The 230,686-nt window shown below is 52.6% G+C and carries 200 protein-coding genes, 2 tRNA genes and 1 pseudogene (1 of these 203 running past the window's edge); 102 read left to right on the forward strand and 101 right to left on the reverse strand.

Annotation, left to right across the window (positions count from 1 at the left end; all coding sequences use genetic code 11):
- The first annotated feature begins 24 nt into the window (after positions 1–24).
- Positions 25–1,428, forward strand: coding sequence for a CoA transferase (locus AB8881_09290; GenBank protein ID XDZ62733.1), 1,404 nt, complete (start codon positions 25–27; stop codon positions 1,426–1,428).
- A 50-nt stretch (positions 1,429–1,478) separates the two neighbouring features.
- Here AB8881_09290 and AB8881_09295 read toward each other — a convergent pair whose 3' ends face one another.
- The 4 genes from AB8881_09295 to AB8881_09310 all read right to left on the reverse strand — a co-directional run bounded on the left by AB8881_09295 (position 1,479) and on the right by AB8881_09310 (position 6,469).
- Positions 1,479–3,092, reverse strand: coding sequence for a thiamine pyrophosphate-binding protein (locus AB8881_09295; protein XDZ62734.1), 1,614 nt, complete (start codon positions 3,090–3,092; stop codon positions 1,479–1,481).
- A gap of 209 nt (positions 3,093–3,301) precedes the next feature.
- On the reverse strand, positions 3,302–4,882 hold the full coding sequence (locus AB8881_09300; GenBank protein ID XDZ62735.1) for a tripartite tricarboxylate transporter permease: 1,581 nt from the start codon (positions 4,880–4,882) through the stop codon (positions 3,302–3,304).
- Between the two features lie 7 nt (positions 4,883–4,889).
- Complete coding sequence (locus tag AB8881_09305; protein XDZ62736.1) at positions 4,890–5,396, reverse strand: tripartite tricarboxylate transporter TctB family protein; 507 nt, start codon at positions 5,394–5,396, stop codon at positions 4,890–4,892.
- A 92-nt stretch (positions 5,397–5,488) separates the two neighbouring features.
- Positions 5,489–6,469 carry a Bug family tripartite tricarboxylate transporter substrate binding protein gene (locus AB8881_09310; GenBank protein ID XDZ62737.1) on the reverse strand — a complete coding sequence of 327 codons (981 nt, stop codon included), beginning with the start codon at positions 6,467–6,469 and terminating at the stop codon, positions 5,489–5,491.
- A 319-nt stretch (positions 6,470–6,788) separates the two neighbouring features.
- Between AB8881_09310 and AB8881_09315 the strand changes: the two genes are divergently transcribed.
- On the forward strand, positions 6,789–7,787 hold the full coding sequence (locus AB8881_09315; GenBank protein XDZ62738.1) for an NAD(P)H-quinone oxidoreductase: 999 nt from the start codon (positions 6,789–6,791) through the stop codon (positions 7,785–7,787).
- A gap of 14 nt (positions 7,788–7,801) precedes the next feature.
- Here AB8881_09315 and AB8881_09320 read toward each other — a convergent pair whose 3' ends face one another.
- From AB8881_09320 to AB8881_09335, 4 genes are all read right to left on the reverse strand, one after another.
- Positions 7,802–8,626: a substrate-binding domain-containing protein gene (locus AB8881_09320; protein XDZ62739.1), complete on the reverse strand. Its 825-nt coding sequence runs from the start codon at positions 8,624–8,626 to the stop codon at positions 7,802–7,804.
- A 34-nt stretch (positions 8,627–8,660) separates the two neighbouring features.
- Complete coding sequence (locus AB8881_09325) at positions 8,661–9,395, reverse strand: ATP-binding cassette domain-containing protein (protein XDZ62740.1); 735 nt, start codon at positions 9,393–9,395, stop codon at positions 8,661–8,663.
- Positions 9,388–10,095, reverse strand: coding sequence for an ABC transporter permease (locus AB8881_09330; GenBank protein ID XDZ62741.1), 708 nt, complete (start codon positions 10,093–10,095; stop codon positions 9,388–9,390). Before AB8881_09330 ends, AB8881_09325 begins: the two co-directional genes overlap by 8 nt.
- A 95-nt stretch (positions 10,096–10,190) precedes the next feature.
- Positions 10,191–11,087 (reverse strand): NAD(P)-dependent oxidoreductase, encoded by an 897-nt coding sequence (locus tag AB8881_09335; protein XDZ62742.1) that lies wholly within the window; start codon positions 11,085–11,087, stop codon positions 10,191–10,193.
- A 150-nt stretch (positions 11,088–11,237) separates the two neighbouring features.
- Between AB8881_09335 and AB8881_09340 the strand changes: the two genes are divergently transcribed.
- Complete coding sequence (locus AB8881_09340; GenBank protein ID XDZ62743.1) at positions 11,238–12,311, forward strand: 4-oxalomesaconate tautomerase; 1,074 nt, start codon at positions 11,238–11,240, stop codon at positions 12,309–12,311.
- Between the two features lie 112 nt (positions 12,312–12,423).
- Here AB8881_09340 and AB8881_09345 read toward each other — a convergent pair whose 3' ends face one another.
- From AB8881_09345 to AB8881_09355, 3 genes are read right to left on the reverse strand one after another with little or no spacing between them, the layout of a single operon-like run.
- Positions 12,424–14,067 (reverse strand): tripartite tricarboxylate transporter permease, encoded by a 1,644-nt coding sequence (locus AB8881_09345; GenBank protein ID XDZ62744.1) that lies wholly within the window; start codon positions 14,065–14,067, stop codon positions 12,424–12,426.
- A 7-nt stretch (positions 14,068–14,074) separates the two neighbouring features.
- On the reverse strand, positions 14,075–14,635 hold the full coding sequence (locus tag AB8881_09350; protein XDZ62745.1) for a tripartite tricarboxylate transporter TctB family protein: 561 nt from the start codon (positions 14,633–14,635) through the stop codon (positions 14,075–14,077).
- 26 nt (positions 14,636–14,661) lie between these two features.
- Entirely contained in the window at positions 14,662–15,642 is a 981-nt protein-coding gene (locus tag AB8881_09355) for a Bug family tripartite tricarboxylate transporter substrate binding protein (GenBank protein ID XDZ62746.1), read from the reverse strand.
- 188 nt (positions 15,643–15,830) lie between these two features.
- Here AB8881_09355 and AB8881_09360 point away from each other — a divergent pair, with 188 nt between their 5' ends.
- The 3 genes from AB8881_09360 (at position 15,831) to AB8881_09370 (ending at position 18,931) form a co-directional block, all read left to right on the forward strand.
- Positions 15,831–16,634, forward strand: a complete 804-nt coding sequence (locus tag AB8881_09360; protein ID XDZ62747.1) for an aspartate dehydrogenase — start codon at positions 15,831–15,833, stop codon at positions 16,632–16,634.
- An 88-nt stretch (positions 16,635–16,722) separates the two neighbouring features.
- Positions 16,723–17,580, forward strand: a complete 858-nt coding sequence (locus AB8881_09365; GenBank protein XDZ62748.1) for a fumarylacetoacetate hydrolase family protein — start codon at positions 16,723–16,725, stop codon at positions 17,578–17,580.
- A gap of 283 nt (positions 17,581–17,863) precedes the next feature.
- Positions 17,864–18,931, forward strand: a complete 1,068-nt coding sequence (locus AB8881_09370; protein XDZ62749.1) for a hypothetical protein — start codon at positions 17,864–17,866, stop codon at positions 18,929–18,931.
- 564 nt (positions 18,932–19,495) lie between these two features.
- Here AB8881_09370 and AB8881_09375 read toward each other — a convergent pair.
- The 6 genes from AB8881_09375 to AB8881_09400 form a co-directional block, all read right to left on the reverse strand.
- A complete protein-coding gene (locus tag AB8881_09375; protein XDZ62750.1) occupies positions 19,496–20,317 on the reverse strand; it encodes a bifunctional allantoicase/(S)-ureidoglycine aminohydrolase in 822 nt (273 codons plus the stop codon).
- 158 nt (positions 20,318–20,475) lie between these two features.
- The gene (locus AB8881_09380) at positions 20,476–21,348 is read right to left on the reverse strand and encodes an oxaloacetate decarboxylase (GenBank protein ID XDZ62751.1); all 873 of its coding nucleotides are present in this window, start codon (positions 21,346–21,348) and stop codon (positions 20,476–20,478) included.
- Positions 21,349–21,409: 61 nt separating this feature from the next.
- Positions 21,410–22,276 (reverse strand): glutathione-dependent disulfide-bond oxidoreductase, encoded by an 867-nt coding sequence (yghU, locus tag AB8881_09385; protein ID XDZ62752.1) that lies wholly within the window; start codon positions 22,274–22,276, stop codon positions 21,410–21,412.
- A 34-nt stretch (positions 22,277–22,310) separates the two neighbouring features.
- Complete coding sequence (locus AB8881_09390; protein ID XDZ62753.1) at positions 22,311–23,534, reverse strand: MFS transporter; 1,224 nt, start codon at positions 23,532–23,534, stop codon at positions 22,311–22,313.
- 160 nt (positions 23,535–23,694) lie between these two features.
- On the reverse strand, positions 23,695–24,951 hold the full coding sequence (locus AB8881_09395) for a CaiB/BaiF CoA transferase family protein (GenBank protein XDZ62754.1): 1,257 nt from the start codon (positions 24,949–24,951) through the stop codon (positions 23,695–23,697).
- Between the two features lie 49 nt (positions 24,952–25,000).
- Positions 25,001–26,845 (reverse strand): SLC13 family permease, encoded by a 1,845-nt coding sequence (locus AB8881_09400; GenBank protein XDZ62755.1) that lies wholly within the window; start codon positions 26,843–26,845, stop codon positions 25,001–25,003.
- Positions 26,846–27,215: 370 nt separating this feature from the next.
- On the opposite strand from AB8881_09400, the gene AB8881_09405 reads away from it, so the two are divergent.
- Together AB8881_09405 and AB8881_09410 are read left to right on the forward strand one after the other, a co-directional pair.
- Positions 27,216–29,411 carry a DUF3604 domain-containing protein gene (locus AB8881_09405; protein XDZ62756.1) on the forward strand — a complete coding sequence of 732 codons (2,196 nt, stop codon included), beginning with the start codon at positions 27,216–27,218 and terminating at the stop codon, positions 29,409–29,411.
- 78 nt (positions 29,412–29,489) lie between these two features.
- Positions 29,490–30,602, forward strand: a complete 1,113-nt coding sequence (locus AB8881_09410) for a mandelate racemase/muconate lactonizing enzyme family protein (protein XDZ62757.1) — start codon at positions 29,490–29,492, stop codon at positions 30,600–30,602.
- A 114-nt stretch (positions 30,603–30,716) separates the two neighbouring features.
- Here the strand turns inward: AB8881_09410 and AB8881_09415 are convergent, their stop codons facing one another.
- From AB8881_09415 to AB8881_09425, 3 genes are all read right to left on the reverse strand, one after another.
- The gene (locus tag AB8881_09415) at positions 30,717–31,448 is read right to left on the reverse strand and encodes a sulfite exporter TauE/SafE family protein (GenBank protein ID XDZ62758.1); all 732 of its coding nucleotides are present in this window, start codon (positions 31,446–31,448) and stop codon (positions 30,717–30,719) included.
- 89 nt (positions 31,449–31,537) lie between these two features.
- Positions 31,538–33,181 carry a UbiD family decarboxylase gene (locus tag AB8881_09420; GenBank protein XDZ62759.1) on the reverse strand — a complete coding sequence of 548 codons (1,644 nt, stop codon included), beginning with the start codon at positions 33,179–33,181 and terminating at the stop codon, positions 31,538–31,540.
- A 19-nt stretch (positions 33,182–33,200) separates the two neighbouring features.
- Positions 33,201–34,586 carry an MmgE/PrpD family protein gene (locus tag AB8881_09425; protein ID XDZ62760.1) on the reverse strand — a complete coding sequence of 462 codons (1,386 nt, stop codon included), beginning with the start codon at positions 34,584–34,586 and terminating at the stop codon, positions 33,201–33,203.
- A 253-nt stretch (positions 34,587–34,839) separates the two neighbouring features.
- On the opposite strand from AB8881_09425, the gene AB8881_09430 reads away from it, so the two are divergent.
- From AB8881_09430 to AB8881_09455, 6 genes are read left to right on the forward strand one after another with little or no spacing between them, the layout of a single operon-like run.
- Positions 34,840–35,631: an enoyl-CoA hydratase/isomerase family protein gene (locus tag AB8881_09430; protein ID XDZ62761.1), complete on the forward strand. Its 792-nt coding sequence runs from the start codon at positions 34,840–34,842 to the stop codon at positions 35,629–35,631.
- A 1-nt stretch (position 35,632) separates the two neighbouring features.
- Positions 35,633–36,838, forward strand: a complete 1,206-nt coding sequence (locus AB8881_09435; protein ID XDZ62762.1) for a CaiB/BaiF CoA transferase family protein — start codon at positions 35,633–35,635, stop codon at positions 36,836–36,838.
- Positions 36,839–38,008 (forward strand): acyl-CoA dehydrogenase family protein, encoded by a 1,170-nt coding sequence (locus AB8881_09440; protein XDZ62763.1) that lies wholly within the window; start codon positions 36,839–36,841, stop codon positions 38,006–38,008.
- Between the two features lie 2 nt (positions 38,009–38,010).
- A complete protein-coding gene (locus tag AB8881_09445) occupies positions 38,011–40,245 on the forward strand; it encodes an acetate--CoA ligase family protein (protein XDZ62764.1) in 2,235 nt (744 codons plus the stop codon).
- Positions 40,242–41,459, forward strand: a complete 1,218-nt coding sequence (locus AB8881_09450; protein XDZ62765.1) for a CaiB/BaiF CoA transferase family protein — start codon at positions 40,242–40,244, stop codon at positions 41,457–41,459. Before AB8881_09445 ends, AB8881_09450 begins: the two co-directional genes overlap by 4 nt.
- A gap of 19 nt (positions 41,460–41,478) precedes the next feature.
- Positions 41,479–42,264, forward strand: coding sequence for a citryl-CoA lyase (locus tag AB8881_09455; GenBank protein ID XDZ62766.1), 786 nt, complete (start codon positions 41,479–41,481; stop codon positions 42,262–42,264).
- A gap of 33 nt (positions 42,265–42,297) precedes the next feature.
- On the opposite strand, the gene AB8881_09460 is transcribed toward AB8881_09455, so the two are convergent.
- Positions 42,298–43,518 (reverse strand): NADH:flavin oxidoreductase/NADH oxidase, encoded by a 1,221-nt coding sequence (locus tag AB8881_09460; protein ID XDZ62767.1) that lies wholly within the window; start codon positions 43,516–43,518, stop codon positions 42,298–42,300.
- A gap of 211 nt (positions 43,519–43,729) precedes the next feature.
- Between AB8881_09460 and AB8881_09465 the strand changes: the two genes are divergently transcribed.
- Entirely contained in the window at positions 43,730–44,119 is a 390-nt protein-coding gene (locus AB8881_09465; GenBank protein XDZ62768.1) for an SET domain-containing protein, read from the forward strand.
- Positions 44,120–44,125: 6 nt separating this feature from the next.
- Here AB8881_09465 and AB8881_09470 read toward each other — a convergent pair whose 3' ends face one another.
- Complete coding sequence (locus tag AB8881_09470) at positions 44,126–44,935, reverse strand: N-acyl homoserine lactonase family protein (protein XDZ62769.1); 810 nt, start codon at positions 44,933–44,935, stop codon at positions 44,126–44,128.
- Between the two features lie 279 nt (positions 44,936–45,214).
- Between AB8881_09470 and AB8881_09475 the strand changes: the two genes are divergently transcribed.
- Both AB8881_09475 and AB8881_09480 read left to right on the forward strand, forming a co-directional pair.
- Complete coding sequence (locus tag AB8881_09475) at positions 45,215–47,539, forward strand: molybdopterin guanine dinucleotide-containing S/N-oxide reductase (GenBank protein ID XDZ62770.1); 2,325 nt, start codon at positions 45,215–45,217, stop codon at positions 47,537–47,539.
- Positions 47,536–48,375 (forward strand): alpha/beta hydrolase, encoded by an 840-nt coding sequence (locus tag AB8881_09480; GenBank protein ID XDZ62771.1) that lies wholly within the window; start codon positions 47,536–47,538, stop codon positions 48,373–48,375. Before AB8881_09475 ends, AB8881_09480 begins: the two co-directional genes overlap by 4 nt.
- A 29-nt stretch (positions 48,376–48,404) precedes the next feature.
- On the opposite strand, the gene AB8881_09485 is transcribed toward AB8881_09480, so the two are convergent.
- Positions 48,405–49,478 (reverse strand): phosphotransferase family protein, encoded by a 1,074-nt coding sequence (locus AB8881_09485; GenBank protein ID XDZ62772.1) that lies wholly within the window; start codon positions 49,476–49,478, stop codon positions 48,405–48,407.
- 216 nt (positions 49,479–49,694) lie between these two features.
- Between AB8881_09485 and AB8881_09490 the strand changes: the two genes are divergently transcribed.
- The 3 genes from AB8881_09490 to AB8881_09500 are packed head-to-tail and all read left to right on the forward strand — an operon-like array spanning position 49,695 to position 53,338.
- Positions 49,695–50,429, forward strand: a complete 735-nt coding sequence (locus AB8881_09490) for an SDR family NAD(P)-dependent oxidoreductase (protein XDZ62773.1) — start codon at positions 49,695–49,697, stop codon at positions 50,427–50,429.
- Between the two features lie 36 nt (positions 50,430–50,465).
- A complete protein-coding gene (locus AB8881_09495; protein ID XDZ62774.1) occupies positions 50,466–51,674 on the forward strand; it encodes an acyl-CoA dehydrogenase family protein in 1,209 nt (402 codons plus the stop codon).
- A gap of 26 nt (positions 51,675–51,700) precedes the next feature.
- Positions 51,701–53,338: an AMP-binding protein gene (locus tag AB8881_09500; GenBank protein XDZ62775.1), complete on the forward strand. Its 1,638-nt coding sequence runs from the start codon at positions 51,701–51,703 to the stop codon at positions 53,336–53,338.
- 75 nt (positions 53,339–53,413) lie between these two features.
- Here the strand turns inward: AB8881_09500 and AB8881_09505 are convergent, their stop codons facing one another.
- The 3 genes from AB8881_09505 to AB8881_09515 form a co-directional block, all read right to left on the reverse strand.
- Complete coding sequence (locus AB8881_09505; GenBank protein ID XDZ62776.1) at positions 53,414–55,216, reverse strand: thiamine pyrophosphate-binding protein; 1,803 nt, start codon at positions 55,214–55,216, stop codon at positions 53,414–53,416.
- 229 nt (positions 55,217–55,445) lie between these two features.
- A complete protein-coding gene (locus AB8881_09510; GenBank protein XDZ62777.1) occupies positions 55,446–56,108 on the reverse strand; it encodes a GntR family transcriptional regulator in 663 nt (220 codons plus the stop codon).
- Between the two features lie 29 nt (positions 56,109–56,137).
- The gene (locus AB8881_09515; GenBank protein ID XDZ62778.1) at positions 56,138–59,101 is read right to left on the reverse strand and encodes an FAD-binding and (Fe-S)-binding domain-containing protein; all 2,964 of its coding nucleotides are present in this window, start codon (positions 59,099–59,101) and stop codon (positions 56,138–56,140) included.
- Positions 59,102–59,232: 131 nt separating this feature from the next.
- Between AB8881_09515 and AB8881_09520 the strand changes: the two genes are divergently transcribed.
- From AB8881_09520 to AB8881_09530, 3 genes and pseudogenes are all read left to right on the forward strand, one after another.
- On the forward strand, positions 59,233–60,405 hold the full coding sequence (locus tag AB8881_09520) for an alanine--glyoxylate aminotransferase family protein (protein XDZ62779.1): 1,173 nt from the start codon (positions 59,233–59,235) through the stop codon (positions 60,403–60,405).
- A gap of 40 nt (positions 60,406–60,445) precedes the next feature.
- Positions 60,446–60,619 (forward strand): annotated as a pseudogene (locus AB8881_09525) (TRAP transporter large permease).
- A gap of 11 nt (positions 60,620–60,630) precedes the next feature.
- Entirely contained in the window at positions 60,631–61,428 is a 798-nt protein-coding gene (locus AB8881_09530; GenBank protein XDZ62780.1) for an enoyl-CoA hydratase, read from the forward strand.
- Between the two features lie 52 nt (positions 61,429–61,480).
- Here AB8881_09530 and leuA read toward each other — a convergent pair whose 3' ends face one another.
- Complete coding sequence (gene leuA / locus AB8881_09535; protein ID XDZ62781.1) at positions 61,481–63,154, reverse strand: 2-isopropylmalate synthase; 1,674 nt, start codon at positions 63,152–63,154, stop codon at positions 61,481–61,483.
- Positions 63,155–63,387: 233 nt separating this feature from the next.
- On the opposite strand from leuA, the gene lepA reads away from it, so the two are divergent.
- Entirely contained in the window at positions 63,388–65,190 is a 1,803-nt protein-coding gene (lepA, locus tag AB8881_09540) for a translation elongation factor 4 (protein ID XDZ62782.1), read from the forward strand.
- Positions 65,191–65,270: 80 nt separating this feature from the next.
- Here lepA and AB8881_09545 read toward each other — a convergent pair whose 3' ends face one another.
- A complete protein-coding gene (locus AB8881_09545) occupies positions 65,271–65,642 on the reverse strand; it encodes a hypothetical protein (GenBank protein XDZ62783.1) in 372 nt (123 codons plus the stop codon).
- 352 nt (positions 65,643–65,994) lie between these two features.
- Here AB8881_09545 and AB8881_09550 point away from each other — a divergent pair.
- A tRNA-Ser gene (locus AB8881_09550) sits at positions 65,995–66,084 on the forward strand.
- A gap of 27 nt (positions 66,085–66,111) precedes the next feature.
- Here AB8881_09550 and AB8881_09555 read toward each other — a convergent pair.
- Positions 66,112–67,551: a sulfatase-like hydrolase/transferase gene (locus tag AB8881_09555; protein ID XDZ62784.1), complete on the reverse strand. Its 1,440-nt coding sequence runs from the start codon at positions 67,549–67,551 to the stop codon at positions 66,112–66,114.
- Positions 67,552–67,785: 234 nt separating this feature from the next.
- A complete protein-coding gene (locus AB8881_09560) occupies positions 67,786–68,817 on the reverse strand; it encodes a S1C family serine protease (protein ID XDZ62785.1) in 1,032 nt (343 codons plus the stop codon).
- Positions 68,818–68,914: 97 nt separating this feature from the next.
- On the opposite strand from AB8881_09560, the gene AB8881_09565 reads away from it, so the two are divergent.
- Complete coding sequence (locus AB8881_09565; protein XDZ62786.1) at positions 68,915–69,766, forward strand: sulfite exporter TauE/SafE family protein; 852 nt, start codon at positions 68,915–68,917, stop codon at positions 69,764–69,766.
- Between the two features lie 120 nt (positions 69,767–69,886).
- Here the strand turns inward: AB8881_09565 and AB8881_09570 are convergent, their stop codons facing one another.
- The 10 genes from AB8881_09570 to AB8881_09615 form a co-directional block, all read right to left on the reverse strand.
- Positions 69,887–70,591, reverse strand: coding sequence for a hypothetical protein (locus AB8881_09570; protein ID XDZ62787.1), 705 nt, complete (start codon positions 70,589–70,591; stop codon positions 69,887–69,889).
- A gap of 116 nt (positions 70,592–70,707) precedes the next feature.
- Positions 70,708–71,610, reverse strand: coding sequence for a DUF1932 domain-containing protein (locus AB8881_09575; GenBank protein ID XDZ62788.1), 903 nt, complete (start codon positions 71,608–71,610; stop codon positions 70,708–70,710).
- A 44-nt stretch (positions 71,611–71,654) separates the two neighbouring features.
- Positions 71,655–72,725, reverse strand: coding sequence for a type 2 isopentenyl-diphosphate Delta-isomerase (fni, locus tag AB8881_09580; GenBank protein XDZ62789.1), 1,071 nt, complete (start codon positions 72,723–72,725; stop codon positions 71,655–71,657).
- The gene (locus AB8881_09585) at positions 72,722–73,570 is read right to left on the reverse strand and encodes a Brp/Blh family beta-carotene 15,15'-dioxygenase (protein XDZ62790.1); all 849 of its coding nucleotides are present in this window, start codon (positions 73,568–73,570) and stop codon (positions 72,722–72,724) included. Before AB8881_09585 ends, fni begins: the two co-directional genes overlap by 4 nt.
- On the reverse strand, positions 73,567–74,652 hold the full coding sequence (locus tag AB8881_09590) for a lycopene cyclase family protein (GenBank protein XDZ62791.1): 1,086 nt from the start codon (positions 74,650–74,652) through the stop codon (positions 73,567–73,569). Before AB8881_09590 ends, AB8881_09585 begins: the two co-directional genes overlap by 4 nt.
- Positions 74,642–75,574 (reverse strand): phytoene/squalene synthase family protein, encoded by a 933-nt coding sequence (locus tag AB8881_09595; protein ID XDZ62792.1) that lies wholly within the window; start codon positions 75,572–75,574, stop codon positions 74,642–74,644. Before AB8881_09595 ends, AB8881_09590 begins: the two co-directional genes overlap by 11 nt.
- A 33-nt stretch (positions 75,575–75,607) precedes the next feature.
- Positions 75,608–77,134: a phytoene desaturase family protein gene (gene crtI, locus AB8881_09600; protein ID XDZ62793.1), complete on the reverse strand. Its 1,527-nt coding sequence runs from the start codon at positions 77,132–77,134 to the stop codon at positions 75,608–75,610.
- A gap of 51 nt (positions 77,135–77,185) precedes the next feature.
- Positions 77,186–78,208 (reverse strand): polyprenyl synthetase family protein, encoded by a 1,023-nt coding sequence (locus tag AB8881_09605; GenBank protein XDZ62794.1) that lies wholly within the window; start codon positions 78,206–78,208, stop codon positions 77,186–77,188.
- 76 nt (positions 78,209–78,284) lie between these two features.
- Positions 78,285–79,061, reverse strand: a complete 777-nt coding sequence (locus tag AB8881_09610; protein ID XDZ62795.1) for a bacteriorhodopsin-like — start codon at positions 79,059–79,061, stop codon at positions 78,285–78,287.
- 301 nt (positions 79,062–79,362) lie between these two features.
- Positions 79,363–80,223 carry an urea carboxylase-associated family protein gene (locus AB8881_09615; GenBank protein XDZ62796.1) on the reverse strand — a complete coding sequence of 287 codons (861 nt, stop codon included), beginning with the start codon at positions 80,221–80,223 and terminating at the stop codon, positions 79,363–79,365.
- 252 nt (positions 80,224–80,475) lie between these two features.
- Between AB8881_09615 and AB8881_09620 the strand changes: the two genes are divergently transcribed.
- Positions 80,476–81,252 carry a sulfite exporter TauE/SafE family protein gene (locus AB8881_09620; protein XDZ62797.1) on the forward strand — a complete coding sequence of 259 codons (777 nt, stop codon included), beginning with the start codon at positions 80,476–80,478 and terminating at the stop codon, positions 81,250–81,252.
- Positions 81,253–81,275: 23 nt separating this feature from the next.
- Here AB8881_09620 and AB8881_09625 read toward each other — a convergent pair whose 3' ends face one another.
- From AB8881_09625 to AB8881_09640, 4 genes are all read right to left on the reverse strand, one after another.
- Positions 81,276–82,436, reverse strand: a complete 1,161-nt coding sequence (locus AB8881_09625; protein ID XDZ62798.1) for an acyl-CoA dehydrogenase family protein — start codon at positions 82,434–82,436, stop codon at positions 81,276–81,278.
- A gap of 257 nt (positions 82,437–82,693) precedes the next feature.
- On the reverse strand, positions 82,694–83,488 hold the full coding sequence (locus AB8881_09630) for a xanthine dehydrogenase family protein subunit M (GenBank protein ID XDZ62799.1): 795 nt from the start codon (positions 83,486–83,488) through the stop codon (positions 82,694–82,696).
- 10 nt (positions 83,489–83,498) lie between these two features.
- Positions 83,499–85,883, reverse strand: a complete 2,385-nt coding sequence (locus tag AB8881_09635) for a xanthine dehydrogenase family protein molybdopterin-binding subunit (protein ID XDZ62800.1) — start codon at positions 85,881–85,883, stop codon at positions 83,499–83,501.
- 1 nt (position 85,884) lies between these two features.
- Positions 85,885–86,352, reverse strand: a complete 468-nt coding sequence (locus AB8881_09640; GenBank protein XDZ62801.1) for a (2Fe-2S)-binding protein — start codon at positions 86,350–86,352, stop codon at positions 85,885–85,887.
- 163 nt (positions 86,353–86,515) lie between these two features.
- Between AB8881_09640 and AB8881_09645 the strand changes: the two genes are divergently transcribed.
- Genes AB8881_09645 through AB8881_09660 form a run of 4 tightly spaced genes read left to right on the forward strand, consistent with a single transcriptional unit; the run spans position 86,516 to position 91,420 of the window.
- Positions 86,516–87,463, forward strand: a complete 948-nt coding sequence (locus AB8881_09645) for an AAA family ATPase (protein ID XDZ62802.1) — start codon at positions 86,516–86,518, stop codon at positions 87,461–87,463.
- Positions 87,460–88,758, forward strand: a complete 1,299-nt coding sequence (locus tag AB8881_09650; GenBank protein ID XDZ62803.1) for a VWA domain-containing protein — start codon at positions 87,460–87,462, stop codon at positions 88,756–88,758. The genes AB8881_09645 and AB8881_09650 overlap by 4 nt, the downstream gene beginning before the upstream one ends.
- The gene (locus AB8881_09655) at positions 88,758–89,750 is read left to right on the forward strand and encodes an XdhC family protein (GenBank protein XDZ62804.1); all 993 of its coding nucleotides are present in this window, start codon (positions 88,758–88,760) and stop codon (positions 89,748–89,750) included. The genes AB8881_09650 and AB8881_09655 overlap by 1 nt, the downstream gene beginning before the upstream one ends.
- Positions 89,747–91,420: an NTP transferase domain-containing protein gene (locus AB8881_09660; protein XDZ62805.1), complete on the forward strand. Its 1,674-nt coding sequence runs from the start codon at positions 89,747–89,749 to the stop codon at positions 91,418–91,420. Before AB8881_09655 ends, AB8881_09660 begins: the two co-directional genes overlap by 4 nt.
- A 17-nt stretch (positions 91,421–91,437) precedes the next feature.
- Here the strand turns inward: AB8881_09660 and AB8881_09665 are convergent, their stop codons facing one another.
- Positions 91,438–92,835, reverse strand: a complete 1,398-nt coding sequence (locus AB8881_09665; protein XDZ62806.1) for an MATE family efflux transporter — start codon at positions 92,833–92,835, stop codon at positions 91,438–91,440.
- 120 nt (positions 92,836–92,955) lie between these two features.
- On the opposite strand from AB8881_09665, the gene AB8881_09670 reads away from it, so the two are divergent.
- Positions 92,956–93,183, forward strand: a complete 228-nt coding sequence (locus AB8881_09670) for a hypothetical protein (protein XDZ62807.1) — start codon at positions 92,956–92,958, stop codon at positions 93,181–93,183.
- A gap of 107 nt (positions 93,184–93,290) precedes the next feature.
- On the opposite strand, the gene AB8881_09675 is transcribed toward AB8881_09670, so the two are convergent.
- On the reverse strand, positions 93,291–94,508 hold the full coding sequence (locus AB8881_09675) for a PQQ-dependent sugar dehydrogenase (GenBank protein XDZ62808.1): 1,218 nt from the start codon (positions 94,506–94,508) through the stop codon (positions 93,291–93,293).
- Between the two features lie 109 nt (positions 94,509–94,617).
- Between AB8881_09675 and AB8881_09680 the strand changes: the two genes are divergently transcribed.
- Positions 94,618–95,004 carry a TraR/DksA family transcriptional regulator gene (locus AB8881_09680; protein XDZ62809.1) on the forward strand — a complete coding sequence of 129 codons (387 nt, stop codon included), beginning with the start codon at positions 94,618–94,620 and terminating at the stop codon, positions 95,002–95,004.
- A gap of 42 nt (positions 95,005–95,046) precedes the next feature.
- Here AB8881_09680 and AB8881_09685 read toward each other — a convergent pair whose 3' ends face one another.
- Positions 95,047–95,808: a spermidine synthase gene (locus AB8881_09685; protein XDZ62810.1), complete on the reverse strand. Its 762-nt coding sequence runs from the start codon at positions 95,806–95,808 to the stop codon at positions 95,047–95,049.
- A gap of 70 nt (positions 95,809–95,878) precedes the next feature.
- Here AB8881_09685 and AB8881_09690 point away from each other — a divergent pair, with 70 nt between their 5' ends.
- The 5 genes from AB8881_09690 to AB8881_09710 all read left to right on the forward strand — a co-directional run bounded on the left by AB8881_09690 (position 95,879) and on the right by AB8881_09710 (position 103,895).
- Entirely contained in the window at positions 95,879–96,364 is a 486-nt protein-coding gene (locus tag AB8881_09690) for a DUF983 domain-containing protein (GenBank protein ID XDZ62811.1), read from the forward strand.
- 206 nt (positions 96,365–96,570) lie between these two features.
- Positions 96,571–97,179 (forward strand): helix-turn-helix domain-containing protein, encoded by a 609-nt coding sequence (locus tag AB8881_09695; GenBank protein ID XDZ62812.1) that lies wholly within the window; start codon positions 96,571–96,573, stop codon positions 97,177–97,179.
- A gap of 168 nt (positions 97,180–97,347) precedes the next feature.
- Positions 97,348–99,843 (forward strand): FAD-dependent oxidoreductase, encoded by a 2,496-nt coding sequence (locus AB8881_09700; GenBank protein XDZ62813.1) that lies wholly within the window; start codon positions 97,348–97,350, stop codon positions 99,841–99,843.
- A 3-nt stretch (positions 99,844–99,846) separates the two neighbouring features.
- Positions 99,847–102,318 (forward strand): FAD-dependent oxidoreductase, encoded by a 2,472-nt coding sequence (locus AB8881_09705; GenBank protein XDZ62814.1) that lies wholly within the window; start codon positions 99,847–99,849, stop codon positions 102,316–102,318.
- A 29-nt stretch (positions 102,319–102,347) separates the two neighbouring features.
- Positions 102,348–103,895 (forward strand): trimethylamine methyltransferase family protein, encoded by a 1,548-nt coding sequence (locus AB8881_09710; protein ID XDZ62815.1) that lies wholly within the window; start codon positions 102,348–102,350, stop codon positions 103,893–103,895.
- Positions 103,896–103,953: 58 nt separating this feature from the next.
- Here the strand turns inward: AB8881_09710 and AB8881_09715 are convergent, their stop codons facing one another.
- The 6 genes from AB8881_09715 to AB8881_09740 form a co-directional block, all read right to left on the reverse strand.
- Positions 103,954–106,281, reverse strand: a complete 2,328-nt coding sequence (locus AB8881_09715; GenBank protein XDZ62816.1) for a 3-hydroxyacyl-CoA dehydrogenase NAD-binding domain-containing protein — start codon at positions 106,279–106,281, stop codon at positions 103,954–103,956.
- A gap of 68 nt (positions 106,282–106,349) precedes the next feature.
- Positions 106,350–107,144 carry an alpha/beta fold hydrolase gene (locus AB8881_09720; GenBank protein XDZ62817.1) on the reverse strand — a complete coding sequence of 265 codons (795 nt, stop codon included), beginning with the start codon at positions 107,142–107,144 and terminating at the stop codon, positions 106,350–106,352.
- A gap of 60 nt (positions 107,145–107,204) precedes the next feature.
- On the reverse strand, positions 107,205–108,509 hold the full coding sequence (locus AB8881_09725) for an O-acetylhomoserine aminocarboxypropyltransferase (GenBank protein ID XDZ62818.1): 1,305 nt from the start codon (positions 108,507–108,509) through the stop codon (positions 107,205–107,207).
- A 139-nt stretch (positions 108,510–108,648) separates the two neighbouring features.
- The gene (locus AB8881_09730; GenBank protein ID XDZ62819.1) at positions 108,649–109,659 is read right to left on the reverse strand and encodes an MBL fold metallo-hydrolase; all 1,011 of its coding nucleotides are present in this window, start codon (positions 109,657–109,659) and stop codon (positions 108,649–108,651) included.
- 127 nt (positions 109,660–109,786) lie between these two features.
- On the reverse strand, positions 109,787–110,254 hold the full coding sequence (locus tag AB8881_09735; GenBank protein XDZ62820.1) for a tRNA (cytidine(34)-2'-O)-methyltransferase: 468 nt from the start codon (positions 110,252–110,254) through the stop codon (positions 109,787–109,789).
- A gap of 322 nt (positions 110,255–110,576) precedes the next feature.
- Complete coding sequence (locus AB8881_09740; GenBank protein XDZ62821.1) at positions 110,577–111,764, reverse strand: putative manganese transporter; 1,188 nt, start codon at positions 111,762–111,764, stop codon at positions 110,577–110,579.
- 254 nt (positions 111,765–112,018) lie between these two features.
- On the opposite strand from AB8881_09740, the gene AB8881_09745 reads away from it, so the two are divergent.
- Together AB8881_09745 and AB8881_09750 are read left to right on the forward strand one after the other, a co-directional pair.
- Positions 112,019–112,705, forward strand: coding sequence for a thiamine diphosphokinase (locus tag AB8881_09745; protein XDZ62822.1), 687 nt, complete (start codon positions 112,019–112,021; stop codon positions 112,703–112,705).
- A gap of 80 nt (positions 112,706–112,785) precedes the next feature.
- Positions 112,786–113,406 (forward strand): biotin transporter BioY, encoded by a 621-nt coding sequence (locus AB8881_09750; GenBank protein ID XDZ62823.1) that lies wholly within the window; start codon positions 112,786–112,788, stop codon positions 113,404–113,406.
- A 107-nt stretch (positions 113,407–113,513) separates the two neighbouring features.
- On the opposite strand, the gene AB8881_09755 is transcribed toward AB8881_09750, so the two are convergent.
- Together AB8881_09755 and AB8881_09760 are read right to left on the reverse strand one after the other, a co-directional pair.
- Entirely contained in the window at positions 113,514–113,804 is a 291-nt protein-coding gene (locus tag AB8881_09755; protein XDZ62824.1) for a hypothetical protein, read from the reverse strand.
- A gap of 368 nt (positions 113,805–114,172) precedes the next feature.
- Entirely contained in the window at positions 114,173–114,547 is a 375-nt protein-coding gene (locus AB8881_09760; protein XDZ62825.1) for a carboxymuconolactone decarboxylase family protein, read from the reverse strand.
- 367 nt (positions 114,548–114,914) lie between these two features.
- Here AB8881_09760 and AB8881_09765 point away from each other — a divergent pair, with 367 nt between their 5' ends.
- The 3 genes from AB8881_09765 to AB8881_09775 all read left to right on the forward strand — a co-directional run bounded on the left by AB8881_09765 (position 114,915) and on the right by AB8881_09775 (position 117,711).
- Positions 114,915–115,985 (forward strand): hypothetical protein, encoded by a 1,071-nt coding sequence (locus AB8881_09765; protein XDZ62826.1) that lies wholly within the window; start codon positions 114,915–114,917, stop codon positions 115,983–115,985.
- Positions 115,986–116,236: 251 nt separating this feature from the next.
- On the forward strand, positions 116,237–116,944 hold the full coding sequence (locus AB8881_09770; GenBank protein ID XDZ62827.1) for a phosphatidylserine decarboxylase: 708 nt from the start codon (positions 116,237–116,239) through the stop codon (positions 116,942–116,944).
- A complete protein-coding gene (locus tag AB8881_09775; GenBank protein XDZ62828.1) occupies positions 116,944–117,711 on the forward strand; it encodes a phosphatidylcholine/phosphatidylserine synthase in 768 nt (255 codons plus the stop codon). Before AB8881_09770 ends, AB8881_09775 begins: the two co-directional genes overlap by 1 nt.
- Here AB8881_09775 and AB8881_09780 read toward each other — a convergent pair.
- The gene (locus AB8881_09780; protein ID XDZ62829.1) at positions 117,708–118,646 is read right to left on the reverse strand and encodes a DMT family transporter; all 939 of its coding nucleotides are present in this window, start codon (positions 118,644–118,646) and stop codon (positions 117,708–117,710) included. The genes AB8881_09775 and AB8881_09780 overlap by 4 nt on opposite strands.
- 166 nt (positions 118,647–118,812) lie before the next feature.
- Between AB8881_09780 and AB8881_09785 the strand changes: the two genes are divergently transcribed.
- Both AB8881_09785 and AB8881_09790 read left to right on the forward strand, forming a co-directional pair.
- Positions 118,813–119,220, forward strand: a complete 408-nt coding sequence (locus tag AB8881_09785; GenBank protein ID XDZ62830.1) for a Fur family transcriptional regulator — start codon at positions 118,813–118,815, stop codon at positions 119,218–119,220.
- Between the two features lie 161 nt (positions 119,221–119,381).
- The gene (locus AB8881_09790; GenBank protein ID XDZ62831.1) at positions 119,382–120,617 is read left to right on the forward strand and encodes an MFS transporter; all 1,236 of its coding nucleotides are present in this window, start codon (positions 119,382–119,384) and stop codon (positions 120,615–120,617) included.
- Between the two features lie 297 nt (positions 120,618–120,914).
- Here AB8881_09790 and gluQRS read toward each other — a convergent pair whose 3' ends face one another.
- Entirely contained in the window at positions 120,915–121,883 is a 969-nt protein-coding gene (gene gluQRS / locus AB8881_09795; protein ID XDZ62832.1) for a tRNA glutamyl-Q(34) synthetase GluQRS, read from the reverse strand.
- Positions 121,884–122,005: 122 nt separating this feature from the next.
- Between gluQRS and AB8881_09800 the strand changes: the two genes are divergently transcribed.
- Together AB8881_09800 and AB8881_09805 are read left to right on the forward strand one after the other, a co-directional pair.
- Positions 122,006–122,656, forward strand: a complete 651-nt coding sequence (locus AB8881_09800) for an alpha/beta hydrolase (GenBank protein XDZ62833.1) — start codon at positions 122,006–122,008, stop codon at positions 122,654–122,656.
- Positions 122,657–122,852: 196 nt separating this feature from the next.
- Positions 122,853–123,416, forward strand: a complete 564-nt coding sequence (locus tag AB8881_09805; protein ID XDZ64547.1) for an HNH endonuclease — start codon at positions 122,853–122,855, stop codon at positions 123,414–123,416.
- An 81-nt stretch (positions 123,417–123,497) separates the two neighbouring features.
- Here AB8881_09805 and AB8881_09810 read toward each other — a convergent pair whose 3' ends face one another.
- The 6 genes from AB8881_09810 to AB8881_09835 all read right to left on the reverse strand — a co-directional run bounded on the left by AB8881_09810 (position 123,498) and on the right by AB8881_09835 (position 126,859).
- Positions 123,498–124,031, reverse strand: a complete 534-nt coding sequence (locus AB8881_09810; GenBank protein ID XDZ62834.1) for a demethoxyubiquinone hydroxylase family protein — start codon at positions 124,029–124,031, stop codon at positions 123,498–123,500.
- Positions 124,032–124,066: 35 nt separating this feature from the next.
- Complete coding sequence (locus AB8881_09815; GenBank protein XDZ62835.1) at positions 124,067–124,552, reverse strand: disulfide bond formation protein B; 486 nt, start codon at positions 124,550–124,552, stop codon at positions 124,067–124,069.
- Positions 124,549–125,127 carry a YqaA family protein gene (locus AB8881_09820; protein XDZ62836.1) on the reverse strand — a complete coding sequence of 193 codons (579 nt, stop codon included), beginning with the start codon at positions 125,125–125,127 and terminating at the stop codon, positions 124,549–124,551. The genes AB8881_09815 and AB8881_09820 overlap by 4 nt, the downstream gene beginning before the upstream one ends.
- Before the next feature lie 58 nt (positions 125,128–125,185).
- Positions 125,186–125,271, reverse strand: a tRNA-Leu gene (locus AB8881_09825).
- A gap of 32 nt (positions 125,272–125,303) precedes the next feature.
- Positions 125,304–125,996: a gamma-glutamylcyclotransferase gene (locus tag AB8881_09830; GenBank protein ID XDZ62837.1), complete on the reverse strand. Its 693-nt coding sequence runs from the start codon at positions 125,994–125,996 to the stop codon at positions 125,304–125,306.
- Positions 125,993–126,859, reverse strand: coding sequence for a mechanosensitive ion channel family protein (locus AB8881_09835; protein XDZ62838.1), 867 nt, complete (start codon positions 126,857–126,859; stop codon positions 125,993–125,995). Before AB8881_09835 ends, AB8881_09830 begins: the two co-directional genes overlap by 4 nt.
- Before the next feature lie 298 nt (positions 126,860–127,157).
- Here AB8881_09835 and AB8881_09840 point away from each other — a divergent pair, with 298 nt between their 5' ends.
- Genes AB8881_09840 through mutL form a run of 5 tightly spaced genes read left to right on the forward strand, consistent with a single transcriptional unit; the run spans position 127,158 to position 133,944 of the window.
- Positions 127,158–128,171, forward strand: coding sequence for a bifunctional riboflavin kinase/FAD synthetase (locus tag AB8881_09840; GenBank protein ID XDZ62839.1), 1,014 nt, complete (start codon positions 127,158–127,160; stop codon positions 128,169–128,171).
- Between the two features lie 54 nt (positions 128,172–128,225).
- Entirely contained in the window at positions 128,226–131,021 is a 2,796-nt protein-coding gene (gene ileS, locus AB8881_09845; protein XDZ62840.1) for an isoleucine--tRNA ligase, read from the forward strand.
- Positions 131,018–131,518 carry a signal peptidase II gene (gene lspA, locus AB8881_09850; GenBank protein XDZ62841.1) on the forward strand — a complete coding sequence of 167 codons (501 nt, stop codon included), beginning with the start codon at positions 131,018–131,020 and terminating at the stop codon, positions 131,516–131,518. The genes ileS and lspA overlap by 4 nt, the downstream gene beginning before the upstream one ends.
- Entirely contained in the window at positions 131,515–132,045 is a 531-nt protein-coding gene (locus AB8881_09855; protein ID XDZ62842.1) for a DUF3035 domain-containing protein, read from the forward strand. The genes lspA and AB8881_09855 overlap by 4 nt, the downstream gene beginning before the upstream one ends.
- Before the next feature lie 9 nt (positions 132,046–132,054).
- Positions 132,055–133,944, forward strand: coding sequence for a DNA mismatch repair endonuclease MutL (mutL, locus tag AB8881_09860; protein ID XDZ62843.1), 1,890 nt, complete (start codon positions 132,055–132,057; stop codon positions 133,942–133,944).
- Positions 133,945–133,953: 9 nt separating this feature from the next.
- Here the strand turns inward: mutL and rsmD are convergent, their stop codons facing one another.
- Both rsmD and AB8881_09870 read right to left on the reverse strand, forming a co-directional pair.
- Entirely contained in the window at positions 133,954–134,520 is a 567-nt protein-coding gene (rsmD, locus tag AB8881_09865) for a 16S rRNA (guanine(966)-N(2))-methyltransferase RsmD (GenBank protein XDZ62844.1), read from the reverse strand.
- The gene (locus tag AB8881_09870; protein XDZ62845.1) at positions 134,462–135,433 is read right to left on the reverse strand and encodes a pseudouridine synthase; all 972 of its coding nucleotides are present in this window, start codon (positions 135,431–135,433) and stop codon (positions 134,462–134,464) included. Before AB8881_09870 ends, rsmD begins: the two co-directional genes overlap by 59 nt.
- 63 nt (positions 135,434–135,496) lie before the next feature.
- Between AB8881_09870 and AB8881_09875 the strand changes: the two genes are divergently transcribed.
- On the forward strand, positions 135,497–135,946 hold the full coding sequence (locus AB8881_09875) for a nucleoside deaminase (GenBank protein ID XDZ62846.1): 450 nt from the start codon (positions 135,497–135,499) through the stop codon (positions 135,944–135,946).
- Here AB8881_09875 and purD read toward each other — a convergent pair.
- On the reverse strand, positions 135,943–137,202 hold the full coding sequence (gene purD, locus AB8881_09880) for a phosphoribosylamine--glycine ligase (GenBank protein XDZ62847.1): 1,260 nt from the start codon (positions 137,200–137,202) through the stop codon (positions 135,943–135,945). The genes AB8881_09875 and purD overlap by 4 nt on opposite strands.
- Positions 137,203–137,256: 54 nt before the next feature.
- On the opposite strand from purD, the gene xseA reads away from it, so the two are divergent.
- Positions 137,257–138,810: an exodeoxyribonuclease VII large subunit gene (gene xseA, locus AB8881_09885; protein XDZ62848.1), complete on the forward strand. Its 1,554-nt coding sequence runs from the start codon at positions 137,257–137,259 to the stop codon at positions 138,808–138,810.
- A 46-nt stretch (positions 138,811–138,856) separates the two neighbouring features.
- Here the strand turns inward: xseA and AB8881_09890 are convergent, their stop codons facing one another.
- The 4 genes from AB8881_09890 to AB8881_09905 are packed head-to-tail and all read right to left on the reverse strand — an operon-like array spanning position 138,857 to position 142,808.
- On the reverse strand, positions 138,857–139,750 hold the full coding sequence (locus AB8881_09890; protein ID XDZ62849.1) for a lysophospholipid acyltransferase family protein: 894 nt from the start codon (positions 139,748–139,750) through the stop codon (positions 138,857–138,859).
- A 5-nt stretch (positions 139,751–139,755) separates the two neighbouring features.
- Complete coding sequence (gene lpxK, locus AB8881_09895) at positions 139,756–140,745, reverse strand: tetraacyldisaccharide 4'-kinase (GenBank protein XDZ62850.1); 990 nt, start codon at positions 140,743–140,745, stop codon at positions 139,756–139,758.
- Between the two features lie 55 nt (positions 140,746–140,800).
- Positions 140,801–142,123 (reverse strand): 3-deoxy-D-manno-octulosonic acid transferase, encoded by a 1,323-nt coding sequence (locus AB8881_09900; GenBank protein ID XDZ62851.1) that lies wholly within the window; start codon positions 142,121–142,123, stop codon positions 140,801–140,803.
- Between the two features lie 13 nt (positions 142,124–142,136).
- Positions 142,137–142,808, reverse strand: a complete 672-nt coding sequence (locus tag AB8881_09905; protein ID XDZ62852.1) for a lysophospholipid acyltransferase family protein — start codon at positions 142,806–142,808, stop codon at positions 142,137–142,139.
- A gap of 268 nt (positions 142,809–143,076) precedes the next feature.
- Here AB8881_09905 and AB8881_09910 point away from each other — a divergent pair, with 268 nt between their 5' ends.
- Positions 143,077–144,843, forward strand: coding sequence for an ABC transporter ATP-binding protein (locus AB8881_09910; protein ID XDZ64548.1), 1,767 nt, complete (start codon positions 143,077–143,079; stop codon positions 144,841–144,843).
- A gap of 75 nt (positions 144,844–144,918) precedes the next feature.
- On the opposite strand, the gene AB8881_09915 is transcribed toward AB8881_09910, so the two are convergent.
- Entirely contained in the window at positions 144,919–145,578 is a 660-nt protein-coding gene (locus AB8881_09915; GenBank protein XDZ62853.1) for a tyrosine-protein phosphatase, read from the reverse strand.
- Entirely contained in the window at positions 145,575–146,912 is a 1,338-nt protein-coding gene (locus AB8881_09920) for a TldD/PmbA family protein (GenBank protein ID XDZ62854.1), read from the reverse strand. The genes AB8881_09915 and AB8881_09920 overlap by 4 nt, the downstream gene beginning before the upstream one ends.
- A gap of 75 nt (positions 146,913–146,987) precedes the next feature.
- Between AB8881_09920 and argC the strand changes: the two genes are divergently transcribed.
- Together argC and AB8881_09930 are read left to right on the forward strand one after the other, a co-directional pair.
- Positions 146,988–147,929, forward strand: a complete 942-nt coding sequence (argC, locus tag AB8881_09925) for an N-acetyl-gamma-glutamyl-phosphate reductase (protein XDZ62855.1) — start codon at positions 146,988–146,990, stop codon at positions 147,927–147,929.
- A gap of 59 nt (positions 147,930–147,988) precedes the next feature.
- Entirely contained in the window at positions 147,989–148,810 is an 822-nt protein-coding gene (locus AB8881_09930; protein XDZ62856.1) for a hypothetical protein, read from the forward strand.
- Positions 148,811–148,872: 62 nt separating this feature from the next.
- Here the strand turns inward: AB8881_09930 and ubiA are convergent, their stop codons facing one another.
- Positions 148,873–149,805 carry a 4-hydroxybenzoate octaprenyltransferase gene (gene ubiA, locus AB8881_09935; protein XDZ62857.1) on the reverse strand — a complete coding sequence of 311 codons (933 nt, stop codon included), beginning with the start codon at positions 149,803–149,805 and terminating at the stop codon, positions 148,873–148,875.
- An 89-nt stretch (positions 149,806–149,894) separates the two neighbouring features.
- Between ubiA and AB8881_09940 the strand changes: the two genes are divergently transcribed.
- The 3 genes from AB8881_09940 to AB8881_09950 all read left to right on the forward strand — a co-directional run bounded on the left by AB8881_09940 (position 149,895) and on the right by AB8881_09950 (position 153,369).
- A complete protein-coding gene (locus AB8881_09940) occupies positions 149,895–150,668 on the forward strand; it encodes a 16S rRNA (uracil(1498)-N(3))-methyltransferase (protein ID XDZ62858.1) in 774 nt (257 codons plus the stop codon).
- A 70-nt stretch (positions 150,669–150,738) separates the two neighbouring features.
- Positions 150,739–152,103, forward strand: coding sequence for a glutamate--cysteine ligase (locus AB8881_09945; protein XDZ62859.1), 1,365 nt, complete (start codon positions 150,739–150,741; stop codon positions 152,101–152,103).
- Between the two features lie 72 nt (positions 152,104–152,175).
- The gene (locus AB8881_09950) at positions 152,176–153,369 is read left to right on the forward strand and encodes an MFS transporter (protein XDZ62860.1); all 1,194 of its coding nucleotides are present in this window, start codon (positions 152,176–152,178) and stop codon (positions 153,367–153,369) included.
- 31 nt (positions 153,370–153,400) lie between these two features.
- Here AB8881_09950 and tldD read toward each other — a convergent pair whose 3' ends face one another.
- A complete protein-coding gene (gene tldD / locus AB8881_09955; GenBank protein ID XDZ62861.1) occupies positions 153,401–154,840 on the reverse strand; it encodes a metalloprotease TldD in 1,440 nt (479 codons plus the stop codon).
- Positions 154,841–155,168: 328 nt separating this feature from the next.
- Here tldD and coxB point away from each other — a divergent pair, with 328 nt between their 5' ends.
- The 9 genes from coxB to AB8881_10000 all read left to right on the forward strand — a co-directional run bounded on the left by coxB (position 155,169) and on the right by AB8881_10000 (position 163,711).
- Positions 155,169–156,062 (forward strand): cytochrome c oxidase subunit II, encoded by an 894-nt coding sequence (gene coxB, locus AB8881_09960; GenBank protein ID XDZ62862.1) that lies wholly within the window; start codon positions 155,169–155,171, stop codon positions 156,060–156,062.
- Positions 156,063–156,083: 21 nt separating this feature from the next.
- A complete protein-coding gene (ctaD, locus tag AB8881_09965) occupies positions 156,084–157,667 on the forward strand; it encodes a cytochrome c oxidase subunit I (protein ID XDZ62863.1) in 1,584 nt (527 codons plus the stop codon).
- A 34-nt stretch (positions 157,668–157,701) separates the two neighbouring features.
- Positions 157,702–158,631: a heme o synthase gene (locus AB8881_09970; protein XDZ62864.1), complete on the forward strand. Its 930-nt coding sequence runs from the start codon at positions 157,702–157,704 to the stop codon at positions 158,629–158,631.
- Positions 158,631–158,774 (forward strand): hypothetical protein, encoded by a 144-nt coding sequence (locus AB8881_09975; protein ID XDZ62865.1) that lies wholly within the window; start codon positions 158,631–158,633, stop codon positions 158,772–158,774. Before AB8881_09970 ends, AB8881_09975 begins: the two co-directional genes overlap by 1 nt.
- On the forward strand, positions 158,771–159,349 hold the full coding sequence (locus AB8881_09980) for a cytochrome c oxidase assembly protein (GenBank protein ID XDZ62866.1): 579 nt from the start codon (positions 158,771–158,773) through the stop codon (positions 159,347–159,349). The genes AB8881_09975 and AB8881_09980 overlap by 4 nt, the downstream gene beginning before the upstream one ends.
- Positions 159,350–159,403: 54 nt before the next feature.
- Complete coding sequence (locus AB8881_09985; GenBank protein XDZ62867.1) at positions 159,404–160,189, forward strand: cytochrome c oxidase subunit 3; 786 nt, start codon at positions 159,404–159,406, stop codon at positions 160,187–160,189.
- 113 nt (positions 160,190–160,302) lie between these two features.
- On the forward strand, positions 160,303–161,040 hold the full coding sequence (locus tag AB8881_09990; GenBank protein ID XDZ62868.1) for an SURF1 family protein: 738 nt from the start codon (positions 160,303–160,305) through the stop codon (positions 161,038–161,040).
- A gap of 2 nt (positions 161,041–161,042) precedes the next feature.
- On the forward strand, positions 161,043–162,452 hold the full coding sequence (gene thrC, locus AB8881_09995) for a threonine synthase (GenBank protein XDZ62869.1): 1,410 nt from the start codon (positions 161,043–161,045) through the stop codon (positions 162,450–162,452).
- A complete protein-coding gene (locus AB8881_10000) occupies positions 162,449–163,711 on the forward strand; it encodes a M16 family metallopeptidase (protein ID XDZ62870.1) in 1,263 nt (420 codons plus the stop codon). The genes thrC and AB8881_10000 overlap by 4 nt, the downstream gene beginning before the upstream one ends.
- Here AB8881_10000 and AB8881_10005 read toward each other — a convergent pair.
- Positions 163,708–164,328 (reverse strand): YqgE/AlgH family protein, encoded by a 621-nt coding sequence (locus AB8881_10005; protein ID XDZ62871.1) that lies wholly within the window; start codon positions 164,326–164,328, stop codon positions 163,708–163,710. The genes AB8881_10000 and AB8881_10005 overlap by 4 nt on opposite strands.
- Positions 164,329–164,424: 96 nt before the next feature.
- Here AB8881_10005 and AB8881_10010 point away from each other — a divergent pair, with 96 nt between their 5' ends.
- A complete protein-coding gene (locus AB8881_10010) occupies positions 164,425–166,593 on the forward strand; it encodes a protein-disulfide reductase DsbD family protein (protein ID XDZ62872.1) in 2,169 nt (722 codons plus the stop codon).
- A gap of 91 nt (positions 166,594–166,684) precedes the next feature.
- Positions 166,685–167,179, forward strand: coding sequence for a peroxiredoxin (locus AB8881_10015; protein XDZ62873.1), 495 nt, complete (start codon positions 166,685–166,687; stop codon positions 167,177–167,179).
- A 68-nt stretch (positions 167,180–167,247) separates the two neighbouring features.
- Here the strand turns inward: AB8881_10015 and rnhA are convergent, their stop codons facing one another.
- The 3 genes from rnhA to ispH form a co-directional block, all read right to left on the reverse strand.
- Positions 167,248–167,697: a ribonuclease HI gene (gene rnhA, locus AB8881_10020; protein XDZ62874.1), complete on the reverse strand. Its 450-nt coding sequence runs from the start codon at positions 167,695–167,697 to the stop codon at positions 167,248–167,250.
- Positions 167,698–167,758: 61 nt separating this feature from the next.
- Positions 167,759–168,721 (reverse strand): homoserine kinase, encoded by a 963-nt coding sequence (locus AB8881_10025; GenBank protein XDZ62875.1) that lies wholly within the window; start codon positions 168,719–168,721, stop codon positions 167,759–167,761.
- A 7-nt stretch (positions 168,722–168,728) separates the two neighbouring features.
- Entirely contained in the window at positions 168,729–169,673 is a 945-nt protein-coding gene (gene ispH, locus AB8881_10030; GenBank protein XDZ62876.1) for a 4-hydroxy-3-methylbut-2-enyl diphosphate reductase, read from the reverse strand.
- Positions 169,674–169,745: 72 nt separating this feature from the next.
- On the opposite strand from ispH, the gene AB8881_10035 reads away from it, so the two are divergent.
- Positions 169,746–170,201 carry a hypothetical protein gene (locus AB8881_10035; protein XDZ62877.1) on the forward strand — a complete coding sequence of 152 codons (456 nt, stop codon included), beginning with the start codon at positions 169,746–169,748 and terminating at the stop codon, positions 170,199–170,201.
- 105 nt (positions 170,202–170,306) lie between these two features.
- On the opposite strand, the gene AB8881_10040 is transcribed toward AB8881_10035, so the two are convergent.
- The 8 genes from AB8881_10040 to AB8881_10075 form a co-directional block, all read right to left on the reverse strand.
- Complete coding sequence (locus tag AB8881_10040; protein ID XDZ62878.1) at positions 170,307–170,795, reverse strand: ATP synthase F0 subunit B; 489 nt, start codon at positions 170,793–170,795, stop codon at positions 170,307–170,309.
- Positions 170,795–171,400 (reverse strand): ATP F0F1 synthase subunit B, encoded by a 606-nt coding sequence (locus tag AB8881_10045; GenBank protein XDZ62879.1) that lies wholly within the window; start codon positions 171,398–171,400, stop codon positions 170,795–170,797. The genes AB8881_10040 and AB8881_10045 overlap by 1 nt, the downstream gene beginning before the upstream one ends.
- Positions 171,401–171,496: 96 nt before the next feature.
- Positions 171,497–171,724, reverse strand: coding sequence for an ATP synthase subunit C family protein (locus AB8881_10050; protein XDZ62880.1), 228 nt, complete (start codon positions 171,722–171,724; stop codon positions 171,497–171,499).
- Positions 171,725–171,811: 87 nt separating this feature from the next.
- On the reverse strand, positions 171,812–172,555 hold the full coding sequence (locus AB8881_10055; protein ID XDZ64549.1) for a F0F1 ATP synthase subunit A: 744 nt from the start codon (positions 172,553–172,555) through the stop codon (positions 171,812–171,814).
- Positions 172,556–172,588: 33 nt separating this feature from the next.
- Entirely contained in the window at positions 172,589–172,945 is a 357-nt protein-coding gene (locus AB8881_10060) for an AtpZ/AtpI family protein (protein XDZ62881.1), read from the reverse strand.
- Between the two features lie 263 nt (positions 172,946–173,208).
- Positions 173,209–176,625 (reverse strand): AAA family ATPase, encoded by a 3,417-nt coding sequence (locus tag AB8881_10065; protein ID XDZ62882.1) that lies wholly within the window; start codon positions 176,623–176,625, stop codon positions 173,209–173,211.
- Positions 176,626–176,656: 31 nt separating this feature from the next.
- Positions 176,657–177,292: a thioredoxin domain-containing protein gene (locus AB8881_10070; GenBank protein XDZ62883.1), complete on the reverse strand. Its 636-nt coding sequence runs from the start codon at positions 177,290–177,292 to the stop codon at positions 176,657–176,659.
- Between the two features lie 197 nt (positions 177,293–177,489).
- Complete coding sequence (locus AB8881_10075) at positions 177,490–177,948, reverse strand: DUF721 domain-containing protein (protein XDZ62884.1); 459 nt, start codon at positions 177,946–177,948, stop codon at positions 177,490–177,492.
- A gap of 252 nt (positions 177,949–178,200) precedes the next feature.
- Here AB8881_10075 and AB8881_10080 point away from each other — a divergent pair, with 252 nt between their 5' ends.
- The gene (locus AB8881_10080) at positions 178,201–179,373 is read left to right on the forward strand and encodes an A/G-specific adenine glycosylase (GenBank protein ID XDZ62885.1); all 1,173 of its coding nucleotides are present in this window, start codon (positions 178,201–178,203) and stop codon (positions 179,371–179,373) included.
- Between the two features lie 31 nt (positions 179,374–179,404).
- Here AB8881_10080 and purH read toward each other — a convergent pair whose 3' ends face one another.
- The 4 genes from purH to AB8881_10100 all read right to left on the reverse strand — a co-directional run bounded on the left by purH (position 179,405) and on the right by AB8881_10100 (position 185,818).
- On the reverse strand, positions 179,405–180,988 hold the full coding sequence (gene purH, locus AB8881_10085; protein XDZ62886.1) for a bifunctional phosphoribosylaminoimidazolecarboxamide formyltransferase/IMP cyclohydrolase: 1,584 nt from the start codon (positions 180,986–180,988) through the stop codon (positions 179,405–179,407).
- Positions 180,989–181,113: 125 nt separating this feature from the next.
- The gene (gene chrA, locus AB8881_10090) at positions 181,114–182,424 is read right to left on the reverse strand and encodes a chromate efflux transporter (GenBank protein ID XDZ62887.1); all 1,311 of its coding nucleotides are present in this window, start codon (positions 182,422–182,424) and stop codon (positions 181,114–181,116) included.
- A 119-nt stretch (positions 182,425–182,543) separates the two neighbouring features.
- The gene (locus tag AB8881_10095; GenBank protein ID XDZ62888.1) at positions 182,544–184,127 is read right to left on the reverse strand and encodes a heparinase II/III family protein; all 1,584 of its coding nucleotides are present in this window, start codon (positions 184,125–184,127) and stop codon (positions 182,544–182,546) included.
- Positions 184,128–184,228: 101 nt separating this feature from the next.
- Positions 184,229–185,818 (reverse strand): RsmB/NOP family class I SAM-dependent RNA methyltransferase, encoded by a 1,590-nt coding sequence (locus tag AB8881_10100; GenBank protein XDZ62889.1) that lies wholly within the window; start codon positions 185,816–185,818, stop codon positions 184,229–184,231.
- A gap of 77 nt (positions 185,819–185,895) precedes the next feature.
- On the opposite strand from AB8881_10100, the gene AB8881_10105 reads away from it, so the two are divergent.
- The 10 genes from AB8881_10105 (at position 185,896) to AB8881_10150 (ending at position 194,399) form a co-directional block, all read left to right on the forward strand.
- Positions 185,896–186,084: a DUF1674 domain-containing protein gene (locus tag AB8881_10105; GenBank protein ID XDZ62890.1), complete on the forward strand. Its 189-nt coding sequence runs from the start codon at positions 185,896–185,898 to the stop codon at positions 186,082–186,084.
- Positions 186,085–186,124: 40 nt separating this feature from the next.
- Positions 186,125–186,451 carry a DUF1491 family protein gene (locus AB8881_10110; GenBank protein ID XDZ62891.1) on the forward strand — a complete coding sequence of 109 codons (327 nt, stop codon included), beginning with the start codon at positions 186,125–186,127 and terminating at the stop codon, positions 186,449–186,451.
- 36 nt (positions 186,452–186,487) lie between these two features.
- Positions 186,488–187,492 (forward strand): tRNA dihydrouridine(20/20a) synthase DusA, encoded by a 1,005-nt coding sequence (gene dusA, locus AB8881_10115; GenBank protein XDZ62892.1) that lies wholly within the window; start codon positions 186,488–186,490, stop codon positions 187,490–187,492.
- Between the two features lie 109 nt (positions 187,493–187,601).
- Positions 187,602–188,192 carry an inner membrane-spanning protein YciB gene (locus AB8881_10120; GenBank protein ID XDZ62893.1) on the forward strand — a complete coding sequence of 197 codons (591 nt, stop codon included), beginning with the start codon at positions 187,602–187,604 and terminating at the stop codon, positions 188,190–188,192.
- A 315-nt stretch (positions 188,193–188,507) separates the two neighbouring features.
- Positions 188,508–189,212, forward strand: coding sequence for a corrinoid protein (locus AB8881_10125; GenBank protein ID XDZ62894.1), 705 nt, complete (start codon positions 188,508–188,510; stop codon positions 189,210–189,212).
- The gene (locus AB8881_10130; GenBank protein XDZ62895.1) at positions 189,193–189,807 is read left to right on the forward strand and encodes a DUF1638 domain-containing protein; all 615 of its coding nucleotides are present in this window, start codon (positions 189,193–189,195) and stop codon (positions 189,805–189,807) included. The genes AB8881_10125 and AB8881_10130 overlap by 20 nt, the downstream gene beginning before the upstream one ends.
- Before the next feature lie 100 nt (positions 189,808–189,907).
- Positions 189,908–190,222: a virulence factor gene (locus AB8881_10135; GenBank protein ID XDZ62896.1), complete on the forward strand. Its 315-nt coding sequence runs from the start codon at positions 189,908–189,910 to the stop codon at positions 190,220–190,222.
- Positions 190,223–190,432: 210 nt separating this feature from the next.
- The gene (locus AB8881_10140) at positions 190,433–191,365 is read left to right on the forward strand and encodes a methylenetetrahydrofolate reductase (GenBank protein XDZ62897.1); all 933 of its coding nucleotides are present in this window, start codon (positions 190,433–190,435) and stop codon (positions 191,363–191,365) included.
- 26 nt (positions 191,366–191,391) lie between these two features.
- Positions 191,392–192,294, forward strand: a complete 903-nt coding sequence (locus tag AB8881_10145; protein XDZ62898.1) for a methyltetrahydrofolate cobalamin methyltransferase — start codon at positions 191,392–191,394, stop codon at positions 192,292–192,294.
- A 56-nt stretch (positions 192,295–192,350) separates the two neighbouring features.
- On the forward strand, positions 192,351–194,399 hold the full coding sequence (locus AB8881_10150) for an ASKHA domain-containing protein (GenBank protein ID XDZ64550.1): 2,049 nt from the start codon (positions 192,351–192,353) through the stop codon (positions 194,397–194,399).
- A gap of 72 nt (positions 194,400–194,471) precedes the next feature.
- Here the strand turns inward: AB8881_10150 and ccmD are convergent, their stop codons facing one another.
- From ccmD to ccmA, 4 genes are all read right to left on the reverse strand, one after another.
- Positions 194,472–194,639, reverse strand: a complete 168-nt coding sequence (gene ccmD / locus AB8881_10155) for a heme exporter protein CcmD (protein ID XDZ62899.1) — start codon at positions 194,637–194,639, stop codon at positions 194,472–194,474.
- Entirely contained in the window at positions 194,639–195,364 is a 726-nt protein-coding gene (locus tag AB8881_10160) for a heme ABC transporter permease (GenBank protein ID XDZ62900.1), read from the reverse strand. The genes ccmD and AB8881_10160 overlap by 1 nt, the downstream gene beginning before the upstream one ends.
- A gap of 71 nt (positions 195,365–195,435) precedes the next feature.
- A complete protein-coding gene (gene ccmB / locus AB8881_10165; protein ID XDZ62901.1) occupies positions 195,436–196,107 on the reverse strand; it encodes a heme exporter protein CcmB in 672 nt (223 codons plus the stop codon).
- Positions 196,104–196,790 carry a heme ABC exporter ATP-binding protein CcmA gene (gene ccmA, locus AB8881_10170; protein ID XDZ62902.1) on the reverse strand — a complete coding sequence of 229 codons (687 nt, stop codon included), beginning with the start codon at positions 196,788–196,790 and terminating at the stop codon, positions 196,104–196,106. Before ccmA ends, ccmB begins: the two co-directional genes overlap by 4 nt.
- A gap of 200 nt (positions 196,791–196,990) precedes the next feature.
- Between ccmA and acnA the strand changes: the two genes are divergently transcribed.
- From acnA to AB8881_10230, 12 genes are all read left to right on the forward strand, one after another.
- Entirely contained in the window at positions 196,991–199,663 is a 2,673-nt protein-coding gene (gene acnA / locus AB8881_10175) for an aconitate hydratase AcnA (GenBank protein XDZ62903.1), read from the forward strand.
- A 222-nt stretch (positions 199,664–199,885) separates the two neighbouring features.
- Positions 199,886–202,759, forward strand: coding sequence for a helicase-related protein (locus tag AB8881_10180; GenBank protein ID XDZ62904.1), 2,874 nt, complete (start codon positions 199,886–199,888; stop codon positions 202,757–202,759).
- Positions 202,760–202,763: 4 nt separating this feature from the next.
- The gene (locus AB8881_10185; GenBank protein ID XDZ62905.1) at positions 202,764–203,177 is read left to right on the forward strand and encodes an RNA-binding S4 domain-containing protein; all 414 of its coding nucleotides are present in this window, start codon (positions 202,764–202,766) and stop codon (positions 203,175–203,177) included.
- Positions 203,178–203,642: a TerB family tellurite resistance protein gene (locus tag AB8881_10190; protein XDZ62906.1), complete on the forward strand. Its 465-nt coding sequence runs from the start codon at positions 203,178–203,180 to the stop codon at positions 203,640–203,642. It abuts the gene before it with no gap.
- A gap of 91 nt (positions 203,643–203,733) precedes the next feature.
- The gene (gene fdxA / locus AB8881_10195; GenBank protein ID XDZ62907.1) at positions 203,734–204,072 is read left to right on the forward strand and encodes a ferredoxin FdxA; all 339 of its coding nucleotides are present in this window, start codon (positions 203,734–203,736) and stop codon (positions 204,070–204,072) included.
- A 268-nt stretch (positions 204,073–204,340) separates the two neighbouring features.
- On the forward strand, positions 204,341–204,844 hold the full coding sequence (locus AB8881_10200; GenBank protein ID XDZ62908.1) for a CarD family transcriptional regulator: 504 nt from the start codon (positions 204,341–204,343) through the stop codon (positions 204,842–204,844).
- Positions 204,845–205,066: 222 nt separating this feature from the next.
- The gene (gene pip, locus AB8881_10205; protein XDZ62909.1) at positions 205,067–206,008 is read left to right on the forward strand and encodes a prolyl aminopeptidase; all 942 of its coding nucleotides are present in this window, start codon (positions 205,067–205,069) and stop codon (positions 206,006–206,008) included.
- Positions 206,009–206,143: 135 nt separating this feature from the next.
- A complete protein-coding gene (locus AB8881_10210; protein XDZ62910.1) occupies positions 206,144–206,611 on the forward strand; it encodes a helix-turn-helix domain-containing protein in 468 nt (155 codons plus the stop codon).
- Between the two features lie 32 nt (positions 206,612–206,643).
- The gene (locus tag AB8881_10215; protein ID XDZ62911.1) at positions 206,644–206,910 is read left to right on the forward strand and encodes an exodeoxyribonuclease VII small subunit; all 267 of its coding nucleotides are present in this window, start codon (positions 206,644–206,646) and stop codon (positions 206,908–206,910) included.
- A gap of 9 nt (positions 206,911–206,919) precedes the next feature.
- A complete protein-coding gene (locus tag AB8881_10220; GenBank protein ID XDZ62912.1) occupies positions 206,920–207,867 on the forward strand; it encodes a polyprenyl synthetase family protein in 948 nt (315 codons plus the stop codon).
- A 216-nt stretch (positions 207,868–208,083) separates the two neighbouring features.
- Entirely contained in the window at positions 208,084–210,012 is a 1,929-nt protein-coding gene (dxs, locus tag AB8881_10225; GenBank protein XDZ62913.1) for a 1-deoxy-D-xylulose-5-phosphate synthase, read from the forward strand.
- 62 nt (positions 210,013–210,074) lie between these two features.
- Positions 210,075–210,872 carry a TlyA family RNA methyltransferase gene (locus AB8881_10230; protein XDZ62914.1) on the forward strand — a complete coding sequence of 266 codons (798 nt, stop codon included), beginning with the start codon at positions 210,075–210,077 and terminating at the stop codon, positions 210,870–210,872.
- A gap of 63 nt (positions 210,873–210,935) precedes the next feature.
- On the opposite strand, the gene aroC is transcribed toward AB8881_10230, so the two are convergent.
- The 3 genes from aroC to AB8881_10245 form a co-directional block, all read right to left on the reverse strand.
- A complete protein-coding gene (gene aroC, locus AB8881_10235; protein ID XDZ62915.1) occupies positions 210,936–212,033 on the reverse strand; it encodes a chorismate synthase in 1,098 nt (365 codons plus the stop codon).
- Position 212,034: 1 nt separating this feature from the next.
- The gene (gene fabI / locus AB8881_10240; protein XDZ62916.1) at positions 212,035–212,856 is read right to left on the reverse strand and encodes an enoyl-ACP reductase FabI; all 822 of its coding nucleotides are present in this window, start codon (positions 212,854–212,856) and stop codon (positions 212,035–212,037) included.
- A 157-nt stretch (positions 212,857–213,013) separates the two neighbouring features.
- Positions 213,014–213,586, reverse strand: a complete 573-nt coding sequence (locus AB8881_10245; GenBank protein ID XDZ62917.1) for a hypothetical protein — start codon at positions 213,584–213,586, stop codon at positions 213,014–213,016.
- A 448-nt stretch (positions 213,587–214,034) separates the two neighbouring features.
- Between AB8881_10245 and pdxH the strand changes: the two genes are divergently transcribed.
- From pdxH to AB8881_10260, 3 genes are all read left to right on the forward strand, one after another.
- Entirely contained in the window at positions 214,035–214,625 is a 591-nt protein-coding gene (pdxH, locus tag AB8881_10250; protein ID XDZ62918.1) for a pyridoxamine 5'-phosphate oxidase, read from the forward strand.
- A gap of 210 nt (positions 214,626–214,835) precedes the next feature.
- Entirely contained in the window at positions 214,836–217,274 is a 2,439-nt protein-coding gene (locus tag AB8881_10255; protein XDZ62919.1) for an FAD-dependent oxidoreductase, read from the forward strand.
- Positions 217,275–217,308: 34 nt separating this feature from the next.
- Positions 217,309–218,862, forward strand: a complete 1,554-nt coding sequence (locus AB8881_10260; protein ID XDZ62920.1) for a trimethylamine methyltransferase family protein — start codon at positions 217,309–217,311, stop codon at positions 218,860–218,862.
- 100 nt (positions 218,863–218,962) lie between these two features.
- On the opposite strand, the gene AB8881_10265 is transcribed toward AB8881_10260, so the two are convergent.
- Genes AB8881_10265 through AB8881_10280 form a run of 4 tightly spaced genes read right to left on the reverse strand, consistent with a single transcriptional unit; the run spans position 218,963 to position 224,302 of the window.
- On the reverse strand, positions 218,963–219,580 hold the full coding sequence (locus AB8881_10265; GenBank protein XDZ62921.1) for a sarcosine oxidase subunit gamma: 618 nt from the start codon (positions 219,578–219,580) through the stop codon (positions 218,963–218,965).
- Positions 219,573–222,614, reverse strand: a complete 3,042-nt coding sequence (locus AB8881_10270) for a sarcosine oxidase subunit alpha family protein (GenBank protein ID XDZ62922.1) — start codon at positions 222,612–222,614, stop codon at positions 219,573–219,575. The genes AB8881_10265 and AB8881_10270 overlap by 8 nt, the downstream gene beginning before the upstream one ends.
- Positions 222,614–222,982 (reverse strand): sarcosine oxidase subunit delta, encoded by a 369-nt coding sequence (locus tag AB8881_10275; protein ID XDZ62923.1) that lies wholly within the window; start codon positions 222,980–222,982, stop codon positions 222,614–222,616. Before AB8881_10275 ends, AB8881_10270 begins: the two co-directional genes overlap by 1 nt.
- A gap of 21 nt (positions 222,983–223,003) precedes the next feature.
- Positions 223,004–224,302 carry a sarcosine oxidase subunit beta family protein gene (locus AB8881_10280; GenBank protein ID XDZ62924.1) on the reverse strand — a complete coding sequence of 433 codons (1,299 nt, stop codon included), beginning with the start codon at positions 224,300–224,302 and terminating at the stop codon, positions 223,004–223,006.
- A gap of 351 nt (positions 224,303–224,653) precedes the next feature.
- On the opposite strand from AB8881_10280, the gene AB8881_10285 reads away from it, so the two are divergent.
- The 4 genes from AB8881_10285 to AB8881_10300 all read left to right on the forward strand — a co-directional run.
- Positions 224,654–225,823, forward strand: a complete 1,170-nt coding sequence (locus tag AB8881_10285; GenBank protein XDZ62925.1) for a M20 aminoacylase family protein — start codon at positions 224,654–224,656, stop codon at positions 225,821–225,823.
- Between the two features lie 197 nt (positions 225,824–226,020).
- Positions 226,021–227,019: an ImuA family protein gene (locus AB8881_10290; protein ID XDZ62926.1), complete on the forward strand. Its 999-nt coding sequence runs from the start codon at positions 226,021–226,023 to the stop codon at positions 227,017–227,019.
- 10 nt (positions 227,020–227,029) lie between these two features.
- Positions 227,030–228,649, forward strand: a complete 1,620-nt coding sequence (locus AB8881_10295) for a DNA polymerase Y family protein (protein XDZ62927.1) — start codon at positions 227,030–227,032, stop codon at positions 228,647–228,649.
- A protein-coding gene (locus AB8881_10300) for an error-prone DNA polymerase (protein XDZ62928.1) crosses the window boundary here: on the forward strand, positions 228,649–230,686 show its 5' portion. 1,190 nt of this gene lie beyond the right edge of the window; only the first 2,038 of its 3,228 coding nucleotides appear in the window; it begins with the start codon at positions 228,649–228,651; its stop codon lies beyond the right edge, outside the window. Before AB8881_10295 ends, AB8881_10300 begins: the two co-directional genes overlap by 1 nt.

Below are 230,686 nucleotides of genomic sequence, written 5' to 3' on the forward strand. Positions count from 1 at the left end.
TTTTGATCAAGATAGGAAAAACTGATGTCTGCTTTGGACAATTTAATGGCTATTCGCGGCTTACCAAAACCGCATCAGGACGAAGTGAAAATCACCGGATCTGACCCGATTTTGAAAACCAATTTCCGCCTTGGAGAGAGCGCCGCTGCCGCGCTTGCGAGTGTTGGTGTTGCAGTTAATGATCTGTGGGAAATGAAAACTGGGCGACGCCAATCCGTGGCGATTGATGCAAGAGCCGCTGCCGCCGCACTAAAGAGCAAGGATTTTTACAAAGCAAAAACGGCAAATGGCATTTTTGAGAACATAACCGACGCGGGCCATGAGGCGAACCGGGGTTTGACAGGCATTTATCAAACCAAGGATGGACGCTGGGCATTACCGCATTTTGGCCTTGATCATCTGCGCCGCCGGATGCTTGATTTATTGCAGGCTGACGCAGATAAAAACTCGATCGCAAAGGCTGTGGCCAAATGGGACGCGCGTGAGCTTGAGGCGGCCATTGATGAAAACCGTGTTTGCGGAGGAATGATCCGTACGCATGATGAATGGCTGAATGAGCCGCATGGCAAAATCATCGCCGCAAAGCCAACCGTTGAAATTATCAAGATCGGTGACAGTGAGCCAGAGCCAATGCCAGCGGGCGAACGTCCTTTGTCGGGAATTAAGGCGCTGGATCTGACACGGATTCTGGCGGGGCCAATTACTGGCCGTACGCTGGCTGAACATGGGGCTGATGTATTGATGGTTTCGGCACCGCATCTGCCACAGGTATGGTCATATGTTGGCGACACAAGTCACGGCAAGCGCAGCTGTTTTCTGGATCTGCGTAATGATGGCGACAAGGACACGCTGCTCGATCTGGTGAAAGGCGCTGATGTGTTCTCGCAAGGCTATCGTCCCGATACGATCGGGCAATTGGGGTTTGGCCCTGAACAGCTTGCCGAAGCTCGGCCCGGGCTGATCTATGTGTCAATCAGCTGCTATGGGGCGGATGGGCCTTTTAGCCACCGCGCTGGGTGGGAACAGATCGCGCAGATTATGACAGGCATTGCGGCCGAAGAGATGCAGGCCTCATCAAACGGCAAGCCCAACATATTACCGGTGGCGGCGAATGATTATATCACCGGTTATCTTGGTGCTTATGGCGCGTTATTGGCGCTTGGACGGCGTGCGCGTGAAGGTGGCAGCTATCATGTGCGGGTGTCATTATGCCAAACGGCAATGATGATTTATGCACAAGGCAAACTGGATAATTTGCCGGATGAGCTGGGCCTTAATCCGGCCGAGATTGATGCGCTCTCTATCGAAACAGATTGCCATATAGGCCGGATAAAACATCTAGGGCCATTGCTAAGCTTGTCAGAGACAGCCCCGCGATGGGCGTTGCCAACGCCAAAGCTGGGGGCTGGCAAGCCGATCTGGCAATGATGCCAGTGACCATGGGGCGCTAAAAGCGGTGAGCGAAAAGGGTTTGAGTCTCAGAGCTCACGAAGCGCGTTGAACTGATCGACATAGCCGCTGGCGTCAATCTTGACCCCGATTACGGTTGTCTCATTGCTTTTTAAAGCATGGTCAAGGGCGCTGATAAGACCGGCCTCAGTGTCAACATTCGTGCCGTTTGCGCCAAAACCGCGGGCAAGATGCTCCCAATCAATGCCGCCAATATGAACGCCGTAAGGATCAATGCCTTTGATGCTTTGTTTGGTGCGGATCAGGCCAACCTCGCCATCGTCAAACACCAGAATGATGATCGGCAATTTTTCGCGGACAGATGTCTGGATATCGGCAACAGCCATCAGCATGCCGCCATCACCGGTAAAAGCAACCACAGGCCGGTCGGGGTGGGCCAAACGGGCGGCCAATGCACCGGGGATCGCAAATCCCATTGAGCCAAGGCCGTTTGATGTCAGAAATTCACGCGCCCCATAGCTTTGCCATTTCTGCACAACCAGCAACCGGCTTGCACCCGCGTCACAGGTGGCAACCGTATCCCGCGGCATGATCTCACGAACGCGCTCGACCGCCCATTGCGGTGATAGGCCGGTGGCGGGCGTGTCCAATGCCTTATGGACACGTTCACGAAATTCCTTGGCAGCGTCAAATCCCCAGCCTGATCCTTGTGGAACCGCCGTGCGGACTTCGGTCATTAAAGCGTGCAGGTTGCCGATCACTTCTTCGTTGCAGGCAACCAGCCCGTCTAATGACGGGTGATTAGCAAATGAGAGAACTTTTGTTTCATAGGGCCAGCCCTTCGGCTGTAACTCAACCGCGTCAAGACCAATGGTGATGATTAAGTCTGCTTTGGAAACCAAATCACGTTCGATCAAGCCGCCGATGATGCAACCCGCCCGCAGCGGGTGATCTTCGGGAATTGCGCCTTTGCATTTTGACGTGGTCAGAACCGGCGCACCAAGATGTTCCGCCAGCGCCACCATCGCCGGACAAGCGCCATCCCATAAAGCGCCCAGCCCAACTAACAGCACCGGCCGGTCGGCGGCCTTGATCATGGCAACCGCATCATCCAATCCGCGCGGATCAGGCTTTGGGTGATAATAATTTGGCATGAGGTTTGGCAGGTTTGGCGCCGATCCAGCAGCTTTTTTTGTTTCGCTCTGCGGCAGGTCAAAATGAACCGGACCTGGTGCATAACCGGTGGCAATTCTTACAGCACGCCGCAATTGCTGTTTAATCACCGACGCGTCAATGGCGGTTGACCATTTAACAATTGGCTGCAGCACGGCCTGATGGTCGAGACGTTGGCGAATACCAATTGCCTGTTCGGGTGCGGAATAACGATCGGTAATCGCAATAAGTGGCGCGCGATCTAAAAAGGCGTGAGCAATGCCATTTACCATGTTTGTTGCGCCCGGCCCACGCGTAGACAGGCACACGCCCGGGCTGCCAGTAATTTCGCCCCATGTTGCCGCCAGCATCGCACCAGCGACTTCCTGTTTCATCAGAATAAAACGCATTCCCTCAGCTTTGGCAGCCTCCATCAGCTCGACTGACTCTCCGCCCGGATGCCCCACAATGAATGGCGTCCCCATCTCTTTAAAAGCGGCGGCCATTTCTTCAACTGTTGTCGTTGTCATGCTGAATATCTATCCTTGTGAAACCGTCTTGAACCTTGCGTTTAGTGAACCAAAAATTGGCTATCCTGTCACTTGGTGATTGCGGGTTAGCGGCTAATTCTTAGCCTTAGATTTAACCTCATATCTCAAAAAAAAGAGCCATGGTCGCTTGTGGCAACCATGGCTCTTTTTGTTGTTTAGCGGTAATCGTCGGGCGATTAGCGTTTCGATTAAACCGCTGTTTTCTTTTTCTTCGAGATCGTTGAGTATGCGCGGAACCCAACAACCAAAGCTCCAATAATCAGGAATATTGGAGCATAAGAAAACTTATTCATGTACTCAAACTTGAAAAAGATAAGCAAACCACTGTCTGAAATAATCATAGATTGGCGGAAAGCAGTTTCCATCGAGGTTGTTAATACAAAAGCGATTATGAACGCCGCAGCGGAGAAGTTGGTGCGACGCATACCATAGCCAATAACGCCAAAAAGGATTGCAAACCCAACGTCGGATATTGAAGAGCGTGAAGAGTAACTGGCTGCCAAAGAGATCATAAAAATGAATGGGTACAAATACTCAGTCGGAAGAACCGCAATAGCTTTGCCAACTAATGGTGCAAAAAAGTATCCAATAAGCCCATAGGCTCCGATCCCAATTAGTCCACCTGCAAATATGGCAAAAATGAATTCCCGTGGGCTCATCATGTTACCACCGATGAACAGAGGAGGCTCGGTGGCAAAGATTTGTGGGCCAACCTGCAAACCGTTCACCAGGAACATGCCGATCAAAACCGCGGCGATGGTTGAGCCAGGGATGCCCAAAGTCAGCAGTGGAATCATTGATGGGCCAGAAACCGCGTTATTGGCTGATTCCGGCGCTGCAATGCCTTCAACGACACCTGTTCCCCATTCGGCCTTGTTTTTTGCCCGACGCTTTTCTTCACCGTATGCAACAAAACAAGCAACAGATGAACCAAGTCCGGGCATCATACCAATCAGTGACCCATAAATTGAAGATCTGAACATTAATGGAAAACATCTTTTGAATTCCGTCCAGGTAAAATAGTGGGCTGTTGGATCATCTATTTTACCAGATCCAATATCCACCATCTTCAATTTAACAGCTTTTTCAGCCTGAATAATTACCTCAGAGATCACAAAAACACCGATCAACAATGGCACCAATGCCATCCCTGACTCGAGTTCATCGATACCCATCGTCATCTTAAATTGACCAGTAATTGTGTCCTCCCCAATGAGAGCAATGACTGCGCCAAACAGGGTGGATATTATCCCCTTGATTATACTATCACTGACAACAGAGCCAATCACGATGAATGCCATGAGGTAAATAGCGAAATTTTCTGGAGGGCCAAACTGTCTCGTGAAAGCTGCAATTGATACTGCGCCAAATATAAGAATTATTTCCCCAAAATAGTCGCCAAATACAGAGGCTACAGTGGCAGTCTTTAGAGCTTTCCCTGCTCGTCCAGATTGGGTCATAGGGTAGCCATCTTGCATGGTGGCGGCGGATGCAGCAGTTCCGGGCGTATTAAACAGAATTGCTGCAATTGAGCCGCCATATCGACCAGATTTCCCGACGACGTAAAGAAATGCCAACCCAGATAAACCGCCAATTATGTCGTTATACACAATTAGTATTGGGAGCATCATTGCGATTGCAGCAGCCGCTGTTAAGCCTGGCAGAGCCCCAAAAACCATTCCAATAAATGCCGCCAGGAAAACAAACCAAATAGCAAATGGATCAGCGAAGAAGGTCTGAAAACCACCAATAATATCTGCAAAGATCATATCTAAATTAATTCCCACTAATGAGGTCAGTAAGGGGTCTCATGTCAATTAGCTCACCTTTGGGGTCGTTTAGTCTCATGACACCCATAAAAAGCCATTGAAGCACCAGGGCCATCACTATCGTAGACGCAGCGATCTTGAATTTGCTTTTAACGCCAAAGGCGTAAAGTGCCGCAACGTACCCAGCAATAACAGACATAAAAAATCCAAAGAGCCAGAATGTAATTACAAATAACACCCCACACCCAATGACAAGCGCAATCCTTTTAATGTCACTGTCCAAAAAGCCATATTCACTTTTCACAGCTCCAACTTTTCCGCGGTATGCCCGAAGCCATAACCAACATGCACCTAAAACCAAGCTCACAGCTAGAGCCATGGGCATTGTGCGTGGGCCAACGGCCTCACTTGATACCTTGATTGTGAACGCCTGATAGATAAAAAATATCCCAATAAGCGCGACTATAGTTGCCACGCCATATTCAATTTTTACTTTGTATGTTTGATCTTGCATTACAAACTCGGATCTCAATGCTGATGTTTTTAATTAAATGAGGGGCAGGCTATTATCTAACCTGCCCCTCCAGGACTGACACTTCAGTCATCTTATTTCGCGGTTAATTTTTCCATCACCGGGATCATAGCTTCATACATGGCATTTTGAGCTTTGATCGCATCCGCTGGACTGGTGTAGAAAGCTCCAAGGTTATTCTTCTTCATGAAGCCTTTGAAACCCTTCAGCTTGACTACATCTTGGATAGCTGTGTCGATTTTGGTCTTGACCTCGTCCGATACGCCTTTTGGCGAAAACAGACAGAACAACCCGGTGAAGTCAGCGCCTTTCATGCCTTCTTCAGCAAAAGTTGGGAGATCTGGCATCGTCGAGTCGCGAGTGGCGCCCGCGGTTGCGAGTGGACGCATGATGTCTTCAAAGCCAGCGATTGTGTTGTTGCCCCCAAAAACAGCCTGTACAGATTGGGAGACAAGAGCAGCTCTGGCAGGAGCACCACCTTTAAAGGGCACCATCTTGTGAGGGATGCCATGCTTTTCAAAGAAAGTCACACCAATGCCAGAATGCATTGTTGTCGCGCCTGAAGTTCCCCAGGTAACAGTTTTGCCGTCAGACTTCGCCCAGTCAATGAACTCCTTCATAGATTTTGCAGGATGTGATTGGTGAACTTGCATAGAAGTAACGAGTTGGGACATACACCCAAGGTTTTCCCAATCGTTTTTCACACTGTAAGGGGCATCTTTACCCTTTGCGAGCTCACCAACAATAAAGGTTCCGATATTAATCATGTAAAGAGTATGACCGTCAGGTTTTTCGCCCAAAACTTGCTTAGCACCTTTTTGTCCAGACGCGCCAGGAACGTTTACGATATAGGCAGGCTGGCCACCCATAGCTTCTGATTCGTGAAGAAATGATGCAAAGCCTCGGGAAGTGATGTCCGTTCCGCCACCCGCAGAGAAACCAACAACGATTTTTACCGGCTTTGATGGGTAAGAACCGTGCCCTCCTGCAATTGCCGAACCAGAGGCTAGCGTCAACGCTGCTGCGCTAAGGGCGACTGTTTTCAAAATTCTCATTTATTCCTCCGAAAGTTTACTTGAGTTTTTTTTTACCGATAATTAGCACATCAATTTGTGTCTCTTTGGGCCCTTCATGTCAATCCATTTCTATGAAATCAGCCAGATTTTTCAAAATTATCAATATTTAAAATTATGCGGCTTACGAGTTCCAAGCTAATGCATTAAGGGTTTTTAAATCTCCCAATATAGGCATAATCCATCTGACGAATGTGAGTGGGCAGCAGTTTGTTCACGCGTTTTCATCAGGCACCATCGGCAGGCTTTGCTTGTTGGCGGTGCCAAGATTTATGCGCATGCAACCTGAAGGAATTCTTTTATGGCGAAACGTCCTGAGGAAATGGTTTTTGTTGGCGTGAATGCGCCGGGTGGGCCGGACGCCCTGATCTTGCGAAAGGCGCCGGTTCCAACCCCGGCCGCAGGCGAGGTGCTGATCAAGGTTCATGCGGCTGGTGTGAACGGGGCTGATCTGCGGGAACGAGAGGGAAAATATCCGGTGCCTGCTGGTGCGCCAAATATCATGGGTTTGGAGGTATCGGGCGAGATCGTCGCAGTTGGAAACTCGTGCCAACGTTTGAAACCGGGGGATAATGTCTGCGCGCTGTTAATCGGTGGGGGCTATGCTGAATATGCGGTTGCGCCCGAGGGGCAATGTATGCGTGTTCCGGCCGGTGTGTCGGTGGTTGATGCGGCTGGCTTGCCCGAGGTGTTCTGCACAATATGGACAAATATGATGGATCGCTGCCAGTTGCAGGCGGGTGAAACTGTTCTTGTTCAAGGTGGCACCAGCGGTATTGGCTTTGCCGCGATCAAGATTGCCAAGGCATTTGGTGCGTCTGTTTTTGCCACGGCGCGCACTGCTGCAAAATGTGACGCGATCCGTCGCTTTGGTGCAGATGCTGCGATTAATTATACAGTTGATGATTTTCACGATGTCGCGCTTGAATTGACGAATGGCCGCGGTGTCGATGTGATTATCGATATTATCGGCGGTGATTATCTGGCACGAGAGGTTGCGCTGCTTGCCCATGGCGGACGGTTGATGATCATCAATTTGCGCGGGGGAAAAATTGCAGAAGTTGATTTTGGCCATGTCCATAGCAAGCATCTTACCATTACCGGCGCACGATTAAGGCCACGGTCAATTGCCGAGAAATCTGCTATTTGCCGATCACTGGAGGCGAATGTCTGGCCGTTGTTTGAGGATCGCACCATTATGCCTGAAACTTATGCGGTATTTCCCTTTAGTGAGGCAGCAGCAGCACATCGCCTTATGGAGTCAAGTGAACATATTGGCAAGGTTTTGCTGGTGCCGTAACCGGCTGAAAAGCTCTAGTCAGCGTTTGGAAAGAATAACTGTTTACCATTCACACGGAACGCCGCAATCGCACTCTGTCCTTTTTTGGAAATCAGCCAATCAATAAATGCCTGACCCTCTTTAGATTTGACGGTTGGGCATTTCTCCGCACTAACCAGCATCGCCCCATAGGGGTTAAATAATTGGGCGGCGCCTTCGACCATGATTTTAAAATCGCCCTTGTTGCCATATGCGCCCCATGATGCGCGGTCACTTAACGAATAGGCGCCCATTCCAACTGCGGCATTCAACGTTGCTCCCATACCCGAGCCCGTTTCACGATACCAGTCGCCCGATCCGGCGGTTTGATCGATATTGGCCATTTTCCACAAGGATTTTTCCTTGCTATGAGTGCCCGAATCATCGCCCCGTGACGCAAATATTGACTTGGAAGTGGCAATTTTTGCCATCGCGCTGGCGATATTCTTGCTGCCGGCAATGCCAGCCGGATCAGCTGCGGGGCCAATAATCACAAAATCATTATACATAATGTCATGACGCTGCCGCGCATAACCATCGGCAACAAACTTGTCCTCACGCTGGCGGCTATGAACAAGCAAGACATCACCATCGCAATTCATCGCATTTTTTATTGCCGCACCGGTGCCAACCGCAACAACATTAACGGTAATACCGGTATCAGACTTGATCATCGGTAGGAGATAATCATAAAGGCCTGAATTTTTTGTCGATGTGGTGGACTGCACAAGGATTGACATATCTGCCATTGCCGAACTGGCTGCAAAGAGTGCGCTAATTGCCAGTGAACTTCGAATTGCCAGTAAACTTAAAGTCTTCATTTGATGTCCTTAGCCTTTGCTGACGGGTTGATAATCACAGAACTAGTTTGCCGGCCAGATAGGCCTTGGCGGCAGATGATTTCGGATTTTCAAAGAATGATCCTGCCGCGCTATGTTCAGCCAATTTTCCGTGATGCAGGAATAACACATCATCGGCAAGTCGTTTGGCCTGCCCAATATCATGCGTTACCAGAATGATTTTTGTGCCTTGCTTGCTGACCTTTTGTAAATTGGTCTCGATGGTTTCGATCGAGGCGGGATCAAGGTTTGATGTTGCCTCATCCAGAAATAATATAGCGGGCTTGGTGATCAACGCCCGGGCCAGTGCAAGACGCTGTTTTTCGCCGCCAGATAACAATCGCGCCGGATGGTGCAAAAGATGCTCAAGCCTAAGTTGGCGCAGATATTCACGTGATATCTCGGGGTCATCAATGCCGCGTTGGCGCGCGACAAACAGCAGATTTGCCAAAACTGTCCGTCGCAGGATGGTTGGTGTTTGAAAAACAAGCGACTGCAGCTTTCTGATCGCCGGGCTAAGCGGCTCATCAGCATATAGGATTGCGCCGTTATCAGGGATTGCAAGGCCATGTAGACAGCGCATGAAAAGACTTTTTCCCGCGCCATTTGGCCCCATGATAATACTGATCCCGCCAGATGTGATTGTGCAGGACAGATCATCAATCAGCGTGCGATCATTGAGCGTCAGGGTGATGTTCTGAACCTTGATCGGCATGACGCGTGAATGTTTTGCCACGGTTTGCTTAAACATAGGCGCGCCGCTTTGCCGAGGCCTTTAACCACTGCACCAGAAAATTCACTGCAAGTGATATCGCCAGCAAAATAAACCCAAGTGCCAACGCCAGCGCGAGCTCGCCTTTTGAGGTCTCCAGCGCAATCGCCGTTGTCATGACCCGCGTCAGGTGATCAATATTACCACCGACAATAATCACCGCGCCCACTTCTGAAACAGCCCGGCCAAAACCGGCAAGAATGACCGTCAAAAGCGAATAGCGCGCGTCGATAATATAGGCCAGAAGGGCGGTTCGCCTTGGCACCACAAGACTGTCAAAAAAATCCTTATAATCTTCGTGCAGATCCTCAAGAACCTGACAGGATAGCGCGACAATGATCGGTGTGATCAATATCATCTGGGCGATCACCATCGCCTCTGGCGTATAAAGTAGCCCCAGCCAGCCAAATGGCCCAGACCTTGATAAGTGCAAATAAACCAACAGGCCAACAACAACTGGCGGCAGCCCCATCATTGCATTGAAAACCCCCACAAGAAAATCGCGCATGGGAAATTGGCGAATGGCCAGAATGGCCCCAAGTGGCAGGCCGATCAAACAGGATAGCGCCAGAGATGCAAGGCTGACATTAATTGAGAGCGCCAGAATCTCCATCAGATCATTGTCTGAACTGGCCAATAAATGAAAGGCAGCTGTGAAAGATTCTGAATAGATTGGCATGATTATCCCTAGCGGTGAATGCCTACATCTACTATGAAAAAATCACATGAGCAACCGTTATGCTTAAAAGATCACAACGAATAGGTTTTGCCAGCTTATTTGTCGCTAAATTCGATGCCAAGTGCCTTTTCATAAACCTTGATGATTGCGCTTTTGGGCTCGCGGCCAAAACCGGCGGCAATGGCATTTTGATAGCTGCTTGTCATGGCGTTGACCAACGGTGTCATGGCGCGTTTTTCAATCGCAATTCGCTGGACGTTCAAAATATCCTTATAGGCGTCTTCCATCGGGAAATCATTGTCGAACTGGCGCGCAAGCATTCGCGGCACAAAGTGATCGCCGGCAAAGCTGCGGGCGCTGGCTGTGGTCACAACCTTGGTTAATGCCTCGGTCGACAGGCCGCCAGCAACCGCGAGTGGCAACACCTCGCACAGCGCGACAATATTAATGTCATAGATTATGTTATTGACCGCTTTCATCATTTGGCCGGCGCCACTATCGCCGCAATAGACGATAAACTCGCCCATCGCATCAAGCTGTGGTTTAACCTGATCAAATAGGGATTTGCTGCCGCCAAACATCAGCGTCAATGTGCCATCAGTGGCGCGAAAGGGCAGGCCAGAAATCGGACAGTCAGCATAGGCAATGCCGCGACTTGCCAGCTTGTCATGGATGGCGATTGCCTCGATCCGGTCAATGGTCGAAGTGTCAATGATGGCAAGACCGTCAAGCGCAGTTTCGGCAATGCCGCCAGCGCCAAAAATGACCTCATTCACATCTTTGGCGGACGGCAGGCATAAAAATATCAGATGACAATTTTCTGCCAAAGACGTGATCGAATCGGCGATGATCATATTGTCGCCATCCAGCCGTTCGGTGGCAGTGTCTAAGGCGTCATAAGCATAAAACGGGCTGCTGATCCGGCCAAGATTATTTGCCATGCCAAGGCCCATTTGGCCGAGGCCGATAAACCCAATCCCTCGATTGCTCATATTCGTCCACCCTTTTGATTTATCAATGATGCTGCAACGGCTTGTGCTAGCCTTATTCAGTCTATACAGAAATTTTGTCCTGTATATATTATGGCGTATACACCAACGGTGAAATTAGATTTTTGTCGGATAAGATCGAGGAACCCTTATATGTCTCAGCGTGAAATTCCGTTTTTATTTATGCGTGGTGGCACCTCGCGTGGTCCTTATTTTAACGCTGCTGATTTGCCGTCAGATCGTGATGCGATTGCCGCAATCCTGTTAAAGGCGGTTGGTGCAGGCCACCCTTTGAACATTGATGGTATTGGTGGCGGTAACGCGGTAACGAACAAGGTTGCGATGCTGTCGCAATCTACTGATGACGCCGCCGATATTGACTATTTCTTTGCGCAGGTTTCGGTAACGGATCAATTGGTTGATTTTAAGCCAACCTGCGGCAATATCCTATCTGGTGTTGGGCCGGCGGCAATTGAAATGGGATTGATGCCGGCGGTTGATCCGGTAACAGAGGTGCGGATCAGGCTGGTGAATACGGGCGCGCTGGTGGTGGCAAAGGTGCAAACACCCGGCGGTATTGTGCGCTATGACGGCGATACCGCGATTGATGGTGTGCCCGGGACGGCGGCAAGGATTGATCTGCAATTTATGGGCGTTGTTGGCGCGGTCACAGGAAAACTGTTACCCACCGGAAATCTGCGTGATCAGTTTGAGGGGATTGAGGTCACTTGTATGGATGTGGCGATGCCAACCGTTTGCGCCCGCGCCGATGCGTTTGGGCTTTCCGGGTATGAGACTGTTCAGGAACTCGAAGCCAATAAAGACTTCATGGCAAAAATGGAAACTGTCCGGCTTGTTGCCGGTACGGCAATGGGCATGGGGGATGTGGGTAAATCGGTCACGCCTAAATTTGCGGTTTTCGCGCCGGCAAAGGCTGGTGGCACGATTGCCGCACGTTATTTCATGCCGTGGCAAGCGCATCCGACAATGGCGGTAACCGGCGCGCAATGTCTGGCATCTTGTGCCATCACTCCTGGTAGTATTGCCGATGGGTTGTTGACGCGGCCAAGCGCTAGCCCTGCAACCGTTACCATCGAGCATCCGTCGGGAACGATTGATGTGGTTGTCGATTATGGCATTGCTGACAGCGGGCTTGAATTGAAATCGGCCGGGCTGGTGCGGACCGCACGCAAATTAGCGGCGGGCCAGCTATTTGTCCCCAACTAACTGCCCGTAAAAACCTTTAATACCGCGCTTTTGGTTGATGGAGTTTTGGCGGCGGGCTTTCCGGCTGGCATGATCGCTCACACCAGCCTTGACTTCCTGTGAGGCCTGGCGTCTAGGCTTTTGGTTTATTGCTAAACCGGCGCCAGAGGACAACGCTGCTAACCGCGATTGCTGCCACTGCCAGCGAGCTGCGCAAAAGACCGCCCATCATGAATAGGGGCAGTGATAGGCTGAGCAGCACCATCGGCGAAAAGAGACGCTCAAGCAGTGAGCCGGTATCGCGGTGTTTTTGATAGATCGGGAAAATCATCGAAAATACGGCAACAATGGCAAAGAATAATGACCAAGGCCGAACAAAGAACAGCATCGGGTCGGCATCAATTGCCAAGGCCCGGGCCAGATTAAGTTCGGCGATATTGCCAAGAACAACCCCGAGGATCATCGGTGCCAATGGGAACCCGAACTGGCGCATAACGAAACCCAGAATACCAAAGAAGAATAATGTCCAGATATCTTCTATTGAATTATGCAGGGCAAAGACACCAATCGTTGCAAAAGTCAGAATAACAGTTGCCAGCACATAGGTTTTAATCCGGGTAACCAGAACAAAAACCCGAAGAACCCCCGACTGCATTCCAATCATGATGAAGCTTGCCAGGAAAAACGCGATGTAAATTGAATAGGCGAGTGCCGGCTCATCTTTAATAAAGGTCGGGCCCGGCACGATATCATGCATGAGCAATGCCCCAAGCATAATCGCGGCAGTGATATCACCGGGGATACCAAGCGCCATAAGAGGGGTCAGGGCACCGCCCTCGACAGCATTATTTGATGTTTCTGGTGCAATGATACCGCGAGGATCACCCTTGCCGAAATTGGCGTCATCCTTGGCAGCTTTTTTGGCCTGATCATAGGCCAGGATATTTGCGATAGACCCGCCGGCACCGGGCAGAATTCCGGTAAACATTCCGATCAGTGCAGAGCGAATTACGACTACCCAGTTTTTTAGCAAAATACCGATTGCGCGGCGATGTTCGATTTTCACCTTCACCTGTTTGCGGTCACTAAGGGCATTGCGTGCCGTCACTGGATTACGCAAATCAGATAGCAGTTGGGAAAAGGCAAACAAGCCAATAAGCACTGCAATAAAGTTAAAACCGCTCAAAAGATAGTCAGAGCCAAAATCAAAACGACCAACACCAACCGCGTCATCCTCGCCTACGGTGCGGATAAATAAACCCGCCGCACCGGCAATCAAACCCTTAACCAAATGCTCGCCAGCAAGTGACGCTGTCACAGTCAAGGCAAACATAACCAGCATGAAAAAATCCCAAGGCTGAAATTCTAAGCCGACCATCGCAAGTTGAGGGGCAAACAGCACTAATAGGACGGCGGAGATAATACCACCGCAAAATGACGACCAAACGCCAATTCCAAGGGCAAGCCCGGGCTCACCATTGCGCGCCATTGGAAACCCGTCAAAGGTTGTAGCAACTGACGATGGCGTTCCTGGAATACCTGTTAGAATGCCCGACATAAGTCCGCCGGAAAGACCACCAACCAATACCGAAATCATTGTTGCAAGCCCTTGTGCGGGCGGCATTGAAAAAGTGAAGGGCAGCGTCAGGACAATAGCCATTGCGATGGTAAAGCCCGGAATTGAGCCGGCCATCAACCCCGCGCCAACACCGATCACCATATAAGTCAGCGTTACGGGATCAATGATGTTCAGAAGTGCTTCAAGAAAAATGTCCATCTGACGCTTACAACCCTGTCAAAGATCCGCGTGGCAGAAAAACTTCCAACGCATAGGTAAACAAAAGCCACATGCCGCCAGAAGCCCCAAACGCCAACATTAAGTGAATTAAAATCGAATTCCAGCCACCCAGCACGGTCAGGAGAATAAAGCTAAATAGAATATTGCCGACCAGCATACCCAGGTAAGGCAGGACAAGTAGGTAAAGTCCAAAAATTGTGAAAACAGCGATGACATTTCGCCAATATAAAATAAATTCGCCAATGGTCTTTCTCGGCGCCGCCTCTTTGTCTTCCTTTGGCATTCCAATCGACTGCAACAGATAGATCACACTCAATACACCAATAATAATTATTATCAGCCGCGGCCACGCTGCAGGTGACAAAACACCATAGTCTGGTTCGCGAATTTCAAAGCTGGCAAGCATGAGCCCACCGCTCATCAATATGAGGCATAATGCAACCAATCCATCTCGATTTAGTGACATATTACGACCGTGCTGTTGAATAACGTTAAGATGGTGGGAGGCTGGCAGCACTTGGCCGCCAGCCAAAATTTGTTTAGTCAAGCCGCTGGCCGTAGCAGGCGACCAGTTTATTTTTTATACATACCAATCTCGATGGCAACGGCTTCGTAATCTTTGTAGATCTTATCAGCATAAGCACGGAACTCATCGGGTCCTTGGAAGCGAAGGCCAGTGCCTTTTGCATCCATTGCGGCTTGCAGTGATGGGTTATCAACCGCCTGCTTAATGATTCCTGCCCACATGTCGATTACTTCGCGTGGGGTTCCCTTTGGGGCTACGATTCCACGCTCCAGGGCGAATGTCATATCATAACCTAGTTCTTTAAGCGTCGGAACATCTGGGATTGCTTTATCACGGTCATCAGCCGCGATCGCGAGCGGCTTGATCGTGCCTGCTTCAAGGTGCTTCTTACCTGATGCCACGTTGACTGCACCAAGGGTGATGGCGCCTGAAAGCAGCGCATTCATTCTCTCAGCGGTGCCATCATAAGGTACCAGATTCAGCTTGATGCCCAAGGTCTTCTCCAGTAACAGCCAGATAAAGTGCGACGTCGAGCCAAAGGTTGCGCCAGCAGTTACCTTTCCCGGATTAGCTTTGGCATAGGCGGCCATTTCCTGAATGGTATTAAAAGGTGCATCGGCGGAGGCGCCAATGATGTCAGGTGTCACCGTAACATTGGCAATAGTATCAAAGCCGTTGTAGTGGAAATCAATTCTGCCGTTCAAAAAGCTGGTGATTGCAGACTGGTGGATCGCAAATAAGGTGCAGCCATCAGGTTTAGCTTTGGCTGCCTGCTTGGCGCCTTTGTTGCCACCCTGACCTGGTACGGTAACGACCTTCATGTTGTAGGGTGTGTCCATTTCGTTAACAGTTTTTTCAACCAACGCATAAAGTACCTGTGTTCCGCCACCTGGCGCCCATGGAACAATCAATTGGGCAGTATCACATGGCAGTTTTGGAACCGAATGGGATCCAGCCTGCGCAACCGATGTTGCTAACATCAGGCTCGCAGCTGCGGCTCCGAGAATTGAAAGTCTTGAGTTTAGCATTTGAAAAATACTCCCTGTGATTTGTTACATGATAATTTGTCACGTGTGGCGGCAAAAAAAGAGGCACCACAATCGATCATCTTTTCGTGAATTAGGTTGCAAAGGTTCGCTATGCCGAGTCAATATATTTATTAATTCATGGAGTAAACTTTAGGTAAAAAATTTGCCCAGAATGGGCCGGAGAAAATATGCTATCGGTGGGAATTATTGGGCTTGGAACCATTGGCAATGTGGTTGCAAAAGCGCTTGATGATGGGATCGGCGGCATGAGGTTGGCGGCGATCGCTTCGGGGCGTCGAGACAAGGCAATTGCCAGCATTGCAAAGCTATCAGAACAGGTTGATTTTTTGACAATCGACGAGGTGGCCGAGTGCTGTGACATAATTGTTGATTGTGCGCCAAAGGCGGTGTTTCGCGACATTGCTATGGCAGCATTGTCGCGTGGCCGAACACTTGTAACAGTCAGTGGCGCCGGCATTCTTGCCAATGAGGATATCGAAGAGGTCGCACGCCAGAATGGTGGGCAGCTGGTTCTGGCGACCGGTGCGCTGCTTGGCCTCGACGCAGTGCGCGCCGCCGCCGAGGGTACAATTCACTCGGTTCGGATGATCACCCGCAAACCACCCAATGCCTTGAGGGATGCGCCTCACATCATCGATAATAATATCAGCCTTGATCGTTTAAATGGCGCTATTCAGGTATTTGAAGGCAGTGCCCGCGAAGGCGCTAAGGCCTTTCCTGCCAATGTAAATGTGGCGGCGGCTTTGGGATTGGCCGGTATTGGCGCCGATGCAACCCAGCTTGAAGTTTGGGCTGATCCGCATCTTGACCGTAACACCCATTCGATTGAGGTTGATGCCGATAGCGCAAAATTCACCCTGCAGATCGAGAATGTGCAGTCCGAGAGTAATCCGGGCACTGGCAAGATTACCGCGTTGAGCGTGATTGCCTGTTTGCGTGGCATGACAGCACCAATGAAAGTTGGCAGTTAGGATCAGGCGTTTCCGAGGCATAGGGTTCCGGTTTTTGGCGGCGTTAAATAACAATCATCAAAAATTTGATAGATAGGGGAGAGTCGTTATGCGGTTAGTAGCATTTGAAAAGGCGGGTGGACCGCATATTGGTGTTATCACTGATCGGGGCGTTGTCGATCTGTCGCTCGTTGACCCGTTGGCACCGCGTGATCTTGGCGCGGTTATCAAGGCAGGTCAGCTCGATGAGATTGCGGCAATTATGGCCGGCGCCGGTGACGCAGTGCATCATCAAATGGCCGATTTGAAATTTGCCCTGCCAGTTGCAAATCCGGGCAAAATTCTGTGTCTTGGTCTCAATTACATGGATCATGTTGCCGAGGGGCCATTTGATAAACAGCCGTTCCCAGCTATTTTCATGCGTAGCGCAACATCGCTGGTCGCTGCCAATCAGCCGATCATTGCTCCAAAAGTTTCTGAAACGCTGGATTATGAGGCTGAATTGGCGGTGATCATCGGCAAGGAATGTAAAAACCTTACCAAGGCGAACGCGCTAGAGTCTATTGCGGGCTACAGCTGTTTTAACGATGGATCGGTGCGTGAATTTCAGCGTCATACCATCCAATGGACGATGGGAAAAAACTTTGACAAGACGGGCCCTTTTGGCCCGATCCTCGTAACGCCAGATGAATTGCCAGAGGCAGCAACTGGGTTGAAAATTGAATGTCGGCTGAACGGCCAAACTGTGCAGTCAAGCACAACTGATATGATGATTTTCCCAGTTATCGAAACGCTGGTATATATCACAAAGGCCTTCACTCTCGAGCCAGGCGATCTGGTTATTATGGGCACGCCATCTGGCGTTGGTCACGCCCGAAAGCCGCCTTTGTGGATGAAGCATGGTGATCTGGTTGAGGTGGAAATTGAGGGTATTGGGATTCTTGCTAACCCCATTGAAGCCGAGTAATTGCTATATTTTTGGTGGTTTTTTGAAAAAAAGCTCAAGATTTTTTGACGGGCAAGACCTGCTGTAAAATCGAAAAAAATTGCGTCAAAGCTACCCTACAAAGAATTTAAATTCATTGATTGGGAATTTTCGTCAAATTCTCGTTGCATTGGCGTGCAGGCTCTAAAAAAGGGGCTTTATATCATTGACTTTTGAGGTGCCGCCGCATCGCTGCGGCGTTGAAGTTTTGTCTTTTACCGGCTAAGAAAGCATATTATTTTTCCTAAACCGGAGACTCCCCCAAATGACCCCCCTTAATATCCTAATCCTCGGTGCATCATATGGCTCGCTTTTGGCAACCAAAATTGTCTTGGCTGGTCATAATGCCAAAATGATCTGCCTCCCGGCCGAGGCCGATTTGTTTAATGCCGAAGGTGCGATTATCCGCACACCGGTAAAAGGGCGCGATGGCCTTGTTGAAATTCGTACCAGCGGACTGGCGGGCCAGCTGTCTGCAGGTGGGCCTGCTGATGCCAATCCGGCAGAATTTGACCTGATCGTGCTTGCTATGCAGGAACCACAATATTCATCACCCGGCGTCCGTGATTTGCTGCATTCTGTGGCTGAATCTGGTGTACCATGTATGTCGATTATGAATATGCCACCACTAAGCTTTATGAAGCGGTTGCCGAATATGAATATTGATGCGCTGCGTCCATGCTATGCTGAATCAAATCTATGGGATGCATTTAATCCAGAAAAATTTACCCTTTGCAGCCCCGACCCACAGGCATTCCGTCCCCCTGAAGAAAATCTGAATGTCTTGCAGGTTCGCTTGCCAACTAATTTCAAGGCAGCTGGGTTTCATCATGCAGAAGATAACGCAATGCTGCGCCGCCTTCAGGCCGATATTGAGGCTGTTCGCTTTACCACTGACGATGGTGATACAATCGAGTTACCGGTCAAGCTGAAGGTGCATGACTCAGTTTTTGTGCCATTGGCCAAATGGGCAATGCTGGTTGCTGGCAATTATCGCTGTGTTCAGAGTGCTGAAATGCGGCCGATCCAAGCGGCCGTTCATACCGACATTGATCAGTCACGCGAAATCTATAACTGGGTTGTTGACCTTTGCGTCAGCCTTGGCGGCGCGCCAGCAGATTTTGTTCCGTTTGAAAAATATGCCAATGCAGCACAGTCGCTTGGTAGCCCATCATCGGCTGCACGTGCGCTTGCTGCTGGTGCAAAAAATATCGAACGTGTTGACAAGCTGGTGCAAACCGTTGCCGCGCAAAAGGGCCTTCAATTGGCAAGCCTCGATGAAACCGTTGCACTGGTTGATGGCTGGCTAGATAAGAACCGCGCCGCCGGTTAAGGCGAATGCCATATAGCGGTTGCCGGCCTTTCATAAAATTGGGGCCATAAAATTGGGGCCATGGATGAATGCAATAACGGGCATTGATCCATGGCTTTTTTTTGCGGGTTGATATCAGGCAGGTGGGTCATGCCATCTAAGTCATGCCGGCTAAGTCATGTCAATTCACTCGAGATGCCCGCGATAAAGGCCAAACAAAACCCGCAGACAGCGGCGTTGTCGCAAATCCTTAATGACATTAGCGTCATCTAATGTTTCTCAAAAGGCTGCAGCAATTTGATCATCGAGCGCGACATTGTCTAACTATTGCTCGATCATGCCGCATTAGGCGTCCGGATTTGGAGAGATATGGCCTTTATTTCGCTGCTACCATCGCTGGTTTTGCCACGGTCATTTCATATTTCGCCGCGCCTTAACGCGTGCCAATATTTGATCTTGCCGTCTGGGTGATTGCGCTGGGATACGCATTTGGTGTTTGGGGTGTTGGCATTGCGCTTAGGCTGGTGGCCGAAAAAGCTGAATAGCCTCAGCCGCCGCTATTTATCTGATCATTGTTTGATACGACTATAGATCAAGCGGCATATGCCGGTTCACATCTTTATATAGTAAATAGCGGAACGGATCTGCCCCTCCGGCATAGCAGGCTTGCGGGCAGAAGGCGCGAAGCCACATATAATCGCCAGCCTCAACCTCGACCCAGTCCTGATTCAAATGATAAACAGCCTTGCCGCTAAGGACGAACAGCCCATGTTCCATCACATGGGTTTCGGCAAAGGGGATTGTGCCGCCCGGCTGGAAGGTGACAATATTGACATGCATATCATGGCGTAAATCGGCCGGATCGACAAAGCGGGTGGTGGCCCAGCGACCATCGGTATCCGGCATGGCAATCGGCTCGATTGCGGCATCACTGGTCACAAAGGCGTCGGGACGATCGATGCCCTCAACAGCAATGTAACGTTTCCGAATCCAGTGGAACGTTGCGGTTTCATCACCATGATTATGAAGGCGCCAGTTTGCTGCTGCTGGCAGATAGGCATAGCTGCCGGTGGCCAATGCATGGCTGGTACCATCAATATCAAGGCTGAGGGCACCACTTGTAACAAACAGAACGGATTGCGCCGCAGAATTATCATCTGGCCGGTCACTACCGCCACCAGCTTCGACTTCCATCAGATAATGTGAAAAACTCTCGGAAAAGCCAGTCATTGGCCGTGCTAGAACCCATAATCTGGTTTTGCTCCAGAAGGGCAGATAGCTTGTTACAATATCGGATAAAACGCCTTTTGGAATTACTGCGTAGCCATTCGTGAAAACGGCACGGTCTGATAGCAATTGTGTCTGCGGCGGCAGGCCGCCTGACGGTGTCCAATATTGTGAACTCATATTATCATTCCTCTTACAACGCCAATTTGTCACAAAGCCAGTAAATTTGCCCAGCTATTTGTCAATTAGGGCGAATTTCTGAAAATTGTCAAATCCACAGGGCATATCTTGGAACAGATAGCGTGGCTTGTGGCCAGTTGCCTGTATTATTTTTGAGCTTACTTCAAAAACTGTTCGGAATCGCTATCATAGGCGTCTTCACGGGTTAAGCCTCGCAGAATTTTAGCATCGATAACGGGCGGTGCTGCCTCTTGCGACTTTTGAATGCTAGCATTTTCGCCAAGAACCTGCTGAATGGCGCTATAGGTTGCGGCAAGAGATGCCAGATAGGGCTGATGCCCGCGAAGGCAAATACGCGCGCCCATTTTGGCCGCCTCGTCTGGCGTTGGTGCTATTGACCCAAGGCCGCCAAGCATGATGGGAAGATCGGTCGCAGCGCATAAAGCATCGAGATCGTCGCGGGATCGGGCACCGATTAGGGTGATGCCATCAACGCCGGTTTTTGCATAGGCCTTGATCCGCGCGATACAGTCATCGCGGCCAGTGATGGCGGCGGCGCTGGTCCGCGCTAGAATAACCAGATCAGGATCAACACGTCCGGCAACCGCCGCCCGCATCTTGCCAGTGCCCTCTTCAATACTTAAAAGCTGGGCATTGACCGAGCCAAATGGTTGCGGCAAATCTGTATCTTCAATAGTGATTGCGGCAAGACCAGCATGATCAAGCTCGCGAATTGTACGCTGGACATTCATCGCATTGCCATAGCCATGATCGGCATCAGCAATCACTGCCAAATCACCAGCCCGGCAAATTCGCAATGCCATATCGGCAAATTCACTTGCAGTTATCAGCATTTTATCCGGCGCACCAAGAATTGCCATTGCGGCGACCGATCCGGCAAGCATACCAACCTGCCCACCAAGATCTTCGACCATACGCGCTGATAGCGGGTCAAACACGGTAACAGGGGTAATACAGTCAGTGCCTTGCAGAATCTGGCGAAATCGTTGGCGGCGTGGTGTCCAGTTCATGCTAGCTTGTCCTCATTACTGAAATTCAGGTCGGGAATATTGAGATATAGATTGGGATAGCTTAACCGATCTTATCTTGGGTTTTGGTGTCAAAATCGCTGGCATCATGGCGTTCATGGAGCTGATATTGCGGCGCACCAGACATACGGTTGACCATGCGGCCCCGTTTCACCGCTGGTCGATCATCAATCGCCTTGGCCCACCGCATCACATGGGTATAGCTGGTAACATCAAGAAATTCAGCGGCATCATAAAGGCGGCCAAGCACCAGCTGCCCATACCATGCCCAAATCGCAATATCGGCAATGCTGTATTCGTCAGCGGCAATATAGCTGTGGTCGGCAAGCTGGCGGTCGAGGACATCCAACTGGCGTTTGGTTTCCATGGTAAAGCGATCAATCGGATAGGCCATTTTTGTTGGTGCATAGGCATAGAAATGACCAAAGCCACCACCAAGGTAGGGCGCGCTTCCCATCTGCCAGAAAAGCCATGACAGGCATTCAGTTCGTTTCGCCGGTTCATTTGGCAATAGCTGGCCAAATTTTTCAGCCAGATAGAGCAGGATATTGCCGGACTCAAATACCCGGATTGCTGGTGATACAGAATGATCCATCAGCGCCGGAATTTTTGAATTTGGATTCACCTCGACAAAGCCGCTGCCAAATTGATCACCATCGCGGATCTTGATCAGCCATGCGTCATATTCCGCGCCGGTAACTTCGGCTGCCAATAATTCCTCCAGCATCACGGTCACTTTGACCCCGTTGGGTGTGGCCAGCGAATAAAGCTGTAGCGGATGTTTGCCGACCAGTAATGGCTTGTCATGGGTCGCACCGGCAATCGGCCGGTTGATATTGGCAAAAGTACCGCCATTCTCGGCTTCCCATTTCCAGACAGATGGCGGGTTGTAAGGGGTGTTATCTGTCATTTTTCATCTCCATGATGTTTAGATCTTTTGACCGTTATCTTGTCCAAGACGGTTTGGTGTCTTCGGGCGGGCATAGATCAGCAAGCCTGTCCAGATGGCGCAGCTTTGGAAATAAATACCAGCCGCCAACCGCAACGCCCAATGCTGCCAGCCCGCCAATAAAGACAGTTGTCACAGGGCCAAGAATTGCCGCGGCACTGCCAGCTCGTACATCCCCCATTTCATTCGATGATGAAATGAAAATCGCATTCACCGCGCTTACTCTGCCGCGAAGATGATCGGGCGTGGCAAGCTGGATCAAGGTCATGCGAATATTGACGCTAACCATATCGGCTGCACCATAGACAAACAATGCCATAAGGCTAAGCCAGTAAACAGTCGATAGTGAAAAGACCAGAATTGAGCCGGCAAAAACGACCAGCGCCGTGAACAGGCAAAGTCCGGAGCGCCGCATCGGTGGTAGGGCTGCAAGGCCAAGGCCAACAACAACGCCGCCAAGCGCAGGCATTCCGCGCAACACACCAAGTGATTCCGGCCCAACATTCAAAATATCAGCTGCATATACCGGCAATAATGCAACAACCGAACCCATGAGAACGATAAAGAGATCAAGCGCAATGGCGCCCAGAACAATCGAATTTGACCGGACATATGCAACCCCACCAAGCACCATCTCAAGGCTTCTGCCAGCCGGTTTCAGGCGGGTTAATTTCGGCAGGAATAAATAGGCAATCGTACCAATGCCCATCAGACCAGCTGCAACAAGATATGTATAGTCATCAATTAAGGTGATTAAGATACCCGCCAGCAGCGGCCCTGCTGTTCCAAAAACCTTGCCAATGGTTGAATTTAGCGCAATCGCCCGCGACAGCATATCTGCCGGCACGATATTGGGGATGATCGCTTGTTGTGCCGGGGTATAGAATGCCTTGACGCCGCCATGCGCGAATAACAACGAAAAGATGATCGTTAGATTCAGCTCATCAGCCAGCATAACAAGCGTTATGCCGCCTAAAATCACCATTTCACTGATCGTGCAGATGATCAGCAGTGCTTTGCGCGGCAGGCTGTCGGTGGCCCAGCCGGTCACAAAGAAGAACAGAAAAATCGGCAGGATCTGCATAAGCCCGACGAGCGCCAGATCAAAGGGGTCACCACTATTTTGATAAAGATGCCATCCAATCGCAATTGACAGCATTGCGGTAACAAGACTGACGGCAGCGCGGGCGGTTAGAAAGGCGTAAAAGGTGGCTGGCATGGCTATTGGTGATTTCTTTGGGCAGGGCCTCAAACCGGCAGGCTTAACGACGCCTTAGCCAGATATCGGCATAGTTGATTTGGTTAAGTTACGCCACCTTCGATCGGTTGTCGCCCAAAATATCATGTCAAAATATTGGGGCCTTGGCAGATGATGATGGCTAGTCTGGCTGGTGGGCAATGGCGTGATCGGCAATCAATTGGTCAATCTCATCATCGTGAAATCCGGCCTCGGCTAGCAGGCTGCGACTATGCTGGCCAAGCGTGGGCGCCGGAAACCGGAGGCGGCCAAGGTTATTCTGCATGATCGGCAAGGGCTGGTGCATCGCTACCTCGCTGCCCGAAATATCCTCGGCCGCGACATAAATGCCGCGTTCGATAAAATGCGGGTCTGCCGCATTGTCGGCAATGTCATTCACCGGTGCTGCGGTAATACCCTCGGACTCAAAAATTGTCATAACCTCTTGCCGGTTGCGTTTTGCAATCCAGCCACCAATGATTTTGTCAATTTCGGCCTGATGCTCGACCCGCGCCGCATTGCTGGAAAAGCGCGGATCTTCAATCATCTCGCCAGCGCCAACTGCCGTAAATAGCCGTTTGGCGGTCGATTGAATGGATGCTGAAATGGCAATGTAATGATGATCCGATGTTTGATAGATGTTCCGCGGGCTTGCCGTGTTTGAGCCATTGCCAACGCGTTGTTTCACTGCCCCAGTAACGGCATAATCAAACGCATCGGGCCCTAAAACCGACACCATCGAGTCTAGTAATGCAAGATCAATAACCTGTCCAAGGCCGGTTTTCTGGCGGCTTTGCAAGGCCATCATAATGCCGTTTGACCCATAAAGGCCGGACACCATATCCGCCAGTGCCACCGGCGGTAGTAGCGGTCCGCCACCAACCTCGCCAGTACGGCTGGCAAATCCTGACATAGCCTCGACCATCGTGCCAAAGCCGGGGCGGTGGCTGTAGGGGCCGGTCTGGCCAAATCCCGATACACGTAAAATGATCAAACCCGGATTGCGTTGATGCAGCTGTGCCGGTGCCAACCCCATCGATTCCAACGTTCCCGTTCGAAAGCTTTCGATCAGGACATCAGCCCGGTCAATCAGCCGCGTTAAAATGCCGATTGATTGATCATGCCGGAAATCCAGCGCGAGGCTTTTCTTGTTGCGGCAATAGACCGACCAGAATGTCTGGATCCCATCCTGCTGCCAAGCGCGAAGCGGATCTCCTGCGGGTAATGGCTCAATTTTCGTGACATCGGCGCCCGCATCGGCAAGTTGAAGCGATGCCATATTGCCAGCAACAAGGCGCGATAGATCAACCACGCGCAACCCATTAAGGGGGCCCGTGCTTGCTGGAGAGAATTGCACTTTTTTCCAGGGCTGCCGACCGGCAGCTTTGGCTTTTTCCATGCTGTCTAAACCTTCCTGTGCGGCGCGGTGCGATGGCTAGCGTTTATAACTACAACCCGTAATACCAAGGCACAAAGGCCGAATAAACCAGCCAGATCAGGATCACCAGCGGAAACCCGACTTTGAAAAAGTCTTTGAAATGGTAACTCCCCGGCCCCATCACCAACAAGCTGGTCTGATAGGCAAACGGGGTGGCAAAGGCGCAATTGGCTGCAAAGACGATGGTGATTGCAAAAATGCGGGGATCAACCCCGATCTCGGCACCGATATGAAGACCAATAGGCGCAAATAAAACGGCGCAGGTTTTGGTGCTAATAATGTTCGACATCAGCGCGACCAGCAGGAAAAATGAGCTAAGCACAATGGTTGGGCTTGCGGTTCCGGTAATCGACAAGATCAGGTTGGCAAGATAGGTCGCGGCGCCAGTCGCCTCCATCGCAACACCAAGCGCAAGCGCTGCTGCGATGGTCGTTATGACTTTATGATCGAGCGCACGAGCGGCCTGAGGCAGGGTGATGACGTTCGTCACCACCATCGCCAACGCGCCAAAGAACGATGATATGACAATCGGCACAAGGCCAAATGCTGCCGACAGAACAACCGCCATAAAAATGCAAATTGATAGATTTGCTGCCTTCAGGTTAGGTAATTCTTCAACTGAGAATTCGACCAGAACAACATCAAGATCCTCGCGCAACCCGCGCAGCGTTTCGGCGTCGCATTTGACCAGCAACAGATCACCAGCGGATAATTTTGCCTGTCCCATGCGGCTGCGGATCATATGGGCGTGATGCTGTATGCCGAGAACCTGACAATTATGCCGATATTCAAAACCAGTGCGGCCAATCGTGGAATCCACCAGCGATGATGACGGCGTGACCATCATCTCAACAATGATCTGTTCAGACTTTTGGTGGCTGGTCGGGTTGCGCCGATAACCCTCGGCAGGTGTCAGGCCATAGCCGGACTCCATCAGTTTTGTCAGGTCTTCGCGCGTTGCCGACAGTGCGATGGTGTCGCCATGCCGCAATTTAAGTCCTGTAAAAGGTGGTAAAATGGTTTTGCCAAGACGGTTGATCATGCGGATATTTATTTCAGGTAATTCCTGAAACATCCGAACCCCAAGTGACTGGCCAATCAGTTTCGAGTCGTTGTCGATCGAGATTTCCGCCATGAAATGCTGATCAAGACGTTCCCGCATCCGGTGACTAAGGCTGGTACGGTGCGGCAGGAATTTTGGCGCAATTAGCATCATATAGGCAAGGCCGGTACCGGCAAGAAGTAATCCGGGAAGGGTGAACTCAAAAAAGCTAAACCCCGGTAATCCAGCCTCGATCAGCGCGTTTGATACCAGCAAATTCGTACCGGATCCGACCAGTGTTGTCATGCCGCCCACCACCGCAACAAAACTCAGCGGCATCAATAATTTTGATGCTGGCACATGAAATCTTTGGGCAATACCTTGCATGATCGGGATGAAGATAATGACCACAGGAATATTGTTCAAAAAGGCACTGATAAAAAGCACCGTGATCAATGAAATTAAAGTGGCTATCCATAATCTACCCATGCTGAGGCTCAGCACATGGCGCGAGAAAATCTCGAGAATACCGGTTTTGACGACGCCTTGCCCCACAACGAGCAAGGCCAGAACGGTCAGCATCGCCGGATTGGCAAAGCCTGATAATATCTTGCTCGTGGGGAGTTGATTAACGCCATTTGCATCAATGATTGGCGCAAAGTGAAAGAACACCAATAGGATAAGTATTACCCCAAGGGCGGTAACTTCCATTGGTATGGTTTCACTTGCATAACAAAATAACGCACCAACGATCAGCCCGAACAGGAACAGCATTTCGAGGGACATGCCAGCATTTTCGATCAAGGTATTCATCTAATATATGCCTTTTCCTCGCGCAAAATTTTGCATGTCAGGGCTGAATGTGAGGTTGATGTTAAGGTGTTTCAGAAGGTAAATTAAACTTGAGTGAACTTTAGCCTAGCAAGTCTCAAAATCTAGTATTTTTTGACATAATGCATAAGAAATAGGCATCTGCATTTTTCTGCGACGCAAATTTGCCGCATGCAATGAAGAATGCCGCTGATTTTGGGCTGGTTACGTATGGGCATTATCTATTTTGCATCATAACTGCACAAGTTTTCCTTTTCATTCTGCCCATTTTACCTTTTCATATTAGATAGCGGTTATGATCCGGCCGCCGCCATAATCTCGTATCCCTCATCAAATCAAGGTAGACCCAGCCATGCCCTATAATGACTATCGCCAAGACCTGATGGGTGAAGCCACGCTATCGCCATTGGGCAGCTTTGAAGTTGGTACCTATCAGACCTTTAAACTGGTTTATACTGCAGGCAAATTCGGCCTTGACGATCAGGGCGGGTTGCGTATCGGGTTTCGGGGCCATTTTGATGGATCAACAATCCAATTCGATGATCCGGCAGCGCCCGGATATACCACGGTTGAGGCATCGAATGGTGCCGTCCTAGATGTGTCGTGGGAGGCGCGGCGTAATATTCGCCCGTGGAACAAAAGCCTTTATATCCGCTGCCTGCGCTTTTTGCGCGAGGGCGACAGGATTGAGATTATCTTTGGCAATCAAACAAAGGGATCGCCCGGCTGGTTGATGCAGACTTTTTGCGAGTCTGCTTTTACCTTTCAGATCACCGTCGACCCGTTTGCCACACAAGATTTCATCGCCCTGCCAAGTGCGGCAAATCCGACGATTTCAATGGTGCCCGGTGATCCGGTCAATTGGAAGGCTGTTTTGCCAACATTGCGCCGCCCCGCCGAGGCGTTTCGGCTGTCGATAAAGGGTGATGATTGCTGGGGCAATCCGTCCAACCGGCTTGGTGGCCAGATCAGGCTGAAAAGCAATATGCCTGTAAACGGTTTGCCTGTTGTGGTTGATCTCAAGGCGGGCGATTTTGCGGCAGTTATTGAAGACCTGTCAGTCGATGCTGAGGGGGTTTTGCATATCAGCGTGCTCAATGAACAGGATGCGGTGATTGCGACGACAAACCCGCTTGTAATCCGCAAGGCTGAATGGGCGCATTTCTGGAGTGACATGCACGCCCAAAGCGGCGAGACAATTGGGGTTGGCACTGCGCGTGAGTATTTTGACTTTGCCCGCAATAAGGCGTTTCTTGATATCGCAGGCCATCAGGGAAATGATTTTCAGATAACCGATGCGTTCTGGCAGCATCTAAATGAATTGACCGCCGAATATAATGAAGATGGCCGCTTTATGACCTTGCCCGGTTATGAATGGTCGGGCAATACCGGCCTTGGCGGTGATCACAATGTCTGGTTTCGCAGCGAAGGTCGGCCAATTTACCGGTCTAGCCGTGCGCTGATAAGTGATCGCACCCATCCTGAAAATGACGTGTTATCAACGCCTGATCTGATCGAAAAGCTGCAGGGTGAAGACGCCATTGTTGTTGCTCATGTCGGTGGACGCTATGCCGATATCAAATATGCGCATGATGCGAAACTAGAGCCATCAGTCGAGGTGCATTCGTCTTGGGGAACCTTTGAATGGATTCTTCGTGATGCGTTCGAGTCCGGCTATCGGGTTGGCATCGTCGGATCAAGTGATGGCCATAAGGGCCGGCCGGGTGCCGAATATCCGGGCGATAGCCAATTTGGCTCATATGGCGGGCTGACCTGTCATCTGTTGCCTAAACTGGATCGTGATACCTTCTTTGGCGCTTTTCGCAATCGCCGTCATTACGCAACAACCGGTGCGCGGATCTATATGAATGTGACAGCACGCGCCGGCGATCAGCATTTGCAAATTGGCGATATCGCCACCAGTGATGCGGATAAGCTTAACCTTGAATTTGAGATTATCGGGACAGCGCCACTCGAGCGTGTAGATATATTCAATGGTCTGGATCTGGTGCGCACAATCCGTCCATGGAACGATCAAAGTCCGCTTAGCCGGTTGCGTGTTACCTGCGCCGGACAGCATTATCGTGGCCGTGGCCGGCTGGTCAAATGGGACGCCTCGACGGCGTTCAGCGCCGGAACGGTTAAGCGCATAAATGCGGTGAATTTCTGGAATCCGAACCGGCAGCCGCAGCAGGTTTCTGCCACAAGGGTTGAGTGGAAAACCGTCACCACAGGCGGCGCATCATCGGTGGATTTCTGGCTTGATGATGCGGCGCTGGCAGGCATGGTCAAGGTGCAAACCAATTTCGAATCCCTCGAGGCATCGGTGGCTGACATTGACCAGAACGGTATTTCCGTCGATTGCGGCGGTATGGATATCCGCCTGCATATTGAGCGGTTGCCTGATGTGCTGGACAGCTACACGCTATCTGGTGAGCAGTCGTTCAGCCTTGAAAGCGGCACTGAACAGCGGCTTTATCTGCGTGTTACCCAAGAAGATGGTCATCAGGCATGGAGTAGCCCGATTTATGTTCAAAAGGCCAAATAATGTCTCAGCCCAGAATAATGCCGTAAAGGCCCGCTTCATAAGTCAAAAGAGCGTCATAGTTTAAAAGAGGAACAGTTAATGAAACCGGTTAGCATTCAGGCGCTTGAGGTCTTTGTTGTTGCAATGCCATTGGTTGGGGTTTTTTCCAGTGGTGGAAAATCCAAAAATGTCACCAAAGGCGTGGTGGTCAGAATGACTGCATCTGACGGGTCGTATGGGATTAGCAGTGTTGATCCGTCAACGCGGGCGGTATTTCCTGACCGCGCCGAGGATATTGCGGCAACGATTACGCAGAAAATCAAACCGCTTGTGCTGGGGCAGTCAGCCACAAATATAAATCGGCTGTCGGATATGATCGGCGCGGTGGCGGATGTGCAAATTGGTGCTAGAGCCGCAGTTGAAATGGCTGCGGTTGAACTGGCCTGTCGGCGCTTGGGCATTTCTTTATGTGACTATCTTGGCGGAGCGGTGGCGGGTGAGGTTGTGTTTAATGGATGGGTCGGTGAATTACCAGCTGATGAAGCGGCGTTGGATGCAGCGCGCTGGGCAAAAGCGGGTTTCAAATCGCTGAAAATTAAAATTGGCGGCGATGTTGATGCCGATATCCAGCGGGTCGAGGCGGTACGCGCTGCGGTTGGCGCGGATATGCAGTTGCGCATGGATGCGAATGAGCAATATAGCGTGAAGGATGCGATCAAATTATGCGCCGCGGTTCGTCAATGTGATCTGCAGCTGTTTGAGCAGCCGGTTCCGCGCGACGATCTGGCTGGATTGGCTGAAGTTAGGCGCGTTGGCGGGATCAGCATCATGGCGGATGAAGCGATTAGTGATCATGCCAGCCTGTTAAAAGTGATCGAGGCTGACTGCGCCGATTTGGTGAAATTTGGCATTGCACAGGCTGGCGGCATCATGCCGGCAGTGCAGATGATGGCAACGGCCGAGGCGGCTGGCCTAAAGGTCGTTATGGGGCATGGATTTGGTCTCGATATGAGCACGATGGCCGAAATTATGGTTGGCGCATCATCCAGCAATATTCTGCCTGGTCTTGAGTGTGTTGGGCCGCTAAAGGTCAAGGATACTGTTGCTAAAACCCGGCTTGATATCAGTGCAGGCAGCTTTCAAGTGCCGGACGGGGCAGGCCTGACGATTGATCTGGATGAGGAGAAGCTGGCGCTCTATACGGTAGGGTGATTTGCCCTCCCCCCCCGTAATTTCATCGCGCCCAGCTTGTGACCCGAAATCATATGGCCCGAAATCGTATTACCAGTTACCGGGATGATGCTGATAAGATTGGCGGCGGTAGGTCTATTTAAGGGCTATCCAAATAAAGTTCAGGCCGCCACCCAAGGTCACGATATCGACCAGAAGAGTATGCGCGTTTACTTTCAGCTTTTTCAGGATTTTCCGGCCGAGGATATTGCCTGGTATTGTTGCAAGGCCCCCTAACAATCCGATCATCAGCAAATCCATGTCAATCAGCCCAAGGCTGCTGAAGCTGGCAACCCGCGCTACATTGGTAAAGGAGGCAATCACCGCCAAAGTGGCCACAAAATTAACCGGTGTCAGGCCAAAGCCAAGCATAAAGGGTATCAACAGCATGCCGGGGCCAACCGCCGACCCGCACAGAAAACCAAAGAGCCCGCCGACACTGCTTAGCACCAGCGGTGAGGTTTTGATTTCGCGTGATTTAGCCCAGCGCCGGATCGGGATCGAAGATAAAATCACCACCCCCAAAAACAGCGAAATCATTCTTGGTTCAAGCACCGAATAGAAGTAGCTACCCAGAAACACCATCGGGGTTGCCGGAATGGCAATATGCAAAAATGCGCGTTTGTGAAAATCGGCCCGGTTAATCCATGAGCGTGAAAAATTGCTGATCAGCAGCATTACGCTCAGCATCGGCAAAAGCGACTTCATGCCGATTACCGGCGCCAGAAATACGGCTGGCAAAAACCCGCCACCAACGCCAATAAAGCTATTGATTGCGGCCGTCACAAAGGCGACGCACATCACATATGCGAGTTCAAAACTGTCCAAATTTAGGGCTGGCCTTTCACGGCGAAAAACGGCGATAAAAGAGTATAATTATGCGGGGATAAGCAGGAATTAAGCAGGATTATAGGCTCTTATTTTTTTGCAGGAAGGCCAGTATCAGGATCCAGCTTTGACTCAGGCTTGAGGTTTTCTTGGGTTTGACCAGCTGAAATGCGGCCGTTTTCCAGATAGTCACCGGTGGCGGCGCGCCTGCCAGCATCGTCCCATATCTGGTGCCATGCGCCAAGTGAATAGCCATGCCATGGCATTTTCACATTTACCGGCGGCAAGCCCAATTCGTCCCAGATGTCTTTCGCGCGTTCCATATATTCCTTGCTTGGTAGTGCCAGTGGCGGCATTGGCGATTTCATTGTCGCATCAATCAGCACGCTGGAATCTTCCTCGCCATCATGCTCGCGCTTGGGCCCATGACCTTGGCCGCGATGCAGCAAGGTTTGCATATCTTCGGACGGGTTGGTGCGATATGACATCGCCCAGAAAAGGGCGTCGGCATTATCAACATCAATATCTTCATTCACGGCAATACAGATTTTGCTGCAATCCCCTTTGAAAAACGCTGCGCTATAAAGGGCGCGCCATATTTCGGTGCGGGGCATCTTGGCGTCACAGGTGATAACAGTCACACGAAGCAGGCCGGTCAATGGTTCGTGAAGCGATACTTTCTTCACGCCCTTAATGTTGTTTTCGTCACGTAGATGACGCAGGAACAATGGTTCATAGGCCACCCGTTTGATCACGCTGGACTCGCTTGGTGCGACTTGCGAGATATAGGAGGGCACGACCGCCTTTTTGCGGCGGGTAATCGTGGTAATGCGCATTGGCATATTATATTCTTCCAGCGCGATGTGCCCATGTGACTCGCCGAACGGGCCTTCAGGTTCGACTTTGGTTGTGTCGATAAAGCCCTCGATCACAATCTCGGCTTCGGCGGGGACGACCAGATCGACGCTTTTTGCTGTGGTCACATTGATCGGCGCACCGGCAAGCCCGCCAGCAACGGTAAATTCATCAACCCCAAGCGGCAGTTTCTGCGGCCCCATAAAAGCCACATAAGGCGGGCAGCCAAGTACAATTGCCACAGGCATTTCGGTAATGCCCATCTGCTGGCATTTCTGATAATGCTGGTAACCGCCGGCCCCACCAACCCTTGTTGCCATTCTGACAACTAACCGGTCAGGCGCCTTTAAGGCACAGCGATAGGTGCCCATATTTTGCACACCAGTTTCCGGATCTTTGGTAATGACATTGCCAGCGCTTAACGTCGGGGCGCTGTCGAAACCAGGCGTTGAAACCGGAATCGGCAGCGCATCAAGACCGTGCCCCGGCTGGCTTAGGCTATCACCATCTTCGATGATTTCATGGCACGGCGCATCATCAATGAATTGCGGGTCAATCGGGTTTGAAATGGCATTGTCCCATTTCGCCTGAATCTCGTCTACCGAGCTGCCCATGCCAACGCTATAGATGCTGCGATTGGCGGCCAGACCGCCAACCAAAACCGGTATGTCGAACTTGCGCCCCTTGCCATCAACAACATTGGTAAACAAGAACGCCTTGCGATCTTCTTCCTTCATGCCGCCAATAAATTGCCACCTTACCAATGCGTGCATTTCACTGTCTTTGTCGATTTGACGATCAACCTCGATGAGGAGGTTACGCTCTTTCAACGCGGCAATATGCTGCTGAAGATCATTATAGGCTGGTGTCGTGGTCATTTTGTGCTCCAAAGCATGGTCAGTTTGGCAAGTTATTACCGGTTTCGTCATCACGGCGGATCACGGCAGATGTAGCTATGCTGGCGACGTCGATGGTTTCAAGTTTCCATAATTTTTTCAAAAGCGCGTTGGTCGAAATGCTGCCAAGAATTGGCGAGGTTAGTTCGATGAATTTTGCGTTCAATTCATCATCTGATAGCGGCAGATCGGGATCGCCTTTTCGGGTGGGTTGATAATGAGAAACTGTCCTGCCATCACGCGTCATGATGGAGATACGCGCCGCCCGACGCGATGGAAATTCGGCGTCAATTTCCGGATCAAGGCTGACCTGAATATGGGGCAGCATCGCCCGAATAGCCGGATCACGCATCCGGTCTGGAGCAAAAGCCTCGATGCGGACACTGCCATAATGCGCGGCGTGCGCCACCACATATTGCATTGAAAATTTGCCCTCTTGTGGGGTTTGCGGATCAACTCTATCGGTAATCGAAACCGCCGGACCATAGGTTGCGATGGCGATATCCGCAATATCACCGGCGCTGATCTGCTCGGCTTTCATCACCGCCAATAACCCGTCAATGGCGGCAAAGGTGTGACCGCAACAACCATGGTTTTTAAAAGTAATCATTTCTATATTATAGGTATCGCCAAGGCCTGATGTGGCTTTATCCCAATCGGCAGTGCCGCTCATCGCGGCGCCCATTCCAGCTGGCCCCTCAAGCACATCAAGCGCCCCCGTCACCCCTTTGCTGGCAGCAATCGCAGCCATTACCCCGGTTTCGGCGGCATGGCCGGCGTGAAGCGGTTTGCTCATCCCGTCAGAACGAAACGCCTGCTGCAATCCGGCGGCAAGCGTTGCCGAAGTTGCCAAAGCATGGGCTGTCTGATCTCGGTTCAGGCGCAACAGCACCGCCGCCGCAGCGGCAGCACCAAAGGTGGCAATCGTCGCCGTTGTGTGCCAATAACGATAATGGTCACGGCCCATCGCAGCACTGATCCGGCTGCTAACTTCATAACCGGCGATAACGCTACGCAGCAAGGCATCGCCGGATAAGGTATGTTTTTGCGCCACGGCAAGCGCAGCTGCAATTGTCGCACAGCCCGGATGCAGTCCGCCATCGCGGAAAATATCGTCAAATTCTGAGGTATGAGCGCTAGCCCCATTCAAAAAGGCCGCAACTTTGACTGTCGAATGATCACTAGTCGGAAAGATGATTGCGTGCTGCGGATCACCACTGTCAAGGAAGGCGGCACGCAGCATCGGATTAGGGGCCTGAACAGCACCTGGATACATTGCGGCAAACCAGTCGATCACAGCGCGTTTGGCGTGATGGATCGTGCGCGGTGGAAGGGTACGGGTTTGTTCCTGCACAATATAATCGGCGATTTTTTTTATAAGAACCATGTTGGCACCAAGGGGGAATATGCTCGCGAAGTGACTAGCATTGTTTCAACAGACGGGCAGTGCTGCAAGGTCAAAATAGCCTGTCTTTGAATAAATCTTTCCTATGGCAAGCGTAATTAAATCTGCCGCATGACAAGGGCATTTTTTTACCTTATTCTTTTTGATGAATATATGATCTATTCGCCGCGTTTCATGCCTTTGCAAAGGCTTTTGCTGGCGGTCCAACCCTATAAATCACCGAGGCAAACCCCTGATGACAAGCATACAACCCCTGATTGATGTCGCCCGTGATGGCAAGGTGGCGACGGTTATATTAAACCGGCCAGAAAAGCGAAATGCGATCAATGATGCGATGCGAAATGCCCTGATCGATTCGCTTAACGAGGTGAACGCCGATGACGAGGTTGGCGCAGTTGTCCTCACTGGTGCGGGGCGTGGGTTTTGCGCTGGCGGCGATATTGGTGGGATGCGTGAACGGTTGGAGGCGCCGCGCGGCAAGGTTGGATTTAACGGTTGGAAGCGGCAAAAACAGACGCATCGTCTGATTTCCACGATCTATCATATGGACAAGCCAGTGATTGCCGCGGTTAATGGTGCCGCGTCGGGCTTGGGCTGTGATCTTGCGCTGGCGTGTGATTTTATTGTTGCAGGGCCGGCGGCAAGCTTCTCGATGACCTATCTGAAACGCGGCTTAATTCCTGATGGCGGCGGGCTGTATTTCCTGCCGCGCCGTGTTGGAACAACAGTTGCCAAAGAACTGATCTTCAGTGCCCGTACCGTCGCTGCTGACGAGGCGGCAATGATTGGCCTTGCCGATCGGTTGGCCGATGCCGAGACATTGCTGGATGAGGCACGCAACTGGGCACAAAGCCTGTGCTTTGGACCGCCAAGCGCTGTGGCCTTGTCAAAATCAATCGTCAATCGGTCAGTTGATTTAACGCTCGAAACCGTGTTTGCGCTGGGTTCTGAGGCGCAGTCAATCTGTTATGCCAGTGATGAGCATCATGAGGCGGTAACAGCGTTTCTTGACAAAAAGAGCCGCTAGCATGACCGATCCAATGGCAGATGCGTTTGACGGGTTGCTTGTTGTGGAATTTGCCCAAGGGGTGGCTGCACCCTATTGCGGGCTGCTTTTAGGTCGCAACGGCGCCAGTGTTATCAAGGTAGAGCCGCAAGGTAGTGGCGACTGGTGCCGCTCACTTGGTCTTCGCAAAGGCGATTTTTCGGCTGAATCAATCGTCTTGAACCGCGGTAAAAAGAGCCTTGCCCTCGATATGAAAAGCCCTGATGGCCGTGCTGCGGCGTTCAAGCTGGCGGCAAAGGCGGATGTCATTATTGAAAATTACCGGCCTAATGTGACAAAGCGACTGGGCATTGATTATGCGGCTGTGGCGGCGGTTAACCCAAATGTTGTTTATGCATCGGTTACCGGATTTGGACCGACGGGCCCGAAAAGCCGTATGCCGGCGACTGATACCGTGATGCAGGGCTATACCGGCCTGATGAGCATCAACCGGGATCAAGCTGGATTGCCGCGCCGGATCAATATGCTGGCGATTGATTATTCGACCGGCCTTTATCTTAGTCAGGCGGTATTTGCCGGGCTGTACCGGCGCGCAACAACTGGACGCGGTTGTCATATTCAAACAAGCCTTTTGGAAAGTGCGATGGCCTTTCAAGAGGCGCGTCTTGTTGCACAAAAATTTGAAGGCTCGGCTGTTCAGCCGGTCGGCGCACCCGTTGGCACCTTTGCCACAGCGGATGGTTATCTTAGTTTAAATGCGCGCCGTGATCCGCATTTTACCGCCCTGTGCCAGCATTTGGGCACCAATGAATGGCTGGATGATCCGCGGTTTAATTCGGCCGAGGCCCGGCTTGATAACGCTGCAGAAATCAACAATCTTGTCGCGCCTCACATTATGCAAAGGCCAACGGCGCATTGGGTAGATGTGTTGTCGAAAGCCGATATACTGAATGCGCCGGTACATAATTATGATGATTTGTTTGACGATCCTCAAATTGCTGAAATCGAGGCAATTGGCTGGGTTGAGATCGAAGAGTTTGGTCAATTGCCAGCGGCACGCATCGCTGGATTGTCGCCGGCATCGTTGAGTGATCACGCGGCAATGACACCGCCGCGCCTTGGCCAAGGGGGGCGGGCTGCATTATTGGCAGCTGGATTTAGCGATGATGAAATTAGCCAGCTTGCCTCTAGCGGGGCGGCTGTTTTTAATGATGATGAGGATACCTAGATGGATTTCGAACTCACCCAAGATCAGCAGATTTTCTATGATACGGTCCGGCGCTTTGCCGCTGCTGAACTGGCGGATGGTGCGGTTGACCGGGCCAATAGCGACGGCTATCCATGGGATATTGCCGCCCGGTTTGCCGAGATGGGACTTCTTGGGATTACCATTCCCGAAGCCAAGGGCGGTATCGGCGGCAGTCTAAGCGATGCGGTGTTGGCGATTCAGGCGGTTGCTGAATTTTGTCCGCGCAGTGCTGATGTGGTGCAGGCTGGCAATTTCGGTGCAATCCGCACATTCGCCGAATATGCTAGTGATGATCAACTGGCACGCTTCCTGCCTGACCTTTTGGCCGGAAAAGGGGTGATGTCGGTTGGTATGTCCGAACCCGATGCAGGGTCATCTGTTACCGAACTGAAAACATCTGCAACGCCTGACGGGGATGATTTCTTAATCAATGGTAGCAAGGTTTTTGGGACGAATAGCGGTGAGGCAGACTTGTTCCTGATCTATTTGCGGTTTGGCCCGGGTACCGAGGGTATCGGGTCGGCGATCATTGAAAAGGGCACCCCAGGTTTTACTATTGGCCCGGGCTATCGCTATATGAATGGCGAGGCATGGTCGCCGCTTTATTTTGACAATTGCCGGATACCAAAGGCGAATATCCTGCTTGGCCCGGGGGGATTCAAAAAGCAGATATCCGGCTTTAACATTGAACGGCTCGGCAATGCCGCGCGTGCCGTGGCGGTTGGGCGCAAAGCATTTAGCGAGGCGCGTGATCATGCCAAAACGCGCCAACAATTTGGCCGTGATATTTGCGAATTTCAGGGGATACAGTGGAAATTCGCCGAAATGGAAATGCGGCTTGAGGCTGCACAGCTATTGCTGATGCGGGCAGTAACGCGGGCTGATAATGGCCTGCCATCGGCGCATGATTCGGCTGTGGCAAAACTGGCATGTAACGAGGCTGGCTTCTTTGCCGCAAATGAGGCGTTGCAGGTGATGGGTGCGCTGGGCTTTAGTGACGACAGCATCGTGCAATATTGCATGCGGCGGACACGCGGCTGGATGATTGCTGGCGGGTCAACAGAAATTCTGAAAAACCGGATTGCCGAGGGTGTTTTTGAACGGCGTTTCCAGCAGCGCCCGCCAAAGCCGCCAAAAATTGATGGCTGATCATGCGCGATATTAAGGGCAATATTATGGGTGATTTTGCGGATGAGGCTGGGCATGATTTAGGGTGCGCGCTTGTTGCGCCAAAATCAATTGCGCTCATTGGTGTATCGGGTGATGCAAAAAAACTGTCGGCGCGGCCGTTGCAATTCTGCCAGCAACATGGGTTTGCCGGTAAAATTTATATCGTCAACCCGCGCCGTGACGAGGTGCTTGGCATCAAGGCTTATCCGTCGGTCTCGGCAATCCCTGAAAAGATAGATCACGCCTATATTCTGCTTGGCACTGAACTGGTTGAGGCGGCGCTGGATGATTGTATCGCCGCCGGTGTGCAGATTGTCTCGGTGCTGGCCGACGGGTTTGCCGAGGCCGGCAGCGAGGGGCAAGCACGCCAAGCGCGGCTTGTGGAAAAGGCGAATGCCGCCAAGCTGATGCTGATCGGGCCAAATTCGATGGGCGTGGTAAACACTAATAATGGCTTCGTCTGCACCACCAATGCGGCCTTTAAAATCGACGATTTACCGCGCGGGCGGCTGGCGGTTCTATCGCATAGTGGCAGTCTGATTGGCACGCTTGTTTCGCGGGGGCAGGCACGAAATATCGGCTTTGCCGCGCTGGTCTCGCTTGGTAATGAGGCGCAGGTTTGTGTTGGCAGGCTTGGCCTGACCTTGGTTGATGATGAAGATATCGACGGGTTTGTCTTGTTTCTGGAAACCATGCGCAATCCGCAGATATTCGCTGAATTTGCCCAAGCAGCCAAACGGCTTGGCAAGCCGGTAGTGGCCTATATGCTTGGAAAATCGACCGATGGTCAGGCCTTGTCGGTTTCGCATACTGGTGCCATGACTGGTGAGGCGGCGGCGGTTCGGGCGTTTCTAGCACAGCATTCGGTGGCCGAGGTTCGCCAGTTTGATGCGCTGTTTGAGGCGCCGGCATTATTGATGAAAAAGTCCCAATTGGGATCGCGTCCACGCCGTGCAACCGTTGTCACGACAACTGGCGGCGGTGGGGCGATGCTGGTTGACCAGCTCAGCCTCCGCGGTGTCGAGTTGACCGGATTAAGCCCGGCTTCGAAAGCGTTTTTTACGTCGCAGAACATTCCAAGTGGCAGTGGCAAACTTGTCGATGTTACGCTCGCCGGTGCCCAGTATGATATTATGAAAAAGGCCATCACTCAATTGATCAATGATCCCGAAACCGGGATTGTTGTGGTGGCGATTGGCTCGTCGGCGCAGTTTAATCCCGAACTGGCGGTAAAGCCCATTATTGATGCGGTTGCTGAAAATCCGGCAGCGGCACCGGTGGCGGCCTTTCCGTTGCCGGTTGCAGTCACCTCAATGACGATGCTGGAGGCGGCTGGAATTCCATGCTTTGGCAGTGTCGAGAGCTGTGCCGACAGCATTGGACTATTGCTGTGTGATGATGTGGAAACCGATCAAGATGATCATGGTGATGAACGTCATATTGGCACAAAGGCGGATGATCATCTGGCCATAGGGCAGCAGCTAGAGACAATGATTTCGACTGCCAAAATCGGTGATGCCGGGGGGCTGTTGAATGAGGTTGATGGGTGCCGGCTTTTTGCCGCGCTTGGTATCGAGGGGCCGCGGCATTTATTTTTACCGGCCGGTGATGACGCAGCGTTTAAAGCATCGGCCATGGTGGCTGAAACAGGGTTAGAATTCCCGCTGGTTGCTAAACTGGTCTCGGCGGATTTGCCGCATAAATCTGATTATGGTGCGGTGGTTCTGTCGATTGAATCTGAGGCGGCGCTTGAGGCGGCGATTGCCGAGATGCAGCGTGCGGTAAAAATTCATGCGCCAACGGCAAATATTGATGGGGTGCTGGTTCAAGAAATGGCCCTCGGGCTTGGCGAGGCGCTGGTTGGGTTGCGGCATGATAATCTGGTTGGGCCGTTCATTACCGTTGGCGCCGGCGGTATTTTTGCCGAGATTTACCAAGATGTAACTATACGCCCCGCACCGGTCAGTCTTGCAACCGCGCATAAGATGATTGCCGAGGTGAAGGGCTTTGCCGCCCTTCGTGGTTATCGCGGAAAACCTAAAGGCGATCTTGACGCATTGGCTAGGTTGATAACAAACCTATCAAGGCTGGCTGGTAGTGACCGGATTGCCGAGGCCGAGATTAATCCGGTATTGGTGCGATCTGATGGCGTTCTGATGCTTGATGCGCTGGTCCGGATAGGCCCGAAAAATGGTGCCGGCGGAGACACTATATGAGTGCCGATGCCATGCCGCTTGCGGGGTTGCGCGTGCTTGATTTCGGCCACACGGTTATGGGGCCAACCGCCGGATTGATCCTTGCTGATCTTGGCGCTGAGGTGATCCGGATTGAGCCTGTTGCCGGTGATCCGACACGGCGGTTAAAGGGCTTTGGTACCGGTTACTTTCCCTTTTTTAACCGTAATAAGCAAAGTGTGGCACTTAATCTGAAAGATCCGCGCGGCCTTGGGATCGTCAAACGGCTTTTGACTAAAACTGACGTGCTGATTGAAAATTTTGCCCCCGGAACGATGACACGGCTGGGGCTTGATTACGGTCAAATAGGCGCAGATTACCCGCGTCTGATCTATCTGTCGTTAAAGGGATTTTTGCCGGGCCTTTATGAAAACCGGATTGCGCTTGATGAGGTTGTGCAAATGATGAGTGGGCTGGCCTATATGACTGGGCCGCCCGGTCAGCCATTGCGCGCGGGTGCGTCCGTTGTCGATATTATGGGCGGTACATTTGGTGTTGTTGCGGTTCAGGCAGCATTGATAGAACGGCAAAAAACCGGCCAAGGGCAATTGGTTAAATCGGCATTGTTTGAAAGCGCGATGTTCCTGATGGGCCAGCATCTTGCCTATGCCGCCCAGTCGGATGAGCCGGTGCCGCCGATGCCGGCACGGGTATCTGCATGGGCGATTTATGATCAATTCCGCACCAAGGATGATCACATGGTGTTTCTTGGCATCACCTCGGATAAGCATTGGCTCAGATTTTGTAATATTTTTGGCTGTGATGATCTAAGTGCTGATGCAACGCTGGCAACCAATAATCAGCGTATCGAGGCGCGCGCGCGTCTGTTGCCACGGCTGGCGGCGACGATCGCCGGTCTGGATCTGGCGGCGGTGACCGAAAAAGCGATTGCGGCTGATCTGCCATTTGCGCCGATCGCGCGGCCCGAAGCGCTGTTCAACGATCCGCACCTAAATGACGGTGGTTACCTTCTTGAAACGATCATGCCCAATGGGGAAAAAGGCCGGCTGCCAAACCTGCCGATAAGCCTTGATGGGCGCATTGGCAATCTAACGCGTAATCCGCCGGTCATTGGCGCTGATACTGCCCCATGTCTTGAAAGCCTTGGGTTTTCAGCCGCCCAGATCAAGGAATTATATGCTGACGGTATCATTGGTCTTGCCGATGATGCAATTGAGGCAGAAACCAACGCATAGCGGCAAAGGAGTGAAGGCCATGACGGATGTAGCAGATTGGTGGCAAACCGATATTATTGATATGGCGCCGGGTCAAATTCGGCTGCGGGGGTTTCCGATTGAGGATTTGATCGGCAATATCGGCTTTGCTGAAGTGGTCTGGCTGATGACCCGTGGCACGCGGCCTGATAAATCACAGGCGGCCTTGCTTGAGGCGGCGCTGGTGTCAGCGGTTGATCATGGCCCACAAGCGCCCTCAATTGCTGCGGCGCGGATGGCGGTTAGCTGCGGCCTGTCGCTTAATAATGCGATGGCGAACGCGATCAATATGCTAGGCGATGTTCATGGCGGTGCCGGCGAGCAGGCCATGCAATTCTTCCATGATGTCAAAGCACAGGCGGTGGAGATGCCGCTAGAAACGGCGATCAAGACTGTCTATCAGGCGAATAATCGTCTTGTTCCGGGATTTGGTCACCGCTTTCATAAGAACGCTGACCCTCGATCGTTGCGGTTGATGACGCTGCTTGAGGCGGCGGTTGCAGCAAACATCTGCGATGGTGGCTTTGCCGAAATTGCGGTGGGGGTTGAACGGTTTCTAGCCGATTTAAAAGGCAAGCCAATTCCGATGAATGTTGATGGTGTGACCGCGGTAATTTATGCCGAGCTTGGGTTTGAGCCTGCATTGGCGCGCGGCCTTTTCTGTCTGTCAAGATCGGTTGGGGCACTTGCGCATGCGCATGAGCAAGCTGGCCGCAAAGAGAGGAATAAAGGCCCAACACCACCGCATTACCGCTGGACTTATGGTGGCGCGAACCCAATTAAATAACACGATTGTTTATTATCAAATTAAGCCACTAGTCTAATCTGCGGAAGCATCGGCATTACTGAGAAAATAACTCAGACTTTTGGTAATTTCCGTTTCGTCTTGATTTATCTTCATTTCTTTTTGGCTCTCCCGAAGGCGAAGGCGATGAGCATAGCCCTCTGGGAGGTAGGCAAACGGATCTTGTAACCCTAATGCCTTTGCTGAGTGGGAGGGCCAGTCAGCATTCCACAAAAGTTCGCGTGCTAAAGCTATCAAATCAGCATCGCCTGCTTGCAATATTTCTTCGGCTTGTTTTGGTTCTGTTATACCGCCAACAGCAACAGTTTTGATTCCAACTGCTGATCTTATGCGTTTTGAAAACTCGACCTGATAGGCTGGTATGCGTGGCACCATGGGCATCTCGCTGTCGCCCATCACTCCTCCAGAAGATACATCAATCATATCAATCTCAACTGCTTTGAGTGCTGCAGCTAGCTGGATTGACTCAAAAAGTGACCAGCTACCCCCTTTGCCATCAACAGCAGAAAGCCTGAAAAAAACAGGTTTATCTTGAGGCCAAACTTCTCTGACAGCCACAGCAACCTCGACGGCAAGCCTCATTCTGTTCTCAAGGCTTCCACCATAAGCGTCCTCTCTTTGGTTTGAGGTTGATGAGAGAAATTGATGTATCAGGTAGCCGTGCGCGCCATGAATCTCAACAATTTCATAACCGGAGTCGATGCTCATTTTAGCAGCTGTGCGAAAAGAGCTGATCACCTTTTTTATGTCATCAAGATCCATTTCTTTTGGGAAAATAGGACGAGGGGGACAGTTATGTGCCGTAGGGGCCATGACTTGCCAGGGAGCTTTCCCATACTTGGCGTCCTCGAGTTCGAGTGGCCGCCAGCCTTCGATAGCACCATGGCAGGACCCTTTACGGCCAGAGTGCCCCAATTGAATAGCGGGCACTGCTCCATTTTTCTTTATAACATTAGTAAGGCGACGATACGCACCTACATGCTTTGTGTCATACATGCCTGCGCAAGAGTATGTTTTGCGGCCATTCGGTTCGACCGCAGTCTCTTCGCCAAAAACAATGCCACAGCCTCCGATAGCAAGGCGGCCTAAATGCATTAGGTGCCAGTCATTAGGGCCGCCACCTTCTGACAAATATTGACACATTGGAGATGCCATTATTCTATTGCGTATTTCGAGACCACGCAATTTTATTGGAGTGAATAGCAAGGGAAGTGAGGAGTGAGCTGTTGTTGTCATGATAATAGACTTGATTTTCGATTGGCCAAATAATTAATAAGAAAAACAAAATTGGTGCTGCACTATAGCAACATAAATATTTTTACGAGGATATCTTCGCTGGTCAACCGGCTCAAGGCAACAGTATAATTTACCCCTAAACAGGAAAGCTTTATCATATTCCCGCGTCAGTGGTATCAGTTGTCAGCAATCCCTATACGGAGATATAACAATGAAAGAGCTTGCACCTCTTGCCGGCCATCAGGCCGCACGGATTGAGGTTCGCGATTCACCGTTGCATGGGCTTGGCGTCTTTGCGTGTGTCGATTTGCCAAAAGGTAGCCTGATCGAACGCTGTTTCTATTTGGTAATCGATGACGATGATTTACATGAAATCAACCGGCTGAATGATTACCTTTTTACCAGCCCTGATGTGAAAAGCGATTATCTTTGCGTGCTGGGGTGCGGGATGATCTATAATCATGGCTCACCGGCAAATGCAGAATGGCAAATTGCCGATGTTGACAACCGGTTTATCGAATTCACAGCGCTTGCCGACATCAGGGCTGGTGATGAAATTCTTCATGATTACGGCGAGGAATATTGGGCTAGCCGCGCATAGACAGCGTTAAAAAGGGTTCTCGTCAAGTCGCACCACCAAGCCATCTTTTCCAGCCAGTGCCGGATATTTTTTCATTACCTTTGGGTCATGGCCGGGAATAATGTGATCGAGACTTGGTGCAACCTTTTTCAGTCGGTCAAAACTTTCCATCATTTCGCCAACGTGAAAGGCGATGGTAAAAGGCCGATAGCTCTCCATATGTTCATAATAATGGCTGGCATCCGAGGCTAGAACTACCCAGCCGCGCTTGGTGTGAACCGACACAAATTGCAGCCCGGCGGAATGGCCGCCAGTGCGGTGCAGCCGCAGTCCTGTGGAAACCTCACCGTCGCCATCATAGAATGTAACTTTTTGCGCGTAATTAAGGCGCACGATCCCGCATACATCATCCAGCTCAAACGCGTGTTGCAATTGCGGATAGCGCATGTAGCGGCCAGTTGCATATTGCAGCTCTTGTTCCTGAAGATGAAACTGTGCCCCGGGAAACCGGTCGAAATGGCCCGAGTGATCATAATGAAGATGGGTTAAAATAACATCATCAACAGCATCGGCTTGAATGCCAAGCGCGTCTAAAGTCTTGATCGGGCACTGGATGAATTGCCGGTTACGCTTGGTCGCCATATCGGCGGTAAAGCCTGTATCAATCACCACAATATGATTTTCAGATTTTGCCAGCCAGATAAAATAATCCATCGGCATCGGGCCATCATGTGGATCGCCGCCAATAAAATGCTCGCTTCTGACGGCGTCACGGGTGGCATAACGAATGGCATAAAGCTCATAGACGGGAAGATCAGGTAAGGTGAGGTTTGACATAAACATTCATCCAGTTACAGCGATAAGAGATAAACGAGGTTTTAAGTGTGCCGTTACCATCACCAATCGCAACAAAAAAATATCCAGAGGCGGTCAGTAGCGCCGGTCAGTAAAGTGGTAAAAACCGAGAGGCAAAGGGATTAAAACCGCAGCAAAAATGGGGTTTGATTTCCGCTAGATTTTCGCCGGCAATCGCGTATTGTCATAGAAATGCGGACGTCACGCGCTGGCAGAATGTGTCGGCCAATCCATGGTGGGGCAGCAAAGGGATGCGATCAAATGAGCCTAACAAGCGCACATTGGGGTACCTATCACGCTCATGTAAAGGACGGCCGATTGACCGGCCTCAGCCATTTCGCTGAAGATTCCGATCCGACTGAGATTGGAAAGGGTATCGTTGACGTTATTGATCATGAATCGCGCATCATTGGGCCAATGATCCGTAAAAGCTGGCTGGATCATGGGCCGGCAAGTCATCCCGAACGCCGCGGCCTCGATCCATTTGTTCGGGTAAGCTGGGATCAGGCAGATCAAATCGTTGCCGCCGAGCTGGACCGGGTTATCAGCGCATATGGAAATGAGGCGATCTATGCTGGTTCTTATGGCTGGGCAAGCGCCGGCCGGTTTCATCATGCGCCGGGGCAGTTACACCGATTTTTGAACAGCATTGGCGGCTATACAAAATCGGTCAACACCTACAGCTTTGCTGCCGCTGAGGTTATCGTGCCGCATGTGATTGGGCATTTCCGTGATTACATATACAATCAGACGAGCTGGAAGTCGGTGCGTGACCATGCACAGCTATTTGTCGCTTTTGGCGGGGTGCCACTGAAGAATGGGCAAATTGGGCAGGGCGGACTTGGTCGGCATATTCAGAAGGAGTCCATTCTCGCAGCGCATCAAAACGGTGTTGAATTTGTCTCAGTGTCACCGTTGCGCACGGACATGATTGATGATGTTAATGCTGAATGGATGCCGATACGCCCGAACAGTGATACAGCGCTGATGATTGGCCTGTGCCATACGCTGTTTGGTCAGGGGCTGCATGACCGCAGTTTTCTTGACCGGTATTGTGTTGGCTTTGATGCTTTTGCCGATTATCTGACCGGTGCCACTGATGGTCTGGTTAAGGATGCCGCGTGGGCGGCCGCGCTTTGCAATATTGAGGTGGAGGCGATCGAGGCGCTGGCGATTAAAATGGCGCAATCACGAACCATGTTGTCATTTAGCTGGTCACTAACCCGACAGGCGCATGGTGAACAGCCATTTTGGGCTGGCATTACGCTGGCGGCGATGCTTGGCCAGATCGGCTTGCCCGGGGGCGGATTTGGGCTTGGTTATTCGGCGGTAAATACGGTTGGTAATGATATTCAGCGGCTGCCGGTTGCGGCCATGCCGCAGGGCATAAACGGGGTTTCAAGTTTTATTCCGGTGGCGCGTATTGCTGATATGCTGCTCAATCCTGGTGATGAATTTGACTATGATGGTGTGCGTTACCGTTATCCCGATATCAAGATGATCTATTGGGCCGGTGGCAATCCTTTTCATCATCATCAGGATTTGAATAGACTTTGTGCGGGCTGGCAGAAACCAGAGACGATTATTGCGCATGAATGGTGCTGGAACGCCCTTGCCAAACACGCCGATATTGTTCTGCCTTGCACAACAACGCTGGAGCGAGACGATATTGCGATGTCGCCGATGGATAATTATTTCGTCTCGATGCAGGCGGCCATTGCACCGGTTGGTGATGCGCGTGATGATTTTGAAATTTTCCGCGGGATTGCTGCAAGGATGGGGGCTGAAGATGCCTTTACCGAAGGCCGTAATGCCGAAGATTGGCAACGCTGGCTCTATGATATGACGAAACAGGCCGCCGCCCAACAAGGCCATGAATTGCCCGGCTATGATGCGTTTCGAGACGAAGGCTGGTTCAAGCTGGAACCACCAGAAGAAGCCCATGTTATGCTGGCTGATTTTCGCGCTGACCCGATCGCCAATCCGCTGTCAACGCCAAGTGGCAAGATCGAGATCTATTCAGAAACGATCGCCGGTTTTAAATATGATGATTGCGCAGCGCACCCGTGTTGGTTTGTTCCGCCAGAGTGGCTTGGCAGCCCTGATTGCGGCACCCGACTTCACCTTCTTGGTAACCAGCCAACCGCCCGTCTGCACTCGCAACTTGATCATGGCAGTATTAGCCGCGCTTCCAAGATTGACGGACATGAGCCGGTCAAGATTAATCGCCAAGATGCAGCGGCACGTGGGATTGTAAACGGCGATATCGTGCGGCTTTATAATGATCGCGGTGCGTGTCTTTGCGGCGCGGTTGTCAGTGATGAGGTGATGCAGGGGGTGCTGATTGTCAGCACTGGCGCATGGTTTGATCCAGACCTTTCAGGAACATCTGGCCTTAGCTGCCATCACGGTAATCCGAATGTGTTGACGCCGGATATTGGCACCTCAAAGCTGGCGCAGGGACCCGCCGCACATTCATGTCTTGTTGAGGTGGAATTATGGACCGGCGGGTCGGTTACGATGACGGCGCATAAGCCGCCCGTTATTTTAGATGGCCGCAAAATATCAGGGCAGAATTCTACATGAGCTGGGTTGAATGGCGTCATCATGACATGGAAGCACAGTTTAATCCGCGCGTTGCTGTTGGGGATGAGGCGGCGCTATGTCTTGCGGCATGGGCCGACCGTTCGGCAGCGCGCCGGGCGGAGCTGACCGGCAGGTTTAATGTGGCCTATGGGGCGCATCGCCTGATGCAGTTTGACCTGCATCCAGGGGCTGCAAATCAGCCAATTATTCTGAATATCCATGGTGGGTATTGGCGTGCATTGGACAAGGCCGATATGGATCATCATATGGCAGATCTTGCCAAAAGCGGGTTTGGGCTGGTGAATATGAATTACCCGCTATGCCCTGAGGTTAGCGTGACCCAGATGATGCAGCATCTTCATGTCGGTATTGACGAGATTATCGGCACTCTGGATGCTGCAGGCCAAGATCAGCCGATCATCATGCTCGGGCATTCGGCGGGCGCGCATATCGCCCTGCATTTGTCACATCACCCGAAATTGCAGGGCAGGCTTGCCGGTATTGCGGCCTTGTCGGGAATATATGAAACCGAGCTGGTTCGAGAATTGGCGGTCAATGACGATGTGCGGCTTAGTAAGGATGAGGCCAGTAACTGGAACTGCCTGACCCATATGCCTGCGGTTGGGCCGGCCTATTATATCGCAGTTGGCGGCGGCGAGCCGTCGGGGTGGATTGATCAATCATGGATTATGGCAGATGCGTTGCGCCAGCGCGGAGATCAGGTCATGTTTCACGGATGCGGGGGCTTGCATCATTTCAATCTGGTTGATCGTCTTTGCGATGGCAGCGACCATGATGGCGCGCGGCTTCACCGCTGGATGAAAAGCCTCTATTGAGACCAACAATCTTGGTCAACGGGGGTCAATCAGGCGGTTTTGCCAAGATAGCGTGACAGAATATCAGCGCCAAGCATGGCAACGAGTTGCGCTTGACCACCGACCGATGCCGCATTGTCAGCTGACGCATTACCATCTAGGTGGCGTTTTAGAACGCCTTGCAGGATTGCGGCGAAACGGAAACATTGAAAGGCAATCAACGCCTCCCAATTTGCCGGACGATCAAGCCCAGTTTTTGCGCAGAAGGCGCTGACCAATTGCGCCTCATCAGGTATGCCAAGGCCGGTCCGGTTGATACCACCAAGCCCGCCAATCGGCCAGTCAGACTGCATCCGCAGCATTGCACACCAATAGCTAAGATCAATAAAGGCGGGCCCCAGCGTGCTAAGTTCCCAATCAATCAGCGCGGCAATTTCGGTGCGATTGCGGATCAGCAGATTATCTAGCCGGAAATCGCCATGGATAATGCAAAATCCGGGCATATCCCCGTCGAGACAGGCGGGCAATTCGGTAATCAGAAATTCCATTGCGGCGATCGTTTCGGTTTCGCTGGCACGATATTGGCGTGTCCATGTGGCGAATTGGCGGTCGATATAGCCGGTTGGTTTCCCATAGCCTTCCAGCCCTTGCGCAATCGGATCAATCGCGGCGAGTGCGGCAAGCACGTCAATTTTGGCATAAAACAGGGCGCCGCGGTCACCGGCACTATAGCTGGCTAATGCCGGATCAAACAGCGTTTCGCCATCAACTTCGCGCATGACAAAAAATTTCATACCGACCACATCTGGATCATCGCAGACGGCAATCATATCGGGTACGGGCACCGGGCTTTTCCCCAATGCCTTCATTACGCGATATTCACGGTCAACGGCATGGGCTGATTTCAGCAGCAATCCGGCGGGCTGGGTACGCAGCACAAAGCGGCCATCCGCGCCGCCAAGATCGGTTTGCAGCCGGTAGGTTGGGTTCGACTGGCCAGTGGAAAATTTATCCAAAGATAACGGCACGCCGATATCAGGTGCAGCGTCTCTCAGCCATGCAACGAGAGGCTTATAGAAAGACGGGTCACGCGCGGTATTGGGGCCGTTTTCAGGATTGGTCATGTTCTGGCTCGGGCTCAAAAGTAACGGAGTTGATAATAAACTGCCGATAGAATCACATGATGGCAGAGAAGATTGTTTTGACCATATTGGCTCAGCTAGCGTAAGTTTACTAGGCTGTTTCAGGCAATGGCGAAAAAAAGACACCACCTTCAATGACCGTTATTCAGACAAGCATAAATGAGGTCAAACCTGAACTATTGACCTTGGAGAGATAAGATGACCGGACAGCTCGACGGCAAAAGGATTTTAGTTACCGGCGCGGCGCGCGGGCTTGGGGCGGCTTTTTGTCAGACGATTGCCAAGGCTGGTGGAAGCGTGCTTGCACTCGGCCGTGATGCAGGGGCATTGGCGGCAATGATCAAGGGCCTTCCCGGTGACGGGCATGATATTGTGGTTGCTGATGTCGCGAAATCTGGACATCTATCTGGGCATCTCGCGGGTCAGCAATTTGACGGGCTGGTCAATAATGCCGGCATTGCCATGACCTCGGCGTTGCATGAAAGCGATGAAGATGAAGTCCGGCGTTTGATTGACACCAATTTACTTGGCAGCCTATGGATATTACAGGCATCGGTTCCTGCACTAAAGGCGGCTGGCGGCGGTGTGATCGTTAATATAGCCTCGGTTTTAGGTCACCGGCCTTTGCCGCATACTGGTATTTACGCGATGAGCAAGGCAGCCATCATTCAGATGACACGCGCGGCTGCATTGGAGCTGGCGCATGACAATATTCGGGTTAATGCGCTGGCGCCGGGCTATGTGGTTACTGATTTAAATCGTGACTTTCTATCAAGCGACGCCGGTGTAAAGCTGCAAAAACGCACTGCGCTTCGCCGGTTTGCATCCCCTGCCGAGTTGATGCCGGCGCTGCTTTTTCTGTTGGATCCGGCGAATAGCTATATGACCGGTGAGACCCTGACCATTGATGGCGGGATGAGTGCCAGTTTATAATATTATCGCCAAAAAAAAGAATAGGATTACGCGAATATGGATTTTTCAATTGATGCCAATTTACAGGCGGACCATGACAAGCTGCGTGCCTTTGTGCGCGACGAAATCGTGCCGCTAGAGGCTGATCGCAAAAATTATGATGCCTATGGCAATATTGATATGGCGGTGTTGCGGGCGCTTCGCAGCAAGGTCAAGGATGCTGGTTTATGGGCGCCACAAATCCCGCGTGAGCAGGGCGGGCTTGGTTATGGGCCAACCGGTATGGCGGTATTATATGAGGCAATGAATTATTCGATTTTCGGGCCGGTCGCCTTTAACTGTGCGGCGCCTGACGATGGCAATATGTATATTTTGAACATGGTTGCAACGCCCGCCCAGAAAGACCGCTGGTTAACGCCAATCATTAATGGTGATGTGCGGTCATCCTTTGCCATGACCGAGCCTGCACCGGGTGGCGGTTCTGACCCAAGCATGATCCAGACCACGGCAAAGCGGGTCAATGGTAAATGGGTGATAAATGGCCGTAAATGGTACATCACCGGCGCGGGTGAGGCAGCGCATTTTATCCTGATGGCAAAGACCGGCGATGGTGCCCGTGACGGGTTAACGGCCTTTCTGTTTCATCGTGATGATCCGGGCTGGCGCATTCAGCGCCGCATCGGCATCATGGGGCCCGAAGAACATGGTGGGCATTGTGAATTGGTGTTTGACGGTATGGAACTGGATGATGAAAGGGTGCTCATGGGCGAGGGCAAAGGCTTGAAAGTCACCCAGATCCGGCTGGGGCTAGCAAGGTTGACACATTGTATGCGCTGGCTGGGACTGGCAAAACGTGCGGTTGATATTGCCGCCGATTATGCCAGCAACCGCAGCGGTTTTGGCGTCAAGCTGATCGACCGCGAATCAATTCAGATGAAACTTGGTCAGGCGGCGATGGATATCGAGATTGGCCGGGTGATGGTAATGCGTGCTGCATGGCGGATCGAGCAGGGATCGAAGGCTCGTCAGGATATTTCAATCGCAAAAATTCACGTCTCGCAATTATTAAACCGTGTCACGAGTGATGCCATCCAGATTTGTGGTGCGCGTGGCTATTCCACCGACACGGTATTAGAGTGGATTTATCGTTATGGTCGGCAGGCGCTGCTGGTTGATGGCGCGACCGAAGTGCATCAGATGGTTATCAGCCGGTTTCTACAACAGTCCGGTGATGATTTCTGGGGCTGGGGTGTTGGCCATGATTAATGTGAACCCGGGGGGGAGTTTGAGGTATGTCTGAAGGATCACTATTCGCCGCGCTAGATATGCAAGGGGCTGATATGCAGCCGCTATCGCCGGTGCATTTTATCCAGCGCGTTGCCTATGTTTTTTCGACAAAAACGGCGATTGCCTATGGCGCACGGCGGATCACCTATGGCGAATTTGGCCAACGCTGTAAAAAGCTGGCGGCGGCACTCATCGGGTCGGGGATTAAACCGCAAACTACGGTTTCAGTACTATGCCCAAATGTGCCGGAAATGCTAGAGCTGCATTTCGCTGTACCGATGACGGGTGCCGTTCTGAACACCATCAACACCCGCCTTGACGCCAAGACAATTGCCACAATTCTTGATCATGGCGAAAGCCAGATGCTGTTTGTTGACCGTGAATATGCCGATGTCGCCGAGGCAGCATTATCGCTTTGTGGCCGCAAAATCAGGGTGATTGGCATCGACGATCCGGCAATCGAGGCTGGCCGTATGATCGGTGACACGGATTATGAGAGCTTTTTGGCAAGTGGGCTGGAGACAACGCCGCTGTTCGATTTGCAAGATGAAACGATGCCAATTTCGCTCAGCTATACCTCGGGCACGACCGGCAACCCAAAAGGCGTGGTTTACTCGCACCGGGGCGCGGCGTTGAATGCGCTTGGTAATGTTCTGGCGATGGGGCTCAGCACCAGCAGCACCTATCTTTGGACGTTGCCGCTGTTTCATTGCAATGGCTGGACGCATCCGTGGGCGGTAACGGCCGTTGGCGGCACGCATGTTTGCCTTCGCGCGATCGATCCGGCCGAGGTTTTTCGTCTGATCGAGGCCGAAAATGTAACGCATATGGCGGCCGCGCCGATTGTGTTGTCGCTGTTGATCCATGCACCCGATGAGGCAAAGCCAAAGACCGCAAAAGAGGTGCCGGTGCAGGTTGCCACAGGTGGTGCCGCACCGCCTAGCAAGGTCATTGATGATATGGAAACCATGGGGTTTAAAATCACCCATCTATATGGGTTGACCGAATCCTATGGGCCATCACTGATTTGCGAAATGCAGGCCGATTGGGAGGAGATGACGCTTGCTGCCCGTGCCCAGAAAATGGCGCGTCAAGGGGTGCCGCACGTTCTGGCTGGCGATTATCAGGTCGTTGATCCACAAACCATGCAACCGGTTCCCGCCGATGGGAAAACCATTGGTGAAATTATGCTTCGCGGCAATACCGTTATGAAGGGGTATCTGAAGAATCCCGAAGATACGGCAAAGGCGTCGGCAGGTGGCTGGTTTCACAGTGGCGATCTGGCGGTACTGCATCCAGATGGCTATGCCGAGGTAAAAGACCGGTCAAAAGATATCATCATTTCCGGCGGTGAGAATATTTCCAGCCTTGAGGTTGAAGAGGCGCTTTATCAGCATCCCGATATTATGGAAGCGGCCGTCGTTGCCCGCCCTGATGATAAATGGGGCGAGACACCATGTGCCTTTATCACGCTAAAGCCGGGTGCAGCCGAGCCGGATATGGACTCGCTGCGGGCCTTTTGTCGCCAGCATCTGGCGAGCTATAAATTGCCAAGCCATTTTGTGTTTTCTGCCCTGCCGAAAACCCAGACAGGTAAAATCCAGAAAACGGTGCTTCGCGAGCAGGCCAAGGCGGTCAAATAAGTGCCTGTTATATGTGGGCAATGATCACCGCGCGATCATCCGCAGTGACATGATCTATGCTGCTGGGGGGCGCGCCTATTTGGGAATATAGCGCTCGCCAATTGCAGGCTTGTTAACGCCAAGGCCGGGAATTTCCCAGACGCCAGCACCGGGTGGGTTTAAATCGCCACTGATATTGGCATCAATTAAATAGGGGCGGTTGCTTTTGATACCCGCCAGAATGGCGTCGCCTAGATCGCCTGGGCGGTCAATGCTAACCCCCTCAACGCCGGCCGCGCGAGCCATCGCCGCAAAATCGGGGTTATAGGGAAGGCCGGTATCCGGGTGATGGAAATCTGTTGCTAGCTCGCGGCTGTCAAGATAACCCCGTTGCAGACCGCGGATTGACCCATAGGCGTAATTGTTCCAGACCACCCAGACAACCGGAATATTATACTCGACCGCAGTTCCCAGAACATTGGCGTGCATAAAGAAGGCACCATCACCGCAAACTGAAACACATGGCCGGTCAGGGGCGGCAAGTTTGGCCCCCATTACACCGGCGACACCAAATCCCATGGGGCCAAATCCCATTGATCCGATCAATGAGTCCGGGCGGGTTGGGTTACAAAATTGCAACAGCCAATTGTGATGCACGCCGATATCGCTGACCAGAATTGCATCCTCAGGCAGTGCCTTATCAATCTCGACCGCGGCGCGTTGCGGGTTAATCGGGCTGCTATCATCAACAAACCCCGGAGCAACAAACGCGTTCCATTCGGCGCGATAACCATCAATTGCGGCCAGCCATTTGCGGCTTGCTGGTGTTGGCTCACTGCTATGGCCGCGCCGGTCAAGCTCTGCCAGAACCTGTCGCAAAAAGGTACGGACATCCGCCATCAGCCCCAACGCAACTGGATAGTTTCGGCCGATTTCTTCTGGATCAATGTCAACATGGATCAAGCGTGTGGGCGGAATCGTGAATGAATAGCCCGGAATCCACGAACTGGATGTACGATCATCAAACCTGACACCAAGCGCAAGCAGAACATCGGCTTGCCGGCAGGCATGATTAGATTGATAAGTGCCGCCACGCTGGACAAGGCCAAGGGATAGGGGGTGTTGAACCGGAATTGCGCCAAGCCCACTTGCCGATGATGCTACCGGTATCTGCAAGCGTTCGGCTAGCGCCAGCAATTCATCAGCGGCGCCGCCATAGCGCACGCCCTGCCCCACGACAATTACCGGCTTTTCTGCCGACAGCAGCATATCAACTGCCGTGACCACGCCATCAGGATCAGCCCCGCAACGTGATGAAATATTCGCTGACCATGCTGCCGGATCAGGGGTTTCACTGGCAGCAGCCTCCTTGAAGATATCGAAAGGAACGTCGAGAACGACCGGGCCGGGTCGACCTGTTGTCATGGTTTTCCACGCCTGACGCATCATTAGCGGCACTTGTTCGCCGCGGGTGGGCTGATAGACGCGTTTGCAATAGGCCTGAACCGTTGACGGGAAATCGGCTTGATAATGGCGATAGGTTTCTTGAAATGCACCTCGATTAAACTGGCTCGTTGGCACATTTCCGGTGATCGCAAGGAACGGAACCGAGTCAAAAAAAGCATTGCCAAGGCTGATTGGCAGATTTGCCGATCCCGGGCCGCATGAGGTAAAGGTCGCAGTTGGCTGACCAGACACGCGGTAATAGACATCTGCCATGAAACCCGCGACACTTTCATGATGCACCGAGATTGTGCCGATATCATCTTGGCGTTCATGCATGGCATCGATCAGACCAATGTTGCCATGGCCGCACAGGCCAAAAACATAAGGCACTTTTTCCTTGATCAAATAATCAATGATAACCTGTCCGCCATTCAACTCATTTGTATCTGACACAGTAAAATCCCCCGACTGCTCACCTGTGATCGATGCGCGTATTGATCGTAAAAATATCTTCGATAGAGCATGGCATAAGCCGAAACGGCTTCCAACAAAAATGGCTTGAAAAATAGCGTGGGTTTGATCGTTTGTGAGACTGACTAAACTCTTGTCAAGCGGCAGCTTTATGGCCGCAACTGACGCGCCGGTAATCTGTTTTTGGGCAACCTGTTTTTGGGCGTCAAAATTACTCGTCACCCATGATGCTGTTAAAGCTTGAAACAAGGTCATTAAAGCGCACGCCAACAATGGTGATATGCTTTTTCATCGTTTCCATGGCCCGTTCAGCATCGCCATCACGCAGCGCTTGCAGAATAATATCATGTTCGGCCATTGATTCGTCCATCCGCCCCCGCACGCGCAGTTGAAGCCGCCGAAACGGACGCAAGCGGTCATGTAGGCGGCGGGCCTCATGGGCAAGAAAGCTATTGCCTGACATCTGGTAAATTCTGCCGTGAAGGCGGGCATTCACCTCATAGTATTTTTTCGTGTCACCCGCAGCAACGGCGGCGCGGCAGGTTTCATTATCCTTTATCAGCGCGTTGATATCCGCGCTTGTTGCGCGCCGCGCCGCAAGCCGAATTGCCATACATTCCAGTTCGGCCATCACTTCGAACATCTCAACAAGTTGGCTAAGGCTGGGCGCGCGCACAAAAGTGCCACGACGCGGCAAATGTTCGGCAAGACCGGACTCGGCTAGGCGTTGCAGCGCCTCGCGGACCGGTGTGCGCGACACGCCGTAAAAGCTGGATAATTCGGTTTCATCAAGACGCTTGCCATGTCCAAGCTCACCTTCGACAATTCGCTGTTCAAGCGAGTCTCTTATTTTTGCCGACGGTAATTTGTCCATCTAGTTATGACCCTAGATTTTGGTTAGCTCTAGCGCTCATTATTAGGGGCTTTCATCCATTCGTCCAGAATAATTGCGACATGTTTTGCATCACGGGCGGTGCCGTCCTTGATCTGACAACGGCATGATGTGCCATCGGCAATGATAAGCGTATCATCATCCGCTTCACGGATTTTTGGCAGTAACGCAGAGTTTGCCATTTTCATTGAGACATCAAAAGTATCTGCACCATAGCCAAAGGCACCCGCCATCCCGCAACAGCTGGTCTCGATTTTTTCGACCGTCAGCCCGTCAATCCATGAGAGCACGTCCTCAATCGGGCGCACCGCATCAAATGCTTTTTGATGGCAATGTCCATGCAACAGGGCTTTGGCTTTGCCAGATTTGAGTGGCAGTTTAGGTTTGTCGCGGGCCAGCAATTCCTCAAAGGTCAGCGTGGCGGCAGCAACGGCTTGGGCGTCCTTGTTGTTCAGCAATGCCGGAATTTCGTCACGAAGGGCGAGTGTGCAGGACGGCTCTAGACCAACAATTGGGATATTGTCTTTGGCAAATGGTGCCATGGCGGCAACCAGACGGGTTGCCTCATGACGGGCACGGTCAATCTTGCCCGTTGATAAAAATGTGCGCCCACAACAAAGCGGCTGTTTCATGTCTGATGGTGCTGGCGTAAAGACGTCATAGCCAGCGCGTTCCAGTACCCGAACCGCGGCACGGATGTTTTCCGGCTCAAAATACCGGTTAAAGCTGTCAATAAACAGCAACACTGGCGGTTTTGTGCTGGCGGGAAGGCTTTGCAATTCGCGATTGCGGAACCAGTTTCGTTGCCACTGCGGTAATGGACGGCGCGCGCTGAACCCGGTCACCTTCTCGCTTAGCCATGCAAAGCCCGGGATAATGTCGCGCAGGCGGATAAGAGGTGCAATAGCGGCGGCATAGGGCGCGTAATCGGGAAGATGGGCAATCAGCTTGTCATGAAGCGACAGGCCTTTGGCTTCGGTGCGAAGCGCGGTGACCTCGACCTTCATGCGCGCCATGTCGACACCGGTAGGGCATTCGCGTTTACAGGCTTTGCAAGAAACGCACAGTTTCATCGTTTCAGCCATCTCGTCGCTTACCATCGCCGCCGCGCCAAGCTGGCCGGATAGAGCTAGTCTAAGGCTGTTGGCACGGCCTCTTGTCGAGTCGCGCTCATCGCGCGTCGCCCGAAAGGACGGGCACATGACGCCGCCCTCAAGCTTGCGGCAGGCGCCATTGTTGTTGCACATTTCAACCGCGCCCTGCAGGCCGCCAGCCGAACCCGGCCACGCATCCCAATTTAATCGGGTCGGGAAATCATCAATTTTGTATCCCGGCGCAAAGCGAAACAGCGACCGGTCATCCATCTTTGGTGCATCGGTGATTTTCCCCGGATTGAAAATTCCCTGCGGATCGAACAAGCGTTTAACTTGGCGAAACAGATCCGTCATTTTGCTGCCGAACATGACCTCGTTAAATTCGGATCTGGCAATGCCATCGCCATGTTCGCCCGAATGCGAGCCCCCATATTCTTTTACCAGTTGGAACGCCTCGTCGGCGATGCCTCGCATGGCGGCAACATCATCAGCGTTTTTCATATCTAGAACCGGCCGCACATGAAGACAGCCAACCGACGCATGCGCATACCATGTTCCAGTGGTATTATATTTGGTGAAAATGCGGGTCAGCTTGTCGGTATATTCGGCCAGATCGGCTAGTTCGACCGCGCAATCCTCGACAAAAGACACTGGCTTTGCTGCGGTTTTCATCGACATCATGATGTTAAGGCCGGATTTGCGCATTTCGGTGATCCGCGCCTGATCCTCGGTTTCGCGTAGAATGACCGTGCCGCCAGTCGAGTCGCCTTGTTTATCCCAGCCAAAGCCAAGATCAGCCATCATCGCCTCTAACGCTTCAAGGCGGCGCAGGTTTTCGGCCGGATCATCCTCGGCAAACTCGACCACCAGAATTGCCGCAGGCTCGCCCTTGATATAGGCCTCGACGGTCGAACGGAATAGCGGGATGGACCGCGCCAGATCAAGCATGGTATTGTCAATCAACTCGACAGCAACCGGGTCAAGCGTGACCAGATGCTGGGCGGCATCCATCGCCTTATAGAAGGTCGGGAAATGACAAAGCCCCATGACTTTTCTGGCAGGTAATGGCGAGAGTTTCAGCGTGATCGCGGTTGAATAAGCAAGCGTACCCTCAGAGCCAACAAGCAGATGCGCAAGATTAATCCCGTCACCGGCCTTGCCGCCGGGCCGAAGCGCCATCGCATCAGGGATTAACGCATCAATATTGTAACCGCCAACACGGCGCAATACTTTGGGAAAACTGGACAGAATCTCATCGCTATGCGTTTTGCCGAGTGCCAATAATTCAGGCAGAATCGTGCCCAGCTGGCCAGTGGCGGCGGGCGCAGACGGATCATATTTGCCAAAAGATGCGTGACTGCCATCACCAAGAATGGCGTCAATCGCCAAGACATTATCCCGCATGATGCCGTAACGGATTGACCGACCGCCGCAGCTGTTATTTGCCGTCATACCCCCAATGGTTGCGCGGCTAGAGGTCGAAACATCCACCGGAAACCACAAACCGTGCGGCTTTAGCTGGCGATTTAATTCATCCAGAACGATGCCCGGCTCGACAACGCAAACACGGTTTTCAACATCCAACTCAAGAATTCGGTTCAGATATTTGGTGTTATCTAGAACCAGCGCATGATTGACCGTCTGCCCACATTGCGAGGTGCCGCCACCACGCGGCAAAAGCGCCATTCCCTGTTCACGGCAAAAGGCGATTGTGGTCTCAACATCGGCAATCGTTTTTGGAATCACGACGCCATGCGGCATCATTTGATAGATTGACGCGTCGGTGGCATAGCGCCCGCGCGTGAAACCGTCATCAAATAAAGCGCCGGAAAGCGATTGTCTCAGCCGCTCAAATCCGGCAAAGCTGTTGCCATCAGCCATGAAGTTCTCCAGTTTTTGGTATACAATTCTCTTGTATTGATATACAAAGCGACTTTAGAGTTCAACCTAATTGACGCGGATTTAGAACAACAACTGCATTTTGACTATGCATCTATGTGGAGAATAAATTCATGGCTACACCCTATGCCGCCGGCCGCCATTTTTTACAAATTCCTGGCCCAACAAATGTGCCTGATAGGGTGCTACGAGCGATGGATTACCCAACAATCGACCATCGCGGTCCACAATTTGCCGAAATTGGCAAAAAATGCCTCGCCGGAATGAAAACGGTTTTCAAGACCGACAGTCATGCGGTGATTTATCCGGCATCGGGAACTGGTGCGTGGGAAGCGGCCTTGGTGAATACGCTGCAAGAAGGTGATCAGGTATTGATGGTCGAAACGGGTCATTTTGCCTCTCTTTGGCGCAAGATGGCATCTCGTTTGGGTCTTGAAACCGAGTTTCTGGCGACGGATTGGCGTCGAGGGGTTGATCCACAGCAAATTGAAGATCGTCTGCGTGTTGATCCGAAAAACAAGATTAAAGCTGTTTGTGTGGTTCACAACGAAACCTCAACAGGATCGACATCCCGCGTTAATGAAGTGCGGCTGGCAATGAATAATGCCGGTCATGATGCGTTATTGCTGGCCGATACGATCTCATCACTTGCCTCGATTGATTTCCGCCATGACGAATGGGGGGTTGATGTTACGATTGCAGGGTCGCAAAAAGGTTTGATGCTGCCACCGGGCCTGTCGTTCAACGCTGTATCGGAAAAGGCGCTAGCGACGGCGCGCAAGGGCGGTATGCGCCGCAGCTATTGGGATTGGGAAGAACAGATTGCCGCTAATAAGGATGGTGCCTTTCCGTTCACGCCGGCGACAAATCTTTTATACGGGTTGGCCGAAGCGATTGATATGCTGCATGAAGAGGGTCTGGATAATGTGTTCAAACGCCATGACCGTCACGCTGCAGCAACCCGGAAGGCGGTTCAGGCATGGGGGCTTGAGGTCTTGTGTCAGGAACCAAAGGATTATTCCAGCGCATTGACCGCGGTCTTATTGCCCGACGGGCATAATGCTGATGCGTTCCGCGCCGGTGTTCTGAAGAATTTCAATATGTCGCTTGGCAATGGTCTAGCCAAACTTGCCGGCAAGGTCTTTCGGATCGGGCATCTTGGTGATTTTAACGATCTGATGCTTCTTGGAACGCTAAGCGGCGTAGAGATGGGTCTTTCGTTGGCAAATATTCCGCATCAAAAGGGTGGTGTTGACGCGGCCATGAACTTGTTGAAAGGTGAATAGATAAAGATCAAGCCGGTTTTGTCATCCTCAAATCCGGCGGCAAACACCGCCGGTTGCATCGGTGCTGATTACCGCCTGTTCAATTGCGCGGGCCAATATTTGGGAGGTGACACGGTTTAATATGCCATCTATTGGCGTCTTGGTGGCGGTGCTTATGATTTGTACTTATTTGCCGGCAATTCCAATGTTCTTGGATGAACTATTTTACCGCTAGAAGGAGCTGAAATGGCTGCGTCAGATCGTGAATTGCTGATCCATATTGAGGATGGCATTGCCCATGTAAAATTGAACAGGCCGCAGGCAAGAAATGCGCTGACATTTGAGATGTATGAGAGGCTAGCGGCGCTTTGTGCCAAGGCTGGCACTGACGATGACGCCGATCACATCAGGGCTATTATCATCTCAGGTGCTGGTGATAAAGCCTTTGCAGCCGGAACTGATATTGGGCATTTTACTGCCTTTTCCTCGACCGAGGATGGCTTGGGCTATGAAAGCAAGGTTGAGGCGGTCATAAGCGCGATCGAGGTCTGCCGCGCGCCGGTGATTGCTGCCCTTCACGGTGCGGTAACGGGTGGCGGGTTGGTAATTGCGGCCGCTGCACATATCCGTATTGCCAGTTCAGCCGCGATTGCCGGCATGCCGATCGCGCGAACGCTTGGTAATTGTCTGGCGGTCTCAAACCTTCGTCGCCTGACAGCTTTATTTGGCGAGGCGCGCGTCGCCCATATGATTTTGACAGCTGAATTACTGGATGCTGAAACGTTGCTTACCAGCGGGTTTGTGCATGAGGTGCTGCCCGATCAGGACGCATTAATGGCGCGCGCGCAACAGCTGGCTGAACGGATGAAGCAGATGGCGCCATTGACGATCGAGGCCAGCCTTGAGGGGCTGCGAAGGTTGCGTCACGCGGCGCCATTGCCGCAGGATGATGATCTGATTGAGCGGAGCTATGTTAGTGCTGATTTTGCCGAGGGTGTTCGCGCCTTTCTTGAAAAGCGCAAGCCGCAATGGCAAGGCAAATAGCCCGCTTGTAAAAGAACAGCGATCACCGGGCTAAATATTATGGTGAGCCTTATCAGCCGGTAACCAGCTTATTGATCGCGCTGACAACAGCACGGATTGGGGCAACGGTGATCGAGGTGTCAATGCCAACACCATAAACCGATTGTCCGTCATCATTGACCAGCTCAACATACGCAGCCGATTCGGCCTTTGATGTCGCGGAGCGTGTATTCTGGCCAAAATCTGAAAGCCGGAAACTCAGCCCAAACTCATCGCGCATCGCATCCACAAAAGCCGAAATCGGACCATTGCCGGTGGCACTGATAGTCACGTCCTTACCGTTATGACTTAATCTTGCGGTGATGCGCTCAGACTCGCTAGCCCGACTAGCACGACCAGACTCAAAGCTGACCAGCGTGAACGGACCCTTCGGCTTGATGTAATGCTGTTCGGCCAGTTCCCAAATACGTTGGCTGGTAATTTCCTTGCCCGTTGTGTCAGCTTCATTTTGCACAATGCCAGAAAACTCAACCTCGGCACCGCGCGGCAAACGAATATGATGGTCAGCTTCAAGAAGATAGGCGGCCCCGGCCTTTCCCGATTGAGAGTTTACCCGGATAATTGCCTCAAAAGTGCGCCCGATATCAGCTGGATCAATTGGCAAATATGGCACTTCCCAGATATCATCATTGGCCTCGACAAGCGCATCTATGCCCTTGCGAATTGCGTCCTGATGGCTACCCGAAAAGGCGGTGTGGACGAGCTTACCAGCGTAGGGATGGCGTTCATGTACCAGCAGTTGATTACAGAATTCTGCGGTTTCGATCAGGCCATTGATGTCGGAGAAATCAAGGTGCGGATCGACGCCTTGGGTAAACATATTTAGCCCAAGCGTAATCAAATCGACATTGCCGGTACGCTCGCCATTGCCAAACAATGTGCCCTCAACACGGTCAGCACCTGCCATCAGCCCAAGTTCGGTTGCAGCGACAGCACAACCACGGTCATTATGCGGATGCAGTGATAGAATAACGGCGTCCCGGTTTGAAAAATGCCGGTGCATCCATTCGATCTGGTCGGCGTAAATATTCGGTGTCGACATCTCGACCGTTGCCGGCAAGTTTATAATTGTGGGGTTTTCCGCTGTTGGCTGCCAGACCTCCATGACCGCCTCACAGACGTCCAGCGCATAGTCAAGCTCGGTTCCTGTAAAGCTCTCAGGGCTATATTGCAGGCGAAGGTTGCCCGCACCAAAGCTGGAAATACGGTCGGCAACCATTTTTGCACCATCAACAGCGATCTGTTTTACCCCATCACGATCAGATTTAAAGACAACGCGACGCTGCAGTGTGCTGGTAGAATTATAGAGATGCAAGATGGCATTTGGCGCCCCGCGAAGCGACTCGATCGTGCGGTCAATAAGATGTTCGCGCGCTTGGGTTAGAACCTGAATGGTTACATCGGCAGGCACATGGCCCCCCTCGATCAGTTCGCGCAGAAAGTTGAAATCGGTATCTGATGCTGCTGGAAACCCAACCTCAATTTCCTTAAAACCCATCGCCACAAGCATTTTGAACATAGCCATTTTGCGAGCGCTATCCATTGGCTCAATCAACGCCTGATTACCATCACGCAAATCAACCGAGCACCAGATAGGTGCGGTTTCAATTTTTTGGTTTGGCCATGTACGGTCACCTAGATCAGGGCCGATAAATGGACGGTATTTTTCATGACGCAGGCTTGGCATCAGCTTCTCTTTTTCTGGAAATTTGAATTTATCTGTCTAAGTGCAACAAGATCCAACAAGACCTAACAAAATCGCAAAAATGCATTATACGCACAAGCGGCAAGGGGAAACAGGAAAAAGATCGAAAATCCAGTATATGATCTATGAATAAAAGCGGTATTTCAGCTGAAATTGTTGTATAGAAGTGGCGGACACCAGTCATTTCAGCCAGTTTTCCGGATCGCGAATAAAATATGACCGACATTGATAAAATCCGCAATTTTTCGATCATTGCGCATATTGACCACGGCAAATCAACAATTGCAGACCGGTTAATTCAGGTTTGCGGTGGATTGAGTGACCGTGAAATGAAGGAACAGGTGCTGGATAGTATGGATATTGAGCGTGAGCGCGGTATCACTATCAAGGCGCAAACTGTCCGGCTTGATTACAAAGCCAAAGACGGCAATTCCTATGTTTTGAATTTGATGGATACGCCGGGTCATGTGGATTTTGGTTATGAGGTTTCGCGGTCTTTGTCGGCTTGCGAAGGCTCTTTGCTGATTGTTGATGCCAGTCAGGGCGTTGAGGCGCAAACGCTCGCAAATGTGTATCAGGCAATTGATGCCAATCATGAGATTGTTCCTATACTTAATAAAATCGACCTTCCGGCGGCAGAACCTGAACGGGTAAAAATGCAGATCGAAGAGGTCATAGGGTTGCCCGCTGATGACGCAATTCCAGCATCTGCCAAAACTGGTGCGGGTATTGCCGATATTCTGGAAGCGCTGGTAACAAAATTACCGGCACCAGTTGGTGATAAGGACGCCCCCTTGCAAGCGCTGCTGGTGGATAGCTGGTATGACGCCTATCTCGGCGTTATGACCCTTGTTCGGGTGCATCATGGTGTGCTGAAAAAAGGCATGAAAATTCGCATGATGGCAACTGGGGCAACGCATGTTGTCGAACGGGTTGGCGTGTTTGCGCCAAAGCCGGTTGCACTTGACCAGCTGGGGCCCGGCGAGATCGGGTTTATCAATGCTGGCGTAAAGCGGGTTGCTGATGCAAAAGTTGGCGATACGATTACCGAGGAACGCCGCCCAACAGATAAAGCGCTGCCCGGTTTTGCGCCGTCTATTCCGGTGGTGTTCTGCGGCTTGTTTCCGGTGGATACTAATGATTTTACCGGGCTGCGTGATGCGTTGGAAAAGCTTTCGCTGAATGATGCTTCATTTTCATTCGAAGCTGAAACTTCAGCTGCACTTGGGTTTGGCTTTCGGTGTGGCTTTTTAGGCCTTCTCCATATGGAAGTGATCCGCGAGAGATTGAGCCGTGAATTCAACCTAGAGCTTATTTCAACCGCGCCATCGGTGGTTTATCAGATGACCCTAACCGATGGTAAAAGACTGGATTTGCACAATCCGGCTGATATGCCCGAGGTGACGCGGCTTGCTTCAATTGAAGAGCCTTGGATCAAAGCCACAATTATGACGCCTGATGAATTTTTGGGGCCAGTCTTGACGCTTTGTACTGAACGCCGCGGCGAGCAGATTGACCTTACCTATGCCGGCAATCGAGCAATGGCCGTCTACCGTCTGCCGTTAAACGAAGTTGTCTTTGACTTTTACGACCGCCTAAAGTCAATCACCCGCGGCTATGCCAGCTTTGATTATACTATTGACACATACCGTGATGGTGATTTGGTGAAAGTGTCGATCCTGGTAAATGGTGATCCAGTGGATGCGCTGTCGATGATCGTGCATCGTGATCAGGCCGAAAGTAAAGGCCGAGCTATTTGCATTCGGCTAAAAGATCTGGTGCCGCGGCAGATGTTTAAAGTTGCGCTGCAAGCGGCGATTGGCGGTAAGGTGATTGCGCGTGAAACCATTGCAGCATTACGCAAAGATGTAACGGCGAAATGCTATGGCGGCGATATCTCCCGCAAGAAAAAGCTTCTTGAAAAACAAAAAGAAGGTAAAAAGAAGATGCGTCAGTTCGGTAAGGTTGATATTCCACAGAACGCCTTTTTTGAAGCGTTGAAAATGGGCGACAATTAGACCCTGATCTAATTTTTGATTTCTGACGAATTTTCATTTCCAAGTGCAACCCCGCGATTTGCAGGGTTTTTGTGGGTGGGCTATTTTTCGCCACTCCGCTTTAGTCCTCGCGCGCTCGTCTTGCGCGGAGAGGCATGACCGCCAAGCAGTCCTCCGATTGCCGAGAAAACCATGCAGAACCCGACCATCACTAATGCTGCCGGCCAGCTGAGAACAGTAGCAATAATGGGATGCCACAAAAAGGGCGAACAGTCCAAAGCTGTTATGAGGCTGCATGGATCGATGTAACGGCTTATGATGGTCTCGCTTGCCTGTAGGCTGGTCGGGCTATGTTGGTACCACAGACGGCCCAAAGGCGCGCTGGCGCTATAGCTATTTTTTAAATCCGTCCAGATTGCATAGACGGCAACTGAACCTGCAAGTAAAGCTAATGTGCGAAATAAGTAGCTCATGGTCGGCTCATCATGTTCCCAAGTTACGACTGTTTCAAGAAGATTTTTGTACGCGCCTTGTTTGTTGCCTCAGCGTTGGATCTTTGAGATGGCTCTCCTGAAATAGGCAGGTAATTTTTTAACTTCCGGTTAAAAAGCTTCCACAATAAAATGTTATTGCATCATTACGCGTCCATATGAAATCAAGATAGCCTTGATTTAGCCACAATAAGCCGGGCTTTATGTTGTCTCGCCTCGCAAAACGCGAATAGTTTCAAATTAGTTGAGGCCTATTTATGTTTTCTGAGTCTATAATTTGGCAGCAGACATTGGTTTACACAATGCGTATAGCCTGTTAGGTAAACCGGTATTGGGAGGGGTGGCCGAGCGGTTTAAGGCGCACGCCTGGAAAGCGTGTTGGGGTTAACGCCCCTCCGGGGTTCGAATCCCCGTCCCTCCGCCACTTGTAATAGAATTAATGGCTTCAGTTCTACCTTTTGATCTTGAATTCGGCGTTTACGCCCGGTGGCGGTGTGGCTCCAAATCCACCTTTTGCAACCACTGCCTCAATGCCGCCGTTAGCCTCAATAATCGCGGTTTGATCAGCCTTGGCCTTCGCGTCAATTAATTCTGGATCGCATATTAAACGTAGCTCTCTTTCCAATTTACTTCTGATATCCCTAAATTCTGGGTCAACACCAAGATCACGCAGTTCCTCAGGGTCTTCAGATAAATTGAACAGCTGTGGTTTCATCGATACATAATAGATGAGTTTCCATGGCCCTTTCCGTATCATGAAGGCGCCGGTTTTAGATCCCATGGCGTGATATTCAGAAAAAACCAATCTATCAAAGTCATCGTTGACGTTGGCTAGGTCTACGAGTGATGCACCAGGCTTTGCTCCTGGTTTGATGCCCGCAGTCTTCAATAAGGTCGGGTAGAAATCAATCAAAGAGACTGGTGTTCTAGAGATTTTACCAATAGGAATTCCCGGGCCTTTTATAATACAGGGCACACCAACTGATTCTTCATAAAAATTTGATTTGCCCCAAAAGTCACGTTCACCGATATTGTCACCGTGGTCGCTAGTATAGATAATTTGTGTGTTGCCACTGAGGCCGTTTTGTTCCACAGCCTCTAAAATTTGGCCAATCAAATCATCGACAAACGTGACAAGCCCGTAATAGGATGCCAATGCAACGCGGGTTCGCTCTGGGGTAAAGTTATCCATGATTTGACAATTTCGCATTGCGTGATGCCAGGGATGTTCGGGGAACTCCCTAGGTTTTGTAGGCATTAAGCCAAGTGTATCATATAGATCATAGAATTCTTGTGGTGCTATCAGCGGAAAGTGTGGCGCTACCATGGATACGAAAAGTACCCAAGGTTTCCGTTGTTTACCATTCTCGGCTAACCACTCTATTGTTTCAGCCGCGACTTGACGGTCATAAACATTGTAGTCAGTTTCCCCTGGGCCAATTTTCTCAGCCATTGACAAAGCCTTCCAGCGTTTTGGTAGGGGCTCCCTAACACAGCCTAGAACATCCCCAGTTCCATCAACTACATGCATTGGTATTTTTTGAAAATCCAGCCCTACATCATCATCTGAATTTCGATAGTGCAGTTTTCCGATTGAACCCACTGTAATACCAGCTTTTTGTAATTTGCTTCCCCATGAGGGTGGAGAGCCAAAATATGGTGTGGCGTTATCCCAATGATGCGAACGATGTGCGTAATCGCCGGTTGCAAATGAAGCCCGTGAGGGTACGCAAATAGGCACGTTTGTGTAAGCACTCTCGAATAGCGTTCCCTGACGCGCTAAATTGTCAATATTTGGGGTTTTTATAATTTTATTTCCATAGCAACCAAGGACTTTACGAGTGTGTTCGTCTGTCATTAGTATCAGCTGATTTGGAATTTTAAAATTCATAAGCGGATGCCCAATTTTCTACCACCTTGTTAATTTTATACTCAATGTTAGCTTGACCAAATTATTTTGCGGAAATTTAAAATGAATGCCCTCTGAAGAATTGGGTAGTATTTTGTGTCTAGCTGTCGCAAATGTAATACTCAGGAAAAGATGTAAATATTCTGGCTCAACAAAATTGATTGTTGTTACGTGGATTAATGCTCTGAGTTGATTTAAAAAACCTTTTTCGATTTATTAGAAAGATTGCGATTTAACGAAATAGTCCATTCGATCAACAGTTATGATGTTGAATGTTAAGACCTTACCATTTCTTAGAACTGTTAATTCAATTGTTTCACCGGCTTCACCAGAATTCCATATTTGCTGGTAAAACGCTTTTAAGTTAGATACTTGCAATCCATCAACTGTCAAAATCACGTCTTGCGGTTTAATGCCTGCATTGAATGCAGGCCCACTTTTACTCACTCTTGTGACGGTAATTTGATCGTTTGTGTCATCTGATGAAATCCCAATATATGGTTGAATTTTGTTTTTTCTTCTACCGTAAGATATGAGATCTTGGAGTATTGGCTTAAGGATGTTTATGGGAACCGACATGTTTCCGGGTGAGGATACTCCGGGTATAGCCTCTGATACAAACAATGACCCTATTCCTAAAATCTCGCCATTTTGGTTTAAGATGGGTGCTCCTGCCCACAAACCATTTGCCGGCACAGTATATATGGGGCTTTCAAGAAAATATTCCCACCAACCAGCGAAAGGCCTTCTCGACACAGATCTAACGATTGAACCTACGCCACGTTCGAGCGCGGGCAAAATCAACAGATCCTCATCTGAATTTATAATGTCTGAGTCTCCCAACGGTAGAGGGTTAAATTTAATTGGAACAACAGATTTGATAATACCAAACCCGGAAGTGTGATCATAGCCGACGATTGTTGCGGGAAATCGTCGTCCATCTGGTAATTCAATCTCTATTTTCTCCGCCTCAATGATTATATAGCCAATAGTTAAGATATGGGTGTCGTCTATTGCAACACCATTTCCCTCCCGCTTAATTCCAAGGCTCGCGGCTGTTCGTGCATCACTTGGAACCGAAGTGTGAATGCTTACAATGGATTGGTAAAAACTCCCTAAATTATCTTTTGTAATATTTGCGTAAGAACTGACTGTACAAAAAAGCAAAAGTAATATTGCTAGAGAGGCTCTGAAAGAACCACTTATGAGACCGTGATAAGTTTCTTTGGTTGACAACTGTATCAGCAACACTGACTCTTTCTGCTAAACAAAAGGTATCTCTAAATTTTGTCTATTCTAAATAATAAAAAATACGTCGATCGTTGAGCCTCTCCAACCAAATCATATGTCTAATCCTTTGGTTAAAGGAACAAAAAAAATCGTTTTGACATTCTTTTCCGAACTTTTTGCTGCACTTGAAATTGCTGCGCCAATATTATTTTACTCTGTTGGGTTCATTGCAGTTCTTGTGACAGCAGTCTCTAAATCTGGTTTTGGTGGAGCTGTTGCTTTGGGCATACCAATGCTTTTGCTTGTCACTTCTCCAAGAATAGCGCTGGCTGTGACTTTACCAATTCTATTAATTATTGATGTGTGGGTAGTGTTTTTTTCGAATAAGAAAATCGACTATAAACTGCTAATTATCATGCTTATTTTTGGTCTTCTAGGTCATTTTTTCGGTTGGTATTTTTTTGATTACATATCTAATACTGCACTCGTGATGTTTATCTCATTGATGTCTCTAATTACGGTTTTCTCCTATTTCAGAAAACGGTTTTTTCCGGTTAAATTGGATATCGTGAGCAACTTGCCATTTCAGAAGAGGCCGCTGGCACTCTGGAGCTGGGGAGGGTTTTGGTGCACTTTATCTGGCATCGCGAGCTTTATTTCGGTCTCAGGCGGTATACCTTTGCAGATTTTTCTTATGTCTTGTAAAGTACCCAGACATACCTTTATCGGCTCAGCTGGTGCGTTTTTCTTCATTCTAAATTTAACAAAGGTACCTCTTTACTGGGACCTTGGCATTTTATCTAAATCAACTGGATTGTTATCTCTTTTACTACTTCCAGCCATACCACTTGGCATTAAATTGGGTCAAAAAATTAATAACAGAATAAGTGATGAGCAGTTTTATTTGCTGCTGCACATTATTCTGGGGATTGTTGGGTTGCAACTTCTGTACAGTGTAATCGTATAATACGCTATGAATTTATAGATTTTATATAAAGAAACTGTTCTTGTTAACATTGGCTTAGCCGACCTCTGGTTTGCCAGAATACTTTTGACTTAATAGAGGCCACCCTGTGGTAATCTTGGCTCAAATTCTTGGCAACGGCTGTGCTATTAAGCTCGGCCAGATAAGAGTGCCGGACCGGTGTCTCAACGCCGCAGTTTCTGGCCTATCGACCATTATAGACCCGTCTGGATTAAATAGATTATCGTCTGGTGTTTTTGTGCCGTCTCGCAAATGCATCACGATATGTAACGGGCCGCCGGTAACGCTTGTCAGCTTATGCGTGATCGCTGCGATTTGGCCTTCGTCGGCCTGATTATTGTGAAGGCGCGGCACCAGCTGTTGCACCGCCCATGCGCCAACCGCCTCATCCATCCCGCCAGCACCGCCGGCATCAATACCAAGAAAATCCAGCCAGTCCGATGTCACAGGGTCGATGAAATTCATATGATCGCCGGTTGCTGGCGGCGTGCCAACGCTCCATTCATGCGTCAAAATCGCCGCATAGGGATTATGCCGGAACGCCATCATTTTACGGGTTAGATCATCCTGTTTGGTCTTTAGCTGTGCTGGACTGGGATCCAGAAACACACGCGTTGTCTCGCCGCCGAACAATGCAATATAGCTATCCATGTCGGGTTTGGTGGCGGCGCCTTGATAATGGGCTGCCCAACGATACCCTGTCCGTGCCAGCTTTTCCGGGATATGAACGCGGTGGAACCAATCCAGATACTGATCACGGTCGTTGGCTAAAATATCATAGGTCAAAGCCCAAATTGCGCCGGTCATTTGCGTTTTTCCTGTATTCCTGAAAGGGGGGATTAGAGGGGCTACCCCCGGACTTAGGTGATAAAAAAATCGCCAACCGGTCAAGGCCGATTTTGACCATGTGACCGGTTTTGCGGTTACGATTTTGCCCTTAAGGCGTCAACATACATCTGCAACACATCTGCCAGCGCATGATCATCCTGCGCCGTCTCGCGGGTGCCCGCTGCCAATGGTGTCAGGTCGGCAAGTCGCATGATTGCAGCCGCGCCCTGATGGAAATGCGGTGTCATACCGTAATAATCATAGGTGCGGGCGATTTCCTCCATTTCATAAATCCAGCGCTTAGCATCCAGCGGGATACGCGGCGTCATGCGCTCGATTGTTGCCATGGTCGCTGGCTGGCTTTGCGCAAACTCGTTGAATATCTCGTCGCGCAGGCCGGCCAACTCGGCCATTACCGCCACTGCGGCAAATAGGGTAAAAGCGCCTTTGGTACTGCTTGCATAAATCATTTTCATCGCTGATGCGCGGCCAATTTCCTCGCCAAGATCGCGCACAATGATGCCGCGCCCATCAAGCTGTCGCACCAGTGATGTGCCTTGCCCACTGACATAAAGACGGGTTCGGCCGTTCTCTTTTACCGGATTCAGCCCTATAATGCCGCCATCAATGAACCGTGCTGGCAGGCCATCAAAGGCGGCGGCAACCTGTTTTGTGGTGGTTGGTGAAATGGCATTACAATCGACATAATCGGGATAGGCACCGGCAGATTTCATCGCCGTGGCAACAGCTTGCGCTTGTGATAATGCATGTTCGGGCGGCAGAATAGACAAGATAAGATCGGCACTTTGAACCAGGTCGCCAAGCGATGGCAAATTTTCAAGTCCGGCTGTCTCGGCAAGTGATTTCGTGCGCTGGCTTCGACCAGCAAGACAGGTCACCATTCGCAATCCATGTTGGCGGAACTGGCTGGCGCATCCGTGTCCCATATCGCCGGGCATTAAAATAGCAACTGTGGTAAGGGTTTTATCCGGGGTCATTGATGTGCCTTTACATTAGCGATTATGATGAGTGCGTCGCTGATCTAGAGCGGCTGACCGTCAAGCCATGCTGGCTTTTTGCGGAAACCTGCTAAATCTGCGGCGCCGGTTAGAAACAGGGTTAGCGCCATTTGCCGTTTTATCTGTTCAATAAATTTGCCAAGCGCCTCTGGTGACGGCTCTTTTTCATTGTAAAGCAGCTGTTTTAGCATGGGACCGGCAAGCGACGTCATCCCAGCACCTAGCCGGTAAGCCCGCATGGCGTCAAGACCATCGCGAAGGCCGCCAGAGGCAATCACCAGCTGATCTGGACAGGCCTTGGTAACGGCCATCAGGCAATCAAGCGTCGCGATACCCCAATTCAGGAAAGGCGCAAATGGCGCGATATCATCATCACGGCGCGCCGCCTCAATTCGCGCCCAATTCGTGCCGCCAAATCCGGCAACATCAATCGCCGTAACACCGCGTTCAAACAGGTCGCTTGCAATGCTGGCAGAAATACCGGCGCCAACTTCCTTGACAATAACCGGCGCAATATCGGCCGCTACCAATGCGGCAATGGCATCACGGACACCGCGCCAATCATGCTCACCTTCGGGTTGAATGGCCTCTTGCAGCGGGTTTAGGTGAATGGCGATTGCGTCGGCCCCAACATCGTCGATGGCGGCTTTGGCAAGATCCAGCCCACCTGCCGCTGCCAGCTGAATGCCGCCAAGGTTGCCAATGATCGGTATGTCGGGCGCAATATCGCGAAGGTAACCGGCACTTTGCCCCAGTTCTAGGGCGGCACGCTGCGAGCCAATGGCAAAGGCGATTTTCTGATCTTGCGCAACATGGGCAAGGGCGAGGTTAATGGCCTCGGCACGCGGTGTGCCGCCGGTCATTGCGCCAATCATCATCGGTGCATCAAGCCGCTTGCCCAAAAACGCGGTCGAAAGGTCAATGTCAGGCAGTGCCATTTCAGGCATCGCACAATGTTCAAAACCCATCCGGTCAAAACCATTGCTGCCGTCCGAACGGGTTTGCGTGTCAAGCGCAAGGTCAATATGCGCATCTTTTCGTGATGCTGCGGTGATGTTGCCGCCTGAGATCTGGTGATTATCGTTACTGGTCATCTTGGCGTGTTACCTTTAACTTCGGTGGCTGCCAATCGTGGGGAAAACCCGTCGACTAGAATCATATGCGGTACGGTCAGTGCGGCAAGGCCGATGAAGATGATTTTTAATAATTCGGCCTCCGGATTACCGCTATCAATCCCGAAAAACACCGCCGCGCCAACAAGCCAGCTAGCGACTGTAAAGCCTGCTGCTTGTAAAATCACCCCTTTTGATGACGTCGAAGACGATAGCATATACCAAATCCGTCGCATATGCCTGCCCGTATGAATAACGCAAAAATAGACGGCAAAACCAACAAGTGGAGGCAAGCTGGCAAAAGCGATTGCGAGCAGAATGAGCTCGGCAAATCGGGGGCGAAGTGATGGGTCACGCAATGCCAATAGAGCATAGAGGGCGGCCATCACTGCCATCACCGGTGCGGTGATTTTTGCAAGCGAAAGCGCGAGGCTAGAGGCGCCATCGGTGAGTGCGTTAAACAGCGGGATTACGCTGTCTTGCTGGAAATAGATGATCCCAAATATGGGCAATCCACCATGCAGCAAAACCTGAATTATGAAAGCCGGTTGCGATTTTGCCATGGCATCGCCGCGGCCGAAATGTATCATCGAGACGATCAGGAATAGGCTCAGTGTCAGGCTGGGGGCGATCATCCAGATCGCGATAACCAACAGCGCCGCGGCACAATAAATGGCGATGAATTTAATCCCCGCCGCGAGCGATCGTCCAGCACCAAGGTGATTGGCAATTGCGCCATCAAAGGCCCCATGTGGAAGGCCGATTAAAACGACAAACAACAGCGCAATGAGGCTGGTTGTGTCAAGTAGCACAAGACCTGCCATCATGATGTTGCCGCCCGGTCATTTTGCAAGGCTGCAAACAGAAATGGCCATTTTGGCATTGCCAGAACAATTTTCAGCCACAGGCGCGGCCCTGCTTCACCGCTAAGGAACAGGGCAAATTCATCCCCCGTTAAACGATCTGCCATCGCGGTAAAAATCTCTGGAGCAAGCGCTGGTCGGTCTTTGATGACACGCAGAAAAATACGGTCCATGAACAGCTCAAACGGGCTATGCGCCGCGCCAACCGATAACGGCATGCCCGGCCTAGCGCTGGCTTTTATTTGGTCAATCTGTTTCTGGATAAAGCTGAACGCATAACCGCTAGATGGCCGTATCGCACCGCCATTTCCGCCAATCCCGGTTAAGGCAGGGTCGCGTTGTGGCAGGCTTGCCATCGGAATAACGCCTCGTTCACGGCGTATAATCTGGAAGCGATCAACATTGATTATGTCTTGTAAATAGTGCCGGATAGCCGTGTCGTAAAAAGGTTCTGGTGCCAATTGTGGCGAGAATAATGTGGACTCGATCAGCGCATTGTGGGCAGAAAAAGGCAGGCAATAAATAAAATGCATACCGCGGCTTTGATCGCAGCGGAAATCCATCAAGATCGCCGTGTTGCTGTCAAATACGTCGTTATCTGTCTTGACTTCATAGCCGGTAAAATGCTGCAGCATTATGCCGCTTGGCATCGGCGGCGGGCGGCTGTCAAGAATTTGTAATGCGTCGTTAGCGGCCATCTCAACTTGGAAATGAACGCCAGCTTCATTCGCCTTTTCGCGGCATCTGCCAAGCCAGTCATGGCGATTAAGTGCGCAATATGGGTGATTTTCGGACCTACGCTCAACCATGCGGTCGTGACTGATAATGCGCCATTGAAACCATTGTTTGCGCGCTACGGCACTGGCCTCGCCTAGCCACGGCATCGCCCAAAACCCCCAGATATGATCATCTGTCTTATGCGTTTCCGGATCGACAATCGTGAATTCATGGCTGCCGAATTCAGGTGCCCTTGCCGCAAGGGATAAAGAGGCGCACCCCGCACCAAGCAAGGCAACAGAAATCCGGTCTGGTGTTTTATTTGACATGTGGCAGCCCCCTGATCGCGTCATGCAATGCTGGATTATGCGGTGCGGTTGGGTAAAAGCGCTGCGGCAATGCGGCGAATGCGCGAAGGCTACAGGCAATTTTGACAGCTTTGCTGGTCACCTGACGACCGTCATGCCAAGGATAATTTTTCTGCACAAGCTGGACACCAATCTGGCGATAGACATAGGCGGCGACGGCAATCGACACATGCGCTCTAAATGGCAGATAGGACAGTCCGGCAATGCCGCTTTTGTAATAGCTATCGGCCAGATCAAGCAGCTGGCCGACGGCGTTTGCTATGGATTTGGCGGCATCATCATCTGGCGTTTTAGCCAGCGCCACGATCCGGGCAGGTTCAAGGTTGCCAACCCAGCTTGCAGGTAAGTAACGCCGCCCCATGCCAGCATCCTCAAGAACGTCGCGTGCAATATTGGTAAGCTGCATAGCAATGCCAAGATCAATCGCATGTGCCAGCGCCCTGTCATCTGAGCAATCGAGGACATTACACATTAAAATTCCAACAGTTCCAGCAACATGATAAGCATATGACAACAGCTCGGCTTCAGTTTTGAGGCGAACGCGTTTCTGATCGCCCAGCAGCCCATCGATCAACGCAACAACCACAATGGTCGATAGTTTCTGTCTGGTCAGGAAAGGTTTGAATTGAATGAGGGCAGGGTCGCTGGCAGGTCCGAAAGAATTTCCTGCTAGCAAATCTCTGCGGATGCGGCGAAGGCGCTGGGGGCCATGTTCGATATCACCATCAGCCATATCATCAAGCACACGGCAAAACTGATAGAGTTGTGCTGCCGATGCGCCCATCTGCACGCCAAGGAAACGCCGCGCCCAATGAAAACTCTTGCCATAGATCGCAAGCGCCTTGTCGGCTGTCAGTGTCTCGCTATGGGCTGTGGTCACCATGGTCTACCAATTTCTGAAATGATTAGGTCACAATCATAGCGCGGCAATGGGGGTGGTGGCGATGCCCTGTTTTTCCTCATCTTCTGCAATAAGGCGTTCAACGACTTTGGCCGAGCATAAAACACCGGGAATACCAGCGCCCGGGTGGGCACCTGCCGCAGCAAAATAAAGATTTGGAATATGCGGGTCACGATTGTGGAAACGAAACCAGGCGGATTGCATGAAAATTGGCGCAATCGAAAAGCCAGCCCCATGCATCGACCGATAATCATTTTTGAAATCTTCTGGTGTCATGAAAAACGGATCAGTGATCACCGTCTCCAATTCGGGCAAAATGGTTTCAGAAAGCGCGGTAATGATACGTTCCTGCAAATCAGGGCCGGTTTTTGCCCAGTCAATATCAGCCCGCAAATTCGGAACCGGGCATAAGACATAAAAACTGTCGCATCCCTCTGGTGCAAAGCTCTTATCCGTTGCAGTCGGGCGATGCAGGTAAAGTGAAAAATCATCAGCAAGGATTTTCCGGTCAAAAATATCGGCTAGTAATTCTTTGTAACGCGGTCCCATCCAGATCGTATGATGGGCAATCTTGTCATAGGTCTTACGCGTGCCAAAAAACAGCACAAACAGCCCCATCGAATATTGTGTAAGAGACTCGGGAAACAGGCGTTTCCGGCTGGCGTGCTGTTGGGGCAGCATTTGGCTATAAACAGTTGGCGGATCGCCGTTGCAGATGACAAGGTCGGCAGAAAAATGGGTGCCATCAGAGGTGGTTGCGCCAATCGCCTTGCCATCTTTTATGTCAATGCGGGCAATATCAATATTCAGAACAACCTCTACGCCAACCCGGCGTAACAATGCATCTAGCGCGGCAACAAGCCGTCCCGTGCCGCCCATGGCGAAAAATACGCCCCATCGTCTTTCAAGATAATGGATCAGCGCATAGATGGATGTTGTGCTAAACGGATTCCCGCCCACCAGTAACGGATGGATTGAAAAGGCTTGTCGTAACAGTGGATGCTTTATGTATTTATTAACAATGCCAGCCACCGAAAAATAGCTTTGCAATTTTAACAGGCTCGGGATTTGCGCTAACATTGAAGTGAATTTGGAAAACGGCTTATCGGCCAGTTTTTCAAAGCCAACTTCGAAGATCGCCTGTGATGCGCGCAGCAATTTAGCGTAACCGGCGACGTCATTCGGTGAAAACCGCCGAATTTCATCGTTCGTATCTTCGATGGATGGGCGATAATCAAATTGCTCGCCAGTATGAAAATAAAAACGGTACCAAGGATCGAGTGCGCGAAACTCGACATGGTCTTCGCGCTTTTCACCAAATAGGCTAAACAGCTCGTCAAACAGAAATGGGGCGGTGATCACCGTTGGGCCGGCATCATGACGATACCCGCCACGTTCAAAGACTTGCGCACGGCCCCCAATTGCTGGCAGCCGATCGAGCAGCGTGACATCATAGCCGCGTGCACGCATGCGCAAAGCCGCCGCAATGCCGCCAAAGCCCGCACCAATAACAACGACCTTACCGCCGGCGGTCAGCGACATTGGTTATTCCAGTTTTGAGGAAGGCGGGGCAGTTTTCTCATCAAATCGAAATCAGACCGCGCCATTTTTGCTGGCGGTTTCACAAACCCGCATAATCAAGCCGTGAACCGGCGTGATAACCTCAGAAATTTCGGCTGATAAATCACGCGCCCGACTAGCCGCACGATCCAACGTCGCGAACATCCGCCCAGATGCGGTGGTTATCGCCTTCGAGGTCAGGATTTGCCCACGCCAATATGTAAGCTCAGCAGTGTCACCGCTTTTGTACCAGTCGTTGAACTTTGCTTGTTCAGCTGATTTCAAACCATCAAAAAAGGATAAGGTAACGGCGTTTGGTGCGCGGCGGGCAAGGTCACCCGCGATTAGTTTGGCACCATCACTGCCATTGAAATTCGAGATGTCATTCGCGATCTGATACGCCTCACCAAGGTCACGGAAATAGCTGGCGATGGTTTGCTCGGCTTGATAGTCGCCAACCATAATCGCAATGCCCTGCAAAGGCGCGGTTAATAAAGGCGCGGTTTTGTCTGCAGCGATGGTAAGGTAGGCATCCCAGTTAAGGTTGCCGTCCCATTCAAATTCCATGGCCTCGCCTGCGGTCGTTTGCGACATATGTTTTGCAAGGACGCGAAGCAAGCGCGGTGTATTCGCAATTTCGGCCGCTTCGGCAGCAAGCTCGAATGACAGCGCAATGAGCCAGTCACCCAACGTCAGCGCAACATTTCTGCCAAATTTTGTCCAGATAGCCTGATGACCGCGGCGCTGCTTGTCGCCATCGCAGATATCATCGTGAATCAAAGATGCGTTGTGCAAAACTTCAACTGCAGCCGCCCAGCGTGTCGCTGCGGCGCGGTTGACATTCAACACATGGGCGCCGCGCATGGCCATTGTGGCGCGTAGCATTTTGCCCGGATTATTAAAGTGATGAGCCGCGGCTTTTGCCAAAGGCTGGTCATGTGTTGGTAGCCGGCTAAGAATTAGATTATGGATAATATCCTTATCGGATGGACGCGGTGTTTCGACGTTGATCGTCTTTTGGAAAGCAGTGTTTCGCAATGCCCATAATTCATTCATCGACTGCCTCCGTCGGGTTTTGGCAAGCCTTAAGGAAAACGAGAGCAGCCAGATTGCCGACTGCTCTCATTGAGGTTTATTTAGATTCTGACTCAGTGACCGCAACGTTCCAGATGATCACACCAAATGCGATCTTGTTCCAAACGTCGGCGATGTTGTAGATCACGTTCAGTGACTCGTCGCTGACCGCGCCGTTGAGGTAACCCATGAAATAGCCGATTGGGTAAATCGCCCAACCAATCGTGACAATCCAACGCATAGTTGAAAATGCTGATTGTACAGACGGTGGCGCCTTTTCAGCTGCAACACGGCTGGCTTCGCCAGCAAAGATCTCATACAGGATGTATGCCCAACCGAGCATCCCGATGATGAAACCTGGCCAGGCACCAATATAGCCAATCTCGCCAGCGTAACCGCCGACAAGCATGACAAATGTACCGATCATCAGACGCCAGAAAATTCCACCTGACACGGCCGTAATGGCGCGCAGGATCAGATAGAACTCTACCATCAGCAATGGCACTGTGATCAGCCAATCGATGTAACGATAGACTGTTGGTGTTTCGCCGGTCGAAATCCACACGTCACGCATGTAAAAATAATGCACCGCTGCGACAAGAGTAACGAGGCCTGACACCGTTAGTGATGTTTTCCACTTACCTTGCACGCGAGTTGTTTCGATGAAGAAGAAAGCCGTTGATGCGACCAGTGCCATCGAGATGAGCCAGAAAGAAATGCCCACATAATCGTCAGCCTTCAAAGTTATGTCAGCCGCATTAGCCGCAGCTGGCAACAACGCGAATGCTGCCGTCATCAGGGCCGCTTTCACGCCCTTAGTTGTAATCGAACTCATAGGATTACCTCCGTTAACATAATACTCGCCCCCTCCAAGCCGCCGATATGCCTGTGGCAAATTGACGCTTTGACGGGTTGATTACGAGATTTTTCGAAGGTGAAATCAAGTTGAAAAACTGGCGTTCAGCACCAGAATGAGATTTATGTATTCTTATCAGATAATTAAGCAGTGTCAAATTTATTTTGCGATTTTCGCAAAAATAGCAGGTGATTTGCAGTTAATTTTTGTTTTTTGGAATAAGCGTCTCGTTTTTTGCTTTCGTCGGATTGTTGGGCGTGATTCTGCCGGTTAGATAATGTTAATCCCGATGTGAACGGTTATAGCCAGATTTATCGATATAGGGGAATTGTTCGAGACTGCTGTCTGTTGACTTGAAAATCTCGACAAGAAGCGGGAAACAGGCCGCATGATCGGATGAGTGTTCAGACGAGCAATCACCACCCGGACAGGCAGACAGGCCGCCAATGATGTCAGTCTCGGCAAAAAACTCAATATAGTCACCCGGACGAACCGGACTAGCCTTCATGAAATATTGATGCGTGTCCTTGGTAAAACCGGTGCACATAAAAACATTCAGCACGTCATGAACAAGCGGTTCTGCGGTTTCATAATCAAGCTGGCAATGTGCCGCCAATGCGCGGATCAGGTTTGAGTGACAGCAGTGATGATAGTCGATATTGCCAAGCAATTTGGCCGTGTAGGGATCGCATCTTGTACCAATTACATCATGCACTGACCCGCCATCATCATCCCAGCCATACCAATCCAATGTGTCATAACTGATTGTGGCAAGGGGGCGAAGGTAGGGAAAGCTCGACCACATGCGATCGCCAGTCGATAGATGTGTTCCATGCAAGGCTCGTGTTTTTCCCGAATAGAAATGTTCAAGCAAATCATCTAACGACCAAAGATTTAAATCACCAACCTGTGGGCCGTCGATACTGGATATGCGGAAAAAATGTCCTTTTGGCACGTCAAAACAACGGGCGTCGCGGGGTGGCACAACCACTTCGGCGGTTTTCACAAGCGCCGCGCGCGCGGCGGCCAGTAAGGTCATATCAGGATGCGGCAGACCATCGGTTGGATAGCAGATAACGGGACGGATTTGGCGCCGTGTTTCGGCGTCTGTCGGACCTTGTGGTGTGATAGTTGGTTTCATTGCCTGCACTACCTCATCTAATATGCGATGACCATAACTGACCGCAGGCTGGCTTTATGATTTTGCCGACGGTCTCTTTCATCAAAATAGTATGTGCAGCAATTTGAAGCAATTGTCAGATTGGATTGTTTTGATTAGGGTCTTCAATCGTTGCAGTCCTAACGGTTTCAAGTGCTCCAATCAAAGGTGGCAATCGTCTTGGCTATCAGCGCCATTTTCAAATGATCATTGATCAACGCACTGGAGAATAAGTTGGAGAATAAGTTTATTAACGATCTGATGATGTTGTTACCGCCTGCGATACCTTTGCTTGATGCTGGTTTGCTTATTTTGGCCAGCTTTGCCACATCATTTATAACAGCAGCGTTCGGAATTGGGGGAGGGGTCATTCTAATTGCTCTTTTAGCACTGTTGCTTCCTCCGGCGGCGCTAATCCCAGTTCATGGTGTCGTTCAACTTGGCTCGAATGGTGGGCGGGTTGCGATTATGGCGAGGGACATAGTTTGGCGACCAATTCTCCCCTTTGTATTTGGTGCTATTATCGGCGCCAGTATTGGAGGCTTGGTGGTAGTTCAATTGCCACCTTGGGTGGTTCAATTGGCGCTTGGCATCTTTATTATTTGGGTGGTCTTTGCAAAAATCCCCCCAATACGCCAGAGTTTTATTCTTATTGGTGGAATTATTTCCAGTTTTTTGACTATGTTTTTTGGTGCTACAGGGAATTTTATCGCCGCTATGGTTAAAAGCATGAACCTTGAACCTGTACCTCATGTGGCAACACATTCATTGATGATGACGTTTCAGCATTTTATAAAAGTGCTAATTTTTGGCATTGTTGGCTTTCAGTTCATGCCGTATGTGCCGCTTATCATAGGGATGTTGATTAGTGGGTTCATTGGCACAGTAGTTGGCCGTAATTTTCTCGTTCGCGCCGGTGGGCATTATTTTAAACCTATTCTGAACACTATCTTGTTTTTGGCTGCTTTGCGCTTAATCTGGGCCGGTATTAATGGCTTTCTAGCCTTATGAATTACCCTGTATTTATTAATGAATTAGTATGATCTTGGCAAATTGAGCACATGCTCGGCGATATAGCTCAAGATCAGGTTGGTTGAAATAGGTGCAACCTGATAAAGCCGGGCCTCGCGAAATTTTCGCTCAACATCATATTCCTCTGCGAAGCCAAACCCACCGTAGGTCTGAACGCACATTTCGGCAGCGGCCCAGGATGCGTCGGCGCATAGCAGCTTTGCAAGATTCGCCTCTTCGCCCGGGTTTTCACCAGCCTCATAAAGCCGGATTGATTCCTGCAACATTAACTCGGCGGCGCGCATCTGGCTGTAGGCGCGGGCGATCGGAAATTGGATCCCCTGATTTTGACCAATTGGCCGGCCAAAGACGCTGCGCTCACTCGAATATGATGACGCCCGCTGGATAAACCATTTCGCGTCACCGATACATTCGGCGGCAATCAGAATACGCTCGGCATTCATCCCCGACAAGATATAGCGAAAGCCCTTGCCTTCCTCGCCGACCAGACTGCTTGCCGGAATTCGCATATCGTCGAAAAATAGCTGGGTTGACGAGTGATTCATCATTGTGCGGATGGGGGTGATCGTCAGTGATTTGCCGCGCACTTCGCGCATATCGACGAGGAATACCGATAGACCATCGGTTTTTTTGGCGCATTGATCAAGCGGCGTTGTGCGCGCCAGTAATAGCATCAAATCCGAATATTCGGCCCGCGAGGTCCAGACCTTTTGGCCATTTACAACATATTCATCACCGTCACGACGTGCCGTGGTCCGCAGCGCCGTCGTATCTGTGCCACTGGTTGGTTCGGTTACGCCAAACGCCTGCAGCCGCAGACTACCATCGGCGATCGACGGCAAATATTGTTGTTTTTGCGCGTCTGAGCCATGACGCAGAACGGTGCCCATCGTATACATCTGGGCATGGCAGGCCGCCGCATTACCGCCAGAGCGGTGAATTTCCTCTAAAATTGCTGCGCCAGCTGAAATGGGCAAGCTAAGACCGCCAAATTCTTCAGGGATGAGTGCAGACAGATACCCCGCATCGGTCAATGCCTGCACAAAATCGGCCGGATAGGCACGATCCGTATCGCAGGTTTGCCAGTATTTACCGTCAAAATCGGTACATAATTTAGCAACAGCATCGCGGATTTCGACATGATCGTGAGGATAATGAAACATAAGACGGCTTTCCTGAGGCGGGAATTTGATTCGGGTTAAATATTTGGAATGTTGGCAGCTGCACAACGCCTGACCTAAAGACTAGCCAAAAACGCGAAATGATCAATTGGTCAATGTGAAAAAATCTGACATTCTGGCACGCCGATAATACCCCAATAATATGCTGGCAATAGCGCATGAGGGGGATCGGCGAGCATCCATTACGCGCAGCAAAAAGGGGCCATTTACCGGCCCCTTAATATCGTTTTAGCCGCTGATTAGGCGCAGGCGTTCACGGCGCGGCGGGTCATCTCGCCAATAAGATGCGCCCGATAATCCGCCGAGGCATGAATATCACTCATCAGCCCATCGGCCGAGACCATCCCATCAGCAATTGCATCAGCACTGAAATTTGCATCAAGCGCCGCCTCTAAATCACCCGCCCGGAACACGCCATCTTCACCCGCACCGGTAACGGCAACACGCACACCATCGGCAAATTTTGCGACAAACACACCAACCATTGCATAACGCGATGCAGGGTTTGGAAATTTAACATAGGCGGCTTTTTCAGGTTTTGGCATCGTGACGGCGCGAATGATCTCATCCTCTTCCAATGCAGTGTCAAACATACCGTCAAAATAATCTTCAGCTGAAATTGACCGGGTTTGCGTATGAATCGTACCGCCAAGCGCCAATAGCGCCGCCGGATAACAAGCCGCCGGATCATTATTGGCGAGCGAGCCACCGATTGTGCCGCGATTGCGTACCTGCCGGTCGCCGATATGTGCGGCCAGATGCGCAAGCGCTGGAATGGCCTTTTGCACCACCGCAGATTCCGCAACATCAACATGGCGCGTCATCGCCCCAATCTGGATCGCACCTCCCTCATCATCGATCGAGGACAGGCCGCAAGCAGACAGATCCACCAGACAATCAGGATTGGCCAGCCGCTGCTTTAAGGTGGGTATCAAGGTCATGCCACCAGCCAGAAACTTGCCATCATCGGCTGATTTCAGGGCTTTCACCGCATCATCAATATCACGCGCTTTGACATATTTTGTTGAATACATTTTCGTTCCCCTATTCGGCTGCTTTGGTCTGGGCGTCTTGAATGGCCCGCCAAACTTTTTCCGGCGTCGCCGGCATCGTTATATCAGTGACACCAAGCGGCAATAAAGCATTAACCACCGCATTGATCAATGCAGGTGGTGAGGCGATTGCCCCCGCTTCGCCGCATCCCTTTACGCCCAAATCATTATGCGTGCAGGCTGTCACCAAATGGTCAACCTTCATGGATGGCAGATTATCCGCACGCGGCATGCAATAATCCATATAGGATGCCGTCAGCAATTGACCAGATTCGTCATAATGCGCATTTTCGAGCAATGCCTGTCCGACACCCTGTCCGATGCCGCCATGAACTTGGCCTAGAACCACCATCGGGTTGATTAGATTGCCGAAATCATCACAACACGCCCAATCGACCACCTCAACAACGCCGGTTGTGGCATCAACTTCAACCTCGGCTATATGTGTACCAGCCGGATAGGTGAAGTTGGCCGGATCATAAAAGGCGGTTTCTTCCAGCCCCGGTTCCAGCCGATCATGCGGGAAATTGTGAGGCACATAGGCAGATAACGCAATCTCGCCAAAGGATTTCTCCCTATCGGTGCCGGCAACGATAAATTTACCGTCTTTGAACTCGATGTCTGCGTCATCGGCTTCAAGCATATGTGCGGCGATAATTTTGCCCTTGGCAATCACCTTGTCGATTGCTTTGGAAATTGCGGTGCCACCAACAGCCAGCGATCTAGACCCATATGTGCCCATGCCAAACTGAATACGGTTGGTATCGCCATGCACAATCTCAACGCTGTCAAGCGGCACACCAAGCCGTTCATTCACGATTTGCGCAAAGGTGGTGTCATGCCCCTGACCATGGCTATGCGTGCCGGTGAAAACCGAGATTGTGCCCGTTGGATCAACCCGTACAACCGCGCTTTCGTAAAGTCCGACACGCCCACCAAGTGCGCCGACAACCGCCGATGGTGCGATGCCGCACGCCTCGATATAGCTTGAAAGACCAATGCCCCGATATTTACCACGCTTCATTGCCTCGGCGCGACGTGACTCAAAGCCCTTATAGTCGATCATCTCCAAGGCCTTGTCCAAGGTTGGCTCATAATCACCAATATCATATTGCAGTGCAACGGCTGTCTGATATGGGAATGCGTCGTTTGGAATGAAGTTCAAACGCCGGAATTCAGCCGGGTCCATGCCAATTTCACGCGCCGCAATATCCATCGTGCGTTCAACGATAAAGGTTGCCTCTGGGCGCCCGGCACCGCGATACGCATCAACCGGCGCCGTTGTCGTTGCCATGCCTTTGACATTGGTGTAAATCGCCGGAATATCGTAACAGCCCGACAATAATGTGCCATGAAGATAGGTTGGCGTGGCCACGGAAAAAGCCGAGAGATAGCCCCCTAAATTCGCCAATGTGTCGACCCGAAGCCCGATAATCCGGTTATTCTTATCAAGCGCCATCTGCACTTTGTTAATATGGTCGCGTCCATGCGCATCCGACAAAAATGCCTGAGTGCGGTCGGCAGTCCATTTCACTGGTTTGCGCAATTTCTTTGACGCCCACGTACAGCAAGCTTCTTCAGCGTAAAGATAAATTTTTGACCCGAAACCACCGCCAACATCCGGCGCAATGATTTGCATCTTTGACTCGGGGATACCCAGCACAAAGGCACAAATCACCAGCCGCAACAAATGCGGGTTCTGCGTTGTTGAATGCAGCACATAAGAATCGGCAATTTCATCATATTCAGCCACCGCGGCCCTTGGTTCCATCGCATTCGGTACCAGCCGGTTGTTGCGCAAGGTTGTGGTGATAACGCGCGCAGCTGATGACAGCGCGGCTTGGGTGGCGGCTTCATCCCCCAATTCCCAATCGAAATAGGTGTTATTGTCCATGCCATCATGGATTGTCGCATTATCGGCGGCGCTAGCAAGGTCAATGACGGGTGGCAATTGATCGTAAACGACGTCAACAAGCTCGCCAGCAGACATTGCCTTTTCCAGCGAGTCAGCAACAACCATTGCGACATGATCGCCGACATAGCGGACTTTGTCCTTGGCAAGAATTGGATGCGGTGGTTCATGCATCGCACTGCCATCACGGTTGGTAACGGCCCATCCATTGATCAGCCCGCCAATGCCGTCATTGGCAACATCAGCCCCAGTATAAATGGCGGCCACCCCGGCAACCGCGGCAGCCTTGTCTGTTTTAATTGATTTGATTGTCGCATGGGCAACAGGCGAGCGGACAAAATAAGCAAAAAGTTGGCCCGCGCGATTAATATCGTCAGTGTAGCGCCCCTTGCCGGTCAGAAAGCGTTTATCTTCCTTGCGCCGAACTGATGCGCCAATCCCCTGATTTACGGTACCTTCTGGCATTTTATCCTCCCATTTTTGTTGCGGCATCCTGTACTGATTTAACGATGTTGTGATAGCCGGTGCAGCGGCAGATATTTCCCTCTAATCCTTCGCGGATTTCACGCTCAGACAGGTTCTTGCTTTTCTCTACAAGCTCAATCGCGCTCATCACCATCCCCGGTGTGCAAAACCCGCATTGCAGACCATGATTCTCATGAAACGCCTGCTGCATCGGATGCAGCTCATCACCATTGGCGATACCCTCAATCGTCGTGACATCGGCGCCGTCAAGCTGCGCTGCTAAAATGCTGCATGATTTGATGGAGTCGCCATTCACATGGACAATACAGGCGCCGCACTGGCTGGTATCGCACCCAACATGTGTTCCGGTCAGCCCCATGGTCTCGCGCAAAAATGAAACCAGCAACGTATTATCCGGGATATCATGACTTACACTCGCCCCGTTCACCTTCATTGCTACGGTTGGCATTGATCTCTCCTTTGGCTGATAATTTCATTTCTTTTGTGACTGAGATCACTTAGCCGGAATCGCCTAGCAGAAATCACTCACAAGAGGAAAAGCTTGTATGGATTCGCCGTATTTGTAAACATAGAAAAAGTGACATCGAATTTGGGCAGAGGGATTAGTGGAGATGGTGCGGGCGTTTGACACAGTCGAGGCCGTTCAGCAAGGGCTTGTTTCTGCGGGCTATATTGCCAATGACGGCTTGGCTGTTAGCCTGTTTCTGGCCCTTGCAAAGCAGCGCGCACTTTTTCTTGAGGGCGAGGCTGGTGTTGGAAAAACCGAGATTGCCAAAGTGCTTGCTAGCGTTCTTGGGCGCGATCTGATCCGACTTCAATGCTATGAAGGGCTTGATATTAATCAGGCTGCCTATGAATGGAATTATGCGCGGCAGTTAATTGAAATTCAGGCGCAAAGATGCGCCGATGACGCGCAATCATCTAACCCGCCAGATACTAGTGATACCGGGGCTGATAATCTGTTTCGCGAGACCTTTTTAGTTGAACGCCCTTTATTGCGCGCGTTACGGTCGCACCCGGCTGGCGCGCCTATATTGCTGATTGATGAAATTGATCGCGCCGATGAAGCCTTTGAAGCCTATTTGCTTGAACTGCTTTCCGATTGGCAAATCACAATCCCGGAACTGGGAACAATCACCGCTGCAACGCCGCCAATTGTGATCATCACATCAAACCGCACACGCGAGATTCACGATGCGTTAAAACGGCGGTGTTTTTATTATTGGGTTGATTACCCAAGCCGTGAGGTTGAATTGCAAATTCTCGCTGAAAAAGCACCGGATGCAGGCCCCGCCCTGCAGGCACAGGTGGTGGAATTTGTGCAAGCGCTTCGGGGCCAGCAATTGTTTAAATCACCGGGTGTCGCCGAAACCATTGACTGGGCGCAGGCGCTGGTGGAATTAAACTGTGTCGCGCTCGATCCGCAAACCGTTGATTCGACGATGGGCGTCTTGTTGAAATATCAGGATGATATCAGCCGTATTCAAGGAACCGAAGCGGCGCGCATCTTGTCTGAAGTGCAGGGCGCAATGGTTCAGGGCGAGCTGTCACGGGCATGACAGGGTCGCTGAAACCTCCGCCGAAAAAGGTAACGCCAAAACTTGATCAAAATATCATGCTGTTTGTGCGGCTGCTTCGGGCCATTGGGATGAAGCTGGGATCGGCGGATATGCTGAACGCGGTCGATGCGGCAAAAACAGTTGGTGTTGCGAATAAGAATTTTATGTATCACGCTCTGGCAAGCAGTCTGATCAAACGGCGCGAGGATAAGCTGCTTTTTGATCAGGCCTTTTATATGTTCTGGCAAAACCCAAAATTTCACGAACGCATCCGTGATCTCTTGTTGCCAAAGATCAAATCACCCGGCGATGAGCATGATGATGGCGCGGCGATGCTGCGTCGCTTGTCCGACGCGCTAGCCGCCCCGCCCAAGGATCAGCCAAGCGCCAATGATGATGTCAAAATTGAGGTGGATACCACGGGCACCGCCACCGATAGCGACCGGCTTAAACATAGAGATTTTGAAATGATGTCTGCTGAGGAAATTCAGCTTGCCGAACAGGCGATTGCCAGCCTTTGGCCTTGTTTACCCCGGCGCCCGGCGCGGCGGTCAAAATTATCACCGCGCGGCCAGAAAATAGCGATGCGTTTTGCCTTACAACGCAGCGTTAAACAATTAGGCATCGTATTTCCGCAATTTCAAACAATCGTAACCAAGCCGCGGCCGCTGGTCGTCTTGTGCGACATTTCCGGCTCGATGGAACAATATAGCCGCATCATGCTGCATTTTATTCATACGCTGACCCGCAACCATCCTGCCGTGTCTAGTTTTTTGTTTGGAACGCGTTTGACCAATATCAGCCGGCAAATGCAAAATCGTGACGTTGACGAGGCGGTGCAAGCGGTATCGCATCTTGTCGAAGATTGGTCGGGTGGCACCCGTATCAGCGGGTGCCTGGAGCAGTTTAATCAGGATTGGTCACGCCGTATCATGGGGCAGGGGGCAATAACGCTGCTGATCACAGACGGGCTTGATCGCACGGCAGACCCCGCATTCGGCGCGCATATGGCACGCCTGCATAAATCGACATCGGCGCTGGTCTGGCTGAACCCGCTATTGCGCTTTGATGGATTTGCACCAAAGGCGCAGTCGGTCAGGATGATGATCCAGCATGTCGACCATTTTTTGCCGATACATTCATTGCAGGCAATGCGTGATTTGACGACCAGTCTTGCAAAAATACAAAATCAGCGTGACGCCCGATTGACCGAATGGCAAGATGCGGCGCGTCGTGCCGGATTTACCGATCGTGCGGTACCGTCTTATGCGCAGGAAAAAGGGTCTTTGGCTTGATGAGTGATCAGCGGAGTGAACATCTTGATAGTCGTTTGATGCTTGCTGACGACGCATTGCTACAACAGGCGGCAAGCTGGCAGGGTGCGGGCCATAAGCTGGCTTTGGCGTTTGTCATCCAGACATGGGGATCATCACCGCGTCAGGTTGGTAGTCTGATGCTGGTACGTGATGACGCACGGATCGCAGGTTCGGTGTCGGGCGGTTGTGTTGAAGGGGCGGTAATTGACGCCGCGCTTGAGATGATTGAGGCCGGCGGTAGCCAGCGGCTGGATTTTGGCGTTGCCGATGCGACCGCATGGGAGGTCGGTCTGTCATGCGGTGGGCAGATTTCCATTCTTGTCATGGCGGTTTCTGAAACTGGATTCTCTCCAGCGTTACTTGACGATGCAGCAAAATCTCTGGCGCGACGTGTGCCGGTTGGGTTTTGTCTTTCGGTTACCGGTGGCGGCGCGCACAAGGCCAAATCATTACCGCAAAAAAGCGAATTGATTGATGATGAATTTTGGTTTGTACAAACACCGCGGCCGCATATCATCATCATCGGCGCGGTTCATATCAGCCAGCATTTGGCCTCGATGGCATCGCAGGCCGGTTTTGCGGTGACGGTAATTGATCCACGGCGCACATTTGCCACAGATGACAGGTTTCCGGGCATTGATCTTGTGTTTGATTGGCCGGACCGCGTTCTAGGTGAGATTGCGCTTGATCAGGAAACTGCACTCATCGCGTTGACGCATGACCCCAAAATTGACGATGCGGCGTTGCATATGGTGCTTGGCAAACCATTATTTCACATTGCCTGCCTCGGCAGTAAGCGCACCCATGCAGCACGGCTGCAACGTCTTGGCGATGCCGGCTTTAGCGATGCTGATATCGGACGAATTAAAGGGCCAGCCGGATTGGATATTGGTGCCAAGACACCAGCCGAAATTGCGGTTTCGGTGCTGGCGGAGCTGATTGCGGCCTTTCGTGGAAAGCTGGCACAATGAAGCTGGCAAGGTTCCCGCTTGATGATTGTGAAGGGCTTATATTAGCGCATCGCCACACCAGCTCCTATGGCACTCTATCAAAGGGAACATTGATGGATAGGGCGATGCTTGAACGGCTGCGGGCCGACGGCATTTCGTCGCTTGTTTGCGCAAAACCTGATCCGGATGATGTGCATGAGGATGTTGCGGCAGAACGGCTGGCAAAAGCCTTGTCGCCGAGCAGTGTTGATTTTACCCATGCTGCGACAGGACGGGTTAATATTCGCACGCGGCAACGCGGCATTATCCGGTATGACCGTGACCTTATCCGTCAGCTGAACGAGGTTGATGAGGCAATCACCTTTGCGCTGGTCCAGCATAATCAGCTGCTTGAAGCGGGTCAGATGGCGGCAACCTTGAAGATAATCCCCTTTTTTGTCGCAAAAGCCTCTATTGTGGCGATTGAAAATCTGCTTGTTGAGCGAACAGCCTTTGCCTTTCATGGCTTGCGCGAGGCGAGTGTTGGGCTGATCCAAACGCGGCTTCCGGGGCAAAAAGACCGGCTGTTCACGGCCACAGAAAATGTGACCAGAGCGCGCCTGACCCAGCTTGGCTGCCCTCTTGTTGAGAGCAGTATTTGCGGACATGACCGCGCGGTCGTTGCAGCCGAAATCAGTGCCATGGTTGCAGCGGGCGTTGAGATAATTCTGATCTGCGGTGGATCGGCAATCATTGACCGGCAGGATGAGGTGCCGCAAGCAGTTATTCTTGCTGGCGGCGAGATTGATCAATTTGGCCTTGCGGTCGATCCGGGTAATTTGTTGATGGTTGCCAAAGTTGATAAGCCCGCCAGATTTGATCATGCTGCGGGCGAACAGGGACATCATCATGTGATTGGTATGCCGGGTTGTGCGCGCTCGCCGAAACTGAACGGGTTGGACTGGGTTCTGCAATTGGTGCTGGCGGATATACCGCTTAGTCGCAATGAGCTTGCTGAAATGGCGGCTGGCGGGTTGTTGATGGAAATTGCCTCACGGCCTATGCCGCGCGCGCTTGCGACGATCCCGCCAAGCCAAGATAAAATCGCTGGTATTCTGCTTGCTGCAGGTCAGTCGCGGCGCATGGGATCAATCAATAAGCTGCTCGCGCCAATTGCTGGAAAGCCGCTTGTTCGCCACGCCGCCGAAGCGATGATTGCGGCTGCATTATCGCCGTTAATTATTGTGATCGGCCATGAGGCAGATAAGGTTGCGGCCGCGCTTGATGGCTTGCCGGTGGCCCTTGTGTTTAACCCTGATCATGCCAGCGGTCAGGCGGCCTCGGTCGGGGTCGGGGTTGGTGCGCTTGATGGCGATGTAACCGATGTTTTGATCGGGCTTGGGGATATGCCGCTGGTATCGCCAGCGGTGCTCGAAACACTGGTGCAAAACCATTTGGAACGCGATGATCATCAGCGCTGCATCACCTTGCCAACCAATGCGGGCAGACGCGGTAATCCGGTGTTGTGGGGACGGGCATTTTTCCCTGAATTATCGGCGCTAACCGGCGATAGCGGGGGCCGCCAACTGCTTGATGATCACGTGGCCGCGCAAAATCTGGTGGAATGTGATGATTCGGCTATTTTTCAAGACGTTGATACGGCCGAGGCGCTTGCCGCGATGACGCGTAATGTCGAGACGGGCAGGCAGTAGCAGCTGCCCAAACGCGGCTATTTCAGACCGGGTTTTCGCCCGCCCGCCTGTTGGGGGCTGAAAATACCGCCAATCAGCGGAATTGAGGCATGGTGCGCCACGATGAGTGACAGGATCAAACCGGAAAGAACACTTGTGGCAATGCCGTACCAGACGCCAACGACGCCAAATCCCCAAATATGCACGAAAATATAGCTGAAAAAGGCCACGCCAAAGGCCTGACGATAAATGCCAATCAACAATGTCCACATCGGCCTTTTCAACGCCTGCAAAAATGAATTGATAGCAAAAAGCATCATATAGATTGGCAAGATAAAGCCGTCCACCCGCAGATAGCTGACGCCGATAGCAATCACGTCAGGGTCGTGGGTAAAGCTGCGCATCAATAACGGTGCGGCGAAATAAAGCGTTGGGCAGGCCACCAGCATGAAAAGCCAGCCAAACTTCCAACAAGTAAATAGGGCGATCCGGACGCGTTCACGCTCGCCAGCGCCGAAATTCTGTGCCGCAATGGGCAATAACGCACCGGTGAGGCCGAAAATCGGCAGCAAAAATAACTGTTCAACCCGCAAGGCAACGCCGTAAGCAGCGACTGCTGAAGTGCCAAATGATTTGAGATAAAACTGCACGATAAAGCCAGCAGTAAACATCACCAGCATGGTGAATGTTGTTGGCAGAAGCTGTGCCAGAATTTGTCGGTACACAAGGAGATTGGGCAGGATATTGGCAATCGTTTTCTGTGCTAAGATGGACGAACGAGACAGCCTGACCCCGATGAAAATCATAACCCCAGTTTGGCTGATCACCGTTGCCGCGGCAATGCCATCAAAGCCGAGACCGTTCCATACACCCGGAATGCCAAACATCATCAGCGGGTTCAATCCGATATTCGCAAAAAAAGCACCAATTAGTGCATATTGCATCGAAACGGTATCACCTTGTGCCTGCAACAATCCGTTAAGTCCATAGCCAATCACAAAGGCCGGAAGACTGAGCAGCAATAGTGTGAAATAGGCCGCACCAGCATCGCGGTAAGCGCCTTCGGTCGAAATAAAGTTCAGCAAATGGGGGCCAATGAAATAGGCCGCTGCCATTAACAAGCCAGATGCAACAATGGCAAACCCTACACCTTGGGTTGCAACCAAGCTGGCGTCATGGTCATTTTTGGCACCAATGGCGTTGCCAACAAGCGCGGTCATTGCCGAGCCAAGGCCAAAGCCCACGGTAACAAAAATGAAAAAGGCCTGAAAGGAAATTGCCAGACCGGCCTGTGCATCGGTGCTGATCAAGCCAGCAAAAAACACATCGACAACATTATAAAGGGTTGAAAATACCATGCCAATGGCGGCAGGCAAGGCAAGCCGCAGGAAATGTCCGGCCAGTGATCCTGTGGTAAGGTCATGCGTTTTTGTCATTCCGATTGCTTACGCTTCATTCACGGTGGTTTCAATCGTCTTTTTGTTGCGATCGTCGGCGCTTTCGCGATAGGTTGCCCGCAGCTAGGATCATCATCATTTTAAAAGGGCGAAAAACATATGTTTGGTACCGGTATCATGGAGGGGCTGAGTTCACAGACAATCATTCTGATGGCTGTTGCTGGTGCCGGTTATGCGCTCTACATCTCGGGCGAAAGCCTCGCCAAGAAGGCTGCAAAGAAAGATACAAACGCGCCGCTTGCCACATTGTTAAAAATGATTGGTGGCCCGATGATGCTGATTGCCATTGGGGTGTTTATGCTGCGCTGGTTAATAAACCGCTTCTAAAGCCGGGTCGCCGACGCCTTTATCGGCGCAATCATCCTGCACATAGGATTCTGGCATCCAGATGGGGCATCCAGATGTGGGGCGGGCTTATAGAGAAATCGAGGCTGCTATTGCCCGGCTTCGGCGATCCGGTAAAGACCGCCTTTGCCCTCGTCACTAAGCAGGAGGACGCTGCCGTCAAACGCAACCGCAACATCACGCACCCGTCCGATAGCGCCGTCCAGCATGACGGATTCTCGAACTGGTCGACCGTTTTCGATTATTACTAGATAGAGCCGCTCGAATTTTAGCGAGCCAACCAGTAGATGCCCGTTTAAATAGGGAAACATCTCGCCTTGATAAAAAGTCATGCCTGACGGGGCGATTGAGGGGGTCCAAACCCACACAGGGTCGCTAAGGCCGGGCGCGCTTGTACCGCTGCCAATACTGCCGCCGATATATTCCTTGCCATGGCTGACTTTGGGCCAGCCGTAATTATGGCCGGCCTCAATGATGTTTATTTCATCACCGCCGCGTGGGCCATGCTCATGCGCCCAGATTTCGCCATTTGACGGGTTGATTGCTAGGCCTTGCGGGTTGCGATGCCCCTTGGTCCATAGTTCAGGGGCCCAGCCGTCCAGCCTTGGATTGTCGGGCGGCGTGCTGCCATCATGGAAAAGCCGGATGATCGCGCCGGCGTGAAGGGAGGGGGCTTGTGCATCATGGCGATCACCCCGTTCGCCAAGGCTGGCATATAAATAGGTTTCATCAAGCACAATGCGGCAGCCATAATGAATCGCATTACGCGTCGGGTTATTTGCGCGGAAAATCGTTGTTCGGTCGGTCAGGTTATTGCCGTCAAATCCGGCACGATCAATCGCGGTAACGGTTTCATTGCCAATTTGCAGGCTATAACAAAGATAGATAGTGACAGCATCATCGCTTGAACCAGTGCCGGCGATATTCCCCGAAATCATGCCAGCTGGCGCTTTTACCGCGACATCTAGCAGCCCGCCCTGCCGGTTCGCCGAAACAGCGGGCAAATTGCCGATGGTTTTGCGATCGCCGGACAAAAGATCGACAAGAAAAAGATTGCCCTCACGCTCGGTAACAAATAATTGCCGTTTATCCAGAAAATCCATGCCCCACGGGTGCGATAGCGGCGCGCCGATCTGCTGAATTAAGGGGGCGGAGATTGCTGGCGTTACCATCCCGATAGCGCCTATTCCGCCAAAAAACAGCCACCCAACGATTGCCCAAGCAAGCCTGAGATTATGGCAAGCCGCAGCAGTGATCAGGCGGCCGCTTCCTTGCCGAATAGATTTAATCAGATAAAAATGAGGCATCGTTGAAAAAAGCCCTTGCTAGTGGTTCGGCAAATTTAATCCAAAACATACTAGTACTATTTTGCCCCCAATAGTGAGTCGTACTCAAACTATGTGGTTATTCTGTTGCATGGAACAAGTCTTGTGCTGGCAGATTGACCCAAAACAGAAATATAGGCAGGTAATGACCGGCATAGACCTTGATCACATGACAGCGATCATCCAGCACGAGATCGATGCGTTAAAACAGCTGAGTGAAACGACCAAACCTAGCCGTGCGCCGGTGATGCTTGATCAGCAATCAGTTGGCCGCCTATCACGCATTGATGCACTGCAGCAGCAATCTATGGAATTGGCAACCGAAGAACGCCGCCAGCAGCGCCTTTTAGCACTTACCGCTGCATTGCGCCGGATCGAGGCAGGCGATTACGGGTTTTGTTTGAAATGTGACGGTGATATTGCATCCGGGCGGCTGGCAGTTGATCCGGCGGTAACGCTGTGTATTGATTGTGCCTAGCGCGACCCTCAAATGACCTCAACGGTTGGGGGGTTTTTGGGGTTAAGCCAATTCGCGCCGTGCCAGATAGATGCTTTGCAAAAAATCGCGATCTTGAAGCGGGTTATGGAACGGCACCGCAACCGCGCTTGCCTCGCTAAATACCGATTGCAGCCGACGGGTAAAATCATCATCAGGCGGGTCGTTTGACCATAGTGCAAAGATGCCGCCATTCTTGAGGTGATGCTGCAGCTTCATCAGGCCTTCGGGCTGGTAAAATCCGGCATGGGCAGGTGCGAGATGAAAATCTGGTGCATGATCAATATCCAGCAATATGGCATCAAAACGGTGCTCGGGCTGCGCTGGATCGAATCCGTCATGCCCCGCTGCCATCTGAAAAAAATCGCCCTCAACAAAGCGGCATTTGGGATCACCGACAAGGCGTTTGCCTAGCGGGATCATCCCTGCTTCATGCCACCCAATTACCGGGGCCAGTTTTTCGATGATCAGCAGATCATCAATCCGGCTGTCATTCAATGCCGCATCCGCAGTAAAACCCATGCCGAGCCCGCCAACAACAACTGACAATCGCCGGTTATCCGAAATTGCAGCAAGGCCGTGTTCGGCAAGCGCTACCTCAGATGTCGTAAACAGATCGGACATCAAATGTTCATCGCCAAGCATGATTTCCAGCACATCAACATCAAGGCGTAATTCGCGCCGCCGCCGCAGCGATATGGGGCCAATGGCAGTTGGCTGGTAATCGAGTTCTTCGAAATAGCGGCTCATGGCAAATCTTTCGTCACTTTTTTGGTGTCTAGTCATTTACGGGTCATTGAGGGCGTGCGCGTCTGTCGCATTTCAATTATCCGGTTTGCGTGTTATTCAAATAACCATGGATCCGACAAAATCACCAGCATCACGCATATTTAATGCCGATCAAGCGGGTGCTGACCACGCGCCGGCAGCACGTCAGTTCTCTTTTGCACTTTTATGGCGGGGGATCACAAAGCGCTGTCCGCAATGCGGAATTGGGCCCGTTCTATCTGGCTATCTTGCGCCAAACCCCTGCTGTGCGCATTGCGATGAAGATTTCCGACACATCAGCGCGGATGATGGGCCGGCCTGGCTGACCTTGCTTGTGATCGGTCATGCGGTGGTACCATTGATGATTGTTTTTGGGCGCGATGCAACGATATCGCCGATATTGGCAATTGTCATTCTGGCTCTGGTCACGCTTGTCGGTGTCTATTTTGTGCTACCGCGCGCAAAAGGCGTTTTTATTTCGTTGATATGGCTAACCGGTGCAACTGGACAAGATATGTTCACCGCCGATCAGGAAACATCAGACCGGCCTGCTGATCAGCCAGCTGATCAGTAAGTGCGGATAAGGCGATACCGCCGATCGCTCATCAATCCTAACCGTCAAATACCCCGATTATACTCTCCGTCAATCGCGTGGCCTTTCGCGTGAGGTTTCTGCGTGCCCCGATGAAAAAAAACCATGAAAATTATACAGCAGTGAAAAAAACATTGAAATTTTCATTTATTTCGGTTCAGGATGAAATCATCAGGCGCGGGGGATCGATGCTAATTGATTTAAAACAAGATGCCAAAGCAGGCACCGGGGCAAAAGCCCCCTTAAGGTCAAGCGGCAAGATTGGCAGTGATATTCGTGCGTTGCGCCGGTCGCGCAATTGGACGTTAACCGATCTTGCGGAACGGCTTGACCGGTCGGTTGGCTGGCTATCACAGGTTGAGCGTAATGTTTCCGAGCCGACGCTTGATGATATTCGCAAAGTCGCCAGTCTATTCTCGTTGCCGGTTAGTTTCTTCTTTACCGATGGCGGCCATGGTGACGAGGCAGCCTATATTGTGCGCGCCGGGTCAAGGCGGGTTATGAGTGACGCATCAAAGGGCTTGGCCGAAAGTTTGCTATCGCCGGATCTTGGCGGCGCTTTTGAGATTGTGCATTCGGTCTTTGCACCGGGGGCAAGCTGCCCCGAGCCATTTATCCGCCCAACCGAAGAAGCTGGCTATGTGATCGAGGGCAGCCTTGTGCTGTTTATTGATGGCGTCCGGTTTGAGCTTAATCCGGGTGACTCGTTTCGGTTTGCCGGCGAAGAGATCACTTGGATCAACGAGGGCAAGACTAACGCGGTTTTGATATGGGTGATTGCACCGCCGGTTTATTAATGTGTGACCCATCCAAAAGAGAACGGCAAAGACGGCATTGAGACGAGACCCGAAAAATCAGGCTACTGAAACCGGACGAATAAGACATCGGGCACAAAGAAGAACCTGACGGGCAAGTAAGACCTGACGGGAACGTAAAATAAGCGATCTGGACGCGGAGATGAGCACATGACGCAAGCAACTGTGACTTCAAAAGAGACCAAATTACAGGCATCGGCCAATCTTCCCGCAACTGCGCGTGTGTTGGTGATTGGCGGCGGGGCTGTTGGGTGCTCGGTGCTTTACCATCTGGCGGAAATGGGCTGGTCAGATTGCGTTTTGCTGGAAAAGAATGAGCTGACATCAGGCTCGACATGGCACGCCGCGGGCAATTGCCCGAATTATGTCGGGTCATGGACAATGATGAAGATCCAATCCTATTCAACCGCGCTCTATCGCAAGCTGGGGGATCTGGTCGACTATCCGATGAATTATCATGTCACCGGAGCCATTCGATTAGCGCATAGCCGCCAACGCATGGAAGAATTTCGTCATGTACAGGCAATGGGCCGCCATATGGGGGTCGAATTTGAAGAAATGTCGAATGCCGATATGCAGGCGATCTATCCGTTCCTTGAAACCCATGATCTTTATGGCGGCCAGTGGGATCCATTAGATGGCGATATTGATCCGGCGCAATTGACCCAAGCATTGGCCAAGGGCGCGCGCGATATGGGCGCAAAGATTATCCGGTTTTGTCCGGTGACCGGGGTTGAGCGTATTAACGATGAATGGAAAATCACCACCCCAAACGGTGAAATCAGAGCCGAATATGTTGTGAATGCGGCCGGGTATCGGGCAGGTGAACTTGGCAAGATGTTTGGGCGTGATGTGCCGTGTGTTTCGCTGGCGCATCAATATCTGATCACCGAGCCGATTGCCGAATTAACGGCGCGGGATAAAAAATTGCCGCTGCTTCGTGATCCTGACAGCTCATATTATCTGCGGCAGGAAAAGGACGGGTTGCTGCTTGGCCCTTATGAGAAAAACTGCCGTGCGCATTGGCTGGATGCCAGTGATCCGATGCCAGATGATTTTTCTTTCCAGCTCTATAACGACGATCTGGAACGGCTGGAATGGTATATTGAGGATGCGTGTGCGCGGGTGCCAATTCTTGGTACCGCTGGCATTACGCGGGTGGTGAACGGGCCAATCCCCTATACGCCGGATGGTCTGCCGTTGATTGGGCCAATGCCCGGTGTGCCGAACGCGTTTGAGGCGTGTGTCTTTACCTTTGGGATTGTTCAGGCTGGTGGTGCTGGCAAGCTGCTGGCCGAGATTATCATTGAAGGCGAGGCCGACAGCGATAGCTGGGCTGTTGATCCGCGCCGCTTTACCGACCATGTCGACACGGCTTATACAGCGGCCAAGGCGATCGAGACCTATAGCCATGAATATGCGATGCATTTCCCGCAGATTCAGTGGCCGGCTGGCCGCAAGGCAAAATCTTCGCCGCTTTATGACCGGCTGGCGGCAGCGGGTGCTGAATTTGGCAGTTATGGGGGATGGGAACGCGCTGACTGGTTTCCGGCGGTTGATGCCGACCGGCGGCCGGCCGATAGCTATGACCGCCAGCACTGGTTTGATGCCGTCGGTCAGGAATGCCGCCACGTCGCAGCCCATGCCGGGATTCTGGAGCTTACAGGATTTTCGCGGTTTCATGCGAGCGGCGATGGTGCTGACGCGTGGCTGACCCGTCAGATTACCGGTAATCTGCCGCGTGTTGGCCGCATAGGGCTAGTCTATTTTGCGTCACCAAAAGGCAAGATGCTAAGCGAGATGACCGTCACGCGCTTTGCCGAAAATGATTTTCTGTTGATGAGTGGCGCGGGAGCCTATTGGCATGACCGTGATTTGTTGATGGCGAACCTGCCCTCGGACGGCTCGGTGCAAATCACCGATGTGACGTATGATCTGGCAACCTTGCTGGTGACCGGGCCTAAGGCACCGGCAATTCTTGCTGATCTGACCGGCCACTCAATGGCAAATGATGATTTTGCCTGGTTAGCGTGCCGTAAGATTGAAATTGCTGGCGATGAGGTAACCGCCATTCGCGTGTCATTTGCCGGTGAAGCCGGATTTGAAATCCATTGCAAGATGGATAATATCGTCGCTGTTTATGATGCGATCACTGCCGCAGGTGCGGCTTATGAACTCGCCCCATTTGGAATGTTGGCATTGGACTCGATGCGCCTTGAAAAAGGCTATCGTTCATGGAAATCGGATCTCACGTCAGATTATACGATGCTGGAATCGGGGCTTGGGCGCTGGGTGAATTTCAACAAAGACGATTTTGTTGGCCGGACTGCCCTGCAAGCTGAACAGCAGGCGGGTAGCAAAAATGAGTTTGTGACTCTCGTGCTAGATGATCCGGATGATGGCGAGCCGTTTGGCGACGCTGTCTATCTTAGCAGCGTTGTGATTGACGGAAATGTTGCCGGATTGGTTTTGTCGGGTGGATACGGGCATCGGGTTGGTGCATCGATTGCGATGGCGGTTGTCGATTGCGGTGCGTTGCGGGCGGCAAAGGATATTTCAGTTCTGGTTCTTGGGCGATCGCGCCGCGCCGTACTGGTCGATGGCCATGTTTTATATGATCCAGAAAATATAAAGATGAAGGGCTGATAAATGCAGATTCCGTCAAAAGCGCGTGCGGTTATCATCGGTGGCGGTGTTATTGGCTGTTCGATTGCCTATCATCTTGGGAAACTGGGCTGGAAGGATGTTGTTCTGCTCGAACGCAAACAGCTGACTTGTGGCACCACATGGCACGCGGCAGGCTTGGTCGCACAGTTACGTAACACCCAGAATATGACGCGGCTGGCGAAATATTCACAAGAACTCTATTTCGGCCTTGAGGCGGAAACGGGTGTCGCAACCGGTTTCAAGCGCAACGGATCGATCACCATGGCGCTGAATGACGAGCGGATGGAGGAATTGCGCCGTCTGGCCGCTATGGCGCGGGCATTTGGGGTCGAGATCGACGAGATTGGCCCCAGCGATATCACAAACCGCTATCCGGGGCTTGCAACAAAGGATGCGGTTGGCGGGGTGTGGTTGCCAAAGGACGGACAGGCAGATCCGGTTAATATCACCCAAGCGCTGGCCAAGGGTGCGCGTAATTTTGGCGTGTCGATCCTGCAAGGTGTCAAGGTCACAGCCATTCATCAGGCAAATGGCCGGGTGAGCGGAGTTGATACTGACTTTGGGCCGATTGAGGCTGAATATGTGGTCAATGCTGGCGGCATGTGGGGCCGTGAAATTGGCGCTATGGCTGGCGTTTCGGTTCCACTTCATGCCTGTGAGCATTTTTATATCGTAACCGAGCCTATGCCTGATATTACACCAAATCTGCCAGTGTTGCGGGTGCCAGATGAATGTTGTTACTTTAAAGAGGATGCTGGCAAGATGCTGCTGGGCGCATTTGAGCCGGTGGCAAAACCCTGGGGGATGGATGGCATCCCCGAAGATTTCGAATTTGACTCTCTGCCCGAGGATTTTGATCATTTTGAACCAATTCTTGAGCGCGCGGTCGAGCGTTTCCCAATGCTGGCAACGGCGGGAATCCAGACCTTCTTTAACGGGCCGGAGAGCTTTACCCCCGATGATCGCTATATCCTTGGCGAGGCACCTGAGCTTGATCATTTTTATGTGGCGGCCGGATTTAATTCGGTCGGGATCGCCTCGGCGGGTGGTGCCGGTATGGCACTTGCTGAATGGATGGATAGCGGCAAACAGCCGTTTGATCTGTGGGATGTTGATATCCGGCGAATGCAACCGTTTCAGGCCAATCGCAGCTATCTAAAGGCGCGTGTGACGGAAACGCTAGGCCTGCTCTATGCAGACCATTTCCCTTATCGTCAATTTGCATCGGCACGTGGCGTGCGGCGCTCACCTGTTCATCATTACCTCGAGGCTGAAGGTGCCTGTTTTGGCGAGGTTTCTGGCTGGGAGCGTGCCAACTGGTTCTTGCCACAAGCCGAACGTGATGCCGGTAAAAAAGCCGAATATGTCTATAGCTGGCGCCGTCAGAACTGGTTTGACTATAGCGCGGCTGAACATATGGCAGTGCGGCAAAAGGTTGGCATGTTCGATATGTCCAGCTTTGGTAAGATAAAGCTGGTTGGCCGTGATGCCGAGGCGGTGCTGCAAATGATCGCGGCAAATGATGTTGCTGTTCCAGTTGGTAAGATCGTCTATACGCAGTTTCTCAATTCAGATGGTCATATTGAGGCTGATGTCACGATTACCCGCCTTAGCATGGACGCGTTTATCATCATTACGCCAGCCGCCACAATCCGCCGCGATCTGAATTGGATTAACCGGCATATTCCCGAAAATGCGCACGCCATCGCGGTAGATGTTACCGTGTCAGAGGCAGTGCTTGTCGTGATGGGGCCTGAGGCTCGAGATTTTCTTCAGCCAATGATTCCGCAAAGCCTTGCCAATGAAGATTTCCCGTTTGGGACTATGCAGACGGTTGAAATTGGTCATGCTATTGCCCGTGCGCATCGTGTTACTTATGTTGGCGAGCTTGGCTGGGAACTTTATGTGCCAAGCGATATGGCGGCGCATGTGTTTGAGGCGATTACCGAACGCCGAGACGATCATGCCATCGCAATGTGCGGCCTTCATGCTCTTGATAGCTGCCGCATCGAAAAGGGGTTTCGCCATTTCGGTCATGATATCTCAAACGAGGATCATGTGCTTGAGGCTGGGCTCGGTTTCGTGGTGAAGGAAAATAAACCTGTTGGCAAATTCGGCGGGATGATTGGGGCTGATGCGGTCAAGGCCAAACGAAATGATGGTCTGTCACGCCGGCTGGTTCAGTTTCGCCTGACCGACCCTGAGCCATTGTTATATCACAATGAAGCGATTTACCGAGACGGTGCGCTGATCGGGTATCTGACAAGCGGTAATTACGGCCATCATATTGGTGCCGCAATCGGGCTTGGCTATGTCAAATGCAATGAAGTTGGTGAGAGTGCTGAATCGCAATTAAGTTCGCATTATCAGATTGATGTGGCTGGCAGGCTGGTGGACGCCGAAGTGAGTTTGCGTCCAGTTTATGATCCAAAGGCTCTACAGGTAAAAATCTAGTTATTGGCTCTTGGTGGGGAGAAATATCCATGAACCAGAATAGAACAATCCCTCATTCGTCACGCCGTAGTGGTGGTCGTGAGGCGAGGCGCACATTGCGCGCTGCACCATTGGCCGAAGATTTGCGTCCAGTTCGAGCAGGGCTTGAGGGCGGTAATTTTAAACCGCTCGATGCTGCCGCGGTCAAGGCTGTGGATGCAACAGTCTATCAAATTCTAGAAGAGATAGGCCTTACTCAGGCACCTGATACCGGCATTAAATATATGACTGAAGCTGGGGCTGTTTTGGGTGATGACGGCCGCCTCCGGTTTCCCCGTGCACTGGTTGAACATACGCTGGCAATTTGTGGTCGGCACATCACCCTTCATGGACAAAATCCGAAGCATGATTTGTTACTATCGGGGTCGCGCGTGCATTATGGTACGGCGGGTGCCGCGGTTCATGTTGTTGATGTTGCCAAGAATGAATATCGCGAATCCTATCTGGCCGATATTTATGATGCGGCGCGTATCGTCGAACAGATGGATAATATCCATTTTTTCCAGCGCCCGATGGTGGCCCGCGATATCCCCGATCCGGCCGATCTTGATTTCAATACTGTCTATGCGGCGATCAAGGGCACGACCAAACATGTTGGGGTCAGCTTTACCGAGGCTGAATATATGAAACCGGTTTTTGAAATGCTGCATATGGTTGCTGGTGGCGAGGATAAATGGCGCGCGCGTCCGTTTGTGTCTAACAGTAATTGCTTTGTTGTGCCGCCATTGCGATTTGCCACCGAATCCTGTTTGGTGATGGAAGAAGCCGTGCGAAACGGTATGCCGGTTTTGCTATTATCTGCAGGGCAGGCAGGGGCCACGGCACCGGCCAGTATCGCTGGCGCGGTTGCACAGGCGCTTGCCGAGGTGGTTGCCGGGCTTATCTATGTGAATGCGATGAAGCCGGGTCATCCATGTATTTGTGGCACTTGGCCTTTTGTTTCGGATTTACGTACTGGTGCGATGTCGGGCGGATCGGGCGAGCAGGGGCTGTTGACTTCAGCCTGCGCGCAGATGCTGCAATATTATGATTTGCCGGGTGGTGCAGCCGCCGGTATGGCCGATGCGAAAATGCCAGATGCGCAGTCCGGCTATGAAAAGGGCAGTACCCTTGTCATGGCGGGATTGTCAGGACTGAATATGGTTTATGAAGCCGCCGGTATGCACGCCTCTTTGCTGGGGTTTTGTCTGGATAGCCTGATCATTGATAATGATATGCTCGGTCAATGTATGCGGTGTGTGCGCGGCATCGAGGTGAATGAAACAACCTTGGGCGTACAGGTGATGAAGGATGTGTGCATGGGTGGCCCCGGCCATTATCTTGGCCATGACCAAACGATTAAATTAATGCAGACCGAATATATCTATCCGGTGATTGCTGATCGTTCCAGCCCCAAAGAATGGGAGGAGTTGGGCAAGCCCAATCTTCTGGATACGGCAAGAAAGCGCAAAGAGGAAATTTTGGAAAGCCCGCATCCGCTGCATATTCCAGATGCGCTTGATAAGGATTTGCGGGCTCGCTTTAATGTCTTGCTTTAATCTCCGGCGTTAATCCCCGGCGTTAATTACCTGTCTCTTTTTCTCTTTAAAGCGATGGCTAATTTCGGATTGGGGCGCCATCATCTAACATAGCAGCAATGCGTGCATGGGTTTCCGGGGTTTTTGCAAGCCGGATAAAAGCCGCTCTTTCTCGGGCAAACAAACCTTCTTCATCAATGGTTTGACCTTCGCCTGCGCCTTGCACTATGATACTGGCGATCTGCATGGCAACGGTTTTGTCATGCGGCATGAAATCGCCGCGATCAACACCATCCTGCATAAATGCATCCATCTTTTCGGCGAGCGCTGCCGGTGCAAGCTCGGCCTCTGGCGGGCGCGGCGGTGAATAATTATGCGCCATTTCGGTTACCAGCTGGATCGCGCGCGGTAATAGCCGGTCACGGTTCATTACCGTATCATCACGGTCAGCAAGGAAATACTGCATTCGCGCCGCCAGCTCGGGCGATGAACCGGTGGCCGCATAGCCAAGATTCATCCATGCCTTCCATGCGGCCTGTTCCCAGTCGCCAAGGTGATGATGCCAGCGTAGATAGCTCTCTTTTACCCCGCCGCCACTCGGCACAACACCAACTGCCGCCTCGACAAGGCCAAGCACTGAATTGGTGTGAACGACAAGGCGGTCGCAATGCGCCAGCACTTCAAAACCACCACCAGCGGCCAGACCTGACGGTGCGCCTACAACTGGAACCGGCGAATATTTCAGCGCTGCAACGGCGCGTTGAAACCGCCATAAAAAGGCATCTATCTCATCCCATTGCCGACCTTTGATCATGCGGCGAAACGCATTCAGATCAACCCCGGCCGAAAAATGCTGTGCATCATTATGAACAATGATCCCCGCACCATGATCGGTGGCCGCCGCCGCAACAATTTCCATTGATGCGTCGGTTAGCGCATTTGCTTTGGAGTGAAATTCAACAAGCCGCAGATTACCCTCAAGGGCAAATAGGCTGGCCGCTTCATTGCTTAAAATAGGGTGCAAGGTTCGCCGCGTCATATGAAAGCGCATAACGCCATCGGGTAAATTGACCGGATAACGATGGCCATCGGCGTGTCGCACCATCAAATTGCCGGTCTGCACGGTATAATTTGGCGCTCCATCCTGCAGAAATGGCGGCATATCCAGACCGCATTCGTCAAGCAGTGCGGTAAAACGCTGTGCGCCGATTGCGTCGATCATCTCAAATGGCCCGCGCTGCCAATTGAAACCCAGCTTCATCGCATCGTCGATATCTTGCGGTGTGGTGGTCACTGATGGCACTAGGCTTGCGGCATAATGCAGAATTCGCCCCAGAACATTGCGGCAAAATCTGGCCTGATCATCATTACCATCAAGCAGCGGAAACAACGGCTCATCTTGCCATGCAGCGGCCTCTGCGGCGGCGATTGCTGCTGGTGGGAGTGCAGTTTTGGCGGGTTTATAAGGCGGCATACCATCGCCTTCAAATCCGGCAAACTGGCGCGCCATTCGCACGCCGTCATGACAGTAAAAACCGCCCTTGCCCTTATCGCCGGTAAAGCCTGCGGCAATCATTGCAGCGATGGCCGGATTAGCCCCGCCAACGCTGTGAAAGGCATCGTCAGCGGGAAGGATATTGCCAAGTGAGACCACAACATCGGCCATCAGATCGATGCCGATCAAATCATAAAGCCCGAAAACACCGGTTTTGGGAATACCCATTGGACGGCCAAATAGGGCGTCTGCATCTTCAATCGAAAGACCGCATTTCAGGGTTTCATCAATACCAACCTGAAGCGCAAAAACCCCGACACGGTTGCCAAGAAAACCGGGCGTATCGGCGCAGCGCACCACGCCCTTGCCAAGAACGCGGTCATTAAAATCGGCAAGGCGATCGATTACGTCGGCGTTGGTTTCAGCACCGGTCACCAGTTCAAGCAGCCGCATATAACGCACCGGATTGAAATAATGGGTTATGGCAAATCGCTGGCGAAACGCCGCTGGCATATTCTCGACAAGCAGCTTGATAGGGATGGTTGATGTGTTCGAGCTGACGATGCAATCTGGCCCGATAACCGCATCAAGGCGGCGATATAGTGCCTTTTTGATATCTAGCCGTTCGACAATTGCCTCGATAATCCAGTCACATTCAGCCAGCTTGTGAAAATCATCGTCAATCACGCCGGTGCTGATGCGTGCCGTGTTTTTCTTTGACATTAATTGCGGGGGATCAGATGCCAGCAGCCGGTCAATCGCAATTTCAGCCGGCGTTTTGCCACCCCCAGTCTTGGCCCCAAGGTCAAGCAGAAGAACATTATGGCCGGCATTGGCAATCTGGGCGGCAATTCCGCTTCCCATCGTGCCCGCGCCAATCACAGCAATATTTTTAAAATTTGCAGCCTTCATGTTATGTTCCTCTTTATCAGAGCTCTTTGTCGGGATGATTAACGAAGAGGTCTATACCTCCTTATGAACTAGCCGGCCAGAAATCCTCGCAGCGCGTCATTTACCTCGGCCGGCCGTTCCGCAGGCAACATATGACCAGCGCCGTCAAGAATGATTTGTTGGCTATTGACCAGACTATTTGCCATTGCGATACCGTGTTTGACCGGTGTCATACGGTCGGCACCAGCAAGTATACATATGGCTGGCTGGGTAATTTTCGTGGCGGCGTCTTGGCCAGCTGAATATTGGTTGCAGGCAATAAGATCATTGCGAAGTGCTGTTTCATCATTACTCGCCATCAGCCGGTTGCCATAACCAAGAAAGGAATGTCCGGGCTGGGTATTGTCATGCATATGCGCCATCGGCCCATGACCCCAGCTGGTCATCACGCTAATGGCCTTACCCAAGGCCTTGTCCGACATCGTTAATAGCTGATCATTTACCGGAATTGCCAATGCCCCGGCAATCAGGCCAAGCCGGGTAATGCGACGTGGATAGCGCGACGCCGCATCGATTGCGACGAGACAGCCTTGTGAATGGCCGACAAGACACGCGGTGTTGACGTCAAGGCTATCCAGCAACGCGATCAGCCAGTCAGTCATCGCCTCAATCGAGTCTAAAGGGGTGCCGCCAGATAGTCCATGCCCGGGAAAATCAGGGGCTAGAACCGGAAAGCCGCGATAAGCAAAATACCGGCTTTGCAATACCCATGTCAGATGATTTTGGCCGCTGCCATGCAGCAGAACAAGAGCCTCGCCGTCATTGGTGAACGGGCGCCCTCCAGTGGCGATATGGATCGATGTGTCAAATAGCTGATGTTTCATAACAAGTATCCTTTGATCCTATCTCTTTGATCCTATCCCTTTGATCCTATCCCTTTTGGATCATCCTTTGGCTTTTTGCTGCTTGGCCGCGGCGCGGAATGCCATCTCGAAATCAGCTTTGATATCGTCAAAATCTTCTAAACCGACCGATAGCCGGATCATATCGTCAGACAGGCCACCCTCGATCATGGCCTCGGCGGAAATATGTGAATGGGTCGTGCTTGCCGGATGGATAACAAGGGTTTTCGCATCGCCAACATTGGCCAGATGCGAGGCAAGCTCGACCGACTCAATAAAGGTACGGCCAGCATCGCGGCCACCCTTTAGGCCAAAGACGATGATCGAGCCAGCACCGCGCGGCATCATGCGTTTTGCCAGTTCATGCCCCGGATGATCAGCAAGGCTTGGATGGCGAACCCATGCCACCTGATCATGCCCACCAAGAAAATCTAGCATCTTGGCGGTATTGTCCATGTGACGCTGCATCCGCAACGGCAGGGTTTCCATGCCTTGAAGGATATGAAACGCATTTGTTGGCGACAGTGACGGGCCAAAATTATACATCCCTTCAGCACGAAACTTTGCGGTAAATGCGGCTGGGCCGAATTCTTCGTAAAAATTAATCCCGTCCATGGCGTAATGCGGGCCGGCGATGGTGGGGAATTTATCATTCTGTCCCCAATCAAAATTGCCACCATCAACAACAGCACCGCCAATAGCAACGCCATGACCGCCAATCCATTTGGTCAGGGAATGAACGATAAGATTAGCGCCGAGCGTAAAGGGCTTGAGCAGCCAAGGCGTATTAAAGGTACAATCCAGCATCAGCGGGATACCGGCCTTGCCAGCAATTTTCGCCACCGCTTCGACATCCATAATATCAAGGCCCGGATTACCGATAACCTCGCCAAAGATCATCTTGGTATTTGGTGTGATTGCCTTTTCGATACCGGCAAGATCTGACGGGTCAACAAAACTTGTGGTGATGCCAAAGCGCGGCAGGGTGTTTTCCAGCAAATTAATGTTGGCGCCATACATGCGGGATGATGAAACGATATGATCGCCTTGCGAGCACAACACCAGAACAGCGGTCGCAAGCGCGGCCATACCAGACGCGGTTGCGGTTGCGGCAACACCGCCTTCAAGCGCGGCAATGCGCTGTTCCAATACGGCAACTGTAGGGTTCGAGATGCGCGTATATAGATGCCCGCCAAGTTCCTGATTATAGAGCGCGGCAGCATGTTCAGTGTTCTGAAACACATAGGATGTCGTCTGGTGAATGGGCACTGCGCGCGAACCATGACGCTCGTCAGGGACGTGCCCTGCATGCAGACTTAGCGTATCGAATTTATAATCACCGCTCATTGTCTTTTGCCTTTTGTTGCTCGTCTCGATACCCCCTTTCTGCCCGCTTCATGAAACCAAGTCAATAAAGCCACTGGCCGAGGTTTGGGGAAAAAGTGATGGGCTGGTATGAAGATGTGTGATCGCTGATGTTGCGCGGTCAGCCGAGGTTGAAATAATCAACCCCGGCTTTTTGCACGATCTGCATCTCGCCGCGTGCAACAAGATGATTTAAGTGCGCGCGCGCCTCGCAGCTGGCAAAGAATAATTCATGGTCAGTCAACTCAAAGGCAAATAGCGTGGCCATGGCATCTGCAGTTGTCATTGGTCCGGTGGTTGCCGCATCGCGCAATTGTTGGAGCCGCATATTATGATGTTCAATCAAATCTCTTGCCCGAACGCCGCCACCAAAATAAGGCCAATCATGTCCGGGGATTACCAGCCAATCATTATCCAGCTGACGCATCTGCTCAAGATACTCGTAATAATACCCAAGCATATCCACCTTGATAGCGCGCAGGCTGACCGAGATATTTGGCGATATGCGCGGTAACAGGAAATCAACGCAAATATAGAGTTTGCGATCAGCATCGACGAGGCTCATATGGCCGGGTGAATGACCCGTATCAAAGCGCGGTGTCCAGATGCCAGATTTGGTCTGAAACCGTTGATCAGTTTCGATGATAGTTACATCGGGCAAATCGCCCGATAATTTGCGGAAATAATTGCCTTGTGCCCTGATGCGCGCCACCACCGCGTCTGCCAGCCCAAAGCGGGCATAGGTATCACCCATAACAGTGCCAAATCCGGTGTCAGTCTGCGCTAGGCTCCAGCTTGCTTGGCCATGTTCAATCGAGCCCATGTAAATACGAGCACCGGTGATCGCTGCAAGCTTGCCCGCATAGCCAACATGATCAGCGTGGTAATGCGATACGATGATGCCGCAGATCGGCCTTCCAGACAGCGGCCCGTCCAGCATGATCTGCCATTGATCGGCGATCGCCTGACTATTGATACCGCAATCAAGCAGTAGCCAGCCATCTTCTGTATCAAAAGCATAGAGATTGATATGATTGAGCCGGAACGGCAATGTAAAGCGCATCCAGTAAAGATCATCGGCAAGCGCCACCATTTCGCCAGCTTTTGGGGGGTCAATCGCAAGAGGTGTCATGATGTCTGATGCCATATCAGGGCGCGTAATATCAGGGCGCGCGGGTTGAGGGGGGATAGGTTTGTCTGACATCGGATTCATGGGGCTCATGGAATTGGCTCGATAACAATCTGCGGCGAATGGGCGGTTAATAGTTGGCACCGGCAAATCCGTGCTGACGCCATGCTTCATAAATCACGATTGAAACCGCGTTGGCAAGGTTTAGCGAACGATTATCAGCCATCATTGGCAGCCGCAGTTTTTGAGGCTCGGCAATGCTGGCGTGAATATGTGCCGGCAAGCCAGATGTCTCCGAACCAAATAAAAAGGCGTCACCGGGCAAAAAGGCGCGTTCAAACAGGCTGTCTTTGCCGCGTGTGGTGATAGCAAAGAGACGCGGTTGCCCCAGCCAGTCCAGACAGGCAGTCAAATCCTTGTGGATATGAACATCGCTCAATGCGTGATAATCGAGTCCGGCGCGCCGGCAGGATTTTTCATCCAAGCTAAACCCGAGCGGCTCAATCAGATGCAGGCGGTTACCGCTATTTGCCGAAAGCCGGATAATGTTTCCGGTATTTGGTGGAATCTGCGGCGCAAAAAGAATGATCTCGAACATCAGATGAAAGCCTTCGACGTGATCTTGGGTTTAATGATGGGGAAACACCGTATTATTCAAATCATAGGGGATTAGCACCAGCTAACCAAGTCGGATATCACGCCTGTTGTTTCAGCTGGTATGCCGTTAACCATCGATATTCTGGGTCATAAGCGCACGGTGATGAGTTACATCATTACGCCAATTCAGAAATCATGGAAAACGGCGTCTCGTGAAAAATAGGCCCGCAACAGCAATCATGCGATAACAAAGGATGTGATGGTAAGATGATGCCTGCCCAAAATTGATATGGCAGATTCATATGGCAAATTGATATGGCGAATTATTCGACCAGAAACAGCCAGCTATATGAAATAATGACCGCAGGCACTGCCGAATAGAGGGTGGCGACCACCGCCACTTTCGGGGCAATCGCAATCGCCGGAAACAGGGCATCACCATCATTGCTGAGGGCATTACCGATTTGCGCGGATAGTGGCAGAATACCGGCAAGATACATAGTTGTCACCAGAACTTGTGGGCCGCATCCGGGCAAAAACCCAATCAGAATAGCGATCATTGGGGTGAAAAGCGTATAGCCGCTAAAGATTTGTTTGAGATCAATCGCAAAGAAATAAACCGATAAATCAAACACCAGATACGCGCCAACAACCCAAACTGTGACGAAGTTAGTATCGGCAATCGTGCGCCGCAAAATAGAGCCGCCAGCAGAAAAAGCCAGATCGCCTTTAATGCCAAATTGTGGTGCAAGCCGCATGGAAATCGCCAGAACGCCGCCCAACACGCCAAGAAGGCTTGCCGGCTTATCGAAATAGTCATTGGCAAACAGCGCGTCAGCATCAATCTGAAAGGCCAGAAGCCCGGCAAGAATAAAACCCGGAAGCATGATAAGAAGCCAGATACCATCCAGAAACGGTGTGCTGGCATCTTCGTTCGCATGGTCGATATCAGTATTCTTGCCGGTGTCTCCGCGCAAAAAATCACGACCGTGAATATAATTGACGATCCAGCCACTTATTGTTCCGACAACAAAGCCAAGCACTATAATCGCAAGGCCGGTAAGTGGTTCCTGCGCAATTAGCAGAAATGCGGCATCACCCATCGTTGCGGTCAATACGGCGACAACGCTGCCGAAACTCAACCGCCCCGACACATATTGGGTCACAACGATAATCGCACCGCCGCAACCAGGCATCGCGCCCAGCGCCGCCGCCACCGGAACTTGCCAAATGTTTGCTTTGCGAAGCGCTGCCGTTGCATCAATGTTGAGCAGCCGCTCAATACCGTAGAAAAGGAAAAATGTCGCCGCAACGAATGTGCTGACCTGAAGGTAGGAATCGGCAATTGCCTTGAACAGAATATCGGCAAGTTTCGACTCGGCATTGGTCATCAGATAACCAGCAAGCAAAACCGGCACCATGATAAACAGGCTATGTTTAACAGTCGCGCGGCCGTGGGGGCCGCCCGTCGTTGTTCCCGGGTTCGTCATTGGTGAAATATTCTGCTCCATTGCATAAACTTAGCACCTTCTAACTTTGCTCACAACGGCTAATATTGCAGTAAATGATTGCTTGCCCGTCAGATGGGTTTGGTGCCACGCTGGGGACTGGTACTGTATGCCATGCCAGCCATGCGGTAAGCTGTTATAAAGAAATCTGGCGTTATAAATTTGTCTCTCTATCCGCCGGCACTTCAGCAGCGCGCCCAAAGATGTGGCCAGTTAGATGTGGTCAATACAGGCCAAGCCAAGATTAAGGGGTCAGCATGACACAACAGCATAATCATCAATTGTCATTTACCTCGCCGGTTCTGTTGTTTGGTGCGGCGCCGGTTATGCCGTCAACACTGGATTGTGCCAAACAGATGGCCGGTTGGCCGGTTCTGGCGGCGGATGGGGGGCTAGAAAACGCCCGTAAATACGGGTTGCTGCCGCAAGCGGTCATTGGTGACATGGATTCGGCACATGATCTGGATCAACTGCCGGCCGCGGTTCAACGGATTACGCTATCCGGACAGGATGACACTGATTTTGAAAAGTCACTTCGCATCATTTCGGCGCCATTGATTGTTGGCATTGGCTTTTTGGACGGCCGGTTTGATCATGCGCTGGCGGCACTTGATACGCTGGCGCGGCTGCCGGATGACCAGCCGATATTGCTGGTTGGTAATCATGATGTGTTGTTGCGGCTGCGGGGTGATTTTAGCGCAGCTTTGCCGATTGCCAGCCGGTTGTCAGTCTGGCCGCTTGGTCGCCAGCATTTTCTGGCCTCGACTGGGCTTGAATGGCCGCTTGATGATATTCATATGGCGTTTGGCACGCGGACCGGCACCTCAAACAGAGTGATTGATCAATCGGTTTCAATTCAGCCCGCCATTGGCGATGGCTATGCAGTTATTGCCCCGTTTGAGGCGTTTGATGCGATGCTGGATGCCGCAATGCGGATTGCCTGATTTCGGATTGCCGTTATTGCTTTGTGCCATGGCTGGCCCTATAGTCTGATTTATCACGATTTACCTGCGGGAGATATTCAATGTTCAAACCACAGTCATCAGTTACGGCCACCATGCGCCAAGACGTGCTAACCGACGCTATCCTTTATGGCCCGTTCGCGTCAAAGGCGATGTCAGTACCTATGGCAAAGGCCTTTCTTATTGTGGTTGGCAGCTTGCTATTGGCAATATCGGCCCAAGTTAAAATCCCGTTTTATCCAGTGCCGGTAACTGGCCAGACGCTAGTGGTGCTGTTGATCGGCATGACCTACGGCGTTCGGCTTGGCGGTGCTACGGTTGCGGCCTATTTATTGCAAGGCGCGATGGGGCTGCCAGTTTTTGCGGGTAGTGCCGTTGGCATGGCTGCATTGTTGGGGCCAACGGGCGGTTATTTAGCCGGATTTTTGGTTGCGGCAGTTGTCATGGGCTTTCTGGCCGAGCGCGGTATGGGGCGTGGCATGATTAGCACGATTGCTGCAATGCTGATCGGTAATGTGATCATTTACGCGATGGGTGTTTCTTGGTTGACGAGCTTTATCGGTGTTGAAAAAGCGCTGGCCGCTGGTGTCTTGCCATTCCTTTATGGTGATGCGTTAAAGCTGGCTGTGGCGGCTTGCATGATGCCGGCTGCGTGGCGGTTTGTGAAAGGTGCCCAGAAATAGGTTGGAAAAAGCGCCGCTAACGCGGCCAAGGACATAAAAAAAAGCCCCAGTATTTGCCGGGGCTTTTTTTCTGTCTTTTTTTCTGGGCTTTTTTAGATAGCCCCTGTCTATGACAGGCTGGTCAGAAACTGATTGTCATTTGCTGGGCTCTCAACAGGCAGCGGTGCATGGCCTAACGTCTCAAACTCATCCAGCACGTCAGCAATATCCAGAACCTCTGCTTCACCGGAAGCTTCAATAATTTCGAGAAGGCGCTCTTCGGGCGACTCGCCCTCATGATGTAGGATCGTGACCGCGATCACCGCAGCGATGCTGCTAGTGGCGATATTATCGTGATTACTGGCAGGCCTTACGAAAGGAATGACGCGGCAATCTTGCCGTGAGTCATGATCGGTCATGCGCATGACAATACTCCATTGGCGAAGGAAGGTTGTTGGGATAGGTGGTTGCTAGGATGGACAAGAGGTGAGCATTGGGATGGGCGTTGCTCACGCCATAAATCAACAAATTGATCTAATCTTGCCTTTTCCATACGAAATATAGTGTGTCTTGATTTTCACTATGGGGAAAGTGAAAAATGCGAAAAACGCAAAAAACCCGAAATTTTTGAATGCTGGCGATGATTTTTAGCTGGCGATTTGCAAGAATCCGAGCGCTATTTCGTGCCTTTGGGAAAGGGCTGCCAACAAAGGGGCTGCAGGGGGCGGTGGTTGGCCAGACCCCGTGCAGCCCTGATTAATCCTGTGCGTTTGAGCGATGCCGGCGTTTATTCAGCCTCATCCAAAACCTTGCGGGCAGCACGCATACATTCCAATGCCTGCGGAACACCACAATAAATTCCGATCACATGGATGATGGCGCGCAATTCTTCGCGTGTGACACCATTTTTGATGGCGCCGCGACAATGTAATTCCCACTCGGTCATCTTTCCAAGTGCGCCAATCATGCTCAAATTCATCATTGAACGTGTCTTGACGTCAATCGCCTCATCGCCCCAGCCAAAACCCCAGCACCAAGCGGTCATTGCCTCTTGGAAGGGGCGTGAGAAGTCATCCGCGCCATCCAATGACTTTTGAACATAGTCATCACCTAGGGTTGCTTTGCGCTTTTTCAGGCCAGTTTCAAATAGATCTTTATCCATGGGCTTTCCATTCTGTTCTCAAAGGTTAACGGCGTCAGATCGCCGCGTTTTGTTATTTGGATCGTGTTTTGTCGGACCGGACAACCGGGTAAGATTGCGGACAGGGGGGTAAGACTGCGGACAGCGAGCCAGCCAGTCAATAGGATTTATCCGGCAGGGTTTATCCGGCAGCTATACCACCGCGCAGGATCAGCCGACCCGATAAAGAATTATGCCTCGCTTTTTAAATTCAAAACACCTTAATTAGTAAATTTGAGTTAACCTGAGCGAAGGGTATGATTGGCGTCGGGTCAGGCGCAGGCTTTATCAAAACCTCGGAGAATATGCCGGATCTAATACCGGATGTGATAAAGGTAACGATGAAAAGATGATCGAAGTAATTCCAGCACCACAATCCAAACAAGGTTACAGCAGGTCTGATACGGGAACATCTGCCGGAAAGGTAGAATTACTGGTCGCGGCGACGGACTTCTTTGCTAATCGTCTATTGACACGCAAACAACAGAGACAGCTGACGTTTCTGATCGAATTTACTGCGCACCCCGTGCGGGGGCCAATCAATCTTGAGACGATGGCTGGCAAATCTGGGCTGTTCGGGTTTCGCCCACCACGCCTGTTTGAGATGACTGTTTCATCGGCTGCGGGGATGCGCGCGGCGCTGGAGGCAGTCGCTGTTGAGATGGTCTATATTGCGCAGATTTTGAGTCGGCGTTTGGAAATCTTTGCCAAAAAGCGGAAAATTGAGGGTCAGCGCGAAATAGCGTTAAAGTCGCGCTGGCTTGGCAAACGGGCAGTATTTATTGATACCGTGCCAAAGTCTGAACGGGCATGGGTGGCCGAGGCTGAAATGACCGCACAACAGCTGGTTGGCGAGTTTCTGGCCTGGTCTTCGGGCCGCGTTCAAACGGTTCCGCGTCAACGTCCTAAGGGAAATAAAATCGGCCTATATCGGGTGCGCCCGACCAGAATTGTGATGCCAGCTTCGAGTCAGGTCTTGGTTGATCAGCAAGGCTGGGGCGATCAAATCGATGATGCTGCTTGGTCGCCAGCTATGGATGACGCACCGGCATTGCACGCCACCCGCCTTGATCCGGTAACACCCAACGGGTCTGATCCTGTGTTACAGCCTGCCGATTTTCTGGTGGCGCATGATCCGGCGCATGATCCGGCATTGGTGAACAATGACGACAGGGTTAAACAAAGCCGGCAATTGCTGCCCGCACAGCCATCCGCTGCGGCCATTATGCCGGTTGATCAGCCGCCAACGCCGGAATTTGTTATTCTTGTCGATTTGCCGGCACTGGGTTCGGCGCGGCGGCTGAATAGTGCTGCCTTTCACGGCAAGCTAAATGATCTTCTGGAGCGCGGCCTGATCGCAAGAGAGTCCGCAACCGCCGCGATGCGCCTTGCTGCTGATCGTTATCGTCACAAGCCCTAGTTTGGTAAAGCGTCACTGGTGTGAAACACACCGCAAGCGCGGCTGAACTATCTGGCGTTGAATTATCGGCCCTTGAATTATCTGGTGTTGAATCATCTGGTGTTGAATCATCTGGTGTTGAATCATCTGGCATTGAATTATTTGATGACCTTTGCGCCGCAAATGGATATGGTTGGCCGCACTATATTATGGCCCGCTCGCTGATATGCGCTGGCCACTGTCAAGGGTTGTTGGGAAAACAGGTCTAAACCATGAATATCTATAAAAGCGTCAAGGATGAAGTTCTGGTGCCAATCCATCCTGCTGGCTGGCCATTTATTTTCTTATTCATTCTTGTATCAGCGGTCGCAACTTATTTCTGGGCATGGTTTGTCTTGCCCGGCAGCTTCTTAAGCCTGTGGTGCATCTATTTTTTCCGCAATCCAAAACGCACAACGCCGGTTAGCGACCATCTGGTGATCTCGCCCGCGGATGGGCGTGTTTTGTCGACCGGAATTATGCCCGTGCCAGATGATCTTGATCTGCCAAAAGGTGAGTGGCGGCGTATATCGATTTTTATGAATGTTTTTGATGTTCATGTGAATCGGGCACCGGTCGCGGGCAAGGTTATTGCCACGTCCTATCATAAAGGCGCGTTTTTGAACGCAAGTCTGGATAAGGCGTCCGAGCAGAATGAACGGCAGAATATGGTGTTAGAAATGGCCTCGGGTCAGGCGGTCGGGGTTGTGCAGATTGCCGGTCTGGTGGCGCGCCGTATTTTGCTGGAGGCTGCTGTTGGTGACCATCTAAATATTGGCCAGCAATATGGCATTATTCGCTTTGGAAGCCGGGTTGATGTTTGGCTTCCGGCATCAACTCCGGTGGCGGTTCTGGCGGGACAAACCGCGGTCGCTGGCGAGACAATTCTTGCCGATCTTTCTGGGGCGATGACTGAAATCACCGACGGGATTTGCCGATAATGAGCGAACGTCCGCAAAAGAAACGGCGGTTCCGGTCAGTTTCGATTTACTGGCTTTTGCCAAATATATTGACTGTCGCCGGTTTTGTATCCGGGTTGACAGCTTTGCGGTTTGCTATGGATGGACGTTGGGCCGGTGTTATCGTGCTAATCAGCGTGGCGGCGGTGTTTGATGCGCTAGACGGCCGTACGGCACGCCGGTTTCAAACATCCAGTGCCTTTGGTGCGGCGCTTGATAGCCTGTCTGATCTGGTCGTGTTTGGCGTGGTTCCGGCTTTGTGTCTTTATATATGGGCGTTACAGGGTGCGGGCACGATCGCCTGGTGGGCAACCTTGTTTTATGCAGTCTCGATCGCGTTACGTCTGGCGAGGTTTGACTCGGAACTGCCTGACCCGCCTGAATATGCGAAAGCCTATTTCACCGGTATTCCAGCACCAGCGTCAGGCTTTCTGGTATTGCTGCCGATTGTGATTGATTTGCAATTTGATCTGGAAATTGCGCGTGATGCAAAATGGGTTTCAGCGTGGCTTGTGCTCATTGGCGCAGGGGCGGTCAGTGCGCTGCCAACCTTTGCCGGCAAACGACTGAAATTGCCGGTTGCTTCTGTATTGCCAGTGCTGGCGGCAATTGGTTTGCTTGGTGCTGCGGTGGTGACCGAACCGTGGCTGACCTATATGGCGGTAGTGATCATTTACGCCCTGAGCCTGCCATTATCGACATTGCGCTTCATGCGGGAACGCCGCCATTTTGAAGGTAGCGATAGCTAGCAATTCTGTTCATTATCTTGTTGGGCGGCGATACGTTCACGATGAAATAGATAAATCCCGCACGCAACAATGATAATCACCCCAAGAATTGTGCTTTTGGCAGGAAGATCGCCAAAGACCAGATAGCCCAGAATTACCGATGAAATAATTTCCATATATTGAAACGGTGCGAGCACACTCGCCGGTGCATTATTTGCCGCCCAGACGATGAAAATATGCCCGATCGTGGCGATCAATCCCATATAAATGATCCATTCAAACTGCTGGGCATCCGGCATAATAAAACCGGTGCCAGAAATGGTGAACATCTGTCCGATAATCATCGTCATGCCAAGCACGAAGGCGGCTGTAACCCCGACGATAAACTGCATCTGATAGGGGTGCGCCCTGCCTGCAAGCTGTCGTGTTATGGTGACATAGCCAGCCATAGCAACCGCCGTCGCCAGCGGATAAAGTGCCGGTGTACCAAAAATGACAAGGCTTGGTTGCAAGATCACCATGACACCTAATAGCCCGATGATAATCGCAATGATCCTACGCTGCCGGATTTGCTCGCCAAGGAAAATTGCCGACAGGGCGGTGAGGATCAGCGGCTGGACAAAATAGATCGAGATAGCCTCAGCCATCGGTAAATGTTGAAGCGCGGCAAAGAAACAGACCGTGGCAATCGCTAACAGAATACCGCGGGCAAACTGCATCATAAGGGTACCAGTCGGGATATGCCATTGACGCGCCCAGATCACCAGCGGTGCCATCAGTAAAATCTGCATGACGAACCGCATAAAGGTGACCTCGACTGGATCAAGCCCCTGTCCCAAAAGCTTGGCAAAAACATCAAGCCCCGGAATAAACAACATCGCAGCGCAAAGTTGCAGGATGCCCGTTGTCGTGCCTTTGGTGCTGGTGCGATGGTCATTTGAAGCTGCCGGTATCATGGCCAAAACAGTTCCTGCAATACGGCCAAAGGTCAATTGAATTCGGTTATGGTGAAAGCGTTGATAACAATCGGCGCGATGAAAATCATGCGGGGGACTAGATTGCTTTCCTCATCCGGCTTATAGTCGACAAGAACTATAACCAACACTTTAAACGGGCGGTGCCATGACAAGCGGGCTGATTGAAAAATGCCTTAATAATGGTATCCGCATGACCAGCCAACGGCAGATTATTCTGGGTGTTATCGAGGAGTCTGAGGATCATCCCGATGTTGACCAGCTTTACCGGCGCGCGGTTGAGCAAGACCATACGATTTCAATTGCGACTGTTTATCGTACGGTGAAATTGCTGGAAGAGGCTGGGGTTATTGACCGGTTAGAATTTGGTGATGGCCGCGCACGCTATGAAGAGTCCGGCGAGCATCATGAACATCTTGTTGATGTTGAAACCGGTGAAGTGATTGAGTTTTACCATGCCGAATTAGAGGCCTTGAAAGAGCAGATTGCGCGCGAAATGGGGTATGAGCTGGTTGATCACCGGCTTGAGCTATTTGGCCGCAAGCTGAAATCCTAAATTACATAGAAATTGACAGAGATAAGCCACATTCGACGCGCCTTGTGAGCGGTAAGGTGGCCATGTTTGCTGGGTGGAACAGGGGCATTTGGCGGTTAAGACCGTGCTGATTGTGCTTTTGCCAGAAACTATTTATAGACATTAGAAGTACCGATTTTCATGTGTCTAGTTGGCTTCTGGCACGCCGGCTGACCGCTATTCTGGATATCATCTCAATGCAGGCGACAAGCAATACCGGCAATGTAATCAGGCTTGCGGCGGCGCAGGCGCTGTCGATGACGACAATGAACGTCAATATCATCAACACCGCGCTTGTTGGCAGCCTCTTATCGCCGGTTCCATGGTTGGCGACCCTTGGGCTGTCACTGCAATTTGTGACATCAATGTTAACAACCTTGCCAGCGTCATTGCTGATGGTGCGTTTTGGTCGGCGTCCGGTCTTTATGGGCGGCGTGATGATTGCCGCGATATCTGCTTTTACCCAAGGGATCGCTATTCTCATCTCAAACTTCTATTTGTTTTGCGCGGCGTCAATGGCGCTTGGCATTGCGCATGGCTGTGCCGGTTTTTATCGCTATGCCGCGGCTGACAGCGCCGAAGAATCGCAAAAGCCAAAGGCCATTTCCTATGTGCTGACGGGCGGGTTGCTCGCTGCTTTTATGGGGCCGGAAATCGCTCGAAATACGGTCGATTTTGTGCCCGGCCATCTCTATGCAGGATGTTTTTTCAGCGTTGCCGCAGTCCAGCTTGTCTCGCTAGGGTTTTTATCCGGCGTCAAAATTCCAAAGCCAACGCTGACCGGGTCGGGTGGACGCCCGATTGGCACTTTTTTCACGATGCCTGTTTTTGTGGTGGGGGCGATCAGCGCTGCCATCGGCTATGCGATGATGAGCTATATGATGACAGCAACGCCGCTTCAGGTGGTGAATGTCGCCAAGCTAGGCACATCAGCAAATGCGACAATTATCCAGTGGCACGTTGTTGCCATGTTTGCGCCCGCTTTTTTCACGGGTAACCTTATCAGCCGGTTTGGTGCGCCGGTGATTTTAACCGCAGGTGTTCTGACGTATCTTGCGGCAATTGCCAGTGCGGTCCTTGGTATCGGCTTTTGGTGGTATTTCGTCTCGCTGGCGCTGATGGGGCTGGGCTGGAATTTTCTTTACATCGGCGGCAGCTCGTTGGTCGCAAGTGTGGCCAACCCCGAAGAACGCGGGCGGGTTCAGGGCATTGCTGATCTGATCACAACAACCTCAGTTGCAACCGCGTCGCTGGTTGCCGGTGCGCTACACAGCCAGTTCGGCTGGGAAGTCATGGTGTTATCAGCATTGGGACCGGTGCTAATCATCACCCTATCACTGTCCTGGCTGATTTTATCACGCCGCAGCATGCGGGTTTAATGGCGCGATTATTCTTCTGTAAAAACACTTATATTGCATTGCAGCATAAGAAATTGGCTGATTTAATTAAACACGAAATGGAAACAATAAATTTTCAAATTAGATTTTATAAAGAAATGAGCCAAAAAAAAGGTCGTAAGCAAGCTTACGACCGAGTCTAGGGAGGAAACACACAAACACACGTTTGGTGCAATGCAGTATATGAGATTATTATCATTTTAAGTCAACCCCACTGACTAATTTAAATGATAGAAAAAAAGATGCAGGTCGCGGCTAGGCGTGATTTAGCCTGAAAAATCAGGTTTTTTTTGGATTTTTTTGCGGCTGAATAACTGGAATTGGCGGCATTTTGGCAAAAATTCGTGCTGGATCGTCATCAATGAGCCGCATCGACTGGAGGCTATGAGCAGAATCGCGCTTGGCGAGGCGATTGCCGGTCTGGTCAAGAATCAGGGCGTGATGGCAGTAATCGGGTGTTCGCAGCCCCAAAAGCGCCTGTAACAGCCGGTGAAGATGTGTTGAAGGCGCCAGATCATTACCGCGGGTCACAAGCGTAATACCGTCAAGCATATCATCGACCACAACTGACAGATGATATGAGACGGCAATATCGGCACGGGCGATAACCACATCACCAAATTGTGCCGGATTGGCAGTTTGGTATCCGGCAAGATAGTCAAACCAGCCAAGTTTATCGCCTTGTGCCCGCGCGGACGCCATTTCAAGAGCGGCACCCATCCGCAACCGCCAAGCCGCACCAGTGCCGGCAGCACGGCGGCGATCTATTTCAGCCGCACTTAACAGCCGGTCGGTATTGCTGACGATGTCGTCGCTCGCTGTCATTGGCGGGTCAATATTTGGCGGGTCAATATTTGGTGGCGCGGATGGCGATGTATGCGGCGCGCTGAGCAGCGCGTTTAATTCCCGGCGACTAAGATAGCATGGGTAAACAAGCCCCATATCCTGAAGTGTTTTAAGTGCGGCTTGATAGGCGGGCATCCGCTGCGATTGGCGGGGGGCATTGCAGCCGGCTGTATCGGTCGTTGCCGCGCTATGCCATGCCAGCCCAAGCCAGTCTAAATCGTTGAAAATCTCTGCGGCGAAATGATCGCGGCAACGTGTGTGATCAATATCATCAATCCGCAGGATCATTTTTCCGCCCGATTGTGCCGCCAAATCATGCGCCACCTTTGCCGCATAGGCATGGCCGAGATGCAAAAGCCCAGTAGGGCTTGGTGCAAACCGGGTGATAAACGGACGATTCATTGCGGTAACCTCGCTGTTCCACTTGCCCCAGACCTATCGCTTTGCAACAATTTCGTCAATCAGGATGCGGCGTGGCTGAGATGTCGCGCGGGTTACGCGTACCGCCCAACAGGAGAGATAAAATGGAAATTCGTAGTTATGGTGATTTGTCTGGGCCTTTTATCCCGCCGGCCAGAGGGGGGCTTGCGAGCAGTCTTATCGTGCTGCTGCATGGGTGGGGAGCCGATGGCAATGATCTGGCTGACCTGGCCCATCCGATTTCAGTACGGTTTCCCGGGGCCGCGTTTTTTGTGCCGAACGGACCAGCACCATGCCGAATGAACCCAGCCGGACGCGAATGGTTTGATATTGATGATCGAGTGAAAGGGCCGGTTGCCGCCGCGCCGGTCATTGATGCCGCGATTGCCGCGGCTCTGGCAGACTTAAATTTGCCCGCCTCGGCATTTGCGTTGGCCGGATTTTCACAAGGCGGCATGATGAGCCTTCATTGCGGGTTACGCCATCCGGAACCGGCGGCGGCGATCGTCAGCTTTTCTGGTGCCCTTTTATTGCATGAGGATCTTGCCGATGGCGCGACCTATCCGCCGGTGCTGTTGGTTCATGGCACGGATGATCAAGTTGTGCCATTCTCGCTGCAGGCGGCGTCACGAGATGTGATGCAGAGCCGTTCAATCGAGGTGGAAGCGGTTGCCTGTCATCGGCTTGGTCATGGCATTGACCCTGACGGCCTGTCAGCCGCGATTGCCTTTCTGGCCAAACATCTGCCAGCCTAAAAGGGCGCATTGCGCAAAATGCTGGCATCACGTTGCGTAATCTATATTTAGGGGGTGCGTCAAAGTAGCTGTCCATATATTGATTCCATAGGGTTGTTTTTCCGTCTCTACCGTGTTCTGCTTTTTTCGTGGTTATTGTGGTTAGATTTTGACTGAGATTTGGAAGGGCCTTTCGTCTTAGAACAGGGAGACAATGATGAATGCAGGTAGTTTTGCTCCGGCTTTGGTGTTAAATGCAGATTTCCGGCCGTTAAACTATTTTCCGCTATCGCTATGGTCGTGGCAGGACGCGATCAAAGCTGTCTGTTTGGAACGGGTCACAATCATCTCGGAATATGAGCAATCAATCTCTTCACCAACGACGGTGATCAACCTGCCTTCGGTCATTGCGTTAAAGGAATATGTGCCGCAAAATCGAAACCCCGCCTTCACCCGTTTTAACGTGTTTTTGCGGGATCGTTTTTCCTGTCAATATTGTGGCAACGGCTTTTCAGCGTCGGATCTGACGTTTGATCATGTCGTGCCACGATCCAAGGGGGGGCGAACGAACTGGACAAATGTCGTGGCGGCGTGCAGCCCGTGTAACCTGCGCAAAGGCAACAAGCTGCCAGGTCAGTGTAATATGCATCCGCTGTTGCGGCCATCAGCACCTAATATGTGGCAGTTACAGGAAAATGGCCGTGCCTTCCCGCCGAATTATCTGCATGAATCGTGGCGCGATTATCTTTATTGGGATAGTGAATTGCAAAGCGACGATTAAAAGTCGCTGGTCACGGATCAAGGCCGTGATATGCCGCGATAGCGGGCTTTAGACCAGCCTCTGGCAGTTAAATTTTCTCAGTTAAATTTTTTCAGCGATTTTGATGGCGGTGCGGCATCCGGTCTGAATGACATCATGCAGCAATTTATAGTGGCGTGCTTCCCGCCCTTTGTAATCGACCGCAATATCGCGGTGTTCCAGCTCTTCATCGCGGAACCGTTCGATTTTTGCTTTCAGCGCGGCCTCGTCACTGCCAAGATTTTCGGCCTGCTTTTGGTAATGCTCGCCGATCACCTCTTCAACCGCGATCGTGCAGGCCATCGCAGCCTTTGGCCCCATTGCCGCGGTGACAACGCCAAGCGCAAAGCCGGCTGCACCCCATACTGGATCCAACAGGGACGGGCGCACCCGACGTTCGTTGATCAGGCTATCAAAGGCTTCAAGATGTTCGACCTCTTGTGCCATCATATGACGGATTTCATCACCCATCGGGTGTTTGCCTAGCACCACAAGCTGTCCGCGATAGATTTGCTGGGCGGCACGTTCGCCAGCATGATCAACACGAATATAACGCTCAAGGTCACGCCGGTTGGTGGTGTCTTTTGACGGGGTCATGGAAAATCCTTTGACGGTCACTGGCAAAACAAGGTTTAGATACGCCTTAACGAGATAAGAGCCGCGGCAATAATGTCAAGGCTGATAAGCGCATTCCACCCTGCCATCGACAGGCCAAACAGCGACCATGCAACATCATCACAGCGAACCAGCGGCGTGTCGAGCAGCTGCTGCGTCATCGCGGTAATATCACCATCTAGGGCGAGGTTTGATGTGCAACCACTTGGCCCAGCCCAAAACCCCCATTCAATACCGGCATGATAACTGCCCAAGGCTGCACTGATCAGACCCGCGATTAGAATGAGCCCAAGCATCAGCCGCGGCATAATGCCGCGAAGCCCAATAATGGCAAGGATCATAACAGCCAGATGCGGCCAGCGTTGCCAGATGCAAAGGCTGCAAGGTGCCAGTCCGCCGACATATTGAAATAAAATTGCGCCGCCAAGCAAACTCGTCGAAATGCCACCAGCAATATAGAGACCAAGGCGCTGGCTTATCGGCGGAATGATATAATCGCTCATCGTGTCATCCCTATCGCGATCGCAAACAAACAGACTAATGCCGTTATCAGCAGGATGACTATTTTAGGGTTTCCGTTATGTCTGGCAATAGCCGCGACAATGGCAAAGCGCAGGCCGCGACCAAAGATCGAGGTCAGAATAAACGGCAACAAGCCAAAGCCGCCAAGGCCCGCGCTGACAGCGATAACCTTATAGGGAAGTGGTGAAAAAGCCCCCAGAAATACAAGGAAAATACCAAATTCGGCAAAACCCGTCTCGACAGCCATAAAGGCAGCTGGTGCCGCCAGTTTGGCTGGTAATAGCGCCAGCCAATCATGAATATGAGCGCTGAAATATGCGCCAATTGCCCAGCCGCCAATCCCGCCAATTACCGATGCCGCCGTGCAGCCAATTGTTAGCTGTCGCCAGCGAGCGGGACGCGCCAGCACCGTCGCAACCAACAGCGGGTCGACAGGTACGGGGATGATGATCGATTCCAGCGCGGCAAATAGGTACATCGCGCGAACGGCCAATGTTGTCGCTGCGGCGCGGATGATAAAATCATATTGCTGTTTTAATAATCGCCAAAGCGGCATCTGTCACCGTTGATCAGGCTTCGGTTTTTGCGCACCAACGTCGCAAACAAGTCGTTGTTGGTACGGCTGAAGGGACTTGAACCCCCACTCTGTCACCAGAAGCGGATTTTGAATCCGCCGCGTCTACCATTCCGCCACAGCCGCGTTTACCAACAAGAAAACAGTTCCTACCCAAATTATGCGGATGACGCAAGCCTCTCGGACACTGCTTTCGCCAGTTTCTCCATCGCCCGGTCACGGATACCGCAATCATGCATACCGGCAAGCGTGTCAAACAGGTAATCACGGCAATGGCCATTGAAGCCAGCGGCCGTTGCGACTGTTGCTACCGTATCTTCAAACGGCATTGGCGGGGCATAGGCTGGTCGTTGCGGATTGGCCACAAAAGCGAGGCCGCGCTTAATCCCCTCGGCCGTATGAAGCCTGAGCCAGCGCGCATTATAGGCAAGCGTTAGCATCTCGCGCCGCCATAATAGATCAAGCTCGGCAATGGCCGTTTCCGGGTTAAGCCTAAAGCCAACACCAACACATGATCCGCCGCGATCGAGCGAGAGCACCAGTCCCGGACATTCTGGCGAACCGCGGCCAATTTTTGTCCAGAGACAGAACCGGCGGTGATAACCATGCGTGCGGGCAAGCAGACGCTGTTCATGGGCAATAATCGGGTTAAAAATCAGGCTACCGTAGCCAAATACCCATAAATCGCGGCAATCGGCATCGTCAGGTACCATTGCGCGCCGCGATTCGAGTAACTGGTTTTCGGTGGCAACACTTGCATCAGCCCCGTATTGTTCGCGCGCCATCTTTGCAACGCGCCAATCTTGCAGTGCCTCGCGGGTGATTTTGGTGGTCTTAAGCTCGCTGCTCATGCCCCGCCATTAACCCCATCCGCGCCCTCATCATCGGCATAACGAATGACGCGCTGTGGATATGGGATTGAAACATTATGCGCCGCCATGGCGTCTTTTAACTGGCGATGCAGATCATGGCCCAGATCAAAGAAATCTGGATAGTTCGCATAGACGCGCAGCCGTACGATAATCGCCGAGTCAGCATAGCTTACCACCAGAAAGCGCGGGGCTGGATCGGGCAGGATGCGTGGGTCTTGCGCTAGGCTCATCAGCGCTGCTTCGGCGTCGTCCAGATTGCTTTCATAGGCGATGCCAATATCAAGATCTAAACGCCGCTGCTCGTAACGTGAGTGGTTGATAATATTTGCCGACCAAATCGCCGAATTCGGAACGCTGATATAAACCCGGTCGAAGGTGTCAATGATTGTCGTAAAGAGGCCAATCTCACGAACCGTACCAGACATGCCGGCCGCCTCAATCCAGTCACCAATTTTGAACGGGCGCAGGAACACCAGCATCAAACCGGCGGCAACGTTCGATAATGTCCCTTGCAAGGCAAGGCCAATGGCAAGGCCGGCGGCACCCAGAACTGCAATGATAGATGTTGTCTCAACGCCGAATTTGCCAAGCGCAACGACCAATGTCAGCGTCATGCCGGCATAGCGGATAAGCGCGCCGATCATCGGCACGATGGTAATGTCGATCCGGTCTATCTTTGAGATCGAATCAACAACGAGGCGGCTGGCTTTTCCTGCCAGCCAAAAGCCCGCTATGATTGTGATGATACCGGCCAGAATCTGTGTGGCAAAGCCCAATAAAAGGTCGGCGCTGGTTTGACCAAACATATCCAATGAGAACAGGCTGTCGGTTAGGGTTTCCATATTGTATCTATCATTTTCAATCATGGTTGATGTCAAAAGGCACATGACCGGCGCGCGATTATGATGGCCCGTGCCACCCCAAGGGCAGCCTCATGCGATTGGGCACAAGCGTATCAAATACGCCGGGTTATGTAAAAACATTCTATTGCACCTATCCCGATGACCAAAAAAGCGGTGCTGCTTTGCGCTGCTTACTTATGGTCAATGCCACATACCCGGTTTTACGATCACCGCCACCTGCCTCTTTTCGCGATCAACGATTGATATTAAGGGGCGTTCGGCGATATAGTGCCGCGCTATGAAAAACCAACAGACAGACATGGTCGAAATGATTGATTGGGCCGTCGGCGATACGCCGTTGGCAGGCAGTGAATTTGCGGGGCCCGGTTTGGCGGCGGCGATCGGTAATTTTGACGGTGTGCACCGCGGCCATCAAAAGGTTGTTGCGGCTGCCTGCGCTGCGGCTAGGCGTGATGGTCTGTTGCCTTCAGTGATTAGTTTTGACCCGCACCCGCGTGAGTTTTTTCGCCAAGATGAGGCGCCGTTTCACCTTGCTGATCGGCGCGAAAAAGACCGGCTGCTTGCTAGTCTTCTTGGCCAGATGGGGCCAGCACGGGTGATCCATATCAGGTTTGACAAAGCGCTGCGCAGCACAGATGCCAGCCAGTTTGTTACGGAGATTCTTGCCGGGCTTGGGGTGCGCCAGCTTTATGCCGGCACCGATTTTGCTTTTGGCAAAGGGCGCGGCGGCGATATTCAGACGATCAATCAGGTCGGTAACGATGTTGGTATTAGTGCCACCGCAGTGCCGTTGCTTGTCGATACGAACAGCGCGGTCATCTCCTCAAGCCGAATTCGCGCCGCGCTACAGGCAGGTTCGCCCGATGCGGCGGCGGCGATGCTTGGCCGTGACTGGGCGGTCACCGGCAACGTTATCAGGGGTGATCAACGCGGCCGCACCATCGGTTTCCCAACAGCAAATATTGCGCTAGGGCCGCTGCAACATCCGGCCTTTGGTGTTTATGCGGTCGAGATTGATCTGGTTGAGGGCGATGGTCGTGTTCGCCAAATCGGTAATGGTGTTGCAAATATCGGCATCAGACCGACAGTGCAGAACCGCGGTGTTTTATGTGAGGCGCATCTCTTTGACCATGATATCGACCTGTATGACAGGCGTTTATTGGTCAGGTTGAAGGCGTTTTTGCGGCCGGAGCAGAAATTTTCTGGTATTGAAGAATTGTTACAACAGATTTCGCTGGATGCCGAAGCCGCGCGCCAGCTTTTGCCACCTTTTGCCCTTGGTCAGATGTGACCCTGCGCATTCATTAACGAGCCTCCTCATTCGAGACAATAGATCGAGCCAAACATGAATTACAAAGATACAGTTTTCCTGCCGCGTACAGATTTTCCGATGCGGGGCGGTTTGCCCACAAAAGAGCCGCAAATCCTGCAGAACTGGCACGATATTGATCTCTATCAAAAGCTGCGCGATGCCCGCAAAGATGCGCCGCGCTTTACGTTGCATGACGGCCCGCCTTACGCCAACGGCCAGCTTCATATCGGTCATGCTCTGAATAAGATTCTGAAGGACGTGGTTAACCGGTCGCAATCAATGCTCGGAAAAAATGCAAATTACGTTCCTGGCTGGGATTGTCATGGTCTGCCGATCGAATGGAAAATCGAAGAGCAATATCGTAAAAAAGGCAAAGATAAAGACGCCGTTCCGGTGGCCGAATTCCGTCAGGAATGTCGCGATTTTGCGGCGCATTGGCTGGATGTGCAATCCGAGGAGTTTCAACGGCTTGGCGTTTTGGGTGACTGGCAAAACCCCTACACGACGATGGCCTATGCCGCCGAAGCCAAAATCGCCGAGGAGCTGGGCCGCATCTTGATGGATGGCAGCCTTTACCGTGGTGCCAAGCCAGTGATGTGGTCGCCGGTTGAAAAGACTGCATTGGCCGAGGCGGAAATCGAATATGAAGATCATACTTCAGTTACCATTTACGCCCGCTTTCCGGTGATCAAAGCGGCGCATCCTTCGCTGGATGGCGCCAGCATCATCATCTGGACAACAACACCATGGACGATGCCCGGTAACCGCGCGGTCGCCTATGGCGATGATATCAGCTATCAGGTGACCGAGGTGCTTGGCACCGGCGAGGGCGCATTATGCGCCGTTGGTGATGTTATTGTTATTGCCGATGATTTGGCGGCTGGCGTCATGACGGCAATTGGCGCTAGCGACAGCAAGGTAAGGGCGCAGATTATGGGCCGTGATATTGCAGGCTCGATCGCGGCGCATCCGATGGCCGCACATGGTTATGATTTTGACGTGCCTCTCTTGGCTGGCAGCCATGTAACAACCGAACAGGGCACCGGCTTTGTTCATATTGCTCCCGGTCACGGGGTCGAGGATTACGAGCTTGCGCATTTGAAACATGGTATCGCGGTGCCTGATACGGTTGGTGAAGATGGTGTAATTTTGCCACATCTGCCAATCTTTGGCGGTATGCACGTGCTGCGCGACAATGCCAAGATTGCCGAAATTATGGCAGAACATAAAGGCGTGATCGGGATTGGCAAACTGGTGCATTCCTACCCACATTCATGGCGCTCAAAAGCGCCGGTGGTTTACCGCAACACAGCGCAATGGTTTGTCTCGATGGAATCGCATGGCCTTCGCGATACGGCGCTTGCCGAGCTTGCCAAGACCAAATTCTATCCTGCCGCTGGCCAAAAGCGCCTGACGTCGATGATTGCCCAGCGCCCCGACTGGTGCCTTAGCCGACAGCGGGCTTGGGGTGTGCCCTTGACCATTTTTGTGCATAAGGAAACTGGCGAGCCGTTACGCGATCCGGGGGTTCATGCCCGTATTGTCGCAGCGATGAAGGATGAAGGTGCGGATTGCTGGTTTGCATCTGAAAATGCGCGTTTTCTTGGCGATGCTTATAATGCGGATGATTATGAAAAAATCACTGACATTCTGGATGTCTGGTTTGATTCCGGATCAACACATTCGTTTGTGCTTGAAGACCGTGATGATCTGGATAGCCCAGCAGACCTGTATCTTGAAGGTTCGGATCAGCATCGCGGCTGGTTTCATTCATCCTTGCTGCAATCATGCGCAACGCGGGCACGGGCGCCGTATAAGGCCGTTTTGACACATGGATTTGTGCTGGATGAGCAGGGCCGCAAAATGTCGAAATCACTCGGCAATGTTGTGACCCCGCAAAAGGTGATGGAACAGAACGGTGCCGATATTCTGCGACTGTGGGTGGTAAGCTCAGACTATTATAATGATCTTCGGATTGGGCCGGAAATCATCAAGCGGACAACCGATAATTACCGGCGGTTCCGTAACACGTTACGGTATCTGCTTGGCGCGCTGGATGGGTTTGATACTGCCGAAAAAACCGCCTATGCCGATATGCCCGAACTGGAAAAATGGGTTCTTCACCGTTTGGCTTCGATTGATGCAGCCATTCGTGAAATGACGGAAACGCACGATTTTCATGGTATTTTTTCCGAGCTTCATCAGTTCTGTAACAGTGATCTGTCAGCGTTCTATTTCGAGATTCGTAAAGATACGCTCTATTGCGACCGGCCCGATGATGTTGCGCGTCGTGCCTGCCGGACGGTGATGGATGAAGTCTTTAACCGATTGACGGCTTGGCTTGCGCCAATTTTATGTTTCACTGCGGAAGAAGCGTGGCAATCACGCCATGCCGATATCAATAATTCGGTGCATCTTCGAAGCTATGATCTGGTGCCAGCTGATTGGCAGAATGCGGCAGTTGCCGAGAAATGGTCACAGATCCGCAAAGTGCGCCAAGTTGTGATGAGTGCCCTTGAGGCCGCCCGTAATGATGGCATGATAGGGGCCTCTTTACAGGCAACGCCGACAATATATATGCCGGCCGCGATGCTGTCTCAATTTGTCGGACAGGATGCTGCCAGCTTGTTTATTACCTCGGCTGCCAGCCTGAGTGACGCGCCAGCACCCGCCGATGCGTTCCGGCTTGAGGCGGTTGCGGATGTGGCGGTTGTTGTCGCGGTTGCTGATGGCGAGAAATGCGCCCGTTGTTGGAAAATTACGCCGGAAGTCACTGCTCAGCGCGATATTTGCACACGCTGCCATGATGCGGTTTCGGCGGGATCATGACCGGTTCATCCCCGTTACGAAAATGGCCGGGGCTAGCTGTATTTTTGCCGGTATTTTCTACCGTGCTGGTTGCCGATCAGGTCAGTAAGCAGATTATGCTGGATCTGGTGTTTAACCCGCCGCGCTATATCGAAATTGGCTTGCTGTTAAATATTGTTCCGGTTTGGAATAGTGGGATGAGTTTTGGGCTGCTTGCCGATGGCGGGATGATTGTCCGGATTGGCTTGACTATGTTGGCGTTTCTGGTCAGTGGCTGGCTTGTCTGGATGTTGCCTAATCTTGATCGGATGCAACGGTTTGCCGGTGCGGCGATTGCGGGTGGTGCAATCGGAAATGCAATTGACCGGTTGCGTTTTGGCCGGGTTGTTGATTTTATAGATTTGCATATTGGTGCGTGGCATTGGCCAGCATTTAATGTCGCAGATGCGGCGATCACAATTGGCGCGGGGCTTTGGGCCTATAGCATTTTGTTTGGACAGGAGACAAACGAGACATGACCAGACAATTTATGAAGATCAGCATGACAGTCTTGCTGGCAACCGGGATGGTGACCGGGCTGACGGCCTGTTCTGATTTCCGCCGTGCCATTGGCGATGGTAAATCGGCACCAGATGAGTTTCAGGTTGTGGTGCGGGCACCGCTGTCCCTTCCGCCCGGTTTTTCTGATAGCCCCGAAGATATCGTCAAACAGGCACAAACCACTGGTAGTGATGCTAAATCTAGCACAGCACAATTGATTGGCTCGGCAACGACGGATAACTCTAGCTTTGCCAGCCTGTTTGATTTTTCTGGCGTTCCTGAAGATATCCGCACCAAGGTTGATGAAGAGACCTATGGCATTCAGCTTGAGAGCAGGTTACCATTGCAAATCTTATTTGGTGGCATGCCGGATGTTGGGCCGGTGCTTGATAAGATGGAAGAAGATTTGCGGCTTCGTAGAGCGCGCCTTGACGGAAAAACGCCAACCGAAGACGGCAGCAAGGCCATTGACCCTGCGAGTAATCAGCCACTTACGATAAATTAGACCGCGATTATGGCCGTTATTCGCCAGCTTCCTGACCGACTGATTAACCAGATTGCGGCTGGTGAGGTTGTTGAGCGGCCAGCTAGTGCACTAAAAGAACTAGTTGAAAATGCGCTAGATGCTGGGGCCCGTCAAATCAGCATCACGTTGCGGCGTGGCGGCATTGACGAGATTACCGTGACTGATGATGGCTGTGGCATGAGCCCCGATGATATGCTGCTTGCGGTCGAGCGTCATGCGACGTCGAAACTGCCGCATGATACACTTGATCAGATCAATTCACTTGGGTTTCGCGGCGAGGCGCTGCCGTCGATTGGCGCCGTTTCACGTCTCGTGCTGACGTCGATTACGGCTGATCTGGACCATGCGTGGCGGCTGGTCGTTGATGCTGGTCGCCGCAGCGGCCCTGATCCGGCAGCTTTGGCAAAAGGCTCGATGATTTCGATCACCCAGCTATTTAAGGCAGTGCCAGCGCGGCTGAAGTTTCTAAAGACCGAGCGCACCGAGCAAGGGCAATGTGTTGATGTCATCAAACGGCTGGCGATGGCCTGGCCTGAGGTTGAGTTTCATCTGAACGCCGATGACCGGTCATTGCTGGATTTGCAAGCCTGTTTGCCGGGGCATGGGGGTTTGCAAACGCGCATTGGCGCGATCATGGGACAGGGTTTTGCCGCCGAGGCAATCGCGCTGGATACGGCCCGCGATGAGGTGCAATTGACCGGTCTTGTCGGCCTGCCGACGATGAACCGCCCAACACCTGCCAATATTTATCTGTTTGTGAACGGACGCCCGATCCATGACCGAAGCCTTTTGGGCGCCGTTCGGGCCGGTTACGGCGATACATTGCCGCGGGGCAGACATCCGATGGCGGTGCTGTTTTTAACTGTGCCTCCGGCCAGTGTTGATGTGAATGTGCATCCGGCAAAGGCCGAGGTGCGGTTTAAAGATGCAACCGCAGTCCGCAGCCTCTTGGTTGGTGGTTTGATGGCGCGGTTGCGCGATGGCAGTATTCACGCGACCAGTGCTGGCGGCACATCTGCAATGGGCAAATTTTCGACAGCGCCGAACAACCTGCCTCATGGGCCTGCCAGTCACAATCTTTCCAGCGGGCAGCAACGCCCCTATTTGACGCCGCCGTCACGACAGCAATTAGCATCTGCCCATGCCTATTACCGGCCTGATCAACCGGGCGGGGCTGAATATCCTCATAGCCAGCTATCGGGTGCAGAAACGCGTGCGGCGTTATTGGGTGATGACGCGGTGCCGTTGGCGCGGGTTGAGGCGCATCAGGACGAGACCGCAGATCAAGCCCAGCGCCGGCATTTGCTTGGGGCGGCCAAGGCGCAGCTTCATAAAACCTATATCGTTGCTGAAACCGAAGACGGATTGACGATTATCGACCAGCACGCCGCGCATGAGCGGCTGGTGATGGAACGGATGAAGGCGGCCTTGGCGGCGCGCGCCGTACCATCGCAAAATCTGCTATTGCCTGAGGTTGTCACGCTGGCCGATGATCAGGCAGCGGCGGTGGTCGAGGCGGCGGAATTGCTCGAGGATATGGGGCTGGTGGTTGAAGGTTTTGGGGCTGGTGCGGTGGTGGTGCGGGCGGTGCCGGCATTGCTTGGCACACCTGATGTCAAGGGGCTGATCGCTGACATTGCTGAAGAGCTGGTTGAATTGGGTGGCAGTACCAGCCTTGAAGATCGTATCAATCATGTTTTGGCGACGGTCTCGTGCCATGGGTCGGTTCGCGCCGGTCGCCAGCTGAATGCCAGCGAGATGAACGCGCTGTTGCGTGATATGGAAGTAACGCCGCGATCAGGGCAATGTAATCACGGGCGGCCAACATGGGTAAAGCTGTCACTGGCCGATATTGAACGGCTGTTTGGGCGCAGCTAAGCCGGGCTATTACGCGTCGTAGGTCAGAAAATGCAATAGGGCTTTGCCATAGCTGCGCTGATCAATCACGCTTAGGCCGCTGGCAAGGTCTTGGCTCTCTAGAGTTTCGGTTTTAGCGGTTTCGATAATAATAATCGCTCCACTGGCAAGCGCGCCAATCCTGGCTAACGCGGCAACCGCCGTCTGCCCGCCGCCTGTCTGATACGGCGCATCAGCAAAAACGATATTCGCTGGCGCACCGCGCCAATGTACCAGCCCCAGCGCATCAGCCGCCAGAACGGCGCTTGCTGATTGAAACCGCAATTTGTTGATATTGGCGCGCAAAACTGCAAGGGCGGCAGGCTCATTTTCAATAAAACTGGCAAAGGCAGCCCCGCGCGAAATTGCCTCCAGCCCGAGCGCGCCAGTGCCCGCAAAAGCATCAATGACCTGACTGCCTGCCAGTAAACCGCTAAACCGGCCTGACTGCAGAATGTTGAATAATGACTCGCGAACCCGATCTGCCGTTGGCCGGGTTTTAACGGTGTCCAGTTTTGCGAGGACTGCCCCGCGACGGCTTCCCGCTATGATTCGCATGTCTGCCTCTTTTTGGGCCTGATTTATGAGCTGGTTTATTAATCGAAAGCTTTGGCTTTTCACTGGCGGCAAGGGCGGCATCGCCCAGCCCAAGCTGATCTGCCAGAACCCGTGGTTTAATCTGTTCGATAGCACCATCTTCAAGGTCGCCAAGCTGGAACGGGCCATAGGAAATGCGGATCAGGCGGCTGACTTTATGCCCAAGATATTCCATGATGCGGCGAATTTCGCGGTTCTTGCCCTCACGAATGGCGACGGTAAGCCACGCATTGCTGGCCATCTGCCGATCCAGCCGCGCAACAACCTCGCCATAGCGGATCCCGTCAATGGTCACACCATCGGCAAGGGCGGCAAGCTGTTCTTCGTTGACATGGCCTTGTATGCGCACCCGATATTTCCGGCTCCAGCCGGTTGATGGCAATTCCAAATGACGGGCAAGATCGCCATCATTGGTCATCAGCAACAAGCCTTCTGAATCCAGATCAAGCCGTCCAACCGTCATCAGACGCGGTAGATTTCGCGGTAAATGGTCAAAGATCGTTTCGCGGTTCTGCTCGTCGCGGTCGCTCACAACAAGGCCGCGCGGTTTATAATAACGCCATAAACCAGCCGGCTCGCGTGCTGGTAACGGCTTGCCATCAATGGTGATTTTGTCACTGGCGCTAACATTTAGCGCCGGACTGGTAATCACCGCGCCATTAACGCTAACGCGCCCATCCAGAATTCGAGCCTCGGCCTCACGGCGCGAGCAGATGCCCGCCCGGGCGATGCGTTTGGCAATGCGCTCGGACTCGGCCATCTCGTCAAGGGTGAAACTTTGTTTTGTCATGCGCTTGGATGTAGCCGGAAATCTGGCGCTTGGCAAATGCCAATCTGCAAGCTGCGGTAAATCGGCAAGCGTTGCGGGTTTCATTGGGCCGGTTGCGCGCAGTATTTTTGCTTGGTAAAGCCGGCCATCTATGCCAACAAGGAGAGCATGAAGATGAAAGGCTATATGGATAAGGTTTTGGTCGCCGCCGCCGCCGCCGCCGCCGCGGGTGAAGTGCCGGTTGCAGCGGCAATTACCGATGCTGATGGCGGGCTTATCGCGCTTGCTGAAAACCGAATGATCCGTGACGGCAATGCACTTCATCATGCTGAAATTCTGGCAATCGAGGCAGCAATGGCAATAACCGGCCGCTCGCGGCTTGATGGTTATGATCTATGGGTTTCGCTGGAGCCATGCACGATGTGTGCGGGGGCGATTGCACATGCAAGGCTGCGGCGGGTCTATTTTGCCGCGCATGATGAAAAGGCGGGTGCCGTTGAGTCTGGCGTGCGGTTTTTCGACAGTGCATCCTGTCACCACCGGCCCGAGGTTTATGGCGGAATTGGTGCGGCTGAGGCACGCGCAATGCTGCAAGCGTTTTTTGCAGTGCGCCGCTAGATTTTGGCAATATCGCTTCGGTAAAAGCCGTTTTCCCAGTCAATCTTTGCGACCGCTTCATAGGCATGGCGGCGTGCCGATGCCGCATCATCACCAAGCGCGGTTACCGCAAGCACTCGCCCGCCAACCGCAATCAGATCACCATTATCCGCAAGCGCAGTTCCGGCATGAAAGACGTGGCAATCGGCAACCGCTTCAGCCGCATCTGTATTTCTGATCACACTGCCCTTTTCATAGCGGCCCGGATAGCCTTTATTCGCCATCACCACGGTGACAGCCGCACGCTGATCCCAGCGCATATCAAAATGATGCAGGCTGGCGGTTGTTGTTGCCAACATTGCACTGACGATGTCGGTTTTTAGCCGTGGCAGAATTACTTGTGCTTCAGGGTCGCCAAAGCGGCAGTTGAATTCGATGACTTGCGGGCCGTCATCGGTAAGCATCAACCCGACATAGAGAACCCCGCGATAGGGCGCGCCTTCGGCGGCCATGCCGCGTACGACCGGATGAACTATTTGCTGCATCACCTGATCTTCAAGCGCTTTATCCAGCCGCGGTGATGGCGAAATCGCCCCCATCCCGCCGGTATTTGGCCCTGTATCATTGTCATAGGCGCGTTTATGGTCTTGGGCAGTCGCCATTAAAATTGCCGTATCGCCGTCCAGCAGGGCAAATAGCGAGGCTTCGGGGCCGCTGATCCGCTGTTCGATGACAATCGTTTTGCCTGAATCACCAAACTGGCCATCCAGCATTGATTTTGCGGCGGCCTTAGCAGTTTCAGAATCATCGGCGACCACGACGCCCTTGCCGGCGGCAAGCCCATCTGCCTTGATCACGCAAATGCCGCCAAGCTGGTCAATATGCTGGCAGGCGGCGGCATAGTCGCTAACCGGATAATAGGCTGGTTGGGGAACGTTGTGACGCGCGCAAAAGGCGCGGGCAAATTCCTTGGAGCCTTCAAGCCGGGCAGCGGCGGCACTTGGCCCGAACACGGCAATGCCCAGCCCAGCCAGCCGATCAGCCAAACCCTCGACAAGAGGTACCTCAGGGCCGATTACAACAAGGTCGGCAGCGATTTCACTGGCAAGTGCGCATAACCCATCCAGATCATCAGCGGCGACTGGCCGCAATTCGCCGTAAGGTGCCATACCGGGGTTGCCTGGGGCAATGACAAGGCGGGTGGTTAGCGGCGAGTCTACAAGTGACCAGGCAAGCGCGTGTTCGCGCCCACCGCTGCCAATTAGTAAAATGTTCATCAGATAATCCTTTGGTGTTGCGGCGCGACCAATATGGCATAAGATGGGTTCATCATGGAAGAGGGCGAACAGCAAATCAGTGGCGATAACGCGCCGTATTTGACGATAAGCGAGCTATCGCGGGCGGTAAAGACCACCGTTGAGACCGCGTTCGAGTTTGTGCGGGTGCGGGCGGAAATTTCGCGCCCCAATAAGGCCCCGTCAGGCCATCTTTATTTCACCCTAAAGGACGAGAAATCGACCCTTGCCGCGGTCTGTTGGAAAACCATGACAGCCAATTTGGCAGTTCAGCCCGAAGAGGGGCTTGAGGTGATTGTCACTGGCCGGCTGACAACTTTTGCAGGTCAGTCGAAATATCAAATGATCGTCAGCCAGATGGAAATTGCTGGCGAGGGGGCTTTGCTCAAACAGCTAGAGGATCGCCGCCGAATGCTTGCCGCCGAAGGGCTGTTCGACGCGGAACGCAAAAAGAAAATACCAAAGATGCCAGCCGTGATTGGCGTGGTCACAAGCCCAACCGGCGCCGTTATCCGCGATATTTTGCACCGGCTCCATGACCGGTTTGGGGTAAGGGTGTTGATATGGGGAACGCTGGTTCAAGGGCGTGAGGCGGCTGGACAGGTCGCCGCCGCAATTCGCGGCTTTGATGCGATGCACGAGGATGGCTCTCTGCCACGGCCAGATTTATTGATTGTTGCGCGTGGCGGTGGTGCGTTAGAAGATTTATGGGCCTTTAATGAAGAGGCCGTGGTGCGCGCCGTTGCGGAATGCCGGATACCGGTAATTTCGGCAATTGGGCATGAGACTGACACGACGTTGATTGACCATGCCGCTGATTTGCGCGCCCCAACCCCGACGGCAGCGGCCGAACTTGCAGTGCCGGTGAAAACTGATCTTGCCGCCCATATAAGTGAAATTGACGCACGGCTGATGCGTGCCACCGCGCAAAAGTTGCAAAATTCAGGGCAGCGCGCGGCGATGGCAGCACGCGGCCTGATTGATCCGGATGACCTGATCCAGCGGCGGGCCGAAACATTGGATTATGCGCTAGGGGGGCTGGTGCGGGGGCTTGACCGGTGGTTGTCAGCGCGCACCGTGCGGCTGTCGGGATTGGCGGGCCGCCTGCAACCGCCCGAAACCAAACTTGTCGCGGCGCATGGCCGCCTATCGCAGATTAGCCAGCGCTTTGATCAGCATCTTGCAAATGGCCTTAGCCAGCGCCAGCAAAAGCTTGATAATCTGGTCAAGCTGCTTGATGCCAACTCATTTGAGCGGGTGCTTGATCGCGGTTTTGCGCTGGTAACAGACATAAGCGGAACGCCCATTAAACGTGCCGCAATAGCACCAGATCATGCGGCGGTCACGATCCGCTTTGCCGATGGGACGCGCGCCGCAATTTTGGGCCATGATGATGCGCGTGCAAAACCCCAAAAAACCGGGCCTGACGCCCCGTCTGGTCAAAACCCATCAGGTCAGGACTCGTCTGGCCAAAACCCATCAGGTCAGGGCTCGTCTGGTCAAAATCACGCAACAGATAGCGCGCAGGCCGCGAAACCAAAACCGTCTAAAAAACCCAAAGCTGATGAACGGCAAGACACGTTATTTTAGCCGGATTTTAGGGGGGTTTTTAGCGGATTTTTTAGCTAGGTTTTAGCTAGATTTTCTTGCCCCAACGCCGATGCGGCCAAAACCATTGTTCAGGCGCGGCGCGAATCCAGCTCTCGATTTCTGCGTTGATTGCGGTTGCTAAAGCCAGAACGGCGGCATCATCGGCCGTCGGTGGCAGTTCGATCGGCGGCGAAATGGTGACGCGGAACCGGCAGCCATCGAGCCGCTCGGTTCGCATATAAAGCAATGGTGCCTGCTTCTTGATGGCGACTTTGATATGGCCGATTGAGGTGCGCGCCGGATGACCAAAAAACGGCACTGATTTGCCCTCACGAAGCTGTTGGTCGACAAGCAGGCACATCATCTGGCCTTTTCGAAGTGACGTGACCATGCCAAGCGCCGCCTCGCGGCCTTTGCGATAGATATCACCGCCATAGGTTTGCTGGCGGCGATGTAAAAGCCCGGATAACAGCGGATTGTTCAATGGCCGATAGATGGCCGCCACCTTTTTGCCGGTGGATAGTGCCGCAAACGGGCCAAATTCCCAATTTCCAATATGCGCGCCAATCAGAAACCCGCCGCGATCAATCGCCGGTAGATGCTCTAGCCCGACAAATTCAACCCAGCCCTTATCAACGATCGAATTGATATGCGGATATTCGCCAATGACCCGCCCTAAATTACCCCACATCGCGCGCAGGATCCGGTCCTTTTCCTGCTGGTCAAGCTCGGGCATTGCATGATTGATATTCTGCAGGGCGCGTTTGTGCCATGGGGTCAATGGTGCCAAAAGCCCCAGAATAAATCCCATCGCAGCACTGGCAAAGCGCGCCGGTAACAGCCGCGCAAAATAGAACAGCCCAAAGCCAAGCAAAGCCTCAATTGGCCAGCGGATCATTTGCCAAAAGCGTTTTTGCACAAGCGTTGCCGAGCGCACCATTGGGGTCAGGCTCCCTTTCCGGCGATTGTCGCGACGATGGTATCGAGCAGGCTATCGGCGTTTTCAAGATCGAGGGTCACTGGCAAAAACCCAACGCGCTCACGCCATTCTGCGGGCAGGCGCACCCAGTCTTTTTTGGTGGTGATTAGGGCCGCCCCCAGTCTGGCTGCATCTTCTTGCAACCTAACCAGATCAGCCTCACTATAGGGATGATGATCGGCAAAGGCTAACTCGCGAACGATGTTTACACCGGCATCACGCAAGGTGGTAAAGAACCGCTTTGGTCTGCCAATCCCGGCAAAGGCCAGAACGGGGTTCCCGTCAAATGCGTCAATAGTGCTCGCATCCGCGGATAGATTGCCGCTAAAAACCGGCATATGAGGCCGCAATGAAGCGGCAATCGCTGTTTCATCTCGACCATTTATAATGGCAGCCTGAATGGTCTTTAGACCGGATTGAAAGCCGATACGAAGCGGCCCTGCCGGAATGAGCCAGCCATTGCCAATACCAACATTGCCGTCAAACACACCAATCGCAAAATCCTTGGCGATATAGGGGTTTTGCAGGCCATCATCCATCAAGATTACATCATGCTGACCAGTTGCCGCAATCACTGCCGCACCAGCGACACGGTCACGCGCCACCAGAACATCGCGGCTTTCGGCCAGCATCAGGGCTTCATCACCGACATCGTTGGCATGATGCAGGCTGTGATCAACCCATTGCGGTCGCTGCGCCGTTCCGCCATAGCCGCGGATTAAGATTGCAGGTTTATGGCCGCGATCCTTTAGCTGGTCATAGAGGAATGACGAAACTGGGGTTTTGCCGGTGCCGCCAGCACTGAAATTTCCGATGCAAATCACCGGTAATACCGCCGCTGTTTCCTGTGCCATCCGGTTGCGAATGGCGGTTGCCACGGCCCATAGGCCAGCCGCTGGCAACAATAATGCCGCAATCACGCCGCGGCTTGTCCAGAAATCGGGTGTTTTTATCATCGGTTAATCACGGGTGGCTGTTTCATTATCTCATCTAATGGCTATTTTTGTTCAGCTACCTGTTGCTCAGTAGCGTGCAGTCCAGAATTTGTTTTGCGGCGACCTCGCACCGGCGGGCGGCAGTGTCGGCATAGGTTTTGGCAGCGGCGGCAATCTGTCGGCGTTTATCTTTATCATCTATTATGCCGCGCGCCAATCTGGCCAGCTGTTGGCCTGTTGCCGTTGCATCAGTCACAGCATCCTCGGCGATATCAAACACCACCCCCTCATCACGAAGACCAGCAAATTCGGCGGTGTTTTTGAAAATATGTGGGCCGGTGATAATCGGCAAGCCGAAAGCGGCTGGCTCAAGCGGGTTATGCCCGCCTTTTGGCGCAAAAGCGCCGCCAAGAACAACCAGATCGGCAAGGCTGAAAAGACTGCCCAATTCCCCAAAACTGTCCATAATATAAATATTGTGATCCGGTGATGGCCACTGGCCGCGGCTGCGTTGTGGTGCATGATTGCTGTCTGCTGCAATTCTGGCGCCCCGGTGCGGATGTCGTGGCGCGATGATCGTTAACCAGTTATCGCCGTGTTCTGTGTCGGTAAGCGCGTTTGCGGCGGCAATGATGCTGGCATCTTCACCTTCATGCGTTGAGGCAGCAAGCAAGACATGGCGAGAGCCAATGGCTGTTTTCAGCTGTTTGCTAAGCGCTGGATCAACTGCCGCCAGCGAGCCTAGCTTTAAGGATCCTAAAACAGTAATACTAGCCGCGTCTGCGCCAAGAGTTTCGAACTGGCTGGCCTGTTGTTCATTAACGGCGAATATGTGCTGCGGCGCCGAAAAAACGGCCTTTGCCATGACCGGTTGTCGCTGCCAACGGAGAAAGGCGTCACGCGATAATTGTGACGAGGCAAACACGATCGGAACGGATTTGGCGGCGGTTCGGGTAATCAGGTTAGGCCAGAAATCGGACTCGATAAAAATAGCCAGCACTGGATTTGTTTTCGCTAAAAACCGGTCAACAAAAAGCGGATGGTCAAGCGGCTGAAACGCGTGCGAAAGGCAAACGCCCTTGGCGATTTCCTTTTCAACCATCGCGGCGGCGCTGACCGTGTTGGTGGTGATCAGCAATTTAGCTGTTGGCAATTCGTCGATAAGCGCCGTGGCCAGGCCAATCGCGGCAACAGTCTCACCAACGCTGACCGCGTGAATCCAGATTACCTCGCCCTGTTCCTGATCGCCAATTGAGCCTTGATCAAAATGAGGTAAGCCATAGCGGTCTTGAAGGCGGGCAATTACCTCCTTGCCGCGCCATGCACGCCAGCGCAGCAAAATTGGAATTACCGGACGAAGCAGATGCCAGATAAAATTATAGAGGGCGAATCTTATCATATCAGTTTGGTCATCATGGCAGCTCGGTCATCAGCCGGTCCAACGCATCGGCCTGCTTGTTCAGCGCGATTTCAAGCTGATTGCGCGCCTGCTCAAGCTGGTCTTTGCCGATGTCGTCAAGGTAAATTGGATCGCCGATGATGAACCGCCCGCGGGCAAAGGGTTTCGGAATAATAAGGCGATCCCATCCAGTGGCTCGCCAATAGCGGTCAACAGCCCAGCACATTGGTACAATCGGTTTGCCAGCAATTTGCGCAATCGCAACAGGCCCAAGCGCCGATTTTCGGGCTGGCCCCCGCGGGCCATCCGGGGTGATCGCAACAGACTCGCCGCGATCAAGTACCCGCTTTAGCCCGCGCAAGCCCGATAGCGGGTTGCGGTTTGAGCTGCCCCACACGGTTTTTACCCCGAAACAGCCAATAGCGTGCGACATCATCCGGCCATCTGCGTGCGGTGATTGCAACGCGTAAAGCGCATAGGCCGACGGCCAAAGCCATGGCATGGCCATCACCCGTTCATGCCAAAACACCATGATGATGCCATCCTGACTTGCCATAAATTTATCAGATTTTTCTTTATCAACCGTGCGCCATCTTACGGTGATCATTAAAAGCGCGATGATGCTGCCAATTGTCCAGCCGACAAGGGCATTGCCAAATGGCGATCGTATCAATTTTTTTATCATGCGCCTGAAACTGCTTTGAGGTTAAATCATCCAACGTCAAAACCTTAGCACGCAACAGGTTATTTTCGGAATGGGGTAATTTCAGGAGAGGGTGATATATAGATAGCCGATTAATCGTCACACGGCGATCAGGCAATTGCCGTTTCACAAATTTTTTCCAAACAGAGATCAATGCTTTTGGATTGGACGCCAAATTGCTACTATCGTCAAAGGGCAACGCTGTGTCTGATAGGCCCTCTTGATTGATAGGATTACCGGCTTGACCGAAATGAAGCGCTCAAAACAGGTCAATCGTGACATCATCAGGCGGATATGGCAGGGCTGGATTGTCGGCTATTTGCCGCGCTTGATTGGTGCGTTTTTATTGATGATTGTCGTTGCTGCCAGCGCGTCAGCCTATCCGTTATTGACCAAACATATCTTTAACGGGCTTGCCGAGGGCAGGGCTAGCGAGATCATCTGGCTGGCACCGCCGGTAATCATTTTATTTGCGCTGGTAAAAGGCACAGCGTTATTCGCCCAAACAGTCATGGTCAATGCGCTAGCCTTGCGGGTCAGCACCGATTTACAAAAGGACATGGCAAAAACACTGATCGAGGCTGATCTTGCGACGATTAGCCGTGAGCCGGCCGGGGTGTTTATGTCGCGCATCATGAATGATTTGAATCTGGTGCGTGAAGCGCTCGTTCGATTGGCGAATAATCTGGTTCGCGATAGCCTGACCGTCGTTGTCCTAATCGGTGCGATGATCTGGCTTGATTGGGTGATGGCGCTTGTTGTGATCGGGGTTTATCCGTTGGCAATAGGGCCGATTATCCGCATCGGAAACCGCCAGCGAAAGGCATCAGGTAACCTGCAAACCCATATGGAAAGCGTTACCGCGTTGCTTGCCGAAACCCTGAACGGGGCGCGGATGGTCAAGGCCTATCAGCGTGAAGATGCAGAAACTGGGCGAACGCATGAGGCATTTGATGGGCTTTATAACCGGCTCGTTGGGCTGTTGACCGGCCGCGCCAAGATTGATCCGATCCTTGAAGTTGTTGGTGGTGTTGCGGTTGGCGGCGTTGTTGCGCTGGCGAGCTGGCGCGTGGCTAATGGTGATATGCAGGTTGGTGATGTAATCGCCTTTATCACCACGCTTATTCTTTTGGTGCAGCCGGTTCGGGCGATCGGCACATTGAATGCGGTGACCCAAGAAGGGCTTGCTGCCTGTGAGAGGATCCTGACACTTTTGGATACGCCGCGCCGGATTACCGATCGGCCGGATGCGCTGCCGCTGACAGTGAAAAAGGGGCAACTGGTCTTTGATAATGTCGGTTTCACCTACAGCGAAGGCAGTTCTAGCGCCCTTGATGGCATCAGCTTTACCGCAAAGGCTGGGCAGACAATCGCGCTGGTGGGCCCTAGCGGTGCTGGCAAAACCACGGTGATTAATCTTTTGCCGCGTTTTTTTGAGGCAAGCAGCGGCGTGATAAAAATTGATGATCAGCCGATCTGTGATGTGCAGATTGCCAGCCTGCGCCGTGCTGTGGCGCTGGTCAGTCAGGAATCGGTACTATTTGATGATACAGTCGCGGCCAATATCGGCTTTGGTCGCGCCGGTGCCAGCCGCAAAGACATTGAGGCAGCCGCCCGCGCGGCGGCGGCTGATAGCTTTATCAAGGCCTTGCCAAATGGCTATGACACGATGGTCGGGGCAATGGGGAACCGGTTGTCCGGCGGACAGCGCCAACGTATTGCGATTGCAAGGGCAATGCTAAAGGACGCGCCGATTTTACTGCTGGATGAGGCGACGGCCGCGCTTGATGCCGAGTCTGAACAGCAGGTTCAAGCTGCTTTGCAAAAATTACAGTCTGGGCGCACGACACTTGTGGTCGCGCATCGGCTGGCAACGGTACGCAACGCCGATCTCATCCTTGTTTTGGAATCGGGGCGGATTACCGAGCAGGGAACACATGAAACGCTAATGGCGAAAAATGGTCTCTACAGCAAACTATGTCAGCTGCAATTTTTTGATGATGACGCGGCGCATTGATTTTGCCAGCTAATGATCTTGTGCATTTTTCTTCGTAATTTTGCGGGCTATTTTTTTGGCTATTTTTTGGCAACGCTATTCGCGGCGCAGAATGCTGTCGGTCAGCCTAACCGCCCAGCTTTGCGCGATAAAGCTGGCGGCGAGCACGTCGGGGTCATAAACATTATCAACCCAGTCAAAAAAACTCATGCCAGCATCTTCATACGGGATGTAGGCCTCAAAAAACGCATCAAGAAGGCCGGTTTTGGCAGCTTTTACATGACCATATTTCCATGCAAGCTGGGTCATGGCAACACGGGCAGGCTGCTGTTTGGCAATCAGCAGATACAGCGCCGACATCAAACCGGCGCGATCCGCCCCCGATTTGCAATGCATTAATGCTGGCGTTTTTAGTGCAGCGAACAGATCGCGTGCTTCATACAGCATATCTTTGGATGGGGCGGCGCGTGATCGGACGGTAAAGTCCAGAAGAGTGATCCCCGCCTTGGCACAGGCCTCGGCTTCAAGCTGCCAGCCGCCATCTTGGCGTGGCCCCCGTAAATTGATAATGGTTTTGATGCCAGCCTGTCCCAGCGCAGCAACGCGCGATGGTCCGGGTTGATTGCTGCGCCAGATCCCGTCACTGACAAGGTGCTGATTATGCCAGCAAAGACGCAAAAACCCGTGATCTTTGAAGATCAGGTCAAGCCAGTCGACAACCCCGCGCCGCTGGCCCGACGGGGCGCGCCATTTCATGATCCGGCAACCATAATACTGTCAAGCCGAAGTGATGGTGATGCCACGCTGTCACGAAGATCAATGTCATTTGCCGCAGTTATCTGCATGAACATTTCCCCAAGATTGCCGGCAATGGTGGCTTCGGTAATCGGATGGGTAATTTGACCCTTGGAAATCCAAAATCCGCCGGCGCCACGGCTGTAGTCACCGGTAATCATATCAACTGAGCTGCCAATCATTTCAGTAATCAGAAACCCCTCATCAATCTCGGCAATCAGCGCATCTCGGCTCATCGCAGAATTTTCGATGTAGAAATTACTGGCACCGGGTGATGGAGCGCTGCCCAGCCCCCGCCGCGCATTTCCGGTTGGTGCCATTTCAAGTTTCGTTGCCGAGGCAAGATCGAGAAACCAGCCGGTCAAAACACCGTCATCAATCATGACGCGCCGGCTAACTGGCAGGCCCTCTGCGTCGAACAGGCGCGAGCCAAGCCCGCGTGAGCGCAACGGATCATCGATAAAATTAAGCCCGCTGCGCGTGACCTGCTTGCCAAGCCGGTCTTTTAAAAAGCTGGTACCGCGGGCGATCGCGGCGCCATTAATTGCGCCGGCCATCGTGCCGACAAGTGATGCCGCCACGCGCCGGTCATAAATCACTGGAAATTTGCCGGTTTTGGCCTTTTTGGCGCCAAGCCTTGCCACTGTCCGGCTAGCGGCATTATGCCCAACCTCATCAGCGGGCTGCAAGTCGCTTTCATAGACGGCGGCACTGTAATCATAGTCGCGTTCCATGTGCCCGTTTTGCTCGGCAATGACCACGGTCGAAACACCGTGTGATGACCGTTTATAGCCAGCTAGAAAGCCATTAGATGTCCCGATCAGCACATCGACGATACTGTGGCCAGCATCGGCGCCATCCGAGGTTTTAATGCCTTTATGCGATAGGGCGGCATCCTCGGCGGCGGCGGCGCGTTGGCGCAGGCTTTCGGCGTCCGGCATGGTCTCGTCATACATATCAAGATCGGGAATGACTTTGGCAATTTCGGCATCAGTGGCAAGCCGGACATACGGATCTTCGGGGGCGAGCTTGGCCATTGCGACAGCGCGTTCGGCGAGATTTTTAATATTTTCCGGATCAAGCTGGCTTGTCGAGATCGACGCGGTACGCTGGCCGACAAAAACCCGCAAACCAACATCAAAATCTTCTGATCGTTCGCTGGCTTCGACCTTGCCAAGCCGCAGGCTGATACTATTGCTCTGACCACGGGCCAACATGGCGTCAGCACCGTCTGCCCCTGCGGTTTGGGCGGCGTCAAGCAATTGGGCGATGAGGGTTTGATGATTTGTGTCCATGCCTTATCTGATACCCTGCATGATCGGATAATTCAACCGCTTGTCGCGCTGGCTGATTAGGTTTATGAATGCCCTATGGAATGTAAAGTCTTTATTGATGGTGAGGCTGGAACGACCGGTCTGAAAGTGGCGGAGCGTCTGCAACAGCATCCGCTGGTGCAAATCCTGCGCGTTGACGAGGCATATCGCAAGGATGCGGCGGCGCGTGCCGATATTATGGCGGCAAGTGATATTACCATCCTATGCCTGCCGGATGACGCAGCGCTGGAGGCGGTGACGTTGGCAGAACCGTCAAAAACGCGGCTGATTGACGCCTCATCGGCGCATCGCACCAATCCTGACTGGGTCTATGGTTTTGCCGAATTACAGCCGGGCCAGCGGGACGCAATAGCCACAGCGAGACTAATCACGAATCCGGGCTGTTATCCGACCGGATTTCTGGCATTGGCGCGGCCGTTGATTGCCAGTGGGTTGGTGGCTGATACAGCGCTGATCAACGTGCCGGCGGTTAGCGGCTTTAGCGGTGGCGGCAAGGCGATGATTGCGCGGCATGATGCTGGCGAGCTTGACCCTGCATTTAGTTATGGAACGAATTTGCAGCACAAGCATCTTGGTGAAATGACGGTTTATTCCGGCCTCAAGACGCCGCCTATTTTCATGCCGTCGGTTGGTGATTTCTTTGCTGGTATGCTGGTTCATATGCCGCTTCATGCCGATCAGTTTGCCGGGCCGGTTACCGCGGCAAAGATTTATGATTGCTTTGCCGATTGGTATGGCCAGTCGAACGTTGTGCGGATGGGGGCAGGTGCTGCCAATCATCAAGACACGCCGTCGATGCTTGCGGCTGATGCGCTGGCTGGCCGCAATGATATGGAACTATTCGTGTTTAGTGATACCGGCGAGCGACGTTTTTGGTTAACTGCACGGCTGGATAACCTTGGCAAAGGCGCGTCGGGTGCGGCCGTGCAGAATATGAATATTGCGCTTGGGCTTGATGAAGGTCTGGGACTTTTATAAAGGGGCCGTGCCAGCGTCTCCGGTTTGGGACCTCACTCCAAAATAGGGATCGGATCACGATGCGGTTGAACGGTAACGTTACCCTGACAGAAATTGCTGATGCGGCCGCCTATCTTGCGCCGATCAGTGAAATTGATCGTGCCCGCAAATACCCCTATCTTGCGCCCGAGGGCGGCTTTGTTCTGGCAAATGGGCGGCTATTTCATCTTGATGAGGCCCAGCTCAGCAATGATCATGCCGATGGAATTTTGGCGGGACGAACGCCGGTTTTGTCGGTTGGCTCAAACCGTGCGCCGGTTCAGTTGCTGCGTAAGTTTGGGATGGCGGCGACGGTGCCGGTGACGCCTGCAAGGCTGCATGATTGCGATATCGTCCATGCGGCGATTCTGGGCTATTACGCGGCCGTACCCTGCACCGCCTTTCCATCACCTGGTACCGTGGTGACGCTTAATGTCGCTTGGCTAGATGCCGAACAATTGGTGCAGATGCATCGCACCGAAGGTATTGGCGTTGCCTATGATTTCGTTCAGATGCAGGGCGTCACGCATCAGTTTAACCTGCCCGTGTTGCCGGTATTTGGCTATGCAGCCCGCGCTGGTGTTTTGGATTGCGGCGGGGGAGAACCTGCCGGTCTGGCAGCAATTCCAGCCGAAGGGCGGCGGTTTCAAACCCTAGATCAGCATCAGGCAGCAACTAGATTACGCCAGCTCGCCAAGATTGATGATAATCGGACAATGGCGCAGTTTATCGCTGATATGCAGGCAGATAAACCTGCTCGTGATGCGGTTATCGAACGGCTGCGTCCCTATGCTATCCAGCCGCAAAACCCGCCTTGGCACCTGCAAACAGTCACGATTGATGGGATCGACGCTTATCTTTAGCGCTATCTTTGCCGGTGCCGTTGCCGGTGACTTTGCCAGCGCCTTTGCCAGCGCCTCGTCAATTAACTCACAAACAGCCGGTCAAGCATAAGACCAGCAACGAGCCACAGCCCGGCATTACGATTTGATTTGAATAAAGCGAGTGCCAGCACAGCATCATCAATCCGCACCATTCGTATCTGGTTGCCAAGATGCAGCGCCATTGCAGCAAGACCCAGCCATCCGGTAAAAACCGGTTGCGGGTCATGCAATAACAGGCCAGCCGCAATCAGCAGGACGGCCAAACAATAGGCCGTCCCGACACCGGCCTTTATGTTGCTGGCAAGCGCGAGGGCGGATGATTTCACCCCGACCTTTTTATCATCATCTATGTCCTGAACTGCGTAGATGGTGTCATAGCCGAACACCCAAGCAGCACAGCCCGCATAGATCAGGATTAGGGATAAATCTGGCAGGCTGTTGGTAACGGCGGTCCAGCCCAGAAAAACGCCCCATGAAAATGTCAGCCCCAGAACGAATTGCGGAAACCATGTCACGCGTTTGGCAAGGGGGTAGAGTATCACCAGCGGCGTTGCCGCTAAGCCGACATAAACCGCCAGAATCGGTAATTGAACTAAAACCAGCAGGCCAGTCAGCCCAAGCGCGATCAAAAAAAGGCTGGCTTGCTGCATCGACATGGTGCCGGCGGCCAGCGGGCGTGCGCTTGTGCGGGCGACCATCTGGTCAAGGTTGCGATCCCACATATCATTGATGATGCAGCCAGCTGCCCGCGTGACAATCGCGCCAATCAAAAACAACAGCATGAACCAAATTTTGCTGATAAAGCCGGGCGCGCCAAGAGCAATGGCCCACCAGCCCGGCAGTAATAACAGCCACCAGCCAATTGGACGGTCAAGCCGTGATATATAGATATAAGGGTGCGATATTGGGGGCAGCCAACGCCACCAGCCATGTGACCGGATATCGGTATGAGTTTTCACTGAGTTGTTAACCATGCCATTAGTCATTAGCGAATTGAACGGTAAAAAGCAAAAGTGATTCGTCATGAGATTGTCTATCACGAGATAGCTTGTCACGGCGGATAATGAGCAGTACATATCACAGTATGGGTCAAACAGACATCAAAGCACGTCTTTTTGTGGATGCGCCGCTTGCAGACGGCGCCATCATCGAGCTGCCATCCGATCAAATGCACTATTTGTTGACTGTGCTTCGTCTTGGTGTTGGCGCGGTGATCGCTGTTTTTAACGGTGCAGATGGCGAATTTGCGGCGGTTATTTCGCAGGCGGCGAAAAAACAATGTTCGATTACCATTGGCGCCCAGCGGCGAGAGCAGGTTTATTGCCGCGATTTATGGCTGTTATTCGCGCCGGTCAAAAAGGCAAGGCTGGATTTTATCGCGCAAAAAGCCAGTGAATTGGGCGTCCGGGTTATCTGGCCTGTTCGAACTGATTATTGCCAGATCAGTCGGGTCAATGACGACCGGCTGGCGGCAAATGCAATCGAGGCTGCCGAACAGACTGAGCGGCTGGATATTGCCGAAATCTGGCCCTTTACCGGTCTCGATGAAGCGCTTGCCAGCTGCGAGGATGACCGGCTGTTGATCTGGTGTGACGAGGCCAGCGCCGGACATCCATCATTAAACATCACTGCCGCGCTTGCCGCCGCACCGCCGCATGATAAGGCGGCTATTCTGATTGGGCCCGAGGGCGGGTTTTCCGCGGCCGAGCGAGCCTATTTGCAAGCGCGAAATAATTGTTTGAAAATTTCTCTGGGGCCGCGCATATTGCGGGCCGATACCGCCGCTATTTCGGCGCTTTCTTGTTACCAGTCAATTTGTGGAGATTGGCAAAGCTAGGCATTTTGTCTGGCTGAAACCGGCTAGGGTGATTTGTTTCACGATGGCTTGAATGCAGGGGGGATACCGCATGGCAAACAATAGCACGATCATCACAGATGTCGGACAGCTTGTTGACTGGATCGCCAAAGGCGCAAAACCGTCTGCTGATTGGCGCATCGGAACCGAGCATGAGAAATTCCTGTTTCACCGCGATAGCCTGCGGCCGGTTGCCTATGAGGGTGATAGCGGCGTCGAGGCAATGCTTCACGCGCTGTGCAAACGCATCGGCGACAAGGCCACGCCAATCATCGAAAAGGGTAAAATCATTGGCCTGAAAGATGGCGATGGTGGATCGGTTTCGTTGGAACCGGGGGGGCAATTAGAATTATCTGGCGCGCCCTTGGCCAATCTGCACCAGACCTGCGCCGAGACCGGGCGGCATTTGCGTCATATGCGGGCAGTTTCGTCGGCGCTTGGGGTTGGAATGCTTGGCATCGGGTTTCAGCCAAAATGGGGCCGTGACGATATTTCATGGATGCCAAAGGGCCGATACCGGATTATGCGCGATTATATGCCCAAGGTTGGTACGATGGGGCTGGATATGATGCTTCGGTCCTGTACGGTTCAGGTTAATCTCGACTATGCGGATGAGGCCGATATGCGGCGCAAATTCCGCACCTCGCTTGCATTGCAACCGGTGGCAACGGCGCTATTTGCCAATTCACCATTCAAAGATGGCAAGCCGTCTGGCTTTTTGTCGAGCCGGGCCCATGTCTGGACTGATACTGATAATGCGCGCTGCGGTGTGCCAGCGTGTGTTTTTGATGCCAATTTCGGCTATGAACAATGGATTGACTATATTCTTGATGTGCCGATGTATTTTCTGCATCGCGGCGAAGATTATATTGATGTAGCGGGCAAATCTTTCCGCGATTATCTGGCCGGAACGCTTGCTGGATTTGAGGGTGAGCCGCCAGTAATGGCCGATTTTGAAGATCATATCACCACGGCGTTTCCCGAGGCGCGGCTAAAGCAATATCTTGAAATGCGGGGCGCAGATAGCGGGTCTTGGGCGAATATTTGCGCGCTTCCGGCCTATTGGGTCGGACTATTATATTGCGACGATGCGTTGGCCGAGGCCGAGGCACTCGTCGGCGATATTGGCCCTGATGATGTGATGGCGGCGCGGCTGTCTGTGGCAAAGGATGGACTTGGCGGCAAGCTTGGCGCGCATGATGTCTATGATCTGGCCAAAAGGACGGTTGATATCGCATCAATGGGTTTGCGTAATCGCGGTATTTTCGATGATGGCGGCAATGATGAAAGTGGCTTCCTTCAGCCTTTACGCCAGGTGATCGCAACGCAAAAAACCCCAGCCGAAGTCATGCTTGACCTCTATCATGGTGACTGGGCAGAAGATATTGATCAGGTTTTCACATCAAACCAGTATTAGCGCCCGGCAACGATCGGCGCCGTAAAACAGCGTGCTGAAGATAGTCTTGGCCGCACCATAAGGATCTTTCATATGCCTGTTTTATTGCTTGTGGTGTTTATCAATTTTGTTGGTATTGGCGCGCTTATTCCGGTTTTGCCCTACACGGTAATTGAAACCCTTGGCCTGTCGGCAACGGTGATGACATTGCTGTTGGCATCATTTGCCTTTGCGATGTTTTTATCAAATCCGCTTCTTGGTCGTTTGTCTGATCATGTTGGGCGGCGCCCGGTTCTAATGTTCAGCCTCGCGGTGAATGTTATGGCGCATATCTGGTTTGCCTTGTCGGATGATATTGTCCATATGTTTGCGGCGCGAATTCTGGCTGGTCTTGCAGCGGGCAATACAGGCGTCATTCAGGCAATGATTGCCGACCGCGTCGAGGCCAAGGATCGGGCCCGCTATATGGGGCTGTTTGGGGCGGCAATCGGAACTGGCTTTGTTGCTGGACCGGCGCTTGGCGGGCTGTTTAGCGGATTAGGCGATGGGCCACTTCATCAGGCACCATTTTTGCTGGCTGCCGGGTTTGGTGTGATTGCGTTCATACTGTCGATGCGATTGAGCGAGAGTGCGGCGGCTGCCCCAGCACAAAAAGCACCAACAGCGCCGCTTGGAGCGCGGTTAAGAACGGTTCTTCGCAGTGAATTGGCGCTCTATGCGCTGGCGTTTTTCTGTCTGAACCTGTCATTTGCGCAGGTAGAGGCCAGCTACATCCTGCTGCTTCGTGACTATCTTGGCTTTGGGGCAAAGCAAACCGGCTGGCTGTTTACCTATATTGGTGTCTGCATTGTTCTTGTTCAGGCCGGATTAATCAATGTTGCGGTGCGCTATTTAGGCGAGGTTGGCACGGTTGGATTTGGTGCCAGCATGCTGGTGTTTGGGCAGGTGATCACGGTGCTTTTGTCACTTGGTTTCATGCTTGGTAACACCTATCCGCTGGCGCAGATCGTCTTGACAACAACCGCGGTCTGTTTTGGCTTTGGCTTTAGCAATCCGGCATTATCAGCCGCGGCGAGTAATGCCGCCGGTAAAACCACCATGGGCGGCGCGCTTGGCACCGTTCAGGGGTTTGCTTCGCTTGGGCAGGTCGCCGGTCTGGTTCTGGCTGGCCCGTTATACCAGCTGGGTGGATCGCATTACCCGTTCGCTTTTGGCGCTGGCATCACCGCGGTTTTGTTAGGCGTTGTTTTCGTGCTTAAGCGGCGTCCACAGGTACGTTCAGCCTAAATCGGGCGTCAGCGGTTCGGTGCTGTTGCGCTTAAGCGGCTTCGGTGCCACCGACCGTAACGCCGCCCATTTTCACCGTTGGCTGGCCGACGCCGACCGGAACGCTTTGTCCCGCCTTGCCGCACGTGCCAATGCCACTATCCAGCTTGGTGTCATTGCCGATCATGGTAATCTTTGACATGGCGTCAGGGCCATTGCCGATTAGCGTCGCCCCTTTCACCGGCGCACCGATCTTGCCATTTTCAACAAGATAGGCCTCGGCCGCCGAAAAGACGAATTTGCCAGAGGTGATATCGACCTGACCGCCGCCAAAATTGACCGCGTAAATGCCCTTTTTCATTGAGGCAACAATCTCTTGCGGATCAGCATCGCCATTTTCCATATAGGTGTTGGTCATCCGCGGCATTGGCGCGTGTGCATATGATTCGCGCCGTCCATTGCCGGTTGCGTCAACGCCCATAAGGCGGGCGTTCTGACGATCCTGCATATAGCCTTTCAAGATGCCATCTTCGATCAACACATTGCGCCGGCTTGGGGTGCCCTCATCATCGACGGTGATCGAGCCGCGCCGGTCGGCAATGGTGCCGTCATCAATGACTGTCACGCCCTTTGAGGCAACTTGTTGGCCAATCCGGCCACTGAACACCGAGGTGCCTTTGCGGTTGAAATCGCCTTCAAGCCCGTGGCCAACGGCCTCATGCAGCATCACGCCCGGCCAGCCTGCGCCAAGCACAACTTCCATTTCCCCGGCAGGTGTCGGCACGGATTGCAAATTTAAAACGGCAATCCGCAATGCCTCATCGACCTGAGATTGCCAGCTTTCCGGCGTTAGCCACTGATCGAGCATAACCCGACCACCAGCACCAGCACCGCCCGATTCCATCCGGCCGTTCTGTTCGACGGCAATCCAGATATTGATCCGCACCAAGGGGCGGATATCAGCAACCCGAATACCGTCGGCACGCATGATCTGGACGGCCTGCCATGATCCGGCAAGGCTGGCGCTGACCTGCTTGACCCGCGAATCCGAATCGCGGGCATAGGCGTCAATTTCCTGCAAAAGTTTGATTTTAGTGTCAAACGACGTCGCATTCAGCGGGTTTTGATCTGAATAAAGTGGATTGTTTGCACCCGCGCTAGGGGCCAGTGCCGCGTTCCCGCTATAGCCCTTGGTGACGGCTGATACACTGTCGGCAGCGCGTTTCAGCGCAGCTTCAGACAATTCGCCAGCATGAGCATAGCCATGCGCCTCACCAGCCACCGCACGAAGGCCAAACCCGCTTGACTGGTCGTAACTGGCTGTTTTCAGGCGGCCATCATCAAAGGCCAGCATTTCTGCATGACGCATTTCGAGAAATAATTCGCCATCATCACCACCAGACAGCGCATCACGGACAATTTTGCCAGTGCGCTGCAAATCTAGATTGGTGCGGGTAAAAAACAGTTCGTCGGTTTGCTGAAGCAGATCCATGATCCATCCTGACCAGACAGGTTAACGTAAATGATATGACTCGGGTGGATGCACCCGGCCAAACCTTCGATGATAGAGATGATGGGCTTGTTTGCGATGAAATTCAAGGCTTGAGCTTGGCTTCATTTCAGTCATGGCCGGTGGCAAGTCAGATTTTACGGCGAAAAAGGGAAAAAAGTTAAAAATTATAGCGACAGGCTGCCGCATGGGGCTTTTCTATTCAGCCCAAACAGTCTAAACAAATCCGGTTCGGTGGGTAGGTCTGTCGCCTGTGCCACCTGACCAGATGATTTTGAACGACAGATGACGAATTTTGGGAGAGGAATCCATGCCAATTTTGGCCAAATTCAATGCGCTACTCGCGCAGTTTCTTTCGGGACGCAAGGCAGCTAAACTCGCCGGTGTTTTATGTGGTGGTGTTGCGCTGGCTTTGAGTGCGACTGGCGCGGCTATGGCAGCAGCGCCCGTGCCGTGGCAGATGGATCTACAGCCACCGGCGGGATCACTCGCTGAGATGGCGACTGACCTGCATAATCTATTGCTGGTGGTCATAACGCTCATTTCGCTGTTTGTCCTCGCTTTGCTGATTTATGTCGGTGTGCGTTTCCGTGCGAGCCGTAACCCAAACCCGTCAAAGACATCGCATCACACCGTGATCGAAATCCTGTGGACGGTCATTCCGGTTCTGATCCTTGTTGGCATTGCGGTTCCGTCATTCCGTTTGCTCTATTACATGGACCGCACAAACGAAACCGATATGGTGATCAAGGTTACTGGGAATCAGTGGTACTGGAACTACAGCTACCCCGACGAAGGCATCGCCTTTGACAGCTATATGGTGGATGAGGCTAATCTAAAGCCCGGCCAGCCGCGCCTATTGACCGTCGACAACCCGATGGTCGTGCCAGAAGGCACCCGGATCAAACTGCTGATCACCGGTAATGACGTGATGCATTCGTTCTTTGTGCCGTCACTTGCAGTGCAGATTTACGCCTTTATCGGCCGCACGAACGAAGCCTGGATTGACGTGCCGGTTGGCGGCCAGACCTATTACGGCCAATGCAACCAGATTTGCGGCGTAAACCACGCCTATATGCCGATCGAGGTAAAGGCCCTGCCAAAGGCTGAATACGCCGCTTGGCTGGCCAATGCCAAAAAAGAATTTGCGTCGAACGAGGTCGTTCCTGCGCAAACAGAAGTTACTTTGGCATCAGCCAAATAATTAAGCGAAGAGGATTTACAAATGAGTGCTCAAGCCCACGCTGATCACGGCGCCCCTTCAAGTTTTGTGCGTCGTTGGCTTTATTCAACTAACCACAAAGATATTGGTACCATGTATTTGGTCTTCGCTATTCTGGCGGCCTTTATCGGTGGTGGCCTGTCTGTCTATATGCGCATGGAGCTTATGAATCCGGGCGTTCAATATATGGATAGTGGCCATGTTTGGAACGTGTTTACCACTGCACATGGCCTGATCATGGTCTTCTTTGTGGTGATGCCGGGTCTGATTGGCGGCTTTGGTAACTGGTTCGTGCCGATTATGATTGGCGCGCCGGACATGGCGTTTCCGCGAATGAACAATATCAGCTTCTGGCTGTTGCCACCGGCATTTATCCTCTTGTTGTTATCAGCGGTGATGGATGGCGGTGCTGGTGTTGGCTGGACAATCTATCCACCATTGTCATCAACAGCCGGCACGCCGGGTATGTCGATGGATCTGGCGATTTTCTCGCTTCACCTTGCTGGTGTGTCCTCAATTCTGGGCGCGGCGAACTTTATCACTACGATCTTTAACATGCGTACTCCGGGCATGACATTGCACAAGATGCCATTGTTCGCTTGGGCAATGCTTATCACGGCATTCTTGCTGCTGTTGGCGGTTCCGGTTCTTGCTGGTGCGATCACTATGCTGTTGACCGACCGTAACTTTGGCACAACCTTCTTTATCCCTGAAGGTGGCGGTGATCCGATCCTGTTCTTGCACCTGTTCTGGTTCTTTGGCCACCCCGAAGTTTACATCATGATTTTGCCAGCGTTTGGCATCGTCAGTCATATCATCTCGACCTTTTCGAAAAAGCCGGTCTTTGGCTATCTCGGTATGGCCTATGCAATGGTGGCAATTGGTGTCGTCGGGTTTGTGGTCTGGGCGCACCATATGTATACGGTTGGCCTTAGCGTCGATACGCGTGCCTATTTCACCGCTGCGACCATGGTCATTGCGGTGCCAACAGGGGTGAAAATCTTCTCATGGATCGCGACCATGTGGGGTGGTTCAATCACCTTCCGCGTTCCGATGCTATGGGCGATTGGCTTTATCTTCCTGTTTACCGTTGGTGGTGTGACAGGCGTGGTCTTGTCAAACGCCGGTCTGGATGTAGTTTTGCATAACACCTATTATGTGATCGCCCACTTCCACTACGTCTTGTCGCTTGGCGCAGTGTTTGGCCTTTTTGCTGGATTCTATTACTGGTTCTCAAAAATGACCGGTTACGAATATTCAGAAGGCCTTGCCAAGCTGCATTTCTATGTCACCTTTATCGGCGTCAACCTCACCTTCTTCCCAATGCACTTCCTTGGCCTTGCTGGTATGCCGCGTCGCTATATTGACTATCCGGACGCGTTTGCTGGCTGGAACATGGTGGCGTCAATTGGCTCTTACATCGGTGCTTTTGGTGCAATCCTGTTCCTTGTGGTGATTGTTGAGGCCTTCATGGCAAAGCGCCGGGCCGAAGCGAACCCATATGGTGAAGGGGCAACAACACTGGAATGGCAAGTTGCGTCACCTCCGCCGTACCACACCTTCGACGAATTGCCGAAGGTCAAGTAAGGTAGGGCATAGCCCGTTTTTGAAAGGCATTTTGATGGCTGTTACATCAAACCAGCACATGATCAACGACACCGACGGCTTGTTTGAGCCGTCGGTTGCCGATTTTTGGTCACTGTTGAAACCACGGGTGATGAGCCTGGTCATTTTCACAGGCTTTGCTGGCATGTATGTGGCACCGGGTGCCGTGCATCCGTTGGTGTTTGCGATCTCGCTGTTTGCGATTGCCGCCGGGGCGGGTGCGTCGGGTGCAATCAATCAATGGTATGACCGTGATATCGACGCGATCATGACCCGCACCAAAACCCGGCCTATTCCAGCCGGTGTTATGGCGCCTGCCGAAGCGCTGACCATGGGTTTGGTTATCTCGGCGCTATCTGTTTTGTTGCTTGGTCTTGCGGCAAATTGGCTGGCCGCGGGGCTGCTTGCCTTTACCATTTTCTTTTATGCTGTTGTCTATACTGTCTGGCTGAAGCGCAGTACACCGCAAAACATCGTTATCGGCGGTGCGGCGGGCGCCTTGCCACCCGTGATTGGCTGGGCCGCGGTTACCGGCAGCCTGTCAATCGAGCCATTGTTACTATTTGCCATTATCTTTATTTGGACACCGCCGCATTTCTGGGCGCTGGCACTGGTTAAAAATGACGATTATAAGGCCGCTAATGTGCCGATGCTGCCGGTCGTGGCGGGGGCCTTGGAAACACGTCGTCAGATTGTAATCTATGCGGTTCTGCTGGCACCACTGGCCGTTGTGCCGTCATTTATTGGTATGGCGTCTGTCGGTTATGGCGTTATTGCCAGCATCGCTGGAGCGCTGTTTGTTGGGATGAGCGTGCACCTATATAAAACCGGCGATCACAAACACGCAATGCGCCTGTTTGCCTATTCAATCTTGTATCTGTTCCTGCTGTTCCTAGGGCTGGTGATTGACCATGCTATTCTTGGCTATCTGGCGGGAGCGGCCTGATGGAACGTCGCCGTCAGCCAAAGACCGCAACCGAAATGCAGCAGATGCGCAAAAAGCGTAATCTTGCGCTGCTTGCGGTAATTGGCGGATTGGTTCTGCTGTTTTATGTGCTGACCTTGGTAAAGATTGGCGGTGCAACATGATCGCGCGATCCAGCATGGCCGCACCGAACGGTAATCGCCGCACCTTGGCCATTTTGGGTATTCTGGTGGCGGGTATGGTTGGCCTATCCTATGCATCAGTGCCGCTTTATCAGCTGTTTTGCAAAGTGACCGGCTATGGCGGCACGACGCAGGTTGCCGATCAAAGCTCTAGTCAGATTGTGGCCGATTATCCGGTTGATGTGCGCTTTGATGCGAATGTGAACCCGTCATTGAACTGGAAATTTGTTCCAGTTGATCGGAAAGTAACGTTAAACCCGGGTGAGGAAGTGGTCATTAATTACCGCGCCACAAATATGGGCGATGTGCCCAGCACCGGCACCTCTACATTCAATGTAACGCCGGTCAAAGCGGGCCCATTTTTTATGAAGCTGGATTGTTTTTGTTTTATCGAACAGACATTACAGCCCGGAGAATCTGTCGACATGCCAGTACGGTTTTTTGTCGACCCAGAAATTGTGACGGATGAAAATGCTAATGACATTCGGGAAATAACCCTGTCATACACATTTTTCCCGGCACTTGAGAGCAACTCGGCTAAGAGTCGCACGCAATAATCGAGGAGAGGTGGCTGGATAAAACATTACCAGCCAGATTTTGAGGAGACGAACATGAGTGGTGCAAATAAACACCCCTATCATCTAGTAGAAGCAAGCCCATGGCCAGCGGTCGGGTCGGCCGCAGCCTTTACCGCGGCAGTTGGCGGTGTCATGTATATGCATGAAGTGGCCTATGGAGTTGCTGTTTTGGGACTTGGATTTGCGCTGGTTTTGGCAACCATGTTCATGTGGTGGCGCGACATTATCCGCGAGGCCGAATATCAGGGACACCATACGCCGATCGTTCAGATTGGTATGCGTTACGGCATGATGCTGTTCATCACGTCAGAAGTGATGTTCTTTGTCGCGTTTTTCTGGGCGTTCTTTGATCGCGCCATTTATCCGAATGACGGGGTATGGCCGCCAGAAGGCATCATCACTTTTGATCCGTTTGACCTGCCATTGATCAACACATTGGTTTTGCTTTTATCGGGGTGTACAGTCACATGGGCGCATCATGCGTTACAGCATGGCAACCGTAAGGATTTCATGACCGGCCTTGCTATGACCATTGTGCTGGGCGCGCTTTTCACCGGCTTGCAGGCGATTGAGTACAGCCATGCAGAGTTTGGGTTTACCGATGGTATTTATCCGTCAGTCTTTTACATGGCGACCGGATTTCATGGCTTTCATGTTCTTGTTGGTACGTTGTTTCTGGCAGTCTGCTGGTTCCGTGGCCGTGCTGGTCATTTTACTGCTGATCAGCATTTTGGATTTGAGGCTGCGGCATGGTACTGGCACTTTGTCGACGTTGTTTGGCTGTTCCTGTTTGCCGCCGTTTACTGGTGGGGTGGTTGATCATCAACCGCTTCAGGCATAATGTCTGCAGCTAGAATTTTAAAAAATCGGGGTGTCGGCGCTAGGGTAAATACGCGCTGGCGCCCTTTTTGACATGGCGATGCCATGAAGGTATGACAATGAAATTCCGCCCGTTTCTATGGTTGACGATTGTATCCCTGCCAGCATTGTTGGTGTTAGTTGGGCTTGGATCATGGCAGTTGCAGCGACTGCAGTGGAAAAATGACCTGATTTCCAGCTTTGAGGCACGTGCGGCCGCCCCCGCCATCGCGGTTCCGGCGGCAGATGCCGGCCTTGACGATGTTGAATTTCGGCGGCTGTCACTTGAGGGCGCGTTTCTGCATGATCGGGAAATATTCCTGACCGGTCGCACCTATGAAGGCAATGCCGGCTTTCATGTCGTAACACCATTTAAACTGGATGATGGACGGTTGATCCTGATCAATCGTGGTTGGGTATCTGAAGATTACCGTGATCCGGCCAAACGCAGCTTTTCGCAAATTAATGGGAAAACCTCGGTTGCCGGGATTTTGCGCCGTCCGGGGGTTAAAGGCTATTTTGTTCCGGAAAACGAGCCTGATAACGGCTTTTGGTTTACCCTAATCCCCGGCCAGATCAACCAGCATCTGGGGCTGGACGCTGCCGCTATCAACGCATTTTATGCCGATGCTGTGCGCACCTCAGACGTTGTGACATTGCCAATTGCGGCCAAGACAAAGCTGAATTTGAGGAATGCCCACCTCAGTTATGCGTTAACATGGTATGGTATTGCGCTGGCCTTAATCGGGGTATACATCGCGTTCCATTATCAGGCGGGACGGTTGCAATTCAAACGCGGCCAAAAGGATTAGAAATGGATTATATCAGCACGCGTGGACAAGATGGCCCCCTAGGGTTCGAGCAGGCGCTATTAAGCGGTCTGGCCCGCGATGGTGGTCTTTATCTGCCGGTGGAATGGCCGCGTTTCAGTTCGGACGAAATCGCCGCGATGAGAGGCCTTTCTTATGCCGATCTTGCGGGCAGGATCATGGCACCATTTTGCGATGGCGAAATCAGCGAAGCAGAATTAAGTGCGATGGCCGCTGATGCCTATGCGGCGTTTGATCATCCGGCAATCGCACCATTGGTGCAGCTAAATGACAATATTCACATATTAGAGCTGTTTCACGGCCCAACGATTGCCTTTAAAGATTATGCGATGCAGTTTTTGGCGCGTGCTTTTGACCGGGCATTGGCCAAGAAGAACCAGCATGCGGTCATTCTCGGCGCAACCAGTGGCGATACTGGTTCGGCCGCACTTGAGGCATTTCAGGGGCGCAAATCGGTAGATGTGTTTATTCTGTTTCCCGATGGCCGCGTATCGCCGGTACAACAACGCCAGATGACATCGGTGATTGCTGATGGCGCTTTTGCGGTTTCGGTAAAAGGTGATTTTGACGATTGTCAGGCACTTGTCAAAACCCTGTTTAACGATCATCAATTCCGTGATGCGGTTAACCTGTCAGCGGTCAATTCGATTAACTGGGCGCGGTTAATGCCGCAGATTGTCTATTATTTCTCATCGGCATTGGCTCTGGGTGCGCCCGAACAGAAAGTCGCATTTTCGGTGCCGACCGGCAATTTTGGCAATGTCTTTGCGGGCTATGCTGCGGTGCAAATGGGGCTGCCGATCGAACGTCTGATCGTCGCGTCAAACCAAAACGACATTCTGCCACGGTTTTTCGAGGCCGGAACAATGGCGCGTGAGGCCGTTGTGCCGTCGCTGAGCCCATCAATGGATATTCAGGTTTCGAGCAATTTTGAGCGGTTGTTGTTCGAACTGCTCGGCCGTGACGGCAGCAGGACAGCATCGGTGATGCATGACTTTGCGACGACTGGCCAGTTCAGCCTTGATAATGATGTTATGGCCGGGGCTCATCGCCTTTTTTCTGCCTATCGGTTGGATGATGCTGGCACGATTGCCGAGATTGCCACGACCGCGAAAAATGATGGCATGGTTCTCGACCCCCATAGTGCGGTGGGGCTGTCGGCGGCGCGGCGCGCTCATGCGGATGGCACGGTGCCAACAGATATACCGATTATCAGCCTCGCTTGTGCGCATCCGGCAAAATTTGAAACTGCGGTTGAAACCGCCACCGGCGAAAAGCCTGTTTTGCCGCCGCATATGGCTGACCTGATGACAAGACCCGAACAGATGCAGACCGTCTCCGCCGATGCAGATGCGGTAAAGGCACTGGTGCTGGCACGAAAGCGAAGCGCATGACAACAACAGTAACGGTACTTGGTAACGGTCTGAAAATCGCCACACGGGCAATGCCGCACACTGCCACCTTGTCAGTTGGGATATGGGTTAATGCCGGTGCGCGCGATGAGGGCGATAACGAACAGGGTATTGCCCATATGCTGGAACATATGGCGTTCAAAGGCACCAAACGGCGTGACGCGCAGACGATCGCGACCGAGGTCGAAAATGTCGGCGGTTATATGAACGCCCACACAAGCCGCGAGGAAACCGCTTATTATTTACGGCTGCTGCCCGAGCATCTCGATCTGGGTGTCGATATTCTTGCCGATATCCTGACCGAATCGACCCTGCCCGAATTGGAAATTGAACGCGAGCGCGGTGTCATCATTCAGGAAATAGGGCAATCGCTTGATACACCGGATGATCTGGTGTTCGATTTGTTTGCCGCGGCCTGTTACGAAGGCCATACATTGGGACGCCCCATTCTGGGAACGGTTGATAGTGTCTCGGCATTTCAGCAGCAGGATTTAGACGCATTTTTGCGCCGTCATTATGGTGCCGGGCAAATGCTGGTTTGTGCTGCTGGGGCGGTTGATCATGATGATCTTGTGCGCCGGATTGAACAACGGCTTGGTCATATCGGTAATGCCACATCGGCGGTTCGCCACGCCGCGCCTTGGGGTGGTGGCCGCAAGCTGGCAACGCGCGAGCTTGAGCAGTCACATATCGTCTTTGGTCTGCCTGCTAAAATTGACACAATGGCCGACCGGTTTTCACTGATGGCGCTATCGACCCTTTATGGCGGCGGAATGTCATCGCGGTTATTTCAGCAGGTTCGTGAAAAACGCGGGCTGTGCTATTCGATTTTTTCATTTTCCCAATTGCATTCAGATGGCGGCAGCTTTTCTGTTTATGCAGGTACATCAGCCGGTCAGGTTGATGAGATGTTATCAGTCTGTGCGGCTGAGTTAGCGTCGGTCGCAGGCGGCGTGGGTGATGATGAGGTGGCGCGCGCAAAGGCCCAAATCCGCGCCAATCTATTGATGAGCCGCGAGTCTGTTTCGGGCTGTAGTGATGCGCTTGCGCGTCAAATCATGCTGTTTGGACGCCCGCAATCTGATGCGGAATTGCTGGAGGCTATTGACCAGATAGATGCCAAGCAGATTGCCACGATGGCCGCCAATCTCATTGCTGGCGGCACACCAGCGATAGCATGTGTTGGGCCGTCTTCGAAAGTTATGTCAAATGCTGATCTGGCGGCGCGGCTTGCGGCCTAGGCATTGCCAGCTTCGCTAACATAATGTGCAGGATCAACGCCAAGCATTGCATAGGCCTTGTCCCACATATCATCACTATTGATGCCGAATAACAGATGGCTGCTTGCTGGCAGGTTCAACCACACATTGGCAGCCATTTCCTGTTCTAACTGGCCGGCGTGCCATCCGGCATAGCCAAGCGAAACAATAGAATGTTGCGGGCCAGTGCCGCTGATGATGTCACGAAGGATATTCACACTTGAGGTCAGGCCGATATCATGGGTAAGGGCAACACTTTCAGGCCGCATATGATCTTGTGAATGCAGCACAAACCCGCGCGTAGTATCAACCGGCCCGCCAATATAGACCGGCTGATCACCATGAAAGCGCGGCGTCTCCATTTCCAATGTTTTGCAGAGGCGCGCAAGGTCAAGCTGGTCAGTTTTCCGGTTGATCACGACGCCCATTGCCGCGCTTTGGTCATGCTGGCACATCATGATGACACTATGTTGAAAGCGGCTATCGTCGATATGGGGGCTGGCGAGGAGAAGCTGGCCTTGCAGGCTGGCGGCAGTCCTAAAGCGTGCCGCATAATGCAAAGGATCACCTTTCTGGCTTGTATCTTTTCTCGCCGTCATTATCTACATTAGACAGCAATCCCATCACAGGTAAAGCAAAACCATGTCACACCAGATTACGCCTTGGCCGCAGCTGATATGGATTTGGATTAAAAAATGATCAAGCCGCATTCATTTCAGCCATCATTGCAACGGCCTAATTTGCACCAGTACTGGCGGATGATTGGTTGTTTGCGTTTATCATCTCTGCTGCGGCTTTTTGGCGTTATCACGCTAGCTGCTTTGCTTGCTGCGCCCCTGCCTGCGGCTGCGCAATCTAGTGATGGGGCTGGCCCTTGGGTTGGCGATCCGGCGTTTGGTCAAGCGCGGTTGATCAGTGCAGTCACCGGAACTGGTCAGCTGGAACGATTGCCATTGGGGTTGGAATTTCGTCTGGCGCCCGGATGGAAAATATACTGGCGCACCCCTGGCGAAGCCGGATTGCCGCCAGAGTTAGATTTAAGGCTGGCAAGCGGTGAGGTGCTGCAAACCGAGATCGAATGGCCGGTGCCAAAGCGGTTTAATGCATTTGGGTTTGATAATTTCGGCTATGCGGGAACGGTAATTTTGCCGGTTGGGATTCGCGGTCATATGCCGGGCGCGGCGGTGCAGATCAGCGGTCAGCTGGAAGCGCTGGTTTGCGCTGATATATGTGTTCCGCTTGCTGGTGACGTCCAACTTGATCTGGCCGATGGGCCGGCTGAACCCTCGTTGATAGCAATGCCGATCGCCCAGTTTCAAGCAAAAGTGCCGCGCCTTGGTGCCGCCTCATCTCTTGAGATCACGTCCCTGTGGCAGGATGGCGCCCAGCTAAAGGCCGCCTTTCGCGCAGATCAATCGTCGATTGACGATATTTTTGTTGAAGGCGCACCCGGCATTGCTTTTAAGAAACCGGTCATTGACGGCGATGTTGCGGTAATTGCGCTTGAGGGTGATGTGAGCGCCCCGCTGGCTGGACAGGCGCTTGATCTGACTGTTGTTGCCGGTGATGATTTTTTAATGCGTAAGATGGTTGTGGGCGCCTCTGCCGAAACATCATCTGCCAATCGTGACGGCAAGCCCGGCAAAATCTGGACTATTATCGCGTTGGCGTTTCTCGGTGGATTGATCTTGAACCTGATGCCATGTGTTTTGCCGGTATTGGCGATCAAGCTGGCGGCGATTATCGAATCCTCTGGTCAAAGCCGTGGATTTGTCAGGCTGCGGTTTGGTGCCGGGGCGATGGGCATCATTACCAGCTTTGCCCTGTTGGCCGCAGGATTAGCGGCGTTGCGGTTTGCTGGCGGACAAATCGGCTGGGGCATTCAGTTCCAAAGCCCGATATTTCTGACGGCCATGCTGCTGGTTCTGGGGCTGTTTACCCTGAATATGCTCGACCGGTTCTTTTTACCGGTGCCAGCTTTTTTATCGGCTGGCGCGGCGCGCGCTGGGCACAATAATGGTGGATCGGGTCGTGGCACAGTCCTATTCGGTGATTTTATGGCGGGGATGCTGGCGACCTTGCTGGCGACGCCCTGTTCGGCGCCGTTTGTTGGCAGCGCGGTCACGGTGGCGCTGACTGGCGATATGGCCCAGCTTTTTGCCGTCTTTATGGCGATGGGCGCAGGGCTTGCCGCGCCGTGGGGGCTGGTTGTGTTATTTCCGGCTCTGGTTGGGTTGTTGCCGCGCCCGGGCCATTGGATGGTCTGGTTAAAGCGCGCGCTTGCCGGATTGCTGATCATCACAATGATATGGCTTGGCTGGCTTTTATTCACCGTACAAGGCGGCACGGCCGCAGTGCTGGTGTTTTTGTTGCTGATATTGCTGCTTGCGGCGATCCTGTTCCGCATCAAGCTGATGATGCTATGCGCCAGCCTTGGCTTGTTTTTGGGGCTGATGTTCTTGCCAGCACCAGCGGCAGTTAAACAGCAGATGGCAGGAATTGATTGGCAGCAATGGTCGCCTGCGGCAAGTGCTGTTGCGCGGGAACAGGGTAAACTAGTGCTCGTTGATGTGACCGCAGATTGGTGCATTACCTGCAAGGCTAACAAGACACTGGTTCTCGAGGCGGCACCAATTGGCCCGCTGCTCAGAACACTGGCGAATGAAAACAAGCTGGTGATGTTGAAGGCTGACTGGACGCGCCCTGATCCGGCCATTGCCAGTTTTCTGGCAAGTCATGGCCGCTTTGGTATTCCGTTCAATATTATCTATGGCCCCAAGGCAAATGACGGCATAGTGCTGGGTGAATTGCTAAATGCCAATATGGTCGAGTCTGCGCTGATCAAGGCGGGCATGGCGCGCTGATACCTTGTTGGGCTTGCATGATTGAGGTCTGCGGTATAAATAACGGGATAGCTTCTTAAACGTTCTTAATATTCCCAAAAAAGGCGATCCGATGACTGACGAAAATCCTACTATTCAGCCTGGCCAAGAGATCCCAGCTGCAACGATCCAAATGAAATCTGAAGATGGTATTGATGCCATCGAAACCACCGACTATTTCAAGGATTGCCGAGTGGTGATGTTTGCACTTCCGGGCGCTTTCACGTCAACATGTTCAGCTAAACATTTGCCTGGCTATATTCAAAATGCAGAGAAATTAAAAGCAGCTGGCTTTGACAAAATTGCCTGTCTGGCGGTTAATGATGCCCATGTCATGCGGGCGTGGGGGTTGGAAAATAAGGCTGAAGGCATTATTGACATGCTGTCGGATCCGCTGCATGAGTTCTCTACCGCTCTTGGGATTATTCGTTTCCATGGACCAGTATTGGGCGCACGTGCAACTCGCTGTGCAATGGTAATTGACAAGGGCATCCTGACCCATATCTTCATGGAAGAGCCAGCGGCGTTTGAAGTCTCAAGCGCCGAGCATGTTCTAGCCAATATCTAAATTGCTAACCTTTGGACTATAGGGGGCCTATGGCCCCCTTTTTTTGGGCAGATCTGGGCGATGCAGATTTAGGCGATGGCCTCTGCCGCGCCGCGTGCGAGGATGTCACAACGTTCGTTCAATGGATTGCCAGCATGCCCCTTGACCCAATGCCAGCGCACCTGATGTCGCGCGACAGCCTCGTCTAACTGCTGCCATAAATCTTGATTAGCGACTGGCTTTTTTGCCGCGGTCTTCCAGCCATTTGCCTTCCAGCGGGGCATCCAATCCTGAACCCCGTTCATCACATAGCGGCTGTCAGTGTGCAGATCGACCAGCATCGGCCGCGTGACCGCATTCAGCCCCATGATCGCCGCCATCAATTCCATCCGGTTATTTGTCGTATCGGCCTGTGATCCGGTGATCTCACGCTCATTGTCCTGCCATTGCAAAATCGCCGCCCAGCCGCCCGGACCCGGATTTGACAAGCATGACCCATCAGTGTGGATTACAACCGGTTCTGGGGCATCCTGCGGCATTTAACGGCTCCTCTGGGGGTTGGGGTAGACAAGGTGTGATATTCAACCTTGGCGGGAATAATCAATCAAAACCATAGGCGCCAACGCCGGATACGGACTGATGAAACCGCAGTATCGACCAATATTCCATCGGATCTTTCGGGCTGACGAGCGCATCTTTTGGTGTGTGGAGCCAGTCATAGGCGCGTGTTAGGAAAAACCGCATTGCCGAACCGGCGGCCAAAACCGGAATGGCATTAATTTCGGCCTCGCTAAGCGGGCGTACCGACTGATAGCCGCGGATTAGCGCGCGTGATTTTGTCAGATTAAAACTGCCATCAGCATCAAAGCACCATGAGTTCAGGCAGATGCCAATGTCATAGGCAAAAATATCTTCGCACGCAAAATAGAAATCAATCAGTCCGGTCAGCTTATCACCGATGAACAGCACATTATTGGGGAATAAATCGGCATGGATGATGCCTTGCGGTAAATCTTGCGGCCATGAAGCAAGGATAGAGCTCAGGCGGCTTTGCGCCATTTCCTGCATTGAGGGGGTGATTTCATCGGCACCCGCACCAATGCTGTCGAGCAGTGACTGCCATGATGCAGGGCCCAGCGCGTTTGCCCGGCGGCGGGTAATGCCGCTGGCGTGAAGATGCATCGTTGCAAGGCTGACACCAAGCGCAAGGCATTTCTCGCGGTTCGGGTAACGCGACGAGGTGCCGTCAAGAAATGAGAAAACCGCACAAGGCCGCCCCATCAATTCCTGTAAAATGCTGCCATCACGTGCGGCAACGGGCAGGGGGCAGTTCATCCCCATGCCCGCAAGATGGGTCATCAGTTCCATGAAGAATGGCAAATCATCCGCATCGACCCGCTTTTCATACAAGGTTAGAATGAAATGCGCTTTATCGGTGCGCAGAAGATAATTGGAGTTTTCAACCCCCTCGGCAATGCCAGCAAAGCTGAGCACGTTGCCAAGATCATAGGCCGACAAGAACGTGGCTAAAGTCAGGTCATCTACTGTTGTGTAAACCGCCATAAAATCACTAGCCTGCTAAAATGGATGGCAGTTTGAAATTCATTGTTTCCCGAATTTTGCCATGCTCACTAACGTCAATCTGGTAACGCTGGCGAAGCGCGGCAACCACGTCTTCAACTAGGCTTTCAGGTGCCGATGCACCAGCCGATAATCCGATGTGATCGGCCGCATCAACAAGCGACCAGTCAATCGCCTGTTTATCAGCGATCAAAATAGCAGCCTTTGCCCCGGCTAGCTTGGCAACCTCGACAAGACGCTGGGAATTTGATGAATTTTCCGCACCGATCACCAGCATCAGATCAACCGCACCGGCAATATCCTTGACCGCCTTTTGCCGGTTTGTGGTGGCATAACAGATATCCTCGCCGCGCGGGCCAGAAATTTCGGGAAAGCGGAACTGTAGCACTGAAATAATCTCGGCCGTGTCATCAACCGACAAGGTGGTCTGCGTCGCAAAAGCCAGCGCAGCGCCGTCGGGCGGGGTTACCGTGCGGGCATCCTCAACCGTTTCGATCAGGGTCACATCTTCAGGATTAACCTGCCCCATTGTGCCCTCAACCTCGGGATGACCAGCATGACCGATCAGCAGAATATGACGGTGATTATCGGCATGGCGACGGGTTTCAATATGGACTTTGGTCACCAGCGGGCAGGTGGCATCGACCGCGATCATATTGCGGCGGGCAGCCTCATCGACAACAGCGCGAGCAACCCCATGCGCAGAAAAGACAACCGGTGCATCGGCTGGCACTTCATCCAGCTCGTCAACAAACACCGCGCCCTGAGCTGCCAGCCCGTCAACAACCGTTTTATTATGGACAATTTCATGGCGCACATAGACCGGAGCGCCAAATTTTTCCAGTGCGACTTCAACGATGCGAACAGCGCGATCAACGCCAGCACAAAAACCACGCGGCGCGGCAATGGTGAGTTTTTTAGGACTTGTTTTCATAACTATTGTTGTTGCCCATTTCCTGTGTTTAGGTCAATTGCTGTTCGGGAAAAAAAGCTTTATGTTGGGAATATGAAACAGATATCTTTTCTGGCCGTAATTGGCTGTTCGATCTTTCTTGCTGGCTGTACCAGTAAAGATGAGTTTGTCTCTTGTCCCGCGATTAGTGCGCCAGAACAAGGCACGCGTGCCTATGTGCGCTCGGATGAGACAAGGCAGGTGTTTGACGTTCGTCTGAACGGCGTGGATGCTGTCTGCACGCGGCATAAGTCGGGCGGCACAAAGATTGCGCTAAGGACGGGGTTAAAGGTCAAGCGTGACCTTGCTGCCGGGGCTGGTAATGACACGCTGTCGTTGCCGCTTATGACGGCAATTGTCGATCGTAACCAAGCTGTGACCGCGAATGAAGATTTCGGGTATCTGATTGGCTTTAGCAAGGATGATGCAGTGAAATATCCGGTGGTTGAGTTCGAACAGATCGTTCCGGCTGATGCGCGTCTGGTGATTAGCCTAAAGCCAGCTTACTAGGCGTACGTCACTGCCGGTAGCCCCAGCCATAAAAGAAACGCCATAAAAAAAACGCCAGTTCTTGCGAGCTGGCGTTTGTTTATTTCGCATTTTGAAAGGCAGGGATTAATTCAGCTTTTCAATCTCAGCAGCAGCTTTATCGACAAGCGCAAGGCTGGCTTTGTCGTCGAGTTTGCTGGTGATGATCTCGGTCGCTGTGGCGACGGCTAGGGCAGCTGCCCGTTCCCGTAATTCTGCAACCATGCTGGCCTCGGCCGCCTTGATCTTTGCATCGGCCTGTTGTTCCCGCCGTTTGACTGCGGCGATGGCGTTTTTCTCGGCTGTTTCGCGGATCCGCTGTGCGGTCGCTTCGGCTGACTGTAAAATAGCCTCAGCCTCTTTTGCCGCTTCACGGTGCAGACGCTTGTAAGTTTGCAACTCTTCAAGAGCCGCATCCCGTAACGCTGCCGCTTCCTTCAGCTCGTCACTGATTTTTGCCGAACGTTCGTCAAGCATACCGCCCAAAGCAGCGCCGACCTTACGCCAAACAAGCGCGACAAAGACCAAAAAGCCAACAAGCACCCATACCGATTCAAGAACGATTCCCTGTTCCATCAGTTTGCTCCCTGCTTGGCCAGTTTTGTGGCAATTGACGCTGCGGTTTTACCCGCCTGTGCACTGGTGGTTTTGATTCCGGCAAGTGCGGCAACTGCGTCCATAGCAGCTTCGGCTGCGACATCATTAAGATTAGCCAATGCTTCGGTTTTCGCTTTTGCCAATGCAGCTTCAGCGCTTGCAACCTTATCGGCCAGCTTGCGCGCGACTTTGGCGTCTGCTGCCTCGGCTTTTTTCGTGGCTTCCATAGCAGCTTGCTTGGCAAATTCAGCTGCATCGCTGCGGGCTTTCTCAAGGTCGCTCTCATATTCAGCACGGGTTTTGGCAGCATCAGCACTGGCGTTACGTGCCTTTTCAAGATCGCCGTCCAATGTCTGACGACGTTCTTCAAGAACAGCACCAATGCGCGGTGTTACCATTTTGGCCATGACCACATAGCCCGCACCAAACAGCACCACGAGCCAGAACAGCTGTGATGGCCATGTAGCAATATCAAGCTGGGGCAGGCCCGGCTCGCTGGCACCAGCTGCAAAAGCCTTTGCCGACATAAAAGCCGGAAGGGCGACTGCAATTGCGGTTAGCCGGTATCTTGTATTTTCCGTCATTTTTATCCCCTTGCCCGCCTGCCGGACTTGGTTCGTAAACGAACCACAAAGCCGGCAAGCAAGTCATGGAATGTTTGTTGCGAATTCGGGTCTTTTTTAAAGAGCGAACAAAAGCAACAGAGCAACAACAAGTGCGAACAGCGCGATGGCTTCAGTCAAGGCAAATCCAAGAATGCCAATACCGAAAACTTCGCCGCGAGCCGCAGGGTTGCGTGCGATAGAGGTTACAAGTGCAGAGAAGATGTTACCAATACCAACACCAACACCAGCAAGAGCGATAACGGCCAAACCGGCACCGATCATTTTTGCAGCTTCTACTTCCATAATCATAGTCCTTCCATGAGTTTTTACACAGTTTCGTTCAATTCACACCGCTGTAATTTACCAGCGGATTCGGTTGGGCCTCTGCGCCTAGTGTAGGTGCAGGGCGTCGTTCAAATACATACAAGTAAGGATGGTGAAGACATAGGCCTGCAACGCCGCCACCAAAACTTCAAGGCCAGTCAGGCCGATCAACGCGACAAATGGCAATAGCGAGCCAGCCATTGCAAGACCGCCTGCACCTGAAATCATCACGGCAAGGCCAGCAAAAACTTTCAGCATTGTGTGACCCGCCAGCATGTTGGCAAACAAACGAACAGACAGGCTGACAGGGCGGACAAAATATGAAATCACTTCAATCACGATTAAAAACGGGATCAGCACTTTCGGCGCACCGGCTGGTACAAAAAAGCTGAAGAAATGCAGACCATGTTTGCACAAGGCGATTATCGTCACGCCCACAAACACAAAGGCGGCCATCGCAAAGGTCACGATGATCTGCGAGGTAAAGGTGTATGAATAGGGGATCAGCCCAAGCATATTGCCAAACAGCAGAAACACAAACAGCGTGAAGATGAACGGAAAGTAAGGGCGGCCCTCACGGCCAACGTTGCTGCGCACCATTTCGGCAACAAATTCATACATCATTTCGGCCATACCCTGCATGCGGCCTGGCACCATATCGGCGCGGCGCATTGCGCTGATCAGGAAGATCGAGCTGACACCAATGGCAAGCAGCATAAACAGGCTGGAATTTGTGAATGAGACATCATAACCACCAAGCGACAGTTCGACCAATGGCTTGATCTCAAACTGTGCGACCGGTGAATGCATTCCTTCAGAATTGCTCATTGCCTGTCAGCTCCCTTAATCGTCTTTGCCTGATGAGTTTTTATGCTCATCGAAATAACCAGCGGCCAATCCACGGCCGGTAAATACACGCCATACATTCAACATGCCAGCGATCGCGCCCATAAAGAACATCACCAGCAAAAACAGCGGCGACGTCTCAAGCCATCGATCCAGCGCCCATCCGATAAAAGCACCAACCATAACACCGGCCACAAGCTCGGTCGCAACGCGCCCCATTATCGCTGCCATGCCTTCGGGAAGGGCGGATCGGCTGGGCCGGTCTTTTTCTTCCCGCTGCGCCTGCAGCTTATCCAGACGACGGTCAATATCCGCAAGACGTTCATTGTCTCTTTGCGAGTCTTTTTCGTTCATCTGGTTATCCAATCCTTGAATGCCGTTTTAGATGCGGCCGGATATGGCGGTTTGTACGAAGCTGTTCCTCTGCTTTTCCTTTACCGAATTAGGCAGGCATTTTGTCGCTGTTATCCCCAGCGACCGCCCCTACCGAAATCGCGCTCAAAATAGGGGGGTGGGTTGGTCTTTGTCAAGCCTTCAATGGGTGTTCTTTTGCCGCAGATTTCTGCGGATTAGCTGGCTTGGGGAAATGGATTGTTTTTATCAGCCAAAAGCAGCCGCTAAGCGACCGCAGTGTCACGGATTCTCTCGGCTGTCTGCAGGTCAACCGACACCAGCTTGGAAATGCCGCGCTGTTCCATGGTGATGCCGAAAAGCCGGTCCATGCGCGCCATTGTCATGCGGTGATGGGTAATGACAAGGAATCGGGTGTCGGTTTGATCACAAATATCACGCAAAAGGTCACAGAATCGCACGACATTCGAATCGTCAAGCGGCGCATCCACTTCATCAAGAACGCAAATTGGCGCTGGATTGGTCAAAAAGACCGCAAAAATAATCGCCAATGCTGTCATAGCCTGCTCACCGCCAGATAAAAGCGATAGTGATTGCAACCGTTTGCCGGGTGGGCTTGCCAGAATCTCTAGCCCCGCCTCAAGCGGGTCATCGGCATTGGTCAACTGTAATTCAGCGTTACCACCGCCGAATAGCTTTTTAAACAGACGTTTGAAGTGATCATTCACTTCGCCAAAGCTTTTGAGCAGGCGTTCCCGCCCTTCACGGTTCAACTGGCTGATTGCGGAACGTAACTTGCCAATCGCTGCAATCAGATCATCGCGCTCGGTTTCCATGCTGGTGATCCTCGCCGCAACATCCTCCATCTCGGCCTCGGCTCGCAAATTGACGGGCCCGATATTATCACGTTCACGGATAAGACGGTGAACCCTCTCTTCCAGAACATCCAGACCACCAAGCGCCGCACCATCCTCTACACCGGCAATTTCGGCAACCGCATCCGGGGCGCAGTTCAATTTATCCTGAATCCGGTCTTTTAATTCGGCCAGCGCAGCATTGCAGCGTTCCTCGCCAGCTTCGGCGCGGATTTGGGTTTCGCGGGCAGTCGCCATGGCGTTATCAGCATCACGCTGCAATGATTCGGCCTCGTTAAGGCTGGTTTCGGCAAGGCGCAGCGCGTCGGCAGCGCTTTGCCGGTTTGCCTCGGAAATCTCCAGCAGGTCACCGATTTCAAGTCGCTGTTTCGCGAGTATTTCGGGAACAGCCTGCAGCCGCTGTTGTTCCTGATTACCATCAGCAAGTCGCGCTTCCAGCTCGGCGATGCGGCTGTTTGCGCCATCGAGGCGTTGTTGCCAGGCGCTGGCTTCCTGCGCGCAGCTGGCTTGGCGGCGGGTGGCGGTTCCGATGACATCAGCAAGGCGTGATTCCGCCTGCATTGCCTCGGCAAGTGCGGCCCTCGACGCCTCGGCAGCTGCTCTGGCATCGGTTTCAGCAACGCCAAGCGCAGCATCATCGGCAAGCGCAGATATTTCTACATCGCAGCTGGCAAGCGCTACCGATAATTCATCCAAGCTGGTGTTTAATTCGCCAGCACGCTCCCGACCAGCCGCTAGTTTCAACGCATCGGACTCGGCGCGGCGGCGGCTGTCACCAAAGGCTTGTTCCGCCTGCATACTGTTAGTACGGCAGTTTTGCACATTCTGGCGCGCGGTGCTAAGCGCGGTTTCGCTAGAACTGGCAATTGTGCCACTTTGATCAAGTTTTTTTGAAGCCTTGTAGGCATCATTTTGCAAGGCTTCAAGCCGGCGGCGTTGGCGAATCCGCTCGGCGCCCTTGTCAGATTGATTGGCATGACGCACAAACCCGTCCCAGCGCCATAGGCTGCCTGATTTGGTCACCACTGCTTGTCCCGGAAGGAGGCTAAATTGTAATGCCTCTGCACTGGTCGCATCATCAACGACACCAACGCCAGCAAGTGATGCGCTCAACGCCGGTGCGCCGCTAACAAAATTGGCAAGCGGGATCGTTCCATCAGGCGGCGACAGGCGCGGCGTGCTGCCGTTCCGCCAGAATTCCTGATTACCGCTGTCGACCGGCGCCGATAATTCATCCGCCAGATAACCGGCCAGCGCCGTTTCCATACCATCGCGAACTGATAATTGATCGGCGATGGGGGCTGATGCTTGATCACCAAGATCGGCCAGCAGATATTCCAATGCGTCAATTTCGGCCTGAAGGCGGGTCATGTGCGATTCGCTATCACGCTTGGCGTTTAGCGCAGTTTCCGCGGCGGTAGTGGCATCGGTCAGCGCCTGTTCAGCCGCTTCCAATGCTGACTTTGCTGCCATGAAATCAGCCTCGGCTTCTTGTTTTTCCCGATCTGACTGGCCGGCCGCTGCAAGCATAGTCTCAAGTGATAATTGCGACAGCGCGTTCGTTGCCGACTGGATCCGGGCCTCTAAATCCTGTTTGCGGCTGGTTAGGCTGTTGCGGGTGGTCGCGGCGGCGCGAAGGGCGGCACTCGCCTCGGCGAGACTGGTTTCATTCTGGCTGGCAGTAAGGCGGGCGGCGTTTAGAATATCGCTGGCAGCTGACTGTTTTGGCGCCGCCTCAGTGATCTGCATCGCCAATGCGTCGGTTTCCTCGGCAAGCCGTGCAATAGCCGCTTTTGCATCATCAAGAAGACTGGTCTCTCGGGCGATGTCTTGGGTTAACTGGGCTTGGCGGCTGGCAAGCTGGGCCAGCGCATCGCTCACGCGCCCTTCTTCGCGGTCCAGCTCTTCACGGCCAAGGGCGAGGCGCTGATATTCCGCCGCCTTTTCCGCCTCGGCAGCCCGCAGGGGCGGCAGTGAGGCGGCAATCTCGCTGCGTGCGGTGGCACTTCGTGCGGCGATTTCGGCGCGGGCGCCAACATCTAGTCGTGCCGCTGCCAACGCGGCTGTTGCCGCATCTAGATCCATTTGGCCAGCGGTCCAGCGGGCCAGCAGGAATTGCGCCTCGGCTTTTCGGATGCGATCGGCAACCGAGCGGTACCGCGCCGCTTGGCGTGCCTGTTTGCGAAGCGAGTCACGTTGCTCACTCAGGCCAGCAATAACATCATCCAAACGCTCAAGATTTGTCTCGGCAGCACGAAGGCGTAATTCAGCCTCATGTCGGCGGGCGTGCAGGCCGCGAATATTTGCCGCTTCTTCAATTAACGTGCGGCGGTCAACCGGCTTGGCACCAACAATCGCGCCAATACGGCCTTGGCTGACGATGCCGGACGATCTGGCGCCGGTTGCGGTATCAGCAAACAGCAACTGAATGTCACGCGCCCGCGCCGGTTTCGCGTTCACGTAATAACTGCTGCCTTTACCGCGTTCAATTTTGCGCGTTATTTCCAGCTCATCACTATTGTTGAATTCGGCTGGTGCCTGACGCAGATGATTATCAAGCTGTAGGGTGATTTCGGCGAGATTGCGCGCTGGTCGTTGTTCCGTGCCGCCAAAAATCACATCATCCATTTCGCCGCCACGCATCTGACGAGCCGAGCTCTCGCCCATGACCCAGCGCAGGCCTTCAACAATGTTCGATTTGCCACAGCCGTTTGGCCCAACGATGCCAGTCAGGCCGGAATCGATATCAACCTCTGCCGATTCCGCAAAGGATTTGAATCCGGCCATTTTCAGGCTTCGAAAAATCACATTAATAACCTGTTATTTTGGAGCCTTTGGGTCAGGCGTCCGTTGCATTTATCTTGGCAGCGAAATCTTCATAGGACAGATCGCCAGAAATGATGGTTTTACTATTCACCACAAAGGATGGAGTCGATTTGACACTCCAGCGTTTATGCGCGTTTTGACGCATCTCAACAATCGCTTCGAGAAGTCGCCGGTTGCCCATAACAGCGTCAAAATCTGCCTTGCCCATTCCGGCCAACCTTGCCATCTGTGCAAGGGCCGACAGCGGGTCCGGATTACGAGCCCACCGATCAATATCTTTCAACAGCATTGAAACCATTGGGAAATATTTGCTCTCGGGCAGGGCGCGCGCCAATGCGTGAGCGCGCAGCGCGATCTGGTCTAGCGGGAAAGGCTGCATCTCAAAACGAACCATACCAGTGTCGATTAGCCGCGTTTTCACATCTGGAAACGTCTTGTTGTGAAAGCTGGCACAATGCGGGCAGGTCATGGAAAATAATTCGACAACCGTGATCGGTGCATCTGCTTTGCCGAGAACGCGGGGCGATGTCACATGCTCAATCGTTACCTCAGCCGCAAATCCTGCGGTTGGTACAAGCATCATCGCGGCACCTCCAAGGAGGAGCGAACGGCGGTCGGTGGTTAAATCTTTTAGGTTTTCTGTCATCATGGCCTGATCATAATCCAAGGGTAAAACCGGGGCAATGCGCGATTTCGTTGCAGGGCTAATTAATTTGGTAGTTGGCTTGTTGGTGGTTGGCTTGGGGAAATCTGGCTATCCATGTGGGCCATTCACTCTGGCTGCCCGCAGTGGTGATCAATGTTCAGCCGCATCTTGTTTTTTAGCCCAATCATGTGTTATCAGCGTCATGTGTTATCAGAATTATTAACGGGGCCGCCAAGCCGCCGCAGCGCGGCACGTAATTCCGGCGATTTGATATCTTTCAGCTTTTCATCAAGTGCCCAGATATCGGCCGCATCCGAAATTGCGGGGGTCTTTTGGTCAGTTGGCCCACTGCCCGGCGGGGCGGGTGTTTGGGCGGGAACAAGGCTTTGCACAAGACTGATGCGGCCAACCGCCTGATAGCCGAAGGCGGCATTCACCTGATCAATAATTTGGGCGGACATGGCTTGGGCCTGTGGCCCGCGTCCTGATGCGATCTGCAGCTTTAATGTTCCATTATTTCTGCTACCGCGCGGAAATTGAATATCTGCTGGCCGGCACCAGTCGGCAATATCGCCAACAATTTCGGTCCAATGTGAAATCAGGCGGCTGATCGCAAAGCCGCGTTCCTGCGCCGATGGGGCAATCATAGGATCTATCATCGTGGATAGCCGCCGCATTTTATTCGATCGGTTTTTAGGCGTTTTGACCATAAATTATTGTGCCGGTTTCGTTATTTGTTGATCTCGATAAGACGGGGGCTTCGGGTGTCTTGACCCGCTCGCCCAATACTCTAGCATGACCACTCTTCGAAGCAAATCATGGTGATTGCCGGATCATCGCAACAGCCGGTTAAAGGTAAAGCCCAAACAACATGAACCCAAACAATATGAGTGGCCGGGGCAGAACATCGCGTGGTTGAGACAAAGTTAGAGACATTTCCAATTGCCGCCCTTTATCGCTGGTACGACCGGCACGGGCGCGATCTGCCGTGGCGGCGACGCTGGCCTGAACTGGCGCCAGCCTATCATGTGTGGCTGTCCGAAATTATGCTTCAGCAAACCGTTGTGGCAACGATGATCCCGTATTTCCTTGATTTTACCCGTCGGTGGCCAACGATAGGCGACCTTGCCGCAGCGCCATTGGATGATGTGCTGTCCGCATGGGCGGGTCTTGGTTATTACGCTCGCGCCCGCAATCTTCATAAAGCTGCCAATATGGTGGCAGATAGGTGGGGTGGCGATTTTGCCAATTACCAAAAACCGCAGTCTGATTCGGGCGCGCCGCAGGCTGATTCGGGAGATATCGTCGCTGGTTTGCGCCAGCTTCCGGGGGTTGGCCCCTACACAGCTGGTGCGATTGCGGCGATTGGCTTTGGGCGGCAAGCTGTGGTTGTTGACGGTAATATCGAACGACTTTTTAGTCGCTATTTTGCCATCGAGACGCCGTTGCCAGCGGCGAAGGTCGAAATTGCCGATGCCTATCAACGGATTTTGCCGGTAAACCGCCCCTCTGATTGGCCGCAGGCGTTGATGGATTTTGCCAATGCGGTCTGCACGCCGCGCCAGCCAGCCTGTGCGAGCTGCTGTTTTGCCTCGTCCTGTCAGGCATTGGCAAAAGGGATTGTTGATAAAGTGCCGGTTAAGCCCGCAAAAGCGGCAAAGCCAGTTCGCCGCGCCATCGCGTTTGTTGCGATCAATGATCGGGGAGAGGTTTTCTTGCAGCGCCGCCCAGAAAAAGGTCTCCTTGGCGGTATGCTGGCATTCCCCGAGACTGGTCTTGCCTCACAACAGGCCGATCGCAGCCTTAATCAGGATAATGCGCCATTTCCGGCCGATTGGATTTTGCTTGATGAGCCGGTATTGCACATATTCACGCATTTTGCGCTGGAGATGAAAATCTGTATCGCCCGGGTGAAAGATGCCCCTCTCAGCAATACCAGCAATGCCAGAAATATCAGCAATACCAGCAATGCCAGTCATTCTGGCCATTGGGCGCCGCCACGTCCAGCTGATCTGCCAAGCCTGATGCGCAAAGTCTGGAAAGCCGCGGCCGCCAGCCTGTCACCGTCAGAGCGTCACCGCTGAGGCGATCTGATATCGACGGGTGACAATCAGATTAATGATTGAAATGCCGCATGCCGGTGAATACCATCGCAATACCGGCAGCATCCGCCGCTGCAATCACTTCATTATCCTTGACCGATCCGCCGGGCTGAATAACTGCGGTTGCACCAGCTGCGATTAATGTTTCTAGACCGTCAGCAAACGGGAAAAAAGCGTCCGATGCTGCGACCGAGCCGATTGTACGCGGGTCTGACCGGCCATGAATTGCCGCGATATCTGCAGCCTTTTGAACGGCTATACGTGCAGCGTCTACCCGGCTCATCTGACCGGCGCCAATGCCTGCGGTACTGGCGTCATTGACAAACACAATGGCATTTGATTTCACGTGTTTGGTGACTTTCCACGCAAACAGCATATCGGAAATTTCGGCCTCGGTTGGGGCGCGTTGGGTAACGATCCTAAGGTCGTCCACGCCGATTATGCCGGCGTCACGAGATTGTGCCAGAAAACCGCCAGCAACCGATTTAATCTTGATTGCGCTGCTGCTGCGATCTGGCAGGGCGCCGGTGATCAATAGCCGCAGATTAGGTTTTGCCGCCATAATGGCCTTGGCCTCATCGCTCGCTTCGGGTGCGATCACAACTTCGGTAAAAATACTGGCGACAGCTTTAGCAGTTTCAGCGTCAAGCGGCCGGTTCATCGCGACAATGCCGCCAAAGGCACTGACCGGGTCGCAGGCCAATGCGTGCTGCCACGCGGCGCCGAGATTATCACCGCTGGCAACGCCGCAAGGGTTGGCGTGTTTGATGATGGCAATCGTTGGCTGGTCAAACTCGGCAACCAGCTCAAACGCGGCATCGGTATCATTAATGTTATTGTAGGATAATGGCTTACCCTGAATCTGCTCTGCCGAGGCAACGCCCGGTCGGTCTTGACCAGTTTTATATAATGCAGCCTGCTGATGCGGGTTTTCACCATAGCGCAAATCAATGATTTTACGGCCCGCGGTTGAGGTGATCTCTGGCAGCTCTTCGCCAAAGCTTGATGCCATCCAGCCCGAGATCGCACTGTCATAGGCGGCGGTGCGGGCAAATGTTTTGGCGGCGAGACGCTGTCGAAGCTCAAGCTCGGTACCGCCATTTTTGTCGATGGCGTCTGCAACGCTGGCATAGTCGGCAGGGTCACAAAGAACGGTCAGGAAATCATGGTTCTTTGCCGCCGCCCGCAGCATCGCAGGCCCGCCAATATCAATTTTCTCAACAAGCGCCTGCCGGTCACGCGTCTGCCGAAGCGTCTCCTCAAACGGGTAAAGATTAACCACCAACAAGTCGATGCCCTCAATGCCTTGGGCGCTCATTGCTGCAACATGGTCATCGAGGTCGCGGCGCGCCAAAAGGCCGCCATGAATCTTGGGATGCAGTGTTTTCACGCGCCCGCCCATGATCTCGGGAAAGCCAGTTACCTCGGCAACATCTGTAACGTTTAGACCGGCATCACGAAGCAGGCTGGCGGTACCGCCGGTTGACAGAAGTTCAATTTTCGCCGCGGCAAGCCGCGTGGTAAATTCAATGAGGCCGGTTTTATCAGAAACCGATAGAAGGGCGCGGCGAATGGGAATAGAGGCGGGAGATGTCATAATATTGGGTGCCAATCCTGCGTGGCAGAGTTTGTGGATTTAACGCGGCCTTTATGGCCGAGCTTGGCTGGAAAGGCAATTGCCGATCTTGATAAAACAGCTGCCCCCTGCGTCGGTGCCGCTGATCACGGGAATATATGGCTAGTTGCGGCGCCAGCCAATGCCGCAATACCAAGAAGCCAGAAAATGCCGACATTGCGGCCAAAGGCAAGCCATGCACAAAGCGCGGTAATTCCGATGACGCGAAAGTCAAAACTTGCAAGATCAGGCAGCAAAACCCGGATCATTCCAAACGCCATGATATCGGTCTTGGCAAACATTAAATGCAGCGTGAACCAAACAAATAAATTGGCAATTACCCCGACAACAGCCGCCATGATGCTGGCTAATGCGCCTTCAAGTCGTGGCTGATGGGTTAGCCAGTCAAGATAGGGTGCGCCAGCAAAAATCCATAAAAAACAGGGAACAAATGTCGCCCAGAGTGCAATCGCGGCACCGGCAATACCAGCGATGATGCCAGCCTGTTTGAATGCTGCCAGAAAGCCGACAAATTCGGTCACTAGGATCAATGGTCCGGGCGTCGTTTCGGCGAGGCCAAGCCCATCCATCATTTCGCTTGGCTTTAGCCAGCCAAGCTGTTCGACAACCGCCTGCGCCATATAGGCAAGCACAGCGTAGGCACCGCCAAATGTCACCACCGCTAGCTTGCTGAAGAAATAGCCAATTTCGGCCAGTAATGGCGCCTTTGCAAAAAGATCAATCGCCAATAGAGGGGCCCACCATACGACGATCCAAATCAGGATCATTTGGATTGTGTCCTGCGTTTTCGGCAATGGTGGCGGTGTGGTTGATTGGCGTTGGCTGGTGCTGACAAAACCATAAATTGCCGCCAGCGCAATAATCAACGGAAATGGCAGGGCAAGGGCGAGAATACCGCAAAACCCCAAAGCCGCAATGACCCATTGATGTGCTGCACGCAAGGTCTTTTGGGCAAGGCGAATCAGGGCTTGTGCCACAACCACCACAATGGCTGCTTTTACCCCTAAGAAAACCGCATCAACAAGACCAAGGCTGCCGAAATAAACATAGATCAACCCGAGGCCAAGCATAATGAAAGCGCCGGGCAACACAAACAGCAAGCCGGCAATCAAGCCACCAAGAACACCGTGCATCCGCCACCCCGCATAGGTCGCAAGCTGCATGGCTTCGGGCCCGGGAAGCAGCATACAAAAACTCAAACCGTTCAAAAACTGAGCTTCGCTGAGCCAACGGCGTTCGGCAACAATCATTCGGTGCATCAGCGCAATCTGCGCCGTTGGACCGCCAAAGGATAATAAGCCGATTTTGCCCCAGATCGTACTTGCCTTCAATAAAGGGGGGATCGGCGATGGTGGCGCGGTCGAAATTTTGGCCGAGATTTTAGATGAGGCTTTCATCAAAGATATAAACTTTCCGTCACTATCATCGTTTTGCTGTGGAATTCTTCGGCCGTGGGCAGGTTTTTACGAGCAGCGACCAGATATTTTAAGCTTGGGTCATTTTAAATCGGGTCGTTTTAAATCGGGTCATTGCGTTGAAAGGCCCATTTCACATTAACCGCGCCAATTGACCGGATATCGGCAAGCGGCGCATTTAAGACAATTTGCTGGCAGTTCATACGCCCGCTTGGATCAAAAAACAGCGATGTATCCAATGATACCGCCGCGCTGCAACGGAATACCCAGCCAGCCCGATTACCCCGAATCTTTATCAAAATCCGCTGATCTCGAAGCATAGCCGCGGTTACGCGCGGATGTAAATGAAACCGAATAACCGCCAAACGGGCAATTTCGCCCGGTGCGCCGGTATATTCTAACTGGTCAGCACCACGAAGATTGCCGCCGCCGGTCGACAGATAAAGTTTACGATGATGAATGATACCGTGTGATTGCTCATAGCCTTTGTGGCTGGCAACAGCCAACAATCCGCCTTCGGCTGGCCCCATTTCAATATTGTCAACTTCAGCAAACCGGCCAGCATTAAAATCAGACGAGTTTTGCCCATCAAGGGTCAGCGTGGAATGGGCCTTGGTTGAACAGAGCAGGCGTTGCAAATTTGGATCATTGCTGGCCTGTCCCGGATTGATAACCAGTAAATTTTGTCCAACAGCAAATTCAAACCCCAAGGTGCCAAGCCCGGCTACCTCGGCATCGGCTTCGGGCTTGCCGACATCCATAATGATTGTCGAGCGGCCTGACGAAAACCGCAGAAAACCGCTATGGGGTGCTTGTTGTAACAGCTTGCCTTTCTGGCCAGCGCGCGCCAATGTTTCCTCGATTATGTTGGGATTGGAAACGCCGGCACCGTTAAACCGCGCAAACTGGCCATCCGCATGACGCCACATCCGGCAGATTGAGCCCATTTTGGCAATCGTTCGATCAAGCCACGCCAATTGTTCGAGTTCATTGGCAAGGCCGGTATTCCGAATTTCGATCAGGTCGCGCATGACCGCCAGATGCTTGTCCGCCATCCGGCTTTTATGGCCGCCATCGGCATAGAGCATGCCATCAACCAACGGCACCAAAAATTCCATCAGATTGTCGAGATCATCAGCATCAGCACCAAGCGCAGCCTCGGCAATGATTAATCCGCGCAGTGCGGTTACGCGGGCGTTGTGATCATGCAGACGTTTCCAGTCAATCGCTAAACAGCTTGCTTGCAATCGAATAGACTCGCTGATTAGCTGCTGAAACGCCTCATCACCAGACTGGCCATACCAATCGTAACAAAACACCAGAGTGGCAAGCCGCTGTCCCATGATATCGGGCTGCCAGCTTTTGGCGGTCCAGCGGCTGTTCAGCTTTAGCCAGTTGGTGATTAAACTTCGTGCGCGGCTGCGAGCCTGACTGCCGCCAAAGCTGCGCAGGTCGCGCAGCCAATCAAAATTGTCAAACCCTTCGCTGGTGACCCGCCAGCTTGATCCGCTGGTCATGATCTGCGAGCCTGTACTGGCTGATCCGCGCCAATGATCGGCAAAGCCGGTGATGGGCTCAATCTTACGGGCGGCGCGCAAACTCCACAAAAACAGGCCCGAATGTCGAAACAGCTGCTCAAGTCTGCCGACGCGCCATTTATCCGGTTTTTTGCTCAGTTTTGCCATAACCGCCTGTTTTTACGTTCCTGTCGTTACGCCCCTGCTGCTGCGCCCCTGTTGTTACGTTTCTGTTGTCACCCCCCTAACGGCGTGACTATCCGATTATGCTATCCTAACGATATTAACCGCGCGATAAAAAACCCATCAACCCCGCCAATGTCTTCATAGTCACTTGGTAGAATGCGAACATAGCCCTGATCGGTGATCGAGCGCGCAAATATGCCAGCCTCTTCAGGCGTGACCGGATCAATGGCAAAGCGTCCCTCGGCCGCATCCATAGAGGCGTCGATAATGTCTTCGCCTTCTTCTGGTTGTAGCGAACAGGTCGCATAGACCATGCGGCCACCAGCCCGAAGCCAGCCAAGCGCCGTGGTCGCAAGATTCCACTGAATTTGTTGTAATGCAACGATATCTTCGGCTTCACGCTGGTTCAAAATGTCAGGTCGCCGCCGCACGGTTCCAGTTGCCGAGCAAGGAGCATCGACAAGCACTGCATCAACAGGTATTTCGGGGGTGTAGGCAGCGCCATCAGCAAGCACCAGAGTGGCTGGAAGTTTAAGCCGTTTCAGATTGCGGCGCAGACGGTCAAGGCGTTTGCGGCTATTATCAATCGCGGTAACCTTTGCGCCAGCCGCAATCAACTGTGCAGTTTTGCCGCCAGGTGCCGCACATAAATCAATAACATCTTTATCAGTAATCTCTCCAAGCAAGCGCGCTGGCAGCGCTGCGGCGGCATCTTGTACCCACCATGCACCATCCTCAAACCCGGCCAGTAATGACGGGTCGCCATCAAATTCACGGCGCAGCGTATGATGGTCAATGACGCGGGCCTCCAGCTTTGCCGCCCAGCCCTCGGCATCGGCCTTGACTGAAATATCAAGCGGTGGCGGCAGCATCGCAAGGCCGGCGATTGCCGTTGCTTTTTCAACGCCCCAATAATGCCGCCAGCTTTGTTGCAGCCAGCCCGGCAGATTATCCATATGGCTGGTCGCATCAAACAGGGCTTCACCTTCGCGGGTGAGGCGGCGCATCACCGCATTGGCTAGTCCGCATAGCCGGTCAAATCCGGTTTGGCGCATTAATTCAACAGTGCTGTCAACGGCGGCGTGCGCGCCGGTTTTTAGCAATAGGATCTGTGCCGCGCCCATCAGCAGAACAAAATTGGCATTGGCCTGCGCACCGAACGGTTTGCGCGAAACCAGCGGGGCAAGCACCTTTTCCAATTGCCCGCGATGCCGCAGGCTAGTTGTTGCCAACAACCGCACAAAACGGCGATCGCGATCCTCAAGTTTCGGCAGATCAGGGTTGGATGACAGCGCCTTATCTAGCTGCACACCCTCGTCGACGGCGACCAGCAGATCATAAACAATGCGGCGACTGGCTAGGCTGGGTGGGGTCGGTTTTTTTGCCGCAGCATCTGGCTTCTTTGCCGCCGGTTTTCTGGATGGTTCTTGTCCTGCTTTGCCAGAACTCTTGTCAAAACTCTTGGCTTTACCCTTGCCTGCGGCATCGGCGGTATTTCTGCGCGGCCTATTCGCGTCGTTTTTCGATGCTGGCTGGCGTGAAGGCGGCACCTTTGATGCGCGGTTTTCGCTATTGTCTGATGGTTGCGGTTTGCTGGCGCGCCCGGACGTTTCCAAACGCAGCAAAGGTTTGTCGAGGCGTGTCGGGGTCGATGGGGTTTTTCGATCAGACATTGAAAATTCCGCTGGATCAGCCGCATAATATAGCTGATATCTTGTTTTTGGCAGTTTAAAGGGGCATATACCCAAATATGGAAAGAGACAAGAAAAACACGCCATTGCCGGCCGCCGAGATGCAGCCAGAGCTGGTGCAAAACACAAATGATCCGGCCAAACAGAACGATGCTGGTGAAATGCCGCCCGAAATTAATGGCCCAAAAGGTCCTGAGCCAACGCGCTATGGTGATTGGGAACAAAAGGGACGCTGTACCGATTTTTAGGCGTTTGGCTATTTGCCTGACCAGTAGGTAAGATGAAGCGATGACACGGGTAAAATCGGGTATTTTAGTAAGTGCGGCATTACGCTATGCAAGCGCTAACCTGATCGATTGTGTTCTGACGCGCCGTGGTGATGCTGATGCTGGCGCGATTTTTGTGCATATTGATACGCTGGATGGACGGCATAAACTGCTGGCACGCAGCCTTGATTTCGATGGCAATTATGTGTGGCGGGTTATCACCAGCACAGAATGGGTCGATGCTCAAGCCGCCGAGGACAGGCTTGCTGCTGAAATGAAAATGGATAATGATGCGTTTATCGTTGCCATATGTGACGCAAAGGCGCGTAATCCGTTTGATCTGCTGTGAGTTGGCAATTGCTGCAAGGATGCGTATAAAGCCCTCATGACCAAGCACCAGAAAACAGATGTCATTGACCGCCGCCTTTGTGTGGCCCCAATGATGGATTGGACTGATCGGCATTGCCGCGTCTTTCATCGGCATCTTGCGCCGAATGCGCTGTTATTTACTGAAATGGTTACAGCGGAGGCGATTATCCATGGCGACCTTGAAAGATTGCTTGGTCATGATTTGATCGAGCATCCGCTGGTTCTGCAGCTGGGTGGCAGTCAGCCGGAACGGCTAGCGCTGGCGGTTCAGCGGGCAGCGGAATGGGGTTTTGCCGAGATTAACCTGAATGTTGGTTGCCCATCTGATCGTGTGCAATCGGGCAGGTTTGGTGCCTGCCTGATGGCCGAGCCCGAATTGGTGGCGGAGTGCTGTGCGGCGATGATGGCGGCAAGCGCGCTGCCGATCACGGTCAAATGCCGGATTGGCATCGACGATATGGACGCCGAGGCTGGACTGGACCGGTTTATAGATCTGGTCGCAGGGGCTGGGGTTGGGGTGTTCTATCTTCATGCCCGCAAAGCGTGGCTAAAAGGATTGAGCCCCAAGGAAAACCGGAATATTCCGCCGCTTGATTATGATCGGGCCCGCCGCCTTGCATCGCGCCGCGATGATCTGGCAATTATTTTGAATGGCGGCTTGGAAACGACTGACCAAATCGCTGTTGAGCGGGATGGGTTTGCTGGTGTCATGCTTGGGCGTGCAGCCTACCGGACGCCTTATCTTTTAACTGCAATTTCCGATGATTTTTTTGCCGCAACGCCGCCAAGTCGGCAACAAGTGGCCGAGGCCATGGCCGACTATGCCGACAAAATGACGGCAAATAATGTTCCGCTTCATAGTATTACGCGTCATATGCTTGGGCTTTATGCAGGGCAGCGCGGTGCCAAACATTGGCGCCGGCAACTAGGCGAGCAGGCGCGCCTTGCCCAAGATGGCGGCGGCTTTATTCGCCAGACTGTTGAAGAATGCGAAATCTTGGCCGCAAGATTGGCAGCATAGAGGTTGGCTGCATAAAGGTTGGACGATTTATATGTTGTGATGGCCTCTGCGGTCGATGCAGGACTTACCGAATAATGTCGATGTTTGAAATGATGGAATGGTTAAAAATATGAACGATCAAACCCCGTCGGTTAAATCTGACAACGCGGCTAGCCCGCCGTCAAATGGGCGGCGTATGCTGCTGGATTTTGGCCCTCTTCTGCTGTTTTTCGGTGCCAATTACCTCTATAGCGATCTGATGTTTAGTGTGAAGGTGCTGGTGGCGGCAACCGTGGTTTCGCTGGGCATAAGCTGGGTTTCTGAGCGGCGAATACCGATGATGGCCGCGTTTGGCTGTGGCGCGCTGGTGTTTTTCGCCGGATTGACGCTATATTTTGACAATGAGCTGTTCATCAAGGTCAAGCCGACCATCCTGACCTTGATGTTTGCCGCAGCGATTGCCGGAGGGCGCGCGCTCGGCCGGAACCCGCTTGCCGCGATCATGGGGACACAGATCAAGCTGACCGATGCGGGTTGGCGCATGATGAGCTGGCTGTGGGTGGCGATGTTTGGCTGTTCAGCGCTTGCCAATGAAATTGCGTGGCGGACGCTCAGCACTGATGCATGGGTGACCTTTAAGGTGTTTGGTCTTACCGGTATTTCGCTGGCCTTTATCGTGATTAGCTTGCCAATTATTCATAAGCACCAAATTGTGGATTAATCACCAACGCGACGTCATGATGGCAATGTGGCAGCATTTTGCCGGGTGAAATGTCGTAAAATACGCGCTTTTGTCGATCCAAGTACATATTCGGTCGGCCTGACCTTACATGGTCAAGTTTAGTTTCTTCACATAATTTGAGATTAGAATGAAGAGGGTCAGCGTCACTGCTAACCAAGTTTTAGAATGTGTTACATTTTGGGTTGCCGGAATGAAATTGGAGGCTAGACTGCGCAGACACCGAGCGTCCAGCCAAGAGTTGCGTTAGGGCTAAATGGTCACGGCAGAGAGCTGCCGGTAAAAAAGGAAATGATCATGGCTGATGAAGATGAAATTATTCTAGCTGATTTGGATGATGATGAACTTGTCCAGCAGATGCATGACGACCTTTATGACGGTATGCAGGATGAAATTGTCGAAGGTGTCGAAATTCTACTCGGGCGGGGATGGACACCTTATGATGTCCTGACCAAGGCTCTGGTCGAAGGGATGACCATTGTTGGCATCGATTTCCGTGATGGCATCTTGTTTGTGCCCGAAGTTTTGATGGCGGCGAATGCGATGAAGGCTGGCATGGGTATTCTGCGTCCATTGCTGGCAGAAACCGGTGCGCCGCGCGTTGGAACCATGGTAATCGGCACGGTCAAGGGCGACATCCATGATATCGGCAAAAACCTTGTATCGATGATGCTTGAGGGTGCCGGTTTTGATGTGATTGATCTTGGCATCAATAACCCGGTAGAAAACTATCTTGACGCGCTGGAAAAGCATAAGCCTGACATTCTTGGGATGTCGGCACTTTTAACCACCACTATGCCCTATATGAAAGTGGTTGTGGATGCGTTGGTCGAAAAGGGCATCCGTGACGATTATATCGTTCTTGTTGGTGGTGCACCATTGAACGAAGCCTTTGCCGAATCGGTTGGTGCCGATGCTTATTGCCGTGATGCGGCGGTGGCCGTCGAAACCGCCAAGGAAATGATCAAGGCTAAATTGGAACGTGAACAAGCAGCAGGCTAAAGCTGGTAAGCCAGCGCATCTGCACTTAATTGCGTGCGGGGCGCTGGCGCGTGAACTGCTTGTGCTGATAAATCAATTGCCAGAAGGCGCGGTTGAATTAACCTGTCTTCCGGCATCATGGCATAATCACCCTGAAAAAATTGTTCCCGGATTAAAGAAAAAAATTGCGGCGGCTCGTCGTGACGGGATGGAGATTGCCGTTGCCTATGGTGATTGCGGCACTGGTGGTGAGATTGACGCGCTTTTAGAGGCTGAAAACATTGCCCGGATTGCTGGCCCGCATTGTTATGAGATGTTTCTTGGCAAGCCAGATTTTGACGCTGAAATGGACCAGGCGCTTGGCACGTTTTTTCTAACTGATTACATGGTGCGCCATTTTGAACGGATTGTAATGAAGGGCATGGGGTTGCGCCAGTATCCGCAATTGCGGGATATGTATTTTGCGCATTACACGCGGGTTCTCTACATCGCGCAGACAAGGTCCAAAACATTGCAGGAAAAAGCGCAAAAGGCAGCGTGTGAGCTAGGGCTTGATTACGAATATCGTTATACCGGCTATGGCGAATTTAGCCGCTTTTTGAAACAATTTGCTTAAAGTTGAATTTAAGTTTGACCGTGGGCGTAGATCTGCATAATGGCCGCGCCCATGTAGGTACGGTCGATAATTTTACCCGAAATACAAAAAGGAGCGCCTTATGGCAAATTTGATTACCCTTTTTTGGCGTGATATTCCGGCGCAGGTGATTGCTGAACGTGGCCGCGGCCGACAGCGTGAGCAGGCCAAAATCGAATTGCCGCGACGCTTTGCGATTGCGATTGATGCGGCGGCGATGCGCGATGGTGCCGACTCGACCGATGATTATCTTGCCGAATGGCGGCGCTCGGCACCTGAGGAATGTGGCGAGGATCTCGACGCTGAGGCAGCGGCCAGAGCAGCGGCATTGGATACAGAATATACGCCCGAAAGGGTGCGGGCCTTGGTGGAAAATGGCGGCAAGGCCCCAGCATAGGCGATATTTCAATTGATGTCGTAATCGGCAAACTGAAAGACGCTAGCAAGCCATCTTGGTTTAGGCCAAGCGGCCATTCTGCCGAAAATCAAGTCGATGCTAACTGCCTGTTTTGCCGATGGCGATTGTCGGTCTTTTGGGAATTAGATGACCAGTGGCATCAAGACAACTTGCGAGATAAAGACAAACTGCGGTATTTGGGGGGATAGAATGATAGCTGAAAATGTGAGGTTTAATATGGCGGCCAGTATCCAACAAATCCGGCAAGCGGCCGAAGGCTGGTCAATCGAGGTAACCCCAGCAGGCGCGACTAAAATCGCCAGTTTCGCTGCCTGTCTTGCCCCCGGAACAACGGTCAATGTTACTTTTCTGCCGGGGTCTGACCCGCTGGAAACGGTGGCGGTCACAAAGCGGCTTCACAATGAGGGTATGAAGGCGGTGCCGCATCTGGCGGCGCGTTCGCTACGCGATGCCGATCAGCTTGATACGCTGCTTGCGGCGTATCGCGCCGAGGCTGGTGTTGATGAGGTGCTGGTAATTGGCGGCGGTGTCGACAAGCCGGTTGGTGCGTTTGATAATTCGATGCAGATCCTAGAAACTGGTCTTTTGCAGAAACATGGTATCATGACGGCCGGTGTCGCTGGCCATCCAGAGGGCAGCCCCGATATCAGCGAGGCAGAAATTGCCGATGCGCTGGCGGCAAAAAATGCCTTTGCCAAGCGCGAAGGCATGACGCTCTATATCGAAACGCAATTCTGTTTTGAGGCACCGATTGTGCTGGAATGGGAAAAGCGGGTTCGGGCTGCCGGAAATGAACTGCCAATTCGCATTGGTATTCCGGGGCCTGCCACCATCAAGACGCTGTTCCGGTTTGCGCAGATCTCTGGCATTGGGCCATCAATGCGCTTTATCTCGAAACAGGCACGTAATGTGGCGAAACTGATGACGGTGCAATCGCCGCATCTGTTGCTGTCTGATCTGGCACAGGGCATGGCAAGTGATCCTGATTGTCTGATCGAACATTTTCATTTCTACCCATTCGGCGGCTTTGCCAAGACCGCTGCCTATGCGAATGCAATTGCGGCAGGTCATATTCAGCTTTTGCCAAAAGGCGGGTTTGACGTTGTTGGATCGGCGGCCTAAGGTGGCGGCAATTTCAGGAGATATTTATGACTAAGACCCTTATTTCGTCGCATAAACAGGAAATCACCATTGGCTTTGACTCGCCTTTTTGCGTGATTGGTGAGCGCATTAACCCTACAGGGCGCAAGCTGCTAGCGGCGGAAATGGCTGCGGGCGATTATTCGCGCGTGCTGTCCGATGCCGTTGCCCAGGTCGAGGCGGGTGCCACGATGTTGGATGTGAATGCTGGGATTCCGATGGCAGATGAGCCAGCGATTCTCGCCAAGGCGATCCAGCTTGTCCAAGATACGGTTGACGTGCCACTGGCGATTGATAGTTCAATTGTTGCCGCACTTGAGGCGGGGCTGGCGGTTTACAAAGGCAAGCCGCTGGTCAATTCGGTCACTGGTGAAGAAGAGCGCCTAGAAGTTGTGTTGCCATTGGTAAAGAAATACGGCGCGGCTGTTGTGGCGATTTCGAATGACGAAACCGGTATTTCCGAAGACCCTGATGTGCGTTATGAGGTTGCCAAGAAAATTGTCGAACGGGCTGCAGATTACGGTATTCCGCGTGAAGATGTGGTTGTTGACCCGCTGATCATGCCGGTTGGGGCGATTAACCTTGCTGGCCGCTCGGCGTTGGATTTGATTATCCGGCTTCGCAATGAACTAAAGGTCAATACCACCTGCGGTGCGTCCAATATATCCTTTGGTTTGCCGAACCGGCACGGTATGAACGCCGCGTTCTTGTCGATGGCAGCCGGTGCTGGCATGACTTCGGCCATTATGAACCCGCTTCATGCCGAGGAAATGACGTCGATCATGGGGGCCAATGTGATGAACGGAAATGACCCAGAGTGCCGGCGCTGGATTCAAAAATTCCGGGAACCGGTTGTGCCGGGTGAAGGTGGGCGCGAACGACGCCAGACCCGCCGCCGTCGCAATGCCTAATTAACGCGCGTTTTGGTGATAATCCGATGATCGAGAGCAATGATGAGGCTAATCAAATGACCGGCCCGATCGAGGCTGATCAAGTCGCGCCAGCTAATCAGGTGAAGATTGTCTTTACGCCATCGGGTCGTCAGGGATTTGTGCCGGTTGGAACGCCGGTATTAACCGCGGCGCGCCAGCTGGGTGTTGATATTGACTCGGTTTGCGGCGGGCGGGCGATGTGTGGTCGTTGTCAGATTGACGTTGGCGTTGGTGAGTTTGCCAAGCATGGGCTGAAATCGGCGGCTGATCATCTGGCTGAGGTGACCGCTGTCGAGACTCGTTATGCTGATAAACGCGGCCTTATCAATGGGCGGCGGCTATCGTGTCAGGCAAAATTGTTAAAGGATGCGGTGATTGATGTGCCGCCTGAAAGTCAGGTGCATAATCAGCTGATCCGCAAAGAGGCCGATGGGCGGTCTATTGAGATGGACCCCATTGTACGCTTGTGTTTCATCGAGGTGCGTGAACCCGATATGCATGAGCCGTCCGGTGATCTGCGGCGCGTAATCGAAGCCCTAATGGCACAATGGCCGGATCGCGTTAATGGTGAAATTGCCTGTGATTTGCACGTCCTGCGACAGCTGCAGCCGGTTTTGCGCCAAGGTAAATGGCATATTACCGTTGCGCTTCGTGATGGGCACCAGATTGTCGCGATCTGGCCGGGGTTAAAAGAACAGATTGCCGGTGTTGCGATTGATGTGGGGTCGACCACCATGTCGGCGCATCTATGCGACATGGTAACCGGAACCGTTTTGGCCTCAACCGGTGCGATGAACCCGCAAATCAGGTTTGGCGAAGATTTAATGAGCCGCGTTTCCTATGGCATCATGAATCCGGGCGGTGCGGCGGAAATGACCACGGCGGTTATTAACGGACTGCAAGGCTTGATTGATGGTGCGGCAAAGCAGGCGGGTCTCAGCAGTGATGATATTGTCGAGCTGGTGCTGGTCGGAAACCCGGTAATGCATCATTTATTGTTGGGGATTGATCCGGTTGAGCTTGGCGGGGCGCCATTTGCGCTGGCAGTTGATGCGGCATTAGATGTGCGGGCGCATGAATTGGGTCTTGCGATAAATCCGGGCGGGCGGGTTTATATTCTGCCATGTATTGCGGGTCATGTCGGCGCCGATGCGGCGGCGGTAGTGCTTGCCGAGGCGCCGCAAAAAGTTGATGAAATGACCCTGATTGTCGATGTTGGAACGAATGCCGAGATTGTTGTTGGCAACCAGAACCGGCTGTTGGCGGCGTCATCACCAACCGGACCGGCCTTTGAAGGGGCGCAAATCTCATCAGGCCAGCGCGCTGCCCCCGGTGCGATTGAGCGTATCCGCATTGATAAGGCAACGCTTGAGCCGAAATTCCGCGTCATCGGCGTTGATCTGTGGTCGGATGAGGACGGGTTTGACGCTGCAGTTGCGAAAACCGGTGTCACCGGCATTTGCGGGTCGGGGATTATCGAGGTGCTTGGCGAGATGTATCTGGCTGGAATTATCACGATGGACGGGGTGATTGACGGCACGAAAGCGGCTGTAAATAGCCGGATTGAGGCGGACGATCGCACATTTACCTATCGCATTACTGATACGGTTAGCGTTACCCAGAACGATGTTCGTGCAATCCAGCTGGCCAAAGCCGCGCTTTATGCAGGCTTTCGTTTGCTGATGGATAAAATCAACATTCGCAAGGTCGATCGTGTTGTGCTGGCAGGTGCATTTGGAACGCATATTGACCCGAAATACGCTATGATACTGGGGATGATCCCGGATTGTTTGCTGGAGAATGTAAGAGCCGCTGGTAATTCGGCTGGTGCTGGTGCGCGCCTAGCCTTGTTGAATCAGGCAGCGCGACGCGAAATTGAGGCTGTTGTTCGGCAGATTGAAAAGATTGAAACCGCCGTCGAGCCATCGTTTCAGGATCATTTTGTGAAGGCGATGGCGATCCCGCATAAAAGCGACCCCTATGCAAATCTTGCCGCGGCGGTTGACCTGCCCGAACGGATTTTGACCGATGAGGATGCACCAGCACTGGCAGGCGGGCGGCGGCGCGGCGGCCGGCGGCGCTAGGCCTCTAGGCGATGGCGGTTAAACGATCGCGGTCAAACGATGGTGATAAGGGTATAACCGGCGATTATCTGTTTACTCAGATATAGACCGGTTGGTGTCTTGTAATTTGGCAAGATGCGCAGCGGCTCGCTTGGCGTTTCGCCAGCTTGCGTAATTCAGCCAGCCAAGGCAGATCACGGCAAAGCCATAGCTTGTCCAAATATAGCCACCAAAGCCGCCCATATCAAAAAATTCGGCCATTATTCATCCCCTCCCGGGCGCAGCATCAGCGCGGCAATGCGGCGCTCTGCTAACAAGCTGCGCATCCGCAAGATTACCAAAACCGCAAAATAGGCATGGGCGGCGACAAGCATTAGCACTAACGGGGTCAACATCGATGGATCAATCGCCGGACCGCCGCGACGCAGCAAGCTGGCTGGTTGATGCAACGTGTTCCACCAATCGACAGAGAATTTTACAATCGGCACATTAATCATCCCGACAAGCGCCAATAAAGCGGCTGGCCGGCTGCCACGTTCCGCCCGATCAAACCCATTGGCAAGCGCGATAAACCCCAGATAGAAAAAGAACAGGATCAGCATCGAGGTTAAGCGGGCGTCCCATACCCACCATGCACCCCACATTGGCTTTCCCCATAATGCGCCAGTGACCAGCGTTAACAGCGCAAAAACTGCACCGACTGGTGCAATGGCGCGTGCCGCAACATCGGCCAGTGGGTGTCGCCACACAACATAGAACAGGCCGCAAAGACCAAGTCCGACATAGCCAAACAACGCCAGCCATGCCGCGGGTACGTGAATATAGATGATTCGCACCGTATCGCCTTGTTGGTAATCGGCGGGCGCAACAAACAGGCCCAAATATAATCCGATGGTACCAGTAATCACCGCAGCGGCGACCAGCGGCCATAAGAGCCGGTTGGCAATGCGCATAAATCGTGACGGATTCGCAAGATAATCAAACATGGTGCCGACATATACCTTGTTTTTCGGAGGCTGGAAAGATACCGGAAATTTGGGATGTAGATCTCATCACTCTATAACCCGGTTTCAGTTTCGCCAATTTCAAGAGCGCTTGCTGCGACCAAAGGAGCCAAGGCTAATAGCACGGCAAAAACTGCGCCTAAAAGCATCAGATGCGGGCTGATGATGCCATCCTCGCTTTGCGAGGCTAGCGTGCCGAAAATCAGCAATGGCACCGCTAGCGGCAGGATTAACAGCGCCATTAAGGCACCGCCGCGCCGTGCGCCTTCGGCCAGTGCCGCTCCTATCACCCCCAGCAGGGTTAATCCCATACTGCCGATCAACAATGCGATCAATAATGGCGGCCATTGGATGGTTGGAATATTTAGCATAATCGCCATAACTGGTGTCATGATTAACAGCGGTAATCCGGCGGTCAGCCAGTGCGAGATTGCCTTTGCCAAGGCATACCAGCCCAGCCCAAGGGGGCTTAGGCTAACCTGATCAAGCCAGCCATCGCGCACATCTTGGGCAAACAGCCGGTCAAATCCAGCCAGAATAGCTAGCAATGCAGCAATCCAAACAACCGGTATCCCAAGTGGATCAAGAATTGCTGAATTTGCGCCAATCGCCAGCGGAAATAAGGCGATAATGATTACAAAAAAGATCAGCATGACCCCGAGGTCTTGCCGGTTTTGCCACGCAATCATCAAATCGCGTTCAATTTGTGCTAGGAACGGGCTCATCCAGTTTTCCCTTGAGCCGACGCTGACGACGTTTCGGGCATTATCCCGGCAAGGTGGAGCGAGCGTGGTGTTGCTGCTGCTGCAAAATCGAGATGGGTTGCCGCCATCACCATACCGCCGCGATCTGCATGACCGGTTACAAGCTGGTCAAGACTGTCATTTGAAGCCCGATCAAGGCCGGCATTCGGCTCGTCCATAAGCCACAGGCTATTGGGCGGGGCAAGCGCCAATCTGGCAAGCGCAAGCCGGCGTCGCTGGCCGCGTGATAAAACCCTTACCGGCAGGTCGGAGAAACGGTTTGCGGCAAAACCGGCAAGCGCTGTGTCAATGTCGCTCTCGGGTGCCAAAAGCCCGTTAACCTTGGCCCAACCGACAAGGTTTTCGCGGCCAGTAATGGCGCCGGACAACCCGTCAGTATGGCCAACATAAACCAATGGCACCGAACAGGTGATTGTGCCCTCGGCAGCGCTAAGCCGTCCGGCAATGGTGCGCAGTAACGTTGATTTACCGGCACCATTAGGCCCGGTAAGGCAGCAAATTTCGCCAGCCTGTTGCCGGAACGATAATTTGCTGATGACCAGCGCCATGCCACGAAGCACGCTTAACTGGTCAATGCGCAGACCATCTTCACCGGTCGTGTTGGTGGGCGTCATGGCGTTTCTGGTTTGGGTCTGATTATCCATGATTCATTTCTAGCCGCGCTTGGCCGTGCTGGTCTAGGGGCTTTGGTGTCGCAACGGCGTTTTAGCCGCATGATTGGCGGCAAATACCCTCTGGCAAGTTCTGCCTGTTTTGGCTATAACAATGCCTGACCGCTTTGAGGCACCCCTCGAGTTGGCCGTTTCAATTTATTGTAGGGTTCGACCTGGAAAAGGAGAACGCCATGTCAGAGACATTGCGCGATGCATGCCGTGCCAGCCTAGATGCGGCCGGAAAAACATATCATTATTATTCGCTAGCCGAATTGGCTAAGACCTATCCAGCGCTGGATAAGCTGCCTTACTCTTTGAAAGTTCTGTTGGAAAACCTGCTGCGTAACGAAGATGGCAGTTCGGTCACGAAGGCGGATATTGAAGCCTTGGCAAACTGGGCCGAAAATGGTGAAAAAGGCGAGATCGCGTTTCGCCCATCGCGTATTCTTTTGCAAGATTTTACGGGTGTTCCAGCCGTTGTCGATTTGGCCGCAATGCGTGACGCGATGCAGGCAATTGGCGGCAACCCTGAGAAAATTAACCCGCTGTCACCTGTCGATCTGGTGATTGACCATTCGGTTATGGTTGATCATTCGGGCGGCGAGGATGCGGCTGCAAAGAACGTTGCACTTGAATTCTCGCGCAATCAGGAACGCTACGAATTTTTACGCTGGGGCGCAGGCGCGTTCGATAATTTCCGCGTTGTGCCGCCCGGAACAGGCATCTGCCATCAGGTCAATCTCGAGTTTCTGTCGCAAACCGTCTGGACGCGCGAAGACGATGGCAAAACCTTTGCCTATCCTGACTCGGTTGTTGGTACTGACAGTCATACCACAATGGTCAATGGCCTTGCTGTTCTTGGCTGGGGTGTTGGCGGTATTGAAGCTGAAGCAGCGATGCTCGGCCAGCCAATTTCAATGCTGGTGCCAGATGTAATCGGGTTCCGTCTTGATGGCAAATTGCCCGAAGGCGCAACGGCAACCGATCTGGTGCTGATGATCGTTGAAGCGCTTCGTAAACGCGGCGTTGTTGGAAAATTCGTTGAATTCTTTGGCCCTGGGCTTGATCAATTGTCGTTGGCCGACCGCGCAACGATCGCCAATATGGCACCGGAATATGGCGCGACCTGCGGCTTTTTCCCGATTGACCAAGAAGCGCTGAATTACCTGCGGCTAACCGGCCGTGATGATGACCGGGTTGCGCTTGTCGAGGCCTATGCCAAGGCACAAGGTATGTGGCGCGAATCAAACGCGGCTGATCCGCATTTCACCGATAGCTTGTCATTGGATCTTGGGTCTGTGGTGCCGTCACTTGCCGGACCAAAACGCCCGCAAGACCGTGTGACATTGCCTGACGTTGCTGCGTCATTTGCAAGCACATTGGCCGAAAGCACTGGCCGAACTCAGGCAAAATCTGTGGCCGTCGATGGTGCCAATTATGAAATCGCCGATGGTGATGTGATGATTGCAGCGATCACCTCATGTACCAACACCTCGAACCCGTCAGTTCTGGTGGCGGCTGGTCTGGTGGCAAAGGCCGCACATGAAAAAGGGATGAAGGTCAAGCCATGGGTGAAAACCTCGCTTGCGCCCGGCAGCCAAGTTGTATCGGCCTATCTTGATGCGGCAGGTCTTACCCAGCATCTTGATGCGCTTGGGTTCAACACGGTTGGTTATGGATGCACCACCTGTATCGGTAATTCTGGCCCGCTTGATGAGGCAATCGTTTCGGCTATTGACGAAAATGAACTCGTGGTCAGCGCGGTGCTTTCGGGGAACCGTAACTTTGAGGGCCGGGTCAGCCCGCACGCTGCGGCTAATTATCTGGCATCGCCGCCACTGGTTGTGGCCTATGCATTGGCAGGGTCGGTTACCAAGGTTTTGAGTGATGAGCCGCTTGGCACTGATAGTGACGGTAATGATGTCTATCTAAAGGATCTGTGGCCGAGCAATGAGCAAATCCGCGCAGTGGTTGATGCGGTTATTTCCGCTGAAATGTTCCGGTCACGCTATGCCGATGTGTTTAAAGGCACCAAGGAATGGCAGGCAATCCAGACATCTGGCGGCCTAACCTATAATTGGAATGATGGATCAACCTATGTGCAGAACCCGCCTTATTTCGAGGGCATGACCCGCGAAATTTCAGAAACCGCAAGTGACATTACTGGTGCGCGTGTTCTGGCACTTTTGGGTGATTCGATTACAACCGATCATATCTCGCCTGCTGGTGGTATCGCCCGCGATACACCGGCTGCCGATTTCCTGACAAGCCATCAGGTTCGGCCGGTTGATTTCAACTCATTTGGTGCGCGCCGCGGTAATCATCAGGTGATGATGCGTGGAACCTTTGCCAATATCCGCCTGAAAAATATGGCAGCCGCCGGTACCACAGGCGGATTTGCCCGCCATGTACCATCGGGTGATATTGCGCCCCTGTTTGATGTAGCGTCACGCTATGCGGATGAGGGGACGCCATTGGTGATTGTTGGTGGCAAGGAATATGGCACTGGTTCCAGCCGTGACTGGGCGGCCAAAGGCACTTGCTTGCTTGGCATTAAGGCGGTCATCGTCGAGAGCTTTGAGCGGATCCACCGTTCTAACCTGATCGGTATGGGTGTGTTGCCGTTGCAGTTCCCGGCCGGTGTTACGCGTGAAACTCTTGGTTTGACTGGTGACGAGGTGATTAATCTCACCGGGCTTGCCGATGGTGTCTCGCCGGGCATGACGGTGAAAGCCACCTTTACTTTTGCCGATGGGCGCAGCGAAACCGTTGATCTGCTGGCACGGATCGACACTGATGGTGAAGCCACCTATTTCAAGAATGGTGGCATCCTTCAATATGTGCTTCGCCAGCTCGCCGCGTAAACAGGAAACAAGAAATATCCAGTCCACGCGGCGGCGGTAAAGCCGTTGTCTGACGGATTGGCTAAGATTGCCCCGCGCTATGGTTGTATATGGCGCGGGGTTTTTCGTGTCGGCACTTTCTTATTGCCTTATCCGGGGCTATTTGGCTGGATTTTCGCTGGCGAGGCTGCCTATAGTGGCGGGGTATATTCTGCTTTAGTGATATGGAAAAGCTAGCGTCAAATGTCGATCTATTCATCTCAAAATCTGACGCTGGTTCTTGGCCCGACCAACACGGGTAAAACCCATCTCGCGCTTGAACGGATGACCGGCTATGCCAGCGGCATGATCGGCTTTCCGCTGCGGCTGCTGGCGCGTGAAAATTATGATCGGCTGGTTGCCAAGATCGGTGCTGATAAGGTCGGGCTTATCACTGGCGAGGAGCGTATTTTGCCTGCTGGCGCGCGCTATCTTTGCTGCACGGTTGAATCGATGCCGCTGGATGTCAATGCCGATGCCGAGCTTGCCAAGCGCCGGTTTGATTTCATTGCCGTTGACGAGGTGCAGCTTGCCGGTGACCGTGAGCGTGGCCATATTTTTACCGACCGTATCCTGCATGCAAGAGGCGCGTTTGAAACGATGTTCATGGGGGCAGAAACTGCCGCCCCGCTGTTAAAGGCATTATTGCCAGATGCGAAATTTGAATTCCGTGACCGGATGTCGCGGCTAAGCTATGCTGGATCGAAAAAGCTGACACGCCTTCCGCGCCGCAGTGCCGTTGTCGCCTTTAGCGCCGCGGATGTTTATCAGATTGCCGAATTCATCAAGCGTCAACGCGGCGGTGCTGCGGTGGTTATGGGGCGGCTTAGCCCGCGTACCCGCAATGCACAGGTCGAATTATACCAGAACGGTGATGTCGATTTCCTGATTGCGACTGACGCCATTGGCATGGGGCTTAATCTTGATCTTGGCCATGTTGCCTTGTCTGCTGACGTCAAGTTTGATGGGCGGCGGATGCGCAAGCTGTTGCCATCTGAAATGGCGCAGATCGCTGGCCGTGCTGGCCGGCACATGAATGATGGCAGTTTTGGTGTAACTGATGGATGCCGGCCATTAGAGCCAGAGATGATTGATGCGATCGAACAGCACCGATTTGCCCCGCTTCGCGCCTTTTACTGGCGAAGCCGTGATCTTGGCTTTACTTCAATTGATCAGCTGCTTGCCTCGCTTGAGGCGCCGCCGCCATTGCCGTTTCTGTTTCGCAAAGGTGATGCGTTGGATCATCAGGCACTTACAGCACTTGCCGCCCGTCCGGAAATCCGCGCTGCGGTCTCTGGCGCGCGTGACGTGCGGCTTTTATGGGCGGTGGCGTCGATTCCTGATTTCCGGCAAAGCCTCCATGAAAACCATTATGAAATGCTTGCCAATATCTTCAAAACGCTTGTGGCACAGGGGGTTCTTGGCAATGATATGGTTGCCAAGGCCATGACCCAGCTCGATCGGATTGACGGCGATATTGATACATTAATGACGCGCCTTGCATATATTAGAACTTGGACATACATCACGCATCGTTCTGACTGGACAGATAACCCCAACGAGTGGCAGAATCGCGCTAGGTTAATTGAAGACAGGCTGTCTGACTGTCTGCATAGCCGGCTGTCAGAGCGCTTTGTTGATAAGCGTGCCGCGCATTTGAGTCGAAGATTGAAGGAAACGAAAAATTTGATTGCCTCTGTAAAAGATGATGGCACGGTTCTTGTTGAAGGTGAGGAGGTCGGACGGCTTGACGGTTTTACCTTTCATCCGACACTGGCCGATGGTGAAGATAAAGCCCCTATTCTAGCTGCTGCGAGACGCGGGTTACCCGATGAAATAGAACGCCGGGTTCGGGCCTTTGTGGCGTCGGCTGATCCGGCGTTTCGGCTTGGGTCTGATGGGGTGGTAAAATGGCGCGAGGCCGAGGTTGCGCGGCTGGTTAAAGGCGACGGGCTTTATGTGCCGCGCCCCGAACTTGTGACCAGTGATCTGCTGTCGATCGACCAGACCCAGCGTATGGTCCAGCGGCTGGTCGCCTTTGTCGCCACGCACGTCGAGACAGTTCTTGGCCGGCTGACCATTCTGCAAACGCCTGATGCAGCGCCGGTTAGCGAGCCAAAGACCAAGCCCGATGCGGTACCAAATGCGGCGCCAAATGCGGCGTCAAATGCGGAAACACCCAAGGATGCGGGTGCGGATACTGGTACGAATACGGGTGCGGATGCGCCGGCTGCAACGTCCGACAATATGCCTGTCAATGTGCCAGAAAAAGATGCTGGTGCGATCGCTGCTGATCAGGCACCGGCTGGGTTAAGTGGGGCGGCCAAGGGCATTGCCTTTATTCTGTTTGAGCGTCTTGGATCAGTGCCGACTGCCGAGATCGGGCATCTATTACGAGCGATGCATGAGAGTGACAAGCCGCGTTTGGCGCGGCTGGGGCTGCGGTTTGGCGTCGAAACGGTCTATATGCCCGAATTATTGAAGCCGGCGCAGATCGAATTGCGTAGCCTGTTATTCAGTCTTGCTAATGGCCAGTTCTATGACGCTACCCCGCCACCTGCGGGCCGGGTTGCGATTGACTCGGTGGCTGACGTTCCGGATGCCTATTGGTTGGCAGTTGGTTATCGGCGGCTGGGTCAGCGGGTAATGCGCGTTGATATGGTAGAGCGTGTGGCCATGCTGGTTCGCACTGCCGCGCGTGAAGGGCCGTTTAAGATTACCGAAGATATGCTGTCTTTGGCCGGGGCAACCCGCGAACAGATGGGGCAGATGCTGCTTGATCTTGGCTGTGCTGTGGTTGGTGAAGAGCCGGCCGAAGATGCAGATAAGCCCGCCTTGCAGATTTTTGAGCGAAAGCGGAAAGCGAGGCCGCCGCGTAATGATAAAGCGGGTGCGCCAAACCAGCCCCGTTCAGGCAAGACAAAGACTGACCGCAACGCCGATAAACGGCGCCACAAATCGGCTGGCAACAAACCGGCTGGCAACAAACCGCAATCGGCCTCCCGCCGGCCGGCCGAAAAACAGCCTGATCCGAATTCACCCTTTGCGGTTCTGGCTGCGCTGAAAACAAAAGTCTGAGACGATGAACGCTGCGGCGCCGGAAGCGGTCTTGCGGCTTGATAAATGGCTTTGGTATGCGCGGTTTTTTAAGACCCGTAGTGCCGCCAGCAAAGCCATTTCCGGTGGGCGGTTTCGGCTGGATGGGCAGGTTATGGCAAAGCCGCACCGACAAGCGATTTGTGGGCAGGTATTGACCTTTGTGCAAGGAACAAGGGTTCGGGTTATAAAAATTGTCGCGCTTGGCAGTCGTCGGGGGCCGGCACCTGAGGCGGCGTTGCTTTATGAAGATTTGGCACCGGCACCGGCAGTGCCAGAAAAATTGGCCCCTAAACCGCTGGAATTTGAGGCGCGCGGTAAAGGCAGTGGACGACCAACGAAACGCCAGCGTCGGGAAACTGACCGGCTGAAAACAGGATTAGAAAGTGATGAGAGTTAAATGCTAAATCGAGTTTCCGAATGGGTTAAAGGTTTTGCCAGTGATGAGGCTATTGTGCCTTGCGAGGACGCAGAATTTGCGGCCACCATTACTGCGCTTTTGGTCGAGGCAGGCATGGCAGATGGCACGCTTGACGAGCGTGAACGTAGCCGCATTCTGCATTTGATGACGGAACAGCTGGAGCTTGATGCGGATATTGCGAATTCCCGTTTAGATGAGGCAGTTGAGGCGCATGAATCGCGGATTGAGATACACAGTCTTATTCGCCAGATCCGTAGCGATACTGAAATGGAAGACCGGATTATTATTCTGGAAATGATCTGGATGGTGGTGCTTGCCGACAACCAGATTGACCAGCACGAACAGCAATTGATGCGGCGGCTTGCAGGTCTGCTCTTTATTGATGATGTTGCCTCAGGCTTGGCTGCAAAGCGGGCACAAAAACGTCTTGGTCTTGCTGATTAGCCGCATCTGCGATAGATAGGTAAAAGAGCTGGGATGAAAGGGCTTCGTCGCGGCTTTTTCAAAAAATGAAATTAGAGGAGCAAGGCCACAGATGACCTACATCGTGAATGATAACTGCATTAATTGCAAATATACCGATTGCGTTGAGGTGTGCCCGGTAGATTGTTTTTATGAGGGCGAGAATATGCTCGTTATCCACCCTGATGAATGTATTGATTGCGGTGTCTGTGAACCTGAATGCCCGCCTGAGGCGATTTTGCCAGACTCTGAACCTGAAGCGGAAAAATGGCTAGAGCTTAACCGCGAAATGTCTGAAATCTGGCCGAATATTGGTCAAAAGATTGAGGCGATGCCTGATGCCGAAAAAATGCAGGACGAAACCGGAAAATTCGACAAATATTTCAGCAAAGCTGCGGGTAAGGGCGCTTAAATAAATCCTTATCCCCTTGGCATCCCTATGCTGTGGGCGTGGCCTAGATCGCTTTGCTGGTCAGGTGATTGATTTTTCCGCAAAATTAAGCTATGGTTTTTTTCAGAAATTAGAGATGAAGCCGGTGCGCACGGACTTTTGGGCGTGCGTCTCGACTATGCTGTTTTGCTGATCAATGCTTTGGTCAACGCATCATCTTCGTCATGGTTTATTTTTAAGGCTGGTGAGACGCAAAACGGGTTTGCAAGTCGCAGCGCTGAGGGAAAAAATGGCACGGAAAAGTGAGAGTTCGTTTGAAGAGGGCGATTTTGTTGTTTATCCAACACATGGTGTTGGCCGTATATTAGGCACAGAAAACCGCGAAGTTGCAGGAATTAAGCTCGAAATGCTCGTCGTGCGGTTTGAGCATGACCGGATGACATTACGGGTGCCGATGGAAAAAGCGCGCAGCTTGGGCTTGCGAACCCTTAGTTCAAAAAAACAGATGGAACAGGCCATTACAACATTGCAAGGCAAGGCCAAAGTGCGTCGCACCATGTGGTCACGCCGTGCACAGGAATATGAAACAAAGATCAAATCAGGTGATCCGGTTTCAATCGCCGAAGTCGTCCGTGACCTTCACCGCCGCGGTAACCAGTCAGAGCAATCTTATTCTGAGCGCCAGATGTATCAGGCTGCGCTTGAGCGTTTGGCTCGTGAGTTCGCCGCGATTGAAAAGATTGATCAGGATGCTGCTGCGCTTCGTCTTGAAGATCTTATGGACGCTGCCTAGCCGGCAGGATTGGCAACCGCTGGTTTGCGAAAATATGCTGGCGTTTGCCAGCGTCAGGCGGTTTAGGGCTGCAACGGCGACCATAGGTGTTAAGGGATTATATGAGTCCCATTATATGCGGGCAGCTCGGCTGCCCGTTTTGCCGCGGTGGACCCCTTGGAATTTTGCGCTCATCAAGCGTGATGGGATGCCGGCTATGCTTGCTTGGAGTGAGTTCTTTATATGGTAAATGCGTTTATTCAAGAGCGTGAATTATTTCCCCCGTCGATGCCATTCCGTAGCGGCTTTCTTCAGCGTGACAATCACGAAATTTATTATGAACAATGTGGCAGCCGCGACGGCCAGCCCTTGCTGTTTTTGCATGGTGGTCCGGGTGCGGGGACAGCACCGGCGCACCGGCGCTTGTTTGACCCAAGCAGATTTCATGTGGTGTTGTTTGATCAAAGGGGCTGTGGGCAATCACGCCCTCATGCCAGCCTCGAGGATAATCGGACTGATGCTCTGATCGGTGATATTGAGGCGCTGCGCCAGTCGCTGGGGATCGACAAATTTATTTTATTTGGGGGCTCATGGGGCAGCACGCTGGCGCTGGCTTATGCGATTGCTTATCCCGAAAATGTGGCAGGGCTCATTTTGCGCGGTATTTTCCTTGGTACGCGCGCCGAAGTTGACTGGTTCCTGAATGATATGGGGCGGTTTTTCCCCGAAGCTTATGACAGGTTCATCGGCCATCTCGATGCGGGCGAACGCGGTGATGTGCTCACCAGCTATTATCGGCGGCTTGTCGACCCCGATCCAGCAATTCACCAAAAAGCTGCAGAGTTCTGGGCCTCTTATGAGACATCCTGTTCGACCTTGCGTGCGGGCAACCGGCATATGGGGGGGGCTGGCGCGCTGACAATGGCGCGGATTGAGGCATATTATTTTTTGAATGACTGTTTTATGCCCGCCAATCATATCATCGAGAATGTTGGGCGTATCCGCCATTTGCCAGCGACGATTGTTCAAGGTAGGCATGATGTTATCTGCCCGCCAATTACCGCCACGCGCCTCGCGGCAAAATGGGGCCGTAATGCCAAACTGCAAATCATTGATGCGGCTGGGCATTCGACGTTCGAGAGTGGGATTGCCCACGCCTTGATGGCGGCGTTGGACGAAATCTGAACAAATTCAGGCCGCCAATACTGTTACTATTTCATTAAAGCGACATATCATATCGCTCTTGTTGGTTCCTGCTAGCGCAAACAGCCGGTTCTCGACAGTGATTTTGTGTCAATTCTGGAATAGGGGTAACTGTAAATGGCCGTCTCAAGGGATGATGAAGTCGAGCGCAACTTTCGTATCACCAATAATAATGCAATTGATATGCATGTTGGCAAACGCGTGCGGCTCCGGCGGACACTGCTTGGAATGAGTCAGGAACAGCTTGGTGCCGAATTAAATACTACCCTTCAGCAAGTGCAAAAATATGAACGCGGTGCTAATCGGATCAGTGCGTCACGCCTGTGGGATATTAGTCAGATTCTTGATGTGCCAATAAGCTATTTTTTTGATGATATGTCAGAAAACACGATGCGCAGCTCGCCGCGCTGGGTCAGCCGCGGTGATGTTATGGATGCGATGACCAGCCAGCCACTCAAAGACCCAATGGCACGACGTGAAACGCTGGAATTGGTACGCGCCTATTACACGATTGAAAAGCCAGCCGTACGCAAACGCATCGCTGAAATGGTGAAATCAATTGCCACAACGCTAGCTGACGAATAGTCTAATCCCATAATCTTGATGGGATAAATGTAATGAATGAAACGCCAGCAAAACCACCTGCTCTGGAAAAGCTGAGCTTTGAAGATGCGCTTCGTGAACTCGAGGGCATCGTCGCGTCGCTTGAACGCGGCGAGGTCTCACTCGAAGATGCGATTGCCGCTTTTGAGAGAGGCACTGAGTTAAAGTCGCATTGTCAGGCGCGCCTCGAAGAAGCCCGCATGAAAGTTGAAAAAATTAAAGTGCCAGCGACTGGCGGCGCACCTGATAGCGCCAGTGATTTTGATCCGGGCGAGGCCTGATTTCTGCGAATGGTTGAATTTCAACAACAATTACAGCGTGATGCTGTGGCCTGTGAGGCACTGTTGAAGCAAATGATCGCAAAGATGGCTGGGCCGGCAGGTCGGCTGAATGCGGCGATGAATTATGCAGTGTTGAATGGCGGCAAGAGACTGCGTGCGGCGATGGTTCTTGGCGCGGCCCGAATGGCCCGTGATGCGGATAATGCCTTTAACGCGGATGATGCCCGTAACGCAGATCACGCAGTTGGTGTGGATCGCATGAATGGCGCGCTTCGCACCGCAGCTGCGATTGAATGTTTGCATGCCTATTCGCTGGTCCATGATGATCTTCCGGCGATGGATGATGCTGATATGCGGCGTGGGCAACCAAGCTGTCATCAGAAATTTGATGAAGCCACCGCTATTCTGGCTGGTGATGCTTTGCAAACAATGGCGTTCGAGATCCTGGCCGATGATACAACGCACGCAGATCCGGCAATACGAGTGCGGCTGATCACCGAATTGGCACAGTCATCTGGGCTGGCCGGTATGGCGGGTGGACAGATGCTGGATTTAGAGGCCGAAACGCGGCCTTTTAACCTTGCGCAAACCGTTGAAATGCAAATGATGAAAACCGGCGCATTAATCTCATGTGCGGTGACATCTGGTGGCATTGTTGGTGGCGCGGATAGTGCGTTATTGGCCGCACAAGCTGCCTATGCAAAAAATCTTGGGCTGGCATTTCAGATTGCTGATGATTTGCTGGATCATGAAGGTGATGCTGAACTGCTTGGCAAGCCTGCTGGGCAGGATGAGGCGCGTGGTAAGGCGGGATTTGTGGCGTTGATGGGGGCAAAAGCCGCCGCAACTGAAGCCAAGCGTTTGATTGATCAAGCAAATCAAGCTCTTGTTCCATGGCAAGGCGCAGGTGACTATATGAGAAATCTTGCTTTATTCGCCATTACGCGCAAAACGTGATAAAGATAATATGTCATGTTTCGTTAGCGCGGGCGCGCTTGCTGTTGACCACGGCAATGGACGAGACCATATATAATCATCTGCGCAAGGCTGGGTGAACGGCCACGTACAGAAACATGAATATGTGATTGCAAGCGGCGGTGCGGCACGCCAGAACGAAACCATCAATTGCTGGTGTAAAATTATCTGGTTTAGGATTACGGGACATTAGGGTTGATGCGGACACCATTGCTTGATCACATAACCAAGATTGATGATGTTCGGCGTCTTAGCGAGGCTGAATTGCCGCAGCTTGCCCATGAACTGCGGTCGGCGACGATCTCGGCTGTATCAAAAACTGGTGGTCACCTTGGCGCAGGGCTTGGCGTTGTCGAGCTGACGGTGGCGTTGCATTATGTGTTTTCTACACCCGAAGACCGGTTGATCTGGGATGTTGGACATCAGGCCTATCCGCATAAAATCCTTACCGGTCGACGCGATCGCATCAATAGCCTGCGGCAAAAGGGCGGCCTGTCGGGTTTTACCAAGCGTAGCGAGTCTGAATTTGATCCCTTTGGTGCGGGGCATTCCTCGACATCAATTTCGGCTGGCCTCGGTATGGCGGTTGCCAGCGAAATGCAGGGGGTTGCGCGCAATGTGATTGCGGTGATCGGTGATGGTGCGATGAGCGCCGGCATGGCCTATGAGGCGATGAACAATGCCGGCACGATGAATAACCGGCTTATCGTCATCTTGAACGATAATGATATGTCAATTTCGCAGCCGGTTGGCGCGATGAGCAGCTATCTTTCCCGGCTGATTACATCACAGCCCTATCATTCAATCCGTGATTTAATGCGTGAAGTGGCAAGCCATTTTCCGGCCGAGATTGAACGCACCGCGCGGCGGGCCAAAGATGCAGCGCGTGATCTGATGGGCGGTAACTCGGTCTTTAGCCAGCTAGGTTTTACTCATATCGGGCCGATTGACGGGCATGATATGGGGCATTTGCTGCCGGTACTTAAAAATCTGCGTGACTCGGCCTCGCACGGGCCGGTACTGGTGCATGTGGTGACAGAAAAAGGCCATGGACACCCATTTGCCAGCCCGTCTGCGGAAAAATATCACGCGGTACCAAAATTTGACATTATCACCGGTACCCAGCAAAAATCAGGCGGCAATCTGCCAAGCTATACGTCGGTTTTCGCACATAGCCTTATCACCGCTGCCGAAGCTGATCCGAAGATTGTGGCGATTACTGCGGCAATGCCGTCCGGCACCGGTCTTGATAAGGTCAAAGCCCGTTTTCCAAGCCGTGTTTTCGACGTTGGTATCGCTGAACAGCACGCGGTTACGTTTGCGGCGGGGCTGGCGTGCGAGGGGATGAAACCATTTTGTGCGCTTTATTCGACCTTCCTGCAGCGCGGCTATGATCAGCTTGTGCATGATGTTGCGGTGCAGAATCTGCCAGTGCGGTTTGCCATTGATCGGGCTGGGCTGGTCGGGGCTGATGGGGCAACCCATGCTGGTGTTTATGATTTGGCCTATTTGTCTTGTCTGCCCAATATGGTCATTATGTGCCCGTCTGATGAGGCGGAATTGGTGCATATGGTTGCGACTGCGGCTGCCTATGATGACGGACCGTCGGCATTGCGTTACCCCCGCGGTGACGGCGTTGGATGCGCCATGCCAGACGTGGGTAAGGCGCTGGAAATCGGCAAGGGGCGGATTTTACGCACGGGCAGTGATCTGGCGATTTTGTCGCTGGGTACAAGGGCCGCGGCTGCGCTTGATGCGGCTGACCGGCTTGTCGCCGAGGGTGTCAGAGTCACCGTTGCGGATGCGCGGTTTGCCAAGCCGCTGGACACTGATCTGATTGATCAATTGGCGACGCAACATAAGGCGTTGATAATCGTCGAAGAGGGTAGTCCGGGTGGATTTTCTGCCCATGTGATGAGCTATCTTGCGAATGAGGGCCATCTTGATGGCGGGCTAAAGGCGCGCGCCCTGACCTTGCCGGATGCGTTTATCGACCATGACAGCCAGCAAGGTCAACTGGCCATGGCCGGTCTCGATGCTGATGGGGTCTATGCGGCGGCGACAAAAATAATGCCGCGGCCCACAATAACGACCGATGGCCGGACCATCAAAGGCACCACGGCATGATGCGGTAAATGTCGGGCGCATCGTTTCTTTCGCCATATATCGGCTGTAAGGGTTTGTCAGGCGTGGGAAAATCACGAAAGCCAAATAAGGATATCATACAGGCTGAAGCTGGGCTGGCGTCAAAGCTGCGCGCTGATGCGTTGTTGTTGGCGCGCGGACTGTCCCGGTCGCGTGACCGTGCCCGCGACCTTATTGCCGAGGGTGCGGTTCTGGTCGATGGTCAGCCGGTTCTAAAAGCCTCAAAGCTGCTGGAAATAGAGTGCAATCTTGAGGTGACATCGACGGGTAATCCGTGGGTTAGCCGGGCGGGCATAAAGCTGGCGGGTGGGCTGGCGGCATTCCCGATGATTGCTGTAGCGGGCCGTTATGCGCTTGATATAGGTGCCAGCACTGGCGGCTTTACCGAGGTGTTGCTGTCGCATCATGTGGGTCATGTGGTGGCGATTGATGTTGGCAGTGGGCAATTGGCCGCCGGATTGGCCGCCGATGCCCGTGTGACTGTGCTGGATGGCACAAATGCGCGTTATCTTCGACTTGACATGCTGCAGCAGCCGCCACAGCTGGTTGTGTGTGACGCGTCATTTATTTCGTTGAAAAAGGTGCTTGTGGCAGCGATGGATATGGCCGCTGCCGGTGCTGATCTATTGGCGCTGATCAAACCGCAATTCGAAGTTGGTAAGGGCCTTGTCGGCAAGGGCGGGATTGTCCGCGAGCCGCATCTGCATGACATGGTTATTGCCGATATCGAAGGCTGGCTGGTCACTGAAATGGGGTGGCACCATATTGGCACTGTTCCATCCCCGATTGATGGGCCTGATGGTAATCGCGAATTTCTGCTGGCTGGCAAAAAGCCCGAATAGGCGCGCCGGATCAATCTAGCCTGACCAGAGGCTGCGGACTTACTCTAGAGGCTGCAAACCTGATCAGAGATTAAACCCGCATTGTGCTCTGTGCCGCATCAACAGATCAGCCAGCACCAATGACATCATCGCTTCGGCAACCGGTACGCCGCGAATACCAACACAAGGGTCATGCCGCCCTTTTGTCACAACATCGACATTCTGGTTGTCACGATCAATCGAACGCCGCGGCGTCAGGATTGACGATGTTGGCTTGATTGCGACCCGCACCACAATTTGCTGGCCGGTGGAAATGCCGCCAAGAACACCGCCAGCCTGATTGCTTAGGAAGCTTGGCGAAGCGAGATTGTCACTAGCCCGCATTTCATCACTAGCAACGCTGCCATCAATGGCTGAAAGCGCAAAGCCGCCGCCGATTTCAACACCTTTGGCTGCATTAATGCTCATCATCGCTGCGGCCAATTCGCCGTCCAGCTTGCCATAGATTGGCTGACCAAGGCCGACCGGAACACCATCTGCAACAATCTCAAGAATCGCACCTGCTGAAGATCCGGATTTGCGTACGCCGTCTAGATAGGCCTCCCATTTAGTGGCGGTCGCCGCATCGGCACAGAAAAACGGGTTATTCTGCCGCTCGTCCCAATCGATCTTGCTGCGGTCAATGGCGTGCGGGCCAATCTGGGTTACCATGCCGCGAACCTGGTAAACATCACCAAGGACGGCCTTTAGGAACTGATCGGCAATGGCACCAGCCGCAACTCTGACAGCGGTTTCACGCGCAGATGAACGGCCACCACCGCGATAATCGCGATTGCCATATTTCATTTGATAGGTGTAATCAGCGTGCCCGGGACGAAACTGGTTAGCGATCTCGCCATAATCTTTCGAGCGTTGATCCTTGTTGCGGATCAAAAGAGCGATCGGGGTGCCGGTAGTTTTGCCGTCAAAAACCCCTGATAGAATCTCGACCTGATCATCTTCTTGCCGCTGGGTAACAAACTTAGAGGTGCCGGGGCGCCGGCGGTCAAGATAGGGCTGGATCACCGCCTCGCTTAGCGGCAGGTTTGGCGGCACGCCATCAACAATACAGCCAATACCCACACCATGGCTTTCGCCAAAGCTGGTTACATTAAATAGCGTGCCGAAACTGTTATCTGACATCTTAGACAACTGAAATATCAGGGGCGTCGACAGCTTTCATGCCAACAACATGATAGCCGCAATCGACGTGATGGGTTTCGCCGGTGACGCCTGATGCGAGGTCGGACAAAAGATACATACCCGCCCCACCAACATCCGCAAGCGTGACATTGCGCTTAAGCGGTGAGTTATACTGGTTCCATTTCAAGATATAGCGGAAATCGCCAATGCCTGACGCAGCAAGCGTTTTCATCGGGCCGGCAGACAGGCCATTCACCCGAATATTACGCCCGCCAAGATCAACCGCCAGATAGCGGATCGACGCCTCCAACGCGGCCTTGGCAACGCCCATCACGTTGTAATGCGGCATCACGCGCTCGGCGCCGTAATAGGTAAGGGTCAGCATCGAGCCACCATCATTCATCATGGCAGCGGCGCGGCGTGCAACGGCGGTAAAGGAATAGACTGAAATATCCATCGTGCGCGCAAAATTATCGCGGCTTGTATCGACATAGCCGCCTTTCAATTCTTCCTTGTCCGAATAGGCAATTGCGTGCAGCACAAAATCCAGCGTACCCCATTTTTCCTTCAAGGTCGCAAAAGTCGCATCTATGCTGGCCTCATCGGTTACATCGCATGGCATGACAATATCGCTGCCAACTGACGCAGCAAGTGGTCCAACACGCTTTTCTAATGCCTCACCTTGAAAGGTGAAAGCAAGCTCAGCTCCCTGTTCGGCAAGCTTGGCCGCAATACCCCAAGCAATTGAACGGTCATTGGCAACGCCCATGATGAGGCCTTTTTTGCCCGCCATGACGCCAGATGATGATGCTGTGTTTGACATAAGTGACTGCCCTTTTCATCGAAAGATAGTGATACGAGTTATTGTTATGCGCCGATGGCCGGAGTTTACTCCAACACAGGCCAAACATACAAGTGATGCCGTGAAAATCACGGATCATCACTGATATGTTTGTACTTAAAAAGGGTTGCTGCTTGGATTAGCGGAGTGAATAGCTGGTACGGCGGACCACTTCGACGCGCGAACCAACAGTCAATGGGGTTTTGCTCTCCAGCTTGACGATCTTGCCATCAAGTTCGATATGGTTGCGGTAACCAGTAATTTCGCTGATATTTTCCTCAACCATCACTGTGGTTACGCTGCAAGATTCCTGCTGCTTATAACCGACCACCCGGTTATTTTTCTGGTTTTTGGCATGTTCACGGCCAAGCAATGCGCCAGCAACCGTGCCCGCGGCACCAGCCCCTTCATTATCGGACAATTTATTACCAACAGCCGAGCCGATCAGACCGCCTATAATCATTGAGCCAAGGTCTGACTTACCCTCGCTCTCGGCATAAATCGGCACATCGACAGTACGGCAACTGCGCTGATCAGTTGGTGTTTTGCGAATGTAGGTCGATGTTAGCGTGATGGTATCCACCACTGTGCCAACAACTGTTTCAATGCGTGTCTCTGCGGCCGCGCTGCTGATCGCAAGTGATCCGGCAATAATTGCGGCCGCGGGCGCAAAGCGACAGCAAACTGGCATTTTTTTTGTCATTTTGGTCATGTTACACCTCTTGAGTTTCGGGGTAAGGGTTCGCGGTAATGTTTTGGCCCATGTTATGGCCTATCTTTTGGTCCAAATGTTTGGTTCCAGTCGTGCTGGTTCCGGTCTTTTCGCTGACAGCTGTGGCGCCGATAACGGCATAGCCGGTATTCACCTGCGTCATGTCAGAACGATTTTAATTCTTGATACAATAGTATCATGCTGCATGATTATGGCAAATCTATGGTTGGTTTCGGCATTGGAATGAAAGAAAGATCAAAATTCGGTCTGGCTTGCGTTGCTTCCTGCCAAGCAAGCCCCTACATCTAGGTGAAGCGCGGTGCGAGGTGGTGCGAGGTGGTGCGGTGTAATTATTACGCGCCTAACTTGTTTGGTGCTGCATCTTGTGGCCTGATACTGCATCTTGCTGATAGGTTAATTTTAGATCGTTTAAGTGGAGACAGCCCCTATGGAAATTATCGTCGGAACCGACCCTTTCGCCCTGTTCCAAGACTGGTATGACGAAGCTGTCAAAACCGAGATCAATGATCCGGACGCGATCGCGCTAGCCTCGGTTGATGCTGGCGGCATGCCGTCGGTGCGGATGGTTCTGTTGCGGCGTTGGTCGCCTGACGGGTTTCTGTTTTTCACCAATTATGAAAGCCGCAAGGCGGATGAATTGCTTGCCACCGGCAAGGCGGCCTTTTGCCTCCATTGGAAAAGCCAGCGGCGTCAGATAAGGGTTGTCGGCGATGTTGGCAAGGCGACCGCCGCGCAATCGGATGAATATTTCAATAGTCGTGGACGCGGCAGCCAGATTGGCGCTTGGGCGTCGGCGCAGTCCCGCCCGCTGGCAAGCCGCAGCGCGCTTGCGGCCGAGGTCAATCGCTATGAAGCACAATTTACCGCCGCGGTTGACCGCCCACCACATTGGGGCGGCTTTTGCCTAAAACCGCAGGAAATTGAATTCTGGCATGATGGCGAACACCGGCTGCATGACCGTTTCCGGTTTCTTCTGCAAAGCGATGGCAGCTGGGATATCAAGCGCTTAAACCCGTAACCGGCTGATTACGCAGTTTCGCATAGTGCTAAAAAACGCATGGTCGGGCGGGTTTTTGTCTGATTGCGGCACGCCGCGCCTGTTTTTGTCAAAATACGGTCGTTTGCTAGACGCTTTTCGCCAATTTTTCCTCGTAGACTCCGCAAATGAGCGGGGTAGCCGTTTTTGGCACGCCGCAGATTTAGCTTAACTCTTTGCAGGAGACCTAGCATGAAGTCGCATGCGCGTGTTGTTGTTATTGGTGGTGGCGTTGTTGGTGTCAGTACGCTGTATCATCTGGCGAAAAAAGGCTGGAGTGACGTCGTTCTGGTTGAACGCAAGGAATTAACATCAGGCTCAACATGGCACGCTGCTGGCCTGTTGCCGTTGTTTAATATGTCATACTCGGTTGGCCAAATTCACAAATATTCGGTCAAGTTTTATCAGGAATTGCAGGAAGAAACCGGCATGAATGTCGGGTTCCGCAATGTTTCCAACATCCGTCTGGCCAGCAATCAGGACCGGATGGATGAATATCGCCAATATGCCGGTGTTGCCAGCACCATCGGAGTCAAGGTTGATTTTCTGACCCCAGAACAGGTTCTTGATTATTGGCCAATGGCAAATATGGAAGGCCTTGTCGGGGCCATTCGCCATCCTGAAGATGGTTACATTCAGCCAGCCGACCTGACCCAAGCGCTGGCGCGGGGCGCGCGAGACCGTGGCGCGGAAATTTACCGGAATACGGCGGTAACAGCGATTTCACGAACCGATGATGGCTTGTGGAAAATCACCACTGATAAGGGCGATATCACCTGCGAGCATGTGGTCAGCGCAACCGGTAATTTTGCGCGAAAAACCGGTGCGATGGTGGGGTTGAATATTCCGGTTATTCCGGTCGAACATCAATATATTGTTACCGAAGCGCATCCCGATATTCAGGCACGTCATCGTGATGGCAAGCATGAGATGGGCGTCCTTCGCGACTCTGAGGGACAATGGTATATGCGTGAAGAGGCTGGTGGCCTGATCCTTGGCCCCTATGAAAAAGGCGCGCCAGTTTGCTATATGGATGGGCCAAGTGACGATTCGGAATATGAGTTATTCCAAGAAGATCTTGAGCGCCTTGAGCCGCATATCGAGTCGGCAATGCACCGTGTCCCAGCGTTTGGCGAGTCTGGGGTGAAAAAGGTTTATAATGGCGCGATTGCCTATACGCCTGATGGCAACCCGATTGTCGGGCCGGCGTGGGATCTGCCAAATTTCTGGCTGAATGAGGGCCATAGTTTCGGCATTACAGCAGCTGGTGGTGCCGGTTGGCAGCTTGCCGAATGGATTGTTGAGGGCGAGCCAACGATTGATATGTTGGGGGTCGACCCCCGCCGTTATGGCAGCTATGCCACCCAGTCCTATTTAAAAGTAAAGAACGAAGAAGCCTATGCGAATGTCTTTGTCACGCATTTCCCGGATGAAGAACGAACCGAAGGCCGGCCGCTTCGCACCGCCCCTTGTTATGACCGGCTAAAGGCGCTGGGCGCCGTCTTTGGACAGAAATTTGGCTGGGAGCGGGCTAACTGGTTCGCGCCCGAAGGGGTGCCGCAGGAAGATCACTGGTCGTTCCGCCGGTCAAACTATTTCGAGCATATCGGCAATGAAGTTCGCAATGTGACTGAAAATGCCGGTTTGCTTGATATGTCGGCATTTGCCAAAGCGCGCATTTCTGGCCCCGGTGCCGAGGCGTTTCTGGATTATCTTGTTGCCAATAAACTGCCCAAGAAAGTCGGACGGGTGGCGCTGTGCCATGCGTTGACCGAACGCGGCGGTGTGCATTCTGAATTTACCATCCAGCGCGAAAGTGCGACGAGCTTTTATCTGGTTTCTGCCGGGGCGGGTCAGCGGCTTGACCATGACTGGATTAAAAAACATATGCCGGATGATGGTTCGGTTCGGTTTGACAATCTAACCAATGCGATTGGTGTTCTGGTTTTGGCAGGCCCGAAAGCGCGAGATATTCTGGCGAAAATCACCCGTGCCGATTTATCGAATGCGGCGTTTCCATGGCTGTCTGGCCAGATGATTGATGTCAATCTGGCACCAGCAATGGCAATCCGGGTGAATTTTGTTGGCGAGCTGGGCTGGGAGCTGCATCATCCGATTGAGTATCAGAACCATATCTTTGATGCATTAATGGCAGCGGGCGCCGAGTTTGGGTTGAAGCCATTTGGTATTCGCGCGATGGATGCAATGCGGCTGGAAAAATCCTACCGCCTCGTCGGCACAGAATTATCTATCGAATATGCGGCGCTGGAAAGCGGGCTGCACCGCTTTGTTCATCTTAATAAGGGTGACTTTAAAGGTCAGCGGCAATTGACCGAATGGCAGGAACGCGGTTTTGCCAATTCGATGGTCACGCTTGAGGTGCATGATACAACCGACGCTGATGCAATTGGCGGTAATCCGATCATGACCGAGGATGGAACTGTCGTTGGCCGTGCGACAAGCGGCGGTTATGGTTTCCGGCTTGGAAAATCACTTGCCCTTGCAATGGTGCGGCCGGATTTGGCCGTTCCGGGAACCAAATTGATGATTGATATCCTTGATCAGCGTTTGCCGGTTACCGTGCTTGAGGACTCACCCTTCGATCCAGATAATTCGCGGCTGCGGGCCTAGCGTTTTAAAACGACACCTAATGAGGATGTGTTAAATGACTGAGACAAATTCACCAGATCGCAAAAGCCGCCGTGGTGGCGGCCGCGATGCACGCCGGAGCGCGCGGTCATCGGGTAACCAGCAAGCCGCAACCCCCTTTATTACCCGCAAGATTGCGCCGTTTGATATCCTCAGCGACGAAGGCGCCGAGATCATTGAAAACAATGCCGAAACGATCCTTGAGGAAATTGGTATCGATTTTCGCGATGATCCCGAAGCCTTGACCATTTTGCGTGATGTTGGCTGTGATGTTCAGGGCGAGTGCGTACATTTCCCGCGTGGCCTTGCGCGCCAACTTTGCGCAACCGCACCCTCTACCTACACTCAACATGCCCGCAACCCGGAACGTTCGGTTGAGATTGGCGGGATGAACACGGTTTTTGCCCCTGTTTACGGCCCCCCATTCGTGCGCGACCTGAATAATGAGCGCCGCTATGCAACGATGGAAGATTTTCAAAATCTGGTAAAGTTGGCCTATATGCATCCGGGTTTGCATCATTCTGGCGGTACGATCTGCGAGCCGGTTGATCTGCCCGTGACCAAACGCCATCTAGAGATGGTCTATGCGCATCAACGCTACTCCGACAAGCCCTATATGGGGTCAGTCACCGCGCCAAGCCGCGCCCAAGACTCGATTGATATGTCAAAAATCCTGTTTGGTGATGATTTTGTTGCCAATAACACGGTGCTGACAAGCCTGATCAATGCCAATTCTCCGATGACGTGGGATGACACCATGCTTGGGGCGTTAAAGGTCTATGCGCGGCATAATCAGGCGACGGTGATCTCGCCGTTTATTCTGGCTGGTGCGATGTCGCCAGTTTCGGTTGCCGGTACGCTGGCACAAACGCTTGCCGAGGCAATGAGCGGAATTGCGTTTGCGCAGGCCGTTAATCCGGGAACGCCGGTGATCTTTGGAAGTTTTGCAAGCTCGATGTCGATGCAAACAGGTGCGCCCACATTCGGCACGCCGGAACCGGCAAAAGTGCTTTATGGATGCGCCAAGCTAGCGCGTCGTCTAGGGGTGCCGTTCCGTTCAGGTGGATCTTTGACTGGATCCAAGACCGCCGATGCCCAAGCGGCTTATGAATCCACCCATACGCTGATCCCGACACTGATGGGCGGTACCAATTTTGTGCTGCATTCAGCGGGCTGGATGGAAGGCGGGCTGGTTGCCGATTACGCCAAGCTGCTGCTTGATGCTGACCAATTGACGATGATGCCAAAGCTGGTCAATGGTATTGATCTCAGCGAAAATGGACAGGCGATGGACGCACTTCGGGAAACTGGCCCGGGTCAGCATTTCTTGGGGTCAGCCCATACGCAGGCAAATTTTGAAGACGCTTTCTGGCGCTCGCAAATGGCTGATAACACTACGTTTGAGCAATGGTCATCTGAGGGCAGTGTTGAAAGCAGTGCGCGTGCGCGCAAACGCGCTGGTGAAATGTTGGCGGCTTATGAAGCGCCGCCAATTGATCCGGCAATTGACGAGGCGCTGCGCGCCTTTATTGACCGGCGCATGGCAGAATTACCTGATACTGATTACTAGGCTGTAACCGGTTTTAGGTGACGAAAAAGCTGGTAATAAAGGCTTTTAGCAAGGGTCAGGTTAGTAAGGGTCAGGTTAGCAAGGGTCAGGTTAGCAAGGGTCAGGCGGCAAAGTGATAGCCATATTCCAACGCTGCATCAGCCAGCCAGCGTTGGATATAGGGCGCAAAGCTGGTGCGGCATATCACGATAAATTCATCATCTGACAGTGCCATCAAAGTAACGCCAGCAAGCGCCAGCAAACTTTGCGCACAGCGGCCAGCTGGGAACTGTGACGGGTGCAAATCTAGCCCGCAGCCCTTGGCCAGAACGGCGCGGGTTTTTGGCCCACTGAGCGCCAGCACACATAGGCTGTCGCTGACGTCCGTTATGGCATAATGCTGTGATGATTTGATCGTGCTGGTCAGAGTATCCTCTAATTGCTTTTCCTTGCCCGCCTCGCACAGTAGCAAATATTCATCTGGGCCAAGCCACAGCACGTGCCGTTCGCCAGCCGATTGAAACTGGTTGGCCTTTGGCGGGAAGGGGCAGCCGGTCGCTGTTTTGATTGCAGCGGCGAGGTTTTTGCTGCCCCTTAGGTTCAGCTTGCCAAGATGGGTGATTTCCCGAAACACAAGCCCGGCGTCACCACCATTTGGGTTGGCGCTGCTGCTGCTGGCAATGCCTGCCAGCGCTGGTTGGCCAGAAAAATCAGGTCTGTTGTTGGATGAGTTAGCCATCGATACGCTCCCCCTTTGGATCAAAAAATACTGGATCAACGATTTTGGCCTCAAGCACCGTGCCATCAAGCATGGGGAAGAATACAGTCTCGCCTTTTCGCGCATGGCCGCCCTTTAGCATGGCCATCGCAATCGAGCGTCCACAATTTGGTGAAAAATAGGACGAAGTGACCTGCCCTAACATTTCCATCGGCATCGGCTGATCAGGATCAAGAACCGCATGAGCGCCTTCAGGAATAACAGTTGATGGCTCGCTGCATAGCAGCCCGACAAGCTGTTTGCGATTGTCATATGCCATGGTTTCACGCGCCAATGCCCGCTTGCCGATAAAGTCAGATTTGGTTTTTGAGACAATCCAATTCATGCCAAGGTCATGCGGCGTTACCGATCCATCGGTTTCCTGCCCAACGATGATAAAGCCTTTTTCTGCCCGCAAAACATGCATGGCCTCGGTACCATATGGGGTAATGCCATGCGGTTTGCCGGCCTTCATCAGATGCGTCCATAACGCCAAGCCATGGCGTGCCGCTACATTGATTTCATAAGACAGCTCGCCGGTAAAAGAAATGCGGAATATACGCGCCGGAAGCCCGCCAATATGCCCTTCCTTCATCGACATGAACGGAAATTCTGCCGGTGAAAGGTCAAAGTCGATACCGGCATCTTGCAGAATTTTACCTGCATTTGGCCCGGATAAAGTCGCAACTGCCCATTGTTCGGTGACTGATGTCAGATAAACCTCTAAATCGGGCCATTCGGTTTGCAGCCATTCTTCCATCCAGTCCAAAACCCCGGCCGCACCGCCAGTGGTTGTTGTCATATGGAAATGGTTTTCACCAAGCCGGGTTGTTACCCCGTCATCCATGACCATGCCATCGTCTTTTAGCATCAGTCCATAGCGGCATTTGCCGACGCCTAGCTTGCTCCACGCATTGGTATAAAGGCGGTTAAGAAACTCTGCGGCATCGCGTCCGCGAATATCAATTTTGCCAAGCGTCGAGGCATCAAGAAGACCGGCAGTGGTGCGCGCTGCCGTGACCTCGCGGTTAACCGCGTCATGGATGGTTTCATCACCTTGCGGGTAATACCAAGCGCGCATCCACTGACCAACATGTTCAAATTTTGCGCCATTTGCACGGTGCCACGCATCCATGCGGGTCAGGCGAACCGGATCAAAAAGATCACCGATATCGCGGCCAGCAATCGCCCCAATATTTGACGGTGTATACGGCATCCGGAATGTGGTTGTTCCAACCTCGGGAATTTCATTGCCAAGCGCATCAGCAAGAATAGCCAATGCGTTGATGTTGGACGTTTTGCCCTGATCGGTTCCCATGCCAGTTGTGGTGTAGCGTTTAAGATGCTCAACCGACTGATACCCTTCGCGCGCGGCAAGCGATACATCGCTGGCGGTCACATCATTCTGGAAATCAACAAAGGCTTTTGGCCCGCGTCCCGCCCCATGCCCGTTTGGAATTTTCCACGCGGCAAGCGGCTTCCAGTTTTGTTTGGCACTGACAACATCAGGTGCTGTAAGGGCGGTGGTTTTATGACCAGCCGCCGCGGCCGCCTTGGTGCCGGCGCGGATTGCCTCTTTCAGGGCGGTGGCAAGATCAAAGCTGGCGTTACAAGCGCCGATGTTAAAGCTGGGCTCATGCGTGGCTGACGGGCGGAAACATAATTTGGCGTCATCCCACTGTAATTTACCACGTGCTTGTGAATGAAGGTGAACCGCAGGTGACAGGCCGCCTGACATGGCAATCAGATCGCAATCGCGATGCAGAATATCGCCAGAAATTGCCGTAACACTGTCGTTAACCGGTGCAATTTCAACCCGCGCAACCCGCCGATTACCGTAGGCGGCAATGATCGCATGGCCTTGCAGAATTTCAATACCAGCGTTCCGCGCGGCAGTGATCAGCGGGCCTTTTGCGTCGTTGCGAAGATCGGTAATCACCACATCAGCGCCAGCATGGCAAAGATCAAGGGCGGTCCGATAAGCATCATCATTATTACAGACCACGATGGCGCGCCGTCCCGGGCAAACACCATAGCGATTGATATAGGTCCGCACGGCACCAGCCAGCATAACGCCCGGAAGATCATTGCCGGCAAATACCAATGGCCGTTCATGCGCGCCTTGCGCAATGATCACCTGCTTCGCCCGCACTTTCCACAGCCGTTGACGCGGCAAATGCGCCGGACGGCTTGGCAGGTGGTCGGTAACCCGTTCATTCAAGGTCAGGTAATTATGGTCCATATAGCCGAAAACCGTGGTGCGGGGCAGCAAGGTCACATTCGGCATTGCGGCCAAATCAGCCAGCATAGTGCTGATCCAGTCTAGCGCGGGAACATCCCCAATTGAAGTATTGGCCTCACCAAGCAGCCAGCCGCCAAATTCGTTTTGCTCATCAGCCAGAATAACCCGGGCGCCGCCCTTGGCGGCCTGCTTTGCAGCCATTAATCCAGCCGCCCCGCCGCCTGCAACCAGAACATCGCAATGCGCGTGGGTTTTTTCATAGCGATCAGGATCGTTATGATCATCTGCCGCTTTGCCAAGACCGGCGGCATGGCGAATGACATGCTCATAGCTCATCCACATAGAGGCAGGCCACATAAAGGTTTTGTAATAGAAACCAGCGGGGAAAAACCGGCCAAGCACCGAATTAATCGCGCCAATATCGAACTTCAATGATGGCATGCGGTTCTGGCTTTCCGCATACAAACCATCAAAAATCTCAATTTGTGTGGCGCGTAAATTCGGCTCTGCATAGGCTCTTTTGCCAAGCCTGATCAGCGCGTTCGGCTCTTCAGAACCGGCTGATAAAATACCGCGGGGGCGATGATATTTAAATGAACGGCCAACAAGGTGAACATCATTAGCAAGCAATGCCGATGCCAGCGTATCACCGGCAAACCCGGTGTAGCTGCGGCCATCAAAGGTGAATTGCACGGGCTTGTTACGATCAATTCTGGCGGTGGCATTTGGACGCGTCATTGGCGTGGCGCTGGATGAGTTTGAACGAAATGCCATTATTTCGACCCTCCAGCTTTGTTGCGTGATGGAAGCGCGGCTTTTTCTGCAGCCGTATCACGGCGCCAGCTCGATTTATACGCCGCCTTTGGGGCAGTCTGTTTTGGCAAGCTGCCCATCGGATAGATTTCGATGATTTCGTGACTAACCGTATCGCGCGCCACATTAAACCAGCGCCGGCATCCGGCACTGTGCCGCCAGCGTTCCAGAAACAGCCCTTTTGGATTATCCCGCATAAACAGATAATCGGCGAAATCCGCGTCAGAAATTTTGTTTTCGGCGAGGGGGCGGGCGATATGCGCCTCGCCGCCACAGGCAAATTCAGCTTCGTCGCGAGGCCCACAAAACGGGCAGGTGATAACTAGCATAATATTTTCCTCAAACCCGGTCTAATGTGCAACGCCAGCGGCGCCATGTTCATCGATCAGCAAGCCTGTACGGAACCGATCTAATGTGTAAGGCGCGGCAATTTTATTTGGCCGGTCATTGGCAATCAGATCGGCAAATACATGACCCGATCCGGGGGTTGCCTTAAACCCGCCAGTGCCCCAGCCACAATCAAAATACAGCCCCTCAACATCGGTTTTGGAAATGATCGGCGAAGCATCAGGGCAGGTATCAACAATGCCGCCCCAATGGCGTAGCATCCGTAGGCGTGACAGTACCGGAAATAGCTCAACCGCTGCTGCCAGCATATGTTCTGGAACCGGGAAAGAGCCACGCTGGGCGTATGAGTTATATTTATCAACGCCTGCACCTAGCACCATCTCGCCCTTGTCAGACTGGCTGATATACATATGCACCGCGTTTGACATAATCACCGTATCGAGGATTGGCTTGATCGGTTCGGACACCAACGCCTGTAACGGGCGGCTGGCAATGGGCAAACGGATGCCGGCCATCGCTGCGACAACGCTGGAATGACCAGCAACAACACAGCCAACCTTTTTGGTTTTGATAAAGCCGCGACTAGTCTCAACGCCGACGATCTTGCGGCCTTGACGGCGCAGTGCGGTGACTTCGCATTTCTGGATGATATCAACGCCCAGATCATCAGCGGCGCGCGCATAACCCCATGCAACGGCATCATGGCGCGCGGTACCGCCGCGGCGCTGAAGGAAGCCGCCCATAACCGGATAGCGGATCGACTGGTCGATGTTAATTGTTGGCACGAATTTTTTAATCTCGACAGGGCCAAGGATTTCTGAGTCAATGCCGTTTAACCGGATCGCATGAACGCGCCGTGACATTTCCCGTAACTCATGCTCGCTGTGCGCAATGGTTAATACCCCGCGCTGACTGAACATGACATTAAAATTCAGATCCTGCGACATGCCTTCCCACAGCTTCATCGAATGCTCGTAAATCGCCGCAGATTCGTCCCAAAGATAGTTCGAGCGAATAATGGTGGTGTTACGGCCAGTGTTACCGCCGCCAATCCAGCCTTTTTCAATCACTGCAATATTGGTCATGCCATGCACCGCAGCAAGATAGTATGCCGTCGCAAGCCCATGGCCGCCGCCGCCAATAATCACCGCATCATATTCAGCCTTAGGTTCGGGGTCGCGCCAGGCACGCTGCCAGTCCTGATGATAATTCATCGCCTTTTTGGCAAGCGCAAAAGCTGAATAGCGCGGGGTGCCGCCCGGCAATCCGCGTTGACCACGATCTGGCTGATTTTGTGCCATGTAACCCACCCTTTGATCTTTGTAAAAGCCGCCACGATGACAGCGTAAACATTGTCGCTAATTTTTGCACTGCCATGCTGCGCATTTCGCAATAAATCCCTAGCCCAGCAACGACATCAGGTATAGCCCAATCGACATGATTGCCTCCGGTTTTAGGCTGCAAGCGTGGTGCTTGTCAATTCGCCGATCATAAGCCGATAAATTGGCTTTAGATCGCGGCCTTAATCATGCCTTTTCAACGCCCGCTGCTTGACCTCAGGGGCTTAGTTGCGGCACTGTTAAATCAAGGGTGCCGGCCGCAACCAATACCGGATCCAGAGCCATTTTCAACATCAAGTCAGGACAGTCATTATGGCGGTTATTAATTCGATTGCAGACCGTGAGCAGGATATGAAGGCGTGGCGACATTTACTCCATCAACATCCTGAAACCAGTTATGAAGAAGTGTGGACATCTAACTTCATTGCTGAAAAGCTGCAGTCATTTGGCATTGAAATCCATCGCGGAATGGGCAAAACCGGCGTCGTTGGGGTGTTGCGTGGCAATGGTGATAGCACGGCTGCCATTGGTCTTCGTGCAGATATGGACGCGCTGCCAATGCAGGAAATGAACGAATTTACCCATGCGTCGAAAACCCCGGGCCGAATGCATGCTTGCGGCCATGATGGGCACAGCACAATGCTTCTTGGTGCGGCGCAATATCTTGCGGAAACACGAAATTTTGATGGCACTGTCTATTTCATCTTTCAGCCAGCCGAAGAAGGTGGCAAGGGCGGCGAGGCGATGATTAAAGACGGGCTGTTTGACCAGTTCGACATGCAAACCGTTTGGGGAATGCATAATTGGCCGGGGATGGATGTTGGTAAAATTGGCGTGCATAGCGGTGCTTGTATGGCGGCGGCGGATATGTTCGAAATCCACATCACCGGATCTGGCGGTCATGCGGCGATCCCTGATCTGGCAATTGACCCGATCCCATGTGGGGCGGCAATTGTGCAATCGCTGCAATCAATCGTCTCACGGCGCGTCGCGGCGTTGGAGCCTGCTGTTGTTTCAGTGACAATTTTTGAGTCTGGCAGTGCGCTGAATGTGATTCCCGGTACCGCGAGGCTTGGCGGTACAGCGCGGTCATTTTCGCCGCATATCCGTAAATTACTAGAAGACTCAATCCGCGAGGTTGCGACATCAACAGCCATGGCCTATGGGTGCGCAATTGAGATTGACTGGCAACCGGGCTATCCACCAACGGTCAATCATGCTGACGAATCATCCCGCGCCGCGGCGGTTGCGGCGCATATTCTGGGAACAGAAAATATTATCACTGATCTGCCGCCATCAATGGGAGCAGAAGATTTTGCCTATATGCTGGCCGAAAAGCCGGGATCCTATATCTGGCTTGGTGCTGGACCAGCTAAAAATGGTGCAATGCTGCATAATGACCGGTATGATTTTAATGATGATGTGCTTGCTACGGGTGCTAGCTATTGGGCGCGGCTGGTCGAGAGCGAGCTGCCCAAATAATCATCGGTTTTATGATTAATTCCGGTTGCATAACGCCCAATAAGTGATTTTGAATTTGCTAGCGGCCGGGGCTGCCATATCACTTTGCGGCGTCTCTTTGCCTCTTTTCAGCGATAGAAAATCTTGACTTATATGCCATTCTAAACTAGAACAAAACATGAACAAAATATGCATATATGAGGCGAGAGGTAGGCGATATGCAGCGGGTGAATCAGCCTATATCAACAGCAGAAACATCTGGGTTAATGCTGTCTAATCATCAGATTAGAAACGAAAAAAATAAATATGATTTGGCGCGCTTGCGCCAAGAAATGGCGTTGGTTGACGGGCATAAGAAAGGTGCACGTTTACCGCTTGGCATCGATTCGCTGGATCAGGCGTTAGCCGGTGGATTAGCGCTTGGCCGGGTGCATCTTTTGTCAGGGGCGATGCAGGCGCATGGGGCGGTTAGCGGCTTTACCATAGCGCTTCTTGCTGTGCTGCAGCATCATGCCCGCCAACAGGCTGAAACAACCAGCCCAGCTGGTGCAGGCGATAATGGCCTGATTGTCTGGTGTCCGGCTAGCCAGCGTGGCGGCAATGGTATGCTGTATGGGCATGGGTTGGCGGCGGCTGGACTGGATCCGGCGTGCCTGCTGATTGTTGATACGCCAAGCCCATCACGGCGGCTGGCGGCGCTTGATGATATTCTGCGCACCGAAGGCGTGGCCGCGGTTGTAATGGAATATGACGGGGTACAGAAATCTGCTGATTACTGGATGCGACTGGCTAGGCGGGCACAGCTTGCAGCCGAGGAAAATGGCGCAACAGCCTTTTTGCTTGGTGCCCCGATTGGCGGGTCTGGGTTTGAAACAGCATGGCAGATCAAACCGGCGGCTGATCTTGATATATGGTCAAATCCTAACGGCTTGCAGCATAATATCTGGGATTTAAGCCTGCAACGTGCGCGGGGTGGCCGGCCCTATATATGCCGGGCGGGCTGGCAGGCGGGTGGTGATCATTTATATGCTGTTGATCATGTCGATATATCAACCAATGCGCCAGTACAGGCCGAATTGGCAATCCATCAATGGCCGGCAAAGGCTGCCGGATCAAGGCAAATTTCGGCAAAGCTGGCGCAGGCATGGCCAGTCGCGACAGATCAAACGCCGCCACAAACGCCACTGCAAACGCCACCGCAAGCGATTGCCCAATAGGCGTGTGATTATGCCAGCGGCCTATCGTCATATTCTCTATATTCGGTTTCCCTATCTGGTGGCATCGCGGTTGCAGCGGGCAAGCCGGCTGGATGTACCACTTTTGCTGATCCGGAAAATCAATGGGGCTGATATTGTGGTGGCAGGCTGTGCCAAGGCGGCGATGCTTGGTCTTAACGCTGGTATGCGGCTTGCCGATGCTCGTGCGTTATGTCCACAAGTCAGAACCGAGATATGTGATCCGGCGGCTGATCATGCCGATCTGCAGCATCTTGCATTATGGGCGCGCCGCTATAGCCCCCTTACCGCTGTTGATCATCAATTTCATGGAATATGGCTTGATGTTGCGGGGGGTGAGCATCTTTTTGGCGGGATGCGGGGGTTGCTCGCCGATTGTGCCAAACGCCTTCATAAAAGCCGTCTTCGTGTGGTCATGGCAGCGGCGCCAACTTGTGGTGCGGCATGGGCGTTGGCGCATTATGGGCGTCCATCGCAGCGCCTGATGACAGCCGTAAAAACGGCGCCGGAAATAACACGATCTAGCTTTAGCCGCGCCCGCTTGCGCCGCCATTTGGCACCATTACCAATCGCCGCATTACGGCTGAATGCCGCGATAACGGATCATATGCAACGGGCAGGTTTAAGGGTTATTGGCGATATTATCGGCCTTGCCCGCGCGCCATTAGCGGCGCGTTTTGGGCCTGATTTACTGCTTCGGCTTGATCAGGCGCTTGGTGATCAGGATGAAAGCTTTACCCCGATCAGCCCGCCCAAGCCGCTTTATATATGCCGTCGATTTGCCGAGCCAATCGGCGCCCCTGATGATGTCAAGGCGATGATCCGTCAGCTGGCAAGGGATGTTGCGGCCTTGCTTGAACAAACCGGAATGGCGACACGTCGTTTGCGGCTTGGCTGGCAACTGGTTGATGGAATGGTGTTTGCCCATGATGTTCACCTCTCGCGGCCAAGCCGTGATGTGCATCTGTTTCACCGGTTGCTGGCGAATGCGAGCGATAAGATCAATCCGGAATTTGGTCTTGAAATGGGGTGGATGGAATCGCTTGATTGCAGCCCGCTTGCCCCGCTTGATACGGCCTTGCCGCGGCTGACGATAGAGCGTCAGAATGATGCCATTTATGCCACACATAACGAGGCTTATGCCAGCCTTGTTGACCGGCTGGTGGCGCGTCTTGGCTATGGCGCGGTGGTGCGTCTTGCACCGCAAAGCTGTTGGCAGCCTGAGGCAGCGCAATCATTTGATTTGCCTGATCCGCACCGAATTTTGTCTGATTGCGGCCAGAAAGCTGGCTGGCTTGGTAATCCGGCATCAAGAACCGCACCGCCGCGACCTATACGCCTGCTTGCCTATCCGCAGCCGGTTGATGTTGTGGCGCTTTTACCCGACCATCCTCCAGCTCAATTCATCTGGCAGCGGCGTGTCCATAAGGTTATTCATGCAACCGGGCCGGAACGGATTGCCCCTGCATGGTGGCAGGCACCTGCTGGTACCCGTACGCGTGATTATTTCCGGTTGCGGGACGATCAGGGGGCTGGGTTTTGGCTATATCGTGAGGGCTTGCCAGAACGCCATGAAACACCAGCCTGGTTTCTGCATGGATTTTTTGCCTGATGATGCCAATACGATCACCAATACGATCATCAGCACAGCCCGAACGGCATGCGGTGCTTGGCTGTTATAGCAATTTTACCTTTTTAAAAGGCGCCTCGCATCCTGATGAAATGGTGGCAAAGGCGGCCACGCTTGGATGGGCGGCGATTGGCATTGCTGATGTGAATTCATTAGCCGGTATTGTGCGTGCGCATGTTGCGGCGCGAGATCATCAGATCAGGCTGATTGTCGGGGCTAGATTGCGGCCTGTCGATGGGCCAGATATTCTGGTGCATCCTTTAGACCGTGCTGGGTATGAAGGATTGTCTATGCTGCTAAGTGAGGCCAATATGCGCGGCAGTAAGGCAGCACCAATTCTATATCTTGCTGATATTGCCCGTCTGCCGGCAAGTACCGCATTGCTGGTCATGCCGCCGCGCCATCCCGATGCGCAGTATCAGGCGCATTTGCAAACCATTCAGCAAATTGCCAAGGGGCATTTATTTGCCGGTTTATGTCTTTATCGTGATGGCGCTGATGAGGCGCGGTGTCAGATGTTAATGGCAGCAGCAGCGGCGTTAAAGCTGCGTGTGGCAGCGGCGGCAGATGCGCTTTATCACAGCCCCGATCGCCGTCCGCTTGCTGACGTGCTGACCTGTATCCGCGAGAAAAAACAGCTTGATAATGCGGGCTATCTTTTATCGCGCAATGCTGAACGTCATTTGATTGATTGTGATGAGGCGGTACGGCGTTGGCGGCAGGTGCCAGAGGCGCTTGATGGGGCAAGGGCGCTGGCTGATTTGTGTCATTTTTCAATGGATGATCTGTCTTATGAATATCCAGACGAGCTACAGCCCGGTGGGCGAACCGCCATGCAGGAACTTGCTTTTCAGACTTGGCGTGGTGCAGAAAAACGTTATCCCGATGCAATCCCTGATCAGGTGAGTGCCTATTTAAAACATGAATTGATATTGATCGAACGATTGAATATCGCGCCTTATTTTCTAACTGTATTCGATATTGTGCGCTTTGCGCGGGGGCGCAGTATTTTATGTCAGGGGCGTGGTTCGGCGGCTAATTCAGCAGTTTGTTACTGTCTTGGTATCACCGCGGTTGATCCGGCGCGATCGCGGCCTTTATTTGAGAGGTTTGTCAGTGAGGCACGTGGCGAGCCACCGGATATTGATGTTGATTTTGAACATGAACGCCGCGAAGAGGTCATTCAATATATCTATGCGAAATATGGCCGTAACCGTGCCGGACTTGCCGCTAGCGTTATCACCTATCGGCGGCGTAGCGCCTTTCGTGAAGTTGCCAAGGTGTTTGGTCTTAGCCGTGATGTGCAAGCGGCTTTGGCCGGCGAAGTATGGGGGCGTGAAAAAACCGGTCTTGATGATAATGCGTTGGTGGCGGCGGGGCTGGATGCACAGGATCGCCGCCTGCGCTTGGTGCTGCAATTAGTCGCTGATATTAGCCGGTTTCCACGACATTTATCGCAGCATGTTGGCGGTTTTGTCATCACCCGGGGGCGGCTTGACCATTTATGCCCGATCAGCCCAGCTGCAATGGCGGGGCGTACGGTCATTGAGTGGGATAAGGATGACCTCGACGCGTTGGGATTGCTAAAGGTGGATGTGCTGGCGCTTGGCATGCTTAGCTGTATTCGACGTTGCTTTGATCTGTTGCGGGTTCATTATAATCGGACAGTGACGCTGGCCTCAGTGCCGCCTGAAGATGCTGTAACCTATGATATGCTATGCCGGGGCCAATCGGTTGGTGTCTTTCAGGTGGAATCGCGGGCACAAATGGCGATGTTGCCGCGGTTACAACCACGATGTTTTCATGACCTTGTGGTGCAGGTGGCGATTGTCCGTCCGGGGCCAATTCAGGGCGATATGGTGCATCCCTATTTGCGGCGGCGCGCCGGTCTGGAAAAGGTTGACTATCCGTCACCAGCCCTGCGCGAGGTGCTAGAGCGCACGCTTGGGGTACCGCTTTTTCAGGAACAGGCAATGCAAATTGCCATTGTTGGCGCAGGATTTTCGGGAAGCGAGGCCG

The sequence above is a fragment of the Alphaproteobacteria bacterium LSUCC0396 genome (assembly GCA_041228345.1).
GTDB lineage: Bacteria > Pseudomonadota > Alphaproteobacteria > Puniceispirillales > Puniceispirillaceae > UBA3439.

Coding starts and splice junctions, on each gene's coding strand:
- AB8881_09290 (XDZ62733.1), top strand. CDS start 25: ATGTCTGCTTTGGACAATTTAATGGCTATTCGCGGCTTACCAAAACCG.
- AB8881_09295 (XDZ62734.1), bottom strand. CDS start 3,092: ATGACAACGACAACAGTTGAAGAAATGGCCGCCGCTTTTAAAGAGATG.
- AB8881_09300 (XDZ62735.1), bottom strand. CDS start 4,882: ATGATCTTTGCAGATATTATTGGTGGTTTTCAGACCTTCTTCGCTGAT.
- AB8881_09305 (XDZ62736.1), bottom strand. CDS start 5,396: ATGCAAGATCAAACATACAAAGTAAAAATTGAATATGGCGTGGCAACT.
- AB8881_09310 (XDZ62737.1), bottom strand. CDS start 6,469: ATGAGAATTTTGAAAACAGTCGCCCTTAGCGCAGCAGCGTTGACGCTA.
- AB8881_09315 (XDZ62738.1), top strand. CDS start 6,789: ATGGCGAAACGTCCTGAGGAAATGGTTTTTGTTGGCGTGAATGCGCCG.
- AB8881_09320 (XDZ62739.1), bottom strand. CDS start 8,626: ATGAAGACTTTAAGTTTACTGGCAATTCGAAGTTCACTGGCAATTAGC.
- AB8881_09325 (XDZ62740.1), bottom strand. CDS start 9,395: ATGTTTAAGCAAACCGTGGCAAAACATTCACGCGTCATGCCGATCAAG.
- AB8881_09330 (XDZ62741.1), bottom strand. CDS start 10,095: ATGCCAATCTATTCAGAATCTTTCACAGCTGCCTTTCATTTATTGGCC.
- AB8881_09335 (XDZ62742.1), bottom strand. CDS start 11,087: ATGAGCAATCGAGGGATTGGGTTTATCGGCCTCGGCCAAATGGGCCTT.
- AB8881_09340 (XDZ62743.1), top strand. CDS start 11,238: ATGTCTCAGCGTGAAATTCCGTTTTTATTTATGCGTGGTGGCACCTCG.
- AB8881_09345 (XDZ62744.1), bottom strand. CDS start 14,067: ATGGACATTTTTCTTGAAGCACTTCTGAACATCATTGATCCCGTAACG.
- AB8881_09355 (XDZ62746.1), bottom strand. CDS start 15,642: ATGCTAAACTCAAGACTTTCAATTCTCGGAGCCGCAGCTGCGAGCCTG.
- AB8881_09360 (XDZ62747.1), top strand. CDS start 15,831: ATGCTATCGGTGGGAATTATTGGGCTTGGAACCATTGGCAATGTGGTT.
- AB8881_09365 (XDZ62748.1), top strand. CDS start 16,723: ATGCGGTTAGTAGCATTTGAAAAGGCGGGTGGACCGCATATTGGTGTT.
- AB8881_09370 (XDZ62749.1), top strand. CDS start 17,864: ATGACCCCCCTTAATATCCTAATCCTCGGTGCATCATATGGCTCGCTT.
- AB8881_09375 (XDZ62750.1), bottom strand. CDS start 20,317: ATGAGTTCACAATATTGGACACCGTCAGGCGGCCTGCCGCCGCAGACA.
- AB8881_09380 (XDZ62751.1), bottom strand. CDS start 21,348: ATGAACTGGACACCACGCCGCCAACGATTTCGCCAGATTCTGCAAGGC.
- yghU (XDZ62752.1), bottom strand. CDS start 22,276: ATGACAGATAACACCCCTTACAACCCGCCATCTGTCTGGAAATGGGAA.
- AB8881_09390 (XDZ62753.1), bottom strand. CDS start 23,534: ATGCCAGCCACCTTTTACGCCTTTCTAACCGCCCGCGCTGCCGTCAGT.
- AB8881_09395 (XDZ62754.1), bottom strand. CDS start 24,951: ATGGAAAAAGCCAAAGCTGCCGGTCGGCAGCCCTGGAAAAAAGTGCAA.
- AB8881_09400 (XDZ62755.1), bottom strand. CDS start 26,845: ATGAATACCTTGATCGAAAATGCTGGCATGTCCCTCGAAATGCTGTTC.
- AB8881_09405 (XDZ62756.1), top strand. CDS start 27,216: ATGCCCTATAATGACTATCGCCAAGACCTGATGGGTGAAGCCACGCTA.
- AB8881_09410 (XDZ62757.1), top strand. CDS start 29,490: ATGAAACCGGTTAGCATTCAGGCGCTTGAGGTCTTTGTTGTTGCAATG.
- AB8881_09420 (XDZ62759.1), bottom strand. CDS start 33,181: ATGACCACGACACCAGCCTATAATGATCTTCAGCAGCATATTGCCGCG.
- AB8881_09425 (XDZ62760.1), bottom strand. CDS start 34,586: ATGGTTCTTATAAAAAAAATCGCCGATTATATTGTGCAGGAACAAACC.
- AB8881_09430 (XDZ62761.1), top strand. CDS start 34,840: ATGACAAGCATACAACCCCTGATTGATGTCGCCCGTGATGGCAAGGTG.
- AB8881_09435 (XDZ62762.1), top strand. CDS start 35,633: ATGACCGATCCAATGGCAGATGCGTTTGACGGGTTGCTTGTTGTGGAA.
- AB8881_09440 (XDZ62763.1), top strand. CDS start 36,839: ATGGATTTCGAACTCACCCAAGATCAGCAGATTTTCTATGATACGGTC.
- AB8881_09445 (XDZ62764.1), top strand. CDS start 38,011: ATGCGCGATATTAAGGGCAATATTATGGGTGATTTTGCGGATGAGGCT.
- AB8881_09450 (XDZ62765.1), top strand. CDS start 40,242: ATGAGTGCCGATGCCATGCCGCTTGCGGGGTTGCGCGTGCTTGATTTC.
- AB8881_09455 (XDZ62766.1), top strand. CDS start 41,479: ATGACGGATGTAGCAGATTGGTGGCAAACCGATATTATTGATATGGCG.
- AB8881_09460 (XDZ62767.1), bottom strand. CDS start 43,518: ATGACAACAACAGCTCACTCCTCACTTCCCTTGCTATTCACTCCAATA.
- AB8881_09465 (XDZ62768.1), top strand. CDS start 43,730: ATGAAAGAGCTTGCACCTCTTGCCGGCCATCAGGCCGCACGGATTGAG.
- AB8881_09470 (XDZ62769.1), bottom strand. CDS start 44,935: ATGTCAAACCTCACCTTACCTGATCTTCCCGTCTATGAGCTTTATGCC.
- AB8881_09475 (XDZ62770.1), top strand. CDS start 45,215: ATGAGCCTAACAAGCGCACATTGGGGTACCTATCACGCTCATGTAAAG.
- AB8881_09480 (XDZ62771.1), top strand. CDS start 47,536: ATGAGCTGGGTTGAATGGCGTCATCATGACATGGAAGCACAGTTTAAT.
- AB8881_09485 (XDZ62772.1), bottom strand. CDS start 49,478: ATGACCAATCCTGAAAACGGCCCCAATACCGCGCGTGACCCGTCTTTC.
- AB8881_09490 (XDZ62773.1), top strand. CDS start 49,695: ATGACCGGACAGCTCGACGGCAAAAGGATTTTAGTTACCGGCGCGGCG.
- AB8881_09495 (XDZ62774.1), top strand. CDS start 50,466: ATGGATTTTTCAATTGATGCCAATTTACAGGCGGACCATGACAAGCTG.
- AB8881_09500 (XDZ62775.1), top strand. CDS start 51,701: ATGTCTGAAGGATCACTATTCGCCGCGCTAGATATGCAAGGGGCTGAT.
- AB8881_09510 (XDZ62777.1), bottom strand. CDS start 56,108: ATGGACAAATTACCGTCGGCAAAAATAAGAGACTCGCTTGAACAGCGA.
- AB8881_09515 (XDZ62778.1), bottom strand. CDS start 59,101: ATGGCTGATGGCAACAGCTTTGCCGGATTTGAGCGGCTGAGACAATCG.
- AB8881_09520 (XDZ62779.1), top strand. CDS start 59,233: ATGGCTACACCCTATGCCGCCGGCCGCCATTTTTTACAAATTCCTGGC.
- AB8881_09530 (XDZ62780.1), top strand. CDS start 60,631: ATGGCTGCGTCAGATCGTGAATTGCTGATCCATATTGAGGATGGCATT.
- leuA (XDZ62781.1), bottom strand. CDS start 63,154: ATGCCAAGCCTGCGTCATGAAAAATACCGTCCATTTATCGGCCCTGAT.
- lepA (XDZ62782.1), top strand. CDS start 63,388: ATGACCGACATTGATAAAATCCGCAATTTTTCGATCATTGCGCATATT.
- AB8881_09545 (XDZ62783.1), bottom strand. CDS start 65,642: ATGAGCTACTTATTTCGCACATTAGCTTTACTTGCAGGTTCAGTTGCC.
- AB8881_09555 (XDZ62784.1), bottom strand. CDS start 67,551: ATGAATTTTAAAATTCCAAATCAGCTGATACTAATGACAGACGAACAC.
- AB8881_09565 (XDZ62786.1), top strand. CDS start 68,915: ATGTCTAATCCTTTGGTTAAAGGAACAAAAAAAATCGTTTTGACATTC.
- AB8881_09570 (XDZ62787.1), bottom strand. CDS start 70,591: ATGACCGGCGCAATTTGGGCTTTGACCTATGATATTTTAGCCAACGAC.
- AB8881_09575 (XDZ62788.1), bottom strand. CDS start 71,610: ATGACCCCGGATAAAACCCTTACCACAGTTGCTATTTTAATGCCCGGC.
- fni (XDZ62789.1), bottom strand. CDS start 72,725: ATGACCAGTAACGATAATCACCAGATCTCAGGCGGCAACATCACCGCA.
- AB8881_09585 (XDZ62790.1), bottom strand. CDS start 73,570: ATGATGGCAGGTCTTGTGCTACTTGACACAACCAGCCTCATTGCGCTG.
- AB8881_09590 (XDZ62791.1), bottom strand. CDS start 74,652: ATGTCAAATAAAACACCAGACCGGATTTCTGTTGCCTTGCTTGGTGCG.
- AB8881_09595 (XDZ62792.1), bottom strand. CDS start 75,574: ATGGTGACCACAGCCCATAGCGAGACACTGACAGCCGACAAGGCGCTT.
- crtI (XDZ62793.1), bottom strand. CDS start 77,134: ATGTCGCTGACCGCCGGCGGTAAGGTCGTTGTTATTGGTGCGGGCTTT.
- AB8881_09605 (XDZ62794.1), bottom strand. CDS start 78,208: ATGAATGAATTATGGGCATTGCGAAACACTGCTTTCCAAAAGACGATC.
- AB8881_09610 (XDZ62795.1), bottom strand. CDS start 79,061: ATGAGTTCGATTACAACTAAGGGCGTGAAAGCGGCCCTGATGACGGCA.
- AB8881_09615 (XDZ62796.1), bottom strand. CDS start 80,223: ATGAAACCAACTATCACACCACAAGGTCCGACAGACGCCGAAACACGG.
- AB8881_09625 (XDZ62798.1), bottom strand. CDS start 82,436: ATGTTTCATTATCCTCACGATCATGTCGAAATCCGCGATGCTGTTGCT.
- AB8881_09630 (XDZ62799.1), bottom strand. CDS start 83,488: ATGTATTCAACAAAATATGTCAAAGCGCGTGATATTGATGATGCGGTG.
- AB8881_09635 (XDZ62800.1), bottom strand. CDS start 85,883: ATGCCAGAAGGTACCGTAAATCAGGGGATTGGCGCATCAGTTCGGCGC.
- AB8881_09640 (XDZ62801.1), bottom strand. CDS start 86,352: ATGCCAACCGTAGCAATGAAGGTGAACGGGGCGAGTGTAAGTCATGAT.
- AB8881_09645 (XDZ62802.1), top strand. CDS start 86,516: ATGGTGCGGGCGTTTGACACAGTCGAGGCCGTTCAGCAAGGGCTTGTT.
- AB8881_09650 (XDZ62803.1), top strand. CDS start 87,460: ATGACAGGGTCGCTGAAACCTCCGCCGAAAAAGGTAACGCCAAAACTT.
- AB8881_09655 (XDZ62804.1), top strand. CDS start 88,758: ATGAGTGATCAGCGGAGTGAACATCTTGATAGTCGTTTGATGCTTGCT.
- AB8881_09660 (XDZ62805.1), top strand. CDS start 89,747: ATGAAGCTGGCAAGGTTCCCGCTTGATGATTGTGAAGGGCTTATATTA.
- AB8881_09665 (XDZ62806.1), bottom strand. CDS start 92,835: ATGACAAAAACGCATGACCTTACCACAGGATCACTGGCCGGACATTTC.
- AB8881_09670 (XDZ62807.1), top strand. CDS start 92,956: ATGTTTGGTACCGGTATCATGGAGGGGCTGAGTTCACAGACAATCATT.
- AB8881_09675 (XDZ62808.1), bottom strand. CDS start 94,508: ATGCCTCATTTTTATCTGATTAAATCTATTCGGCAAGGAAGCGGCCGC.
- AB8881_09680 (XDZ62809.1), top strand. CDS start 94,618: ATGGAACAAGTCTTGTGCTGGCAGATTGACCCAAAACAGAAATATAGG.
- AB8881_09685 (XDZ62810.1), bottom strand. CDS start 95,808: ATGACTAGACACCAAAAAAGTGACGAAAGATTTGCCATGAGCCGCTAT.
- AB8881_09690 (XDZ62811.1), top strand. CDS start 95,879: ATGGATCCGACAAAATCACCAGCATCACGCATATTTAATGCCGATCAA.
- AB8881_09695 (XDZ62812.1), top strand. CDS start 96,571: ATGCTAATTGATTTAAAACAAGATGCCAAAGCAGGCACCGGGGCAAAA.
- AB8881_09700 (XDZ62813.1), top strand. CDS start 97,348: ATGACGCAAGCAACTGTGACTTCAAAAGAGACCAAATTACAGGCATCG.
- AB8881_09705 (XDZ62814.1), top strand. CDS start 99,847: ATGCAGATTCCGTCAAAAGCGCGTGCGGTTATCATCGGTGGCGGTGTT.
- AB8881_09710 (XDZ62815.1), top strand. CDS start 102,348: ATGAACCAGAATAGAACAATCCCTCATTCGTCACGCCGTAGTGGTGGT.
- AB8881_09715 (XDZ62816.1), bottom strand. CDS start 106,281: ATGAAGGCTGCAAATTTTAAAAATATTGCTGTGATTGGCGCGGGCACG.
- AB8881_09720 (XDZ62817.1), bottom strand. CDS start 107,144: ATGAAACATCAGCTATTTGACACATCGATCCATATCGCCACTGGAGGG.
- AB8881_09725 (XDZ62818.1), bottom strand. CDS start 108,509: ATGAGCGGTGATTATAAATTCGATACGCTAAGTCTGCATGCAGGGCAC.
- AB8881_09730 (XDZ62819.1), bottom strand. CDS start 109,659: ATGACACCTCTTGCGATTGACCCCCCAAAAGCTGGCGAAATGGTGGCG.
- AB8881_09735 (XDZ62820.1), bottom strand. CDS start 110,254: ATGTTCGAGATCATTCTTTTTGCGCCGCAGATTCCACCAAATACCGGA.
- AB8881_09740 (XDZ62821.1), bottom strand. CDS start 111,764: ATGGAGCAGAATATTTCACCAATGACGAACCCGGGAACAACGACGGGC.
- AB8881_09745 (XDZ62822.1), top strand. CDS start 112,019: ATGACACAACAGCATAATCATCAATTGTCATTTACCTCGCCGGTTCTG.
- AB8881_09750 (XDZ62823.1), top strand. CDS start 112,786: ATGTTCAAACCACAGTCATCAGTTACGGCCACCATGCGCCAAGACGTG.
- AB8881_09755 (XDZ62824.1), bottom strand. CDS start 113,804: ATGACCGATCATGACTCACGGCAAGATTGCCGCGTCATTCCTTTCGTA.
- AB8881_09760 (XDZ62825.1), bottom strand. CDS start 114,547: ATGGATAAAGATCTATTTGAAACTGGCCTGAAAAAGCGCAAAGCAACC.
- AB8881_09765 (XDZ62826.1), top strand. CDS start 114,915: ATGATCGAAGTAATTCCAGCACCACAATCCAAACAAGGTTACAGCAGG.
- AB8881_09770 (XDZ62827.1), top strand. CDS start 116,237: ATGAATATCTATAAAAGCGTCAAGGATGAAGTTCTGGTGCCAATCCAT.
- AB8881_09775 (XDZ62828.1), top strand. CDS start 116,944: ATGAGCGAACGTCCGCAAAAGAAACGGCGGTTCCGGTCAGTTTCGATT.
- AB8881_09780 (XDZ62829.1), bottom strand. CDS start 118,646: ATGATACCGGCAGCTTCAAATGACCATCGCACCAGCACCAAAGGCACG.
- AB8881_09785 (XDZ62830.1), top strand. CDS start 118,813: ATGACAAGCGGGCTGATTGAAAAATGCCTTAATAATGGTATCCGCATG.
- gluQRS (XDZ62832.1), bottom strand. CDS start 121,883: ATGAATCGTCCGTTTATCACCCGGTTTGCACCAAGCCCTACTGGGCTT.
- AB8881_09800 (XDZ62833.1), top strand. CDS start 122,006: ATGGAAATTCGTAGTTATGGTGATTTGTCTGGGCCTTTTATCCCGCCG.
- AB8881_09805 (XDZ64547.1), top strand. CDS start 122,853: ATGAATGCAGGTAGTTTTGCTCCGGCTTTGGTGTTAAATGCAGATTTC.
- AB8881_09810 (XDZ62834.1), bottom strand. CDS start 124,031: ATGACCCCGTCAAAAGACACCACCAACCGGCGTGACCTTGAGCGTTAT.
- AB8881_09815 (XDZ62835.1), bottom strand. CDS start 124,552: ATGAGCGATTATATCATTCCGCCGATAAGCCAGCGCCTTGGTCTCTAT.
- AB8881_09820 (XDZ62836.1), bottom strand. CDS start 125,127: ATGCCGCTTTGGCGATTATTAAAACAGCAATATGATTTTATCATCCGC.
- AB8881_09830 (XDZ62837.1), bottom strand. CDS start 125,996: ATGAGCAGCGAGCTTAAGACCACCAAAATCACCCGCGAGGCACTGCAA.
- AB8881_09835 (XDZ62838.1), bottom strand. CDS start 126,859: ATGGAAACCCTAACCGACAGCCTGTTCTCATTGGATATGTTTGGTCAA.
- AB8881_09840 (XDZ62839.1), top strand. CDS start 127,158: ATGAAAAACCAACAGACAGACATGGTCGAAATGATTGATTGGGCCGTC.
- ileS (XDZ62840.1), top strand. CDS start 128,226: ATGAATTACAAAGATACAGTTTTCCTGCCGCGTACAGATTTTCCGATG.
- lspA (XDZ62841.1), top strand. CDS start 131,018: ATGACCGGTTCATCCCCGTTACGAAAATGGCCGGGGCTAGCTGTATTT.
- AB8881_09855 (XDZ62842.1), top strand. CDS start 131,515: ATGACCAGACAATTTATGAAGATCAGCATGACAGTCTTGCTGGCAACC.
- mutL (XDZ62843.1), top strand. CDS start 132,055: ATGGCCGTTATTCGCCAGCTTCCTGACCGACTGATTAACCAGATTGCG.
- rsmD (XDZ62844.1), bottom strand. CDS start 134,520: ATGCGAATCATAGCGGGAAGCCGTCGCGGGGCAGTCCTCGCAAAACTG.
- AB8881_09870 (XDZ62845.1), bottom strand. CDS start 135,433: ATGAAACCCGCAACGCTTGCCGATTTACCGCAGCTTGCAGATTGGCAT.
- AB8881_09875 (XDZ62846.1), top strand. CDS start 135,497: ATGAAGATGAAAGGCTATATGGATAAGGTTTTGGTCGCCGCCGCCGCC.
- purD (XDZ62847.1), bottom strand. CDS start 137,202: ATGAACATTTTACTAATTGGCAGCGGTGGGCGCGAACACGCGCTTGCC.
- xseA (XDZ62848.1), top strand. CDS start 137,257: ATGGAAGAGGGCGAACAGCAAATCAGTGGCGATAACGCGCCGTATTTG.
- AB8881_09890 (XDZ62849.1), bottom strand. CDS start 139,750: ATGGTGCGCTCGGCAACGCTTGTGCAAAAACGCTTTTGGCAAATGATC.
- lpxK (XDZ62850.1), bottom strand. CDS start 140,745: ATGATAAAAACACCCGATTTCTGGACAAGCCGCGGCGTGATTGCGGCA.
- AB8881_09900 (XDZ62851.1), bottom strand. CDS start 142,123: ATGATAAGATTCGCCCTCTATAATTTTATCTGGCATCTGCTTCGTCCG.
- AB8881_09905 (XDZ62852.1), bottom strand. CDS start 142,808: ATGATAAAAAAATTGATACGATCGCCATTTGGCAATGCCCTTGTCGGC.
- AB8881_09910 (XDZ64548.1), top strand. CDS start 143,077: ATGAAGCGCTCAAAACAGGTCAATCGTGACATCATCAGGCGGATATGG.
- AB8881_09915 (XDZ62853.1), bottom strand. CDS start 145,578: ATGAAATGGCGCGCCCCGTCGGGCCAGCGGCGCGGGGTTGTCGACTGG.
- AB8881_09920 (XDZ62854.1), bottom strand. CDS start 146,912: ATGGACACAAATCATCAAACCCTCATCGCCCAATTGCTTGACGCCGCC.
- argC (XDZ62855.1), top strand. CDS start 146,988: ATGGAATGTAAAGTCTTTATTGATGGTGAGGCTGGAACGACCGGTCTG.
- AB8881_09930 (XDZ62856.1), top strand. CDS start 147,989: ATGCGGTTGAACGGTAACGTTACCCTGACAGAAATTGCTGATGCGGCC.
- ubiA (XDZ62857.1), bottom strand. CDS start 149,805: ATGGTTAACAACTCAGTGAAAACTCATACCGATATCCGGTCACATGGC.
- AB8881_09940 (XDZ62858.1), top strand. CDS start 149,895: ATGAGCAGTACATATCACAGTATGGGTCAAACAGACATCAAAGCACGT.
- AB8881_09945 (XDZ62859.1), top strand. CDS start 150,739: ATGGCAAACAATAGCACGATCATCACAGATGTCGGACAGCTTGTTGAC.
- AB8881_09950 (XDZ62860.1), top strand. CDS start 152,176: ATGCCTGTTTTATTGCTTGTGGTGTTTATCAATTTTGTTGGTATTGGC.
- tldD (XDZ62861.1), bottom strand. CDS start 154,840: ATGGATCTGCTTCAGCAAACCGACGAACTGTTTTTTACCCGCACCAAT.
- coxB (XDZ62862.1), top strand. CDS start 155,169: ATGCCAATTTTGGCCAAATTCAATGCGCTACTCGCGCAGTTTCTTTCG.
- ctaD (XDZ62863.1), top strand. CDS start 156,084: ATGAGTGCTCAAGCCCACGCTGATCACGGCGCCCCTTCAAGTTTTGTG.
- AB8881_09970 (XDZ62864.1), top strand. CDS start 157,702: ATGGCTGTTACATCAAACCAGCACATGATCAACGACACCGACGGCTTG.
- AB8881_09975 (XDZ62865.1), top strand. CDS start 158,631: ATGGAACGTCGCCGTCAGCCAAAGACCGCAACCGAAATGCAGCAGATG.
- AB8881_09980 (XDZ62866.1), top strand. CDS start 158,771: ATGATCGCGCGATCCAGCATGGCCGCACCGAACGGTAATCGCCGCACC.
- AB8881_09985 (XDZ62867.1), top strand. CDS start 159,404: ATGAGTGGTGCAAATAAACACCCCTATCATCTAGTAGAAGCAAGCCCA.
- AB8881_09990 (XDZ62868.1), top strand. CDS start 160,303: ATGACAATGAAATTCCGCCCGTTTCTATGGTTGACGATTGTATCCCTG.
- thrC (XDZ62869.1), top strand. CDS start 161,043: ATGGATTATATCAGCACGCGTGGACAAGATGGCCCCCTAGGGTTCGAG.
- AB8881_10000 (XDZ62870.1), top strand. CDS start 162,449: ATGACAACAACAGTAACGGTACTTGGTAACGGTCTGAAAATCGCCACA.
- AB8881_10005 (XDZ62871.1), bottom strand. CDS start 164,328: ATGACGGCGAGAAAAGATACAAGCCAGAAAGGTGATCCTTTGCATTAT.
- AB8881_10010 (XDZ62872.1), top strand. CDS start 164,425: ATGATCAAGCCGCATTCATTTCAGCCATCATTGCAACGGCCTAATTTG.
- AB8881_10015 (XDZ62873.1), top strand. CDS start 166,685: ATGACTGACGAAAATCCTACTATTCAGCCTGGCCAAGAGATCCCAGCT.
- rnhA (XDZ62874.1), bottom strand. CDS start 167,697: ATGCCGCAGGATGCCCCAGAACCGGTTGTAATCCACACTGATGGGTCA.
- AB8881_10025 (XDZ62875.1), bottom strand. CDS start 168,721: ATGGCGGTTTACACAACAGTAGATGACCTGACTTTAGCCACGTTCTTG.
- ispH (XDZ62876.1), bottom strand. CDS start 169,673: ATGAAAACAAGTCCTAAAAAACTCACCATTGCCGCGCCGCGTGGTTTT.
- AB8881_10035 (XDZ62877.1), top strand. CDS start 169,746: ATGAAACAGATATCTTTTCTGGCCGTAATTGGCTGTTCGATCTTTCTT.
- AB8881_10040 (XDZ62878.1), bottom strand. CDS start 170,795: ATGGAACAGGGAATCGTTCTTGAATCGGTATGGGTGCTTGTTGGCTTT.
- AB8881_10045 (XDZ62879.1), bottom strand. CDS start 171,400: ATGACGGAAAATACAAGATACCGGCTAACCGCAATTGCAGTCGCCCTT.
- AB8881_10050 (XDZ62880.1), bottom strand. CDS start 171,724: ATGGAAGTAGAAGCTGCAAAAATGATCGGTGCCGGTTTGGCCGTTATC.
- AB8881_10055 (XDZ64549.1), bottom strand. CDS start 172,555: ATGCATTCACCGGTCGCACAGTTTGAGATCAAGCCATTGGTCGAACTG.
- AB8881_10060 (XDZ62881.1), bottom strand. CDS start 172,945: ATGAACGAAAAAGACTCGCAAAGAGACAATGAACGTCTTGCGGATATT.
- AB8881_10070 (XDZ62883.1), bottom strand. CDS start 177,292: ATGATGACAGAAAACCTAAAAGATTTAACCACCGACCGCCGTTCGCTC.
- AB8881_10075 (XDZ62884.1), bottom strand. CDS start 177,948: ATGATAGATCCTATGATTGCCCCATCGGCGCAGGAACGCGGCTTTGCG.
- purH (XDZ62886.1), bottom strand. CDS start 180,988: ATGACATCTCCCGCCTCTATTCCCATTCGCCGCGCCCTTCTATCGGTT.
- chrA (XDZ62887.1), bottom strand. CDS start 182,424: ATGAAAGCCTCATCTAAAATCTCGGCCAAAATTTCGACCGCGCCACCA.
- AB8881_10095 (XDZ62888.1), bottom strand. CDS start 184,127: ATGGCAAAACTGAGCAAAAAACCGGATAAATGGCGCGTCGGCAGACTT.
- AB8881_10100 (XDZ62889.1), bottom strand. CDS start 185,818: ATGTCTGATCGAAAAACCCCATCGACCCCGACACGCCTCGACAAACCT.
- AB8881_10105 (XDZ62890.1), top strand. CDS start 185,896: ATGGAAAGAGACAAGAAAAACACGCCATTGCCGGCCGCCGAGATGCAG.
- AB8881_10110 (XDZ62891.1), top strand. CDS start 186,125: ATGACACGGGTAAAATCGGGTATTTTAGTAAGTGCGGCATTACGCTAT.
- dusA (XDZ62892.1), top strand. CDS start 186,488: ATGACCAAGCACCAGAAAACAGATGTCATTGACCGCCGCCTTTGTGTG.
- AB8881_10120 (XDZ62893.1), top strand. CDS start 187,602: ATGAACGATCAAACCCCGTCGGTTAAATCTGACAACGCGGCTAGCCCG.
- AB8881_10125 (XDZ62894.1), top strand. CDS start 188,508: ATGGCTGATGAAGATGAAATTATTCTAGCTGATTTGGATGATGATGAA.
- AB8881_10135 (XDZ62896.1), top strand. CDS start 189,908: ATGGCAAATTTGATTACCCTTTTTTGGCGTGATATTCCGGCGCAGGTG.
- AB8881_10140 (XDZ62897.1), top strand. CDS start 190,433: ATGATAGCTGAAAATGTGAGGTTTAATATGGCGGCCAGTATCCAACAA.
- AB8881_10145 (XDZ62898.1), top strand. CDS start 191,392: ATGACTAAGACCCTTATTTCGTCGCATAAACAGGAAATCACCATTGGC.
- AB8881_10150 (XDZ64550.1), top strand. CDS start 192,351: ATGACCGGCCCGATCGAGGCTGATCAAGTCGCGCCAGCTAATCAGGTG.
- ccmD (XDZ62899.1), bottom strand. CDS start 194,639: ATGGCCGAATTTTTTGATATGGGCGGCTTTGGTGGCTATATTTGGACA.
- AB8881_10160 (XDZ62900.1), bottom strand. CDS start 195,364: ATGTTTGATTATCTTGCGAATCCGTCACGATTTATGCGCATTGCCAAC.
- ccmB (XDZ62901.1), bottom strand. CDS start 196,107: ATGAGCCCGTTCCTAGCACAAATTGAACGCGATTTGATGATTGCGTGG.
- ccmA (XDZ62902.1), bottom strand. CDS start 196,790: ATGGATAATCAGACCCAAACCAGAAACGCCATGACGCCCACCAACACG.
- acnA (XDZ62903.1), top strand. CDS start 196,991: ATGTCAGAGACATTGCGCGATGCATGCCGTGCCAGCCTAGATGCGGCC.
- AB8881_10180 (XDZ62904.1), top strand. CDS start 199,886: ATGTCGATCTATTCATCTCAAAATCTGACGCTGGTTCTTGGCCCGACC.
- AB8881_10185 (XDZ62905.1), top strand. CDS start 202,764: ATGAACGCTGCGGCGCCGGAAGCGGTCTTGCGGCTTGATAAATGGCTT.
- AB8881_10190 (XDZ62906.1), top strand. CDS start 203,178: ATGCTAAATCGAGTTTCCGAATGGGTTAAAGGTTTTGCCAGTGATGAG.
- fdxA (XDZ62907.1), top strand. CDS start 203,734: ATGACCTACATCGTGAATGATAACTGCATTAATTGCAAATATACCGAT.
- AB8881_10200 (XDZ62908.1), top strand. CDS start 204,341: ATGGCACGGAAAAGTGAGAGTTCGTTTGAAGAGGGCGATTTTGTTGTT.
- pip (XDZ62909.1), top strand. CDS start 205,067: ATGGTAAATGCGTTTATTCAAGAGCGTGAATTATTTCCCCCGTCGATG.
- AB8881_10210 (XDZ62910.1), top strand. CDS start 206,144: ATGGCCGTCTCAAGGGATGATGAAGTCGAGCGCAACTTTCGTATCACC.
- AB8881_10215 (XDZ62911.1), top strand. CDS start 206,644: ATGAATGAAACGCCAGCAAAACCACCTGCTCTGGAAAAGCTGAGCTTT.
- AB8881_10220 (XDZ62912.1), top strand. CDS start 206,920: ATGGTTGAATTTCAACAACAATTACAGCGTGATGCTGTGGCCTGTGAG.
- dxs (XDZ62913.1), top strand. CDS start 208,084: ATGCGGACACCATTGCTTGATCACATAACCAAGATTGATGATGTTCGG.
- aroC (XDZ62915.1), bottom strand. CDS start 212,033: ATGTCAGATAACAGTTTCGGCACGCTATTTAATGTAACCAGCTTTGGC.
- fabI (XDZ62916.1), bottom strand. CDS start 212,856: ATGTCAAACACAGCATCATCATCTGGCGTCATGGCGGGCAAAAAAGGC.
- AB8881_10245 (XDZ62917.1), bottom strand. CDS start 213,586: ATGACCAAAATGACAAAAAAAATGCCAGTTTGCTGTCGCTTTGCGCCC.
- pdxH (XDZ62918.1), top strand. CDS start 214,035: ATGGAAATTATCGTCGGAACCGACCCTTTCGCCCTGTTCCAAGACTGG.
- AB8881_10255 (XDZ62919.1), top strand. CDS start 214,836: ATGAAGTCGCATGCGCGTGTTGTTGTTATTGGTGGTGGCGTTGTTGGT.
- AB8881_10260 (XDZ62920.1), top strand. CDS start 217,309: ATGACTGAGACAAATTCACCAGATCGCAAAAGCCGCCGTGGTGGCGGC.
- AB8881_10265 (XDZ62921.1), bottom strand. CDS start 219,580: ATGGCTAACTCATCCAACAACAGACCTGATTTTTCTGGCCAACCAGCG.
- AB8881_10270 (XDZ62922.1), bottom strand. CDS start 222,614: ATGGCATTTCGTTCAAACTCATCCAGCGCCACGCCAATGACGCGTCCA.
- AB8881_10275 (XDZ62923.1), bottom strand. CDS start 222,982: ATGCTAGTTATCACCTGCCCGTTTTGTGGGCCTCGCGACGAAGCTGAA.
- AB8881_10280 (XDZ62924.1), bottom strand. CDS start 224,302: ATGGCACAAAATCAGCCAGATCGTGGTCAACGCGGATTGCCGGGCGGC.
- AB8881_10285 (XDZ62925.1), top strand. CDS start 224,654: ATGGCGGTTATTAATTCGATTGCAGACCGTGAGCAGGATATGAAGGCG.
- AB8881_10290 (XDZ62926.1), top strand. CDS start 226,021: ATGCAGCGGGTGAATCAGCCTATATCAACAGCAGAAACATCTGGGTTA.
- AB8881_10295 (XDZ62927.1), top strand. CDS start 227,030: ATGCCAGCGGCCTATCGTCATATTCTCTATATTCGGTTTCCCTATCTG.